Below are 230,686 nucleotides of genomic sequence, written 5' to 3' on the forward strand. Positions count from 1 at the left end.
GGCCTGCCGGTCGAGCCGGCCCCCAAGGAGCACTTCGGCTGGCTCGGCGCGTTCTTCGCGGTCGACACGCCCGCGTCGAGCGCGCTCACGCAGGCGCGGTTCGGCTGGAAGCCCGAGCAGGCGGGCTTGCTCGCCGACCTCGAGAACGGCACGTACTTCGCACGTGCCTAGCGGAGAAGGGACGCTGTATCGACAACGTATCCGTGGTTCGAAGGGGCCGCGTTCACCCCGCAGCCTGCGAGACCCCTACGGCCGCTCAGCACATGCCTCGTCGCTGTTCCATCGGGGGCGCACCAGCCGCTCGCCGGTCGCAACCGTGCCTCGCGCGTCGGTCACCACCCCCCTGATCCGGAGGGTATGGCCGATGGCACAAGCTGGCTCACCGATCACGGTCGGCCATCCGATGAACTCGCACCGGCCGTCCTCGAGCTCTGTGAGCTCGATCCTCCCCCGGCTGGTCGTCGCCGACGAGGGGTCGTCGATCACGGTCGCCGTGACCTCGAGCAGGGCGCCCTCGGGCTCCAGGCCGAGCGTCCGGACGCTGGTCCATACGTGCCAGCCGCCCTGCGCGCCGTGGGCGAGCTCGACCTCCTGGCCGTCGGCCAGCGGCTCGAACTGCCACTCGCCGGTGCCGAGCTCGGCGATGCCCTGCGCCGGCGGCTCGCCCCCGCCGGCGCAGCCAGGAGCGAGCGCGAGGAGCACGACGAGGCCGGCGGCGGAGGTCGAACGGGCCACGGCGTCGACCCCCTAGGAGCGCCGGCGGCGGCGCACGGCAAACAGCAGCCCGAGCAGCACGCCGCCGAGGCCCCCGGCGCTGCCAGCATGGGCGGCGGCGTTGCAGCCTCCAGAGGTGGCCTCGAGGGCGGGCGGCGGCACATCGACCGGTCGGCCACCCGGCAGCGAATCGGGCAGGTCCGGGACGCGCCCGTTGTAGAAGGACGTGGGGACGGGCTCGCCGGGAAGCACGCAGGTCGTCTCCCGGCTGCCGTCGTCGGCGATGGAGCCTACCGCCACATAACCGGTCGAACAGCGGCAGGTCGGCGTCATGTTCATGGGCACGCACTCGCCGTTCGGGCCGCAATCGAACGTCGCGCAAGGGTCGGCGAGCGGCGGCGCGTCGGGGAGCGCCCGGTCACCCGGGTTGAGGAACGACATGCGGAGGTCCTGGCAGGTCACCGTCGGCTGACCCGACGGATCGAACGTGGTGCGCGCGGTCGTCCCGGGAACACACGCGCAGGCGGCCACCGGCTGGGCGCCGTCTGCGACCGCGACGACGCGGCACAGGCCGCCTGCGCCGCACGCCGCGAAGTCGCACGGCGACGCGGCGGCAGACTCGGCGCCCGGAGCGCTCTCGCACAGGTCGCGGCCGTCGACGTAGCGCGGGAGCACGCGGACGTTCGACACCGCGGGACCGTCGGTGCGCCGGAAGATCGGATCGACGGTCATCTCCTCGGGCGACAGGCGGGTATAGAGCCGGGTGATGGTCGCGTTGCCCTCCAGGAGCGGCAGCAGCGCGTCGCGCGCGGCGATCTGCTCCTCGTCCGAGCTCATCGTGTTGCGGACCTGCTCGGCGATGTCGGTCGTCGGCCCGCTCATCTCCGTGACGAAGCCGCGGCCGCCGGCCTCGTCGACGCCGCGCGCGACGAGCGCCGTCCAGTTCGTCTGCATCGGCCACCCGTACGGCCTCCAGACGATCTGGTCGTCGTCGATCTCGACGTCCGGCCAGTTGGCCGGCCCATAACGCCGGTCGCCGAGGATCATCACGGTGATGCCCATCTCCGGCTCGGCCGCGATCGCCGTCAGCCGGATCGGAATCGACGGCGACCCCGACGGGAGCGTGAAGCGGAACGGCTGGATGTCGCTGACCTCGGCGTCCGGCTGGAGCCGCAGCGCGAGGAACTTCATCCCTTCGCTCGTATAGATGCGGATGTACGGCGCCATCGCGTCGTTGACGCGGAAGCCGTTGCGGCGAAGCCAGTCGACGAGCGCCGCGGGATCGGTCGACTCGATCACGGCCACGTCGTACGGCCCGACCTCTTCCCGGATGTGCACGGTGACCCCGCCGTCGTCCACGCCGCCCGCGGAGGGCGAGCCCCCGGCCTCCGCGGCGTCGAACGCGGGGTAGCAGCTCGGGTCGTCGGGCCACTGGAACTGCGGGCCGGTCGCCGCGTCGAGGGCGGTGAGCGCGAGCTGCGGGAACACAGCAAGGCTGTCCGCCGCCGGCACCTCGGCGAGCGGGACCACCCAGGCGAAGTCCGGCGCCGCGCCCGCATACTGGATCTGCGTCACCATCGTGACCGAGCCGTCCTCGTTCGTGGCGAACAAGATCCGCTCCGCGGTCTGGTCCACCGGCTGTCGTCCGCAGAAGAATCCGCCGCACGCCTCAGCGGGTCGTGGCGCTGTCATCAGCGCCGCCGCCGTCATCACTGCAGCCGCCCACAGCTTGCGCATAGTCCAAAGCCTCCTCGCCCGATGGATCGGGCGAACGCCCTCAGGCAAAACCAGTGCCACGCGCGAAACAGTCGCTTCCTGGGTACGACACCGGGGGCGACCGGCGCAGGTCGAGGACGCGCGCGGGGAGCCAAGGATGCCAAGGCGCCAAGGACGTCGAGGTATTCTCTTCTTCTTGGCGTCCTTGGCGCCTTGGCGTCCTTGGCGCTTCGAATTCTGCTCGTTTCAGGCTGCTTCAACCCGTTTGTTACTTTAGAACGTGGCGCTGGACTGCCCCGGGCGGGAAGGAATAGCGAAGTCCCAGGCTTCGGCGAGCTGTTGAACGGGTCGATCCGTGATCGGATCGGCATGGGCCACGAGAATCCGCTGGAGCGGCAGCGCGCGCATCTGCGCGAGTGACTCAGCCACCGCCGTGCTCGCACGAGCATACACTCGGACGTCAGGGGGCGTCCTGACTTTTCCGTAGCGCCCCCAGATGCGGGCTGCAATCCGCCAAGTCCAGTGGTCGTGTGCGCAGGCGGATATGAGTAGATCGGCAGCGATCAGGGAGCCGCTGGCCGGGTGGAAGAAGACTGTCTCGTCAAGAAAAGGAACGCCCCTTAGTTGAATAGAGGTTAGCTCAGGGGTAGAGCGGATATACGCGGGGTCGTCCGTGCCCATGGTCAAGCGGACGCGCGGGTTGCGCGACTGGGCAGACCGTGGTCCGACGACGAGCGCGTTCGGGTATCGAGCGGCAGTAGCTGGAGTTTGTAGGTGATGGAACCGGTTGGGCACGACGATCCAACGCACCTCGCCGAGCGCGTCGAGCGCCGCGCATACATCGTCGGTGGGCGTGCAAGGGCTATGGACCCAGAGGGCATCACCCGATAGTCGAACGACGGTAGTCCTCGATCGTAGGCGAACGCCGCCGAACCATACCGGACGTTCGGTGACCCAGATGGAGTCTGGTACGACGACCTCAAAAGCGCTGGGAGCTGCCATTAAGGTAGCTTACCATCCTGTGGGTCTGCTACCAGAAATCTGCTCGCAGGGCGGCGCACGAGGCCGGGCGTGATAAGCCGGTCAGGCGCGTTGTCTCGATGGCGCCGAGCGGGCCCTGGGACAACTGGGTCGAGCTCGTATCGTATGGCCTTTCCCTTGCCCTCAGCGCCTCGATCCATCGACTGGTATGCCTGTTGCTACGGCTCCAGCCGGTTCCAACCAAAGGGAGGCTCCATTGAGCAGAGGCAAGCGCTTGCTTTCGTTAGGTGTCGCGATGGTGGTCGGTCTGGGCCTCGCGACGGGCGTGGCCGGAGCGGCATCCGCCAGCGTGGACACCGGCAGCCAGGCCGCCTTCGCGGCGGCGGACTTCTGGTACCTGCACAGCACGTACAACAGCCGGGCCCAGTGCGAGGCCGCCGCTCAGCTCTACCTATGGCCCAACAACCCGGGCGGCGCGGACGACTACGAATGCCGGTCCGAGGGCGGCCGCTGGGGTCTGTGGCTGGGGTTCCTGTCCTGACGTAGCGACACGGCGCGGGCGCTCGACCGCGGAGCGCCCGCACCACCGCGTTGAGCGGGTGGCGAAGGGCCGGTACCTCCCTCGTCGCGACCGGCTCGGCAACGGGAAGCGGCGAACCGCCGACGCCAACCGCTGCTGTCAACCGGTACAACCCACGGTTGACAATACCTTTGGGCGCGTATCCGCCAGAAACAGAAAATTCGACGGACTGAACTCCGCGCTCGACCCCGCCGAGGAGGAACTTTCTCCGCGGTCGTGCGTCTCACCTCGCGGAGGTTCCCCCGATGGACCGACCTCGTGGTCTCTTCCTTGCGTTCTCCCTCCTGTGCCCGGCGCTGCTCTCCGCCGGGTGCGCCCAGCCGACCGGCGCTCCCGACGAGACCGCCTACGTGCTGCTCGATCCCGCGGCGCGCGCCCACTGGACGATCGTGAGCGACGGCTGGCAGGGCGCGCCGGTCCTGCCGGTCGCGCTCGATGTGCAGGAGTCGGCCCTGCTGCGCAGCGCGGGGCACACACGACCGCTCGATCTGCGCGGGGGCATGCTCGCGCACGTGCGCGGCGCCGAGGGCGAGATCCGCTGGCTCGCGGTGGGCGAGGAGGCGCGCGACGACCGCCTCACGCTGCGCGCCAGCGATGCGGCCGCGGCGGCGCTCGCGGCGCTCGTCGACGGCGAGATCACCACGCGGCGGGACGGCTTCTGGACGCTCACCGCGCCCGACCTGCTCGAGCGCGGATCCTTCCTCGATCCGCCCGGGGGCGTGATCGAGGCCCTGCCCGAAACGCCGCGCGATCTCCGCGATGGCGCCGCGCTCGCGCCCTCGGCCTCGCAGGCAGCCCTCGACGCGCTCGCCGGCCTGTCCGGGGCCGCCGGGCGCGGTGATCCCGGCGCGCCGGAGCCGGGCGGCGCGGAGGCGGAGCTGGTCGGCCTCTACACCGCGGAGCTGCGGACGCTGCTCCTCGACGCGTCCGGGGGCTTCACGATCGAGGACCGTTGCACCGGCGAGGTGCTCGCGACCGGCAAGTACTCGGCCGCGGGGGATCACGTGACGCTGCGAGCCGCCGAGGGGGCGCCGATCGTGCTGGGCCGCGACGAGGACAAGCTGGTCCACCCAGGCTGGGCGGATTTCGCGCCGCTCGCCCCCGAGCCCTCGCCACGCGGCGAGCCTGAAAGCGAGTTGTTCGGGAACGGCGGCAAGCGCGCCGGCGAGGAGTGACCATGAACCGCAGGCATTTCCTGGGAGCGACTGCAGCAGGGCTCGCGGCGACCGCGTGGCCCGCGTTCATCCGCGACGCGTTCGGCGACGGCGCCGCGTGCGACATGAAGGGCAAACCGGCGGCCGCCTCGGGGTCGCTGGCCCAGGTCTCGGCCGCGTTCCGCCGCGCCCGGCAGGCGAGGAGGGACCTGGTCGTCTTCGTGATCCCCGCCGACGACACGGCCAAGCACCGGCGCGGCCAGGACTTCGGCGAGCTGCTCAACTTCGGCGCGGACAGGGACCTCGCCCCGCTCGCGGGTGTCGAGGTCGTGTGCGCGACCATGGCCGACCTGAAGAAGCTCGTGCCCGGCGCCGGCGACGGGGAGCCGCTCCTCGTGGTGGTCAAGACAGACAAGGTGCCCGCCGCCGCGACGCAGCTCGACGCCGCGCTCCCGCGTTACGACTGGACGCGCCGCGGCCTCGCGGCCGGGGGCTGGGAGGAGGAGCTGAAGGAACAGGACCAGCTCGCGGCGCGACGGATCGACGCGCTCGGAGCGCTGCTCCGGAAGGGCCTCGGCGACGACGCGCGCGACGTGGAGGCCCGGGCGGCGAGCGTGCGCGCGCGGCTCGTGAAGAAGCCGCCTGCGGGCGCGCACTGGGCGAACGCCAGCGGCTGCGGGACCGACGTGGAGGGCGTCGAGGAGAACCTGATCATGGGCTGCGGCATGGGGCATGTGCCCACCAAGTCCCGGCGCTTTCTCTACTTCTTCTCGATCAACGAGCACGGGAACCTCACGCGTTGATCCCGGTCGGCCTCACGCTCCAGCCTGACGCGGCGTTCCTCGACCTGCTCGCCGAGGTGATCCTGCGCGACGCCGACTACTACGAGGTCGCGCCCGAGACGCTCTGGCGCGTGCCGGACGCCGCCGAGGCCGATCTCCAGGAGAACGGCTTTCACCGCCGCTTCGCCGAGCTCGCGCGCCGGTCGGACCGGCCGTTCGTGGCGCACGGCGTGGGCTGGTCGCTCGGCGGCGCCGCGGCCGCGGACGCGGGGCGGCGCGCGCGCTGGCTCGCGGCCCTCCGGCGCGATCACGCGATCTTCCGGTTCCGCTGGTACACCGATCACCTCGGGGTCAGCGCGCCTGCCGGGCTGGCCGCCGGGCTGCCGCTCCCGCTGCCCATGAGCGCGCACAGCGCTGCCGTCGCCCGGCGCGCGCTCCGGGCGATGCAGGCCGTCGTGGAGGACGTCGGCGTCGAGAACAGCGTCAGCTACTTCGTGCTCGGCGATCCGCTGGACGAGCCGCGCTTCCTCGGGCGCATCCTGCGGGCCCCGCGGACGCACCTCCTGCTCGACCTGCACAACGTCTACACCATGGCGCAGAACTTCGGCTTCGATCCGGCGGAGTACGTGGCGCGGCTCGATCTCGCCCGGGTGATCGAGATCCACCTCTCCGGCGGCAGCGCGAGTGAGCCGGGCTGGCTGCCCTCGGGCCGGGTGCTGCGGCTCGACGGCCACGACGACGTGGTGCCCGAGCCGGTGTGGCGCCTCCTGGAAGAGGTCGCGCCGCGCTGCCCGAACCTGCGCGGGGTGACCCTGGAGCGCATGGAGGGCACGGTGCAGGGCGCGGACGACGCGGCCGCCCTGCGGGAGGAGCTGCGCCGGGCGCGGCGCGTGCTCGGCCGGCGCGGGGGGCGCAGGTGACGCGCGCCGCCCGCGGAAAGGCAGGGGAGCGCGCGGCCCGCGGAAAGGCGGCGGAGCGCGCGGCCCGCGGAAAGGTGGCGGAGCCCGCGCCGGCGCGGCCGGCGCGGCTGACCGGGGCGCAGGCGCACGCGAGGTACGAGGCGCTCGTGGCGCGCGCGATGACCGCCGAGGACCCCGTGGCCGCGCTGCGCGCTGCGGCCGGGGATCCGGCGCTGCCGCCCGCGCTCCGGCGGTCGCTGCTCGCGGCGGACGAGGACGGCGTGCGGATGTCGGCGCTGCTCGTCGCGCGGCTCCGCTTCGAGCGGCTCCTGCGCGGGTCGCCCGAGGCCGAGGCGTGGTTCGACCGCGATCCGGCGGCGTTCAGCGCCGCGTTCCGGCGCTACCACGCCGAGGTGCCGCCCACCGCCTTCTTCCCTGCGGGCGAGTCCCGCCTCTTCCGCGGCTGGATCGAGGCGCAATCCGCGCGTTGATCCGCGCCGGAGCTAGTTGGCCCCGATCGAGTCGAGGAAGGTGTTGTAGGCGTCGATCTTGTCCGCCGGGACCACGTCGAGGCCGACGTTGAACAGGTCGCCGTCGACCATCTGCCGGGCGAGGACCTCCTTGGTCGCCTCGAGGCCGATGGTCTTGATGCCGTAGAGCATGTAGGGCACGAGGTACCCCTCGTAGTACTGCCGCTGCGTGTGCGTGGCCCTGATGCGCCCGTTGCGCATGTACTCGACGGTCTTCGGATCGAAGTCGAACGCGACGACGGGGAGCTCCGGCTTGCCCACGGCCTCGGTGACCATCGCGCACCGGTACGAGATGTTGAACAGGCCGAGCATGCCCACGACCGGCGGGTCCGCCATCTCGAACTGGGACTTCATCCAGTCGACGTCGAACTGCTCGAAGTCGCTGGAAAAGACGGCCTGGCTCACCACGACCGTGTACCCGGCCGCCGCGAGCACCTCCCTGGCGCCCTGCGTGCGCTCGAACCCGTCGACCCAGTCCGCCCCGACGTTGCCGTGGATCATCACCGTGCCTGGCGGCGGGGGCAGCATCGGGAGCAGGGTCCCTCCCGCCGTGGTCCCGGCCGACTTGTTGAGGGCCCCGACGTAGATCGCGCGCTGCGAGGACGCCACGTCGCTGTCGAGCGTCACCACCTGGGCGCCGTTCGCGATCGCCTTATCGAGCTCTTCTGCGTTGGCGTCGCCGAAGGGCGAGATGCCGATCCCCTCGGCGCCGTCCGCCGCCGCCTGCGCGATCTGTTGATTCTGGAGCTCCACCGTCTTCGCGAGATCGTCCGTCTGGTCGCTGGGCCCGAGCACGTTCCCCGTGACCCCGAGCTCGCCCATGGCGCGGTTCGCGCCCGTTGCGATCGGCGCGAAGAAGGGGCCGAGGTTCTTCAGCAGGATCACCATCTGCATCGGCTCGAGGGAGCTCTCGTTGATCTTGGCGACGAGGGCGTCGACCGTCGCCTCGAGCTCCACGGGCGTGAATTCGTTCTTCGGGATCTCCGCTCGCTGAATGAGCGTGACCTCCGAGCCGGCGTCGTAGGTGCCGGTCGAACCGCACGCCGCCGTCATCAGCGCAAGCCCGAAGGCCGCCATCCAACATCGCCCCATTTGCTTCATGAGACCCCTCCTCATCCGTGGATCGTGGGTTGCGCGCGGTACCCTTGTGTGAGGCTCGATCCTGCGGCGGGATCGCCTCCACGCGTGGCATGGGACAGGAGCGGGGGCCGTCCCGAGGTGGTCTGTCCCGTCACGGGCGACCCCTCCACCACGGCTGCATCCTCGGGGCGATCGATCTCCGCCGGCGAGCAGGACGCCGAGGCCAGGGACGCGAGTCCCACGGACAACCCGATCCCCCTACAGTGCATGCCTTGTCCACGAGCGACGAACCACATGTCGGTCCGACGGGGGCAGCGCAAGGCGTCAAGCAAATCCAGGCCCATGCTCGATCTCTCGAGATACGCCGTCGAGGGGCTCGCTGTCAACGGGGAGAAGATGACCGACGCGAGATGGAATCGATACGGAGCTTCGTCGGACAGCGCCTTGTTTCGAGCATCACAAGTCTGGCCAGGGATCCCGAGAGGTTCCAAGCAAAGGCGCACCCCAGAATTCTCTCTGTATTTTTGCGTCTTTGCGTCTTTGCGCCTTTGCGTTGAAATCTCTCTTCTCTTGGCGTGATCCCTGCCAAGACTTCTGACAGGCGGAACTAGCAGCCGGGCGCGCCGGACAGCGGCTGGCAGCCCGGCGCGTGCCTAGTAGCCCGGCGCGTGCCTAGTAGCCCGGCGCGTGCCTAGCAGCCCGGCGCGTGCCTAGCAGCCCGGCGCGTGCCTAGCAGCCCGGCGCGTGCCTAGCAGCCCGGCGCGCGGCAGATGCCCATCTTGATGCGCGCGATCTCCTGGAGCTCCTCGGCGATCTCCAGCGTGCGCGCCGCCGCGGCGCGCGCGAGCGCCTGGTCCTCCTCCGTGACCGCGAGCCGCTCGAGGAGCCGCCGCCCCATCTCGTGGTGATGCCCTTCGTCAGGCTGGATGACGTCGCGGTAGAGGCGCGCCGTCTCGGCGTCGCCCTGCGCCTCGCAATACTCGATGAACGCCTGGTTGTGCACCTTCGCGAGCGCCTCGCGGGTGAACTGGCCCGCCGCGACGCGCTCGACCGTCGTGCCGAGCCCGCGCAAGTACCCGAACATCGGCGTGGGCGCGCCGAACCTCGCCGCGATCGCCGCGGGATCGACGCCGAGCGCGCGGAGACGATCCGCGATGAGCCGGTAATGCCTCGCCTCGTCGCCGCACTGGCGGGCGAGGGCGAGCTTCACCTCGACGTCCGTCTCCGTGGTGAGCCAGAGCGCAGCCTCCTCGACCGCCTCGAGCTCCTTCTTGAGCGCCGTCGAGAGCAGCTCCGGGACGCCGACGCCGCCCCGCGGCTCCGCCGCGACGGCCGCGCTGCCGATGCGCGCAAGGCGCTCACCGACCTTGCTGTCGAGCTCATCGAGGAATTCTGCTGTGTTCATGTAGGACATCATGGGCGCGCCGCGGGCGGCCGGTCAATAGGCCCGGTCCCTCGCGGCGCCGCGACCGTGTACGCTCCTCGAATGGCCTGGCGGTTCCTCCCCACGTGGATCGACCTCGAGTCGGTCTCGATCGCGCTCCACCTCCCCGCGCGCACGACGCTGAAGCGCACCGGCGTGGCGACCCTCTCCACCTCGGAGAAGAGCGCCTCCACGGCGCTCCGCCTGACGCTCGCGCCGACGCTGCTGCGGGTCGCCTTCGATCCTTACCTCGTCATCGACTTGCCGCCTCCGCTCGGCGACATGGGGCTCCAGCAGGTCGAGTACGACTTCCGCTCCGGCGCCATGACCACGAACGTCTTCTACACGGGAGGGCTCGTCCGGGTCGGCAAGGGCTCGGCCGAGGACGAGGCGCGCGCCTTCCTGCGCGGGCTCGTCACCTCGACGCCCATCGCGATCCCGCCGTACGACCCCACGGGTGATACCGATCTCGTCCTGACGGTGCGACAGGTGCTCGCGAACCTCGAGGGCGAGGGCGCCGGCGGCGCGGTCGTGCGGGGCGCGACCGTCGCCGCCCGGCTGAAGCTCCTCGGGGAGCTCGTGGCCGCGGTGGGGCCGGACGGCGTCCGCATCCCCGCCGGCGCGACGATCGAGGCCCGCGTCGATCTCGAGGGCTCGCAGGCGGAGCTGGAGACCGCGCCGCGCGTGCAGCGCATCCAGCTCGACTGCTCCTCTGCGGTGCTCCGCAAGGCGGGAGTCGACCAGGCCGACGTCCGCCGCTTCGTCTTCCGGCGGGGCGGGGACATCGCGGTCGAGGACGTCCATCCCCTCGGGTCGCTCGGGAAGGCCGCAGGCGCCGAGTCGATCGTGCGGCTCTTCGCCGCCCTGACCACGGGCGGCGGCGCCGCCGCGCTCGATCCGCGGCGCCTTCAGCCGACCGTCGTCGAGGGGCTGGTCAAGGAGGAGATCGCGCGCGCCCTCCGCCCCGCGCTGCTCGACTGGGTGCGCCAGAACGCCACGGCCGTGCAGGGGCTCGATCTGTGGAAGGTGCTCGGAATCGAGGAGGGACAGGGCGTGGCGTGAAGGTGCGCCGCTCACCGGCGCCGGGCGGCGCGTGGTATAGCGGCGCAATGCGCATCTCCGCGATCCATATCTACCCTGTCAAAGGTTGCCGCGGCCTCGCGCTCGACGCGGCGGCCGTCGATGATCTCGGCCTCGTCGGCGATCGCCGGTTCATGATCGTCGAGCCCGACGGCAAGCCCCTCACCCAGCGCCCGCTGCCGCGCATGGCGCTCATCGAGACGCAGCTGTCCGAGGACGCGCTGACGCTCCGCGCCCCCGGCCGCGAGCCGATCTCCGTTCCGCGCGCGGCGCAGGGCGCGCGCCTGCTCACGGTCGAGGTCTGGAGCAGCACCGGGCTCTCGGCCGAGGACTGCGGCGACGAGGCCGCGCAGTGGCTCAGCGATTACCTGGAGCAGCCGGCGCGGCTCGTCCGCATCGGCGCGTCGTTCCGCCGCCCGGTCCTGGCCTCGACGGCGCGCCCTGGCGAGCTCGTGTCGTTCGCGGACGAGTTCCCCTTGCTCGTGATCTCCGAAGCCTCGCTCGCCGACCTGAACGAGCACCTCGTCGCCCGGGGTGAACCCGCGCTGCCGATGAACCGCTTCCGCCCCAACTTCGTCGTGAGCGGCTGCGCCGCCTTCGACGAGGACCGGTGGGAACGCGTCCGCGTGGGCGAGCTCGTGATCCGCGCCGGCGGCCCCTGCGCGCGCTGCACCGTCACCACGACCAACCAGATGACCGCGGAGCGCGGCCCGGAGCCCCTGCGCACGCTCGCCAAGTACCGGCGCGACCCCGAGAAGCCCGGGAATGTAAATTTCGGCCAGAACTACATTCACGAGACCAGGTCCGGCACGGTGCGTGTGGGCGACGAGGTCGTGCCCGCGTGACCCGTCGCCTCGCCTCGCCTCGCGTCGACGACCGGCGGCGCCGGGGCGCGCCGCGTCCTTGCTCGTGGTGGGCGGGGCCATCGGAGCGCTGCGGTGCGTGATACAAGCGCCGCATGAGAAACCCCATCCGTCGTTCCTGGATCGTCTCGCTCGCCTTCGCGGCCCTGTTCTCCCTCGTCTCGCTCGGCAGCGCGCACGCCGGGGAGGCCGAGAAGAAGCTCGCGCAGGAGCTCACGCACCTCATCATGCCGAAGGAGGTCTACGGCGCGCTCATCGAGCAGATGGCGAACAACGTGGTGGCCTCGATGCAGCAGGCGGGCGGGAAGATCTCGGCCAAGGACGCCGGGAAGCTGAAGGCCGTCGTGACCGAGGTGCTGCCGTACGACGAGGTGGTGCAGTGGAACGTCGAGGTCTATGCGACGAAGTTCACCGCCGATGAGCTGAAGGAGCTCATCAAGTTCTACGGCACCCCCGTCGGAAGGAAGTCCGCGAAGCTCCTGCCGGAGATCAGCGGCGAGGTGGGCAAGAAGATCGGAGCCATCGTCTTCCAGCGGATGCCCGCCGCGATGAAGAAAGCCGGCCTCCAGTAGCCAGCCCCGCCGGCGCGCGAGCGAGCCCGTCTGTCGTCGGTTTGCTGCTGCCCGTCTGCCGCCGGTTTGCTGCTGCCCGTCTGCCGCTGCCCGTCTGCCGTTGAACGATGGGTCATTCGCCGACAGCGTGGGTGGTTGTCTCACGCAGCGCGGGCGGCTCGATTGCGCTACGACTGCGGGATGTTCGGTCCAGGGCGTCCTAACCACCCTCCGCAGCCGCCGCCTCACTACCCCCAGCAGCCGCCGTCTCACTATCCTCCGCAGCCGCCGCCTCACTACTACCCCCCGCAGCCGCCCCCTCCGCATCGCCCGAAGCCGGGCGTGTCGCCGCTCGTGGTGGTGCTCCTCGTCGTGGGCGGCATGTTCATGCTCGGCGTGGGCGGCCTCATCGTCCTCGGCGGCGTGGCGTACTTCGTGGCGAGCGCGACGCCGGAGGACGCCGTCGTCGAGCCGGTGCCCTCCGGGGCGGTGCCCTCCGGCATGTCGACCACGGGCGGCGCCTCGCCCGCGCCGCCCCTGCGGACGAGCACCCCGCTTCGCCCCGATCTGGACACCGGGGAGCTCGCGGGCGCTGATCCGTCGAACGGCGAGCACCCCGCGGGCGATGCCCCGTCGCCCGCCGACGACGAGGCGGGCGAGGCGCCGACGCCCGCGCTGCGTGGAGGTCAGACGCCCACCTCCCCGAGCGAGGGCTCCTCGAACCAGGGCCCCAGCAGCGCCGGCGCGACGGGCGGGGCGTCCTGGTGGTGCACGGCGAGCGCGTCCGTGCGCGTCTGCGGCTTCGCGGGCGCCTGCAACTATCAGATGGTGTTCGGCAACGGCAGCGGGAAAGACCGCTTCATGGCGTCGCAGCAGGCGAAGCGATCATGCGAGGCGAGCGCGCGCGCCAAGGGCGCCTCGGCCATCTGCGTCGTGCAGTGCAGCCCTCGCTGACGAGGGCAGGGAAGGGCCCTGGCCGGACCGGCGGGGAACACTACCGCCGGTAGACCAGGAACCCGGCAATCGCATCGATCAGAGCTTGCGGCTCATCCGCCCTCACCGAGTGGCTGCTGCGCTCGAAGATCCGTAGATCCGCCCCCGGGATCAGCCGCGCGATCTCCTCCGACATCTCGGGCGGGCAGATCCAGTCGTGCCTGCCGCCGATCACGAGCGTCGGGACCTCGATCTCGGGGAGCCGCGGCGTGAAATCGAAGCTCCGCATGAACCCCGAGAGCCCGACGTTCCACGCCTCGACGTTGTAGATCGCGCGCGCGGAACCCTCGGCCGCCTTCTTCGGATCGAAGGTGGTCGAGTAGAGCGGCCCCATGATCTCCAGGAACTCGGCGAACTGCGCGTCGCTCGTGAGCTCGCCGCCCCAGAGCCGCCTGCACGCCTCCTTCTGCGGCTCCGTGCCGCGCTCCGCCACGATCTGCTTCGCCCGCTCGATGAGCCGGTGGCTCGCCGCGGTGGCCACGAGGATGAGGTGAGAGATGTTCTTCTGGTACTTGAGCGCATACGCCATGGAGACCATCCCTCCATAGGACGTCCCCATGACCACGATCCGGTCGAGCCCGAGGTGCACCCGCAGCGCCTCCATGTCCTCGACGTTGTTCTCGAGCGTGTATGTCTCCTTGGCCCCGCGCGCCGAGCGCCCTTGCCCGCGATGATCGAAGTAGACGAGCTGCACCCTGTCGGCGAGCGGCGTCATCCCGCCCTTGTGCGAGGAGTGATCGGCGCCCGGCCCGCCGTGGACCACGAACATCACCGGCTTCTCGCGCATCCGCGGCCCGTCGGGCACGAGCCCCATGCCTTCCACGTCGAAGTAGATCTCCGTGTCCCTGATCTTCGCCTTCATCGCGCCAGGGTAGCCGATGGCCCGCGCCCGGAGGCGTGGAGGAGGCGTGAGGAGTGCGCGCGGAGTAGCAGCCGAGGCGCAGCTTGCTGCGGGAGCAGCACCCGCCGGAGCCGCGGGAGACCGAGGGGAGGGGAGCGAGAGGGCGGGGCGAGGGAGGCAGGCGCGAGGGAGGCAGGGGCGAGGGAGGGACGGCCCCTCAGGCGACGCCGTGCTGAGCGAGCCAGTCGAGCTGGCGCTGCCACGCATCGGCGGCCGCCTCGGCCCGGTAGCTCGGCCGGTAGTCCGCATAGAATGCGTGCGGGACATCCGGGTAAACCCGGATCTCCGATCGCGCGGCCGCCGTCCCGTCGCTGCCCGCCTCGCGGGCGGCCCGCAGCGCGGCTTGCAGCTCATCGACCGTCGCGAGGGGGATCCCCTGGTCCTGCCCGGCATACAGCCCCAGCACCGGCGCGCGCAGCGCGCCCGCGACGTCGATGGGGTGCCGCGGCTGCGCCTCGGTGCGGTCGCCGGTGAGGCGGCCGTACCAGGCGACCCCCGCCTTCAACGAGGGGTTGTGCGCGGCGTAAAGCCAGGTGATGCGCCCACCCCAGCAGAAGCCCACCGCCGCGACCTTGCCGGCGTCGGCCTTCCCGGAGGCGACCGCGAAGGACACGCTCGCGTCGAGGTCCGAGAGCACCTGCTTGTCGGGCACGCGGCCGGCGAGCGCCCGGAACTCGTCGATGGTCCCGAGGCGGCTCGGGTCGCCCTGGCGCACGAACAGCTCGGCCGCGATCGCGTAGTAGCCGCGCTTCGCGAAGCGGCGGACCACGTCGCGGATGTGCTCGTGTACGCCGAAGATCTCCTGGATCACCAGCACGAGCGGGAATGGCCCGGAAGCGGCCGGATGGGCGCGGTAGCCCGGGATGTCGCCGGCCGGCGTGGGGATCGTGACCGCGCCCGCGATGAGGCCGGCGTCGTCGGTGTGGATGGGCTTCGGGGCGTTGCCCTCAGCGATGGGCGTGGAGCTGGACATGACCGGGCCGCAAAGCAGCGTCCGTGCCACGGAGGCTGCTTTGCGGCCGAGCTACCGAGCCGACGGGCTGCGCGCGGCGATCAGGCCTGCACCTCGGCCTCGGGCGCCTTGTCCTGGCGCACGGGCTTGAGCCGGCTCGGGACCTTCTTGCCGAAGGCCTCGCCCGCGATGATCTCGGAGCGGACGCCGTCGACCCCGACCGGGATGTCGCCGGTCAGCGTCACCCGGTAGAGGACGCGCTCGACGTCGAGGTGGTTGAGGTCCTGCGGGCCGAGGTGCGCGGTGGCGCGGTTGTCCCAGAAGGCGACGCTGCCCGGCTCCCACCGGAAGCGCACGGTGTAGGTCGGGCGGCTGATCTGCTCGAAGAGCAGATCGAGGATCGCGCTGCTCTCGCGCGGCGACAGGCCGACGATGTGGCTGGTGAAGCCGGGGCTGACGAACAGCGCGCGCTCGCCGGTCTCGGGGTGGACACGCACCACCGGGTGGACCGAGATCAGCGGGTTCTCGCGCACCTTGCGCAGGTAGGGGCTGTCCTGGTCCTGCGGGGCGAACCGCAGCCCGAAGCGGTGCTCGGCGCGCAGCCCGTCGACCAGCGCGCGCAGCGGCGCGGACAGGCCCTCGTAGGCGGCGACGAGGTTGGTCCAGGTCGTGTCGCCGCCGTAGGGCGGCAGGATATGCGCCCGCAGGATCGAGGCCGCCGGCGGGTTCACGGCGGCGGTGACGTCGGTATGCCAGCGGTTCTCGTAGCTGAAGCGCCTGCCGTAGCGGCGGTCGTAGCGGCGGCTGTCGATCGCGAGGATCTCCGGGTACTCGTCGAACGGCTCGTCCTCGTGCGGGTGCGCGTAGGTCACCTCGCCGAAGCGCGCGGCGAAGGCGATCTGCTCGGAGTGGCCGAGCTTCTGGTCGCGGAAGAAGACGACCTTCCACTTGAGCAGCGCCGCGCGGATGGTCGCCACGGATTCGTCCGAGAGCGGCCCGGCGATGTCGGCGCCGAGGATCTCGGCGCCGATGTGCCCTGCAAGCGGTTTCACCTGGATGGTCTGATCGGATCTCTGGCTCATGGGTCCTCGCAGCGTTCCCCGCAGCGGATGCCGCGGGCGGCGGCGAGGGGATATGCGGGGGCCGTGCCAAGGAGCACACGGCGCGGCCGCGCAGCGCCGCGGGCTCCCCGGGCCGGCGGGAGGCGCGCGGCACGCTGGCCGCCGTCCTCGCCGCCGCAGCGCAGCCACGCGCCGGCGAGCAGCACAGCAGCGCTGGACATCAGATCACGTGTCCTCCTCGAGACCCACATCGCACACTCCGGTTCCCTCCCGCTGTCAACCTTGCCAGTGGGCTGGATCGACTTAAGCGCTTCATAACGCGTCTCCCTGTCCCGCCGCGCCGTTGCTCGAGCGCTCTCCGGGCAGCGACGCAGCGCGCGTCGCGCGTCGCGCGTCGCGCGTGATTTGTGATCCGAATTGCTACAATGGACCACACCAGCACGCTCTCCTCAACGTCCGGCGTGTTGCGTGACAGCCGCGGTGTGGGATAAGACGTCAATGGCGCTCGAGTCCCTGCCTGGCAGCTCGCGGAGGCGCCGGGGGCTCCTGCGAGGCCGCTGCCGCCGCGGCCAAGGACCACGGCGCTCGCGCCGCCCTCCGGGCGCAGGCGCGGCGGCGCCGCCCTCCCGGGGCCCGCGTCGAGGGCTCTCGCCGCGCCCGCGCCCGCGCCCGCGCGCGACCGTGAGCTGGTGATGTCGGACCCGAAAGAACGAAAGCGCACGCCCCCCGTGCTGCGAGAGTCGCAGAAAGAGCAGCTCTTGCGGCACATCGTCTCGACGTTCCCCTACAGCATGTGGTGGAAGGACAGGAACTGCGTTTACATCGGGACGAACGAGCTGAACGCCCGGTGCGCAGGGCTGAGCCACCCGGACGACATCGTCGGCCTCACCGACTACGACCTGCCCTGGACCAAGGAGGAGGCGGACCATTACATCGCGATCGACAAGGCCGTGATGGCCTCGGGCGAGCCGATGCTGAACATCGAGGAGACGCAGCGCCAGGCGGACGGCAGCCAAAAGACCCTGCTCACGTGCAAGGTCCCGCTCAAGGACGAGAACGGCGAGGTGTTCGGCATCCTCGGCGCGTGGACGGACATCACCCAGCGCAAGCTCACCGAGCTCGCGCTCGCCCGCGCGAAGGACGAGGCCGAGCAGGCGAACCGCGCCAAGGGCGACTTCCTCGCCACGGTGAGCCACGAGCTGCGCACGCCGCTCACCTTGATCCTGTCGCCGCTGGAGCGCCTCCTCGAGGCCCAGCACGGCTCCCTCCCGGGCGACGTGCGCGAGGAGCTGGAGCTCATCCGCCGCAACACGGCGCGGCTGCTCAACGTGGTGAACGACCTCCTCGATTTCTCCAAGGCGGACGCCGGGCGGATGGAGGTGAGCCTCGAGCCGACCGACATTAATCGGTTCACCGAGCGGATGCTGGCCGACGTCGGGCCGAGCGCGGCCGCCCACGGCCGCACCCTGATCCTGGCCGGCGACGCGCTCGGCGTCGTCTCCCTCGACCGCTACAAGTACGAGCGCATCCTGCTCAACCTCATCAGCAACGCGCTGAAGTTCTCCCACCCCGGCGGGCGCGTCGAGGTCGCGCTCCGCGCGCAGGGCGACGCGTGGTTCGAGCTCAGCGTGCGCGACGAGGGGATCGGCATCCCGGCGGAGCAGATCGACAAGCTGTTCTCGAAGTTCATGCAGGTCGACAGCTCGGCGAAGCGCAGGTACGAGGGCACGGGGCTCGGGCTCTCGCTGGTCAAGCAGTTCGCGGAGCTGATGGGCGGCTCGGTCGCGATCGCCAGCGAGCTCGGCCGCGGGACGGCGGTCCACGTGCGCTTGCCGCGGGGGATCGGCGGCGGCGCGGAGGCCTCCGAGGCGACCCGGGGCGGCGCCCGCAGCGGCGCGCAGACGCAGCGCTGGCTGCGCGCGTTGCCGCCCCCGGAGGCGCCCGGCGGCGAGGTCGCGCCCGGGCCCGACGCGCCCCCGCCGCCTCCGGGCGCGCCCCCCACGCCGCGCCCGGCCGGCCGGCCGAGCGCGCCGCCGGGCGCGGCCCCGTCCCCGGCGCTGCCGGGCGCGGAGGCGCAGCGGCCGCTGCTGCTCCTCGTCGACGACAACGCCGACATGCGCAAGCTCCTGCGCTCGCTGCTCGCCCCGAGCTACCGCCTGCTCGAGGCGGCGAACGGCCTGGAGGCGCAGCGGCTGATCGCGCGGTCGCCGCCGCACGTCGTCGTCTCGGACGTCATGATGCCGCTCCTGTCCGGCGTCGAGCTCGCCGCGTGGCTCAAGGCGCACCCCGTGCTCCGCCACATCCCGATCATCCTCGTCACCGCGCGCGCCGACGACGAGTCGGTCGCGGCGGGGCTCGACGGCGGCGCCGACGAGTACCTGGTGAAGCCGTTCTCGCCGCGGGAGCTGCTCGCGCGCGTGCGCTCGATGGTGCGGCTCTACCAGTCGTACCAGCGGCTCGGCGCCGAGCAGGCCGAGATCGCGCGGCACTCCGGCATGGCCCAGGTCGCGATGGACGTGCTCCACAGCGTGGGCAACACGCTGAACAGCGCCGGGATCGCCGTGGAGCTGATGCGGGATCGCGTCGGGAAATCGAGGCTGCCGCGCCTGAAGACGGCCCTCGCCGAGCTGCTCCAGGCCCCGGCCGCCACCGCCGATCCGGCGGCCGAGGCGCGCCGCGAGAACCTGCGCCGCTACGTCGAGCTCGCGCTCGGCGCGCTCGAGCAGGAGCAGGAGGTCGCCGCCCAGGACATCGAGGGCCTCCGCGAGCACCTCGGCGTCATCCGCGACGCGATCCGCGCGCAGGAGAAATATGCTTACCGGAACGCCTACCACACGGAGCGGCTCTCCTTGCACGAGGTCGTCCGGGAGGCGCTGCACGCGCACGGCGCGGCCCTCGTGGCCGACAACGTCGCCGTCTGCGTCGATCTGAGGCCCGTCGAGGACATCGTGGCGAACCGCCATGATGTCCTGACGATCCTCTACAATCTCCTCGACAACGCGCGGTCCGCCGCCGCCTCCTCGGGCCGGCGCGAGCCCTGGATCGAGATCTCGGCGTGGCAGGACGGGGCCGAGGTGCTCTGCGCGGTCGAGGACAGCGGGCCGGGGGTCCCCGAGGACCTGCGGGTGCAGGTGTTCCATTACGGGTTCACGACCAAGCAGGGCGCGACCGGCCTCGGGCTGCACTTCTCCGCGAACCGGATGAAGACCTTCGGCGGATCCATCCAGCTGGAGGACGGGCGCGAGCGCGGGGCCAGGGTCGTGCTCCGGTTCCCGGTGGGCGCGGGCGGGGCCGGGCGTCCTCTCTAGGCCTGGCGCCCCTCGCCTGCGCGCCCGCGGCCGAGCGTTCATGATATGACAGCGCTCCCATGGCGAGCCGCTTCTACGTCACCACGCCCATTTATTACATCAACGATTCCCCGCACCTCGGCACCGCCTACACGACGATCGCCGCGGACGTGCTGTGCCGTTACCACCGGCTGCGTGGCCAGGAGAGCCGCATGCTCACCGGCACCGACGAGCACGGCCTGAAGATCCAGCGCGCCGCCGAGGCGCGCGGCATGGACCCGCTCGCCCACGCCGACGAGCTCTCCGCGACGTTCCGGGCGATGTGGCCGCGGCTCGGCTGCGCCCCGGACGACTTCATCCGCACGAGCGAGCCTCGCCACAAGAAGGGCGTCCAGGAGCTCTGGCGCCGCATCCAGGCGCGCGGCGACATCTACCTCGGCCACTACGAGGGGCTCTACTGCGTCGGGTGCGAGGCCTACTATACCGAGAAGGACCTCCAGCAGCCCGGCAACGTCTGCCCGCTGCACAACAAACCCGTCGAGAGCGTCAAGGAGGAGAGCTATTTCTTTCGCCTCTCGAAGTACGGAGACGCGCTGCTCGAGCACTACGGCAAGAACCCGTCCTTCGTGCAGCCTGCGAGCCGATTGAACGAGGTGACGAGCTTCGTGCGCGAGGGGCTCCAGGATCTCTCGGTCTCCCGCACCACGTTCCAGTGGGGCATCCCCGTCCCCGGCGATCCGAAGCACGTCATGTACGTCTGGTTCGACGCGCTGGCGAACTACATGACGGCGCTCGCGGAGCCCGAGGACAACACGCGCTTCTGGCCCGCGGACGTGCACCTCATGGGCAAGGACATCCTCCGGTTCCACGCCGTGTACTGGCCCGCGTTCCTGCTCTCGGCGGGGTACGGCTGGGACCAGCTGCCGCGGCAGATCTTCGCCCACGGCTTCCTCACGTACGGCGGCCAGAAGATGTCGAAATCGCTGCGCAACACCATAAGCCCCGTCGCGCTCGCCGAGGCGCTCTCGGAGGCGGCGCGGGCCGCCCTTCCGGGCGGCCAGGGCGCCGCCGAGGGCGCGCCGCCGCGGCCCATCGGCGTCGACGTCGTGCGTTATTGCCTGATGCGCGCGATCTCGTTCGGGCACGACGGCGACTTCAGCATCCAGGACGTGCTGGCGCGGTACGGCACCGAGCTCGGCAACGCGCTCGGCAACCTGCTGAACCGGGTGCTCCCGTTCGCCAGCGAGGTCCCCGAGAAGGGCGACCCGGGCCCGCTCGAGGAGGAGCTCGCCGCCGCGCACCGGCAGGGCGCGGCGGCCGCGGCCGCGGCGTTCGACGCGGCCCAGCCGACGCGCGCGCTCGACGCGATCTGGACGGTGATCGCCGCGGCGAACGTCTACATCGACAAGGCCGCGCCCTGGGTGGCCAAGAAGTCGGACCCGAAGCGCCTCGCGACCATCGTCGCCACCCTGCTCGAGGTGCTCGAGGGCGTCAGCGTCATGATCTCCCCCGTGTTGCCCGTCGTGGCGGACAGGATGCGCGATCAGCTCGGCCTCTACCCGATAGCGCCCGCGGTGGGCCGCGACGAGTGGCCGTGGATCCCGCCCGCCCGCAAGGCCGGCGAGCCGCTCCGCAAGGGCGCGCCCATCTTCCCGCGCCTCGAGAAGGAGAAGGAGGCGGAGCTGATCGCCCGCTTCGCGCCGCCGCCGCCGGACGCCGACGCGAGCGCCGCGCCTCACGCCAAGGCGCCGGGCCCCGAGGCGGCCAAGGCGCGCGAGGCGAGCGCCGCGCCCGCGCCGGAGGGCGGCGCCGGGGCGCCCGCCGCCCCGAAGGCGCGCGAGGGCAAGCCCAGCGTGCCGTTCGACGATTTCGCCAAGCTGGACCTCCGGATCGGCGTGGTCACGAGCGCCGAGCGCGTCAAGAAGAAGGACCGCCTGCTCGACCTGCGCGTCGACACCGGCGACGGCGCGCCCCGGCGCATCATCTCCGGGATCGCGGCGAGCTACTCCCCGGAGGAGCTCGTCGGAAAGCGGGTCGTCGTCGTCTGCAACCTGCACCCGCGCGATTTCGGCAAAGGCCTCGTGTCCGAGGGCATGCTGCTCACCGCCGAGGTGGGCGACCGGGTCCGCACGATCTCGGTCGATGACGCCGCGCCGGGCACCCCGGTGCTCTAGCCACTGCTAGCCCCCACCTACCATCGACGTCTACCCGCCGTAGATGGCGAGCAGCGCCCGCGCGGCCTCGTCCGCCGCGACGTTCACGGGGCCGACCAGCGCCGCGTCCGCGCCGAACGTCGTGCGCAGCGGCCTTTGGCCGTGCGGCATCCCGAGGAGCTTCAGAAGCACGTCCGCGAGCTCCGCCGGGTCGGGTCCGTTCAGGGTCTTGAGCGTCTCGATCATGGCGCGCGGCAGACGGCCGGGTGCCCCGTACTCGGCGGCGCGCGCCTCGTCGTCGTGCGGCAAGGTATTGTGGAAGATCCTCGTCTGGACCATACCCGGCTCCAGGATCACGACGTCGATCCCGAACGCCCCGAGATCGTGCTTGTAGCCCTCGGCAAGCATCTCCATCGCGGCCTTGGCCGCGGCGTAGTGCGCCGACTTCGGCAGGACGACGCGCCCTATGAAGCTGGACGTGAAGGCGAGCACCCCCGTCTTTCGCCGGCGCATGTGCGGCAATACGGCGCGACAGACGCGGTGCGCCCCGAAGACGTGCGTCTCGAAGAGCGACCGCTGCTGCTCGAGGGTGCTGCACTCGGCCAGGCCGATCACGGAGCTGCCCGCGTTGTTCAGGACCACATCGATCTGGCCCGTCTCCTCCACCACCGTCGCGACCGCCGCGGCCACGGAGGCGTCGTCCGTCACGTCGAGCGCGACCGCCTCGATCGGCACGCCCGCGGCCGAAAGGCCGGCGACCTCGTCGCGCGCAGCCCGGTTCTTGCCATCGGGATCGCGCATGCCCGCGAAGGCCACATAGCCGTTCCGCGCGAGCGTCTCCGCCACGCTCCGGCCGATCCCCGTGCTCGCGCCCGTCACCAGCGCCACCCTCTTCGCCGTCATCGGTCCTCGCCTCCTTGAGCGCCGGGGCCTTACCCGGCGCGGGTCGCGCGATGGATGTTACCACGCGGCCCCGTAAATCGAGAGAGCACGGAGCTATCACACGCCGCAGAGCCCCTGCATCCTAGGCGCCGGCGCTTGCATCGAGCCGCGGACCTGGATATCAGCGTCTCGGTGACTCCCGCCCCCTCCACGTACGGTGTGCTAGGCCCCCTCGACGTTCCCCTCGGCCTCGGCCTGCTCCGGCTGGCCACGGAGGGGCGCCCCTCGGAAGAGGACGCGACCGCCGTCATCCACGTTGCCCTCGATCGAGGCATACGCCTCCTCGACACCGCCGACTCCTATTGCCTCACGGACCGCGAGGCCCACTATGGTGAGCGCCTCGCCCGCAAGGCGCTCGACGCGTGGTCCGGCCCGCGCGACGACGTGCGCGTCATCACCAAGGCGGGCCTCACCCGACCCAAAGGGCGATGGGTCCCGAACGGCAGCCGCGACCACCTGCGCCGCACGGTCGAGGGCAGCCTGAAGGCGCTCGGCGTCTCGCGGATCTTCATGCTCCTCCTCCACGTGACCGACCCCAAGACCCCCCTCGAAGAGAGCCTCGCCGCCCTCGCCGAGCTCCAGAGAGAGGGCTTCATCGAGCACCTCGGCCTCAGCAACACCTCCATCGCAGAGGTCCGCCAGGCCGAGCGGCACTTCCCGGTGCGGGCCATCCAGGAGGAGCTGAGCATCCTCGATCGCGGCAGCGCCGCCCGGGGCCTCTTCGAGATCGCCAAACAGATGGGCATCCCGTTCCTCGCCCACCGGCCGCTCGGCGGTCACGCCAAGGTCGATAACCTCCTCAAGAACCGCGCGATCAAGCCCATCGCCGCGCGGCACAGCATCACGCCCCAGGAAGCAGCCCTCGCGGCCCTGCTCGATCTCGGCCCCCCAGTCCTTCCCCTGTTCGGGGCGACCAAGCCGGAGAGCGTCGCGTCGTGCTTGCGCGCGCTCCAGGTCCCCTTCGACGCGCGCGATCGAGCCGACCTCTCGAAGACCAGCTTTGCGCCCAGCGCCGATGTGCTGGCCTCGGTCGCGCCCCCCGTGATCCCCGCCGGCCTGCGCGAGCTCGAGCCCGGAGAGGGCCCCGGCGACGCGCCCGAGGTGGTCGTGATCATGGGAATTCAAGGGGCAGGCAAATCGTCGGAGGTCGCCCGCTACACGGCCAGAGGGTACGCGCGCCTGAACCGCGATGAGCTCGGCGGCACGCTCGACGGCGTGGTCAAGAAGCTCGGAGAGCTGCTCTCCTCGGGGCAAACGCGGGTGGTCCTCGACAATACGTACGGGACGCGCGCGTCGCGTTATGCGGTGCTCCGGATGGCGCACGCGCACGGCGTGCCGGTCCGGTGCCGGTACCTGGCCACGCCCATCAACGAGGCCTACGCGAACGTCGTCCTGCGCGTCCTCGAGCGTTACGGCAAGCTGCTCGGGCCGGAGGACATGAAGGTGCTCGGCAAAGAGGATCCCAACCTGCCGCCGCCGCAGGCGCTCTCGCGGTGGGCCGCGAATTTCGAGGCGCCGCACGTGGATGAGGGGTTCTCGGTGGTCGAGGAGATCCCGTTTGTCCGGCGCGTCGATCCGCTCTTCACGGGCAAGGGCCTGCTCCTCGACGTCGACGGCACGCTGCGAAAGACGAAGAGCGGCGAGATCTACCCGCGCGACCCCGACGACGTCGAGCTCCTGCCCGGTCGGCGCGCGGTCCTGGAGCGCTGGGTGAACGACGGATACACGCTCTTCTTCGTGTCGAACCAGAGCGGCGTCTCGAAAGGATCGGTGACCGAAGAGGCTGTCCTGGCCGCGTTCTCGAGGACGATCGAGCTCCTCGGCCTGCCCGTGGCCGAGGTCGTGTACTGCCCGCACCCGGCGTTTCCGGTCGGCTGCTTCTGCCGCAAGCCCCTGCCGGGGCTCGGGATATCGCTCATCCAGCGCCACAAGCTCGCGCGCGAGCACCTGGTGATGGTCGGCGATATGGACAGCGACCGGGAGTTCGCGCAAGCGCTCGGGGCGAAGTACATGACGGCCGAGGAGCTCTTCCCGGGCGAGTGAGCGCCCGCGAGGCCGCGCGCATGTTGGCTCGCCGAGCTGCGAGGCGCACGTCCCAGCTCGTCATGTCCCGGCGCTTGCCCGCGCGCGCTTGCGCTGGACCGTTTGCCTCGGGTATACCTCTCGTCATGCGCGCTCTCGCCCGTTCACCTCTGACAGCCGCCTTGGCCCTCGCCTTCGCGGCGGGCTGCGGCTCCTCCGACGACGGTACGCCGGAAGACGCCGCGATTCCCGTCGCCGACGCCCGCGCCCTGCCCGCGAGCGCGACCGCCACGGTCGAGGGGTTCGTCACGGTGGCCCCCGGCACGTTCCGATCGGCGACGGAGGAGCAGGGGTTCGCCCTCCAGGACAGCGGCGCTGGCATCTATGTGAGCATGACCGAGGCTGTCGTCGCGGCGCTCGGCGCAAAGGTGCGCGCGACGGGGACGCTCGCCCAAGTGGCCCAGCAGACCGTGCTCGTGGCGGAGCGGAGCGCGGTCGTCATCGGCCCCGGGGAGCAGGACGTCTCGCCGGAGGACGTGAAGACGAGCGAGGTCGACGAGGCGGTCGAGGGCCTCCTGGTCCGCGTGGCAGGCCAGGTGACTCGAGCTGTCGAGGACGACGCGCCCTACGGTCTCAAGGTCTTCGTGGATGACGGCTCCGGCGAGGTGCAGGTGTTTGTCCACCTCGTGGAGAACATGCCTGTCATCGACACGTCCTCTCTCGACGTGGGGCAGGAGATCGAGGTGACGGGCCTCGCCGCGCAGTACGAGGCGACCTACGAGGTCTGCCCGCGTCGGGCCGAGGATCTCACCCTCCGCTGAGCGGATCGCCGGCCCCACGCCCGCCGCCCGCAGGGGCGCGATGCATCAACGCTCCGCTGGCTCGGCCGCCGCCCTCGGCGGCGAAACGGGCGTAAGCTACGGAAATCGCTGCGGCTTCCGGCGGCCGCTCGCTATCGACCGTTTTCTCGGCGATCTGATAAGTTCGACGAATGAACCTGCGTCGCGCGATCCCATACTTCTGTCTGTCGGCCCTGCTCGCCGCATGCACGAATGAACAGCGCGCTGACGTGGGCACTGGCGGAGGCGGCGGGACCTCCGAGGGCACCGGGAGCACGAGCGCAGTGACCGGGACCAGCGCAGGCAGCGGCGGCAGCGGCGGCAGCGGCGACGTGCCGCCCCCGGAGCCCGAAGAGGTCCCGGTGCTGGAGAACATCGCGTTCTACGACGGCTACGCCGCGACGGTCGACGAACCGATCCCGGACGGCGTGATCCGCCACAACAACTCGCTGGTTGCGACCAGGTTGACCGACGAGCTGCTCGCCAAGATCCAAACCACCCTGAACGTCCGCGTGGTCGTGGGAGCGCTGTGCGACAACTACGATCGACTCGGCTCGGTCAACCTGGCGCTGGTCCCCAAGGGCGCCCAGACCTACGTTCCCGGGGAGGTCGACCGGATCGAGGTCGCACGGTTCGTCACGCCATTCATGGACATGAACAAGCAGCCGACGTCGGTCCCCTACGAATGGGAGGCCAGCAACCTCGTACCGATCTTGAGAGACCCCGACCTCCTGGCGGAACACGATTTTTGGTTCGAATTGAGCATCTTCGGCGTGCCTTACGCCGCGAACGACGAGGTCGCCGGTTGCGCTGGTCGCAATGACACGCAGCTCGGATCGCTGCTGCTATACACCGACAGCACGCAGGAGGCCCAGGACTTCAGCGTCCTGTTGCCGCTGGCGATCGGCGAAGAATTCAACAATTACGCCGTGGGCGCCAGCGACGCGGTCGGCACGACCCGCAAGACCGTCAGCTTCGAGCTGCCGGCAGATACACAGAATGCACAGCTCGTGTTGATCACGTCGAACCACGGCGCCAACCAGGGCGGCGAGGAGTATATTCGCCGCGAGCATTACGTGTACGTCGACGGCGAGCTGGCCTTGCAGTACAAGCCCGGGCGCACGTCGTGCGAGCCGTTTCGCAGGTACAATACCCAGAGCAACGGCATCTACGGGCTGTCCCCGCGGTCGGACGAAGAGTGGCAGTCGTTCAGCAATTGGTGCCCTGGCGACGTGATCGACACCCGGATCGTCCCGTGGGGGGCCGCGAGCGCCGGCATGCACGAGTTCGTGATCGACGTCCCTGACGCGACCTTCGTCGACGGGCAGGGCAACTTCCCGTTCTCGCTCTACGTGCAGGCTCAGTAGATGCCGGCTCGATTCCTGGTTTCACGAGCGATTGCCTGGGGCACCGCCGGCCAAGCGCTGCGTTGTCGTCGGGCGCGCCAGACCTCATGGTGAGCTCCCCGGACCTCGCGCCGCTCTGCGGCGCGGCTAGCTCGCCGGCGCGCCGTTCCACGAGAACGTGAAGGAGACGTGCCCGCGCGCGTGGAGCGCGGGCACGTCCGCCGACGCTCACCCGTCGAGGAACCGCTCCAGCACCGGCCCGAGCAGGGCGGGCGCGATGTCGTGGGTGGCGCCCTCGATCGTGACCGCCCGTCCGCCGGGCAGCTGCGCGGCGAGCCTCTCGGCGACCTGGCGCATGACCGGCGCGCCCGCGCCGCCGGCGATCGCCAGCGCCGGCTGGCGGACCTCCGCGAGCGCGGCGCTGATGCGCCCGTCGGCGACGAGCGTCGCGTCGTAGACCAGGGTGTGCGCCATCGCCTCCAGCGCGGGGCGGAACGGGGCGTGCCTGAGCTTGGCCACGACCTCGTCGGGGATCCCGACCATGCGCCGCTGGAAGTACTCCACGGCGTCGCCGCGACGCCCGGCCGCGACCAGCGACGCCAGCGCCTGCACGTGCTCGGCGGGCTGGCCGGGCGGCGCGTCGGCGGGCTGGCTGGGCGGCGCTTCATAGAGCGCCAGCCGCGTGATGGCCAGGCCGCGCGCCGCGGCGGCCAGCGCGAGCAGCGCGCCGGAGGAGTAACCGAAGACGGCCGCGGCGCCGCCGGCGGCCTGGATCACCGCGTCCAGATCCTCGACCTCGCGGTCGATCGCGTACGCCGCCGCGTCGCCGCTGTCGCCGCGCCCCCGGCGATCATAGGCGAGCACGGTGAACCGCCGCGCCAGGTACGCCGCCAGCGGCGCGCCCGTCGTCCGGTCGTTGAACGCGCCCAGCACCAGGATCACCGGCGCCCCCTGCCCGGTCTGGTCGAACGCGATGGTGGTGCCGTCCCTGGAGGTCGTCTTCTTCATCTCGGGTCTCCTTACCCGCGGATTTCCGCGGTCCTGTCGCGTAGACCCGAGGCGGAGAAAAACTAATCGGTGAGCGTCGCCGGCAGCCGGAACCCCGCGCACAGCTCGGCCGAAAACGTCGTGATCTCCGCAATTTGGCCGTCAGAGACGTGCAGCACGTGGATCCCCGACAGCCGGAACACCGCCTCGCCCTGGCGGCGCAGGTAGGCCGCGGCCGCCGGCTGCCGGTTGGCGCCGACCGGCGCCATCCTGAACTCACGTCCCTGCCAGCGGGGCGGGAACAGCGCGAGCAGGTTGGCGATCGCCGCGCGGCCGTCGAACCAGAGCGGCGCGGGTGGCATCGCCCAGCGCGCGTCCTCGCGGAGGAGCCGGGTCAGCTCGGCGGCGTCCCCCTGCTCCCACGCGTCCATGAACACCTTGAGCGCGGCGCGCTCGCGGCCCGTGACCGGCGCGCCGGCGGGCGGCTCCGGCGCCCCGGCGGGGAAACGCGCGCGCAGCGTCGAGCGCGCCCGCTGGAGCGCGCTGGTCACCGACGGGACGGTCAGCTCGAGCAGCTCCGCGATCTCGGCCGCCGACCAGCCCACCACGTCGGACAGGATGAGCACGGCGCGCTGGCGCGGCGGCAGGTGCTGCAGCGCGGCCAGGAACGCCAGCGCGATGGTCTCGCGCGCTTCCACCACGGCGTCGGCGGGCACGGCGTCGGTGGGCGGCTCGGCGTCGAGCAGGTCGTCCGGGAACGGCTGGAGCCACGGGACCTCCGGCGCCCAGGGCGGCGTGGAGCGCGCCTGCGACGCCGGCGTGGAGGCGGTGACCGGCGGCCCGAGGTCCTGCGGCAGCACCCGCGGCGGGGCGCGCTCCAGCGCGTTCAGGCAGGCGTTGGTGGCGATGCAGTAGAGCCAGGTGCGGAACAGCGATCGCCCCTGGAACCCCTCGCGGCCGCGCCAGGCGCGGAGCAGGACCTCCTGCACCATGTCCTCGGCCTCGTCGAACGAGCCGAGCATGCGATAGCAGTGCGCGCGGAGCAGGCGGCGGTAGCGCTCGCTCAGCGCGGCGAACGCCCCGTGGTCTCCGGCGCGCGCCGCGGCCAGGACGGCCGCCTCCTCTTCGCCATGGTCCGCCGGCATGCCTCGCCGGGCGCGATGGTGAACGGGTTCGCGAAGGGGCGCAAGCGCGTCGGCGGGCGCCACGGGGCGATGCTGCTCCGCCTGTCAGAGACGTCTTGGCAGGGGATCACGGCGAGGGAGGAGAGATTCCAAAGCAAAGGCGCAAAGGCGCAAAAATACAGAGAACAAATGCACGACCATCGCGCGCTCGTGATATGGGTCGACCTGTTGTGTCCCGGTCGGCCCGTCAAGGGCGGTCGCGGAGATCGCCGTCGGGAGGGCAAGCGGAGGATCATGGGCTTCCTAGAGAGTCTCGCAACGTCTCGTGGTCTGACGTCGAGCGCGGCGGCGCTGCTCGCCTGCGCATCGCTCCTCTGGGGCTGCGAGGACGGCGGCCAGCAGAAGGCCGAGCTCGCGGCGCCGGCCGATCAGGCCAAGAACAGCCAGGCCAAGGGCGATGAGGCCAAGGCGGGTCAGGGCAAGGCCGAGCAGATCAAGATCGGCGTGATCGCCACGCTTTCCGGGCCGCTGACGTCGCTCGGCGAGGAGGGGATCCGCGGGGTCGACCTGGCCGTCGACGAGTTTGGCGGGGTGGTCGCCGGCAAGAAGATCGTGCTCGTCAAGGAGAGCTCGGACGCGACGCCGAACGTCGCGCGCGACGCCGCCAGGAAGCTCCTCGAGCAGGAGAAGGTCGACTTCATCGTGGGCCCGCTGTCCGGCGACGAGGGGCTCGCGATCCGCGATCTCGCGAAGAGCCACCCCGAGCGGGTGTTCATCAACGGGAGCGCCGCGGCGCAGGACATCACGCTGCGCGACCAGGCGCCGAACTTCTACCGCTTCTCGCCCGACGGCGCGCAGTGGATGACCGGCGTCGGGAGCTACGCGTTCAAGGAGAAGGGCTACAAGCGGGTCGCGACCCTCGCCGAGGACTACTCGTACCCGTACACCCTCGTGGGCGGCTTCATGGCCGAGTTCTGCAGCGTCGGCGGGCGCGTGCCCAAGAAGCTGTGGGTGCCGCTCGGGACCAAGGACTACAGCTCCGTCATCTCGTCGATCCCGGCTGACGTCGACGCGATCTACGTGGCGCTCGGCGGCGCCGACGCCCTGAATTTCTTGAAGCAATACAAGCAGTTCGGTGGCAAGGCGCCGCTGATCGGCGGCTCGAGCACGGTCGACCAGATGGTCCTCGACTCGAAGGGGGTGATCGCGGAGCACCTCGTGGGGACCGTCTCGGGGGTGCCGATCGCGGACGACAACCCGAGCGAGACCTGGCAGGCGTTCGTGAAGGCGTACCGGGCGAAGTTCCCGGAAGGGTACAAGTTCCCGTCGGGCACCCTCTACGCCTACTACACGAACATGAAGGCGGCGCTGCTCGCCCTGAAGCAGGTGAACGGCGATCTCTCGGACAACCAGGCGAAGCTCAAGGACGCCCTGGCCAAGCTCGAGTTCGAGTCCCCGAACGGGAAGGTCAAGCTCGACAAGAACCGCAACGCCATCTCCGACTCGTACCTGACCGTGGTCGAGAAGAAGGAAGACGGGACGCTCTACAAGCGCCTGCTCCGGGTCATCCCCGAGGTGAACCAGACGATGAAGCTCCCCGAGGACGAGTTCCTCAAGCTGGGCAGCTTCAACCGCGACAACCCGAGCTGCCCGTGACGTGACGGCGGCGTCGCGCGCCGGGGGGGCCGCGCGGCGCGCGCCTGCGATCGGGGGATCGGACGCAGCGACATGACGCAGTTCATCACGGTCACGTTGAATGGACTGACCCGCGGCGCGCTCATCTTCCTCGTGGCCAGCGGGTTCACGCTCGTCTTCGGCGTGATGCGGCTCGTCAACCTCGCCCACGGCTCGCTCTGCCTCATCGGCGCCTACGCCGCCTATTCGATCTTCGAGGCGACCGGGAGCTTCGCGCTCGCCATGGTCCTCGCGCCGCTCGCCGCGGTGGTCGCGGGGCTCGCCCTGGAGCGGACCGTCCTCCGGCCGACGAAGGGCTCCGACATGCGCCAGGCCCTCGTGACGATCGGCGCCGGGATCGTCATCGCCGACCAGCTGCTCGCCCAGTACGGCGGGCACAGCTACGAGGTGACCCCGCCGCCCGCGATCGACGGCAGCACGCGCGTCGCCGGCGTCGTGTACCCGACGATCCGGCTCGCCACCCTGGGCGCCGCGATCGCCGTGGGCGCGATCCTCTGGCTCGTGATCAAGCGCACGCGGCTCGGGCGCCTGGTCCGCGCGGGGATCGACGACCGGGACATGGTCTCCGCGCTCGGCATCGACGTGGACCGCGTCCTCTTCGTCGTCTTCGCGCTGGGCGCCCTGCTGGCCGGGCTCGCCGGGGCGATCGGCGGCGCCAGCCTGTCGATCTCGCCCGGCGACGACGGGGCGTACCTCCTCTCGTCGCTCGTGGTCGTGATCGTCGGCGGCATGGGCAGCGTCGGCGGCGCGGCGCTCGGCGCGCTGCTCGTCGGGCTCATCGAGCAGTACGGCCTCGCGTACTTCCCGACGTACTCCGTGCTCGTCACCTACCTGCTGATGATCGGCGTGCTCGCCTTCCGGCCCCAGGGGCTGCTCGGGAGGCCGACGTGACGCCCGCCGGGCCCGGGGCGCCGCGAGCATCGCGACCGCGCCCCGCCGGCGCGGCGGCGGCGCTCGCGCTGCTCGCGGCGTGCCCGCTGTTCCTCTCCGACTTCTTCGTGCTGCAGATCGGCGCGCAGACGCTGTTCCTCGGGATGGTCGCGCTCAGCGTGATCTTCCTGTCGCGGTTCGCGGGGATGTTCTCCCTGGCGCAGATCGCCGTCTACGGCGCGAGCGGGTACACCGTCGCCGTCCTCACGGCGACGCACCGGCTGCCGTGGTACGCGGGGGTGCTCGCGGGGCTCGCCGTCGCGAGCGCGGTGGCGTTCGTCTTCGGGCTCGTCGCGTGCAGGACGCAGGGCATCTATTTCTTCATGATCACGCTCGCCCAGGCGATGCTGCTCTACCGGTTCGTCGACCAGGACCACGTCCTCGCGAACGGCCACACGGGCATCAACGGCGTGCGGGCGCCGTCGTTCGGCGGGGTCTCGCTCGCGAGCCCGTGGGCGTTTTACTACGTGAGCCTCGCCGCGGCGGCGGCGATGTACTGGCTCCTCTGGCGCGTGGCGAGGACGCCGTTCGGCCTGACGCTCCAGGGGATCCGCGACAACCCGCGCCGCATGCGGACGCTCGGCTACAACGTCGCCGCGTACCGGGTCGCCGCGTTCACGCTGGCCGGCTTCGTGGCGGCGGTCGCGGGGGTGCTCGGGGTCTGGTACAACGGCTCCATCTCGCCGGGGTCGATCGACATGTCCCGGACCGAGGCGATCGTCGTGATCGCCGTCTCCGGGGGCCTCGCGCACCTGGAGGGGGCGTTCCTCGGGGCGCTGCTCTTCACGCTGGTCACGAACTTCGCGAGCTCGTACACGAGCCGGTTCAACACCCTCATCGGGCTGACGTTCCTCGTGGTCACCCTGTTCCTGCCCGAGGGGCTCGCGGGCCTCGCGCGCCGCGCCGCGCGTCGCGCCGTAGGGCCGATTGCGCGGCTGCTCCGGCCGCTCGAGGGCCACGCGCGCGCGCTGGCCGCGCGCGGGCTCTCCCTGGCCGCGCGCGGGCTCTCCCTGGCCGCGCGCGGGCGCCGCGGGGGCCCCGGTGCGTGAGGGCGCGCCGGCGCTGGAGGTCGCGGGGCTGGGGCGCCGCTTCGGCGGGTTCCACGCGCTGCGGGGCGTCTCGCTGCGGGTGGAGCGCGGCGAGCGCCGCGCCATCCTCGGGCCGAACGGGGCGGGGAAGACGACCCTGTTCAACCTCCTCTCCGGGGAGCTCCCGCCGACCGAGGGCGCGGTCTTCCTGTTCGGGGAGGACGTGACGCGGCTCTCCCCGCACCAGCGCGCGCGCCGGGGGCTCGGCCGCACCTACCAGACGGCGCACCTCTTCGCCGAGCTGTCCGTGCGGGAGCACCTCTTCCTGGCCGCGCGCGGGAGCCGGCAGCGCCGGACGAGCCTGTTCTCGGCCCTGACCGAGCGGCCCAGCTGGCAGCGCGCCGACGAGGTGGCGGAGCGGGTCGGCCTCGCCGCCGAGCGCGGCGCGCCGGCGGCGGCGCTCTCGCACGGGCAGCAGCGGCAGCTCGAGATCGGGATGGCGCTCGCGGGCGGCCCGCGGCAGCTGCTGCTCGACGAGCCGGCCGCCGGCCTCTCCCAGGGGGAGCGGAGCACGCTGCTCGGCCTGCTCTCGGGGCTCGATCCGGACATCACCGTGCTGCTCATCGAGCACGATATGGATATCGCGCTCGAGTTCGCGAGCGTGGTGACCATCCTGCACGAGGGGCAGGCGGTGATGACGGGGAGCCCGGAAGAGGTCCAGTCGAGCGAGGAGGTCCACGCGCTTTACCTCGGAGCGGTGCGTGGGTGACGTGCTGCTCGCGATCGCGAACCTGCACGTGTATCACGGGCAGGCGCACGTCCTGCAAGGCGTGGATCTCGCGATCGGCCGCGAGCCACTGGCGCTCGTGGGCCGAAACGGGATGGGGAAGACGACGCTCTGCAACACGCTGATGGGGCTCGTCGCGCGCGCCGAGGGAGAGGTGCTGTTCGACGGGGCGCCGATCCTCGGGAAGCGGCCCGACCGGATCGCGGGCCTCGGGATCGGGTACGTCCCGCAGGGGCGGCGGATCTTCCCGTCGCTCACGGTGGAGGAGCACCTCCAGATGATGGCCGAGCGGCGCGGGAAGCCGGCCGCGGGCGGGGGCGCGGGATGGACGCGCGAGCGCGTGTACGCGCTGTTCCCGCGGCTCCGCGAACGGCGGCGGGTGCTCGCCGGCGCGCTCTCCGGCGGGGAGCAGCAGTCGCTCGCGATCGCCCGGGCGCTGATGATCGGGCCGCGTTTCCTCCTGCTCGACGAGATCTCCGAGGGGCTCGCGCCGCTCGTCGTCGACCAGCTCATCGCGACGCTGAGGGCGCTGTCGCGCGACGGCATCGGCATGCTCATCGTGGAGCAGCGGCTCGCGGTCGCGGCGGCGCTCGCGGAGCGGCTCGCGGTCATGGTCAACGGCCGCATCGCGCTGGAGACGACCTCGGCGGCGATGCTGGCGAGCGCCGAGGACCAGCAGCGTTATCTCGGGGTGAAGGGCGCCTCCGGGCGAATGTGAGCGGCGCCTCGGGGCTGTAAGGAGTGAGATAGCTCACTCCAGCGGTTTTTTTGCTCGCGGGTTGCCGACCAGGGCAGCCGCGCACCGCGGTGCTAACCTCGCGGGATGCGCAGTCGCCTTGGCTTGAGGAGGCGGTGAGCATCTCGCCCCGGGGGCGCGAGGCCGCGGCCGTCGTCCTGGCCGTCGCGGCGCACCTGGCGTTCCTCGCCGCGCCGAGCCACGAGCGGCGCCTCGACACCCCGGCCGGGCCGGCCCAGGTCGTGGACGGCATCGACATCGAGCTCGAAACGGAGGGCCCGCAGGCCGGCGCCGCGGCCCCGCAAGCCGAGGTCGCGGCGCCTGCCCCGGAAGCGCAGGAGGAGGTCGACAAGGCCGCGCCGGTCGAGAAGACGCCCGCGCCCGCGCCGGGCGCCGCGGCCGCCAAGGTGGCCTCCGTCGAGCGAGAGAGGCCGGCGCCGGAGCCAGCCGCGGCGCCAGAGCCAGCCGCGGCGCCGGCGACGCCGGAGCCGCCCGCGGCCCCGGCCGGACGGGCGCCCGAGGAGGGCCCGCAGGCCGAGACGCCGCCGCGAGGGCCGGCCGAGGTGCCGGGGCCGGTGGCGACGGCGCCGGCGCCGGGCGGCGAGTACGGCGGGCCTCCCCCCGCGGCGGGCGGGGGCGTCGCGCTCGCGCCCGGCATCGGGGCGCCGCTCTGGGCCGTGCCCGGCGCGATGCCCAGCGCCGAGGCGCCGCGCGCCGCCCCGACGGTGGCCGCGCCCGCGCGCCCCGTGGACGCCGAGATCGCGGGCAAGGTGCTGAGCGGCACGCTGAATAACAAGGACAAGAGCGTCGGGATCAGCGTCCCGGCCGCGGGCGTGGTGGCGACCACCCTGGCGAGCGCGGTGCGCTCCTCGGCCGCGCCCCTCGACGCGCGCGCGACCTTCGAGGTCAAGATCGGCGCCGACGGCCAGGTCCTCGGCGTCCGCCTGGTGAGCGCGACGGCCGGCGACGGCCCCACCTGGGAGCGCATCGTGGGCGACGCCAAGGGCGCGCTCGCGGCGAGCGCGCTGCAGATGGGGGCGAAGAAGGAGCCTGTGACCGTGACGGTCAAGGTCCAGTCCAAGGTGCAATACCCCTCCGGCAGCAAGAAGAAGCCCACGCCGGAGCTCGTGTGCGCCGAGGAGCTGCTCGAGAAGATCCAGCAGGCCGTCGAGGACCCGAGCCAGATCGGCGGCCGGCGGGCCGATCCGAGCGGCGTCGGCGCGCCGCCGGCGGTCGACATGGACGAAGAGAGGAAGCGGCGCTTCTGCATCCCCATCGGGCTCAAGGTCAAAGGCGACCTGTCCGACGTCGGAGCGCACCGGGTCAACGTGGTGTCCGCGTCGTTCGACGTGAAGCGCGAGGGCGAGCGCGCCCTGCCGCACGAGGACATCCTGCCGATCGACACGCGCGTGCCCTGGGCGCCGAAGGACCCGAAGAAGATGAAGCTGCCGCCGAAGCCCAAGAAGCCGAAGAAGCCGAAGAAGCCGTAAGCACGGCCGGCCAGCGGCTCCGGTGGTCGAACGAGCAGGGCGAGCGAGCAGAGAGCGCGGAAGGCGTGAGATGATCGATCGCGGACAGGGCGCGAGATCGCGGGCGCGGCCGTCGGTCAGGGCAAGGCGGTGGTGACCACCTCCTTCGTGGTCGCGGTGCTGTAGCCGGGGCGGTCGACGCAGGACGGGTAGTACTGGCCGGCCCCGTTGAGGTTCTGGCATACCCGGCTGCACGGCCCGACGATGTGGATCACCCCGCACTCCTCGATATAGCCCCCGGAGATCAGGTGGCCCGCGGCGCAGTCGCGCTTGTAGGCGCGCGAGTTGTCGACCGTCGCGCTGTTGTAGCAGGCGTTGAGGTAGGGCCACGCGGCGAACAGGTTGCCCCAGAAGGCCCCCTCGACGTCCGGATAATCGATGAGCTCCCGGCTGGAGGAGAGCGTCTTCAGCGGCTCCCGCAGCGAGCGGGCGGAGAGGATGACCGGTACTCGATAGTAGTTCACGCGCGCCGCCACGCAGCTGGAGACCATGCGCTGCCCGAGCTCGTCGAGCGGCCCGCGCGCCCAGGTGGGCGCGACGCCGAGCAGCCCAGGGTAGCTCTCGTGGTGTACGGCGCCGGTCGAGTCCGTCCACGAGAAGTTAAACGACTCCGCGCTGCTCAGGGCGCAACCCGTCGCGTAGCGCACGAACTCGCGCGCCAGCGCGCCGTTCGGCCCGGGATCCTGGATCGCGGCGAGGTTCTGCGCGCTGAGACCATTGAGGTTCAGCGCGTTGAGGTTCAGTGCGTTGAGGTTCAGTGCGTTGAGGTTCAGTGCGTTGAGGTTCAGTGCGTTGCCGCCCAAGAGGGCCCCCCGTGATTCGCCCACAGGCTCGTCCGGCGCGCCGGCGTCCCCCACCTCGACGGCGCAGCCCGACAGCGCCCCGGCCAAACCAAGCACGATGAATCTCCGCTTGAGAGACATGGATTCCCCCTGTTCCTGGCGCATGACACGGCGGCTCCCTGCGCGCGGCGCGGCGCGCGCGGGCTCACCAACCCCCGACCGTCGATTCGCTGGATGGGTTCAATATTCTACCTTTCCCCGCCCTGTCGCGCCGGTGAAAGGCGACCCGGCGGCGGCGAGGTGGGGTGTCCGGGGCGTCCGTCTATGTCAGCTCTGTCAGCTCCGCGTACCAGCGACGGAGGCGGCCGCCCATGACGGTCGGAACGGTGGCGGCGGCGGCGAGGGCGCGCTCGAGCTGCGCCCGCGCCTCGACGCGCCGGCCGCGGCGCAGGGAGGCGAGGGCCCGCGCCTCCAGCACCTCGATCCGCTCCTGCCCTACCGAGCAGCCCGCGGAGCGCTCCTCGAGCGCGGCCCACGCGGCGCCGTCGTCGTCGCGGGTCGCGAGCTCGATCATCGCGCAGAGCACGTCCTCCGAAGGCTTCAGCGCCTCGCAGCCGGCCTCGCCGTGCGCCGCGCGGAGCCGCAGGGCGATGGCGCGCGCGCCCGCCTCGTCGCCCTGGTAGAGGCGCAGGCGCGCGGTCAGGACCGCCACGACGGTCGGCGCGTGGCGATCGCCGCAGCGCGGCGCGAGCGCCTGGACGGCGCGCGCGTGGGGCGTCGCGGCCTCGAGATCGTCCATCAGGTACAGGTACTCGGCGAGGTTGTAGCGGCCGACGAGCTCGAGCGCGGGCTGGCCGAGGTCGCGCCCGAGCGCGATGGTGCGCTCGAGATCGTCGATCATCCCGGCGCGGTCGCCCTGGAGGGCCCGCACGAGCGCGCGGTTGTTGAGCGCGGCGCCGAAGTGCATGAGATCGCTGCGCTCCTCGCAGCTCTGGATCACCTCGTCGAGGTCCCGCGCCGCCTCCTCGACGCGGCCGAGGCCGGACAGGATGAAGCCGAGCAGCAGCCGGGCGATGATGCGCGTCTCGTAGCCCTCGTCCCCGAGCCGCGCGGCCTGCGCCGCGGCGCGCGTCAGCACCGCGGCGGCCTCGTCCTCGCGATCGGCGCGGTGGAGCGAGCGACCCACGCCGAGGAGCAGGCGGGCGCCGAGCAGGGGGGAGGCCACGCGGTCGGCGAGGCGCTCGGCGGCCGCGACCCGCTCGCTGGCCGCCCGGTACTCGCCCGTCCAGTCGAGGACCATGGCCTCGTCGAGGAGGAGCTCGATCTCCGCCCCTGGCTCCGACGCCGCGGCTGCCTCCTCGCGCGCCGCGGCGAGATCGGCGAGGGCCTCCGGATGGCGCCCGAGCCGGAAGCGCGCGAGGGCCCGCGCGCGGCGCGCCGCGGGGCACAAGGCGCCGAGCAGCGCCTCGACGCGCCCGTAACACCCCTCGGCGTCGAGGTAGGCCCGGCGCGCGCCCGCGAGCTCGGCGCCGCGGGCGTGGAGCGACGCCGCCCGGGCGGTGAGGCCGCCGCGCTCGCAGTGCGCCGCGAGCACCAGCGGATCGGCCTCGCCCGCGGCCTCGAGCCACTCGGCGGCGAGGCGGTGGCCGAGCGCTCGATCGTCCTCGGTGAGCTGCGCGTAGGCGCCCTCGCGCAGGAGCGCCTGGCGGAAGGAGTACTCCTCCTCGCCGGGGAAGCGGCCGTCGCGGTGGCGGACGCAGAGCTCCCCGGTGACGAGCGCGGCGAGGTGCTCCCCGAGCGGAGCGCCCTCGTTGCCCCCGAGCAGGTGCGCGACGGCGCCGCGCCAGAACACCTCGCCGAGCACGCTGGCGGCGCGCAGGATCCGGCGCGCGGGGGCCGGGAGCGCCTCCAGCCGGACCTGCACCATCGCCACCACCGTCTCGGGCAACGCGTCGCCCCGGCCTTCCGCGGTCGCGCGGATCAGCTCCTCGAGGAAGAAGGGCTGGCCCTCGGACTGGGTGACCAGGCGATCGATGAGCGCCCCGTCGGCCGCGTCGCCCAGCGCCTCCCGCGCGAGCTGTGCGCACGCCTTCGGCGAGAGCTGCCTGAGGCAGATCTCCTGCCGCCCGCGCTCGGCCCAGAGATCGGGGTACGCCTGCTTGATCTCGGGGCGCGCCGTGGCGAGCACGACGAGCGGCTGGTCCGCGAGCTCGCGCAGCGCCGCGTCGATGGCCGCGAGGGAGGCGCGATCGGCCCAGTGCACGTCCTCCAGCGCGAGCACCACCGGCTGGGCCGCGCACTCCGCGCGCAGGAAATCGCGGAGCGCGCGCTGCATCTGCTCGCCGAGCAGATCGGGATCCTGCCGGGCGGCGCGGAGCGGGAGGCTGTCCTCGTCGGGGAAGGGGACGCCGGCGAGCTCGCCGAGGAACTGCTCGACCCGGCGCCGCTCCGCCATGGGCACGCGGCGGGCGACGCGGGCCCGGAGGAGCGCGCGCCGGTCGTCGAGCGGCTCGCCGCCCTTGATCCCGGCTGCGCCCCGGATCGCCTCGGCGAGCAGGCCGCCGGTGGAGCCCGCGCGCAGCGGATCCCCGCGCCCCGCCCAGATCTCCGCGGGCGCTCCGGCGCGCCGGAGCGCCGCGAGGTGCTCCTGGAGGAGGCGGGACTTGCCCATGCCCGCGGCGCCGAGGACGAGCACCGGCCGGGCGGCGGGCTCGCCGGCGCAGGCGGCGAAGGTCTGCTCCAGCAGCCGGAGCTCGTGGGCGCGGCCGACGCAGGCCGTGGGCCTGCCGAGGAGCGGGCGCCACGGCTCGGCGGCGTCGCGCTCGCCGCGGAGCTCGAGGGCGCCGGACGTGGTGATCGCGGCCTCGAAGCGGGCCTCGAGCAGCCCGGCGGTCCTCTTGTCGAGGAGGATCTGCGGCGCGCGCGTGTTGCCCGTGCCCGCGGTCCGGAGCAGCTCCGCCGCGCGCTGGATGGCGTCGCCGACCGGCAGGCCGCGCCCGAGCTCGCCCCAGCCGACGGTGATCGCGATCGGGCGATCCGGGATGCGCTCCCGCAGGGCGAGCGCGCAGCGCGCGAGCTGCGCGGCGACGTCGGTCGGCACGCGCGGGCGGCCGACGATGAGCACCGCGGTGCCGTCGGCGAGCAGCTCCAGGCGCCCCTCGAAGCGCGCGGCGACCTCCCGGAGCGCGCCGGCGTCCGCGCCCGTCTCGCAGATCGCGAGGGTGGCGTCCAGCGCGGAGGCTCGCGCGCGGTCCACCACCGCGACGCCGTGGAAGCGGCGCTCGCTGCTGGTGAGCGCGGAGCTCGTCGGCGCGGGGATCGACCCGTCGTGGAGCTCCTGCGCCGCGAGCGCGGCGTGGGCCGCGGCCCCGTCGCGCGGGCGCCGCGCCGGATCCTTCGCGAGCATCTGCGAGAGCAGCGCGTCGAGCCACGGGGGCGCGGCGGGGCAGAGCTCCGACAGGCGCGGCGGCTGGTCGAAGATGATCCTGGCGAGGAGGGCGACCAGGTGATCTTCCCGGAACGGCGGGGCGCCGGTGAGGCACTCGAAGAGCACGCAGCCGAGCGAGAAGATGTCGGCGGGCGCGCCGACCTCATCGCCGCTGCGCGCCTGCTCCGGCGCCATGTATTCGGGCGTGCCGACCAGCACCCCGGCGCCGGTGATCGGGGCCATGCCCTGGAGGTGGGCGATCCCGAAATCGAGGAGCTTCGGCGCCATGATCTGGCCGTCGACGAGGAAGATGTTGGCCGGCTTGAGGTCGCGGTGGACGATCCCCCGCGCGTGTGCGGCGCCGAGGGCCGCGGCGACGCGCGCCCCGAGCTCCACCGCCTCGGCGACCGTGAGCCGCCGCCGCGAGAGGAGGCGGGAGAGGTCCTCGCCCTCCAGCCATTCCATGACGAGGAAGGGCGTGTTCCCGCGCGCGGCGTCGTAGGCGATGTACCGGACGATCCCCGGGTGGGCGAGGCGTGCGAGGAGCTCCGCTTCCCGTGCGAAGCGCGCGAGGTGGTGCGGCGACGGATCGTGCAGCACCTTGGCGGCGACCCGCCTTCCGGTGGTGACGTCGCAGGCGCGGTAGACCGCCCCCATCCCTCCGGCCTCCGCGAGCGTTTCGACGCGGAAGCGCCCCCCCAAGAGCTCCCCCGAGCGCACCCGTCAAGGCTATGCGGCGAACGCGGTTCGTCCAGCGATAGTCTGGATGCTGGCCGCGGATCCTGCGCGCGGCGCCCCGGACGCATCCATGGTTTACCTTGATTAACAGTCTGGACGCTGGACGCGGCTCCTGCGCGCGCGGCGCCCCGGACGCATCCATGGTTTACCCCGATTCCGACCCAGGTCGATCATCGACGCTGCGCTTGCCCGGCGCGAAGCGGATTGGCAGGCGCGCGGGGCCGTGCACGTTGAGCGCCGCGCGCGGCTCCCAGGGCGCGTCGCTCTCGAGCGCGAGGCCCTCGAGCCGCGACAGGCCCGCGATGGACCGCAGCGTGAAGGTCCGCAGGATAAGCGCGCGCAGCTTGGTGTGGCGCGGGGGGTCCTGGAAGATGAGCCAGTCGGGCGCCTGGATTGTCGGGGTCGAGATGGTGGAGCTGAACGCCTCGTGATCGTGGAGACTCCTTCGTGCGCCCTCGTAATCGAGGATCTTGCGCATTTCTCGAGGACTTGCCGCCGGATGCTTGGCTATTCGCCGACCGCCCTGCAAAGCCGTCTCCTGAGGATTTAGTCCGCGAGGAAAACGACGCGCCCGCCGCGGACCGAGGAGTGGCAACCCTCTCCGGCTCAGTCTTTCGTCTCCCGTCTTTCGTCTTTCGTCTCCCGTCTTTCGTCTTTCGTCTTTCGTCTTTCGTGCTCGTCCTCGTGATCGTGATCGTGATCGCTCCTTATCGTCTTCCGTGCTCGCTCGAGCATTTCGCAGCGGTATCCGTGCTCAATACGATCCCGCACGCGCATCTGCCACAGCGGTCCTTGTATTCAGCATGGAAACCGAGCTCATGCGGGCAAGGCCCCTGCCGTACTGGGGCGCTGGGCGCTGACCTGTACCCGGAAGATCGGCCCGGGCTCCCGAGGGACGCGCCGCCCCACCCGCTCGAGGCCGCACACTGGATCGAGCCCGAACGGCAACACGTCCAGGGCCCAGCGCTCACCCACTCAGGGCTCGCCCCACCGACTCCGGTGTTCAGCACGGCGCTGCAAGCCCGCGGGCAGACAGGCCGAGACGGCCGACGGCCCCCCGGCGCACGTCGACCCGACCCACGTACTCTGAAGAGGCGACTCCCGTCAACCCTGATGCGCACGCAGGGCGATCCCGCCGCTCTCACCAGGAGCGGCGGACGAGGCGCCACGAGCGTCGCTGTCCCGCCGCCGTCATGCCACACACGCCCCGGCCGGCGCCGCGCCGCGCGGACCGCCGGCTGAGCCACGCAGGCCGCAGCGCTGATGTCTGCAGGCATCTACCGCCCGCGCTCCCAGGCCGCACCGAGGCGCAAACTCAGCCGTCACGCCGCGCCGCCGCGCGCCGCCGCGCGTGCATAGGCCTTGCATCACGCCGCGAAGGCGCCGCCAAGGCGCCGCGAAGCCGCGCTCGCGCGAACATGCGATCGCAGGCGCCCGTCTGCTGATGAGGCCGATGCGCTCTGGCCCGGTGTAACGATGAAAAAGTGCATCGACGGCGTCCGGGGGAGCATATAAGACGGCCTGGGTTTCGAGGTAGCCTGCCGCCCCTCTGTGGCGAGGAGGCGGTCTTTTCCTCCGACTTGCCTGCGTGCCGGCTCCGTGTCGGCCGCCAACCACCAAGCACCCGAAGGTGATCCTGCGCATGAGAGCCCATTCTCCCCCTCGATGGATCTGCGGAGCCGCCGCGTTAGCCGCGGCCGCGGCGTGGTCCGCGCCGGCGTCCGCTCAGGAAGCAGGAGCGGCGCAAGGCCTCGCCCTCAACCGCTTCAACCCCGCGCCCGCCGGCGACCGGATGCTCAGCGTGCCGTCGCCCTACGCGGCCTCGCCGCGCCAGGACGGCAGCCCGACGCTCCACCTGATGCTGCTCGGCGACTATGCGCACAACCCGCTCGTGCTCACGCGCGAGAGCACCGACGAGAACCTCGGCGCGATCGTGGGGCACCAGCTGTTCCTGCACCTGAACGGCTCGTTCACCGTGTGGGACCGGCTGCACCTCAACGTCGACGTGCCGCTCGCCGTGCTGCAGGAGGGCGACAGCCCGGCCGAGGAGGGGCTCTCCTTCGCCTCGCCGAGCGGCGCGGCGCTCGGCGACGTCCGGGTCGGCCTGCGCCTACGCCTGCTCGGCGACTACTTCGACCCGTTCCAGCTCGCCGTCGGCGGCTACGTCTGGCTGCCGACCGGCGACGGCGACGCCGGCTCGTTCGTGGGGGAAGGCAAGGTGCGCGGCATGCCCCAGATCATCGCCGGCGGCCGCGCGCCGAACTTCGTCTGGTCGTTCGCGGCCGGCGTCGACCTCCGCCCCGCGCAGACGTTCGCGCAGGTGCGGCAGGGCCTCATGTTCAACGGCGGCGCGGGCGTCGGCGTGCTGCTCCTCCCGGAAGAGCAGCTCCAGATCGGGCCCGAGGTGAACGTGGCGACGGTCCTCGAGGACCCTGAGGCGCGCAACACCAACGTCGAGGCGCTGCTCGGCGTCAGGTACCGCTTCGCGCCCGCGGTGCGCGACCTGGAGCTCGCCGTCGGCGCGGGCCCCGGCTTCACGTCGGGCATCGGCACGCCGGACTTCCGCGCGGTCGCCATGCTCGCGTACTCGCCGGAGGTCCGGCGCGAGGACCCCGACCGCGACAAGGACGGCATCCCGAACACGCAGGACGCGTGCCCGGACGTGCCCGGCGTCGGCGACCCGGATCCGAAGCGGAACGGCTGCCCGCCGTCCGATCGCGACGAGGACGGCATCCTCGACCGCGTCGACGCGTGCCCGGACACCGCCGGCGTCGCGAACGACGACCCGAAGAAGCACGGCTGCCCGCCGCCCGGAGACCGCGACAAGGACGGCATCACCGACGACGTCGACGCGTGCCCGGACGAGGCCGGCCCGGCCAACGACGACCCGAAGAAGCACGGCTGCCCGCCGCCGCCGGACAAGGACGGCGACGGTGTGATCGACGCGGAGGACGCCTGCCCCGACATCCCCGGCCTCCGCACCACGGATCCGGCGACGAACGGCTGCCCCGGCGACCGCGACGGCGACACGATCCGCGACGACAAGGACGCCTGCCCCGACGAGCGCGGCAAGCCGAACGAGGATCCGCAGAAGAACGGCTGCCCGGTCGCGGTGCGCGTGACCGAGCAGGAGATCGTGATCCTGCAGCAGGTGCAGTTCGACACCGCCAAGGCGACCATCAAGAAGGCGAGCGATCCGCTGCTCGAGGAGGTCGCGGGTGTGCTGAAGGAGCACCCGGAGATCACCAAGATCGAGGTGCAGGGGCACACGGACACGCGCGGCGGACGCGCGTACAATGTCAAGCTCAGCCAGGCCCGCGCCGAGTCCGTCGTCAAGGCGCTCGTCCAGCGCGGCATCGAGGCGGAGCGGCTCGCGCCGAAGGGCTACGGGCCCGACGTCCCGATCGCGGACAACGACACCGACGAGGGGCGCCAGAAGAACCGGCGCGTGCAGTTCAAGATCATGGAGAAGAAGCCGAAGCAGCAGCAGGAGGCGCCGTGAAGAGACGTTTTGTCATAGGTGGTCTTGTCGGGCTCGCCTGGGTGGGCGGGCAGAGCGGCGCCGCGCACGCCGCGCCCGAGCTGCGCGTGCAGGTCGACCAGAGGGGCGACTTCCTCCTCATCGGCAACACGCTCGGCCACGAGTGCGGGGTGGACGACGTAGCGCTGCCGGACCCGGTGGTCGGCACCGTCGGGGAGTGCGGCCCGGCGGGCCTCGGCGACAGCGCGCCCGATGTCTTCTGGCGCGCCGACTCGCCCACGGAGGGAACTGCGGAGGCGAACACCAGCATCACGGTCGCCCAGGCGCGAAGCACCGCGGTGCTCGCTCTGCCGGCCGGCGCCGAGGTCACGCACGCCTACGTCTACTGGGGAGCGCACATCGTCGGCAATACGGCCGACACCGCCATCACCCTGGATCGGCCTGGCGCGAGCGGGTTCTCCCAGGAGGTGACCGCCCTCCAGTCGTTCGTCACGGAGGGAGGCGGCTACTACCAGTCCGTCGCGGAGATCACGCCGCTCGTGCAGGAGCACGGCGCAGGTGCCTACCGGGTGGGCGGCGTGAACAGCAGGGACATCGTCAACAACAACGACAGCAACAACTTCGCTGGCTGGTGGCTGGTCGTGTTCTACCGGCTCGCCTCGGATCCGCCGCGCAACCTTGCGCTCTTCGACGGGTTCGACCGGGTGAACACCGGCTCGCCGCAGAGCGCCGTGCTCTCGGGGTTCCTGGTACCGCCGACGGCGGGCTACGACGCGAAGATCGGCATGGTCACGTTCGAGGGAGACCAGTCCATCACCGGAGACGCGTTCCTCTTCAACGGGGTGGCGCTCGAAAACGACCAGAACCCCGACGACAACTTCTTCAATGGCACGCGGTCCTACTTCGGCGCGCCGGTCTCGAACGCCGGAGACCTGCCCCAGCTCACGGGGACCGCGGGGACCATGTCCGGCATGGACATCGACGTCCTCGACATCAAGAACCGGGTGACCCCGGGCCAGACCTCGGCGCCCATCGCGGCGACGACCACCGGCGATCTGTACTTCCTCGCCGGCTTCGTCACGTCGATCTCGACCTTCAAGCCGGACTTCACGTCCTCCAGGAAGACGGCCGTCGACGTGAACGGCGGGTCGCTGCTCCGCGGCGACACGATCGAGTACACGATCGTGGTCCGCAACACGGGCAACGACGCGTCGATCGACACCGTGCTGACCGACCCGCTGCCCGAGGGCGTGACCTACGTGCCGGGCTCGCTGAGGATCACCGAGGGGCCGAACGCGGGCGCGAAGACGGACGCGGCTGCCGATGATCAGGGCGAGTACGACGCCGTGGATCGCATCGTCACGGTGCGGCTCGGCGCCGGCGCGACCGGGGCGGCCGGGGGCTCGATCGTCGCCGGCGGGACGACGACCGTGACCTTCCGGGTCACGGTGGACGCCGGCGCCACGGGGCTGATCGAGAACCAGGCGCTCATCACCGCCGCCGGGCAGCAGGGCTCGCCCCCCGAGCAGACGCCGACCGACGGCGACGACGAGACCGGCGGCCCCCAGCCGACCGAGACCGTCATCGACGAGTGCGAGACCGACGCGCAGTGCTCCGGGGACACGCCCCGCTGCGACACGGAGGCGACCCCCAACACCTGCGTCCAGTGCGTCACCGACGCGCACTGCGGGCCGCTGACCCCGCAGTGCGATCCCGAGGACCGCGAGTGCGTCTGCATTCCCTCGGGGCCCGAGCTCTGCACCGACGGGATCGACAACGACTGCAACGGGGTCATCAACAACGGCTGCGACTCGGACAATGACGGCCTCGATGATCCCACCGAGATCGCGGGCGGCTCCGACCCGAACGACGCCGACAGCGACGACGACGGCGCGATCGACGGCGACGAGCCGGACTTCGACGAGGACAGCGACGGCGACGGGCTCATCAACGCGCTCGACCCCGACAGCGACAACGACGGGCTGCACGACGGCACCGAGCTCGGCTTCGGTTGCGACAACCCGGCGACGAACGCCGACGCGGGCCACTGCCGGCCCGACGGCGACGCCGGCGCGACCAAGACCAACCCGCTCGACGCGGACAGCGACGACGGCGGCGTGCCCGACGGCAACGAGGACTTCGATCTCGACGGCGTCATCGACGAGGGCGAGACCGATCCCAACGACGGGGACGACGACGCGACGCCGCCGGTGGACTCCGACGAGGACGGGCTGAGCGACGACCTGGAGGAGACGCTCGGGAGCGATCCCAACGACGCCGACACCGACGACGACGGCGTGATCGACGGCAACGAGGTGAACCCGGCCGACGACACCGACGGCGACGGGCTCATCAACGTCATCGACGTCGACAGCGACAACGACGGCCTCTTCGACGGCACCGAGCTCGGCCTCGACTGCAACAACGCGGCGACCGACGTCACCGCGGGCCACTGCCGGCCCGACGGCGACAGCGGCGCGACCAAGACGTCGCCGGTCGATTGGGACAGCGACGACGGCGGCGTGCCCGACGGCCTGGAGGACATCAACTTCAACGGCGTCATCGACGAGGGCGAGACCGATCCCAACGACCGGTCCGACGACGCGCCGATCGTCGACACGGACGGCGACGGCCTGAGCGACGCCGCCGAGGAGGAGATCGGCACCGACCCGAACGACGCGGACAGCGACGACGACGGCGTGATCGACGGCGACGAGCCGAACTACAGCGACGATCACGACGGCGACGGCGCCATCAACGCGCTCGACCCCGACAGCGACGGCGACGGGCTGTTCGACGGCACCGAGCTCGGCCTCCCCTGCAGCAACCCGGCGACCGACGCGGAGGCGAACTTCTGCATCGCGGACGCGGATCCCGAGACGACGACGCACCCGCTCGATCCGGACACGGACAACGGCGGCGTGAGCGACGGCCTGGAGGACGCGAACCACAACGGCGCCATCGACGAGGGCGAGACCGACCCGAACAACGGCGACGACGACGCGGTGGAGGAAGACCGCGACGGCGACGGGCTGCCCGACGCGGTCGAGGAGATGATCGGGAGCGATCCGGACGACGCCGACACGGACGACGACGGCGCGCTCGACGGGCGGGAGGTGAGCCCCGGCGAGGACAGCGACGGCGACGGCCTGATCAACGTCCTCGACGTCGACAGCGACAACGACGGGCTCTTCGACGGCACCGAGCTCGGTTTCCTCTGCGACAACGAGGCGACCGACGAGGCGGCGGGACACTGCCGGCCCGACGGGGACGAGGGGGCGACCAAGACCTCGCCGACCGACCCGGACACCGACGACGGCGGCGTGTCCGACGGCAACGAGGACTTCGATCTCGACGGCGTCCTCGACGAGGGCGAGACCAACCCCAACGTCGGCGATGACGACGTCCCGCCCACGGACACGGACGGCGACGGGCTGAGCGACGCGCTCGAGGGCACGATCAACACCGACCCGAACGACGCGGACAGCGACGACGACGGCGTGATCGACGGCGACGAGCCGAACTTCAGCGACGATCACGACGGCGACGGCAAGATCAACGCGCTCGACCCCGACAGCGACGGCGACGGGCTGTTCGACGGGACCGAGCTCGGCCTCCCCTGCGACAACGAGGCCACCGACGCGGCCGCCAACTCCTGCATCCCGGACGCGGATCCCGAGACGAAGACGAACCCGCTCGATCCGGACACGGACGACGGCGGCGTGAGCGACGGCGAGGAGGACGCGAACCACAACGGCGCCGTGGACGACGGCGAGCGCGATCCGCTCGATCCCGCCGACGACAACGAGGTCGCGGAGTGCCAGCAGGACAGCGACTGCGGCGACGCGACGAGCGGGCAGATCTGCGACCAGGAGACGAAGGCCTGCGTCGACGGCTGCCGCGGCGAAGGCGGCAACGGCTGCCCGTCAGGGCAGGTGTGCAGCTCGACCGACGCGTCCGCGGGCACCTGCGGGCCCGCGCCCGTCGACGAGAACGACCCCGACGACATCTTCGCCGAGGGCAACGGCCTCTGCGCCGCGCGACCCCAGCCCGCGAGCAGCGTCCCGGGCGCGGGCACGGTCCTGCCGATGCTGGCCGCCCTGGCCGGCCTCGCCCTGCGCCGGCGGCGCCGCGCCGGCCGCTAGCCGGCGTCAGGAAAGAGCACCCACGGCCGCACGTCCTCCGCCGGATCCGGCGGAGGACACCTCCCCGGCGGCCGCGGGCGCCGACGCCGCAGCCACCCGACAGCGACCACACCTCCTGAAAACAGAGCGCCGCAGAGCGCCCGCCTCTCTCCCTCCCAGAGCGCCAGCGCAGCGCCGCTGCCCCGTGTAGGTTTCTTGTCCACACGCGCCGGCCCTCCGTACCGTACTGCGCTGAGGAGAGTCACCATGGAGATGCTGCTCGCCAGCGAGCGCCGCGTCGCGCGCCGCGCCGTCATCGTGGAGTGCCAGGCCGTGCGCGAGAGGGGGTTTCGGCTGCTCGGGACCCGCGCGATCGACCTGTCGACCGACGGGATGCTCGTGCTGACCGACGCTCCGGCGCTCACGGGCGAGCCGGTGATCGTGACGTTCCGGCTCCCGGACACCGACGTCTGGATCGACGCGACGGCGACGATCGCGCGCACCCTCCACGGCCGGCGCGTGGGTGATCCGGGCCGCGCCGTCGGCCTGCGCTTCGATCCGCTCGACGCCGCGTCGGGCCGGCGGCTGCGCGCGGCGCTCGAGCGTTTCCCGCCGACGTTCCCGTACCGCGCGCCGCGCGTCGACTACGCCGCGACGGCGGCGATGATCCTGCTCAGCTGATCCACACGAGAGACGCCGTGAGCAAGCGCCGGACAGGACTGTCGATCCTGGCTTGACGGCCCGTCCCGAGCCCACGATCGCGCTGAACCGGGTTGAGTTGGCGACCCAGGTTCAGCGCCGCGATCGACCTGGCGAGGTCGACGTCACGCAATCCGTCCCAAGTTGATTTGGCACGACCTGTACACGAGCCCCACCCCGGGTCGTGTCCCCGCGCCGGTGCCTCCCCGCGCCGCAGCCGTCTTCCTCGGCCGTTGCCGCTCGCCCGTGTTTCATCTACGTCACGCACGTTACTCCACAGGGGATCAGGTAGGAGCCTTTCCACCGTCTGTTCACCACGGAAAGAGGCCAACGAATGACCATCAAGCACTTGGCTTTCACAAGAGCGCTCTCGGCGCTCCGCGGCGCCGTCGCGTTGACCGCGGTCGCGGCCTGCTCGTCGGACCATGCTCCCCCCGACGTGGGCGAGCCCGCGGCGCCCCTCGATCCGGCGGGCGCCGACCTCGCGCGCGATCCGGCCGAGCGCTTGCCGGAGCCGACGGACGACCTCCCCATCTACCTGGACCGCAGCTACTCGCCCGAGGAGCGCGCCGCGGATCTCGTCTCGCGCATGACGCTCGCCGAGAAGGCCAGCCAGATGATCAGCAGCCAGGCGCCGGCCATCCCGTCGCTCGGCCTCCCCGCCTATGGCTGGTGGAACGAGGCCGCGCACGGCGTCGCGCGCGAGCAGGTGAACGACCGGGGCAACCCGCCCAACACCATCAACACGACGTCGTATCCCGTCGATCTCTCGCTGGGCTCGACCTGGAATCCCGAGCTCATGTACCGCGAGGCGAGCATGATCTCGGACGAGGCGCGCGAGGTCTTCCGCAACAACAAGCTCAACCTCAACTTCTACGCCCCGACCATCAACCTGGCGCGGGATCCCCGCTGGGGCCGCAACGACGAGGCCTTCAGCGAGGACCCGGTGCTCACCGCCGCCATCGCCGCGCAGTTCGTGAACGGCATGGAGGGCAAGGACCAGCGTGGCCGCCTCTTGCCCGAGGGCGGCGGTTACCTGAAGGTGAACACCACGCTCAAGCACTTCGCGGCGAACAACAGCGAGTACAACCGCCGGAACGGCAGCTCGGACATGGATGAGCGGACGCTGCGCGAGTACTACACGGCGCAGTTCCGCGACGTGATCCGCGCCTCCCATCCGGCGTCGATCATGAGCGCCTACAACCGCGTCAACGGCGTCCCCGTGGCCGCCAGCATCCAGCTCAAGGAGGTACTGGCGCGCGCGACGTTCGGCTTCCGCGGCTTCTTCACCTCGGACTGCGACGCCATCCGCGAGATCCAGTCCGGGCACCGCTGGCAGCCGCCCGGTTATCCTCACCCGCTCGACGCCGTCGAGCGCCACGCCTTCGCCGCCGTAGCCGGCGAGGATCTCAACTGTAACTGGGGCTATCACGACAGCTACAGCTACGCGAACACCCTCGTGGACGCCGTCGCGCGCGCCATCCCCACCCCGACGGGCATCTTCAACGAGAACGACGTGGATCCGCTGGTCACCCGGCTCTTCGCCGCGCGCGTGCGCCTCGGCGAGTTCGACGACGACGCCGGCGTCCCCTGGGTCGTGCAGGCGCGGGCGCGCGTCGCGCAGGGGACCTGGACCAACAGCGACGACAACGGCGCGATCACCGAGACGCCCGAGCGGCTCGCCATGGCGCGAGAGGTCGGGGCCGAGGCGATCGTGCTCCTCAAGAACGCCGAGACCCGGCGCAAGGACGGCAGCACCGGCAAGCTGCTGCCGCTCCAGGTCCCGCGCCGCGGCGGTTTCCGCGTCGCCGTGATCGGCACCTACGCGAACCCGGCCGAGGTCTTCCTGGGCGGCTACTCCAGCGACCAGGCGGCCGCGGGCAACGCCAAGACGGTGAACGGCTACAGCGGCGTCAAGGCCGCGGTTCAGGCCATCAACCCCGCGGCCGTCGTCGACTTCTACCCCGGCGTGACGCCCGAGACCCTGGCCGAGGTGGACGCGGCCTCCGTCGCCGCCGCCGCCGATTACGACGTTGTAATCGTCTACGTGGGCATGGACGGGCGCCACTCGCGCGAGGACGTGGATCGCAGGACGCTCGCGCTGCCCGGCGCGCAGGCCCAGCTCATAAGCCAGGTCGCCGCGCAGAACCCGAATACCATCGTCTACATGGAGACCGCCGGCCAGGTGGATGTCGAGGGCTTCGCGCCCGGCGTGGCGGCGCTGCTCTGGAGCTCCTACAACGGCCAGCGCAAGGGCGAGGCGCTCGCCGACGTCCTGCTCGGCGAGCACAACCCGAGCGGCCGGCTGCCCTTCACCTGGTACACGAACCTCTCCGACCTGCCGCCGATCGGCGATTACACCGTTCGACCGACGGCGAGCACCCTGGGCCGGACTTACATGTACTTCCAGGGCCCGGTCACCTATCCTTTCGGTCACGGCGTGAGCTACACGAGCTTCCGCTACGCGCGTTTGCGCGTGGACCGGCAGCGCGTCAGCGCAAACGGCACGCTGGGGGTGAGCGTGAGCGTCAGCAACGTCGGGCGCTTCACCGGCGACGAGGTGGTCCAGCTCTACGTGAGCACGCCCGACGCCCCTGCCGCCCTCGAGCGTCCCCGGAAGCGGCTGCGCGCGTTCCAGAAGATCAGGCTGCGGCCCCTGGAGACCCGGCGCGTGACCTTCGAGCTGCCGGTCGCCGACCTGGCCTTCTTCGACGAGAAGAAGGGGCAATATGCCGTCGACCCGGGGAACTACGGTATCCAGATCGCGCGCTCCGCCGCCGACGAGGACATCGAGGCGCAGGCCTTCGTGACGGTGGTCGGCGCGCTCCTCCCGGTGCCCGCGGTCGTGACGGCCAAGCCGCAGATCGTGGGCGATCACGAGCTGGGCATCCAGCAGCGGGTCTTCTTCCCGGTGGGGGCCGAGATCGATCCGCAGCTCACGGTCTCGCTGAGCGACGAGACGCTCTACGGTTACATCACCAAGGGCGAGAGCCGCCGGCTCCCCGAGGGCATGCGGGTGAGCTTCGTCAGCAACCGGTCCGAGGTGGTCTCCGTGGACGAAGGCGAGACGATCCGCACGGTCGCGCCCGGGGTGGCCACGGTGACCGCCTCCGTGGAGTACCGCGGCGTGACCACGACGGTCGATTTCGTCATCTACGTGCGCTCGACGTGATCGGATGGGGTGCCGGGGAGCTCCGCTCCGCGGCACCGACACCTCGTTCTCCAGCCCGGCCCGATTCCATGTCCCGCGCATGACCGCCCGCCGCGGGCTGGGCGAGGGGGCGGCCCTCCGGCCCGCCGGTGCGGCCCTCCGGCCCGCCGGTGCGGCCCTGTCGAGGGCGCGCCGGCGGGGGAGCGCCGCTGCTCACAGCGGGACCGCGATCACGTCCTCGCAGGTGAAATCGACGCCCAGAGACACCTCGAACTCGGCTTGCACCTTGGCGCATGCGCCGTCGCAGAGCACGATCGAGGTCGGGTTCGCGGGGTCGTCGTAGCGCCAGGCGCTGTCGGTCGCACAGCCCTGGTCGTACCCGAGGGTCGTCGGGGCGCTGGTCGTGGCGCTCGTGTACGTCACGCTGACCTTCTGCTTGTCGAACGTCCTCCCATCGGGGGGCGGCGGGATCGGGATCGTGCACGAGACCGCCGCGCCGCGGATCTCCTCGATGGCCGCCTTGAACGCGGCCGAGGTCACCGCGGCGTTGCCGGTGTCGAGGATGAACGCCTCCTCCGTGCCGCCCGCCGTCGCGATCTGGTGCAGGTTGGTGAGGCTCGCGGGCGCGCCTTCCACCGGCGGGTTGTCGACGCCGATCACGAAGGTCGAGATGTTGCTCGCGCGCGCCGCGTCGACGTGCTGCACCACGGTCTCGATCGAGTCCGCGCCGCGGCCGCACTGCTCCGGATAGCCGTCGGTCACGAGCACGATCGCGTATTTCCCCGGGTTCCGCTGCCGCTCCGCCTCGATGAAGGCGAGCGTGCCTTCCATCACGAAGGCCGTCGGCGTGCCGATGCGCCAGCTGATGTCGTCCGGGGGCGTGACGGCGTCGATCGCCTCGCCGAACGCCGGAGAGGGCAGCGGGGTCATCGGGACATCCGGGGTCAAGTACGTGTCGGCGACGCACATCCGCTGCCGCCCCCCCGCGCCCGGGAAGAACGTGAGCGACGCCCTGAACCCCTCGGACGCCGGATCCATGAAGAACTGCTTCGTCGCCGCGACGACGGGATCCCACTTGAGCGCCTTGCTGCGCCATTCCACGTCGTTCGCGCCCATGCTGCCCGACACGTCGAAGGCGAAGGCGAGGTAGACCTGTTGAAAGCCGGCCTCGGACGTCTTCGTGGCGCACGCTTCGTCGCCGCCGGTCGAGCTGCCGCTGCTGCCTGCGCCGGGATCACCGCCCAGGTCCACATTGTCCCCCGAGCCGAACTCGTCATCGTCGCCGTACCCGCTTCCGCTTCCGCTTCCGCTGCCCGAGGGATTGCCGTCCCCCGGGCCGCTCTGAGGGGTACCTCCGTTCTGGGTGTCCGTGCCGCCGCCGCACGCTGCACCGACCGTGGCCACCATTGACAAGGCAATGGCCCTGAACGCCAATCTCATGGCCTGACTCCTCTTCAAGCAAGTGCCAGCGACCTGCGCCGGCAGGAATCCCAACGCCCACAACGCCTCAGGAGCCGGCGCGTTGTGCCGGACCGGGCTCGCCGAAGCCCCGCGACCCGTGAGGACTATACGACAGAAAGCTGCTCGGTGCGAGTACGTGCTCCGATGTGCCTCATTGCGCGCGCGGCGCTTACACCGTAACTCGCCCGTGTGACCGCAATACGCCTGGGGGTTGATGGGGTCTTCGAGCCCGCGGGCGCGGCGCCGGTACCAGGCTCAGCCGCCAGGGGCCGCGCGGCCTATTTCGACTGGACGGATTCCATTCGTGATGACCGCTGCCGAGGGCAGGAGAGCGCTGCAGATCCCCACGCGGCGAGCGGCAGCGCCTCGATGCCCCCGCGCCGGGGGCACGTGGTCGCCTCGTGGACGAGGCGCGACTCGTCTCCTGCCGGGAGCGCTCGCCTCTTGCGCGGCCTCGGCACGGCCTCAACTTGGGCGCCACTCGGGCGGGGAGCGGCGCCCTGCGCCGCTGGGGCGGGAGTAGGATCGACGGAGCCGAGGTTGTAAGGCTCCAGCTCGGTCCAGGTCCATTCGTCGCCTCTCACCACAGATTTCCAGGGGACGCGTGTCTCCCGACGTCGGCACAGAGGGCCTCCTGGACGTTCGCCTTGGCGGTGATCGCCAGGAACGAGCCTTGCCTATCGACTCGCTCCAGCTGCTTCACGGAGGAAAGATGACGCCTCCTGTTCCCTCTCTCTGCGCAGGTGCCAGCCCGACGAATTGCATCAAGGTCGCCGTGGTCTATGCGGACGCCGATCTGCATCTGGTGGAGCGCCTCCGGATGCATCTGCACCCGTATATCGAGCGCGGTCAGCTGCACCTGTGGGACAGGCTGCTGGTCGGGTCGCATGTCGCCGATGTGTACGCTGGTCATCTCGACGAGGCGGACGTCGTGCTGCTGTTCATCTCGGTGGACCTCGTCAACTCTCGGTCCCACGAGATCCAGCTGTCGCTGGCACGGTCAGAGAGCGGCGCTGCGAGGGTCATCCCGATCTGGGCCGGGCACGTGGACCGCGGCGCGCTCGATCCGCACCTCCTCGGGCTGGGCGCGCTCCCGAGCAACGGCGTCTGCATCCGTGGCTGGAAAGACAAGGACGCGGCGCTCGCGGACGTCGCAGCGGGGATCGGGCGCGCGGTGCGCAGCCTGATGCCGGCGAGCTCCGTTCCGAGCATCTCGGGCACGCGCACGCGCACGCGAACGCGCGTGGGCAGGACACCGGGGTCCCTGGTGTGCGTCCTCATGGCGCTTGTGGGCGCGGCGCTGGTTGTCGAGACGTGCGTGCGGTGGATCGACCTTGTGGAGGGGTCGCCGCCTCTGCCAGTCTGCCCGCAGGTATCCTGCGTGGAGCCGCTTGGCGGCGCGATTCCGCCTGGCGTGATTCCGCCTGGCGTGATTCCGCCTGGCGGCGTGGAGCCGCCTTTCGGCGTGGCGCCGGAGCCGCACACGCCGCCAGCGCTCGCCAAGGCTGCCGTGGTGGACCCGCAGCGCGCCCCGGAGAAACCGACGCCGAGCGCCCCGAACAGCAGGACGCTCCCGGCGCCCCGGACAGACGAGGCGCCGCGCGAGGCTTTGATGGCCGAGGTGGTTGAACCCTCGCGCGGTGTGCCTGCGCCGCAGAGTGGTCCCACGGAGCAGCTCGAGATGCTCCCCCCTGGCGCCGCCCAATCCGCAGTGCGCTGGGCGGAGGACGAGGCCCGACGCGACTGCTTTCCAGGCGGCGTCCGCGACAGCGTCGCCGTCCGTGTGAGGTTCGATCCGGATGGATCGGTCGGCGGCGCGCGCGTCGTCGGCGGCCCAGAGCTCGACGCGGCCTCGCGGCAATGCGTGCTCGACAAATTCGAGAACATCCGCGTCGCCTCCTTCCGGGGTGATCCGGCGTGGGTGACCCATACCATCAGGCCTCGGCACGGCGGCCGTTGACGGCGCGGCGACGTGCGGCGGTTCACGCGCGACGGGGAGCGTGAATCGCCGCAGGGTCACCCTCGTCTGGCCTGGGAGCCGGCAGCGCTGGAGCGCGACCGCGCAGGCCAGGACCCGTTCGGCCTCGTTCCCATGGGACGAGGCGAGCGCTCCTGCCGCCGCGGGTGATGCCCCCTGTCCTCGGAGCGATGCTTCCTGTCCTCGGAGCGTGTCGTCGCTTCGAGCGTCGTCCGCTCACCGCACCGCGTGCCCGTCGACGCGCAGCTGGAACAGGAAGTACGGCGGGATGCACGCGCCCTCGCCCGAGCCCGTCCTCGCGCAGACGTAGTCCTCGCGGCAGGGCGCCTCGCGCGAGCAGGCGCGCAGGCCCGCCGGCGTCACGTGGCGGCCCAGGCACTCGGTGAAGACCGTCCCGCCGGCGAGGCAGCGGTTGAACGGATCGAGCACGGCGATGGCGCCGCAGACGCCCTCTTCCGGGAGCGCGCCGCAGCTGCCGGTGCACATGCCGCCGGGGAAGCCGACGGGGCTCGTGTTGCACACCGCCGCGGGCGGGCACGCGCCGGCCTGCGCCGCGGCCGGGGCCCGATCGCGGTGGGGGTCGGCGTGCGCGACCACGGCGCCGACCTGGCACGGATCGCCGAGCTCCGGCGCCGCCGGGACGCAGACGCCGACGGTGGCGCGGTCCTCGCGCGGCGCGTCGTACGCGGAGCACACGAGCCCCGGGGCGCACGTCCAGCCCGCGAAGCTCTCGTCGCCGAGGCCGCAGCGGGCGCCGTAGCCGCCGGGGCCCGCCTCGGCCCGCTCGGGGAAGGGGACGTCGTAGGCCGGCGCGGCGCCGCGCGCGATCGCCTCGACCACGGCCCGCCGGCGCGGGAGATCGCCGACGACGTGCGCGGACTCGCTCGCCGCCAGCGCGTCGTGGCGGCGGGCGGGATCCTCGGCCCCGAGCACGTGGAAGCCGGCGACGGAGCCGCTCTGGTGGCAGCCGGGGCAGGTCATCTGATCGAGCCTCCGGAGCAGCCCTTCCGGCGAGCGGATGCGCGCGAGGCCGGCGAGGTCGACGCCGGCGAAATCGCGCGGCTCGAACAGGACGCGGAACGGGCGGTTGACCCGCCGCGCGAGCCCGTGCGGCGTCGCCGAGACGGCCTTGGTCGCGAGGAACTCCTCGGGCAGGAGCGCCGTGCCGCGGTCGAGGCGCGCGAGGTTCTCCGGGGCCGACAGCCAGGCCCGGAGCCGCGCGCGCTCCCGCGGGTCGCGCGAGAGCCGGGCGACGTCGGGCGTGTTCTCGAGGGCGAGCGGCGCGTAGCGGCCGGCGCGCTCGTCCCAGCGGAAGGCGCGCATCACGTACTCGGCGTGGCCGCCGAGATCCGGGCGCACGGTCGACGGCCAGCGGACGCTCTGCAGGTTCACCACGAGCCGGGCGAGGTGCGCGCGATCCGCGGCGGGGCGGGCGAGCGGGCCGCCGCTCGAGACGAGCCAGCGGGCGAGCGCCGGCCCCGAGAGCTCCGACGCGCGCGTCCAGGCCTGCGCGAGGCGGCGGCACGCGTCGGCGTCGGCCGCGGGCGCGCGGAGCTCGAACGCCGCCGTCATCGGGAGGCGCGACGTCGCCTCGGCCGCGTCCGGCGCGGCGTAGGCCAGGCGGTAGACGAGGCGCGTCTCGCCGCAGCCGGCGGCGTGGAACGGGCCCCGATCCATGCGGTTTGTCACGGCGACGAGCTCGAAGTGGGCGCTCTCGGCGGCGAGCCAGCGCTCGTCGAAGAGGCGGTGCGCGTGGCGGGCGATGCTGGTCCCGCTCCGCGGATCGGCGCGCTGGACCTGCCGGAGGTCCTCCGCGAGCACGCGGGTGACCGAGGCGAGCTCGCCGGTGCGGGAGAGCGCGGCGAGGGACGTCGGGGCGTCGGGCGCGCCCGTCAGCACCGCGCCGAAGGAGAGCCCCGCGGCCTCGAGCGCGGCGAGCGCCGCGCGATCGGTGACGAGCAGGAGCGGCCGCCCCGGCGGCGAGGGCTCCTCCCGCGCCGGCCCGGGCGGCGGCGCGCCCGCGGGCGTGGACGAGGACGAGGGCCGCGGCGCGGGGGCGCCTCCCGCCTTGGCGACGTCCTCCCGCGGCGCGGACGGGCGCTCGGAGGACCACCGCGAGCACCCGGCGAGGCCGGCGCCGGCGAGCGAGGCGAGGGCGAGGGCGAGCCGGAGGCGGCGAGCGTGCATCCTGGCCAGGCTACACCAGCCCGGGCGGGCGAACGCTGCGTCGAGCGGCCGCGGAGGAGGTGGAGGGAAGGAGCTCGGCCAAGGCGCCGGAGCCCGGCGCCTGCATCCGCCAGGTGAAAGGTCCAGCGGCACAGGCGCGCGGCCGACGACGATGTCGAGTCCAGGGACGGACCTCGGTCAGCCGGCTGGCGGCTTGCCGGCGTTGACTGCCAGTTGAGCGTCGAAAGCCCGCTTGTAGGCGGGCCGCGCTTCGCCGCGGGCGACATAGGCGGCCAGGTTCGGATATTCGTCCAGGATGCCCGAAGATCTCGACCTGAGCAGCACCGAGACCATCATCAGGTCGCCCGCGCTGAACGCACCGTCGAGCCAGTCGTCATCGCCCAGGCGATTGGAGAGCTGCTTGAAGCGATCGCGGATGCGGTTTTGGATCAGAGGCAGACGCTCCTTGGACCAGGGCTTGTCGCCCTCCAGCAGCCTGGCGGTCGTGAGCTCGAGGATCGGCGGTTCCACCGTGTTGACCGCGGCAAACATCCATGTGATCGCGCGCGACCGGGCATTGGCATCATCCGGCAGCAGGCCCGCGTGGCGCTCGGCGATATGGAGCACGATCGCTCCTGTCTCGAACAGGGTGAGATCGCCTTCCTCGTAGGTCGGAATCTGGCCGAAAGGATGGAGCGCCAGATGCGCGGGCTCCTTCATCGCACGGAATGAAACAAGGCGAACCTCGTAAGGTTGGCCCACCTCTTCGAGCGCCCAGCGAACGCGCGTATCACGCGCCAGGCCCTGGCCGCCATCGGGTGAACGTTCAAAGGCGGTAATGATGATGGTCATCGTGAGGCTCCTCCTGGCGAAAATAGCCGACTGACGGCGAGCGGACGCTGATTTTCTCAATCTGCCGCAGCGAAGTGCGCCATCTGGTCCGCGTACGTCTTCACGAAGGTCACGAAGTGAAGGGCGAGCCGCAGCGCGAGCTAGCTCGTCGCCTTGTGTGAACTCTCCCGCGGAAAGTCTCACGGATCGGCGCTGCGCCGCAAGGTCCAAATGCTGTCCAACGCCATAGCGTACATCCACCTCGCTCCGGCGGCAGGGCGCCTGGAGGGGCGCGGCGGACGGCCAGGCCGCCGCGGTTCGACGGACGTTGTCGATCCCAGGCGACCCTCGGACCGGGGCACTTTCGAGCGCCGATGTGGACGGTCGTTTGATGTGGACATACGTCCCTATGATGTGTACGATCGTCCATATGACGAACCCTGACGACGCGCGATCGATGCGCGAGCGCATGATCGCCGGCGACCCGTACATCGCCGATTCCGAGATCGCCGAGATGAACGCCGCCGCGCTCGACCTGATAGCGGCCTACAACGCGACGTCGGTGCGGCAGTCCGCGTTGCGCCGTCGCCTGCTCGAGCAGCTGCTCGGATCGATCGGCGAGGGCACGGAGATCCGCCCGCCGTTCTACGTGGACTACGGCTCAGGGATCACCATCGGGGCGCGCAGCTTCGCGAACTTCGGGCTGGTCGCGCTCGACGGCGCGCCGATCACCATCGGAGACGACGTGCTGATGGGCCCGAACGTGCAGCTGATCACGGCGACGCACCCGGTGGAGCCCGAGCCCCGGCGGCAGAGGTGGGAGCGGGGCAAGCCCATCAAGATCGGCAACAACGTGTGGCTCGGCACCATGGTCATCGTGCTGCCGGGGGTGACGATCGGGGACAACACGGTGGTGGGCGCCGGCGCCGTCGTGACGCGCGATCTGCCGGCCAACGTGCTGGCCGTCGGCAACCCCGCTCGAGTGATCCGCTCGCTCGACAGCGCCGAGGCGAGGGCGGCGGCGGTGCAGGGCCACACGCGAGGGTGACGGAGGCGGGCCGCTCCAGGCCTATCGCCACGAATCCGGCGCGATGTAGAGCGGCTCGTCGTCGGGCCGAAGCTCGATGGGCGGCGGCGACGCCCGATGGCCGTCCCGCTCGTCGTTCGCGTCGAGCCGGCTCGAGGCGGCGGCGGTGCCCGCGACGAGCACGGGCTGCCCCACCTCGATGACCGTCTCCCGGTAGCGAACCGTGCCGTGGAAGCCGGCGAAGAACGACGCGCGCTCGTGGCCGTAGCGCGCGCGAAAGGCGTCTATGTGGTCGGCGGCGTCCGGGGGCGGTTCGGCGTCCGCGAGGTCGAAGCGCACGTGGCCGCTCGGGCGGACGAGCGCCTGGCCTGTGCCGTCGTCGAGGGCGAAGTCCGGGGCCCACTCGGCGTCGTCGTCGGCGACCCAGACGAAGCCCAGGTTGTTGCGGCCTAAGCCGCCCTTGCGCTCCTGCCGCCAGCGCACGACCCGGAAGGCGACGCACGGGCGCCCGCTGAAGGGCGAGACGAGCGGCTCGCCGACGGGCACCGCGCGGCCCCGCGCGGCGGCAAAGCGGGCTGGCCGCAGCTGCGCGATCGACTCGACGCACGCCCGACGCAGGCGCTCTCGCGCGGCGCGCCGCAGCGCCCATCGAAGCCCGGCCCCGCCGAGGCCGAGCGTCAGCGCGACCCCCAACGCGGAGAGGAGCAGGGCTTCCACGAGGGCATGATCGCTCAGATGGCCTCGCCCGGCCACCTGGTCGAAGCGAAGGGCATCCTACCGTACAGCTGTACCCTACCGAGGCGACGCAGCGTTCGGACGGCTCCACGTCCGGGATAGTCGAGACGGCGACCGCGACGTGCGGCGCGGGCGGCTCAGCCTTCGATGCTCGACGCGGCGCTCGCGCTGGCCGGGCGACGCACGCCGCCCAGAAGCCGCTAGAGCTCTTCCACCGTGCTGTGCTCGTAGTACCGCACGTCCCGGGCTTGAGATCGCCGTCGACCGCGCCCCAGCTGTTGTCCTTGCCCACCTCCTTGGCCAGAATCTGATGCTTCGTAATCGTGGCTCCGGGGTGCATCACGCTCTTGGCCCAGACGCCGCAGTGAAAGAGGTCAACCTCTTCTCGGTCATCATCGAACATGTTGTTCCAGTCCCCCAGGAGCGGAACCAGGCCGGACGCGCATTGCAGCATGTACATCCCCATCCAGCCCGCGATGTCCGTTTCACACGCGGCGGGCAAGAGCTTGTCCGAGAGCATGCTCATGCACGTGCACGGCATGACCCCGACCGTCCCGCCGATCTGGTACTTCTGCATCTCCGTCCAGCAGCGCACGGGTACCTGCCGCCACCCGCGACAGAGCGGCGGCGAGGCGAGGGTGGGGGTCGACTGGAACGCGCCGGGGATGCCGTTCGCTCGCTCGCTCGGCTTACCGGACCCACCGATTGACGATGTTTTCGTACAGCTCCTGCTGGCCGCTCGTGAGCTTGACCTCACCACCAGCGTTGCCGATCTCGGCCAGCTGCTCCAGCGTCAGCTTGCCCTTCTCGAACTCTGCGCCCTTGCCGTTGTCGAAGGACGCGTAACGAGCCTTGCGCATCGACTCGAGCGGCGACTTGCGGATCAAGTCATCGGCGATGAGGAGCGAGCGCGCGAACACATCCATGCCGCCGATGTGTCCGTGGAAGGTATCGATCGGATCCGTCGAGTTACGACGACGCTTCGCGTCGAAGTTGACGCCGCCACCCTGGAGCCCGCCGCTGCGGAGCAGGATGAGCATCATCTCCACCGTCTCGTTGATGCTGTAGGGGAACTGATCGGTATCCCACGCGTTCTGGTAGTCGCCGCGGTTCGCGTCGATGCTGCCGAGCATCCCGGCGTCCGCGGCCACCTGCATCTCGTGATCCATGGTGTGGCCGGCGAGCGTCGCGTGGTTCGTCTCCAGGTTGAGCTTGAAGTCCTTGTCCAGGCCGTGCTGGCGCAGGAACCCGATCACCGTCTCAGCGTCGAAATCATACTGGTGCTTCGAGGGCTCCATGGGCTTGGGCTCGATGAAGAAGGTGCCCTTGAAGCCCCGGGCGCGCGCGTAGTCGCGAGCCATGGTCAAGAAGCGGGCGAAGTGCTCCTTCTCGCGCTTCATGTCCGTGTTCAGGAGGCTCATGTAACCTTCGCGGCCGCCCCAGAACACGTAGTTCTCACCGTCGAGCGCGATGGTGGCGTCGAGGGCGTCCTTCAGCTGGGCGCCGGCGTAGGCCACCACGGAGAAATCCGGGTTCGTGGAGGCGCCGTTCATGTAGCGCGGGTTGGAGAACAGGTTCGCCGTGCCCCACAGCAGCTTGACGCCCGACTGCGATTGCTTCTGCTTGGCGTACTCGACGATGCCCTGAAGGCGGCGCGACGTCTCGGCGCGGCTGTCGCCCTCTTCCACCAGGTCGATGTCATGGAAACAGTAGTGCGTCGCGCCCAGCTTGGTGATGAACTCGAAGCTCGCGTCCATCTTCATGCGAGCGCGGGTCAGCGGGTCCTTGCCCTCGTCCCAGGGGAAGTGGATCGTCCCCGGACCGAACGGGTCGTGCCCACGACCGCAGAACGTGTGCCAGTAACACACGGCAAACTTGAAGTGGTCCTTCATGGGCTTGCCAGCGACGACGCGGCCTTCATCGTACCACTTGAAGGCGAGGGGGTTGTCGGACTCAGGCCCCTCGTAGGGGATCTTGCCAACACCGGGGAAGTACTCTTTGTCTCCAATCACAACGGTCATGGACGGCTCTCCTGCTCGTGGCATGCGTGCGCCTTCGCCAGGCCCGGACGCACCACGGGTTGACGGTTCACCACAGCGGCCTCCCACCGGCCGCATCTCGTGGTCCGGGAGTAAGTTAGTACTCTTTACTAAGTCTGTCCACCCCTTTGAGCAGCGCACCGTCGCGCGCGTCGTTGCGCGCCGCGCAAGCCGCCGCGTCGACGCGCCAGAGCTCGCCCCGGCCGGCCAGCGACGGCCATGTCCGGGGGCTCCGGCGTTGCGCGGGCCGCTACCCGAGCCGCTCCACCAGGCCCCGGTACACGTTGGCGTGCGCCGCGATGGTGGCCTCGATGTCCCGGCCAACCCCGCCCCCGAGCGTCACGACGGGCGGCACGCCGAGCCGCGCCGCGCGTTCGAACACCCGCGCGTCGCGGCGCATCAGGCCCTCGTGCGTCAGAGCGAGCCGGCCCAGCCGGTCGCCGGCGAGCGTGTGCACGCCGGCCTGGTAGAGCACGAGCTCCGGCGCGTAAGCGGCCTAACGTTTGTGCTCACCCGCTCGCGGAAGCCGCCGGAGGCGGCTGTGGCGAGTCGGGGGCGACGAAGGGTCAGGCCTCGGGTTCGTGGCAAACCACTTCGATGTTGTGCCCGTCCGGACCAATCACGAAAGCTGCATAGTAGTCCGCGTGGTAGTGCGGGCGCAGACCAGGCGCGCCATTGTCTTTGCCACCCGCCTCCAGAGCCGCGCGATAGAAGTCTTGGACTTGCTGGCGATTCTCGGCCGTGAACGCCAAGTGGAGATGCGCCGGCTTCTCCTCGGTTTGGTACAGGCACAATGAAGCCTTACCCTTTGCGCTGAGCTCGACACCGTACGTCGGCGGCCCCTCCGAGACAACGGCCACGCCGAGCGGTTCGAGCGCCTTGAGGAAGAACGCTTTGCTCGCCGCGTAGTCGTTGACTCCGAACTTGACGTGATCAAACATGAGTTCTCCTGAAGTGGGTGGGCTGCGCGAGGCCCAACGTCGCAACCAGCTGCGTCGCGGGGCCTAGAGCGACAAATGGGTTGAACCAGCCTGAAACGAGCAGAAGTCGAAGCGCCAAGGACGCCAAGCCGCCCAGGAACCCCACCTCTAGCGCAGCCCTCGTGAGCTAGCGCGTCAATGCTCGACGCAAGTCGGACGCTACAGGAGGGGCGGGGTTAGCCGCCTCATGCCCCGATAAAGGCCGCCAGCTCTTCAGGCTTCCCCATGGGAAAGGCTTCCTTCAAATGGTCGAGGAAGGCGGATACACGAGCGCTCAGCAGCCGCCGGGAGGGGTAGAGCGCCCACAGGGCGATGTCTGGGCCGTCCACATCGCCCCAATGCACCAGAGCTCCAGCGGCCAGATCGTGGCTTACAAGTGAAATCGGGAGGCGTCCGGCGCCGACGCCCGCTCGGACAGCATCGCGGACCATGACGTGCGACGACAGGCGCAGGACTGGATCAGCCACGATGCGTGTTCTTCCAGCTGGCGCCATGACATCCCAGGCTGCAGTCCGGTCGCCTGCCTCCCGCACCACAGCCGGAACGGCAAGATTGTCCGCCGGTCGAGCGAGGCGCGGGCTCGCGACGACGACCAGCCGATCGCGCAGCAAGATCCGTCCGACGAGGCTCTCATCCGGAGCCGGATTGACCCGGATTACCAGGTCATAACCTTCCTCTACCATGTCGACGGTCCTATCTTCCGTCGTGACCTCGAGCCGGACCTCCGGATATTTCAGCGCGAACCCGGCCGCGAGCTTGCCCATCGCGATCTGCGAGAAGAGCAAAGGCGCGCTGATTCGCAGCTTGCCTCGCGGCCGGCCCCCACCCGAGGCGATCGCTGCCGCAGTCTCGTCGAGCTCGGTGAGCAATACCCCCGTTCGCTCGAAGAGCGCCCGTCCTTCCTCGGTGAGCTTCAGCGTGCGCCCCCCGCGCTCGAAGAGACGCAGCTCGAGGGCGGCCTCCAGCTCCGCGACCCGGCGGGACAGGGTCGCCTTCGGGCGTCCCGCGGCGCGTGCGGCTCGTCCGAAGCCTCCGTGCCGGGCGACGAGGCTGAAATCGGCGAGAGCGAGCAGATCCATGTGTTCCACCAGCGAGACGGTCCGTCTCAAGTTAACGTCTATCGGCACGAATGTAAACCACTACCTTGCAGGGTGTCCTTCGACCCGAACCGGAGCGAACCCCATGACCATCCTCGTTACCGGCGCGACCGGCACAGTCGGCCGCCAAGTCGTCGAGCAGCTCGCGAAGCGCGGCGCCGACGTGCGCGCTCTCGTCCGCGATCCCGCCAAAGCCAACTTGCCGGCGGGCGTCGCCGTCGCGCAGGGCGACCTGCTCGACGTCGACTCGCTGCGGAGCGCCTTCTCGGGCGTCTCCACGCTCTTCCTGCTCAACGCCGTGGTGCCTGACGAATTCACCCAGGCCCTGATCGCGCTCAACCTCGCCCGCGAGGCCGGCATCCAGCGGATCGTCTACCTGTCGGTGATCCACAGCGACCGCTACGTGAACGTGCCGCACTTCGCGGGCAAGTTCGCCGTCGAGCGCATGATCGAGCAGATGGGCCTCCACGCCACCATCCTGCGTCCCGCGTACTTCATGAACAACGATCTCACGATCAAGGACGTGGTGACCCGATACGGCGTCTACCCGATGCCGATCGGCGGCAAGGGGCTGGCCATGATCGACGCGCGCGACATCGGCGAGATCGCGGCCATCGAGCTGCTCCGCCGCGAGCAGGCCGCCGCCCCGCTTCCCCTCGACCGGATCAACCTCGTCGGTCCCGATACGCTGACCGGCGCGGATGTCGCGGCCATCTGGACGGAGGTCCTGGGGCGCCCGATCGCCTATCCTGGCGATGACACCGCCGGGTTCGAGCGGAACCTCCGGCAGCTCATGCCGAGCTGGATGGCCTTCGACATGCGCCTGATGAGCGAGCGCTTCCTCACCGAGGGCATGCTCCCCGAGGCCGGCGATGTGGCGCGTCTCACCACGCTCCTGGGACGCCCCCTGCGCTCCTACCGCGACTTCGCCGCCGAGGTCGCGACCTCGGTCTGACGGCCGAGTGAACCTCAACACCCACGACAAGGAACATCGTCATGATCTATTCGACCGCGACCGTCCCGGTGAACCCGGAAGGCGAGACCAAGCTGACCCGCGCGCAGGCATGGGAGGGCCTGGTCCTCAAGGCCCGCGACGCCCGCCTGTTCCTCCCGCCCGGCCTCTGCACCCGTTGTGACGTCGTCGAGGAGAGCGGCTCTCACATCGTGCGTGACGCCACGATCGCAGGCGACGACCTGCGCGAGATCATCACGTTCGAGCCGCAGAGCAAGGTCACCTTCTTCCAGGCCAAGGGGCCCCGCGAGGGCGCGATCATCAACGAGCTGTTCGAGGACGCCGACGGCGCGCTGAAGCTCCGCTTCTACTGCTACCTCGGCCTGCGCGGCAAAGCGCCGAACGGCCCCGAGGAGCAGGCCGAGCAGGCGTTGATGAACAGCGACAAGGGCTACAAGAGCGCCTTGCTGTCGACGCTGAAGCGCACCCGCGAGCTGCTCGCGGAGGGCCGGCTCTGATCGCCACGAGGGACATGAACGACGGGGCTGCCTCTCAGGAGGCGTCCCGCTCTCCGAGGTAGCTGCCATGCAAAACTCCGTGACCGACACCACCCGGACTGCCCAACCGAAGATACTGGTCCTTGGAGCGACCGGCGCCAGCGGCCGCCTGATCGTCAGCCAGGCGGTGGCGCGAGGGTACGATGTCACCGTGCTCGTGCGTTCTGCCGAAAAGGCGAGTGACCTCAAGGGGGCGAAGCTCGTCGTCGGAGACGCCCGCGACGAGAGCGTCCTGCGCCAGGCGCTCAAAGGCCGGGACGCCGTGGTCAGCGCGCTCGGCACGCCCGCCAGCCCATTCCGTGAGGTGACCCTCCTCTCGTCCGCGACGCGCGCGCTCGTGAGCGCAATGAAGAGCGAGCAAGTCTCACGTCTGGTCTGCATCACAGGGATCGGCGCCGGTGACAGCGCCGGGCACGGCGGCTTTCTCTTCGACAACCTGATTTTCCCGCTTCTCTTGCGCAAGGTGTACGCCGACAAGAACCGGCAGGAGGTTATCGTCAGAGAGAGCGGGCTCGACTGGATTCTCGTTCGCCCCTCCGTCCTCAACGACAAGCAAAGCCGCAACACCGTCCGCGCGCTCACGGATCTCTCCAGCTTCCACGGCGGCACCATATCGCGAGGAGATGTTGCGAGCTTTGTCCTCGACCAGGTGCGCGGCGACACCTGGGTGCATCGTTCCCCGTTGATCACCTGGTGAAAGTAACTCAGCGCGATCGGACCTGCGGTGCGGCGCTCTGTGGACCCGCAGACCGGCCGCACGGTCATCCGCAGCCGCCCGAGTCCTCCCCGCCGCCGCCGCCGCCGCAGTCGTCCCCCTCGACGACCCACAACCCGGTCGCTCCGTCGCATTCGGCGACCGCTGTGCCGCATTCGTTGTCGTAGCTGCACGGCCCCACGCCGTCATAGTCCTCGCAGCTCGTCCCGCTCTCGGGCAGCGCATCGGGGCACGGATTGCACTCCTCGACCCACACGCCGTCGATGCATCTGTGCCAGCAGCCCGAGCAGGCGATATCGCATATCTCGTCCTCGTTCGTGCAGGCCGCTCCCGGCTGAGCGCCGCCTCCCAGGTCGTCGCACGCCACGGGGCCGCCGCCGGTATCGCCCGACGCGCTCGACGACGTCCCGGGGGCGCCGCCGGTGCCGGTGCCGTTCGACGCGCTCGACGACGTGGTTCCTCCGGACGAATTGCCCCCCGAGCCGGTGTCCGTGGGCTGCTCGACGGGATCGGAGCAGGCGAGCACCTGGAGCAGCGCAACGGGGATGAGCCATCGAGTAAAGGTCTTCATGCCGTGACCCTGAAGCACGCGACGGGCCAGCGCCAATCGCGAGGTTCTCCGCGTGATGAGGATGTGCCTGTGCCAGAGTGAGTCTTCTTGCGCCCCGTCCCAGGCCTGCCCGGGCTGCGGGCTGACGCCGCCCCACGTCCAGCATCGGTGACGACCCCAGCGTCGACGCCGTCGAGAAGCTGCGCGCGAGGCCGAGCTTTCTGTCGAGCAGGGGGCAGGGATGGACGGAGGAAGAGGAGGGCGCTCGAGCCCGGGTGGCGGCGGGCGGGTGACCCGATCGGGGGATCGGGTTAGACTGCGAGGCCGGAGCTGGGCGATGGGCGGCAAGCTGTTCAACCTACCGAGGATGCCCCGAGGCGAGTACCTGGCGATCGAGGCCGAGGTGCGGCGCTACCTCGACGTCAAGCTGCCGGGGCAGTACCGCGTCCCGCGCTACTACGGCGACAAGCCGGACTTCGGGGACATGGATGTGATCGTCGCGTCGCGGCCGGACTGGGGCGAGGTGCGCGCCGAGATCGCGCGCGACCTCGGGGTCACGCAGACCAAGGCCGTGGGGCACGTGTTCTCGACGGTGTACCGCGGCCTGCAGACCGATTTCTTCCCGGTGCCGAAGCGCTACCTCGAGAGCGCGTACAGCTTCATGTGCTTCAACGACGTGGGGAACTTCATCGGGCGGATCTGCCGGCGCTTCGACCTGAAGTACGGGGAGCGAGGGCTCGCCTACGTGTACCGGCGCGAGGGGGGCAATTACCGGGCAGACCTGGAGGTGACGCACGATTTCGAGCGGATCTGCGGCTTCCTCGGGCTCGATCACGGGGCGTGGCAGGCGGGCTTCGCGTCGCTGCCGGCGGTGTTCGACTGGGTGATCGCGAGCCCTTATTTCTCGGTGGCGCCCTACCTCGATGAGGGCGAGAGCCCGCTGCGGGAGCGCGCCGGCGTGCGGTCGACCGTGGCGCGGTTCATCGAGTACCTGAGCGCCCGGGGCATCGACAAGCGGCCCACCCTCGGGGACCGGCGGTCGTACCTGCCCACGATCCTCGCCGCGTTCCCGGAGGCCGATCTCGGCGGGCAGATCGAGCGTGAGCGCGCGGCCGAGGCGCGGCGGGCGCAGATCGACGCGAAGTTCAGCGGCAAGCGGGTGATGCGGCTCGTGCCGGGGCTGGAGGGGAAGGCCCTCGGCGAGCTCATCACGCGGTTCAAGGCATCGTTCGACGACTTCGAGGGATGGCTGCTGGCGACGCCGGAGGAGGAGATCGACCGGCGCATCACCGAGCTCGCCGCGCTCCTCGATGCGGAGCTGCGTCCTCCCGGCTCCTGAGCGTCCTTTCCCGCCCGCCGGCTCGACGGACCCGCAGGGCGGCTGCAGCAGGCGTGCTGCTCACCCACCACCCGCCCGAGCGGCTCCACCCGCAGGCACGCCAGGAGCTCCGCCAGGAGGTCGAGCGACAAGGAACATCCTCATGATCTAGTGTGCGGCGCCGAAGCGCGTCGCCACGAGGTAGTCGCACCAGCGCTCGACGCTCGTCCGGATCGGCGGCATCGCCAGCCCGATCGCGCGGGCGTGGGCGTCGGCCGCGCGGGTGTCATAGGCATCCTCGGCGAGGAACGACAGGCTCTCTCGCGGCACGCCGGTGAGCGCCTCCGGCAGCAGGCGGACCAGGCCGACGGGCAGCACCCACCTCGGGGGGCGGCGCTTCAGGTGGGCGGCGATGCCGCGGACCAGCGCGGGCAGCCGCGGCGTCGCCTGATCGAGGACGCAGAGGTCCTGTTCCGCGGTCTCTGGGCGCTCGGGCACGCTCGCCAGGAAGCGCGCCAGGTAGTCGACGGTCACCAGCGGCAGGAAGGTGCGCTCGCTGCCGACCAGGGCCGGCAAGCGGCCCTGCCAGAGCCGCTGGACCGTCTCGCCGAGGCCGGTCAGCTGCGTTGTCTCGCCGGTGTGCGAGTCGCCGATGACGCTGCTCGGATGCACGGCCGTCCAGCGCAGCCCGCGCTCGGCCGCGAAGCGGCGCACGGCGAGATACGACTCGTGCTTCGACGCCTCGTAGGCGCCGAGCCGGCGGTAGAGCCGGCCCCGCGCACGCTCGGTCAGCGCGCTCTCCGCGCCCGGCCGGGCGCTCGCGTGCAGCATGCGGTAGCCGCCGAGATAGACGAAGCGCCGCAGGCGGGGCCGCGAGAGCGCCCACCCGGCCGCGTGCAGCGAGCCCTCGACATTGCAGCGCCGCGCCTCCTCGACGCCGAGCCCGAAGGCGAAGCGCGCCGCCAGGTGATAGACATCGCGCACCTGCTCGAAGCGGTCCGAAAGGCCGAGCGACGCCTCTTCCACGTCGCCCTCGACCAAAAGGAGCCGCCGCGAATCGCCGCCATGCGCGTCGACGAACGCGGAGAGCGCCGCGGCCCGCTGCCGCGCGCGGCGCACCGGCGCCGCCACGACCTTCGTCCGGGTCAGCTCGGCCAGCAGCCAGCGCCCGATGAACCCCGTACCCCCCGTCACCAGAACCTCGACGTCGCTCACGTTCATAGGCCGCCCAGCATGCATCGCTGGACCCATGATGAAAATTGGATGTATCTCATACCAGGTATGAGCGAGATCGATGTCCGCAGCATCAACCTGAACCTCCTTCCCGCCCTCGAGGCGCTGCTCATCGAGGGCAGCGTCAGCGCTGCGGCGCGCCGCGCCCACGTCAGCCAGTCGGCGATGAGCCACTCCCTGGCGCGCCTGCGCGAGCTCTTCGGCGATCCCCTGCTCACCCCCCTCGGCCGCGGCCTCGCCCCCACGCCGCGCGCCCTCCAGCTCCGGGCGGCCCTGCCCGCCGCCTTCGAGCATCTCCGCCGCGCCCTCGCTTCCCCCGAGCCCTTCGATCCGCGCACCTCGGCGCGCACCTTCCGTATCGCCACCGTCGACCACTTCGAGCTCACGACCCTCCCCGATGTGCTCGACCACCTGGGCAAACACGCCCCCTTCGTACGCCTGGAGATCGAGCGCTTCTCTCCCGATGCCGTCCCCGCGCTGGTCCTCGGCGACATCGATCTGGCCCTGATCGGCGCTTCCCAGCCCGTGCCCGGCGCTGGCCTCCGCCGCGCGCCGTTCTACGAGGAGCCCTTCGCCGTTGTGGTCCGGAAAGGCCACCCGGCGATCACGCGCCGCCTCGACCTCGAGACCTACGTCTCCCTTGGCCACGTCCTCGTCAGCGTCGAGGGCCGCCGCGACGGCGCCGTCGACCGCGCCCTGGCCCGCCTCGGCAAGAGCAGGCGTGTTGCCCTGCGCGTGCCTCACTTCATGGCCGCGCCCCTCGCCGTTCGCAGCTCCGACCTCATCTGCACGATCGCGAGCAGCGTCGCCCGGCGCGCCCGCGAGCTCTTCGGACTGCGGGTCTTCGCGCCCCCCTTCGAGCTGCCCGCCGCGCAGGTCGTGGCCCTGTGGTCGCAGCGCCACGACGACGACCCGGCGCAGCGCTGGTTCCGGGACCTCTTCTTCTCGGGCCGTGCCCTCTCGCCGCACCTGCGGGCCCTGGTCCGCCGGGGCGCGGGGGAGTCCGGCTGACGGCCGGGCGCTACCTGCCCGGCGGCGCGGAGGACGGTCGCGACGGCGAGCCGCCCCCGACGCCGGACCCCAGCAACTACGGACGGCGCGGACGGGGGGCGAAGGCGGCTGCGCTACGTCGCCGCTGCCCCTGCGGCCTCCTGCGCCTTACGGTAGGCGGCCATCTGCGTCTTCGTCGCCTGGAGGATCTGCGAATACGTCGCGTCGCTCCCCGCTGCCTCGCACGTCTGCGCGTCGGCCCCGAACAGCGTGTCCTTCATCATTCGGCGGGGCCTCGACCTCGACGGGGCGACGAAGTTCAGCCCTTTCTCCCGCCAGAGGGCGCAATCCTCTGCCCCGAGGTCGTTACTGCAATACCAGGTTGAAGCGCAGGCGCTCCTCATCACAACCGTCGTGAAAGATCAGGCTGGTTCCTTCGGCGGGTGTCGCCGATCCGCCTTGCGGGTGAACGCAGCGGCCGGTTTCGCTGTTTTGCAGGCTCCCACCGGACGTCACGTCGAAAGAGAGGCGCACTTCGGGAGCGCAGGAGGGGTTGAGGATCAGGTTGACGCCGTTGTAGGCGGTGCCTTGATTCGGGTGAATACAAAGTCCGCTCGGAACATGCTTCAGCAGGCCGCTGGCCAGAACCCTGAAAGAAGAGGCGAGCGTGCTGCAGTTGCTTGACAGCACCAGCGGCGTGTCGTTGGCCGGCATCGTAGCGCCGCCCTCCGGGACAAAGCATTTGCCACTGGTGTGCTGCACGATCTTGTACTCGTCTACCGCGGGGCTCAATGCGTAGTCTCTCGGCGTGATCTGGGCGAACGCGCGCGGACCGAAGCCGCGGTAGGTGTCATCGGAGGCGATGACGGTCCCCAGCCAGTAGTCGCGGTACCAGTGTAGCCACGAACGGCCCGCAGTGCCGGAGCTGGCGTAACGATTCGGTGCAGTTCCTCCATCCAACAGCCCTTCGGGGAGCGGGATCCCCAGCTCTCCGTAAAACCCATCGAGTCCGTGCATGGGTTCATGGATGAACACCTCCACAGGCTCGCTGTTGACGGTGGACAGCCAGTCGGAGGCGACCGTATGTTTCCCGTTCACCGTCGTCCACAGGGTGTAGTTCGATTCGTAGCTGCTTCCCGGGCCCCATCCCCAGCCCCCCGGCTTGCTGTCACCGGGCGTGAAAAACACTTGCACGGTGTCGTACTGGCCACGAGGCACGAAGCTCTGCACGTCTTGCTGAAGGTGGATGGCCGCCGGCAAATAATTATCATTGCCCGAGCCCGACAATGACGTGATAGGATCGTTGGATACGACGCTGGAGCCATGCCATGCGACCCGGCCGTCAGTGATCAGATCCATCCAATAAGCCACCCGATCTTCGAAGGCGATCTGCACCGCGTCGACGACGCTGGTCGACAGCGAACCTTGCGTGACACCAGGGACGTCGGTATGGGGCTTGACGAGGAGAAGTCCATGAAAATCGAACTCTACACTCGCGAGGCGCTCACCGAAGCCGACGGGCTCCAGGTACCAGCGTGCGCTGTCGTTGCAGGTCCCCAGGGTGGGCTGTGCGCCGCCGTTGGGGATAGCGCAGCTGTTCCCGTTTGAGCGCAAGCGATACAGGGCAGGGCGCTCCACCGTGCGGGCGCGCAAGGTCTCCACGGTCCACTCCGCTGCGCTGCCGCTGCAGCCGCCGAGCACCGTCGTGCCGCTCGACGCAACCAGGCACTGGCCGGTCTCCTCGTGAAAAAACTGATACTTGCTCGCACCAACGCCGATCAAGCGCCAGTGTTGATGGTCATCGCCCGAGTAACTGGCGCCGACCAGCTGCCCGGTGAAGGCATCGCGGCTCAACGTGCCACGGTCGGCGCGGGACATCAGTCGCCAGAGTCCAATTTCAAAATCATCATCGCCGGCGCCTGTCGGCTCAACGCGCAGGCTATGCACGTCGAACTCCGCAGTGCCTTGTGTATCCCGCAGCTCTACCGTGTTGTTACCGGCCTGCAGCGTCACCGACAACGGGCCGAGCTCTTTCCCGCTCGGGCGCGGGCTCTCTGTGGCGGTGGACGTGATGACGGCAATCTGGCTGCCGTTCAGCCAGAGGCTCATCGCTCTGGTTTGCGACAGCACAGCGATCTTCACATAGAGGTCCGCATTGCCGCCGGCGCCGCCCGCCACGTTCCAGACGAATCCGGTGTTGTCATTGAGGTCGACACCCCAACTTTCATTCGTGCAGTTCGCGCCGCCCGTGCACCCGCTCACGCCGGGCCCACCACTGGACGAGCTCGCAGGATAGACGGCCGCGTGAGCCGAACCCACCGCTCCGAGCATTAGAATCGATGCAATCGCTGTTGAGGTGTACGGAAGATGCTTCAATCTCATGTACAAGTATCCTTATAGACAAACAGGAATGAGGCGCGCGAGCGCGACGCCGCCAGCGACGTCACAATGCCGCGGTCATGAATTGCTGTTTGTATGTGTAGAACTATCGCAAAAGAAATCACAAAGCAGGCGTCAAGCGAGCGCGTGGAGAGCGCCGGCCCAGGGCTTGACGCGCGCTCACCCCGCATGCGGAGCCTGGGCCTCCGCCGCTGAGCGGCCCCCGCTTCCAGGGCGAAGCCGACACGAGGAGCCAAACCCCTTCGGCCATTTGTATGAAGCAGTAGCTTGAAACAGCTGTTTAGCATGGGCGCGCGCGCTGTCAAGGTCCGGGCTTGACGACAGGAGGCCCGCATGAACGTGGCGGCGATCAACGACTACTTCCGCAGCAAGGACCGGCTGCTGGAGGAGGTGCTGCGCCGGCGCGGCGTCCCAGGAGGGCGCCGGGGGAGGCTCGGGCGGGGCCGGCGGCTGCGGCGGCCGAGGCGGCAAGGGGGGCGAGGACGGCTACCCGAGCATCGGCCTCGTCGCGCTGCACGCCAGGGTGACCGCGCGCGGCTGCACGATCGCGACGGCCGCAGCGAGCAGCCCAAGGATGATGAGGAAAGATCATAGAACGCTGGGGCGCTCGGCGGAGCGTCACGGCCCCGTCACGAGACCCGAGATGTGGATCTGTACGAGCGGACCATTCGCTTCGTCGTATACCACCGGTGGCACCGTGCTCGCACGCCTCCAGGCGCTTCGCTCCGCTGGACAGACATTCTTCTACGCGATCCGGCCCTCCGGGAAAAAAGACCCCATATCCATCATTTATCCATGCATCGAAGGGGCCGCCTGAACGAAGCAGCCTGCGGGCGCGCCGAAGGCGATATCGCGCTTGGGCGGCGAGGGATCGCCCAGGAGGGAGAGGTGAGCGCGTGCGCGCCCTTCGCCCTCACGGGCGAGCGGCGCCCGCGACCGTGGCGGCCCGCGCGCACAGGTGCCACACTCGCGCGCGAGCACGCGCGGCGTCCACACGCCTGTCGCTGCGCCCACGCCCCGTGTCGCAGAACGTCAACCTGCAGCTGCTCCACCTCGCGCAGCGCGTCCGCCCGCGCGACGCGGACGTCGCGCGCGCGCCCGACCCCGCCCTCCAGGCCCTCAGCCCCGCGGCGCCGCTGCGGGCGCTCGTCGCGGAGCACGCGCACGTCGGTGGGCTCGGCGCCGTCTTCGCGCTGGGCGACGGGCTCGACGCGCTGACCTTCTCGCCGACGCTCTACCTGCTCGAGAGCGCCGCGAGCGTGGCGCAGCTCGCGCATGCTGGAGCGCGCTCGAGCGCGCGTGGGGCGTGCGCCACCAGACGCGGTTTGCGCTCGACGGCGCCGGCGCCCTGCAGCTCGCGGCGCAGCCGTACGCCGGCGCGCTCGCCCCCGCGAGCCAGACCGTGATGATCACCGGGGTGCTCGCCGCGTTGCTGCGCCGGATGGGCCACGGCGAGCTCGTCGTCGCGGCGCGCGCCGCGCGCGGACCGTGGCGCGAGCTCGCCTGCGACGCCCGCTGGCTCGGGCCCGCGTCGCTCGCCGAGCCGCCGGTCGCGCTCCGCCTCGCGTGGTCGCGCCGGACCGCGCCGGCGCCGTCCGCGCGCCAGACGTTGCACCACCCGAGCGCCGCGGACGACCCGGTCGCCGCCACGCTCGCGGCGCTCGCGCGCGAGCCGCACGCGCCGTGGACGCCGCAGGACCTCGCGCACGCCACGCGCCAGTCGGTCCGCACGCTGCAACGCCGGCTCGCGGCACACGGCACCACGGCCTCGGCGCTCGCGCGCCGCGTGCGCATGCGCGACGCCACCGTCGCGATCGCCAGCTCGCTCCGGCCGCTCACCGAGATCGCGCACGCGTACGGGTTCAGCGACGCGGCCCATCTGGCGCGCGAGTTCCGCGCCGCGTCGGGCATGCCGCCGAGCGTGTACCGCGCGGTCGCGCGCGCGCGCTAACACGCGCCCACGGCGCGGTGCGCGCGCGCGCTGCGGCCGACGATTGGCGCGCAGGTTCAAGCCCGCCGCGCGCCCCGATGCGAGGGTGAGCACGCACCGGCGAGCGACCGTGGCCCCCGGTGCAGAAAGGCACGCCTCCTCCGTATGAACCCCGAACGCAACAAGCAGATGCTGCTCGATCTGTACGACGCCGTGGTCGGCAGGCACTGGGACGCCGTCCGCGCGCTGCTAACCGCCGACTTCGTCGACCACAACCCCGACGCGCGCGCCGCGCCCGGGACGAACGGCTGCGAGGCCTTCATCGCCTATTTCCGCGACGGCGAGACGCCGCTCGACGGCGCGAAGGTCGAGATCCAGCGCATGATCGCCGACGCCGAGTACGCCGTGGTGCACTACAAGCTCGTGAACCCGCGGCGGCCGCGCGGCGTCGCGGTGGTCGACATCTTCCGCGTCGCCGACGGGCGCTTCTGCGAGCACTGGGACGTGCTGCAGGACATCCCGGCCGACGCGCCGAACCCCCGCGCCATGTTCTGAGCGCGCCGCCTCGCACCCACGGCGGCGCGCGCCTACCGCCTCGCCCTCTGCGCCTGCTGCCGCGTCCAACTTCGCCCCTGCCGTCGCTGCGACCCGTTCAAACCGCGACGACGTTCAAACCGCGACGACCCCGCCGTCCACGAACAGCTCGGCGCCCGCGACGTAGCTGCTGTCGTCCGACGCCAGGTAGAGCACGGCCTTGGCGACCTCCTCCGCGCTCCCGAACCGCCCGAGCGGCACGGACTGACTGAGGCCCGAGATCCGCGCCTCTGCAGCCTCTGTGTGGCCGCCGACGAAGCGGCGCATGCCCGGCGTGTCGATGGCCCCCGCCGAGACCACGTTCACGCGGATGCCGCGGCCTCTCAGGTCGGTCGTCCAGGTCCGCGCGAACGAGCGCACGGCGGCCTTGGTGGCGTTGTAGACCGACTGATTCGGGAAGCCTTTGCTCCCGCTCATCGAGCCGTTGAGGACGACGACGCCTCCGCTCTTCATGAGAGGCAGGGCCTTCTGCACCGTGAAGAGCAGCCCTTTGACGTTCGCGCCGAAAATGCGGTCGAAGTGGTCTTCGTCGATCGCGCCCATCGTCGCGACCCCGGAGATGCCGGCGTTGGCGAACACGACGTCGAGTTTGCCCTGCTCTCGCCGGATCCGCGCGAAGAGCCGGTCGAGGTCGGCCAGGTTGGCGACGTCGCCCTGGACGCCGACGGCGCCGCCTCCGATCTCCTCGACCGCTTCGTCGAGCCTCTCTTGCCTCCGACCCGTGACGTAGACGGTGGCTCCCTCCGCGACGAAGAGCTTCGCCGTCGCGAGCCCGATGCCGTCGCTCCCACCCGTCACCACCGCGACCTTCCCGTTCAATTTCGCCATTGGACGCTCCCTCCTTGTGGATGCGCACCCTCCGGGTGTTCACAATGTTAACATAGGCGCCAGAGTTCACAGTGTCAACATCGCGTCGCACGAGCGCGCTAACGGCGCGGTTCGGGCCGGTCGTCAGGACGCGAGGGTCACGGGCGCCGCCGTCGCCGAGGCCCCTTCGCGCCGGCCTGGCTCGCGCCGAGCCCTCGAAGCGCGAAGTCCAAGAGGCCCTCGAGCACCTCCGCGCGCGAAGCGACCGTGGCGAAGGCGCCGTCGAGCACCAGCGAAGCGAAGCCGTGGACCACGGTCCAGGCGCGGATCTCGCCGTCGATGCGGCTCTCGGGCGGGATCACCCCGCCGCTCACCAGACGGTCGAGCGCCTCACCGAGGATCCGATCCGCCGTGGGATGGTCCGCGGCGTCCGCACGTGGCTCGCGCCTCATCTGACAGAGGCCGCTCGGCCCGTGCATGAGACGAAAGAGCTCCGGTTCCTCGGTCGCGAAGGCGACGTACGCGCGACCGATCGCCTTGAAACACTCGATCGCGACCTCCGCGTCGTCTCGTCCCTCGAGGGCTCGCTCGGCGTCGGCCATCTTGCGTCGCATCCTCCGCGCGAGCTTGTCCGCTGCCGCGCTCGCGACCGCCGTGAGCAGCGCGGACTTGCTGTCGAAGTGCCGGTAGGTCGCGTTCGCCGAGACCCCGAGCGTCCGGGCGGCGTCGCGGAGGCTGAAGCCCTCCGCGCCGGAGGTGCGCACGAGCTCGGTCGCGGTCTCCACCAGCGCATTGCGCAGATCTCCGTGGTGATAGGCGGCCTTGGCGTCCGTCATCCAACGGAGGGTGACACCGTGAACCTCGCGCGTAAAGCGCCCCGTGGCTCGCTGACTACTTGCAGGTGGAGGCGTCGAGCAGCCAGCGCGTCGTGCCGGTCGCGTCGTCGTTGCAGCGTTCGGTCACCACGATGTCGACTCGACCGTTGCCGTTCAGGTCCATCAGCATCAACTCGGGACGATCCGCGTCGGCACTGCATGCGAGCGTGCCGCTCACGTTCGAGGACGGGTACGCGAGCGACCCGAGCGCGGGCGCGTACCCGCCAACTTGGTAACAGCATCGCCAGCAGCCGCGACCTGAGCGTACCCTCCTTGCGTCACCATGGTCCGCCTGGCGATGGCAATCCGCGCTCGACCGTGAGGCCCGCGCCGAAATCATCGAGATCGAGGCCGACAGCTACCGGCTCAAGGAGGCGAAGGAGCTGAACGCCGCGCGCTCCAAGCAGCGCCGCGCCCGCAAGCACTGACATGCCCGCGTCGTCTTCACCGGGTAAGTTCACCGGCACGAGTCGCGCTTTTCACCGGCCCTCGGCGCGTCTTCATCGGCATCGCCGTGCGTTCTTCACCAGTGAACTTCACCGGATTCACGCGGGTTGCCGCGATCATCTACACATAGTGAAAGTGTCCGCGGAGGCGGGGGAGGACCAGGCGGTGTGGCGCAAGTGGCTCGATCGCCGCTCGCAGAACGCCAAGATGACCTGGGAGCGGATGCACCGGCTGCTGAAGAGGTACCCCCTTCCGCAGCCGCGCATCACGCACCCCGCTCCTGCCCGGTCGTAGCGAACCCTGTCCCGAAGAGCCGGATGCGGGAATTCCGCACGTCCGGATCTGTGGGGGGCCGGGCGGTAGTTGACCCCGGCCTACCCGACTAACGATTTGTCGCTCTGCCGCGGGGAGCCGGGCCACGCGAACCGCGGTCCGGCGAGCCATCGTCAGCAGCGGCTGGTTCGGCGATCACGGCATCGCAAGCGTCAGGGTAGGCCATGAGTGACCTCGCTACCGCTGCTGCGTGAGCTCGATGCCGTCTACCGGATAGATCTCAAGAGGAGGCTTTGACGCGCGACGGGGGAGGGGAGCTGCGACGCCCGGACGGGTTCGTCGAGGTCGCGCGTAGAGCTCGCTAGCTTGTTCGCGGACCAGCCGCCTCGCACGGTCTCCGGCCGCACTGCCCGCCGCGTCGCGGCGGGATCATCGGCGGGTTGCGCTGGGGCACAGCGGCCGGCTCATCGCTGATGAGCCGGCGCTACGCTGCGCGGCCCCTCCGCGCTGACGGCCGCAGGTTCGCCGCGAACCGCTGCAGGGGGAAACGAAAAAGATGCCGTGCCGCTTGCGTATCGCGTCGTAGCGGAGTAAAGTGCCGCTTCCTCACGACGTCACTGGCTCTCGACACGACGCTTTCTCTCTCCCTTTCATGAGGGAGGCTATTGCTCGCGCGGATGACTGGACGACGCACCGTGTGCTTGCGCAGGTTTCGCTGCGCGGCACCTTACCGTTCGATCCGTAGCGGCTTCATCGAATGGCAGGCGGAAGAGCGCTCGTGAGCGCATCTGTAAGCCGTGAAAGCAACGTGTCATGGGTAATCGTCTTTACGTCGGCAATCTTTCGTACAACACCACGCGCGAGTCCCTCGAGGCCGCGTTCGCCGGCAGCGGTGAGGTCCGGGAGGTCGCGATGCCGACCGACCGCGAGACCGGCCAGCCGCGCGGGTTCGCGTTCGTCACGATGGGCTCGGCCCAGGCGGCGAACAGCGCGATCTCGCAGCTCAACGGCATGATGCTCGACGGGCGCTCGCTCAAGGTGAACGAGGCGCAGGAGCGCCCGGCCGGCGGCGGCGGCGGCGGGCGCGGCTTCGGCGGTGGCGGCGGGCGCGGCGGCCACGGCGGCGGCCGCGATCGTTACTGAATCGCTCCGTTCGTTCGGTCGACATAGGGCGGCGGACCCCCGGAGGTCCGCCGCTTTTTTTTGGGGCTTATCGATGGAGCTCGCGGGTGAGCCAGTCGCCGGATTCAGGCAGATCGCCGAGCGCGTGGCAGAGGGCGACCTTGCGTCCTCGCACGTCCGGAATCAATGTTTTTTCCGGCGAGGATTCACGCTTGTTGTCGAGTCCCTCCGTGGACCGTGAGCGGATGCGCTTCGTGCATCGAACCGGTCCAGGTGGAGCTCCCGGCGACCGCGGAGCTCGCGTCAACCAACACGCCGGTCCAGGGGCGTCTTGAGATGGAGTCATCATGCAACGACAGACCGCGTTGAAGCGACAGAAAGAGCGCGCTCGTATCGAGAAGCAGCGCGAGAAGACGGCGAACCGACTCGAGCGGCGCAATGACAAGGCGTCGAGCGTCGCCCTGGCGCCCGGAGAAGATCCGGATCTCGCGGGCATCGTCCCGGGACCTCAGCCGCAGGTAGTCGATTGAGGCCCGCGGTCGAGGGGAGCCTGCCGGCCGAGGGCGACGTCGGCTCGGAGGTCCAACCCACCTGATCGAGGCGGGCACCGACATCCGGACGACTCAGACATTGCTCGGCCACAAGGATGTGCGGACCACGATGATCTACACCTACATCGTCGACCGCGACCTTCTCGGCGTGCTCAGCCCTCTCTACCGCGATGGTCGACACCTCGCCGCAACCGGACGCACGCTACCACGAGCTGCTCCGGCGCATGCCTCCGGAAAAGCGGCTCGAGGCGGCGATGCGGCTGGGCCAGACGGTCCGTGAGCTCGCCCTCGCGAGCCTCCGTGCTCGCCACCCAGGGGCGGACGACCAGGAGCTTCGCGTCCGCCTTGCGGTGAGGTCGTCCTCCCTCGCCGCGATTCGCTCCCAGAGCGCCTGGACGTCCTCGATCTGCTCGTGCACGGTGAGGTCGTCGAAGCCGGGCGGCGGGGCCTGGATGGCTCGTTCCATGAGCCGCGAGATACCACGAGGTACCGCGACGGCGCAGCACACGGCCCTCGCGGTCGAGAACGAGCTGCGCCGACGGCGAACCACGCACTGCCGCGCCGTCCGGCCGAGCCGGGGCCGCGGTGACCGCAAGCGCCCGCCTGTCAACGTCGGCCGTCGCCGTCGTCGCGGCAACTCGTCGCCGATGGGGGAGCGCGCCTGGGGCAGCCTCCGGGCCGCGCGGTACAATCCCCCCGTGAACCTTCCCGAGCTGGAAACCGAAGCCCTGAAGCTGCCCGTCGCGGAGCGCGCACGTCTCGCAGAGACGCTTCTGGCAAGCCTGGATGAGCTCTCCGAGGAGGAGCACAGGCGCCTCTGGACCGAAGGTGCAGTCGATGCCCTGGCTGCGTCACCGCTCGCGGGGAGCGCCGTGGAGAACGAGGTTCGCTGGTGGCTCGTGCGGCGATTTCCTCACAGCGTGCTGTAGCGGGTACGCGACGAACACATTCGTGTTCTCGCGATTGCACAGTAGAAGCGGCGGCCCTTCACCCGGTCGAGTGCGAGCGGGTGCTGCGCGGCGGCGGGCTGCCCGGAAGCGGCCGTCAGGTCAGCCCCCGCCGCCACAGCGCCCGCGCGGCTCACGTCATGAAACGCATTCCACGCTAATGGTTCTGTACGGACAGCGAGGAGTCCGCCGGGGCCTCGGGCGGATCGCGCGGGGCGCTCGACGCGCCTGCCGCGGCCTCGTTGCGGGCGGGCTGGTCCCGATCGGCCCCTTGCGGCTCGGCCCCTCGCGGCGGCGCCTGCGCGTCGCCCGCCGGCGGCGCCACCCCGGGCTCCGCGCCGCGGGACGACCACGTCTCGCCCCGGCCGACGAAGCGCTCGACCGCGCCGTGGCGCACGGCGACCCGCCCCTCCACCACCGAGACGCGGGTCTCTGCAGGCTCGCCCGCCGGGCCGACCAGCCGCTCGACCGAGAAGCGCGTGCCGTGGACCGTGATGGTGGTGTCCGGGGTGCGGACCGACAGCGTCATGCCCGCCGCGAGCGGCGGCGCCGCGACCGAGACCCGGCCGCGCTCCAGGGCGACGACGTCGTCGGAGCGGTCCTGCCCGGCGCCCGTCGACGTGAACCTCACGCGGGTCGAAGGCCCGACCTCGATCGTCGCGCCCGTCGCCAGCGATGCGCTCGCCGTCGCCTGCTCGCCGGTCCGCAGCTCGTCCTCGCTCGCGAGCGGTACCGTGGCGAGCGATGGCGGCGAGCGCGTCGCGCCGCCGGAGGCAATCTCGACCGAGCCCTGGAGGGCGGTCACCCGCGCGGCCGCGGGGGCCGGAGGGCGCGCCCGAAGCACGACAACCTCGCTGAGGACGACCGCGGCCAGCACCGCGGCGAGCGCGGTCGCGGGGCCGCGGAGAGGCGGCCGTCGGGCGGCGCGGGCACCCCGCTCCGCGGCCTCGGCGGCGCGCTGATCGATGCGGGAGGCGACGCGCCGCTCGAGGTGCATCTCCTGCGCCCAGGACAGGGGCGGCACCGGCTGCGCCAGCAGCGCCTGCAGGAGCGCCTCCACCTCGAGTGTCGCGGCCGCGCTCGACGCGGCGGGGTGAACGTCGTCGTGCTTCATCGCAGCTCCTGCGGTCGAGCGGCGTCGGGAGGATCTCCTCGTCGGTGGCCGGCGCGGGTTGTTCGGTGCCGGGGGCGGAGAGGAGCCGGAGCCGGGGGCTCGCTGGTCGAGGCACGCTCGACGGTTTCCATGCACTCTCCTGTAGCCGGTCGGCCTGAAACCAGGCCGGCCGGCGTGTCTTTCGGGCCCCCGCTTCCCGCGGCTCTCCGTGCGCGCCGCGCGCCGTGTTAGCCTGGCTGTCCGGGGGGCCCTTTCCTCCGCTGGTCATCGCATGGAGAGGCGTTCGATGCGCGCATGGCTGTCGTTGTCGTTGCTGTTCGTCGTCGGGTGCGGTGGTACGGAAGCCGTCCCGGAGGAATCGACGGGACCGAGGCGGGTGACGCTCGTGACGCCGTCGGTCGCGACCGAGAGCGACGGCGTGCGGCTCGCCGACGGCGCCATCGTCGCGGGCGGCGGCGACCTGAGCCTCTATCAGGCGATGATGCTCTCGCTCTCCTCGCCCACGCCGGGCTCCCTCTGCGCGAAGGGGACCTTCAGCGCGCTGGGCGACGTCCCGACGGAGGTCGACACCTGCCCGGCGGGGCTCACGGGCACCTGGGAGCAGAGGACGTACCTGAGCGCGGCGACGACGCACACGACCGAGCAGTCGTCCGTCATCGGGCTCGGCCTCCTCGTGTGGAACGCGGACCACACGGCGCTCTACCGCCTGCGCGTCATCGGCGATTCGTATGACGGACAGGGTGTCTCGACGGCGACGTTCGACGTCGAGCCCGTGCCGTAGACGGCGCGGCCGGCGGGAACCCTTCTCCTCGAAACGGAAGCTCTCCAGGCGCTCGAGCAGCGCTCGCCACCATGCGCGCGTCTTCGGGTGATTCCGGCGAACAGGAATGGAAGAAAGCGGACGGTGGATAATTACAGCTCACCTCCGCACGCACGACCTCATTGAGTGACTTCGGAGCGAAGGTCGCGCTCACGGGATCGGGAAGTAGTGATGACCGCGATTCGCGGCCTCTCCGGCCCCGCGCCCCCCGCGCGGCGACCCTGCGCGCGTCCGGTGCGGCTCGGGACCTCAAGCAGCCGGCGCCTCGCTCGACCGCCGGCGCCGGCCCCGAGCCTCGCCTCTCGATAAATCCCATATCGATCGTCGACGGAAACATTGACGAAACGCAGCCACGTCTACATTCCGTGGGACGTCGTGGGAGCTCGATCGCTCCGGCACACGCCGGGGCGAGCCGTGCGCGCTGCCGCCCAGGCCGCGCCGGCCAGCGCGGCGCGGCCAGCCAGGGGCGGGCGCGCCAAGCTCGAGTCCTCTCGCCGGTCACGTCTTCACGGAGGAAAGCCAAGCTTATGTCCTATCTGGCGCCGACAGAATTTGTCAAAAAGATGGTCGACGCGGGCGAGTCCAAGGTCTTCATGTCGACCCGGGACACGTTGATCCGGGCCTACATGGCCGGCGCGCTGCTCGCGCTCGCCGCCGTCTTCGCGGTGATGGTCACCCAGCAGACGGGCTACCCGATCATCGGTGCGATGCTGTTCCCGGTCGGCTTCTGCATGCTGTACCTGCTGGGCTTCGATCTGCTCACGGGTGTGTTCGTGTTGTCGCCGCTGGCGCTGATCGATCGCCGCAAGGGCGTCACCCTGGGCGGCGTCCTGCGCAACTGGGGCCTGGTCTTCACGGGCAACTTCGCCGGCGCCTTCACCGTCGCCGTGATGATGGCGGTCGTCTTCACCTTCGGCTTCTCCACGGAGCCGAGCGCCGTCGGCAAGGCCATCTCCGGCATCGGCGAGGCGCGCACGCTCGGCTACAAGGAGTTTGGCGCCGCCGGCATGCTGACGCTCTTCGTGCGCGGCGTGCTCTGCAACTGGATGGTCTCCACCGGCGTGGTCGGCGCGATGATCTCCAACACCGTCGGCGGCAAGGTGACGGCGATGTGGATGCCCATCATGCTGTTCTTCGCGATGACGTTCGAGCACTCCGTGGTGAACATGTTCCTGTTCCCGTCGGCCATGCTCATGGGCGGCAAGTTCTCGATCATGGACTACATCGTGTGGAACGAGATCCCGACCGTCGTCGGCAACATGCTCGGCGGCATCACCTTCACGGGCCTCACCCTGTACGCCACCCACCTCAAGACCGCCCCCAAGCTCGTCCCCGCCGCCAGGGAGCGCGAGCTCCCCGCCGAGCCGCTCGGCGCCTCCACCAGCTCCGCCGCCTGACGCGCCCGCGAGCAAGCGGCCCGCCCCCGGCGCTGCGCACCTCCAGGGTCACGCCGGCGTCCCCACCGGGGCGCGGCATCGGCCCGACGCCCCCGCGAATGCGTATTGAAAAGGGTTCCTGTCCGCGTCCGCGCCGGCTCACAGGAGCCGCGCGCCTCTACGTTCTGAACGTTACTTAATCCTTCTTAACAAACGCGCATTCTATACCTCCTGTCGCTCTGCGTCGAGCCGATTGCGTAGAGCCGATGCGCGGTGTCCGGCGCGCGACGATCGAAGATCGACGATCACCGCCGCCGGCCTTCGCGCGTCGCCATGACGTACCGGAGTTACAGAATGTCCAATCGTAACCGACAGAATCGCGAAATGACGCGCAGCCGGTGGGCGAGCATCGCCTCCCGGGGCGCCGCGCTCTCGGCAGGGCTGCTCGTGCTCGGCGGCTGCGCCGTCGAGATCAGCGAGCCAGACGCCGACCGGAGCGCCGCGCCGGCCGAGGAGCAGGCCTCGTCGCTGCCGGCCCATCCCTCCGAGCGCGCGGTGCCCGCCCCCTCGGAGCTCGGCCTCACCCGGGACTACCTCATGCCGCCGAAGGACGGCGGTCCCTCGCCGTTCGCCCTCCTGCGGAACCTCCCCGACGGGACCACCGTCACGTATGTGGCCTTCGACTCCGCTTCGTACTCGCTGCGGCAGTTCAACGGCAAGCACACCGCGCTGCTCCTGTCGCAGGCCCTGCTCGACGAGGTCGGGCTCGCGCGGGTCCGGCAGGTCATCGACGACGCCGACCTCCTCTACAAGACCAAGGCCGAGATCACGGGCGCAGAGCCCCCGGGGACAGGGCTCTTGAGGATCGCCGTCATCGACGTCACGTGCGGTTACGGCTGCGGGTACGTGAATGCGAAGGGCATCGAGATCGTCCCCGACGCGCTGAGGGGCGAGAGCGGCATCAACGTCATCAACCACGAGCTGAACCACAACTTCGACTCGCTGAGCCCGTTCCTGTTCACCAACGCGGACTCCGCGCACGCCTGGACCGAGGTCCTGGACGACCCCACCCACGTCTACCTGGAGCGCGGCGGCAGCCCGCGCGGCAACGGGCAGGCGCTGACGAACCCCGAGTTCATGACGTTCAAGCGCAAGGAGCGGCTGACGCCCTACGAGGAGTTCCCCGGCGCGAGCTGGCAGACGTGCATCGCGAACCAGGCCTGCGACCCGGCCGGCGGCTGGTCGGCGCAGAGCCTCTCCGTGCACACGCAGTCCGGCATCGCGCTCCGGGTCTTCGAGCTGTTCGGCGTCAAGCAGCCGCTCAGGAACTGGGTGCAGCAGGCGCGATCGCTGGTCCAGAGCCGCGGCTATGTGTGGGACGGCCTCACCTACGAGCAGCGCCGCGAGTTCCTGCTGGAGACGCTCAGCCTGGGCGTGCAGGCGAACCTGTCCTGCTTCTACGACGCCTGGAACTGGCCCGTCTCCACGAGCCTCCGGGCGAGCTTGACGGCCCAGTTCGGCGCCACGAACCCGTACTGCAGCGACGCCGACGCCGACGGCTTCACGAGGCAGAAGGGCGACTGCAACGACACGAACGCGGCGATCAAGCCGAGCGCCGTCGAGACGGTCAACAACGTCGACGACAACTGCAACGGCGTGAAAGACGATGTGCTCGTCCAGGAGAGCGGCGACTTCCCGAACGACCAGTCCGCGGCGCAGGCGGTCGGGTTCCCGGCGCGCATCCGGGGCTCCTCGGGCGGCGACGACTGGGATCACTTCTCGATCAACCTGACCTCCACGACGACCGTGCGGTTCCAGCTCCGCTCCCTGGACACGTACGCCGCCTGGTTCGACGTCTACAACCAGAGCGCCCCCGGCTCGCTGGACGCGTTCTGGATCTGGTCCGGCGACGTGAACGTGTCGAAGGTCACGCTCGGCCCCGGGACGTGGAAGTTCTCTGTCTGGGGCGCTGACGCGGGGAACTACGAGCTGATCGTGCAGCCGGACGCGACGTTCCCGGTCACGGTCCCCGACCTCTGGCCGATCAGCTGGACGCCTGACGCCGTGTCGAACCCGTCCGCGAACCAGTACGTGTTCCCCGCGCAGTCCGTGCCCGGGGCGCTCGCGAGCGTGCCTGGCCTCCAGGTGCGGCACTGGGTGTCGGGTTACGGCTGGGTCGGCACGACGGGGGCGGGCACCTCGTTCACGTGGTCCGCGCCGGCCGGGACCGATCCGCAGGAGCTCGTGTATCGCTCCCAGTTCGTGTCGTCATCGGTCCTCCCGGCGTGGCCGCTGAGCCAGCACCGGAACGTCTCTGCGCTGTCGTGGACCTCTCAGGACGTCGGCGCCCCGGCGGCGCCCGGCAGCACGAGCCGGTGGGTCGACAACTTCGCGATCGAGGGCTCGGGCGCGGGCATCACGGGCACGGCGGACGCATTCCGCTTCTCGTGGGTCAAGGTGAACGGCGACGCCACGATCGTCGCGCGCGTGGTGAGCCTCGAGAACACGAGCGCCTCGGCGCTCGCGGGGGTGACCATCCGGGAGACCCTGAACACGAACCCGAAGCACGCGACCGTGGCCGTGACGCCGAGCAGCACGATCCGCTTCCAGCGCAGGACGTCGAGCGGCGGCTCGACCTCGAGCTCCACCGCGACCCAGAGCGAGACCGCGCCGCGGTGGCTGAAGGTCCAGCGCACCGGGAGCACGTTCCAGGTCTATCGCTCGACCGACGGGGCGAGCTGGACCTCGGTGGGCAGCGCGACCATCAGCATGAGCTCGACGGTGTACGTGGGCGTCGTGGCCACGTCGGCGAGCGGCTCACTCACCGGGACCGCGCAGGTCGACGACGTCGCGGTGACCGGGACCATCGTGCCCTGAAGCCCGGCGCTCTGCCGGCGACGCCCGGCGCTTGCCGGGCGTGATCGGCGGGAGGCTGCTCATCGAGCCGTGACGCCGCCCGCCACCGGGGCTCGACCTCGAGCCGGGCGGCGAGACTACCCTTCGCCTGGCTACATCTTCGCCTCTCTCCCCGAGAGCTTCGCCTTCACCAGGAAGTGCGAGAACGCTCCGAGGAACTCGCTCACCGACACAGTGCCGTTCCTGTCGAGGTCGCAGACCTGCAAAAACTCGTCAATCTCGCCATCGCGGAAGCCCTTCTCGCGAAAATTTGCCATGATCTCAGCCACGTCGAGGGCGCCATCCCGATTCTTGTCGATCTCCTCGAAGACCTGGAGCATCGAGTCGCGCATCATCGCTTTGAAGATCGCGTCGCGCAGCTCGAGCTCCAGCACGTCCAGGATGCACCCCTCGGGAGACTCCAGGAGCCAGGGCGCCATCATCGTGGACCTCAGCACCGTCACGGTCGAGCCCAGTGACGCCGAGACCCCGAGGCGCCGCTTGTAGTCCTCGATGAAGATCTTCCCGTACTGCTCCTCGCTGAAGTCCGTCGTGCTCACGATCATCCGGTAGTGATAGATGTCGTCCCCGGGGGCGATGCTCAAGAGATCATAGATCGCCTTGTTCAATCGGTTCATCATCTCGAGATTGGTGTTGATCGAGCCGTCTGGGTGCTTAAAGTTGACGGCGTAGGTGAGGATGTTCTGATCGGGACCGAGCTCCGGCAGCAGCGCCATCGCCTCGGGGTCGGCCAGGAGCTCCTCGAGGCTCCGTCGGTCGATGCGCTCGCGGATGAACTGCAGCTCGCTCTCCGCGTCGCCGCCCCCCATCTCCGCTGGCAGCCGCGGGACCGGGACGATGACGAACCGATCTTCCGGGCGAGCCAAGCAGAGGAGCCGCGCGTAGAACCGCTTGCAGTTGAACAGGGCCTTCCGGTGGATCTGCCCATACCCGCTCCGGGTGGGCCGGATGACCTTGTGGCTCAGGTAGACCGCCGCCACCGCGGCGCCTGGCTTCGACCCTTCGAGCCCATAGATCCCCACGGTCGGCTCCGCGTCCCCGTGGACGATGTAGGGGGCCTTGAACGTCACCATGTCGCGCATCGCCGAGTTCCGGTAGCAGAGCGCCCCGGCCGGGTAAGGGACATAGCCCGATTTGTGCGGGTCCACCGTGATCGAATCCGCCCGGCCGAGCGCCGAGAGCTGCGCCGTCACGTACCTGCTCATTCCGATCTCGGCCGCAGGCCCCGAGGGCGCGTGCGTCGCGCGCGGCCCCTCGTCAGGGCGGAGGATCGAGGCGAAATAGCCGCCCCATGCGGCGTCTGCGTGGACCGTGAACGAGAGCCCCTCCTTCTGAAATCTATGGCGCAGGTCGAGGATCGCCTTCAGCGGATCGACCGCGCTCTCCTCCGTGCTCCCGACGACGCTCACCACGGTGTAGACCGGCCGCCGCTCGTCGAGGCAACGCTTCAGCGCCGCCTCCAGCGCGGAGAGGCTCATCCGCGCGTCGCAGTCCACCGGGATGTCGAGCACGTTCGCCGAGCCGATGCCCAGCACCGCCGCTGCCTTGGGGAATGAGTAATGCTTCGTGGCGGGGACGAGAAACACAGGCGAGCACGGCAGGTCCGCTCCACATCGCCGGTAGAGCTCCTGGATCCCCAGGTGCTGGAGGGAGTGGCCCGCCATCGCCGCAGTGATCGTATCGCTCGAGATGCCGTATTCCTGCGTGAGGCGCGCGGGCAGCGCAAGAATCTCGTCCACCTTGAGGTTCAGGAGCGACCAGGCGTCGAGCGCGCCGAGCAGCGCGCGCCTGCCGTCGCACGTGGTCACGACGAGCTCACGCGCCGCCGAGAGGCTCGGCTCGGACTTCAGCGCATCCCGGAGCGACAACGGGTAGAACTTCAAGTTCCTGGAGGACCAGATCGCCTCGACGTTCGCGACCGTACCGCCGCAAGTGATGTGCCCCCAGGGTCGAACAGCCTTCTCGCCGGCGCCCTCGTCCGGCAGCGTATAGCCGAGCATCCGGCAGAGATCGTCGCCCACGAGCATCTCCAGGATCGTGGTCGCCGTGGATCCTTCGAACGCGACGTTGTTGGGGTTGTAGAGCATCGCAGCGAAGTAGCCGAGCACGCTGGGGATCGAGGTGTCCCAGTTCATGTGCCCCTGGTACCGATCGCTGAAGAAGGGCACCGATTTCTTGAGGAACGACATGAGCGACCGAAAGTTGTCCTTCAGCGAGTCCATCGCGTGGAGGTAGGACGGGTGTCGCTTGGACTGCTCGGTGATGTGCGTGGGATCCTGAGGGTGGAAGTTCCGCCGCCAGAACGAGTGATCCCGGATGGCCTCTACGATGAGCCTCTCGAACTCGTCAGCGTTCTCAGCCTTCGGGCCCAGGAACCACGCCTCCGGCGACCTGGTCCCGGCCCCTTTGAGGAACGGCCCGTCGCCGAACTGGAAGTATTGTTTCAGCCCGGATCTGTCGTTTGACGCACGCCCGCTCATGATGGTTTCGCTCCTATTGACTCGCCGTATCGAGCAAATCTTGCAACGATGGTGGCCAGACGGTACAGGCCACCTTGGCCGCGGTCAAGCCGGCGCGATATCACTCCCCTGGCCGTCCTCGGCGACGTGGGCGGCGCAGATCTCGGCGACGCCACTCCGGAGGCGCGTACAGTAGAGCGGTAACCGCTGAGCCCAACGGGACACGCATACCCGCTAAAATTACTAGGGTTTTCTGGATGGCACGACCACGTCGTGGTTGTGCGATCATGTCAACCGAACGTCGGGGCGAGTGGGCACTTGCCTTCGCAAAGGCGTTTGGACCCCCTCCCCACGCACAGGACCGGTGCAGGTGAGGACCAGCTTCGACGCGGAGTCCGGCCAGACCTGGTCGGAGTGGGGGATGATCGGTACGACGACCGACGGTGAGCCGATCACCTTGCGTGGCGTGGTGATCTCCACCGCGCGCGACGGCAAGATGGCGTGGAACCGCTTCTACCTGGATGAGGTCGTGTCGACCGCTGACGGCTGGCTGCCGTTCTGCCAGGCGATGAGCGCGAACCAGACCATCATCAAGATCGACGCCGGCGCCAGCACCGTCGGGGGCAAGAAGGGCGAGACGAAGCTGTAGGCGAAGAGCCAGGCGCCGGCGGGGACGCCGACGAGCTTCACCGGCAGCGAGGGCTCGACGAGCTGGCGGCGGCGGCCGGGCTCGATCGCTTCCAGCTCTGCCGTGCGTTTCGCGCCGAGCACGGGATCCCGCCGTACACCTACGTGCTGCGCATGCGCCGCCTGCCGTGACGGATGATCTTCACCTGCCGCTTCGGGTACCGCTTGCTGGAGCACTCCGCTCCCGTCAGGGCATCGGGTACACGAGCGAGAGCCCGGCGACGCACATCTCGTCGAACGTGCTCCCCTCGCCGTAGGCCACGTCGATCGTCGCGTTCAACTTCGCCTCCTTGAGCGCCTTGACCACGTACGGGTTCTTCGTCGAGTTGTTGTACGAGCACCGGACCTGGAGCACATCGCCCGGATCGAGCGTCGGGAGCGCCTCGATGGGCGCGTCGTACGAGTACGAGCGCTGCCAGCCGAACTCCCACTTCGGCGCGTGCGCCAGGCACTCCTCCTTGGGTTGATCGGGTGAGCCGTTCGCCCGCGTGACCGTCACCTTCTCGTCGAAGCCCAGGTAGTGCATGTGCAGAAAGTGGCCATAGATGCGCGTGCCCGGCGGGAACGTCAACTCTGGCGGTACGGGCGCGTCCGGGGCCGGGATCGTGAACTGCTGCGTCTCCACGTGGTTCTTGCTGTCCGCGGGGATCAGGAACTCGACGCCGTTCTTGTCGCCCGGACCCGGTAGCAGCCCGACGCCAAGCTCGCCGACCGGAAAATCGAAGTTGCCGATCAGCCGGTACAGGAAGGCGTACTTCGGCTTCTCTTTGGTGAGCCTGAGCTGGATGTGCGTCAGGTCCGGGTCGGCCGTCGTGCCGGCGGGGTGGTAGTGGATCTGCATCATGATGAGCGACCCCTTCGGGATCAGCTGACCCACCCCCTCGGGCAGATCGACCGGGTCGGCGCCGGGAGCCCAGGCTGTGAGCATCTCGAGCGATCCCACGTCCACGCCGTTCGGGACCTCGCCGGCGCCGCACGGAAAGCTCCCGTCGGGGCCGGCCAGGCTCGCGGACTTCCCCTCCGGATCGATGGAGATGATCCCATGGTGAACGACCTTGTGGTTGCCGGGCACCATCTGTACACCATTGAGGTACTGGTCCTCGGTGAGCCCGGGATCGATGACGAAGCAGCGGAACTCGTCCTGCTCACCGGAGGTGACGTAGGGCTCGTTCGGATGAACCTCGAGGGTCATGCCCGGCAGGTCGGGGCTCTTCGGCACGAACGAGGCGGGCGCGTCCTTCGGATCCCCCTTGGGGGTGCCGGCCTTGCTCCAGGCCTCCAGCGTGCTGATCTCCTCGTCGGAGAGGCGGATGTCGCCCTTCCACGCGTGACGGGTCGAGCACTCGTCCGTGTCACGCACGGCGAAGGGCGGCATCGTGCCCGCCTTGGTCGTCTGGACCATGAGCGCCGCGACAGCCTTGGCCTCGTCGTACGCGGTGAGGCTGAAGGGCGCGATGTTGCCCGCGGAGTGGCAGCCCATGCAGCTCTTCTGCAGGATGGGCTCGACGTCTTTGTGAAACGTGGGGCTGCTCCCGGCAGCCTGGGGCTCCGTGGGCTCGTCGTCGCCCCCGGAGCAGCCGGTGAACGAGGCGGCGGCTGGCAGGGCGAGGGCGAGGGTGAGGGCGGACAGCGAAACTCGGGCGACGGAACGCGGACGTATTGAGGCAGGCATGAGACCTCCGGGCAGCCGGATCCCTCACGAGCGTGGGGTCCGGGCGCTTGGTAAGGAGCCACGTCGTGTTCGACTGCGCTTCAGATATGTGTACTATGCATATAGTCGCCCCTCCCGGAGCGTCAAGGAGATTCGTGCAAAATACACAGATCACAAAAAGAAGCTCCGCGAGCTCCACGGAGCCATGGTCGATCCGATGCGCTCATGAAGTGGCTCGGTGACGCCGGTGCCGAGGCTCGTGCGCGGACCGCTCTGCGCGGCCGGGGCACTCGCCTCCGAGGGGGGCGCGAGCGGCGCGCCGTCGCGCTCCAAGCCCACGGCTACCGCAGCGCCGGCCCCCGGCTTCGGCTCCACCCCCATCCTCTTGATGCCGATCCCCGGCCGGTGATCCAGGGTTCGGCATGCACATCAAGACCAAGCGGTGGAACGACCCAGCCGAGCCCGATGACGGCACGCGGATCCTCGTCTGTCGCTATCGCCCGCGCGGCGTCCGCAAGGAGGATGAGACCTGGCAGGAGTGGTGGAAGGACCTCGGCCCCACCGCCGAGCTCCACGCCGCGTTCTATGGCAAGCACGGGCCGCCGCTCACCTGGGGCGAGTACCGGCGGCGCTACCTCGCGGAGATGCGGGCCCAGAAGGAGCGGATCGCCGAGCTCGCGCGGCGCGTGCAGGGCGGCGAGGTGATGACGCTGCTCTGCTCCTCGGCCTGCGTGGATCCGGAGCACTGCCACCGCACGATGCTCGCCCGCCTGATCACCGAGGCCGCCGAGAAGCCGAAGGCGCAGCCGCGGCGCAAGGCGTGACCGGGACAGAATCTTGCGTCCAGGAGGCCTGGGCGGGCGGGGCCGATGGTCCGGGGGGGCGGCGTCGCCGCGGCGGCGGCCGCGAGGTCGGGCCGCGCGACGCCGGGCGAAGGCCTACCTTCGGTTCTGACGCGGGCGCCGGCCGAGCGGGTGCGGGGGGGCCGGCCCCGCTCTCAGGCGGCGTGGCTTCGCGCCGGGGCGGCCGCGCGCTTGCGCGGGCGTGCCCCGGGCCCCGGCAAGGCGTGAGGCCCGCGGACGTTGAGCTTTGTGCCGACCTCGGCGATGGCGCGGAGCGCGGGCACCAGCTCTTGGCCGAGTGGGGTGAGCTCGTACTCGACCGAGGGCGGCGAGGTGGGCATGACGCGGCGGCTGACCACGCCCCTGGCCTCGAGCTCGCGCAGGCGCGCGCTCAGCACCCGCGCCGAGATCTGCGGGATGTCGACGCGCAGCTCGCCGAACCGGCGCGGCTGCCCGCTGAGCGACCAGATGACGTTCGGCGCCCAGGCTCCGCGCAAGAGCGCCATGCACAGCGTCAGCGGGCAGAGGGGCGGCGGGGGGACGCGATTTTTTCGGACCGGCAGTGCCATGGGTAACCTCGAAGATACCCCTTTTTCAGGTATCTAGCACCCAGCGAGTATCCAAGAGTAACTTCGCGCGCTAGCTTGCTGGTCTCGATGGCGCCGGCCCTGAGCGATCGGGGCTGGCGCGCCGCGGCCCTCGCCGAAGCGACGGGCTTCGTCGGGGCGCGCTGAGGCTTCGCCGATCTCCGCGCCCGTCAGCCCCTCGCCGCCCCGAACGCCCGGGGTCGCGTCGCCGGGGCGGGGGCGTTCGGGTATCTCATCAACACCACATGATTCGAGGGATGCTTCTATGAAACTGTATTTCTTCCCCGGTGCCTGCTCTCTGTCTCCGCACGTCGTCGCCCGTGAGGTCGGCATCGAGCTGACGCTCGACAAGGTCGACCTCGCGTCCAAGAAGACGTCGTCGGGCCGCGATTTTTCGGCCATCAACCCGAAGGGGTACGTCCCCGCGCTCGAGCTCGACGGCGGCGAGGTCTTGACCGAGGGGCCGGCCATCGTTCAGTACCTGGCCGACCAGAAGCCCGAAGCGAAGCTCGTGCCGCCGCCGGGCACGATGGCTCGCTACCGCGTGCAAGAGATGCTCGGGTACATCAACTCTGAGCTGCACAAGACCTACGGCCCGCTCTTCAAACCGAAGACCTCGCCCGAGCAGCGGCAGGAGAGCGAGGAGTACCTGCGCAAGCGCTACGGCGTGATCGAGGCGGCGCTCGCGAAGGGGCCCTACCTGTTCGGCGAGCAGTTCACCGTGGCCGACGCCTACCTTTTCACGGTCACCAACTGGTCGAATTTCGTCAAGCTCGACCTGTCGAACTTCCCCAATTTGCTCGCGTACCAGCGGCGGGTGGCCGCGCGCCCCGCGGTGCAGGGGGCGCTGCGGGCCGAGGGGCTTCCGGTCGAGGGCGGCAAGTAAGGGGGGCGCGGCGCGCGCCGCCCCCGGCGGGGGGGGCGCGCGCCGCGAGCGCTCAGGGATGACGATCGATGTTCACCAGCGCTTCTGGACGTTCGCGATGAACTTGTAGGGATACCCGAGCTCGAACGCGCTCGCGTCGTCGAGCCGCTGCACCTCTTCGGCCGAGAGCTTCACGTCGGCGGCCTTGAGGTTGTCGTCGAGCTGCTCGAGCGAGCGCGCGCCGAAGATGACCGACGTGACCGTCGGCTTGGCGAGCAGCCAGGCGAGGGAGACGGCCGCGGGCGTCGTCTGCTTCTCCTTCGCGATCGCGTTCACCGCGTCGAGCGTCCGCCAGCCGCGGTCGTTGTCGAAATCGGCGAAGTTCTGCTTCCATTTCTCGAGGCGCACGCCTGGAGGCGGCGGCTGGTCCTTCACGTACTTCCCGGACAGGAAGCCGGAGGCGAGCGGCGACCACGGGAGGACGCCGATGCCGAATTGCTTGCACACCGGGATGTGCTCGCGCTCGAGGTCGCGCACGAGCAGGCTGTATTGCATCTGCAGCGCGACGAACCGATGGAGGTGCTCGGTCTTCGAGATCCACTGGCTGTCGGTGAGGCGGTACGCCGCGTAGTTGCTCGCGCCCAGGTAGAGGACCTTGCCCGCCCTCACGAGATCGTCGAGCGCGCGCAGGGTCTCCTCCTCCGGCGTGTCGATGTCTTGCATGTGGATCTGATAGAGATCGATGCGATCCGTCCCGAGGCGCCGCAGGCTGTCTTCCACCGTCCGGACGATGCGATAGCGGGACGCGCCGGTGGAGTTCGGCCCTTCGCCCATGCGGAAGCGGAACTTGGTGGCGAGCACCACGCGATCGCGGCTCTTGGTCTCCGCCATCCACGCGCCCACGACGCGCTCGGACAGCCCGTCCTGGCCGTAGACGTCGGCGGTGTCGATGAAGCCCACGCCTCGCTCGAGCGCCCGGCTCATGATCGCAAACGACGTCTTCTCATCACAGCCGACGTTGTGCATGAACGACTTTTCGTTCGCTTCCCCGAAGGTCATTGCGCCGAGGCAGAGCACGGGGACCTTGAGCCCGCTGGTTCCTAGCGACCGGTACTCCATGGTGAGTTGTCTCCTCTGGTGGTTGGCCGGCGAGTATAGCGCAGGGCCACACGGCGTCGACGCACGCGTCGGTGCGCCCGGCCTCTGTGCCCCCGAGACCGCGGGTACACCGCCGAGCCGAGGAGAAGGAGGCGAGCGACCGCGGCGCGCCTCGGCTCGGCAACAGCTGTGTCGTCGGGTTACAACCAGGAAATGAGCCGGCGATGCTGCACGAGCTCGCCGTAGGGGAGCGGCGGCTCGGCGGGCTGCGTGCAGATCCAGAGGACGTTCTTTGCGGCCTCCTCAGGCGACTGCGCCGCCGACATGTCGTCGAACCACGGGCGCGACGCGTCGGTGTCCACGAGCCCGGGGCAGAGGGCGGCGATGAGCAGCCCGCGCCGCGCCGCCTCGTCCTGTCGCTGCCGCGCATAGACCTTCATCGAGGCGACCTGCGCGATCTTGGACGGGACGTTGATCCACGAGGGCCAGTGCTGGGCCTCTGCCTCGCCGCGCTCGACCAGCGCGACGTACTCGTCCATGACGCGCTCGATGTCCTCGAGCGATCGCGTCGCGGGGTCGAAGTGGTGGTGGAGCCGCGGGTCCAGGTTGCGCAGGGAGCCGAAGGCGCTGGCGACCACGAGCAGCTGTCCGCCGTCGCGCAGCAGGGGGCCGAAGGCGCGGATCATCCGGTAGGTGCCATGGTTGTTCGTGTCGATGAAGGTGCGGACCTGGGCCGCCTGCGGCCGATCTTTCACCATGCGCGCGGCCGCGTTCGAGATCACGATGTCGATCCCGCCGTGCTGGCGCGCCACGGTCTCCGCCAGGGCCTCGACGCTGGCGTCGTCGGTCACGTCCAGCCGGGCCAGCGACGGCTCGAGGCCTTGCGCGCGCAGGGTCGCCACGGCCGCCTCGCCGCGCGCTGGATCACGCGCCGCGAGGTAGACGGCGCTGCCCGCCGGCAGATCCTGGCAAAGACGCGCGACCATGGCGTAGCCGAGGCCCTGGTTCGCGCCGGTGACAAGTGCAATTTTCGACATCGATCCCTCCTCGATCCATGTGCTCGTGAAGCGTGCGGCGCCTCAGTATGACCCAGGTTCCTCCGGAGGTGCAGGGGCTCCGGCCGTCACGCGCGCGTGGGAAGGTGTTGGTCGTGCCGTCGTCCGCCGTTCACATGCGCACGTGAACGGGTTCACATGCGCACGTGAACGGTGCCGAGAAAAGGACTATCCTCGGTTCCGTGTTCGGCATCGTGCTCGATCGCGCCTCGCGGCGCTCGCTGGCGCTCCAGCTCGCGGATGGGCTGCGAAAGGCGGTCGTCGCCGGCGAGCTCGCGCCCGGCGCCAGGTTGCCGCCCTCGCGCCAGCTGGCAGCGGAGCTGGGGATCTCCCGGCGGCTGGTGACGGACGCCTACGAGCAGCTCACCGGAGAGGGCTATTTCGAGACCCGCGCGGGCCACGGGACCTACGCCGCCGCGCTGCCGGCGCGGGCGCCGCGCGCCAGCGTCTCGGGGGCGGCGCCTCCCCCGTGGCGCCGGGCCACCATCCACGTCGACTTCACCCCCGGGATCCCCGATCTCGCCAGCTTTCCACGGCAAACGTGGCGCCGCGCCGCCGACGACGCGATCTCGCTGGCGCAGGCCGCCGACCTCTCCTACGGCCCGCCGCTCGGCGATGTTCGCCTGCGCCAGGCCATCTCCGACTATCTGTACCGGTTCCGCGGGCTGGCCGCCGATCCAGAGCAGATCTGCATCACCTCCGGCACCTCGCATTCCCTGTCGCTGCTCTCGCGCCTCCTCCCCGCCACGACCCTCTTCTGCGAGGAGCCCGGGCTCACCTTCGCCCGCGACGTCTTCGCCTCGGCCGGGTTCCGCTGCCGCCCGGTGCACGTCGACGACGCCGGCGCGTTCCCGTCCGGCCTGGGCGAGGTGCCCCGCGGCGCGCTCTTTTACCTGACGCCCTCCCACCAGTTCCCGACCGGCGCGCTCCTGCCGCTCAAGCGGCGGGTGAAGTTCCTGGAGCTCTGCGCCCCGGCGGAAGGGCTGGTGCTCGAGGACGATTACGACTCCGAGTTCCGCTTCCGCGGCAGCCCGGTCCCGCCGCTCGCCTCGCTCGACGCCGAGCGCGTCGTCTACCTGGGGACCTTCTCGAAGTGCCTGGCGCCCTTCGTGCGGGTCGGATACCTCATCGCCCCACCGCACCTCGTCGGCCCGATCGCGGACCTGGTGCGGCGCACCAACCTCCGGGGATCCATCCCGCACCAGCGGACGCTGGCCCACTTCATCGAGGAGGGCCATCTCGAGCGCCATATCTTTGCCATGAAGCGGCGCTACCGCGCCCGGATGGAAGCCATCCTCGCCTTCCTGGCGACCCGGTACGGAGATGAGGCCCGCACCGGCGGCAGCGAGACCGGGTTTCACCTGCACGTGCGTTTTGCCGACCGGCGCTTCGGCCCGACCTTCACGGACGCCTGCAGCGGGGAGGGGCTGCGGATCTCGACCGAGGACGAGTTCCGGGCCGAGCCGCCCCGCGAGGGCAACGCGCTGGTGATCGGCTACGGCAACGTGGCGGACGAGAAGCTCGACGAGGGGCTCGAGCTGCTTGGGACCCTCATCGAGCGGAACGCGGACCGCGCGCTCCGCTCGCCCTGAGCCCTTCGCCTCCGCGCCTCGGGCGCCATGATCGGGACGGGCGGAGTCGAGGGGCGGGCTCTACAGGTTACGATCCTCGTAGGCCACCAGCTCTGACACCTGGCGCGCCTGCTCGGGGGTGAGCGGGCGCTTCTCCATGGCCCGCGCGTTCTCCACGGCCTGGGCCGCGTTCTTGAAGCCGGGGATCGGGATGGTGTTCGGGCTCTTGGCCCAGATCCACGCCAGCGCGCCCTGAACCAGGGTGCGGCCGTCGCTGGTCAGGATCTCGCGGGCGGCCTCCAGGCGGCGGACGTAGTTGGGGTTCACCTTGCCGTCCTTGAACCAGCTGATCCACGCGACGTTGCTGGTCCGCACGTCGCCGTGGGGCAAGGTCTCGCCCTTCGTGTACCGGCCCGAGAGCATGCCCATCGCCAGCGGGCTCCGGCACAGGAGCGCCAGCCCCTTGCCCTCGCCGTAGGCGATCAGCCGGTCGTTCCCCTCGAACACGTTGAGCAGGATCTGGGCTGCGCCGCAGCGCGGACCGCGGGCGAAGGCCTCGACAGAGGCCTTCACGTCGGTGCTCCAGCCGTACGTGCGGATCTTCCCCTCCTTCACGAGCTGCTCGAGCACCTCCACCACCTCGCCGGCTCTCTCGGGCGGGTGCTCCCAGATGTGGAGCTGGTAGAGGTCGATCCGATCGGTCCCCAGCCGTCGCAGGCTCCCCTCCACGGCGCGCCGGATGTACGCCGGGCTGGCGTCGGTCTTGCCCAGGTTGGCGTGTTTCTCCTCGTCGAAGAGGTGACCGAACTTGGTGGCAATGGTGACGCGGTCGCGGATCCCCTGGATGGCCTTGCCGACCAGGACCTCGCTGTGCCCCGACCCGTACACGTCGGCGGTGTCGAGCAGCGTGACGCCGGCGTCGATGCCGGCGCGGATGGCCCGGATCGACTCCGCGTCGTCGGTCCCGTGCCACTCCCAGCTCGCACCCGGGTCGTTCCACTTCCCCGCGATGGCCCAGCACCCAAGGCCCAGCGCGCTCGTCTCGATGCCCGCTCTCTCCCATCGTCGCTTCATGGCGTCCTCCTCGTGGACCGACTGTGTCCAGGCCCAGGTATGAGGCCAGAGGCGCGCGGGGACGAGGACCACCGCTGCTGCTGCGGCGTGGACCACCGGCCTTCCCCCCCCACAGCCAGCGGGGCCCAGCATGGGCTGGACCACCCTGCGTCAATCGGCCGGATAGCCCCGCCACATCCAGCGCAGCGTGTCGGGGAGCGTCTGCCTGATCACTTTCCCGTCGCAGTGGCTGGCGCCCTTCGAGTAGACGAAGCGGTAATGATACCCCTTCTCCTTGAGGATCGCCGCCACGCGCTGGTTCGCCATCACCCAGTTGTGGTGGCTGGCTTCATCTCTGGTGCTGCCGAGGTCGTTGTCGCCGACCTGCAGGAAGATGCGCAGCGGCTTGCGCGAATTGTCCCGGATGAGCCCCTCCGTGTACTCCCAGGCGCCGTCGGGATACTCGGCCTCGGTGGGCGCGCGGGGGTTCTGCTGGTCGACGAACGTGCCGGAGTAGGTGACGATCTTGCGGTAGGTGTCGTGCCCGAACCAGCCCATGGTCAGCGCCGCCGCCCCGCCCGAGCTGCATCCGTACGTGGCGCGGCCGTCCGGGTTGCTCGTGAACTTCAGGTTCGGGTACGCGGCGTGGACGGCTCGGTCGTTCTTGACCGCCTCAAGGAGCTCCGTATCGACGAACCTCTGGTAGGCGTCCGACATGGTGTCGTATTCGAGCCCGCGCTCGCTGCCGTACGAGTCGCCCCCTCCGCTCGCGGCGAAGATGGCGATGACGCTCGGGAAGCGGTTGTTCGGGTCCGCGACGAGGTTGTTGATCGTGTTGATGATCTCGTCCCTGTCGCGCGCGTCCTGGACGACCATGAACGGCGCGTCCGCGCCGTCGACGTACGTCGCGGGGATCGCGACCTCCACGCGACGGTTGAAATCTCCTTTGGCGTTGTCGTTCAAGGTCGGATCGTGGCCGGTGAAGATCTCGCTCTCCCGGGACGACAGGAAGAACGTGAACGTCCGCCCCTGGGGAACGCCGTCGATCCTCTTGATCTCCGGGGCGTCCTGGTAGTCAGGCCCGATCTCGAAATCGCCGTCGCCTTCGGTGCCGACCGGATCGACCGTCCCGCCCTGTCCTCCCCCGCCGTTCGGGTCCGGGTCGTCCGTGCCGCCCGCGCCCGAGGTGCTGCCGCTGCTGCTCGAAGAGCTGCTGCTGCTGCTCGAAGAGCTGCTGCTTCCTTTTCCTCCGCTGCCGCCCGAGCCGTCGGCGGCGTCGTCGTCCGACCCGCAACCAGCGATTGAAAACGCGACAAGGAGCGAGATACTGCATGTGATCGAGCGGGTCATGGATCCTCCTGTCATCGATGCGCAGGGCAAGAAGCTCGGTGAGTCGGCGGCGCAGCTGCGGCTGCGCTGACATGCGAGGTGGGCGCTACAGCGGCGGCGCCCACCTCGTTCCCCCGACCGGCCGTGGCAGCGGGCGCTCGCGAGCGAGGTCACCTCGAGCGTACGCTGAGCTCAGGCGCGCCGCGCCAGCTGCCGCAGCCACCCCTCGAGCAGCCGCGAGCGGCGGCCGAGCGCGGCCCCCCGTTCCGCCAGCGTGGCGCGCGCGACGGCATGGAACGGCGGGGGCACGTGATCAAATCCCCACCGCCGTCCTTCGACGACGACGGATCAAGGTCGACGCTGCAGCTGCCAGAGCAACCAGGGAGGTCCCGATGGACCCGCCCGAACCGGCCCTGCCGACCGCGCACGATCCGGAATCAGCGCCGCCCGTCGGGCCGCCCGTCGTGACGGCGCCACCTGTTCCACCGCTCCCGCCGCTCCCGCCGCTCCCGCCTGTGGTGCCGCTCGCCCCCGTGCTCCCAGCGGTGCCGCCGCCCGTGCCACCCGGCCCCTGTCCGCCACCCCCACCGTCTCCACCGGCTCCGCCTGCGCCTCCGCTCCCCCCCGCACCGCCGCTGCACTGCTCTATCTCGGGATCGACCGGCCCGGTCTTGTCGAGACCCAGAAAGGGGATGACGTACTCAGCGGGGAACAACGCGTCGGACGGGCCGTGATCGCCGCCAATCGAGGTGAACGCATCGAGGACCACGTAACCGCACTCGTTCTCCCAGCGCTGCCGCGTCGCATCGTGGTTGCCGAGCCGGACTCCCATGTCGGTCGACGTCGGGCTCGCGCTCACGCCGAGTACATTGGTCCATTGCTTGACGGCCTCCGTGTGGTTCGGGTACCTGATGATGCTGTCGGCATCGCCGTGGAAGAGCTGCAGCCGCGGGCGATGTCCCGTGTACCCCGGGGCCAGCGTACGGGCGATGTCCCCCCACTCTTGCGCTGTGTGGGTCACCGAGCCGCCCGCGCACGCTCCGCTATATCCGCCGTTGTTGCCTGATTCGTTGGCTGCGCGGCACCCGGCCGGCATGCCCGCGAACGCGGCGCCTGCCTTGAAGACGTCCGGGTAGAGGGCGAGCAGGAGCTCGGTCATCATGCCGCCGGACGAATCTCCCGTCGCATAGACGCGATCCGCGTTGCCTCCGTACGTGTCGAGCGCGTACTTCACCATCTGCCTGATGGCGTGACTGTCGCCACCGCCTTCGCGCGTGCGCGTCTTGTCCGACACGACGTCCCAGCATCTTCCGCTGCTGGGGACGACCATGATGAAGCCATGCTCGTCCGCCGCGTCGACGATGCCCCCGCCCCGCGCCTGACCAAAGACCGCGCTGGCGGTCCCGCCGCAGTAGTGCACCAGAGTCAGAATCGGAGGATTCGACGCCACGTGGTCCGGGACATAGACGTGCATGCTCACGTCACCAGGCAGACCGCTCGCTCCCCAGTCGTTGACCAGCTGCAACGTCGCCGCTCGCGCGGACGGGACCGACCCCAGCATGGCTGCCAGCAAGGCGCCCCAGGCAGTCCAGTTTCGGCTCATGATGGAGTTCTCTCCTGTGTGTGAATTTGCCCTCTCGAGCCAAGCAAGGCTGCGGCGCCGCAAGAAGGTGCCGTTCGGAGCCATTGTGAACGTTCACATGGACAACGTCAATCCCAATCGGCCGACCCGCGGTGTCCTCCAGCCCGAGGGAGAAGAGGCCCTCGAGCCGGCGAACCTCGAGCGCCCGAAGGTGGTCCACAACGAGTCCACGAGCGGCCAAGCCGTGCTCCTTGGTTACCCCGAACAATTACAGTGCGTCTGCACGAAGCGCGAGCCGCAGCGCTTCAGCGCAGTGCTTCCCTGACCAGGCTGCGTTATCCTTGGACTTACCGTGAAGCTGCTGTGGCAGTCGTTCCCCATGCCCGAAGGTCGACGCGCCCAGGCCTGGCGATATCATCCCGCCTACAGGCGACCGGCCCATTTTCACGACGAACCGGAGTTCAATCTCGTCGTCCGGGGAGCTGCCATCTTCCGCGTGGGGCATCGTCGCGTTCTGACGGGACGCGGATCGCTGCTTTGGTACCCGCCCGGGCTGGACCACTATCTCGAAGACGCCAGCCCAGACCTCGAGCTCCATGTGGTAGGGTTCCGTCCCGAGCTGATCGACGCGTTCGCGCGTGAGCACGGCTGCGCGCCGAGCTTCGCTCGGCCTCAGCAGCGCCTTGACGGGGCCGCCTTGTTGGCTTGTGCAGACGCTGTGGCCCAGGTACCCAACAGCCGCGACAACCCGGCTGTCGAAGGACGGCTGCTCGATTTGTTCGCAGCGCTGGCCCAGATGACACCTCCTCCGCAGATGAGCCTTGGCCACCGGGCTGCGGCCCTGCTGGCCGAGGCGCCGAGCCTCCGCCGCGACGAGCTGACCCGACGCCTGACCAGCAACCGCGGCGATGTCAGCCGCAAATTTCGCCGCGACCAGGGCCTGTCTTTGACGGAGTACAAGAACCGGCTGCAAACGCTGAAGCTCCTCGAGCTGCTCGAGCAGGGCTGCAGCCACTTGACTCACGCGGCGCTCGAAGCGGGGTTCGGCAGCTACTCGCGCTGTCACCAGGTGTTCAGGGCGTTGCTGGGCATGGCGCCCAGCGCGCTCCTCGACCCGGGCACCCGGAGACGACTCGCCGACAGGTTGGAGCCGCTGAGCGCACAGCACGGTTGCCGAGATCCCGGGTAGCTCGCGCATCCAGGCCCATCGTCTCCGGCACCTCTGCTCCGCGAATCGGCGTTCAGGCCGCGGAAACGCACAAAACTTGATGCTCGCCGTGCGGCGGCTGACTAGTCGATCGGCATGCGAAGTCGATCAGCCCTCGCCTTGCTCGCGCTCCTGGCTTTTCCGGGATGCTCCAACGGTTCGCCGGATCCGGACTCCTCCGCCTCCGCCGGGGGAGCTCCCCCCAGCACGGCGACGGGTGGGGATGCAGCCGGCCCCATGACCGGTGGCCATGGCGGCATGCCGCCAGAGGCATCTGCGACCGGTGGCGCAGGTGGTACGGGCGGCGCAGGTATGGGCGGCGCAAGCTCCGGTGGGACGGGCGGCGCAGCTGCAGGCGGCACGGGTGGCGCCGCTGGAGGTGGCGCTCAGGATGGCAGCTTCGAGCTCGCCTGGGAAGATCCGTTCGACACCGTCGATCTCACTCGATGGCAGCTGATGACCCACAGCTGGGACGGCAATCTCGCGCAGTTTGCCGGGGAAAATGCTGCGGTCAGCGACGGCGTCCTGCATCTTTCGCTGACGGCAGCCAACGATACCAGCAAGCCCTTCCGCGGCGTGGAAATGCGCTCTCGCGAGACGCTGACCTACGGAAAAATAGAGGCGTCGGCTCGGTTTGCGCAGGGCTCCGCGGTCGTCTCTTCTCTGGTGCTCATTTACACCCCATGGCCCCCCGACGACTGGAACGAGCTCGACATCGAGTTCTTGGGCAAAGACGCCGATCGCATCCAGTTCAACCACATGGTGAACATCCCGCCCGCTGATCCAGCCACCGGCCACCTCCAGTTCCCCGAGCTCGTTACCTTGGGCTTCAACCCCGCAGCGGGCTTTCACACCTATGCCATCGAATGGGTGCCCGGTGAGGCGCGCTTCTACGTCGACGGAGCGCTCATGCACACTGCCACCGAGGAAATGGGACGCATGGTCCTCCCTCAGAACATCCTCTTGACGATCTGGGCTTCTGGGGCGCCAGACTGGGCGGGCCCCGTCGACGACAGCACCGCCCCCACGCGCGCCGAGTACGACTGGCTCCGCGTCTACCGCTACGTCGGCCCGTAGGTGCTTCGTGGGTTCCGAGCTCATGGAGAGGGACGTCGGCGCAAGTCAGTAGGGTTCGCCGCGGCAGGGATCAACGGACGATCACGCGCACCGGAGAGCCGGGCATACCCTGCAGCCCCACCCGCACCGGCTTCCTGGACACGAGCTCGAAGCTGTGGCGCCGCAGCAGCGTGCCCAGGACCAGCTTCATCTCGTACAGCGCAAAGGCGGCCCCGATGCAGCGCCGATTCCCGCCGCCAAACGGCAGGAATTCGAAGGGGGAATAGGTTCGCTCCAGGAATCGCTCGGGACGAAACACCTCCGGCTCCGGAAACACCGCGGGATCGTGGTGGGCCCAGATGATTTGTGCGAACACGCCTGCTCCGGCCGGCAGATCGTAGCCCGCGATCTTCATCGGCGCATTCAGCTTGCGTCCCACCCCCGGGCTGGGCGGGCGCAGGCGCAGCGTCTCGTTGCACACCGCTTCCAGGTACGGCGCCTTGGCCAGCGCCTCGGGCTCGGGATCCGCGCCCAGCGCCGTCAGCTCGTCCTGCAGCCGGCGCAACACGGCGGGCGCGTGTCCGAGAAAATAGAGCACCCAGGTGAGCGCGCCCGCGGTCGTGCTGTGCCCCGCGAAGAGCAGCGTGTGCAGCTGCTCGAAGATCTGCTGGTCGCTCAGCGCCGTCCCGTCTTCCTGGCGGGCTTCCAGGAGCAGGCTCAGGATATCGGTGCGCTCGACGGGCTCGGCGCGGCGGCGGGCGATCTCCGGATCGAGGAAGCTGCGCAGGTCGCGGGTCGCGCGCTGCCTGCGCGCCCACGGGCCGAAGCCCCGGAACTCCCGGCGCAGCCAGGGAATCATCAGGGTGATGTTCAGGCCGAAGGAGAAGCTCTTGCGCAGCTCCTCGAGCAGCTTCTCGAGGCGCGCCGCTTCCGCCGGTGCAGTGACCCCGAACACGAGGTGGATGATCGTCTGCAGCGAGATCGTGTTCATGAGATCCTGCGCCACCAGCTGCTGGCCCGGCTTGAGGTCCCGGGAGTGCTGCAGGGCCAGGTCGCAGATCTGCTTCCCATACAGGCGCATGCGCTGCCCGTGAAACGGCGGCATGAGCAGCTTGCGCATGGCCGTGTGCCGCGCGCCCGAGAGCGCGAACAGCGACGACTCTCCCATCGCCGCGGTGAAGCTCTCGCCCAGCATCTGGTCAAGGTTCTCCGGCGGCACCGCGAACACGGAGCGCAGCCCCTCCACGCTGCCGGTGGCCAGCACCGGTTTGCCGTTCATCTTCGGGGCCGACATCGGATCGCCGTAGCGCTTCCGCAAGCGCAGCGTGAAGCCGATCGGGTCGAGGATCCCCTGCAAGTTCACCAGGATGTTGTTGGTGGGGCCTTTGGGCAACGTGGTCATGGGGCGCGTTCCTTCGATTGTAATGCCATCTTAGCTCTATAGATTGGCATCGCTGTAGGGGGATAGGACATCCAAACGGCTTCACAGGTGTCAAGTATTTTGGCGCTGGGTCGTGACGTGGCAGACGGCGGCAGGGCCGGACAGCAACCCGCGTCCGCGCGCCACCCGGGAGCCTGGCGCCCCGGCTCGGCGGCGGCCTTGCCTCGGCTCCGCCTCGGCCTCCTCGACGTCGCCGAGGAGGCGCAGCGCGTGCGACCGCAGGAGAGCCCCGGCGCGTGTTCTCGACCAGGCATGTGGGTGAGGGTGGTGCTGGACCGCCGGAAGGCGCTTGGACGCGCCGCCCTCGTACCCTGTGCCCTCGTTCCGCGACAGCGTTCGTCGCGCGTTCGAGGGGCGACCGGCGTTAAGGTCGTGCTCATGACGTCCACCGTGACCCGCAACACCGGCTCCACCATCAAGTACGTCGTCATCATGGCGGTGCTCGCCGGCCTCTCGTTCCTCTGTTTCCGCGAGATGATCGATCGCTCCGGTCTGCTGTGGCTGCTCTGCCTCGTCGGCGGCCTCGGGTTCGCGGTCTTCGCGTTCGGGGCGCTCCTCGTCGCCAGGGACCAGGCCGGCACCGCGACGTGCCCGCGCTGCCAGGCGACGCTCGCGGAGATCGAGCTCAACCACACCGAGGACCCGGCGTTCTGCGACAAGTGCCAGGCCGCGTACCTCGTCGACAAGCGCGTCCTCACCGTGCTCGCCGGCGACTACGTCCACCCGAAGCCGGGCTTTCCGGTGCCGGTGACGAGCGAGGCGATCCGCTGGCCGGAAGGCTGCTGCGTGTGCGCGCGGCCGGCGACTCGCGGCATCGAGGTGAAGGCGCACGACGGCCAGACCGGGACCAACGTGGCCGTCGCCGCGGCCGGGCTCGCGCTCGGGGGCATCGCGGTGCGCACCGGCGGCGGCACGAGCTACACGCTGCACATCCCGCACTGCGCCGAGCACGACGACGGCGCGACGCTCGAGACCAAGATGGGCAACGAGCCGCCGCTGCAGATCCGCTTTCGCTCGTACGCCTACCAGCGCCGCTTCCTCGAGCTGAATCCGAAGCCGGCGAAGGCCGCGTAGATCCGCCTCAGCCCCTCACGTTCGCGCATGTCTCGTGCGCGCGCGGCGAGCGCGGGCTCGTCTCGAATCGTAAAAATGCAATGCAGTGCGAACGGCGGGATGCCGCATCGTTCCACGCTTCGAACGCGGCCGTTCCAGAGCGCCGCCTGGCGCTGCTCCGGGTAGCGCGGCATACTCAGGACGTGATTCTTGAGCGGGCGGATTTCGTACGCCCGCCTCCGGGCCTGCCGCTCCGGCTGTTCCTTCACCGGTCTCGGCCCGGTGCCCCCATGGGTCAACTCGGAGACGCCGTCGCCGAGCCGGGCACGCCGTAATCACAGGCCCCGTCACCCTGATTGCTGACGAACGCTGGCTCCTGGCGGAGGTGGACTCCGTCGGCGCGAGCGCTCGTCTGAACAGAAGCATGATGTGGAGGCAGAATGAAGAAGAGAGAACTTGGTCACCAGCTCGGCCTCGCGGTGTGCGCGGGCGCCGCGCTCGGCCTCTCCGCGGGCTGCTCGCTTGAAAGCGCGTCGGACGAGCCGAACGAGGCGCTCGAGCCGCATTCGTCCGCCATCATCGGCGGCGAGCTCGCCGAGGCGAGCCCCTGGGCCGTCCAGGTCTTCGACGTGCGCGGGAGCACGGGCGACTTCTACCAGTGCACTGGCACCCTCGTCGCGCCGCGCTGGGTGCTCACCGCGCAGCACTGCATCGCGGACGAGGGCGAGACATCGGCGGTGCGCCTCGGCAGCAACACGTACCGCGAGGGCCGGCGCATCGCGGTCGACGCCGTCGAGGTGCCCTCGGCGGGCGTCGACATCGCGCTGCTCCACCTGGCCGAGGACGTCAATGGACCGTTCGTCCAGCTCGCCCCCGCGGGGCCGGCCGTGAACGGGAGGGACGCGACGGTCTACGGCTGGGGGAGCGAGGGCACGCCGCTGGTGATGGCGCCGTCGCTCAAGAAGGCGACCGTCCACATCAATGGCCGGCGCTCCGACGACGAGATCCTGGCGACGGGCGTGACGGGCTCGGGCTGGAGCGGCGACTCCGGCGGCCCGTGGTTCGTCGACGGGCGTCAGGTCGCCGTGTTCTCGGCCACCAGCGGCCAGGACGGCACGAACCTGCACGCGACGCTCGCCGGCGTCGACGTCGCGCGCCACCGCGCGTGGATCGACGCGACGCTCGCCGGCGGCCCCACGGTCCACCCGAGCAACCAGGTCGTGCTCTACGATCTCTCGAGCTTCTCCGGCGTCTCGCAGGGCTTCGGGATCGGCCGCCACAACCTCTCGAACACGACGGTCATCGGCGACGACCGCGCGAGCGCCATCAGGGTCCCCGCCGGGCTCCGGGTCACGGCCTTCCTCCACCCCGACGCCGGGGGCGAGGCGCGCGTCTTCAACTCGAACACGGATCTCGTGGCCGCGGGCTTCAACGACACGATCTCGAGCATCATCGTCTCGCGCGCCTCGGACCCGCAGCTCGACGTGGTCACCTTCTACGAGCACGCCAACCTCTCGGGCGGATCGGTCGCGTACGGCGTCGGCTCCGGCCTCTTCTACAGCAGCCCATGGGACCAGAGGGTCAGCTCCGTCCGCGTCCCCGCCGGCTTCAAGGTGACGCTCTACGACGGGCTCTGGCGATACTCGGCCGAGTCGCGCGTCTTCACGACGGACGTGAACCTCGCCCCCCACAACTTCGACGACAAGGCCCGGAGCTTCCTTATCGAGCGCTTGTAGGAGCGAGCGCGCGGCTCGCGTCGCGCGGCGGGCGCCGGATCACCCCCACGCCGGCCGCGCGCGGCGTGGCCGGCGAGGCGCTCGCTGCCCGGGCGAACCGCGCGATGCCCCGCACCGGCGCTCGCGCTCATCGGACGGCCGAGGCGCGGAAGCGCGCGCCGACGTCGGCTTGCTCGGCGCCGTAGCCCTCGACCCAGGCCGCGTACGCCTCCGCCGCGCCCCCGCCGCCCTCGGGCGACGGCCCGGCGTGGATCACGGCGTGGGCCGCGCGCGCCGCCGACGCGACGGCGAACAGGAGACCGCTGCCGCTCAGCGGGTCCGACACACACGCGGCGTCGCCGACCGCGATCCAGCCCGGCCCTGCGGCCGCGGACCACCGCGCCGCGCCCGCCGCGGCTCCCCACAGGCGCGGGACCGCCTCCCGGTGCGGCAGGAGCGCGCGGACGAGGTGCGTCCGGCCGAGCGCGCGCGACCACAACTCGGCCCGCGAGAGCCCCGACCGGAGCGCGGCGCCGAGCGCGGCGGGCGCGAGCGACAGGCCCAGGAAGCGCCCGCCGCGCGGGTGCGGCAGCGCGTACCACCAGCCGTCGGGCGTGGCCTCCACCACGAGGGCGCGCGGGGCGGGCAACACGTCGGGAGCGCCGGGCCCCGATCCCGCCCCCGGTTCCGCCGTCCATCCGAGCAGCGCCATCTCGGTGAAGCGGCCGCGCGCCCGGGCGCCGGCCAGGGTGGACCAGCCCGCGGCGCCGCGCCCGGTCGCGAGCACGAGCGTCGCCGCGCGGAGGCGCAGCGGCCGCCCGGCCTCCGGCCGCCCGGCCTCCACGTCGATCGTCCAGCGGCCCCGCGCCCGCTCGAGCCCGACGACCGAGCCCGCGACGAGGGAGACCCCACGGCGGGCCGCGTGCGACCGGAGCGACGCGTCCAGGGCGCCCCGCTCGAGGGCGAGCCCGCGCCCGTGCGGGGTCCACAGCGCGCTCGTCACCTGGGGCTCCGCCGTCTCCCAGCGAGCGATCGTCTCGACGATCTCCACCGCGGGCACCGCCTCCAGCGCGGCGGCGCCGAGGCGTGCGAGCAGGAGCCGGCGCGCCTCGCCGGAGAGCAGCTCGACCGCGGACCCTCGCGCGGCGCGGCCCGCGCGTGCACCTCCGCCGCGCGAGCGGCCCGCGCGTGCACCTCCGCCCTCGCCGGCGCCCGCGCGCCGGTCGACGAGCACGACGGCGGCGCCCGCGTCGGCGAGCAGGCTCGCCGCCACGGCGCCCGCCGGGCCGCCGCCGATCACGACGACGTCGGCCGACGATCTCTCGTGTGTCAGGGGGACTGTCATCTCGGCCCGCAGCGGCGCGCTCAAGGCACGTCCGGCTTGCGCTCCTGTTCAAACTGCACGTCGCCCTTGGCGTGCACGAAGCCGAGCTTCTTCCAGTGGTCGAGCATCTCGGAATACGACGGCATGTACTTGTCCTGCGGATGGCCGGTCGCCCAGGGGGCCGCCGTCCCTGCCACGGTCGCTCGATGCCACCTCACCATCGAGTTCCTGCCCCTCGCGTCCGCCTCGCTCGCATACACCGCGTCGGGGCGCTGCGCGGGCCACCAACCCCACTGCCTGTTCGAGCCCGCCGGCTCCTCCTCGAGCTTGCACATGAGGAAATCTGCCTGCCACGGCAACGCCATCTGCCGGCTGAAGTGCCCGGGGCCGACCGTGACGCCGACGTCGGACACGTATTTGGAGGGCGCCGCGTGTTTGATCCGGAACGGCTCGAGGAACATCGCAGGGTGCCGGATCTGCCAGCTCACCTCGATCCCGGGGTAGAAGCCGCCGCCCACGGCGTTCTCCAGGGCCGCGCGATCGAGGCCCGCCGGCGTGATGGCCCCGGCGGCTGGCGGCGCCGGCGGCGCGGCGCTGCCCTTCACGAAATCGCCGCTCGCCCAGCGCTCGAGCAGCGCGTACTGCACGGGCGTCAGGGTGAGCCGCCGCCGCGTGCCCACCTTCCACTGGCCGTAGGCGTCGTCGCCGAGCAACTTCGGCATCGTCTGCCGCGTCGGGAGGCCGTCGCCGGCGAGCCCCGGGGGGTGGAGCTGATCGAAGACGTACTTGCGCAGCTGCGCGCCCGCCGCCGAGGGGTCGGCGAGCTGCGGGTACATGGAGGCGAACATGCCGTTCGCGCCGAGGCTCGTGTGCGCGTTCTGCGCCGGCTCGAAGAGCGACGCGGACTGGAGGCCGCGGTAGAGGATCGGCCAGATCTCGTCGTCGAACGACGGGCGGTACCTGGTGAGGCCGACCTTGCCCCACGCCTTCCCCTTGAGCTCCGCGTTGATCTCCTTGAGCGGCCTGAGCGGCCCCTCGTAGATCGTCTCGTTCGCGGGGAGGACGAGCTCCCGCGCGGCGACGTCGAAGAGCGTGTCGTAGAGCGAGACCACGTTGCGGGTGAAGGGCGCGAAGTCCGGCGGCCCGCAGAGCACCCAGGCGCCGAGCGCCCACGCGGCGCCGCCGCTCGTGAACTTGATCACCGCGGTCACCGGGCCGTCGGACACGTCGTCGAACCAGCCGTCGTTGTTCGCGTAGTCCGTGATCGGCGCGCCGCCGACGGCGGACGACAGGCCGACGCCCCCGAGGAACAGGAGGCGCCCCGCGTCGTCGGTCCGGAGCTCGCCGAGGTACTCGATCGGAGGCGTCGGCGCGGGCGTCGGCCAGCTCTCGGTCGCCCCCGGGGGCGCGGTGCCCTTCCGGAAGGGCACCGGCTTGGCGAGCTTGCCGCTGATCGTGCGGAATCCGGGGTCGATCCAGAGCGTCCGGCGGCTCGGGCGCGGCGCGGCGTTGCGCCGGACGGGCGCGATGCGCTTGGGCCCGAACACGGGATCGCCGAGCAGGCCGTTGAACGCGAAGAACTCGGCCTTCTTGTTCGCGACATGCACCTTCCACTCGATCGACTTGATCCCCGCCGTGCCGAGGTGGATCTCCTGGTCGGGCTTGTACCGGCCCTTGCCGTCGTCGACGTAGCGCCAGATGCGGAACCGCGCCGCCTGGCGCTTGATGCGGCCCGCGCTGTCCTTGAAGGCGGGCACCGCCGTGCCGATCGGCGGAGCTCCCTCGGGTGGACGGCCGGGCACCTCGGGGCCGACGAAGAAATCGGGCGAGTCGCCGATCCTCGCGATGCCGATCGCGGGGTGGATCCGGAAGATGGTCGGAAGCGGCTTGGCCATGGGGGAGCTCCAGGTGGGTTGGCGGTCTCAGCGCCGGCGTTCGTGGGTGTTCGAGGCGCCGCTCACTGCGGCACCCATCGGCCCGATCCGTCCTTCTGCCACTCGGGGAGCGAGGACTGCTCGCGGAGCTTGATGAGCGTGGTCGGGAGCCGCACATCCCACGGATCGCCCTGGGCCACCTCGGTGCCCGGCGCCTTGTCGCGCTCCTTGATCTCCTCGATGATGTTCACGTAAAGCGGGCTGGTGACCTCGGGCAGGTCGCTGCCGTTCCAGATCTCGCCCGTCTCGAGGAAGTGGGCGACGGCCGCCTCGAACCCGGGCCGCACCGAGACGACGAGGCGCGCGGCCCCCGCCTTGATGAACTCGGCGAAGAGCGGGTCGGTGTCCTGGAGCAGCGCTCGCTTCGTCCAGTTCGACTTCCGCCCCCAGAAGTAGGGATAGAAGAAGAACATCATCTGCTCCCACTCGAAGGCCTGCTCGAAGAAGCGGATGTACGCGCCCTCCTTCTCGGCCTCGGCGAGGCTCGGCTGCGGGTAGCCCTGGGCGCTCGTCGAGACCGCGCCGAAGAGGTCGTAGTGCTGCCACGTGAACACCGACAGCGCGCCTTTCTTGAGCTCCGCGCGGATCAGGTGCTCGTTCTCGGAGGGGTTGCGCCCCTCGATCTTCGAGGCTGCCTCGACCTCCAGCGCCGCGAGCTTCTCCTCGTAGTCCCGGAGCTGCTTCTGGTACGCTTGGAGGATCGCGGCGTGTGTCTTGAGCTTCCAGGCGTCGAGCGCGCGCGGCGTGCGCTGGCAGAGGATCTCGACGGCCGTGACGACCGCCCCCGCCTTCCAGGACTTGAGCACCATGGGGACGCTCCCCACCTCGTTGTTCATCGAGAAGCTCCAGCTCCAGCCGCCGTTCTTCGTGAACCGGTGGCCTCGCTGGCCGACGAAGACGTCGACCGCGGCGTTGTCTTCCCACAGGGTGAAGGTGTTGAGGACGTTGCCGCTGATCGCCTGGTACCCGTCGGTGATCGGCACCTCGATCGCCTTCGTGATGGAGTGCCCCTCGTCCGCCTGGCCCTCCATGACGCGCGCGAGGGTCAGGTACGGCCCGGGCGGGGGCTCGACGCCGATCACGCCGTAGCGCTGCACGTAAAAGGCGTAGTTGCCCTCGTTGACGTCCGAGGGCTTGAGCGTGAAGGGGGCGGGCCTCACGAGATCGGGCCCCGGCTTGGGCTGGTCGCTCGCGGCGTGGAGGAAGAACGCCGCCGGCTCGGGCAGCACGATGTCGAAGAGGAGGCGCTTTCCGTAGTTGAAGACCTGCGCCTCGTAGACCTTGTCGAGCCACTGGTACTGCCCGATCACGTGCCCGCCGCTGTTCTTGTTGTCGACGCCGTGTTTGTTGGTCTCCTCGAAGACCTCGATCGTCTTGAGGATCCGCTCCTCGCGCCGGCGCTCGGACAGGCGGCTCGTCGCGCGGCCGGTCACGTCTTTGCTGTAGCTCGTCGCGACCTTGGCCGACTCCTCCTTGGCGCGGTTCATGGCGAAGTCGGTCGACACCTTGAACTCCACCACGGGGCCGTACTTGCCGGAGACGGCGGCGCCGATCTTCAGGCTCTGGTCGTCCTTGACCACCTGGCTCGACTCGTTCTTGAGCTCGAAGCGCTCGGTGGTCTGCTGATCCCGCTCCTCTTCCCGCTTGCTCTCGATCTCGACGGTGACCGTCTCCTCGGTCGTGCGGGCGCGGCGGTGCGTCTTCTCCTTGAACTCGCCCCGCAGGATGTTCTCGACGTGGGCGAGCTCGCGCGCCTCGTAGCGCTTGAGGAACTGCCGCACGACCAGGAGATCGCCGACGCCGGCGGGCGCGATGGTGCCGTGTGTGGTCGGCACGGACGCCTCCTCGATGGAGCCCACGGCGCCGACCACGTCGGGGACGAGCGTGGAGCCGACGGAGATGAGCCTCACGGGCGCGGCCCCCTCGCGCTCTGCGAGCGAGAGCTCGAGCCCCTGGAGCTCGGTGGAGAGCCGCTCGACCACCGTGGGGAGGCTCAGGCGCGTGAGGTCGAGCCCCCGCTCGGCGAGCACGCCGAGCGCGTCGGCGTCGAACGCGGCGGCGGCCTCGGCCGACAGCACGAAGGGGCGCGCGCGGAGCCCCCTGGCCGCCGCGGGGATGCCGGGGTTCCGCGCGGCCGGGTCCGCCGGCTGGGGCGCGGGCTCGGTGGGCACCTCGCCCTCGTCGGCGGCCTCCTCGTCCGGGTCCTGGTGGACGTGGTCGGGCGTCACGCGGGTGAGCGCGTCGTAGGCGCGGCGCAGGCGGTCGCGCAGGGCGCGCTGCTCGCCCGCGTCCCCGCCCTGGTCGCCCGGCCCGTGTGCACCGCCTTGCCCCGGGCTGCTCGCCGCGTTGCGCAGGCCCGGGACCGGGAACACGTCGCCGGGCAAGAGGAGCGTGCGGCTCAGCGCGTTCGCTATCGCGGAGGTGGCCTCGATCGTGCTGTCGTTCTTCCCCACCCGCTCGACGATCGACGCGACGCGCAGGAGCGCCGCCGCGTCCGCGGTGCGCAGCCCGCCCTCGTCGCCGAGGAGGAAGTCCGCCGCCACGGCGTCGCTCAGCCGCTCGCGATCCTGGGTGAAGGTCGCGGCGGCGACGATCGACCTCGCGTCGGCGCCGAGCGCGGTCCTCACGAGCTCCTCGAGCACGTTGCGCGGCGCGTCCCTGCGCGCGGCGAGCGAGCCGAGGAGCCGCACGAGGCCCGCGCCGTGGTGGAGATCGCCGGCGGAGGCGAGCGCGTTCGCCCGGCGCCGCTCCTCCGCGAGGCGCTTCAGCTGCTCCCTCGACCCCGCCTCGCCGCGCGCCTGCGCGAGCTGCGCACGGAAATCGCTGGACAGCTTCACAGGGACAGTCTTCGACTCCGCGTCGACGCGCTCCGCGGGCCTTGCCATGATGAATCGGAATAGTTCCTCTGACACGTCAGCTCCTCGTATGTAATCGGCCGACGCTCGTCAAAGCGTCCACCTTTGCATTCTATACGAGCTGCACTCCCACCATCGCAACAGCGGTTTTTTGCTACGCCGAGTGAATGAATTATTTTGGGGGAAATCGCGAGCGGCCGACAATGTTTGAGAGGGCAAACACAGCCAGAAGACGATGTTTGCGGGAGCAAACGCAGCCAGAAGGCAATGTTTGCTGGAGCAAACGCAGCCAGCAGACAATGTTTGCGGGAGCAAACATAACCAGCAGACGATGTTCGCTGGAGCAAACACAGTCAGCAGACGATGTTCGCTGGAGCAAACACAGTCAGCAGACAATGTTTGCGGGCGCAAACACAACCCGCTGCGGCGAGCCCGTCGTCCGCCGCTGCTCGTCTACGGCGGAGATAGCTGCGCGCCGGTCGTGAGATCCCACAGCCTCACGCGGCCGCTGGACGCCGCCGCCAGCGTCTTGCCGTCGGGCGCGATCGCCATTGCGCTCGCCCCTCGGCCGAAGCTCCGCCTCAGGTGGCCCGTGGCCGCGTCGAACACCTGAATCGGCTGTTCGCCGTGGGCCGTCACGACCGTCTCGGGGTCGGGTAGCGCCACCTGCACCGCCCCCGACGAGGTCCCGCGGGGGAGCGTCCACTCGGCGCCGGTCGCGAAGCGGCGGACGCGGAGCGACGGGCTCATGCCATAGGGCGTGTAGGCGACCGCCGCGGCGCTGCAATCGGGGGAGAGGGCGATCCGCTCCGCGGAGGCGTGGGTCTCGACGGGCGCGGGGCGATGGCCCCGATCGAGGAACGCCGGCGGCTCGATCGCGCCGATCGTCGCGCCCGTCGCGGTGTCCCAGGCAGACACCACGTCGCGCCCCGCGGCGGCGCAGCGGCCGTCGGCCGAGAAGGCGACCGGGCCGCCCGAGACCGCGCGGCCGTACAGCACGTCGGTCTGCCGGCCCGCGGCGAGGTCGAACACGCGCGTCCCGTAAGGCTCGCCGATCGCGATCAGCACGCCGGGGCGCGGCGGGAGCACGAGGGTGGAAGGGAGCACCAGCGCCGTGAGCGACTCCTTCACGGTCGCCACCACGCGCCCGCTCGCGGCGTCGTGGATCTCGAAGACGGACGCGGTCGGGAGCTCGTGATGGAGGGTCGCGACGCGACGCCCGTCGGGCGAGAGCGTGACGGTGCCGCCGGCGTGCCGCGGCAGCGCGGCCGCGCCGAGCTGGCGGCCGTGCAGGTCGAAACGGCGGACCTCTCCGGGGCCGAGGGTGACGAGCGTCGCGCCGTCAGGCGTGAAGGCGAGCGCGGTCAGGTCCTCGTGGACGATCGGCAAGCTCGGGGCCGGCGGGTCCACCGTGGTCCTCGGAGACCGGTCGCAGGCGGCGAGGGCGAGGGTCAGCACGGCCAGGGCGGCGAGGCGCTTCATCGGGCGACCCCTCCCGGCGGGCGAGCGCGCCGCCTGCGTCGGCCTCCGCGGGCGGCGGCGGGCCAAGCCGGTCGCTTCATCACCTCGCGCAGGGAGGCTCCGCAGAGGTCGTCACAGGGCCGATCGTCGCCGCTCATCGTTCGCCGCGAGGAGACTACCACGTGCGACGGGCCGAGGCGGCCGGGTCGCTCGGCGCGCCCGGCGGCGAGGTCGCCGTCGTGACCACCGAGCCGGGCTCGCGGTCCCAGCTCGACGTCATGCGCCAGGGGTTCGCGCTGCTCTACGCGCGGGCGATCCTCGTCCGCGAGGCGCCCGGCGGCGGCAGCGGCTAAGATCCGCGGCGACTCATGCCGAGCAACACCCCGCTATCCCTCTCCTGTTTCTTGCTTGCTGCCTCCTGTCTCTTGCCTGCCGCCGCCGCCGTCGGCTGCGCCGAGCCCCCGTCCCAGCCCGAGGGGTGGGACAGCGCGGTGGCGCTGCGCCCGGCGCGCGACCTCGATGGCACGCCGGAGGTCGTCGAGGTCGACCTGACGGCGAAGGTCGCCGACGTGGAGATCGTGCCCGGCACGGCGACGCCCGCCTGGACCTACGACGGCGGCATCCCCGGGCCGCTCCTCCGCGCCAGGGCCGGCGATCGCGTGGTCGTCCACTTCCGCAACGAGCTCCCCGCGCCCACGACCATCCACTGGCACGGCGTGCGCCTGCAGGCGGCCATGGACGGCGCGCCCGGGCACAGCCAGCCCGAGACGCCGCCCGGCGGCAGCTTCACCTACGACTTCGTCGTGCCCGACGCGGGGCTGTTCTGGTACCACCCGCACGTCGACTCCGCCGTGCAGGCCGGCAACGGCCTCTACGGCGCATTGCTCGTCGAGGATCCGGGCGAGCCCGCGGATCTCGGCGACGAGCTCGTCCTCGTGCTCAGCGACATCGACGTGCGCGAGGATGGCGCGCTCGGGGACCCGGCGTCAGGCGGCAACCTCGGCACGCTGTTCGGGCGCGAGGGCAGCCACCTGCTGGTCAACGGCCGGGTCAACCCGGTGATCGAGGCGCGCGCCGGGCTCCGGCAGCGGTGGCGCGTCGTCAACGCGGCGAAGAGCCGTTATTACCAGCTCGCGATCGCGGATCACCGCTTCACCCGCATCGGCGGCGACGGCGGGCTGATGGAGCGCCCCGTCGAGGCGGACATGCTCCTCGTCGCCCCGGGCGAGCGCGCCGACGTGCTGATCGCGCCGCGCGGCGCGCCGGGGTCGACGCTCTCGGTGCGGTGGGTGCCGTACGACCGCGGCTACGGCGCGACCTTCGCGCGGCCCGAGGTCGAGGCCTTCCGCGTCCACCTCGCGGACGCGCCGCAGGCGGAGGACGAGCCGCTCCCGGCGATCGCCCGGTCGATCCCGGCGCTCGACCCGGCGGCGGCGAGGCGCGTCGACCTGGCGCTCACGCAGCGGGAGGGCCCGGGCGACCTCGTGATGGGCATCAACGGCGTGCCGTCCTGGGAGGCGGAGCCGCTCGTCGCGGCGGTGGGCGACACCGAGGTGTGGACGGTCGAGAACACGATGCCGTTCGACCACCCGTTCCACCTGCACGGCTTCTTCTTCCAGGTGCTCGACGAGGACGGCCTGCCCGTCAGGCCGATGGAGTGGAAGGACACGGTGAACGTGCCCGTGGACGGCGCGACGCGGTTCATCGTCCGTTATGACAACCGGCCTGGCATGTGGATGTTCCACTGCCACATCCTCGATCACGCCGAGGCCGGGATGATGGGCATGCTGCACGTCACGCGGTGAGGGCGCGCGGCGCGGTCAGGGGAGGTGTCGCTCAGGGGCTGCCGGGGCCGGGGAAGTCCACGCCCCACCAGGTGTGGTCGCGGAACTCGCTCCAGAGCGTCGCGCGCGTCTGCCCGGTCTCCGTGACGAAGATGCTCTCGTCGTACGGGCGCCGCGGAGGACCACGTCGCAGGGGCGCTCGCGCCGGCGTTTGCCGGCTACGTCACATCCACATCCGCGCCACGACGCCGTAGGTGCCGGGCCCGGGGGACATGCCCACGTCGCCGCCGCCGAGCAGGACCTGGTCTTCGGAGACCACCTTCACCGTGTGCAGCTGCCCGAACTCGCCGAGGTCGACCGGGAGCACGCCGCCCTCGCCGAACGCCGGATCGAGCGCGCCGTCGCACGTGTACCGCGCGAGCAGCGGCGTGGTCGTGCCGCCTTCGCCGCGCTCGCCGCCGTTGCCCGCGACGAGGACGGCGCCGCCCGGGAGCAGGGCCATGTCCTCGGCCACGTCGTCGCCGCCGGTGGTCGGCCACGCGGCCACGCCCTCGTCGCCGAACGCGCGGTCGGGCGCGCCGTCCGGGCGGAAGCGGCGGACCTGGAAGTCGCGCGCCCCCTCGGGGCCGGCGTCGCCGGCCACCACGACGCCGCCGTCGGGGGACAACGCGACCGCGACCGCGCGCTCGTCGATCCCGGGATCGCCCGCGACGATCGCGCCCCCGCGGCCGAAGGAGCGATCGAGCGCGCCGTCGCGGCGCAGGCGGATGACGAGCATGTCGCGCTGGCCGCCCCGCTCGACGGAGCCGGCGACGACGAGGCGGCCGCGGCGATCGAGCGCGACCGCCTCGGCGACCGACGAGGTGCCCAGCGAGACGGTCAGGTAGCCGCGCGGGCTGGCGAACGAGGTGTCGAGGGCGCCGTCCGCGGTGGCGCGCGCGACCAGCAGGCGCCCGTCGCGCTGGCCCACGGCCACGATCGCGTCGTCCGGCGCGACCAGGCCGTCCCGGAGCTCCTCGTCTCCGCCGAGGTCGAGCAGGCTCTTGCCGCCGTCGCCGAAACCGGCGTCGAGCGAGCCGTCCTCCGCGTAGCGCGCCAGCGCCACGTCCGCCGAGGCGTCCCGGAACCGATCGTGCCAGCCGATGGCGACGACCCCGCCGTCGCGCTGGTGGCCGACGGCGGCCAGATAGGCCAGGGCGGCGGTCGAGTTGAACCAGGAGGTGGTCACCATGCCGTTTTCGCCGAAGGTGGGATCGGGCGCGCCGGAACTGGTCAGCCGGGCGAGGCGGAACCTGATCGCGCCGAGCCCACCCTGGCCCCACCCGGCCGCGATGATCCGGTCGCCTTCGACGTCGAGATCGAAGAAGCCGCCGTCGTCGTCGGCGCCGAAGCGCACCCGCGCGATCCCGGTCCCCGCCTCCCCGAACGACGGATCGAGCTCCCCTGCGAGCGGGCCGGGCTCGTCGCCCGCGCAGCCGCAGGAGCCGCCGCCGCGCGCGGGATCCGCCCCGGCGGGCGGTGCGCTCGCGGCGGGCTCCTCGGCGAGGAGGTGACTCGGGACGAGCAACAGGAGCAATGCATAGAAGGTTTTCATGAGAGGATCTGTTGGACGCGCGAAGAGGGGTGTCAAACGGGCGGCCATGCTGTCATCGCGGCGTCACGCGGGCGCCGGAGATCTCACCGCCTCGGACACATCGCGCGCGGTCCGCCGAGCCCGCTTGTATATCGCTTCCTGGTCGGACTCGGTCATGTTGGCCCACAGCTCGGCCCTCGCTCCGCTGCGAACCCGCGCCCGCCCCGATCGCTTCGCCGCCGCGAGGTGCGCCGAGCTCGCCGCGCGCTCGTCGTCTTGCCTCGCCGCGCGCTTCCGGGCAGGCTTCGACCATGGGCCAGCCCGCCGAGAAGCATCGCCGCGCCACCTATGCCGACCTCGAGGCCGTCCCGTCGAACAAGGTGGCGGAGCTCCTCCGCGGCGTGCTGCACGTCATGCCTCGGCCTGCGCCGCGACATGCGCGCGCGAGCTCGGGGTTGGGTGCGGAGCTCACGGGTCCGTTCGATCACGGCAAGGGTGGCCCCGGCGGATGGTGGATCCTCGATGAGCCCGAGCTCCATTTCCCGGACCCGAGCGCGCCGGGAGAGGTGGAGGCGCTGGTCCCGGACATCGCCGGCTGGCGGCGCGAGCGGATGCCTGAGCTGCCCGAGACAGCCCACATCTCGCTCGCCCCGGACTGGATCGGCGAGGTTCTGAGCCCATCGACGGAGAAGCTCGATCGCGAGGAGAAGATGCCGATCTACGCACGCGAGGGTGTGCGGCACGCGTGGCTCGTCGATCCTCTCAGGTGCACACTCGAGACATTCTCCCTCGTTCCTGGGGGCGAATGGGAGCCCGGCCCGGTCCACCGCGATGCTGCGCGCGTCCGCGTCGTGCCATTCGACGCCATCGAGCTCGACCTTTCTTTTCTCTGGGCGAAGTAGCGCCGCTCAGGGGGCGCCGTGCGAGGGGGCCGCCCGCACCCAGACGCGCTTCCCGTCGAACGCCACCGCGAACGCGTGCACCGGCGCCGCCCCCGCGGCCCGGAGCTCCGCCGCGTAGTCTCTCTCCCGGATCTGCCCGAGGCCATGTTCCAGCGCCGCCTCCGGCGCCCGGTCGGGACCAACCACCTTGATCTCCACGACCACACCCGGATTGCCCGGCCGCGCCGGCCGGATCAACACATCCCCACCGCAGGCGGCGACAGGCAGCATGAGGAGGTCGCGGCCGAGGGTCAAGCGCTTCACATGCGCATGTGAATGCGTTCACATACGCATGTGAACGCCGGGGCCGCGCCTCGCCCCCGCCCGCGCGCCGCGGCGCCGCCGCTCAGCGCGCCGCGAGGGCCTCGTCGATCACCTCGCGGATCACCTCCGCGGGCTGCGCGCCGATGATCCGGCGCCCGTTCACGAACATCGTCGGCGTGCCTGCGAGCTTGAGCCGGGTCGCTTCCGCGTCGTCGGCCGCCACCGCCGCCTCGATGTCGCTGGACCGCATGGCGCGCCGGAAGCGGCCGAGGTCGAGGCCGAGCTTCGACGCGACGCGCTCCAGCGACGCGTCGTCGAGCGCGCCGGGCGACGCGAAGAGCGCGTCGTGGAACTCCCAGAACTTCCCCTGCGCGTGCGCGGCGAGCGACGCCCGGGCCGCCGGGCGCGCGCCCGGGTGGATCGGCAGCGGCCGGTGCTTGAACGCGATGCGGAGCTTTCCCTGGTACTCGGCCTCGAGCGCCTTGAGCGTGCGCGAGGCCTTCGCGCAGAAGAGGCACTCAAAGTCCGCGAAGATCACGAGCGTCACCGGCGCGTCCGCCGGCCCCCGCGTCGGCGCGGCGCCGACCTCCACGGCCTCGACGGTCCGCTGCTCCGGCAGGTCCGCGCCGGCGCCGCGAGCCGCGCAGTCGCAGGCGTGCTCCGGGGCGCCGCAGCCCTCGGCCTCACCGGCGGCCGCGCGGGCGGCGTCCTCCGCGGGCGCCGCCTGGGCGGTACGCTCCACGGCCGGCGCGTGCGCCGCGCGCCCAGCCGGCGCCGCTCGGACCGCGCGCTCCGCCGCGGCCGCCCGCGCCGCGCGCTCCGCCGCCCCCGCCGGCGGCGCCGCGAGCTCGCCCGACCCGGGCCGGTCGATCTCGGCGTCGTCGTGCGCCTGGCCGCACCCGGCCGCGAACGCCATGACGACCATCCCGAGCGCGGCAGCGCGGGAGAGCAAGGTGGATTGGAACGAGGTCGAACGGCTCATCATGACTCCTCCGAGGCCGCGCGAACCATGGAGATGCGCCGCCGGCGCCTCGCCGCAGCGCCCGTTCCCCCGCGGGCCTCACCAGCGCTGTGGCCGGCCGCCGTCGCGGGTTACACATCACCTCTCGCCGTTCGAGTCGCCGTCGGCCGCGCCGTCCGAAGCGGCGTGATCCCGCGCCTCGCCCTCGGCCCGAGGCGCGTCCTCCTTCAACGACATCGCCGGCACACACGTATCGCAGGCGCTCTCGTCGCAGAGCGGCGTATTCGCCGTCGCCTCTTCGATCTCCCGCTCCACCCGCTCCCTGACCGCACGCGCGTCCTCGTCGTCCCGCGCCGGCTGGAGGTCGGTCACCGCCTCGACCGGCGGCGGCTCGCCCTCGCGGCCCCCGATCACGGCAGCGGCGATCGCCAGCAGCGCGGCACCGGCCGCCGCGCGCAGCCCCCACGGCGCGGAGGCGCGCCCCGCCGGGCCCACGGCGGGCTCGCGAGAGCCGCGCGCCGCGCCCGCCTGCGCCGCCGTCGCCGCGCGCGCCGGCGCCCTCTTCGCCGCGCACGCCGGCGCCTCCTCCGCGGCGCGCGCCAGCACCGCCTCGAGCGGCGGCGGCCCCGGGTGCGCCGCCGCGCGGGCCCGGAAGAGCCGCCGCTCGGCGCGCAGCCAGCGCAGCTCCTCGGCGCAGCCGCGGCACGACGCCACGTGCGCCGCGACGCGCGCCGCCTCGGCCTCGCCGAGCTCGCCGGCCGCGTACGCCTCGACCGCCTCGGGCTCGCACGCGCTCGTCGCGCTCATGGCTCGCCTCCCTCGTAACGCGCTAGCTCCGCGCGCAGCACCTGCCGGGCGCGGTGAATCTCGATCTTCGCCTTGGGCACGCTCCACTCCATCAGGCGCGCGATCTCCTCGTAGGACATGCCGTGGTCCAGCCGGAGCAGCAGCGCCGCGCGCCGGTCCTCGGCGAGCCTCGCCAGCGCGCCCTGCACGACGCCGATCGCCTCGTGGCCGAGCAGCTCCTCCTCGGGCGACGGCAGGGCGCCGCCGCCCTCGCCGCGCACCTCCCAGGGCTCGAGCGGCGCGTCGTCCACGACCCGCCGCCGGCGCACGCGCGCCCGGCGGTGCTCCAGCGACACGTACCGCGCGATGCCGAAGAGCCACGAGGCGGGCCGCTCGACCTCCGTGAGCGTGTGCAGCCGCCGGTAGGCGCGCACGAACGTCTCCTGCGTCGCGTCCGCCGCGGCGGCGCTGTCCCCGAGCAGGTCGCACAGGAACCGGTGCACGCCCCGCGCGTGCGCCGCGTAGAGCGCCTCGAGCGTGCGCCGGCTGCCCGCGCACGCGTCCGGGTCCAGGGCCTGGTCCGCCGGCGGGCCGCGCTCCTCGAGCGCAAGCGCCGCCGCGACAGGCCACACCTCAGGCATCGATGCCACGCAGCCACTGTGGCCGACGCCGGCCGGAGGTTACAGAAATCCGGCGGACGGCCGCACCTTGTCGCCGGCATCGCCGGCGCGCGCCGGATTCCAGCAGGACAGGAACCGGCCGGCGGGGGAGATCCGGCGCGGAGAGTCGCCGCGTGTGCCCCTGACGGCATCCGCGGAGCGCGCCACGCGTGGGCACCGGTGCCCGTTCAGCCAGCGTTCCGCGCTTGCACCGCCGCCGTACATGCCCGTGATACCGCGACGTCCTTGGTGACAGCGCTACGCGAACCTCTGCGCCCTGGCGCCGAACGACACCGCCGAAACGCGGGTGGCTTTGCACGCGTAGCTCTCCAGCGGTGTGCTGGGCAGCAGCCGTTCATTCGTACTGACCGACTTGAAGACCGGCGCTCTGAACCTGCGACGCGGAAGCCAGAGCAAACGCCTCCTTGCCTTGTGCGCCACACCTGACGCACCTCTGCTCGGATGGCGAGCAGCGGGAGCTCGCCGACACATCTGGAAAGAACGTGCCCGCCCCGGAGAACAGATGATTTCTGTCGATTCCTCGCGCGGCGTGCGCCCCCTCGCGCGGCAGCGTCGCAGGGCCTGAACGAGCCCGGCGCAGCCCGGCGTGCGGGTGCCCCAACCCGTTGAATTTGTTTGCCTTTCCGTCGGCCGGAAGCCCCGTCCTCCGGCCCTGACGGGTTGGGACAATGTCCGTCCGATCGATCCCTTTCCGGACGGGTCGCAGGTGGCCATCCATGGTAGACGTCGCGAACACGGCGTGACGGACGGCGTGCTCTCGCGAGCCGCGCGCCGGACTGCTTCGTTTTGGAGGAGACTTCATGGAGAAAATCTCGCTCTCGTATTTTGTCGACTTCGTTCTCAAGGCCGGGGCGCCCAAGCTGACCGGCGTCAGGGAGTTCAAGGACCGGAAGGATGAGATCCACACGGACTTTTACAGGCAGGTGAGAGACGCGATCGTCGACATGCACAGGAGCGGAAAGCCGACGAGCGTGCTTGACACCTTCCTCGCCGCCCAGCATGACGATCGCCGCCGCCGCATCTATCCGTCGGTCGTCGAGGGGTACCGCAAGTTCCTCACCTCGGGGAAGATGACGTGGTTCGAGCCGCCCGTGGCGACATACCGCCTCGGCGATCTCGAGATCAACGTCAATCCGGAGCTCGGGCTCGTCATCGACGGGACGCCTCACGTGATCAAGATGTATTTCCGCGGGGAGCCCCTGTCGTCCAAGCGCGTCTCGGTCGTGCTGAACCTCTTGATGAACGGCCTCGCCGAGAGCACGCCGGGCGGCGTCTTCGCGGTGCTCGACGTGCGCAACGCGAAGATCCACACCTTCAAGGTCCCGAACCCGCGGATCAGCCTGCTGCTCCGCGGCGAGGCCGCCTCCTTCGCCACCATCTACACCGGGCTCTGACCGCGGTCCCGCCGGGGAGTTGACCCGGATCAGCAGAAAATCCGCCAAGGGCGCCAAGGCCGCCGCCAAGAGGAGAGGGGCAGGGCCGTCCCGGAACTGCCTCCTCGTATCCCCTGGTTCTTGGCTCGGCGTCATGGCGGTTCACATCGCCGTGCGCGCGGCGAAGGGGCTGCGGGCGATCTCGGGCGCTTGCCCACCGCGGTGAAACCCCCCGGCCGGGGCTGCGTAAAGGGGGTTGAGTCCGCGAGGTTGGCCCGCGGAAATCAACACCCAGCGAGGTACATCGTGATCGTGAAGCTCGTTCGCAAGGCCCTTTCGTCCAGCGTGATCCTGATCTTCCCCGCCCTCCTGGCAGCCTGCGCGCTGGCGCCGGAACGCCCGGAGGACGCCGAGGGCGAGGATGTCGCCGAGACGCCGCAGGCGCTCCCGATCAGCTCGGTGCTCAACGTCTACTACTCCGACGAAAGCTTCACGACGAGGGTGGGGCAATCGTACCGGAGCTGCGTCCCCGGCCCCATTACCTACATCGGGCATACCACGGAGTATTACGAGCAGTACGAGTCGCCGTGCTCCAGCGGCGGCGGCCCCGGTCTCAGCTACCGGTGCCTCGACGGCTTCTGTACGGAGTTCTGAGCCCCTGGCGGCCGGAGGGCCGGTGAGCCGGCCCGGCACCCGCGCGCGACCGCGCCGGCCGGCGCGTGCTCCCGGCCTTGCTGGCTCGCCGGCGCCAGCGGCCGCCAGCTCCAGTCCCTCGTCACATCGGCCGGCCGCCGCTCGCGCGGAGGATCTCCCCGGTGACCGCGGTGTTCGCCGCCGAGCACAGGAAGACGATGGTGGGCGCCACCTCCTCGGGCGGCAACAGCCGCCCGACGGGGTACGCCTTCCCGCGCTGCGCGGCGAAGTCCGGTGATATCCGCGCGCCGATCTTGGGCGTCAGGGTCAAGCCCGGGACGACCACGTTGGCCAGGATCCCGTGCGGCCCGAGCTCGCGCGCGAGCACCGCGGTGAGTCCGTGGAGCGCCGCCTTGGCGGCGCCGTACGGGCCGGCGCCCACCACCCCGTCGAGCGCCACCCCCGAGGAGACGTTGACGATCCGGCCCCAGCCGCGGGCGCGCATGGAGGGCACCGCGGCCTGGATGGCGGCGAAGGCGCCGTCGATGTTGTCGTGGATCGTGCCCTGCCACTCGGCGAGCGGGATGTCCTCGAAGCGCGGCGCCTCCCAGGGCAGCTGCTCGGCCCAGCGGACCGCGTTGTTGACGAGCACATCGATCTGCCCGAAGCGCGCCAGCGTGGCCGCGACGGCCGCCTTGACCGACTCGAGCGACCCGAGATCGAGCTCCAGCGCGAGCGCCTCGCCGCCGCGCCGCTCGATCTCCTGGACGACCTCAGCGGCCTTCTCCCGCTCGCTCCGGTAGGTGAGCGCCACGCGGGCCCCCTCGGCCGCAAGCTGCAACGCCACCTCCTTGCCGATCCCCTGCGAGCCGCCGGTCACCAGCGCGGCCCTCTTCTCCAACCCCAGCTTCATGGGACACCTCGCTTTCGAGCGGAAGGTAACGCAAGTGGAAGAAACTTCCATAAAAAATTGGAAGAATCCTCCACTAGGGCCCGCTGGTCAGCGGCGCGCGGGTGGGGTAGGGGAGGGGCCATGGCCGTGGCTCGACAGAGCGGCGTGGCCCGCCGGGAGGCGCTGCTGGACGCGGCGCTCCGTTGCTTCGCGGAGCGGGGCCTCCTGCGCACCGGCATCGAGGACGTCCGCAAGGAGGCGGGGGCGAGCCCATCGAGCGTGTACCACCTGTTCGAGGACTTCCCGGCGCTGGTGGCGGCGCTGCTGGAGCGGACCTTCGAGCGGCTTTCGGGGTACATGACCGCGCGCGTGCTCGCCGAAAAGACGGCGCGCGCGGCGGTGCGGGCGCTCGTGGAGGCGCTCTTGGCCTGGGTGTTCGACCACGAGGCCGAGGCGCGCTTCATGTACCAGGCGCTCGCGCTGGAGCTGGACGGGCATCACCGCGCCGCGCTCCGGGAGACCAAGGCGCGGCTCAAGGCGGAGATGATGGCGCACATGACAGAGCTCGGCGTGTTCCCCGGGGCGGGCTCGTCCGGATCGGCCGCGGTGATGCTCGAGGTCGTGCTGCTCGGGCCGGCGCACCAGGCCTGCCGCAGCTACCTGTCAGCGCCCGGCGCGGTGGACCCTGCGTGGATGAAGGCGACGCTGCCCGAGCTGGCGTGCGGGGCGCTGGCCACGGTGGAGCCGGCGGCGCGGGCAGAGCGGAAAGGGCGGCGCGCGGACGGCGCGGCGCCGGCTCGGAAGCCCGGCGGGAGAAGGAAGAGCACGGCGTAGCGGTGGATCGGAGGGCTCGACCTGTGCCCGGTCCGATCGGAGATCCACGCCTCGACCCGCCCGTTCGCCAGCTCGGCCTGCCAGAAGTCCTGGCAGGGATCACGGCGAGAGAAAACGATACGGTCTAGTTTCGGAACTTGAAAGTTTCGGAACTTGCCGGTATCGATACGTCCAGAGGTCGAGAGGCGACGGGGATGACTCGGAAGGATGGCGACTCAGTCGAAGCCCGGCCCGCGCAGCCCGGGCGAAAGCGGGACCACTCGCGCGACGCCGAGATCCTCGACGCAACGCTCGAGGTCCTCGCGGAGGTGGGCGCCGCGGGCCTGACGATGGACCTGGTGGCCGCGCGAGCAGGAGCCGGGAAGGCGACCATCTACCGCCGCTGGACCTCCAAGGCGGAGCTGGTCATCGACGCCGTCGCACACATGAAGCGCAAGCAGGTGGATCTCGAGCATCTGCCCGACACGGGCACGCTCCGCGGAGACCTCCTCGGCTTGTTCAAGCCGCAGTCGATCGAGGAAGGCGAGCACAAGCTCAAGATCATGACCGGGCTCGCCTCGCTGCTCGCGCAAGAGCAGGCGCTCGCCGAGGCAGCCAACAGCGCGGTCGTCGAGCCGTGGGCCGAAGCGCATTTCGCGCTGATGCAGCGGGCCGTCGCGCGCGGCGAGGTCTCGGCGTCCGCTGACATCCGCGCTCTGTCCCAGGTCATCCCGTCGATGGCCGCCTACCGCACCTTGGTCCAGCGCAAGCCGATCGACCTGGCCTTCCTCGTGTCGATGGTCGACGGCGTCATCGTACCGGCCCTCCGGAATCAGCCCTCCGACGTGCCACCCGGCGCGACGGGCCACCGACCCGCTCACGCTGCCTCACCGGTCGAAGAATCCCCATCGCGTCGACGTGCCGTGAGCGCGCGGACACGCTCGAAACGCTGAACCTGCACAGGAGAAAGTCATGACCGTAAGCGTTACCAACCACCTCAATTTCCGCGGCGACGCCCGCGCGGCGCTGGAGTTCTACCAGTCCGTGTTCGGCGGCGACATCACCATCGTGACCTACAAGGACGCACAAAACGTCCAGGCTCCTTCGGAGGCGGATCAGGTGATGTGGGGCCAGGTCGCTGGCAAGAACGGCTTCCGCGTGATGGCTTACGACGTGCCTTTCCGCACGCCATGGGAGCAAGGCAAGAACGCGTTCTTCGTCTCGGTCCGCGGCGATTCGGCCAAGGAGATCGCCGAGCTCTGGGAGAAGCTCTCGGCTGGCGCGACCGTCGCGCAGCCTCTGGCGCCGTCGGGATGGACGCCCCTCTACGGGATGCTCAAGGACCGCTTCGGCGTCACCTGGGTCCTGGATGTCGCCACGGAGTACAAGGCCTCCTGAGCCCAAGGAAGCAAGCGAGGGCCCGCGCGGCCGGGCCATTCATGTCGCCGTGGCTTGCCGAGCTCCCTCCGCCGGTTCGACCTGGGCTACCATGATCGCCATGAACCTCGCCGGAATTGCGCACATCCAGCTCTCGGTCACCGACTTTCCGCGCAGCCGCGCGTTCTACCGCGCGCTGTGCGAGCACTTCGAGATGCAGTGCCAGTACGACGATCCGGGCAGCGAGACCGAGCGGCCCACGCTCTATTACATCGGCGGCAAGACCGGCCTGCTCATTCGACCCGTGAACCCGGAGCACGCCGGCGACCGCTTTCACCAGTACAAGCCCGGCCTGCACCACCTGTGCTTCCGCGCCCGCAGCCGCGAGGACATCGACGCCTTCCACAAATTCTTCGAGAGCACGCTGGCCGCGCTCGGCGGCAAGCTCGTGCACGCGCCGGAGGAGGGGACGTGGGCGGCCGGCTATTACTCGATCCTGTTCGAGGATCCGGACGGCATCCGGCTCGAGATCAACCACGTCCCCGGCAAGGGCAACCTGGCCGAGGGCGTCACGCTTCCGTTGCCCGCGTTCTCGGGAGGTGTGCCCGAGCAAGAGTGACCGTGAAGCGGACGGCGCCGCCCGGCCGGGGGCGCTGGTCGCGGGCGGAAGGCGTCCCTGGTCTCGGAGCAGCCCGTGATGGTAGGCCTGCTGGGCCATGCACGAGCCGAACGTGAGCCAGGTGGCCGCCGAGCTGCGCGCGCTCGGCGTGAGGCCGGGCGGCGTCCTCCTCGTCCACACGTCGTTCAGGGCGGTGCGTCCGATCCAGGGCGGGCCGCTCGGGCTGCTCCGCGCCCTGCGCGCGGCGGTCGGGGACGACGGCACGCTCGTGATGCCGACGATGACCGACGGACAGCGCGTGTTCGATCCCCGGTCCACGCCGACCTCCGGCATGGGGATCACCGCCGAGACGTTCTGGCGTCAGCCCGGCGTGCTGCGCAGCGGTCATCCCGGCGGCTCCTTCGCCGCCGCCGGCCGCCACGCCGAGCGCATCTGCGCGCCGCAGCCGCTGTCACCGCCGCACGGACCGGACAGCCCCCCGGGCCGCGTTCACGAGCTCGGAGGCCGGGTGCTGCTGCTCGGCGTCACGCACTCCGAGAACACGACGCTGCACGTCGCGGAGGTGATCGCGGATGCCACCCCTGTGCCGTCGCTTCGAGCTCCGCCCCGACCGGGGGTGAAGCCCAGCCGCCGGGCAGGCTCGCTCGACGGCCGCGAGTGCGCGAGGCGCAGCAAGGTCAGCTCGAGGTCGTCGCCGCCGGGATAGAGCTTGTTACCGGCTTCCTGTCCGCGATTCGAACGCGGCGGAGCGCCGACCTGACGCCGCCCGGCCGCCCGCGTTATGATGCGCCGCCATGGTCGACGAACCGCTGCTCCCGTCCGCCGTCGCGGCGGAGGCGCTCGCCCTGCTCGGCACCGGGCGCCAGGTGGCGCCGTTCTCGTCGCGCGCGCCGGGCTTCGATCTCGCGGCCGCCTACCGGGCAGCGGGGCAGCTGCGCGCGGCCCGGGTCGCGCGCGGCGAGCGGCCGGTGGGCCGCAAGATCGGCTTCACCAACCGCACGATCTGGCCCCAGTACGGCGTGTGTGCCCCCATCTGGGGCGATGTCTGGGACAGCACCGTGCGCGACCTGCCGGCTTCGGGCGAACACTTCGCGCTGGTCGGCCTGGCCGAGCCGCGCCTGGAGCCGGAGGTGGTCTTCGGGCTGTCGCGGGCGCCGGCCCCGGGCATGGACGACGCGGCGCTGCTGGCCGGCATCGAATGGGTCGCGCTCGGCTTCGAGGTCGTGCAGTCGATCTTCCCGGGCTGGCGCTTCCAGGCGGCCGACACGGTCGCCGCCTATGGCATGCACGCCGCGCTGCTGATCGGCCGGCGCCAGCCGGTGTCCGGCGACCTCGAGGCGTGGCGCGAGGCGCTGCGCGGCTTCGAGATCGAGCTGCGCTGCGACGGCGAGCCGGTCGACCGCGGAACCGCCTCCAACGTGCTCGACGGGCCGGTGCCGGCGGTGCGCCACCTCGTGGAGGCGCTGGCGCAGGACCCGTCGCAGCCGCCGCTCGCGGCGGGCGAGATCCTCACCACCGGCACGCTGACGCGCGTCTGGCCGGTGGCGCCCGGCCAGCGCTGGGAGACGCGCGTGCGCGGGGTGGCGCTGGCCGATATCGGCGTGCGCTTCGACTGAGCGGCTGGCCGGCGTCAGCGCGGCAGTTCCACAGGACCTCCGCCGCCTCGGCGTCACCGGGGGCTCTCCCGAGGACAGCGCTCAGGTGAAGGACTTGATGAGCATCGCCTGCGAGTACACGGCCACGAGCCCCGCGCGCTCCAGGTTGCGCTGCGAGGTGCTCCCCGCCTCCGCCACCGAGTAGGCGAGGTCGCACCCCACGTCGCGGGCGTACGCGACTCGCGCGTCGATCAGGGCGCGCTGCACGCCCCGGCCGCGGTGGGCTTCCAGCGTGGCGCCCGCGAACAGGAGAGCGACCCGCTCGTGCACGCACACGGCGCCGACGCCGGCGACGGAGCCGTCGGTGAGCGACGCGAAGAAGTACGCCGTCCCGGGCTGGTGGAAGCCCGCCTCGAAGAGGTCGACCCGATCGGACGGAGGCTCGCCCGGTAGGGCGAAGGCGGAGAGCGAGGCCGCGACCCACGCCGACGCCTCCTCGCGCGCGGCGCGCCGCGCGACCACGCCGCCGCGCGCGGTCGGCTCCGGCGCGTGGGCCTCGGCGGCGAGGGCCAGGTGGCGCACGAGCACGGTGTCGAGCGATTCCAGGCGGAAGCCGCGCTCCCCGAGCCGCGCGAGCAGCGAAGGGTGGGCGAAGGGCGAGACCAGGATGCGCGCCGCGGTGCCGCGCGAGGCGTAGAAGTCCTCGAGGGCCTCGACGTCGCGCGCCTCGACGGGGCCGCTCATGCCGAGGCCGGCCGCGCGCGAGATCCGCGCGTGAGGGACGACGAAGGCAGCGCGGCCGCCCGCGATGACGGCGACGGCGGCGCGCTGCGCCGGGACCCGCGCGGCGACCTCGCGCGCGAGCCCCTCGACCTTCGCGGCCTCGGCGGCCTCGATGCGGGCGGACAGCGCACGATCGACGAAGACAGGCCGGGATATCATGCGGGAACCATAGCGCCGGAGACGGCGGCGCGGAAGCTACCTGCTGTCCGACCGCCCAGCATGGCTCGGTGGCTGGGCAACCGGATGATTCATCGCCCGCTTCCCCGGCCAACCTCCAACCCCATCACCGCAAGGATGCCTTGATAACGGCGAGAGCAGACGTGTATTCAGCCATCGCCGCGGCGATGGTCGCGGCTTGCTGCTCGAGTGTCGCTGCAAGACCGAGCGCCTCGCGCTTCCGGCAGAGCGCTTCGCGGGCGAGGCCATCGTCACCAGCTCGCGATGCGCGCGCCGCCAGGACGCTCGCCTCTTTTCGCGGCTACCTGCGCTGCGGAGCAGCGGTCACGGGAGCGGGCCGTAGGAGAGCAGGCCCACCTTCGGGGTCTTCATCGACAGCAGCGTGATAAGCCCGAAGTTGGTGAGGAGGGCGTGCTTTTTCGAGCCCAACGTCGCGAGCGCGACGCTCGCGGGCCCATCGAACAAGCCGCCTTTGGCGAGCACGGTCGCTTTGCCGTCTGTCCCGACCCGGACGAGCGCGTTGCCCCCGTTGCCCGCGACAAGGATGCTCCCATCCGCGTCTGCGGTGATGCCGTCGGCGCCCTGGAGCGGCAGGCATGTCGCCGGATCCGACGTGGAGAACTCGACCGCGACATCCGGTGTCCCGTCGGCGTTGATCGGGATCTTGATGAGCGCCGCCTTGTCCGTATTGGCCACGTAGAAGGCGCCGTGCGAAAGCGCGAGGCCGTTGGCGCCGAACGGGATGCCGAGGACCGTCTTGCAGGGGTTCGTCGCAGCGATGTCCCCCTTGAGCAGAGGATCGGTGAGCCAGTTGGTCACCGTCTTGCCATCGGGGCTTATCTTGAAGATCGCGCCCAGGGCCGAGTCCGTGACGAAGAGGTTGCCATCCTCGTCGAAGACGAGCCCATTGGGCAGGTTCATGGCCGCGTCGGTGGCGAAGGCCGCGGTCACCGGACCGCCCGCCGCCGGGATCTTGTAGATGCCGGGCGCGTACGCGGCCGGGTCGAGTGACGCGGCGGCCACGTAGAGATCGCCGGCGGCAGACTGGGTGATGCCGGTCACGAAGCCCGTGTTCGCGGGCGGCGCCGGCACGGTGGCGAAGGCAGACACCTTGTTGTCGGCGAGCGAGACGGCGCGGATCTCGCCGGTCAGGGCATAGCCCATATACGCCGTCTCGCCGTCGGCGGTGACCCAGAGCCCCTCGGGGAGCTGGGACTTCGCTGCATCGAGCTCGACGAGAAGCTTGAGCTCTGGCGTCGAGACGCTGCTGCTGCTGCTGCTGCTGCTGCTGCTGCTGCTGCTGCTGCTGCCGCCGCTGCCGCCGCCGCCGCCGCTGCTTGTGGTGTTGTCTTCGCCGCACGCGACGAGAGATGCGCTGAGCCCCAGCGCCGTCAGGAGGATCGAGCGGGAAAGCGCTCGTGGACGGGCTCGGCCTCGCGATGCTGCCGTACTTCGCCGTCGAAGCGGATCTGGCAGCCGGCCGGCTCGAGCCTGTGCTCTTGAGCTATGCCGGGCAAGAGATCTCGATCTTCGTCGTCTTCCCTCACCACCTCCACCAACCCACCAAGGTGCGCGCGTTTGTGGAGCTCCTCGTCGAGCGCCTCGGGAGCGAGCCAGGGGCGGGCGCCGCGCCGGGGAGAAGGAAATCCAGAGCAGCTCGTACATGATATCCTCGAATCGATAAGCACGCTTCGGAACGCGCTCTGCGGAGCGGCTACCTGCCAGCGGTACCGGTGAGACAATGGGTGCTTTCGCTGCCATTGTGCGCGATCGAAGACGTGGTGACCGGCGAGGTCGACGCGCTCGCCGCCTCGTCAGCGAAAGCGGATCGCGAGCGCTTGAGCGATCTTCTCGCGCGGCTGCTCGATCAGGCTCCGTCGCCCTCCACGAGGGCTTCGCGCTGGACTCCACGAGCGATTTCGACGGGACGTTGCAGCGCCTGCACCACGAGGGCCGCGAGGCGGGCGGTCGGGAGCCCCGGTTCCGCCTCTGCCTGGTGCAGGGCCAGGGGGAGCGCGGGCAGCGCCGGCAGCCCGGCCTCCCCGGGGCCGAGCGCCCGCACGCCGGCGGGCAGGCCGATCGGCGTGCGCACCGTGAACCCAAGCCCTGCCGCCGCCGCGGCCCAGAGCCCGCCCAGGTCCGGGCTGGTGAACGCGAGCCGCCACGGGATGCCAGCGCGATCGAGCGCCGCCGCGGCGGCATCCCGGAACCGGCACGGCGCCTCGATGGCCAGGAGCGGCAGCGGCTCGCCCTCCGCCCCGGTCCACGCAGGGCACCCCGCGGCCGACCCGATCCAGCGCATCGGCAGCTCGGCCAGACGCTCGCCATGCGGCGCGCCCGTCCCGTCGCCCCACGCGAGGGCGAGATCGAGCCGGCCCGACGTGACCCGCTCGAGCAACTCGGCATTGCGCGCGACCCGCACCTCGATCCGCACCCTCGGGTGGGCGCGCGAAAACCGCCCGAGCACCCCGGAGAGCAGCACGTCACCGAAGTCCTGTTGCAGGCCGAGACGGACCCAGCCCTCGAGATCGACGCCGCGGACCGCGGCCGCCGCCTCGTCGTTCAGCTCGAGCAGGCGGCGGGCGTACGCCAGCATCGTCTCGCCCGCCTCCGTCAGCGCGAGACCGCGCCCGGCCTTGCGAAAGAGCGGCGTGCCCGCCTGCTCCTCCAGCTTCTTGAGCTGAGCGCTCACCGCCGAGGTCGACCGGCCCACCCGGCTCGCCGCCCTGGCGAAGCTGCCCAGCTCCACCCCCGTGACGAAGCTGCGCAGCACGTCGAGATCGAAGGTGACGCGTTGCATGCCAACCGTCCCGTTTTGCTGAACTCTCCGTACCAAACTTCCTGATTTTCAGCACGATGGTGCTCCGTCATGCTGGTGGCGTCAAGGCGAGCCGGAGCCGCCTCCCAGAGCACAAGGACCCACACTCCATGCGTTTCGCTCACGTTTTACGGCGGAATGGCGAGCCGCCGCTGCGCGAAGGGGACCTCCCTCGCGATCTCGCCGACGGCCCTCGTCGCACGCGGCGTCCGGGGAGAGCGCTCCCCGGGAGCGGGCGCCGCCTCTCCCGGGCTGCGCTCGCGATAACGACAGCCTTGCTCTGTGCCGGCGCGGGATGCACGCGGGACTCGGTCCTAGAGCGAGCCTCGCTCGGGACTCACGGGGTCGCGGGCGGGAAGGCCGTGACCCGCGTCGAGGTGCAGCGGCTGACGTTGCCCCCTGGGTTCAAGGCCGGGCCGCACACGCATCCCGGTCCGGTCATCTGCTATGTGACCGAAGGGGGTATTCTGGTCCAGGTGAAAGGCCAACCGGCCAGGTACTACACGGCAGGGCAGACGATCTTCGAGCCCGCGAGCACGCCCATCGAGCGCTTCGACAACGATTCCGGCTCGGCCCCCGCGACCTTCATCGCCACCTACCTGCTGGGCGACCAGGACACGGAGTTGCTCCACAAGCTCCAGTAGACGCGCGTGTGCTCTCTCCAAGAGTGCGGCCTCGCTCTCGGTCAGCGGGCGCAGGCGTACGCGCACGGGATGTGCCGCGCGAGCGCGATCGCGCGCGGTCAATCATCTGCCGTCGCGGAGCTTGCGGCCTTTGACAGGGCCGGTTGCCGAGCACGCGGCGATCAGCCGCGCCGGGCCGCCGCGCCGCCGACCACCGCCGGCACCGACTCCCGCATCGCCTCGATGAAGCGACGCAGCCGGGCCGGGTAGAAGCGGGCGTGGGGATAGACCAGGTGGACCGGCAGCGGATCCGCCTGCCACGACGGCGCGAGGTGCACCAGCCGCCGCTTCGCCAGGTCATCGGCGACCAGCCACGACGAGGCCACGCAGACGCCGAGCCCCATCAGCGCGGCGCTGCGCAGGGCATACAGGCTGTCGGTGCTCATGCGCGGGCGGATCGGGAGCTCGACCCGCTCACCACCCGACGAATGGGTCAGCGCGATCGCGTCGCGGTAATAGGTCCTCAACGCGAGCCAGGGCATGTCCGCCAGATCCGATGGATGGGCCGGCGGCGCGCCCCGGCCCAGCACCGAGGGCGCGGCGGCCACGATGCGCGGCACCTCGGCGAGGCGGATCGCCACCACCGCCGAGTCGGCCACCGCGCCGACCAGGAGCGCGCAGTCGATGCCGTCGGCGATGAAGTTCGGCTGCCCGTCCCGCAGCAGCCACTCGACCGAGACACGCGGGTAGCGGCGCAGGTAGTCGACCAGCGGCTTGACCAGCTGGTCCTGGCCGAAGGCGTGCGGCACGACGACGCGCAGCGTCCCGTCGGGCTCATCGCGGTCGCCTCGGATGTCCGACTCGAGCGCCTCCAGGTTGGCCAGCAGCGCCTTGGCCCGCTCGAAGCAGCGCTCGCCGTCCTCGGTCAGCTTCATCGTGTGCGTGGACCGCTGCAGCAGCGGCAGGCCGAGCGAGCGCTCCAGCGCCTGCAGGCGGCGGCTCACGGTGGGCTGCGTCGTTCCCAGCAGGGTGGCCGCGGCCGACAGGCTGCCGGCCTCGACGATCCTCACGAAGGTCTGCAGCAAGGCGATGCGGTCCAGCGACGAGGAGGAGGGCGGCGCCGGTTTGGCCATACGCCGAACGTATAACCATCGTACGTTCCACGCCACTACAACGCTGGAACGGCGCTCCACATACTGGGTACACCATGATCACCATGCACCCAGCGCATACTGCCTCCGTCACCCTGCCGCCGCCCGCCGCGTCCGCGCCGCCCCTGCCGGGGGCCCTGGTGCTGCTGCTGGCCACCGGCGCGGGCCTCGCCGTGGCCTCGCTCTACTACAGCCAGCCCATGCTCGGCGTGCTGGGGGCCGACCTCGGCGCCTCCGGCCGCGCGCTCGGCCTCGTGCCGACGCTGACCCAGCTGGGCTACGCGCTGGGCATCCTGCTGCTCGCGCCGCTCGGCGACCGCTACGACCGGCGACGCATCATCCTGGCCAAGGCCGCGGTGCTGGCGGCCGCGCTGCTGCTCGGCGGCGCCGCTCACGGGATCGGCGCGCTGCTGGTCGCGAGCCTGGCCACCGGCCTGGCGGCGACCCTGGCGCAGGACATCGTGCCTGCGGCCGCGACGCTGGCCCCCGAGGCGCACCGCGGCAAGGTGGTCGGCACCGTGATGACCGGCCTGCTGCTGGGCATCCTGCTGTCGCGTGTGGTCAGCGGCTTCGTCGCGGAGCAGCTCGGCTGGCGCGCGGTGTTCGTCGCCGCGGCGGCCAGCGTCGCGCTGCTCGGCGCGTCGATGTGGCGCAGCCTGCCGCGCTTCAAGCCGACCACGCAGCTGAGCTACGCCGCGCTGCTCGGCTCCCTGGCCGAGCTGTGGAAGCGCCACGGCGCCCTGCGCCGCGCGACGCTGGCCCAAGGGCTGCTGTCGGTGGGGTTCAGCGCGTTCTGGTCCACGCTCGCCGTGATGTTGCACGGCGCGCCGTTCCACCTCGGCAGCTCGGCGGCGGGTGCGTTCGGCCTGGCCGGCGCGGCCGGCGCCGTGGCGGCGCCCCTGGCCGGCCGCATCGCCGACCGCCACGGGCCGGGACGGGTGACGCGCATGGGCGCCGCGCTCTCGGTCGTGGCCTTCGCCGCCATGGCGGTGTCGCCCTTGCTGTCGACGCACGGACGGCTGTGGCTGCTCGGCGCCAGCGCCGTCGCCTTCGACCTCGGCATCCAGGCCGCGCTGGTGGCGCACCAGACCATCGTCTATGGCATCGAGCCCGGCGCGCGCAGCCGCCTCAACGCCGTGCTCTTCGTCGGCATGTTCGTCGGCATGGCCTCCGGCGCCGCGCTGGGCAGCGTGCTCTTCGCCCAATGGGGCTGGCTGGCGGTGACGGCGCTCGCCTCGTCGACGGCAGCCGGCGCGCTCATCGTCCGGCTCTGGCCGGCGACGCGCCCGCCGTCGCGCGCGTGAATCGCTCACGTCGGCCCAAGGCACGCTTCAGAGTGGCATTCTCCCCCGGATCTTCGCGCCACACACGGCGAGGAGATCGTCGCGAACGAACCGAATCGTCCGCTCCGCGCGGTCCGGAACGCCGATGGCCCCCGGGTGATCGTGAAGGTCATCGACCCGAGGAGCGGCCGTTCGCAGGACATCGAGCTCCTGCAGCACGAGCGCACGATGCCACTGCGATTGAATTCGGCGACGGCAAGCCCATTGAAATCTTCCTCGGAGAGGAGGCGGGGACGGCGCGGCTCCCGATGAGGGATCACGGGAGCGCCTGGCTTGGAAAGGGCTGCATCGCGAGCCATCTACGTTTAACGTACGCGCACCCTAAACCCGGAGGAGGCGACGATGACGACACGGACCTGGTTGATGGCGCTCGCGATGCTCACGGCGATTGGATGCGGGGGCGAAGGCGACGGCGGCGGCGACGAGACAGAGGGCCTGCCCTGTACGGGCGCAGGATGTACGTGCGCAGGGGCCGACTGTGAGTGCATGGCGGGCGACGATTGCAAGACCGAATGTGGTGCGACGGCGTGTTCGCTCGACTGCAGGGCGGACGCCAAGTGCCAGGGCAACAGCGAGGGAGCGCTCACGCTCACGTGTCTCGATACGAGCGATTGCAAGGGCAGCGGCGGAGACGGGAGCGTGATCTCGTGCACGCAGGCGTCGAGCTGCGATCTGAAGGCCGGCGCCGGGGTCACGGCGAGCTGCGGCGATGAGGCCGCGTGCAAGCTCAACCTGGGCGCAGGCGCCTCCATCCGCTGTGCGCAAGGGAGCACCTGCGATCTCAAGTGCGACGCGGACTGTGTCGTGGAGTGCGTCGAGGCGGCGCAGTGCACGGTGAGCTGCGGCGCCGACGCCACACCCGGCGTGGAGTGTCCGGACGGACGCCTGGTATGCGGCAGGGAGTGCTGAGGAGCACGCGCTCCGCCTGGCTCGGATGAGCATGAGCCAGGCGTACCGCACCCCCGAAGAGCGCGAAGCGCGCGAGTCCATCGCCGCCATTGATCGCGCCAGCCAGCTCAGCGTGACGTTCTTCGACACACCTGATCCCCCGCGGCTTGCACAGGCGAGAGTTCTGGAGTTTCCTGTCCGCGAAAGGACGAGGCGCCGAGCCCCTCGGCGCCACGGAGACGTTCATGGCCAATCGTTTGTCATTTTCGCACGTCATCCTCCTCGGCCTGATCGCCGCTGCCTGCGACTCAGGTGATCCCGCTCCCGGCGGCGGCGGCGCTGGCGGCGCCGGTGGTGCTGGCAGCGCCGGTGGTGCTGGCGGCGCTGGCGGCGCTGGCGGCGCTGGCGGCGGCGAGCCCTCCTCCCCGGTCGTCGAGACCGACAAGGGTCCGGTGGAAGGCTCGGTTGTCGGCTCGACCCGCACCTTCCTCGGCATCCCCTTCGCCGCGCCGCCCACCGGGGAGCTGCGCTGGAGACCGCCCGCGCCCCACGAGCCGTGGACCGAGCCGCGAAAGGCGGTTGAAGCAGGCCCCGCCTGCTCGCAAACAGGGCTCCTCGATGCGGAGCTCGATCCAAGCTCGCAGGAGGATTGCCTCACCGTGAACGTCTGGACGCCGGAGCGCCCGGCGTCCTCGTCCTTGCCCGTGCTCGTGTGGATCTACGGCGGGGCGTTCGTGAACGGGAGCGGGACGCTCCCCGATTATGACGGCAGGGTCCTGTCCGAGAGGACCGGCGCGGTGGTGGTCACCTTCAATTACCGCCTCGGCCCCTTCGGGTTCCTCGCGCTCCCCGAGCTCAAGTCAGAGGATCCCGATCACCCCTCGACGGGCGCGTACGGCCTCGAGGATCAGCGCGCGGCGCTCGAGTGGGTGAAGGCCAACATCGCCGCGTTCGGCGGGGATCCGGGCAAGGTCACGCTGTTCGGCGAGTCCGCCGGCGGCATCAGCGCCTGCATGCACCTCGTGTCTCCGAGGAGCCAGGGCCTGTTCCAGCGCACGATCATCCAGAGCGGGCCGTGCGACACCGCGATGGACGAGGCGACCGCCGCCGCGCAGGGGGAGCGGCTCGTCGAGGCGCTGGGCTGCACGGACGCGCCCTCGGCGCTCGAGTGCCTGCGCGGCAAGTCGACCGAGGAGGTCACGGCCGCGCTGCCGGGGGACGCCGATCTCTTCTTCGGCGGCGGCCCGCGCTGGTTCCCCGTCATCGATGGCTGGAATCTCCCCGACATGCCGAGCAAGCTGCTCAAGGCCGGCAGCTTCGAGAAGATGCCGACGATCCTCGGCAGCAACGCCGACGAAGGCACGCTCTTCGCTTTGAGCGGGGCCGCCGGGTCCGTCGCCGACGACGCCGGGTTCGAGGCGCTCGCCGAGCGGATGGTACCCGGCCACGGCAAGGACGTGGTGGAGCTCTATCCGAGCGCGACCTACGGCTCGGCTGCGGCCGCGCTGACCGCGGCGCTGGGCGACTGGTTCTTCGTGTGCCCGACGCGCCAGGCGGCGCGCGCGATGGCCGGGGCAGGCGCGGCGACCTACCTCTACCACTTCACCTATGCGCCCAAAGGCGCCCTCCTCGAGGGTCTCGGGGCCTTCCATTCGGCCGAGATCAAGTACGTGTTCGGCAACCCGGGCCAGCTCCTGCCCGAGCCGCTGACCCAATCCGAGTTCGTGCTGTCGCAGTCGATCATGGGGTACTGGTCCCGCCACGCGGAGAGCGGGGATCCGAACGGCGGAAACGCCGCCGAGTGGCCGAGGTACGATGAAGAGACCGACGAGAACATCGTCCTCGATTTCCCGGCCTCGACGCAGGCCGGGCTGAAGAAGGAGCTCTGCGACGCGTGGGACAGCTTCGCCGCAGGAGCCCCCTGACCGCGGGGCGCTTCTAGCCTGACACGCGCTCGACGCGGTACCCCATCTCGTACGTCTCTTCCTCCGCGCCGGCGAGAGCCGACGGCGGTCAGAGCCAGCCGAGGACGGCCCAGTTGAGGAAGTGAGCGACCGAAGAGGGGATGGTGGAGCGGGATCGCTCCCGGGCGATGCCCCAGATCACACCCCATCCCGCGATGCCGGCGAAGACCGTCGGCGAGAAATCGGCGTGGTAGGCCGCGAAGATGATCGAGGTGACGCCGATGGCGACCGCGGGGGAGAAGCGCGCCCGCAGCGCCGGCTGGAGGTAGCCGCGGAAGATGACCTCCTCGCCGAACACGACGTGGATGCCCACCAGCAACATGAGCACCCGCTGCCGGACGCTGTACCCGGTGACCTGCTGCCAGGCCTCGCCGAGCGAGGTGTCGATGTTGTCGAGGCGGAACGCGATGTAGAGAAGGCCGACGGCGAAGACCCCCACGCCGAGCGCGAGGTTCCGGCCGAGGCGATCCCGCGAGAAGCCGAGGTCGCGCCACGAGACGCGGGCCACGCCGTGGAGGAAGGCGAGCACGAAGACCACGGAGAGCGCGGTCAGGATCACGTTCTGGACCAGCTCGGGCGTGCTCCCCGTCCGCCGCTCGTCGCCGCGATCCAGCGCCGGCTTGAGGATGCCGTAGAGCACGGCGCCGAAGAGGAGCATGCGCAGCGCCACGAGGCCGAACGCCCAGGAGATGTTCTTCCAGCTCCCCCAGGCCCAGCGCGGGGCGGGGAGGTGATCCGGGAGCCCGCCAGCGGGGCCGCTTGAACGTACGTCGTCGTGGGATGCCGTCTCCGCCATGGATGCCTCCGTCCGGCCATGGACCGCGCACACCCCCCGAAGTTCCGCGCCGCGTGGGGCAGCCCGCCTGCGCCTTGCGTCGCCCTCGCCGCGCCCCGCCGTCGCCGGGCGCGGCGGCTACCCCGCATGGCCCGGCGAGCCTCCAGCACGGATTCGACGCCACGGCGGCGGGCGCGACAGTGCACGTCCGCCGCGACGCGCACGTGAACCGCTCCCGCAGGCGTTGATGATCGTCAGCGGCATTCGCGATCTCCGCCCAGGCGCTCGCGCGGGCCATGGCCCTCTCGCGAAGCGCACGAATGAACTTCAGGCTTTTTTACATTACTTCACAGGATAGTTTTTGAAATTGAACCAATGAGATGACAGCGGATGGCAGATACCGAGCGTGGCGCGCCCATTGACGAGGAAAAAGTTCGCGCCTAACAACAAGGGCGCCCGGTGAGCCGCGCGCGTCGCCGCTGAATCACGGCGCCGCGCGTGCGCGTCGGGGCACTCCCGACTCTTGTCATCCGGTGAGCCCGGAAGCCTGATTGGTTCGAGTGGTAACGGAGCTGCGTGACGCAGAGGTTGCATCGTCGCCCTGCCGAACGAGGCGCGACGATCGGACGCTTCATCACCAACTTGGGTAAGATCTATGCACAACTTCCAGAGCAGATGGGACATGTGGGCGGCCGCTGCAGCGCTGGCGCTGCTGCCGGCATGCAGCGACGGCTCGACGGAGCCGATCAGCACCTCGCAGGCCGCGCTGCAGGGCGCGAACGGGATCAACGCCGATCTCGTGATCGACTCGCAGTGGGGTCAGGGTTACTGCACGCACGTCGTCGTGAGCAACCAGCACCCGAGCGCGACGACGGGGACGTGGAGCGTCGGGCTCAACGTCGGCCCGGGCGCCATCTTCTCGTCCTGGGACGGCACGTTCAGCGGAAGCACGGGTCAGATCACGGTCACCCCTCAGGGCAATAACGCGGCGATCCCGGCCTCGGGCAGCGTCCAGTTCGGCTTCTGCGCCAGCATCCCGAGCGCAGGGATCCAGCCGGTCGTTCTGTCGGTGAGCAGCGACCTGCCGCCGATCGGCAGCGGCGTCGCGATCGCGGAGTACAAGTTCCCGGCGGCGATCGACTCGCTGGTCAGCCCTGATTACGAGACCGAGCTCTGGGCGTCCTTCTACCGCCCGTCGAGCCTCGAGGCCGGCCGGCAGTACCCGCTGCTCGTGTTCATGCACGGGAACCACCCCACGTGCGGCACGGGCGAAAACCCCCGTTATGACAACAACAACCAGTATGCCACGACGGGGACGTGCCCGGCGAACTACGTCGTCGTCCCCAACCACCGCGGCTACGACTACATCGCCGAGGACCTCGCCGCGCAGGGCTACTTCGTGGTGTCCATCAACACGAACCGGGGCATCCATGCCGCCTCGGGCACGCCGAGCGACGAGCTCGTCATCGGGCCGCGCGGGCGCCTGCTGCTCCGCCACCTGGAGCGGCTGAGCCGCTGGGACAGCGGGGCCGAGGCGACTCCCCCGGAGCTCGGCGTGGATCTGCTCGATCGCATCGACTTCGACCAGGTGGGCCTCCTGGGCCACTCGCGCGGCGGCGAGGCCGTGCGGTTCGCCTACAACGAGTACCGCCGGACCGGCAGCCCCTGGCCCGCGCTGATCGAGAGCCCGGTGGGCATCCGCGGGATCTTCGAGATCGGCCCGACCGATCAGGGCCAGAACGGCCAGCTCCTGAACGCGGACCAGACGGCCTGGAACGTGATCCTGCCGGCCTGCGACTGGGACCTGAGCAGCCTGCCCGGGCTGCGCCCGTTCGATCGCATGCTGCACATCGCCGAGCCGACGCCCTTCTTCAAGTCCTTCTATCACGTGTGGGGCGCCAACCACAATTACTACAACAGCGAGTGGCAGATCGCGGACGGGAACAGCGGCGGGATCCAGGGCTGCATCGACCATGAGGAGCTCTTCGATCCGCTGGAGTACGGCTCGCCGGAGCAGCGCGAGACGGGTCGCTTCGCGGCCGTCCAGTTCTTCACCGCCAACGTGGGCGCGGAGCGCGACGAGGCCGCGAACGCCCTGTTCGACCCCGCCTTCCCCTTCCCGAACGTCCCGTACCGCGTCCGCCGCGGCTATCATCCGGGCGGCGACTCCACCACCAGCCTGGTGCTCGAGGATTTCATCAATCCGACCGGCACGAGCTCCTACGGTCTGCCGAACACCACCGGCGGCACCATCTCGGTGGATCACATCGCCCTGACCGGACACGACCCTTCGCACACGGTCGCCTGGATCCACGACGTGGTCCCGGGCAGCTCGACGTTCTTCCAGTCGAACTGGTCCTCCGTCGGCACGGGCTTCGATCTCACGGGGTACGACTACCTCGATCTCCGCGCCGACCGCAACTGGGGATCCGACCCGACAGAGGTATCGTTCCTGGTCGAGCTCGTGAACGCCGACAATAGCCGATCGAGCGCCGTCTCCATCGACGACTTCCTGGAGCTCGGTCCTCCGCCGCGCGGCGGCATCACGCAGCCCACCGCGCGCATTCCGCTGTCCTCGTTCAGCGGCGCCACGCTCGCGTCGGTGCGCGGGGTTCGCCTGACCTTCACCACCTCGCTCAACGGAAACAGCGTGTACCTCGCGAACATCCGCGCGACCCGCGCCACCACCGAGACCCTGGCAGCCTTGGGTCGGCTCGCCCCCGTCGCGTCGAGCGCGGCGCCGCCGAGCTCCATCGCGCGCCCCGCCGACACGACCCTCCTCGAGCCGCGGCGGATCACGGCCGGCAATGTCATCAAGAGCGTCAGGAGCAGCGGTCCCGACACGGTCGAGCTCACGCTCACCAGCGACGAGTTCTTCGACCTCCGCGCCACCAACCTGGTGCTCACGGTCGGCGCGGAGCGAAGCGCCCAGTCTCGCCATCCGAACGGCGATCTCCACACCGTTCAGTTCCAGCTCCCGCGCGCCGCCTTCGACCGCCTCGCCGTGCAGGAGTCGGTGAGGGTCGACTACGGCGCGGGCTCCTCCGTGGTCTGGGACTTCGGTCACCTCGACAAGGCGGCGCTCGCTCGCTGAGCCGACGACGGCGCGCCCCCGCCGGCATCGCGGCCGAGCCGGGGCGCGCCGCCCGCGTGTGACTTCCGTATCAGCCCAGCGGCGCCGACGGACGAGGACGGGGCGGACTCGCCCGGCGGCGCCGGCCGACCGGTCAGCTACTTCGCGGTGACACGCACGGCGACGCGGCGGCTCTTGTCTTTGCACTCCTCCGTGCCGCTGGCAGCGCAGATCGGGTGTTCCTTGCCTCCGGCATCGAGCCGTGGCGCGGCCACACCCAGGCGAACGAGCTCCTTCTTGACGGCCTGGGCGCGCTCCGTCGAGAGCTTCTTGTTCGCTGCGGCAGGGCCCGCGGCGTCCGTGTAGCCGCCGATCGTGAGCTTCACGGTCGGGTAGGCCTTGAGGATCTCGAACACGTTCTGGAGCTGATCTTTGGCTCGCTCTGCATCCAGCTTCGAGCCGCCGCTCGCGAAGAGCTGGCGATCGAAGTCGAACCAGGTGGTCTTGTCGACTTTCCGCTTCGGGTCCTCGATGAGCTCGATCAAGCGTTGCTCGACGCCGCCCTCCGCGGCCTTGACCTCGTAGCCCGTGGGGAGGACGCGGGCGAACGACGCCGATCCCGCGTCGGGCGCTTTCGGCCGGAGCGCGGCCGTCCGCTCGAGGGGCAGCAGCTGATGAGACACCTCGAGGCTGACCCGATCGATCTGACGTATCTCGTCCGCCGTCTCGGCGATCTCTTTCGAGACCTGCTGCAGCTCGTCGCCCTTCTCCGCCTGCAGCGCCGCGTCGAGCCGGCCCGACAGCCACGTGAGCTTGGCGCCGGTGACCCCCAGGACTTCTTCCGCGGTGAACAACTTCCCTCGCACCTCGCCGAGGCCGGGCAGGTCCGGGGGCAAGGCCTCGATCTGCTTGCGCATGTCGGCGAACTTCGTCGTGAGCCCGCTGAACTGGGTTTTGAGCCCCTCGTAGGACTGCTTGACCGAGTCTTTGCTTGGCGCGACCTCCGTCTTCTCCGGACTGTCCTTGCGGCATCCCACAAGCGACCCGGCGCCCAGCTGAAGACCGATCAGCAACGGGACTATCCGCAGGTGAGACCGAACGAGCACGTGTCCTCCTTCGAGTAGAATCGAAATTTTCTAGGCCATGCCCTCTCGACGTGATCAGCCCTCCGGGGCCGCCGACCGCCGCCTCTGCGTGGAGCGCCTCGAGCTCCGACCAAACCCCGTCGTGCCGCCCCGGTCATCGTGGAAATGCAGCGTATCCGACGGCTGGTCCGCGTTGTCAAGGAGGGCGGCGGCGGCGTCGACCGCGCCACCGCCCTCGGCGCGGCGTTCAGCCTCGGCTCGCGTAATCGGGGAGATCGATGTTGTCGGCCGGCGAGGCGCCGGGCCGGCCCTCGAGGCGCTGCACCAGGGGGCTGGACGCGAGCCGAAGGACCTTTTGGAGGATCGTAATGCCGAGCCTCGTCTTCGGGTGCGCGAGCCGAGGGACGCCCGGCGGGAGCTTCTGGGCCTGATCGACATAGGGGCGCATGAGCTTCTCATAGGCCGCGAAGGCGTCCCGATGGTTCGAGTGCCGCGACAGCTCTCCCGCGAGCACGTAAGCGCCGACGAGCGCGAGGCTCGCGCCCACGCCGCTGACCGGCGACGGGCAGTACGCAGCGTCACCCACGATCGCCGCGCGGCCGTGCGACCATCGCGGCGCCATGACCTGGCTGATCCCGTCGAAATAGACGTCCTCGGCCTCAGCCAGCCCCGCAAGTACCCGCGGTGATTCCCAGCCGGCGTCGGCGAAGACGCGCATGACGAGCGCCTTCTGCTCGGCGGCGCTCATCCTCTCATAACCTCGCGGGGGCGCCAGGAACCACAGCGACGCCCGGGTGGTGCCCACGTTGTCCGGGCGCAGGATGATCGATCGCGAGCCGGGCGCGTGGTACCAGCGGGCCCAGGCGCTGTCGGACGGACCGCGGGGAATCGTGAAGTAGCTGCCATAGAGGCCGAGCGAGCGAATCCTGGGCTCATCGCCGACGATGAACGTGCGGGTTCGCGAGCGGATGCCGTCGGCGGCGACAACGAGGTCGAAATCGCGCTCGGCGCCGTGCTCGAAGGAGACCGTCACCCGGTCGCCGTGCTCTCGGAGGCCCGTGATCTGATCACCGAAGATGTACTCCGTCGTGTCTCGGGTGTGGTTGTAGAGGATCTGGGCGAGGTCGCCGCGAAGGATCTCGAGCTCCTTGGTAAACCTGCCGGTGTCCGCTTTCCCCGCGGGGAGCTCGGCCTTGGTCACGTCGTGCTCGTCGACGAAGCGGAGCCCCAGCTCCCCCGTGTTGGCGGCTCGGATGTCGCCTTCGATGCCCATGCGGCGCACGACCTCCCGCGCCGCGCCCGTGACGTCGATGTTCTGCCCACCGAGCCGGAGCGCGCGGGCACGCTCCACGATGACGGGTCGGAGCCCGTAACGCGCAAGCCAGAAGGCGAGGGCGGGGCCGGTGATGCTCGCGCCCGAGATCAAGACAGTCTGATTTTTCACGGATGCTTGGTTCCTCTCTCTCACTCCGCGCGAAGCGTCAGCGGCGTGACCGCCCCCGTGGGCCAGCCAGGGCCACGGAGTCCGTACTCGGGACATGAACTCATCGACGCGGCTCGGGGGGTCGCGTCGCGTAGTCGGCCGGCGCCACGGTCGGATCGTCGGTGATTCTGCCGGCCACGCTGTCATCCGTACCACCGATCCCTGCGTGAGGCTATCCCACGGCCGGCTGCTTGCGCGCGACCCGACGAGGCTCTTCGACGAGGTCTGCGCTCGCTGCGAGAGCGACCGGCTCTGCTCGGGCTGATCGCACCGGGGTGATCGGCTCATCGCTCCTCGCGCGGCGAGGTGACCCTCGCCCACAGCGCGAGGAGGACCTGGACCGAGCAGGGCAGCGCGCCGCTCGCTCGCCGGAGTGAGCTCGACGAAGTGGAAACGGATGATGGCCTTCCGCGTGAATATCGTTCATGTTAACGTTCACATCGGAGGTTCGTTATGCTTAGAAAATTCCATGCTGGCTGGATGTTTGCCGCTGCCTCGCTGGCGCTGGCGGTGAGCTCGACCGCGTTCGCGAAGTCTTACAAGGGAGCCGAGGTCTACTCGGCCCAGAGCCAGCTTCATGGTCGCATCGAGATGCGCATGCGCATGGCGCGCGGGAGCGGCATCCTGTCGACGTTCTTCACCTACAAGAACGGCTCCGAGATGTCCGGCGCATTCTGGGAGGAGATCGATATCGAGGTCTTCGGTAAGGACAACGCCCGGAGCTGGCAGTCCAACATCATCACCGGGATGGGTACGAGGGAGACGTCGGAGGAGGTGCACACGGCGGACGTCTCCCTCGCGGACGGCTATCACACCTACGCGCTGGAGTGGACGCCGGACTACGTCACCTGGAGCGTCGACGGGAGAGAGATCAGGAGGTCGACGGGCAATCAGGTGGCCTCCCTGAGGAACCCCCAGTCCCTGCGCTTCAACATGTGGTCCTCCGAGTCCGCCGAGTGGGTCGGACCGTTCGATGATTCCGTCCTCCCGCAGCACCAGTTCATCAACTGGATCAAGTACTATAGCTACAGCAATGGAAACTTCGAGCTCGCATGGCAGGACGACTTCGACTCCTTCGACACCGCGCGGTGGAGCAAGGGGGACTGGACGTTCGACACCAACCGCGTGGACTTTGACCCGCAGAACGTGACCGTGAAGGACGGCACGCTGGTGCTGTCGCTGACACGGGAGGGGCAGACCGGATTCAACGGAGATGTGCCCCGCGATGAGGACACCGGGCCAGGCACGGGCGGGGCGGGGGCGACGACCGCCTCCTCCGGCGGCACGGGCGGGGCGGAGGCGGCGAGCGCCTCCTCCGGCGGCACGGGCGGGTCGGGGGCGGCGACCGCCTCCTCCGGCGGCACGGGCGGGGTGGGGGCGGCGAGCGGCTCCTCCGGCGGCGGCGCGCCGGGCGAGGGAGGTGGGAGCGGCGGCGCAACGCCGGACGAGGGGTCCTCCGACGAAGGGTGCGGGTGCGTCGCCGCCGGAGCCAGCCCCACGACAAGCTCGTGGGCCGCGGCGCTCGTCGTGGGGCTTTCCGCCCTGGCAATGCGACGGCGCCGGAGCCGTGGCTGAACCGTCCCTCCATCGAGCTCTCCTCGACGGGGGGAAGGCTCATGATCCTGGCGCGGTGACCCTCGCCCACACCGCGAGGATCATGGCCTGTTCCATGGTCCTCGGCGGGGGGTAACCCCTCGGGGGCTCGGCCGGCAGGGGCACCGAGGGCTTTCCCCGGCGCCACGGCGCGTCGCGGCGCGCCGAAGCCCCGGCCGCGGGGCCGCGGCGCGCGACCTCGTAATCGACCGCGGCCACCGCCTCCTCGAGCGTGGAGAAGCGCTCGACCAGCTTGCCATCCAGGAGGACGTGCCACCGCTTCCCGCGACCGCCGCGGGCAAGGACGACGACCTCGCTGATCGCGCCGGGCTTCCGCTCGAAATGGAGCGCGAGGCCGAAGCGGCCGAGAGAGGCCCACGCGTTGCGCGAGATGGCCAGCACCTCGGGGTCGACCCGGAGGCTCAGCGGATCGAAGCGCGCGGCGCGCTCCTGGATCTCGCGCAGCGTGATGCGGCCCGCCTCGACCTCGAACCCGGGGTAATCGAAGGTCACCTGCCGGTAGAAGCGGCTCGCCTCCGCGGCGTCCCTGCCCTCGAGATCGAGGTCGCGGGGCATGCCGAAGAGCGAGGGGAGCGTGCACAGCTTGAGCGAGGAGAGGTCGACGAAATCGAGGATGAGGCAATCCTTCTTGCCCGGATGGAGGCGGGTGCCGCGCCCGACGCACTGGGCGTAGAGCCCGTCCGAGCGGGTGGGGCGGGCCATCGCGACGCAGGAGACGCCAGGGTCGTCGAAGCCCTCGGTGAGCACTGCGACGTTGGTCAGGACCTGGACGCGCTCTTCCCGGAAGTCGGCGAGGATCCGGCCGCGGAGGTCGGAAGGCATGTCGCCGTGGACGTAGGCGGCCCGGACGCCGAGGTGATTGAGCGCCTTCGAGAGGTTCCGGGCGTGCGCGACCGTGACGCAGAAAGCGATGGTGCGGCGGTCGCGGGCGAGCTCTTGAATGGAGCGGGCGACGAGCGCATTGCGCTCCTCCAGGTCGACGGCCTCCTCGAGCTCGTCCGTGGCGAAGTCGAGGCCGCCGGCGTCGAGGCGGGAGAGGTCCGTGGCGGTGGCGACGCGGTAGCCGGTGAGGGGGGCGAGGTAGCCGTCCGCGATCATCTCGGGGAGGGTGCGGCTGTAGACGATCGCCTCGAAGACGTCGTCGAGGCCTTTGCCGTCTCCGCGGGCCGTCGTCGCGGTGAACCCGAGCAGGGTGCCGGTCCACGCGGGGTCGAAGGCGCCGAGCTGGCGCAGGACGCGGCGGTTGTCCTCGGCGGGGGCGTGGTGGCACTCGTCGTAGATGACGAGGCCGATATCGCGGCCGCCGGTGACCTGCTCCAGCCGCTTCTCGTGGAGGGAGCGGATCGAACAGACGATGACGCGCGCGTCCGACGAGGCGCGGAGCTCGCCCTGCTCGACGGCGACCGCGGCCTGTCCGCCGAGGGCGCGCTCGATCTTGTCCTTGGCCTGGAAGAGGAGCTCTTCGCGGTGGGCGAGGACGAGGACCTGCCGCCTGGCGAGGCGGGCGAGATGGGAGAAGATGACCGTCTTGCCAGCGCCCGTGGGGAGGCACACGACCATGCGCCGGACGCCGCGCCTGCGGGCCGCGAGGACGGCGTCGATCGCGGCGCGCTGGTACGGGCGCAGGGCGGGGGCGCCGGGGCCGGTCGGTGCTGAGGCTGTCGTGGGGCTGGTCATGCGCACTCTACCCTTTCCAGACCGTCTTGTTGTCGAGCTCCTCTCTAGTCTGGTTGTCAGAAGTCTTGGCAGGGATCACGACGAGAAAAGAAAGATTTTAACGCAAAGGCGCAAAGGCGCAAAGGCGCAAAAATACAGAGAAAATTCTGGTTTGCGCCTTTGATGGAATCGCGCTTCGTTACAGGTCGATGAGCAGCCGCCTGGCGACCGTCTCGTCAACGGCGTAGGGCCTCTCGCGAGGCAGCAGCTTCGCCGCGCTGTCGGTGTGGCCGGCCTGCATCTGCTGGTACATTTTCCGGACCAGGGGAGTCCGATCTTCGATGGCGACGACCCAGCTCTCTGCGTACTCGCGGATGAGATCGCGGCCGATGCCGACTTGGATGCTGTAGTAAGGCAGCGGGCCGCCTCGGAGGTTGCGCTCGGTGTCCCATTGAATGTGCACCTTGGCCTCGGCGAACGCCTTGCTCCACTCGTCCGGCGAGCGAAACACCGTCGCTTCCGGGGAGGTGAGGACGGCGAGGGAGAGCGCCCGCTCCCAGCCAGCTCGCCGGACGCGGACGGCGAGGATCCTCTCCTGCCCGGCCTTTCGTCCCCAGTTGCTGCGGTGCATGAGCCAGAGAAACGACGGCTTGATCCAGGTCATGCGACCGAACGAAAACGGCGCGACGAAGCGCTGGGCGGCGAGCGCGGGCTCCGCGATCGCGGGCGCATAAGCCTGGTACATGACGATGGTCTCCGCATCGTAGTCCGCTCGGATCTCGTGAAGCTTCGGCATGTGGTCCACTCTTCGCGATCGCTGGGATCCGACGGGAGACTATCCCATGGGATCGTGAATCGCTACGGACAGTGGATCGAGGCGCCGCGCACAGGCCGCCGCCGCCACGACGCGACGGGGGCGACGCCGGACGACACGAGCCCTTCCCGTCGCGTGAGGCGGCCGCGCGGCCGTTGCCGCGGCCGGCGGTACGGCGACGCCCTACGAGGCCGTGACGAGCCGACCGAGGCGACGTAATGACCCCGGTCGCGCGTCGGTCGCCCGGGCGCGTGCTTTGAAGAGCGAGCGTTGGTGCGCTCCTTGCTGAAAGCCCCGGCTCCCCCCTCCCGGAGGCCATCGCATGACCGATCCCAAAGACCCCGCGAAGTTGTCGTCCAAAGATCCGGCGCCGAACGAAAAGGGCGCTGGCAGCGCGAAGCAATCGATGGGCGGCCCGTCGGCGAAGCCGCGGGCCGCGCGGCCGAAGCGCAGCCTCCTCGAGCGCGCGGCGACCGCGCTCGGCAGCGGGACGAGCAGCGACGACGACGACGTGCGCAACCTCGCGACCGCCGACCGCCTCGACGCGAAGATCGACGCGACCGAGGCGCTCGTCGCCGCCATCCCTGAAAACGTGAACAAAGCCGCCGAGTACGCGCTGCGCGGCAAATTGTCACAGCCGCCGCAAGGTGCCACAGCGAAACCCGAGAACCTCGACGCGACCGCGAGCACGATCACCGAGAGCAACGAATCCGAGAAGAACGGCGACAAGGCGGCGCCGGGCGTGAACCTGAACCAGGGCCCGCTGCAGAAGCATCGGGCCGACTCGCTCGGCCGGGCGCTGACGACGAACCAGGGCGTGCCCGTCGGCGACAACCAGAACTCGCTGCGCGCGGGGCTGCGCGGCCCGACGCTGCTCGAAGACTTCATCCTGCGCGAGAAGATCACGCACTTCGACCACGAGCGCATCCCCGAGCGCGTGGTGCACGCGCGCGGCTCGGGCGCACACGGCTACTTCGAGTGCACCGAGGACATCACCTCGCTCACCAAGGCCGCGCCGTTCGCGAAGGTCGGCAAGCGGACGCCGGTCTTCGTGCGCTTCTCGACCGTGGCGGGCGAGCGCGGCAGCGCCGACACGGTGCGCGACACGCGCGGCTTCGCCGTGAAGTTCTACACCGACGAGGGCAACTGGGACCTGGTCGGCAACAACATGCCTGTCTTCTTCATCCAGGACCCGATGAAGTTCCCCGACGTGGTGCACGCGGTGAAACCCGAGCCGCACCACCAGATGCCGCAGGCGTCGAGCGCGCACGACACCTTCTGGGACTTCATCTCGCTCATGCCCGAGTCGATGCACCACATCATGTGGCAGATGAGCGACCGGGCGATCCCGCGCAGCTTCCGCACGATGCAGGGCTTCGGCGTGCACACCTTCCGGCTCGTCAACGAGGCCGGCCAGGCGACGCTCGTGAAGTTCCACTGGACGCCCGTGCTCGGCACGCACTCGCTCGACTGGGACGAGGCGGTGAAGATCGCGGGCGCCGACCCCGACTTCCACCGCCGCGACCTCTGGGAGGCCATCGAGGGCGGCGCGTTCCCCGAGTACCTCCTGCAGATCCAGACGTTCACCGAGGCCGAGGCCGAGCAGTGGAGCTTCGACGTGCTCGACGCGACCAAGATCGTGCCGGAGGAGCTCGCGCCCCTGCGCACCGTCGGCCGGCTCGTCCTGAACCGCAACCCCGACAACTTCTTCGCCGAGACCGAGCAGGTCGCGTTCTGTACGCAGCACATCATCCCCGGCATCGACTTCACGAACGACCCGCTGCTGCAGGGGCGCAACTTCTCGTACCTCGACACGCAGCTCACGCGCCTCGGCGGGCCGAACTTCCACGAGATCCCGATCAACGCGCCGGTCGCCCAGGTGCACAACAACCAGCGCGACGGGTTCCACCGCCAGACGATCAACCGCGGGCGCGTGAACTACGAGCCCAACTCGCTCGCCGGCGGCTGCCCCTTCCAGGCCGGCGCGCGCGGCTTCACCTCGGTCGCCGAGCGGCTGCTCGCGCAGCAGGCCCAGGCCGAGCCGACCAAGCTGCGCGGCAAGCCCGAGAAGTTCGCCGACCACTACACGCAGGCGCGCCTCTTCTGGGCGAGCCAGACGCCGATCGAGCGCGAGCACATCGCGCGCGCCTTCCGCTTCGAGCTGACGCGCGTGCAGACGCAGGCCATCCGCGAGCGCATGCTCCGGATGCTGCGGAACGTCGACGACGGGCTGGCCGCGCGCGTCGCGGCCGACCTCGGCACGCAGCTCCCCGATCCGCTCCCGATCGTGGCGCCGCCCGTGAAGGAGCCCGAGGTCGCGGTGTCGCCGGCGCTGTCGCTGCTCGCCCGGCCCGGCGACGGCCGCATCCTCGCCCGCCGCGTCGCGCTCCTCGTCGCCGACGGCGTGAGCGGCGAGGCGTCGCGCGCCCTCTACGACGCGCTGCTGACGGCGGGCGCGGTGCCCCGCTACGTCGGCGCGCGCCTCGGCGTGGTGCGCACCGCCGAGGGCGACGAGCTGCCCGTCGAGGTCACGATCGAGGCCGCCCCGAGCGTCCTCTTCGACGCGGCGGCGCTGCCGCCCGGCGCGGGCGCGGCGGCGCTGGCGCGCGACGGGCTCGCGGTCGAGTTCGTCCAGCTCCAGTACCGCCATTGCAAGCCCCTGCTCGTGCCGGCGTCGGCCGCGCAGCTCGCCGTGGCCGCGGGCGTGAAGGCCGCCGGCGCCGGACAGGGCGCCGACCCGGGCCTGCTCGTCCTGCCGGACGACGCGGTGGCCGAGGCGGCCCCGGCGTTCATCAAGGCGATCGCCCTGCACCGCGCGTGGCAACGCCAGACCGAGCCGCCGGCGGTCTGATCCCGGCCCGCCCCGCCAGCGGGGGCGGCGCGCCGGGCGCGCCCGCCCTCGCGGCCGGGTCGAATAGAACAATCCTCTGTCAACCCAGGGCAGATCCCGCCGCCGCCGAGGGGCAATGTGTCCGTGCGTGCGGCGGGGGCCGTGTGGAAGCGGACGGGGCGCACGACCTACCACGGTCCCCGAAGCTCGATGACGCCCGCAGACATCCGCCATCTCCCGAGATGTCTCGGGTTGTGTTCCGTACTTCATCCATCGCGTGAACGGCTGTTGTGGTACTCGTATCTGTCTCTCACCCTCTTGACAGATCGAACTGGCGTGTGGTCCGCTCGTCGCAGCCGAATCATGTGCAGCAAGCAGAACCGGCTGCTCGTGGGACTGCCGTCCCTGCTCTCGACATCGCGCTCGCCACCAGCGCCGGGGCACACCGACGATGCAGTGGCTATCGGGAGCCTCCTGCCCCTCTCGGGTAGAGAGCAGGCTACTCGACGCAATCTCGATCAGGAGGTCTCATGACGAGGATCGGAAGACATTGGCTGACGGCCTTCGGATTTGCGCTCATGATGGCGGGATGCGGGTCGGGCACCGCCCCGGGCGAGGGCGGGAACGCCCCACCCATCCTACGAGGGCCGGCTGCCGAGAACGAGTTCACTCCGCTGGAGCTCGAGGCGACGATCGACGACCTCGTCGCCGAGATCAACGAGACGCCGCGCGAGCCGATGCAGATGACGGTGCTGCTGAAGGCCGTCACCGGCTTCTTTCAGCCGATCGCCAAGGGGGCGATCCGAGCCATGGGGGAGCTCGACGTCACGGGCAACGTGCTCGGGTCCCCCGAGCCGCCGGGCGATCAGAGTAGAGATATGGAGCTCCAGAATGGGCAAATTGAGCAGCTGTTGATGCACGGCGACGAAGCGATCGGCATCACGCCGTTCGGTGACGCCAACGCAGCCGCTGTCGATGATGCCGTCGCGAAGGGGGTCCACGTGGTGACGCTCGACAACGATCTCGCGACCTCGAAGCGCGAGATCTACGTCGGGACCCTCAATGAATCCAGCGGAGCGAGGGCGGGGGAGACCCTGCTCGCGATGCTGCCCTCCGCGCCGGGCACCGTGGTGATCCACGGCAACGCCGACCCGACGTGGGTCGACGGCGCGCTCCGAACGCAGGCGGCCCAGGACGTGCTCGAGGCAGCCGGTTACAAGACCGTGGTGCGTCAGGCCACCTGGAGCGACGAGGGCGAGGCCGACGACGTCGCATGGATGAAAACGCAGCTCGAGACGGCGGACCCGCCCGCCGTGGGGTTGATCGGCCTGTTCGACATCGCGTATCGGTGCGCCATGGCCGCGGAGGCCGCGGGCAAGCCGGAGCTCCCCGTCGTCACCTTCGACTTCCATCCGAGGACGGTCGATTACATGCGCGCAGGGCGCATCAGAGCCACGCACGTCCAGCGGCAGTACTACCAGGGCTATCTCGTGCCCTACATCCTCTACGGCATCAAGAACATCGGTCTCCGGGCGACCAGGGAAATCCTCGCGCCGCGGATGGTCGACGACAGCCGGTTCGACCTTGGCCTCGACGTGGTCCCGGCGAACAAGACCGACGCCTACAACGACTTCCTCGGATTGATCGACGCAAGCCAGTAGCGGTGTCGTGGCCCGCGGGGCCCCGTTGCGGCGTCGGCCCCGGCCCGGCGGTTGGTTGACCGAGTCGCCGGCGGTCTGACCCCGGCCCGCTCCTCCAGCGGGGGCGGCGCGCCGGGCGCGCCCGCCCTCGCGCCGGCCGCCGGCGCGTCCTTGGCGCTTCGAATTCTGCTCGTTTCAGGCTGGTTCAACCCGCTTGTCGCTGTAGGCGCTCTCGCCGGGAAGGGCCGTGCCTGCGGCGTATCCATCGACGAACTCTTGCAGCTTCCGCATCTGGTACGTCCGCACGAACCCCCTGAGCTGCTCGAGCCACGGGCCGAGTCGCGGGTTGGTCTCCTCCATCCGCACCGCTTCCGCCACCACGTTCCGGACCCGCCCCGACGCCACCAGCCGCGATAGACGGGCAAGCTCCTCGGCTGAAGGCGGCACCACCGGACCACTCTCCGGCGCCGCCGTGGCATGGGCCTTCTCCTCGGCGTGAATCCATTCCACGCCGAGGAAGCGCTGGATCTTCTCGAAGAGCGCGCCCGCTTGCACGGGCTTGTGCAGGGAGTCGTTCCAGCCGGCGCGGATGTCCTCCTGCCGTTCGGCTTCGGATACGTTCGCCGACGAGAGCAGGATGACGACCTCGCCGAGCTCGGGCATCTGCCGGAGGCGGCGCGTGGCTTCGATGCCGTTCATGCCCGGCATGACCAGGTCCATCAAGACCATCGCCGGCTTCCGCTCCATGGCCAGCCGGAGCGCCGTCTCACCGTCTCCGGCCTCCACGACGTCGAAGCCGATCGGGACCAGCAGATCGCTCACCAGGGCACGGTTGTGCGGGTTGTCATCCACGACGAGGATCGTGCGGCGCTCCCCGCGATACCCGGTGATGGTGTGCCACGCGAGGGCTTTGTCGGCGCGCGCGGCGGCGGGCCCCTCCGCGAGCGCGAGCGTCACCGTGAAGGCGCTGCCCCGGCCGAGCTCGCTCTCGACTTCGATCGTGCCGCCCATCTGGTCGACGATCTTCTTCGTGATGGCGAGGCCGAGCCCCGTGCCGGCGCTCTTCGCATTGTGATCTCCGAGCTGCTCGAAGGGATCGAAGATGCGCGAGACGTGCTCCGAGGCGATCCCGGGGCCCGTATCCTCGACCCGGAACCGCAACGTGCTCCCCTCATCGGGATCGCGCTTCAGCTCGTCAATGACGAGGGTGACGCTCCCTCGCTCGGTGAACTTGATGGCGTTGCTCAGGAGGTTGAGCAGCACCTGCGTCAGGCGCTTCTCGTCGCCGTGGAACGCAGGCGTGGTCACGCCGCGTATTTCATGGGTGAAGGCGATGCCCTTCTGGTCCGCGCGCACGCGACTGAGGTCCACCACCGTGCGCACCAGAGCCTGGAAATCGAACCTCTTCGAGGCGAGATCCATCTTGCCGGCCTCGATCTTCGCGAGGTCCAGCACGTCCTCCAGCAATGCGAGGAGATGCTCGCCCGACTGCTTGATGACCTGCACCCCGTCGCGGCTCTTCAGGGAGAGCTCGGGCGCGCGAGAGAGGACCTGAGCATAACCAAGGATGCCGTTGAGCGGCGTCCGCAGCTCGTGGCTCATGCTCGAGAGGAAATCGCTCTTCGCCCGGTTCGCCCGATCGGCCGCCTCCTTGGCGATCCGGAGCTCGGCCGTGCGCTCCTTGATCTTGGCCTCAAGATCCCGGTACAAAGTGGCGTTCTCGACGGCAATGGCCGCCTGCGAGGCCAGCACCGACAGGAACTCCACGCGCGCAGGGGGGAACGCCGACGGCACGTCGCGGTGCTCGAGGTACAGCACGCCCACGAGGTGGCCCCTGTGCGTCAAGGGCAGGGCCAGCAGCGAGAGCACCGCGCGCGACGCGAGGTAAGGGTCGACGGCGAAGCGCGCCTCGCCCGTCGCGTCGCCTGTCACCACCGGCTCGCCCGTGCGGGCCGCATACTGCACCATGGTCACCGGCACGTCGCGGCTCTGCTCGAGCGGCTCCGACAGCCCCGTCTCGATGCGAGCCCCCTCCACCGACAGCCGCGCCACGACGGAGAGCGCTTCCCCTTCGCGGAGCACGAGGGCGCCGCGCTGCGCCCCCGCGTTCTCCAGGAGCAGCTCCATCAGCCGGCCCACGACGCGCTGCGGGTCGAGCTCGCTCGAGAGCGCCTGCGCCGCGCGCACCGCGGTGTTCACGTCGAGGCTCGCGCCCGCGGAGGCGCCCGTGGTCGTCGCGGTCGCTGCCGCCGATATCGTGCGCTCGACGGCCGTCCCGTGAACGGACGTCCTGAGCAAGGCCGGGTATTTCGCGTTCATATGGGCGACCACGTTGACCGCGCCCCAGCGCGCATACGCGTCGCGAGCCTCGCGCAGGTACATGGCGCCAATATGGCTGTTGCCCGCTTGCAGTCGGAACTCGGCGGCGAGCTGGATCGAAAGGGCCTCCATGTGCAGGAAGCGCTGCTCGCGCGCGAGCTCGATGGCCTCGTCGTACCTGGCGACGGCCTCTTCGGTCTTGCCGAGGACGCGGGCGTGCTCGGCCTCGACGAGGCGCAGCTTGTGGAGGAAGTTCGGCGCACAACCTTCCGCGAAGTAGCGCATCCGCTCGAGGCCGTGCTCGATGTGCTCCCGCAGCCGCGCCTGCTCCTCGGCGCCGGCCGCGTCATGCCAGCACTTCGCCGCCGAGAGCGCGAGGTAGAGCGCGACGTCCGCCGCCTGCGGCATGCCGAGGATGTCCGCTCGAAACTGGTCCGCCTCCCGCGCCCGCGATAGCGCTCGCTCCCACCTGCCAGTGACACAGAACAGATAGACTTCCAGCGTCCGAGCGAGCCCTGCCGTGTACCCGTCCCCGTCCGCCAGGAGGGAGCGCGAACCTCGCGGCAGCGGCTCGTCGTTCAGGAGCTTCGGGGCGCCGTCTGGGGTCGTCAGCACGTCACAATAGGACGCGACCGCCTCGAAGTGGTGCCTCCCCACGGCGTCCCCCGCGCGCTGCACGAGATCCCAGCGAGCCTTGATGTGCGCGTCGAGCTGGGCGAGCTGCATGCCGCGCCAGGCGCGGTAATAGAACAGGTCGGACAGGAGGCCCCAGCTCGTGCCCGTGAACGAGCCGATCTTCAGGCCGGCCGCGATGGCCTGCTCATAGAAGACGCCCGTCTCGTCGATGGGCCTGGAATAGAGCAGGTAGATACCATGGAGCACCAGACACTCGGGGAGCATCGGGGACCCCACGCGCTCCGCAGCGCGCACCCCGGGCTCGGTCCAGCGTAAGGCGCGGCGATACATGCCCGTGGCCACCGACCACACATTGCAGAAGCTGCTGATCATGAGGGCGGCAGCCGGCGTGAGCGCCCCCCGGCGCACCGCCTCGGAGACGATGCGAACGATGATGAGCGTGTAAAGCATCGGCCGGCCGCCGTAGATGGAGCAGAGCTGCGTCCGCGTCATCAGGTCGTCGATGAGCCGGTGCTCCGGGGACTGATCGGGCGGCATCCGATCGAACGCGCCGAGGTCCTGCTCCAGCCATCGATCCAGCGCGGCGGACTCCTCGACGAGCGCCGGCTGACACGCCTCGTCCGTGTCGGGCAAGGTGAAGCCCCGCTCCGCGAGCGCCGCGATGCCAAGCTCGATTCCCCGCGCATACTGGCCCGCCGCCAGGCAGCAGCGGACGCGGATCTCCTGCGCCGACAGCCAGGGCACCACCCCGAGAGGCCTCGCGAGCAGGTCGAGCGCGCGCGCTTCGACGTCGTCGAAATCTCGCAACAGATACGCCGCCTCCAGGTGCTCCAGCGCGATCTCCACCGACAGCGCTCGCTCCTCGCTGTCGGCTCGCTCGCCGAGGAGCGCCTGCGCGTTCTCCAGCAGGCTCGCCATCAGCCGGTGGGAGCTCGCGGCCTTCGCGACGCGCGCGGCCTCCAGGTTCAGCCGCGCGACCTCGCTGCGCTCCTCCGCGGACGTGAGCCGCGCCGAGCCCTGGTTCATGTGCCGCGCGAGCTCCAGGAGCTGCTGGGCCGTGCCCCCTTCTGCTCGATACCGCGCCCAGAGCCGCCGGCCGATCTCGAGGTGCGCGAGGACGCGCTGCTCCGGCGAGATCCGCTCGTAGCTCGCCTGCTGCACGCGGTCGTGCAAGAACCGGTACGAGGCGTCCAGCGCTCCGTCGCCCACCTCGCCGAGCGCCTGCGCGGGGCGATAGGCCCCATCGACCGGCACGACCAGCTCCTCCTGCAGCGCCGGCCACAACGCCGCCGTCACCCGGGCGCGCTCCCACCCGCTCAATCGCTCCAGGTCGTGGAGATGGAACGTATGGCCTGCGCACGCCGCGAGCCCCATGAGCTGCTGCGTCGCGTCCGGCATTTCTCGTACTTTGTCCGTCAGCAGCGCCACCACGTTGTCGGTGATCTGCGCTCGCTCCAGGTCCGCCTGATTCCAGCGCCACTCCCCGCTCTCCGCGTCCCTCACCAGGAGCTCCTGCCGGTGCAGGGAGAGCAGCAGTCGCTCCAGGAAGAACGGGTTTCCACGCGTCTTCTGCCACTGCACACGCGCGAGCGGCTCCACGCGCCGCGGCTCGCTCTCGAGCGTGCGCGAAACCCACTTTTGCACCTGCTCTTCCGACAGGGGGCCCACCGTCAGCCTCGATACCCTGGCCTCGCTCGCCTCCACCGCCTCCACGAGCTTCCACAGCGGATGCTCGGGCGGCGCCTCGTTGTCACGGTACGCCGCGATCACCAGCAGCGACCTTCGCTCCACGTCCGTCAGCAGCGTCTGCAGGATGATCAGCGTGGCGCTGTCTGCCCACTGCATGTCGTCCAGGAACATGACGAGCGGCGGGTTCGGCGTCGTGACGGTCCGAACGAAGTTCAGCCACGTCAGCTTCTGCCGATTGAGCACCTGCTCGCCCTCCACCGGCGGCACCGGCGGCAGCTTGCCCATGACGAGGTCGAGCTCCGGCACCACGTCCGCGATCAGACGCGCGTTGTCCCCGACCTCGCTCCGGATCCGATCCTGCCAGGTCTCCAGGACCGCCTTCGGGCTCGAGAGCCACTGGCGCATCAGCCCCCCGAACGCTTGCGCCATCGCGGCGTACGGCGTCGACCGCGCGAGCTGGTCGTGTTTGCCTGCGATCAAGAGGCCGCGCCCCGCCTTCGCGATGTCGCGGTAGACCGTGCGCACCAGCGCCGTCTTGCCGATGCCCGACGGTCCGCCGACGAGCAAGAGCTCCGCCGCGCCCCGCTCGGCGCGGGCGAACGATTCGCCTACCCGCTCGACGTCCTGCTCCCGCCCCACGAGCATCTGCGGCAGCCGCAGCCTCCGTGAGAAGTCCTTCTTTCCGAGCGAGAAGGGCTCCACCGTACCACGCTCGCTGAGCGCGCGGAGCGCCTCCTCCAGATCCTCCGCCGCGCCTCTGGCCGTCTGATACCGCCGCTCGGGATCCTTCGCCAGGAGCTTCGATACGATAGCCGATACGGCGCTCGGCACCTCCGGCGCGATGGTATCGAGCGGAGGCGGGTTCTTGGCCAGATGCGCGTGCACCAGCGAGAGCGGATCGCGGTCCGTGAAGGGCCGCCGCCCCGACAGCACCTCGAAGAGCGTAACGCCCAGCGAGTACAGATCCGTGCGCGTGTCGAGCGCTCGCGCCGTGCGCCCCGTTTGCTCTGGCGAGATATAGGCCAGGGTCCCTTCCAGCGCTTCGGGGATGCTGGCCTCGGTCGCTTCCTGGGACAGCAGCGAGGCGATGCCGAAGTCGAGCAGGGTGACCTGCTCGTACGTCTCATCCACGAGCAGGTTCTGCGGTTTGATGTCCTTGTGCATCACACCGGCGGCATGCACGCCCTCGAGCACCCGAGCGAGGCGGCGCCCCAGCCGCAGCCCGGCCGCCAGCGGCAAACGACCCTGCTTGGCGAGCACCTGCTCGAGCGAGCTCCCTCCAGGGTCTTCGAGCACCAGCGCCGCCGTGCCCTCCCGCTGCTGGAACGCATGCACGCGCGCCACGCCGGCCACAGCCGAGAGCCGTCGAAGCACCTGATGCTCGTGGACCAGTCGCCCCATGACGCGCGGGTTTGGCACCTCGGCGAGCGGGAACTTGATCGCCACCTGCGCCCCCGAGGGGAGATGCACCGCGCGATACACGCGCGTCTCGCTTCCCTCGTAAGCGATGTCCCCCAGTGCATACTCCCTCAGTTCCATCCCCGAACCCTCCCGTTTATCGGCACCGAGGCGCGATGGCCGAGCGTGCGCTAAACTAACCTGGGCAGGGCAACACAAGTCAATGCAAATGTGAACGATGCTTCGCGACGGCCACATTGGCTACCACGCGCACCTCCGCAAGCACACCCGCGCACCTGGGCGAGCACACCCGCGTGCACCGTCTCCAGCTCGTGACCAGCGTTCCGCCAAGCCGTACACGTCGGCGCACATACGGCTCGATCTACCCGAGCACGGAATAAGCTACAGATACGTCGTGTAAGCACCTGCGGGGATCGCCGGAACCGGGCTCCCAGGAGCGACGCTGCGTGCTTGGCCCTTTACAGTCGTCGCGCTTGTGATAGGGTCCACGCTGCGTTTTCCAGGCACTGGATGGATGATCTGACGCAATTCAACGGTCTCGTCGTCGCGGTCGACGACAACCCTGTTAACCTCGACACACTCCTCGAAGCATTGTCCGGCGAGCATCTGGACCTCGCCGTCGCCACGGATGGCGGCATGGCGATGAGCTTGATCGAGCGCGAGCAGCCTGATCTCGTTCTCCTCGACGTGATGTTGCCGGATATCGACGGTTTCGAGGTGTGCAGGCGCCTGAAGGCCAACCCGCAAACCGCCGACACTCAGATCGTCTTCATGACCGCCTTGAACAATCGGGAGCACCGGCTGCAAGGGTTGAAGGCGGGCGCCGTGGATTATATAAGCAAGCCCTTCGATACCGAGGAGCTCCTTGCGCGCATACGCCCGCACATCGCCGTCCGGCGCATGACGCGAGCGCTGCAGGAAAAGAATGCGAGTCTGGAGGCGGAGGTCCGGCAGCGCGTCGCCGTCGAGGCCGCGCGCGAGGAGCTCCTCCGCGAGCTCATGAACCGCACCGAAGAGCTGCGCGAGGCCAAGGAGGGGCTCGAGCGCGAGCTCGTCGAGAAGGGGCACGCGAACGCGGAGAGGACCGCGCTGCACGAGCAGATCATCGCCGCCCAGCGCAGCCGGCTCCTCGAGCTCTCCACGCCGCTCATTCCGATCACGGATCGCATCCTGGTCATGCCGCTCATCGGTACGATGGACAGTGACCGAGCTCAGCAGGCCATCCATGCGATGCTCCACGGCGCCAGCAGCCGAACCGCCGAGTTCGTGATTCTCGACATCACGGGCCTCAAACGTGTAGACGAGAGCGTCGCCACCATGCTCCTCGTCGCTGCCAGAGGCCTGCGGCTCCTGGGGACGCGCACGATGATCACCGGGATAGGTTCGGAGGTGGCCCGAACGCTCGTGCATCTCAACACACCCCTGGAAGGCATCGTCACGAAGGCCACGCTCCAGGACGGCATTGCCGTCGCGATGCAGGCCTCCCGTCGTCGACGATAGGGCTTCTGCTCTGACGGAAGCTCCCGATTCGGCGCGGGCGGTCCCCTCCGGCCGCCTCGGCCTGAACGGATGATCCGTGGTACGGGCGCCCTCGCCCCGCCTCCCGCTTCAGCATGTATACCGGAACTCGGGCGTTGATACGATGAAAAAACGCATCGGCGGTGCCATCGTCGCCTCCGTCATCCACGCGATGCGCGTGGTGGAAGGGAGAGAGGCGATGCGGGTATTGCTGACGGGAGTGGGGACGCGCGGTGACGTTCAACCCGTGGTGGCCTTGGCCGTCGAGATGCGGCGTCGGGGGCACGACGTGAGGCTGTGTGTTCCGCCGAACTTCATCGACTGGGCGGGCGGCATGGGCTTCAAGGCGACACCGATCGGCATCGCGATGCGTCAGCCGAGCGGGGCCGCCGCCGCGCCGGCGTCCGTGCCGACGCCGGAGCAGATCCGCGCGCTGGTCGCGCACCTCGTGAGAGATCAGTTCGACGCGACCGCGTCGGCGGCCGAGGGGTGCGACGTGATCGTGGCAGGCGGAGCGCACCAGTACGCCGCGCGGTCCGTCGCGGAGCGGCTGGGCATCCCGTCCGTGGTCGCGGTGTACGCGCCGGTGTCCCTGCCGTCGCCGGATCACTGGCCCGTCGGGGAGCCCGGGGGCGACCCGGAATCCAACCTCAAGCGCTGGCAGGACGAATCGCGGAGCTGGAACGAGCGCCTGCTCGAGCGGCTCAACGAGAGCCGGGAGCGGCTCGGCCTGGGGCCGCTGAGTGACGCCCTCGGCCACATCCTGGGCGCGACTCCATGGCTCGCGACGGACCCGGTCCTTGCGCCGCTGCCGGCGACGCCCGGCCTGAAGGTCACGGAGACAGGAGCCTGGCTCCTTCCGGACCAGGCGCCGCTCGCACCCGAGCTGGAAGTGTTCCTCGCCGCCGGCGAGCCGCCCGTTTACGTCGGCTTCGGCAGCATGCCTGTGGACCAGCAGACCGGCCGGATCGTCATCGAGGCCGTGCGGGCCGCCGGGCGCCGCGTCGTGCTGTCGCAGGGGTGGGCCGAGCTCGGTCTGGTCGACGACGCCGCCGACGGCATCGCGATCGGCGACGTCAACCAGCAGGCGCTGTTCCCGAGGGTGGCCGCGGTGGTGCACCACGGCGGGGCGGGGACGACCACGGCCGCGGCGCGGGCGGGCGTGCCGCAGGTGATCGTGCCGATGTTCGCCGATCAGCCCTATTGGGCCTCACGCGTCCGGGCGCTCGGGATCGGGACGTCGGTGGCTCGTGCGGCGCTGAGCGCGGAGTCCCTCGCGGCCGCGTTGGGGGGCGCCCTCGATCAAGGGGTCGCTGCGCGCGCGGCCGCGATCGCCGGGACCGTGGCGGTGGATGGGACGGCCGTCGCCGCGGACCTCATCGAGCGGGCCTCGGCGTGAACCTCCGGGGGGAGCCGCGTTCGGCTCATCGGGCGCGCTAGACCGGCTTGACCGTTCGGGGGGCCATGGAGTCCTCCTGGCTGGTTCAAGGTCGATGATGGGTTCGTCAGGATGGGTGGACGCGGTTGCTCCGGCCCTGCCGACCGCACGCAGGGGCTCGGCGCGCCGCTTGAGGATTCAGCATGGCTGCAATCACCCGAGAGACGACCCGATGCCCTCAGTAATCCATGAAGCCCTGGTGGAGCTGTTCAAGAATCGGCCGACGCTGGCCGCCGAGATGCTGCAGGACGCGTGACAGCCGCGATCGCTTCGCTTCCGACCTGGGTCGCCCCAACCCGGGCTGGGTTGCTGCACCTCTCATGGCCGGCGCACGGCGGTGGTGCGCGCTTTGCGAATCAGACGCTCGAGGCGGCGGAGCAGCCTGTCCTCGCCGAGGGCGGCCTCGAGCTCGCCGAGGAGAGCGCGGATGTGATCGAGGTCGAGGTCGTGCTGCTCGAGCAGCACGCCGCGAACGTCCTCGAGGTCCTTGGGGCGGCCGGCCAGGACCTTGGTGACGACCAGGTCTTCCGGGCTGATCATCGGCACGCGTACGCCGCCGAGGGCGATCAGCCTGCGACGCGCCAGGAACTCGGTGTGCAGGCTCGACGCCGCGATCACCACGTCGATGGGCATGCAGGTCGGGCGGTGCACGAGCGGGAGCAGGCGGGCTTCGCGGAGGAAGTCGTCGCCGAGGTGGACCCGCAGGTCGAAGCCCGCGCGCGAGAGGTCGTCCACGAGGGTGAGCGCGCTGGTCTGCGCGAGGTCGACGGTGACGTCGACGTCCGCGGTCATGCGGGGCCTCCCGTAGGCCACGGCGGCCTGCGCGCCGAAGACGTACCAGCGGAGGCGGCGCCTCCGCAGCGCTGCGGCCAGGTCAGCGAGCAGGGCGACGGCGGCGGGCCGCGACGCGGTCGAGGGCCTCGAGGACGCGGAGGTGCGTGGCGAGGTCTTCGCGGCGTTCTTCTTCGCTCGGCCAGCCGGGCTTTTGCGCGAGGACTTGTTTGCGGAGCTCATCGGCGATCCGGATCCCGGCGGCAGGGCCGTGCTGCCTCTTCCAATCGCGCCAGTAGAGCTCCTTGTCGCGCTGGGCGGCCGCCCAGCCCTGGCGAGCGAACCGCCGGAGCTCGTCAGCGTTGCGCATCGGGACCAGGTTACCACGACCGCAGCGCCGCCGGGACGCGGACCCGTTCCTCGTGCCGCGGCGCGCCTGTGCGTCGTGCGTCCTCCGGCAGGCGGCGAGGCGCAGGGCGCCTCTGCGACAGCCGCGATCGCTTCGTCTCCGACCCGGGTCGCCCGACCCGGGTTGGGTTGCGGCGGTCGTGAGGTGCCCCGGGAACGGTCCCGAGCACAGCCCGCGGTTCGTGACGTGCCCGCACGGGCAGGAGGAGGTGGGGGAGGCGATCGGCGTGGCCTTCCTGGCGGCGGCAGCCGGGCTCGATGAGGAGCGTCGCGCCGTGTACGGGGACCTGGTGCTATCCTCGCTGAACGCAGCGGCGAGGCGGACGTTGGAGGCGATGATGAAGAGCGGATACGAGTTTCAGAGTGACTTCGCGCGCAGCTACGTGGCGAAGGGACGGCAGGAGGGGAGCCGCGAAGCGAAGGCGCAGGCCGTGCTCGCCGTGCTCGAGGCCCGCGGGCTGGAGGTCCCTGCCGAGGTCCGGGAGCGCGTGCTCGCGAGCACCGATCTGGCCGAGCTGGACCGCTGGATCCGCCTCGCTGCCGCCGTCAGCGACGCCCGGGAGCTGCTCGCGACGGCCGGCTCCTGAGCGCGCACGGCCTCCGGAACCCGTCGAGCGGCTGTCACGCCCCGCCGAAACCCGATCGTGGCGTCCTCCCGCGCCGCTCGCGAGAACAGCGCCGCTCACCGCGGGCGCAGGCGTGCCCGCGCGCGTCGCGGGCCGCTCAAGAACTGGAGATGCTCCTCGAGAGCGCTCCACACGGCGGCGACGCGCGGCACCTCACGCAGGCCGCGCGGCGTGACGAGCCAGAGCTCGAGCACTGGACCTCCGGGTAGACCCAGATCGAGCTCCACCAGGTCGTCGTCCAGATCGAGCGCGCTGCACGGCAAGACGGCGGCGCCGAGCCCCGCTCGCACGGCCTCGATCTGGGCCACGTAGCTGCTCACGATGAGCTTCGGGGCCCGCTTCACGTGCCGCTTCCGGTAGTCCTCTTCGATGGTGGAGGCGCCGCCCAGATCGACGCCGACCCAGTCGAGCTCGTCGCGGCCCTTCTTCGAGAGCCTGCGGTGGGCGATAGGCACCGTGGGCAAGGTGACGATGCGCGCGGCCACCAGATCGCCGCTCTTCGGTCGGAAGAAGCGCACGGCGATCTCGGCCTCACGATGGCCCAGATCGGCCACGTCGTAGCTGGTCAGCAGGTGGAGCGAGACGCGCGGGTGTCTCTCGGCGAGCGCCGGGAGCACGCGCGGAATGACGCCGTGCACCGCGATCGACTCGGTGAGCGCGAGACGAACCAGGCCTTCGGCCTCTCGCTCGTGGCCGCTGGCTTCGCGCATGAACTGGTCGGCGCCGCTCTCCATCGTCTCGACGTGGCGAAGGAGCTGCTCGCCGAGCGGGGTGAGCATGGAGCCTCCCGGCCGCCGGTCGAACACGGCCACCCGGAGCGTCCGTTCGACGGTCGCCATGCGCCGGCTCACCGTCGATTGCTCGATGCCGAGCTTGCGGGCGGCGGCCGAGAAGCTGCCGGCGCGCGCCACCTCCAGGAAGAGGCGCAGATCGGCCCAATCCACGTCGGCGAGCGGCCTGCCGGCGGGCCGGGAGGCGGGAGGGCGAGCCATGCGCCCACGCATGGCACGCCTGCTCAGGTTCGTCTACCCAGATGCTGCTGCATGGCCATGATCGACGCATGCACCTCGTCATTCAATGTCACCCTGCCCCCGACAGCCTGAGCGACGCGCTCGCGCGGGCCTACACCAGCGGCCTCGAAAGGGGAGGAGCCCGCGTCGAGCACCTGGCCCTGCGTTCGCTCGTGTTCGATCCGCACCTGCGCGCCGGCTTCAGCGGCCGACAGGAGCTCGAGCCCGACCTCCTGAAGGCCCGGACCGCCATCGAGCGCTCGAGCCATGTGGCCTGGTTCTTCCCCACCTGGTGGGCAGGGCCGCCCGCGCTCCTCAAGGGCTTCATCGATCGCGCCTTCTTGCCCGGCTGGTCGTTCGCCTATCGAACGCGAAGCCCGTTGCCCGAGGGGTTGCTCGCCGGCCGCAGCGCGCGTGTCGTGACGACGATGGATAGCCCGAGCTGGTGGTACCGCTTCTGGCACCGGCGCTCCGTCCATGCCTCGTTCGTCAACGCGACGTTGCGCTTCGTGGGGTTCGGGCCCGTCCGCGAGACCACGTTCTTCAATCAGAAGACCCGGACCCCCGAGCAACGAGCGGCCTGGCTCCAGGAGATGGAGCGCATCGGCGAGCGGGATGCGCGGCAGTTTCGCGCCACGTCCCCGCGCAGGCTGGCTGCTGCGTGAGGTCGCCTCAATAGCCGGCGACCTGAGCCGCGCCGTCAATGCTACGCAGGCGGCCTACGGCGCCCGCTCGACCATCGCGCTCCCGCCGTGGCGGCGGACCGGCTCGGCGACCGCGGTCACGGTGCCGTCGCCGTGGAAGCGGAGCGCGGTGGCCGCGCCGATCTCGCCACCCGTCGTGTTCGCGTCGGAGAACACGTGTCCCAGGGCCCTGAGCCCCTCGGCCTCCAGCGCGCCCAGGAACGCCGTCTCGGCGTCGCTCGAGCCATCGCCGGCGTTGCGCTGCGAGATGCGCGGCGCCGCGAGCGCCTTGTCGATCGGCAGGCCCAGATCGATGTAGCCGACCAGGATCTGCAGCACGGTGGTGATGATGGTGGACCCGCCCGGCGAGGCGAGCGCTATCTCGGGCTTGCCGTCCTTCAGGACGATCGTCGGGCTCATGCTGCTGCGCGGCCGCTTGCCCGGCTCGACCACGTTCGGGTGCGGCGCGGCCGGGTCGGAAGGGATGTTGAAGTCGGTGAGCTCGTTGTTCAGCAGGAATCCATGGCCGGGTACGACCACGCCGTTGCCGCCCTCGCTCTCGATGGTGCACGTGTACGACACGATGTTGCCGGCCGCGTCGCTGACGGTGATGTGCGTCGTCTCGTTGTCGCTCGCGTCGTTCTTCGGTCTGGCGCTCCCGTTCCTCGCCGGCTGGCCGCGGCGCGGCGAGGGGCTCGGGTCGGTCTGGAACGCGAAGGGGTCGCCGGGCGCGGCCGCGCTGGTCGGGGCCTCTGCGAGGTCGATCAGGTCGCGCCGAGCGTCGGCGTAGTCCTTCGAGAGCAACCCCGCGACGGGTGCCTCCACGAACTCGGGATCCCCCAGGAAGGCGCCCCGATCCGCGAAGGCGAGGCGCGAGGCGCCGAGATAGCGGTGCAGCACCTCGACGGGCGTGAGCGTCTCGAGGTCGAAGCCCTCGAGCAGGTTGAGCGCCTCCGCCACGGTGATCCCACCGCTGCTGGGGAGGCCCACGCCATGGACGGTGTAGCCCCGGTACGTCGTCGAGATCGCCGGGCGGACGCGGGCCTCATAGTCCTGCAGATCGGAGAGGGCGATCACCCCGGGCCGCACGTCGAGCGTGCTCCCGGGCTCGATCGGGGGCTCGAGGACGGCCGCGACGATGGCCGCGGCGATCTCTCCCTCGTAGAAGGCCTTGTCTCCTCCCTCGGCGATGAGGCGGTAAGTCCTGGCGAGATCCGGGTTCTTGAAGACCGCGCCGACCGGCCGCGCCTCGCCGTCGGGCCCGAGGAAGAGCTCCTTGCTGCTCGTGATCGCCTGGAAGCGCGCCAGGTTCCGCCCGGTCTGCTCGAAGAAGGTCGCGTCGACCTCGAACCCCGCCTCGGCGACCTGGATGGCCCGCTGGAGCACGTCCTTGAGCCCGAGGGTCCCGTAGCGGCGGAGCGCCTCGCTCCACCCCCGCACGGTGCCGGGCACGCCCACGGACAGGCCGCTCGTCACGAGCTCGTCGAACGCGATCGGGGCGCCGTTCTCGTAGAAGGCGCTCGCCTCGAGCCGTGACGGCGCGGTCTCGCGGTGGTCGATCGCAACGACCTTGTTGTCGGCGGCGAGGTAGACGAGCATGAAGCCGCCGCCGCCGATGCCACACGAGAACGGGTCGGTCGCGCCGAGCACGCCGGCCGCGGCGACCGCGGCGTCCACGGCGTTGCCGCCCTTCTTCAGGACCTCGATGGCGGCCAGGGTGCCGCGGAGATCGACGGTCGCCGCCGCGCCGCCCCGCCCAGTGGCCGTCGGCGCGAGGCCCGGGAGCTCGGCGAAGAGGTCGTCGGCCGCCCCGGTCCCGCCGCCGTCCGGCGCTGCGTCCGCGTCGCCCTGACCGGGCTCGCCGCGGCCCACCGGCGCGAGCTTCTCGTTCGGGCTGCAGGCGGCGCACAGGACGAGGAGGCCAAACATGGCCAGGTGATTCTTGCTGCGTTGGGCCATGCGCGGACCCTAGCAGGGCCTGCCCACACCGGGAGCAGCGCGCGCGGGCAGGGCGTTGATTGCTGCCCAGCACGCAGCGCCTGGCTGCGCGCGATGACATGGATCGGCCGCGGTGCGCAAATTTGTAAGCTAAAAAACTAAATCTCGGCTCGCGTGGATCCTTGCAGAGCGCCGCGATGGGGCAGGTGAACACGCCGCCCAGCGCCGGTGGGCCCTCGCCCGAGGATCCGGCGCAGCGCGGCGGCCGGCGACCGTGACCGCGCGGGGGGCGCGTTCTTCGTCACAGTCGCTGCGAGTAGTACTCGATGATGAGCTGAACCTCGATCGGGAACGGGATGCTCGTCTCGTCCGGCAGGCTGGTCACGCGCGCCTGCCGGGCGTCCTTGTCGACCGCGAGCCACGCGGGGGCTTCCAGGTCCGCTCTCGCGAGGCCGGCCACGACGGTCTGGTGGTCGCGGCGCTGCTCGCGCACGCTCACCGTCTCTCCGGCGTGGACTCGGTAGGAGGGGATGTCGACCCGCTTTCCGTCGATGAGCACGTGCCCGTGCGTCACCAGCTGCCGCGCGGCCGGGATGGTGCGCGCGAAGCCCGCGCGGAAGAGGATGTTGTCGAGCCGGCGCTCGAGCAGCTCGATGAGCTTCGTCCCGGCGGCCAGCTTGCTCCTGCGCGCCTCGAGCATGAGCGTTCGAAGCTGCGTGTCGGTGAGGCCATAATTGAGCCTGACTTTCTGCTTCTCGCGGAGCCGGAGGGCGTACTCGCTGAGCTTCTTGCGGGCCTGGCCGTGCTGCCCCGGGGGGTAGGGCCGGCGCTCGGTCTTCTTCGCCGACAGCCCGGGGAGCTCGACCCCGAGCGCGCGCATGACCTTGACGCGAGGTCCGGTGTAACGGCTCATCTCCGGGCCCCCCGGGGCGCGCGCGCGTCGCGATCCTGGAGCGCGGCGCCGTCCGGCGCCGGTGCGTCAACGATGTCGTGGACAGTCATCGATGTCATGGGTCTTCTTTCCTGGTCCTGTTCTTGAGGGCTCACACGCGCCGGAGGTGGCGGAGGATCGGGAGCTGTGATCTGCGAAGGAGGCGCGCGAGCCCGTTCGTGGTCTGGACACGGGCGCCGAGCGGCTCGGGGTAGTCGGATTCATCGAGGACCCGCAGCCAAGGGAACGACTCGACGCCGCCGCCGTTCCGGTGGAGCTCCACGTGGCGCGCGCCCCTCGCCGTGGCGGGACGAAGGTGGAGAGACGGAGTCGCGTCGAGCAGGAGCTCCACGTCCGTCGCGAGGTGCAGGGAGGCCTGGGTCAAGCTCCGTGAAGCCCGCGCGCTCGAGGTCGAGCACGCGGGCGAGGTGGCGCGCTTCGTCGTCGTGGAACCCGAGGTCTGGAAGCGCGTCGGATGCGTAGGCGCACGCGGCGACACCCGCCAGCTCGCGTCGAGCACAGGCGGAACTACACGGATCTGGATCGTGAACCGCGGCGAGATCATGAGCTCTCGCACTTCGGCGCTCGCTCTAGCTCGATGTCGATGCCCGGCCGGCGGCCGCCAGCGCGGCCCGCTCGGTTGAGCTCCTCAGGTCGGAGGGACCCCTCCCGCCACGGCGCTGCGCCACGGCGGGAGAGGTTTCGGCATCTTCAGAACTGCAGGTCCAGGGCGTACTGGACGGAGTCTCCCAGCTTGAGCCTGTCCTCCGAGTTGGGATAGGCGTCATCCGGCTGGCCATGGTCGTGGAAGACGACCACGTACGACTCGCCCTCGGGCAGGGGATAGGTCGTGGCCCGATCCGCGCAACGCACCGGCACGGAGGCGTTCCACCTGGGATCCATGTCGGGCTCGTTCACGACGGGGGGGCCGTTGGGATCGACGTAGGGCCCCACGCAGAGCTTGGGCTGCAGGGTGCTCCCGCCGCCCGGCAGCGTCCTGACGGAGATCGCCCTCGCCCCGGTGGTCGCCTTGCTGATGCGATAAACGTCCTTCTCGCCGCGCCCGAGGAAGCCCGTGACGCCGCTCTGCGTGATCCAGAAGTCCGGCCCGGACTCGTACTGGGCCTCCAGGGACAGGACGTCGTCCTCGCCGATGTCGGTCGTGGGGCCGAGCGGATCCCAGGTGACGGTGTTCGTCGTCGTGCCGCGAGGCTTGTACCCCGAGAGCACGAACGCCGCCTTGCCGAACTGCGCCCGCGGCCCGATCGCCTCCGAGTAGCGCTCCCAGAGGAACTGATACGGGGTGCTGCCGGAGGCGTCCGGGTTGGTGGCGTCGAAGACGTACCAGGGATCGGTGTCGCTGTTCGGGCTCGAGCTGTTGTTCTCCCTCTTCCCGCCGTGCAGGGGCACGCTCGGGATGTACGCCTCCGTGAAGAAGTGGTTCCCCCAGCCGCCGAGGTTGCCGTTGCTGGACACGACCCGGGAAAGGACACCCGCGCTGCGGGCGATGGCCGCCAGGACCGGAGCGTAGTCGTAGCACTGGACGCCGTTGATCCCGTCGTCCGAGCTCAGCTGCGTGTTCGGCTTCCCGTACTGGAGCGACTCCGCGGGATCCAGCCCGTCGCTCAGGAAGATGGTCGACACGTCGCCCAGGTTGGTCGGCTGGCTGTACCGGTACCGCTGCGTGACGAGCCGGTACAGACGGCGCATGGTCTCGAACTCGCTCGTGGTCCCCTGCGCCGCCGCCACGGCGTGATCCAGGAACGACAACTTCGACTCGTCCGTCGTCCGGCGGAACGCCGCGGTGAGCTTCCGCTGCACGTCGTACGGCGGCGACCACTCGTAGAGCACCGTGAAGTTGTCGCGGATGTTGTCTTGATCGCTGCCGAACCCGCCGTTCAGGTTGACGCCGTCCTCGTCCTCGTCGTAGCCGTACGTCTCGAGCTCCGCCTTGGAGATCGCGCCGCTCGTGACGAGCGGATAGGGGTTGTGGATCACGTAGAACACGACGTCCTGGCCGATCCGGGCGCCCGAAGGGGTGAAGGCGCGCACCAGGTAACGACCGACGGGCGCGTCGCTCGGCGCGGTGATCCGCCAGTGCTCGCGGTTGCGGCTGGAGAACGCGCCGCTCGCGAAGATCCCTCCCCGGTAGTCGTACTCGGAGGGCAGAGACTTCGCCCAGGACACCTCCGCGCCCGTGGCGTCCGAGATGATCCGCAGCGTCGCGTTCTGGGTTGTGCCGTTCAGGCTCGAGTCCTCGACGGCCACCGAGAACGTCGTGCCGCGGCGGACGGGCGGCGGGCGGACCCCGTTCGTGACGGCGGGGCCCTGCGCGAAGGCCACGCCCTCGCTCCAGGCGTCGTAGTCGCCCGTGCGCATCGCGCCGTAGTAGAGGAACTGGACCCGATCCCAGCTCGTCTTGGCGGGGCCCGTCGGCGCGAAGCTCTTCTCGCTGACGCCGAACCAGAACTTGGCAGGATCGTAGCCGCTGGCGGTCAGCGAGAACTCGAGCGTGTGCTCCGCCGCGTTCAGCTGCCCGAGCGGGAAGTTGTAACGGCCCTGATCGAACCCGCGGCGGTAGAGCAGGTTGCCGTTCAGCTTCACGTTGTCGGCATAGGCGGACTGGGCGGGATCGGTGTTCCGGTAGGCGCCTCCCTTGAAAAACACCTGCGACGCCGAGCTGTCGACCGCGATCTTCGCGCGGACCTGCACGGCGGCGCTCGGGGGGTCGACCCAGACGATCTTCAAGGAGTTCCCGGAGACGTCGGTGGCCTTGAAGCTCTGGGTGCGGCCCGCGTTCGGGGCGACGTACCTGAACTCGAAGCGATACCAGCCCTGGCGTGAGCTCGAGAGCTCGTACACCTGCTGGCCGCTGCTGTTCCACAACGTCTGCTCGCTCTGGTCCGCCTCTCCCGGGCGCGAGGTGACCTTGACGGACTCGAACCTGTGGCTCGTGTCGACCTGCCCCGTCGCCGTCCTCGCGGCGAGCTCGAACCGGATCCTCTCTCCGGTCGCGTCGGGCTGATAGACATGAACGACCTGCGAGAAGGTCCCCGATCCCGAGAACGTCTCCTCGACGGATTTCATGTAGACCCTGCCAGGGACCTCGAGGGCTCGGATGGGGGCCAGGGTCTTCTGGAGCGCTTCGTCCGGGATCGTGGGAATGCTCACGAGCTCCTGCGCGGAGGTCTCGACCGGGGTCTCGAGCGCGAGCTCGTCGTCGGCGCATCCGACGACCGGGGCGAGGGCGCCGAGGAGCAAGAGGGCCAGAGCGTCGCCGTGGCGGGCGGCGCGCCGGGCGTGACGAGGCGTGATGTGCGTCGACGAGATGCTGGTGTCTACCATACTGCCTTCCTCGGAGAGGCTGGGCCCCACGCGCGTGCCGCGGGTGTCCGGCGTGAGAGGCCCATCGCGGCGAGCCAGCTCGCCCGCGCTCGCGCGGCGCCCAGCGTAGATCCGATGGACATGTGGATCATCGTAAATAGATTTTCCAAATCGAAATCTGCATGTCCGTCATGCATCCTGTGCATCCCGCCGCCATGGCCTCGCGCGGGCGTGAGCTCCGCGGCGCCGCCGTCCGACTCACCCGGCGGAGCTCGACCGCGAGACGCAGGCCTTTGGGCTCGGCCACCGCGGGCGCCCCGTGCTCGAGCACCGGCGCCGCCGGGGGGCTGCGCGTGCCGAGGAGCGCTCCTGACCGACGCCGCCCGCGCCGCGCGTCACGTTGGCCCGAGGCTCGCGCCTGGCGGGAAGCGCCCGCAAGATCGGGCTCTGCTACGTCACCCGCGACGCCCAGGACTGCTCTGGCGGGCGGATCCGTCCGCGAGCGCGGGCCACGGCTCCGCGCGATCGTCCACGTCATGGCCAAAGCACGCTTTCGTCCGAGGCGCCGGGTGAGTTCGCGTCACCCTATCGAGAACGGAATCGAGAACGGATAGGCGTCGCCTTGATCAGCGGTGTTCAATCATCCATATTCCCGCGGATCCTCGAACTGCGCCTCGTTCACGCAAATCCTGGCTCGACGGAGATGTCTATGCGGACGAATCGACTCACGGTGCTGGGGCTGTGCTGTGCGCTCGTCACGACGGCCTGCGGGACCGACATGGAGCCGGAGGCCACCACTTCGTCGCGACGTGACGCCCTGGCCTGCTCCTACCCGGCGCACGGATCCGAGGAATACGTCTTCTCGGCGATCGCGTTCCTCGACACCCCGACCCCGGGGGAAGGGACCTTCGTCAATGATTTCGAGGTCGGCGGGCTCAACGACTCGGGTGACATGGCGTTTGGCGCCGACGTCTCCACCGGCGGGGAGGGGGTCTTCCTTAGGCATCGTGGGCGCATCCTGGAGCTGGGGCGGACCGGCGGGGCCGCGCCGGGCGGCGGGATCTTCAGCTTCGGTTTCCTCGGACCGGTCGACCTCAACGAGCGAGCGGACATGGTCTTCAATTTTCTGCTGGAGCCCTTCGCCACGCCAGTCGGCGTCAATGCCGGCGCCTATCGCTACTCGCGCGCCACCCGCAGCGTGATACCGGTCGTGATCCCCGACGAGACGCCGGCGCCGGGCGGCGGGACGTTCCGGGGGGTCTTCTTCGGGCCCACCATCAACGACCGCGGTCACCATGCGTTCGCCGGCATCGTGGAGACCGAGGAAGGCTTCCACGCCCCTGGACAGCCCTACGTCGGCCTGGGGATCGGGACGTTCGTTGCCCGCCCCCATGGTCACATCGACCGCGTGGTGGTCCCCGGCGACGAGGCGCCCGGCGGCGGGACGTTCGACTACGCCGTTGAGCCGTGGATCAACGATCGCGGCGACGTGTCCTTCATCGGCCACATCGCCGGCGAAACCGGTCCGGTCCCGGGTTTTCCACCGCAGGCGGAGCTGATCAACGCGCTGGGTAGCTTGTACGTCAAACGGGCGTCCGGAGGGGTGCGCTCCATCGTCCACGCGGGTGATCCGGCGCCGGGCGGAGGCGATTTTCGGCAGGTCTTCCACGACGTGATGAACCGATGGGGCGACATCGCCTTCAATGGTGATCTCACGCCGTTCCCGGGGGCCAACCAGGACATCGGAGTGTTCGTGTTCCTCGACGGCGAGGTCAAAGCTGTCGCTCGGCCCGGCGACCCTTTGCCCGGCGGCGGAACCCTCATCAACGCCAGCCTCGTCGGCGGCAACGTTCACATCAACGATGCTCGAGAGGTGGTCTTCAGCGCCCATATCGACGCCGGCGATGACTCGCTCGTCACCGGCCTGTTCCGCTGGTCGCACGGTCGGCTCAGCGTGGTTGCCCGGACGGGGACGGTCATCCCCGGGATCGGCACGGTAGAGCAGCTCAACTCGCCGCAGCTGATCATCCCGCCGCCGCCGGTCTTCTCGCCGACGGCCGGAGCCGTCAACAACAACCTGGGACAGGTCGCCTTTCAGGCGCTGCTCACCGACGGCCGCGGCGTCATGCTGCTCGCGTCGCCGTACCCCTGACCTTCGTCCCGCCTGAACAGGTGAGCACGAGGCGCCGCCACGAGACCACCACCCGCGGCGGCGCCGTGGGTCGCCTCAGCCCGGCAGGTTGACGTAGCAGACGAGCCTGTCGGCGCCGGAGCAGCGGGTGTGTCGCTGCCCGAGGCCTGCCGTCGAGCGTCCCTGTATGTGCCAAGGCACAATTTGGCACGCAATGTGACCGTGCCCCCAGCTTCGAATCGACGCTGGTCGCGCTTTGGGCCTTTTGTCGCTCTGGCACCGTGTTTGCACAGTCGGACGCGACGATGAAGACCAAACCAGCCCTCGTCTTCGTGATGCCGCTCCTGCTGACCGCTTGCGACCCTGCTTTCTGGGAGGGCGGCTCGTTCGATCTCCCCGACCTCGCCAACGGCGGCGCGCACGATCCGCCGGATCCCAACGATCCGCCGGGGGAGGGTGGCTCCGGCGGCGCGGGCGGGGGCGGGGGCGGCGATTCGAGCCCGCTCACGGCGGCCGTCGCGATGACGCGCGCGCAGCGTGACGAGCTCAGGGAGGAGTATTACGAGAATCTGGCGAGCGAAACCGGCAGCGCAGTGTCGACCTCCGCGGCCGGCGGCGGGTCCGAGCTGGATCCCAACGATCTCCTGCTCCACATCTCGGATGTCGGCGAGTCCTGCAATATCTATATCACGCATCTTCCCTGCGGTGGGCACTGGCAGCTGCGGTTCGCCTTGCCGGTCGCTTACCAGCAGGTCGGTGTTTACGATATCAATGATCCCGCGCTCCGCGGCTTCGTCCTCGAAGCGGGCGAGCCGTACTCTCCAGCGCCGGACGACTGCGGGAAGGGCGGCGGCACGCTCATCCAGTCGGGCACGCTCGAGATCCTCGCGATCGACAGCGCCGAGGTGCGGTTCCGCCTGACCTCCGAGGACCTGTTCCTGGGTGGCAATCCGAGCGGGGAGTACACCGCGCCGCGTTGCCCCTGACGCCGCTGCTACGACGGCGTGCGCCCGCCACGCCGTGCGGCGGGATGTTCTGCATCGCCCTGCCGGGGCCGACGCCCGGCCGTGGGCTCACAAGGCAGGGGGGCACGCCTCGCCGCGGACGTCGCCGAGCAGGCTCGCGAGCCGCTGGCGCGGCAGCTCGCCGACGGCGCGCTCCACCTCCTGCCCGGCGGCGTCGACGGTGAGGAACGTCGGCACGAAGCGCACGCCGTAGCGGGCCGCGAGGGCCTGCCCGCGAGGATCGTCGACAGGGATGCGCAGGACGGTGCCGGCCTCCCTGGCGCAGCGCGCCTCGAGCTCCTTCACGAGCGGCGCCATGCGCTCGCACACCGCGCAGTGCGCGCTCTCGAACTCGATCAGCCGAGGCATCCCCTCGGGCAGCGCGACGTCGCCGTGCTCCACGGCGCCCTCCGGGGCCGCACACGCGCCGGCGGGGCCGCCGTCGCAGGGCGCGCTCTCCGCCACCGGCGCCGCGGGCGGCGAGAAGGCGTCCAGACGGCCGGTCGCGAACGCGACCCCGAAGACCACGAGCAGCGCCCCCGTCGCGCGCTGGAGGGCCGGCGTGGCCGGCATCAGGCGGCGCGCGAGCGCGACGGCCGCGGGCCCGGCGAAGGCCGCGACGACGAGGGGCGCGGCGAGGCCCGCGGCGTAAGCGCCGAGCTGGACCGCGCCGGCGAGCGGGCTGGCGCCCGCGCTGGCTGCGTAGGTCAACGCCGCGCCGAGCACCGGGCCGACACACGGCGTCCACCCTGCCGCGAAGGCGATCCCGAAGAACATGCCCCCCCAGAAGCCGCCCGCGCCGGGGAGGCGGGCGAGCAGCGGGCGCGCCTCGCGCTCGAGCCACGGGAGGCGCAGCACACCGAGGAGCTTCGCGCCGAAGAGCGCGAGGATCGCGCCGGACGCGACGGTGAACACGCGCCGGTGGGGCGCGAGGGCCGCGGCGAGCGCCGACGCGCCGGCGCCGAGCGCGACGAGCACCATCGCGAGGCCGAGCGCGAAGCCGACGCCGGCGAGGCGCACGCCGCGCGTCGCCGCGGCGCGGTCCGGACCGCCGAGCGCCCCGGCGCCGCCGAGCGCCGACAGGTAGACGGGGAGCATCGGGAGCACGCAGGGCGACGCGAACGTCAGCAGCCCGGCACCGAAGAGCGTCAGCAATGAAGCGATCGTCATGGGTCCTCGCAATGGGCGGGATCAGCGCCTGCCGAGCGCCGGCGCGAGCGCCGCGACGTCCACTTCGGCGACGGCGAACACCGGCTGTTCCACGCTCCTCGCGCAGATCGCGCTGCCGAGCGGCCCCTGGGTGCACCCCACGCCGCGCCCGGCCAGCACGCGCGCGGCCGTCGCGGCGTCGGAGCCGGGCGGCGGCACGAACACCGTGAGCGGCTTGTCCCCGCTCTCGTACATGAGCGCCGCCGTGCGCGTGCCCCCGATCTGGCAGAGGCGCGCCCCGAGCAGCCGGGCGCCGGACACCGGCTGGACGGTCACCGCGTAGCCGAGCTTCCCCTCGAGCCACCCGGCGACCGCGTCCGGATCGGAGGACTCGAAGTCGCACGGGCGCTCGCGCGCGAAGCCTCGCACGTGGTGGCTCACGAGCTCGTTCGCCATCGCCGCGCCCACGCCCCGGGTCGGGCTGCCGACGAGCAGCGCGGCGGCCGCCGCGGCCGCGGCGAGGGCGGCCGTGATCACCCAGGGGCCGCGGCGCGGCGCGCGCGTTTTCCGCGCGACGGCGGCCTCCGCCCGTTCGCGCAGGCGCTTCGGCACCTCCCCGTCCGCCTTCGCGACGAGCGCGCGCCGCACGCCGCCGAGGACGTCCACGGCGCGCCGGCAGGGCCCGCAGCCGGCGACATGCGCCTCGATCCGCGCGGCGTCCTCGGGCGTCACCTCGCCGTCGTGCCACGCCGAAATGTTCTCGAACCACTCGCGGTTGCACCCTGCCATGACATCTCCTCGTGCCGTTCGGAGAGGCCCTCGACCAGCGCCAGCCGCGCCCGCGAGAGCCGTGATCGCACCGTGCCCACGGGGCACGCCTGGAGATCGGCGATCTCCTCGTAGGAAAGATCCTCGACCTCCCGCAGGAGCAGCGCCTCGCGCCACTCCGGGGGCAAACGCGCGAGCGCGCGCTCGACCTCGTCGGCGAAGCCCCGCTCGAGGAGCTCCGCCTCCAGATCGCCCTGCGGCTCCGGCACCGACTCGGCGCCGCGGCCGCCCTCGATCACCTCGAGGCGCTGCCGCGCGCCGCGCGTCGCGTTGAGCAGGACCGAGCGCTCGATGCGGAGCAGCCACGCGCGCATGCGATCCTGGTCGCGCAGGTCGGCGTGCCGCTCGATCGCGCGCACGACCGTCGCCTGCGCGAGATCCTCGGCGTCCTGCTCCGAGCGCGTCAGGCGGCGCGCCGCGCGCAGGAGGCTCGGGAGCTCGGCGAGGAGCCGCTCGACGAACGAGGCGTGGGGAAACGTGGGCATGGGCTGGACGGGGAGCAGGAGGGCATTGCGCCGCCTCGTTCCCCTGATACTCCGAGGACACGGCGAGCCCCGCGAAAAGTTCCCGACCACGCGCGACCTCGTCGGCGACCCGCACGTCGACGGCGGCAGGCGACCTCGAGGCGCGGACGGCAGCCACCACGAACCTCGGACGAGATGGGAGCGGAACCATGAACAACGATGCAGCAGCACGGATCCCCGCGAGCGCCGGCCGACAGCGCTTCAACGAGATCACGAATGCTATGTGGCTCTGTCAAGCGATGTGCGCCGCGGCGAGCCTCGGCCTCTCGGACGCGATCGGCGACGCGCCCACACACGTGGACGACGTCGCGGCGCGGCTCGGGCTGCACGGCCCGTCGCTCTATCGCATGCTCCGGGCGCTCGCGGCGAACGGGATCTTCGAGGAGCTCGGCGACAGGCGCTTTCAGCACAGCGAGCTGTCGAGGCTCCTCGGGAGCGAACACCCGTTCAGCCTGCGCGCCCTCGCCGAGTTCCTCCGCTCGCCGATGCAGCGGGACGCGTGGGACGGGCTCTCGGACGCGATCCGCGACGGCAAGGCGGGCTTCACGCACCGCCGCGGCAAGACGATTTACGAGCACCTCCGCGCCGACGCCGCCGACAGCGCGCTGTTCAACCGGGCCATGCTCGACTACTCGCTGGAGGGCGCGGCGATGATCGCGCAGGCCTATGCCAGGTTCGGGGAGGTGAGCTCGGTGCTCGACGTGGGAGGAGGGCTGGGCACGCTCGCCTCCGCCATCGCGAGGGCCCACCCCCAGGTGCGCGCCACGGTGCTCGATCTGCCGCACGTCGAGCCCTCCGCCACGCGTTACCTGGAGGAGGCCGGCGTGGGCGATCGGGTGCGCTTCCATCCGGGCGACTTCTTCGAGGCGGTGCCCGGCGGCCACGATCTCTACATCGTCAAACACTGCCTCTGGAACTGGGGGGACGACGAGTGCTCCCGGATCCTGCGGGTCATCCGGCGCGCGATCGGCGACGCGAGCGGCGCGCGGCTGCTCATCATGGAGCAGATCCTCGAGCCGTCGAACCTCGCGCGGGCGGCGCTGTCCGACGTCCTCATGCTCACGATCAGCGCCGGCGGCCGGTGCCGGACCGACGCCGAATACCGGGAGCTCACGCGCGAGGCCGGCTTCCAGCTCGGCTCGATCCTCCAGCTGGAGGAGATCGCCATCGCCGAGTTTGTCCCCGTCTGACCCGGGGGCACACTCACTCGTAATCGCGGCGCAGCGCCTCGTAGAACGCGTCGCTCATGAGGTAGTCCGCCCACCACGGCTCGACCGGCGTCACGCCCCGGCGCTGCTGGAAGAGCACCAGATCATCGAGCTCGCCGTCGTACCAGCCCCACAGGAACCGGGCCCGCAGCACGTCCACGTTGCGCCCGCGGAGCTCGGCCACCGCGTCCTCGAGCGACTCGTCGTCGAACTCGTCGACCAGCGCCTCCGCCTCGTCGATGATCTCGCCGAGGTAGGCCAGCCCCTTCTTGGTGATCTCGAACCGCGCCTTGCGGCGGTTGACCTCGACCAGGTCCGCGTTCACGAGCTCCTGCAGGACGTCCTCCAGCGGGCTCAGCTCGGGCGGCAGCACGAGGGGCATCTCCATGCCTCCGTCGGCGGGCTTCAGGTCCATCTTCTTCAGCACGTAGATGCCGGCATAGACCAGCTTCTGCTCGCGCGACACGATCGGCTGCTTGCGTCCGTCGAACATCGTCTCACTCCGCGATGCGCCAGGCCTCCGCCTCGAGGCGGATGCGCCGGCGACCGTCTGCGTCGGTGTCGAGCCACGCGTCGACGTCGCCGTGGGCGTAATACACGGGGGTGCGCCCCGCCGCCTCCGGCCGCCGGATGCGCGCGGCGTGGGGGTTGCACATGGCGAGCACGACGGCGCGCTCGCCGGAGAACGCGGCCGGCAGCCAGCGCTCGAGGAACGCCGACAGGAGCACGGTCACCGAGTAGTCCTTCGCGACCTCCTCGACGAAGAACTCGAGCTCCACGTCGTCGGGCAGCACCTCCGGCTCGTCCGCCGAGTGCACCGCCACGACGAGCGCGTCCGTGACCCGGAGCGGCCCCCGATCCGCGCGGCCGTCGAGCCAGAGCTCAGCCACCCGGCACCAGCCGAACTGCGTGGACTCCACGTCCGGCTCGTCGCGGTGCTGCTCGAGGTTCAGGAGCTCCAGCGCGGGACGGCAGCGGAAAGGGAGCTCGGAGATGCTTCGCAGGGGCTGCATCGCGGCGGGCGGCGGCGGCGGCCGGAAGCGCGGCTACGCGACGAGGCGCTCGGGCTTGCGGCTGCGTTCGCCGCGGCGGACGCCGAAGCGCGAGCCGGCGCCGGACCTGCCGCTCCCGAAGCGGCTGCCGCCAGCGTTGTTGTAGCGCCGCCCGGTCTGCGACGCCTTGCTGTTGTTGACGCTGGACGGATTCGAGGCGCGGTACGTATCGCGGTGGGAGCGCAGATCCGTCATGCGGTTCGGCGGCGTGGTGTACGGCTGCGTGTACACCGGCATGTAACTCGGGCGCAGCGCCGACGACACCATGGCGCCGAGGAGCATGCCCGAGGCCAGGCTCATCACCGGCGAGTGGTAGTACGCGTAGGGGCCGAACCCGGTCGTCTGGAGCTGCGCGGCGCCCTCCCCCGAGACGTCACGGCGGATCGTGAACACCTTCTCGGGGTCCTGCACGCCGCCGTCGCCGTTCTTGTCGAAGAACCCGGTGACGACCTGCGTCTTGGCGTCGAGGTCCTGTACGGCGACGCTGATGACCTCGCTCCCCTGGTAGATCTCGTTGACGCGCCGCTCGAAGTCCTCGGGCCCCTCGGCCGCCTTGTAGGCTTCGTTGACCTTGTCGAGGTCGAGCTCGACGTTGGTGTTCTCGGTGGTCGCCCACCGCTCCTTGGACGGCCCGCCGGTGCTGTCGCAACCGGCGGTCGCGACGGCGAGGGCTGCCAAGAGCACGACGGGCAGGGTGGTCTTCGTCATCATCTAGAAAGATCTGTCTGGTGCCGTGGGAGGATTCTGTCAAGCAGGCGCTGCTGAGCCCGGCGCCGGCGCCCGCAGGCGCCGGGAGCCCGCGGGCGCCAGGGGTGAACGTACCCACGCGCCGTGCGGGGGCGTCGCGCACGATCCTGGAGGACGCGATGCGTCAACCCACGCGCGGCGCCCACGCGCGGCGGCCCATGTGCCCCTCCGGGGCGATCGCGGTCGTGCGGGATTCCGGGATGCGCGCCGCTCGCGCGACCCGCTCGGCCAGGCCTGGAGCGCCAGGTACTCCGCGCCGGACGACGGCGATGGAACGCGCGAAGGCCGCCAGCGCTGAGCGTTGACATCCCCCAGCTTAACCGGTAAACATCGCACGGTAGCGCCGTGCACGGCACGGGGACCACGCGGTCGTCCTTCTTTCTTTGTATTCCTGGATACGGCGCCGCGTACAGCCACGGATAAAGAATCACGGAGCGTCGCGGGGACCGCGAGGTCGCCCGCGCGGAGGGGCTTGTCATGAAGACTGGACTGATGCCGCGTCGCGCCTTCTTCCTGTCGGCGCTGATGCTGTCCGGCGCCGCCGCGGGCTGCTCTTCCAAGGAAGGGGCCGAGGCGGCCCGCGGCGCTCCGGAGGGGCCGGCGGCGTCCGCGGCGCAGCCCGCGGCGAAGGGCGCTGCGATGGTCACGATCTCGCGGGAACAGCAGGCTTCCTGGGTGCGGAACTTCAACCCCCTGCTCGCCGAGGGGAGCGTGCGGTTCCCGACGCTCGCCGGCATCTACGAGCCGATGCTCATCTACAACACGATGAAGAACGAGTACACGCCGTGGCTCGCGACGAGCTACACGTGGAGCGACGGGAGCAAGAGGCTCACGTTCACGATCCGCCCTGACGTCCGGTGGTCGGATGGACAGCCGTTCTCCGCGAAGGACGTGGCGTTCACGTTCGATCTCCTGAAGAAGCACGCGGAGCTCGATCTCTCGGGGGTGTGGAGGTTCCTCGACGCCGTGGCGGCGAAGGACGGCGCGACGGTCGAGTTCACGCTGAAGCGGCCCTACGTCCCGGGGCTCAGCTACATCGGACACCAGCCGATCGTGCCGGAGCACAGGTGGAAGGACGTCGCCGATCCGGTCACGTACACGAACGAGAACCCCGTGGCGACAGGGCCGTTCACCGAGGTGAAGGTCTTCCAGAACCAGGTGTACGAGCTCGGACGGAACCCGAACTACTGGCAGAAGGGCAAACCCGCGGTCGACGGGCTGCGCTTCCCGGCCTACCCCGGCAACGACCAGATCAGCCTGGCGCTCACGAACGGCGAGATCGACTGGGCGGGCGCCTTCGTCCCCGACATCGAGAAGGTCTTCGTCGCCAAGGATCCGGCGAACCACCATTACTGGTTCCCGCTCGTCGGCGGCACGGCCACGCTGTACCCGAACACGACGAAGAAGCCGTTCGACGACGCGCGCGTGCGCAAGGCGATCAGCATGGGCATCGACCGGCAGCAGATCGTCAAGATCGCGGCGAACAACTACACGCAGGGCTCGGACGCGACCGGGCTGGACGACTCGCACGACCGCTGGCGCAACGAGGAGGCCGTGGCGGCCGGCGACTGGGTGAAGCTCGACCTCACCCGGGCGAACCAGCTCCTCGACGAGGCCGGCTACGCGAAGGGCGCGGACGGGATCCGGGCGAAGGACGGAAAGCCGATGCGCTTCGAGATCAACGTCGTCACCGGCTGGTCGGACTGGGTGCGCGCGGTCCAGATCATCGCGCAGAACCTGAAGCAGCTGGGCATCGACGCGAGCCTCAAGACGTACGACTTCAGCGCGTTCTTCGAGGCGCTCCAGAAGGGCACGTTCGACATGTCGATGGGCTGGACCAACGTGGAGCCCACGCCCTACAACTTCTACCGCGATCTCATGAGCGCGGAGCTGGTGAAGCCGGTGGGCGAGATCTCCGCCCGCAACTGGCACCGCTTCGGCGCGAAGGAGGCCGACCCGCTGTTCCGAGAGTTCGAGTCCGCGACCGACGCGGCCGAGCAGAAGCGCATCCTCGACGCGCTGCAGATGATCTTCGTGCAGGCCGCGCCGGTGATCCCGCTCTTCAAGAACCCGTCCTGGGGCGAGTACAACACGAAGCGCTTCACCGGGTTCCCGAGCCGGGAGGACCCGTACGCCAAGCTGACGCCGAACAACCCGCCGGAGTACCTGCTCGTCCTCACGGAGCTCAGGCCGAGGTGACTCGACGGGCGTCGCCCGCCCGAGCGCGCCGCGACCCCCCTCGAAATGCCGTGAACTAAACCGATTAAGTTCTCTGCCGAAGGAGACGGAGCCGCCGTGGGATCACCCACGATCGAGGCGGTACGTCGCCGGGTGCAATCAGGAGAGGTACGAAGGGAGATCACGATGCGCGTTGTTCATGGGTGGGTAGCTGGTTGGGCCGGGGTAGCCCTCGTGGCGCTAAGCCTCTCGGCGGGATGTGGAGGCGGCGCCGACGACCCGCAGGGGCCGGGGGACGAGGCGACCGGATCGGGCGGGGGCGCGTCGGGCGCCGGCGGGGCGACCACCGGCGCCACGTCCGGCGCCGGCGGCGCCACCTCGGGCGGCGGCGCAACGACGGGCAGCGGCGCCACCTCGGGCACGGGCACCGGCGGCGGGGGCGTCGAGGAGACGACGGGGTTCTCGGTGCGCGGCCGCTTCCTGCACGACCGCTGCGGCGAGAAGGTGCTGCTCCGGGGCGTCAACGAGATGGTCGTGTGGCTGTCGTCGGGGACCGACGGCTTGCCGGAGTTCGAGGAGATCGCGAAGACCGGCGCCAACACGGTGCGGATCGTCTGGCTCACCGAGGAGTCTCCGGCGGACCTCGATGTGGCCATCACGAACGCGCTCTCGCAGAAGCTCATCCCGATCGTCGAGCTGCACGACGCCACGGGGAAATGGGAGCTCCTGCCCACCCTGGTCGACTACTGGACGAGGCCGGACGTCGTCGGCGTGATCAAGAAACATGAGCAGAGCCTGCTCGTGAACATCGGCAACGAGGTCGGCGACGAGGTGGACAACGCGGCGTGGGAGGCGGGGTACAAGCAGGCCATCACCCGGATGCGCGAGGCCGGCGTCACGGTGCCGCTCGTGATCGACGCCTCCAAGTGGGGGCAGAACATCGACCAGCTCCAGGCCGTCGGCCCCGCGCTCGTCGCGCACGACGCCAACATCCTGCTCAGCGTCCACATGTGGTGGACCGACGGGAGCGGGGCCACGATCACACGAGAGCTGGAAGAGTCGGTGGCGCTGAACCTGCCCTTGATGGTCGGCGAGTTCGCGCAGCACGCCGTGTACGAGTGCGGCCAGCACCCGTTCGACTACAAGACCCTGCTCGCCAAGAGCGTCGAGCTCGAGGTGGGGTGGCTCGCCTGGTCGTGGGGCGCCGTCGAGAACGGCGACTGCAAGGACGACGGGCCGTTCGACATGACGACCGACGGGACCTTCGCGGGGCTCACCGGCTGGGGCCGCGAGGTCGCCGTGACCGACCAGAACAGCATCCAGAACACCTCGGTGCGCCCGCGCTCCATCGAGACCGGGGCGTGCAGGTAGGGCGACGCCGGCCAGGGCAAGAGCTGCCGTGGCACGGGGATCGCAAGATCGGCCCCGGCAAGGAGGTCGATCATGGAGTACGAGCGCTTCGTCGAGGAGGTGCAGCGCCGCGCCGGCTTCGAGGGCCGTGACGAGGCCGAGCGCGCGATCGCGGTGACCGCGCGGACGCTGGGCGAGAGGCTGCTGGAGGACGAGGCGGCGGCGATCGCGGGCGGGCTGCCGGGGCCGGTCGCCGCCGCGGTGCGCGGCGCGGGGTACCAGGGCGATTTCGATCGCGACGAGCTCTACGACCGCATCGCCCGTCGCGAGGGCGCGCCGCGCGGCTTTGGCATGGAGCACGCCCAGGCCGTATGCCAGGTGATCGGCGAGGCGCTGCCCGAGGCCGAGCGCCGGCGGCTGGAGCGGCACCTGCCGGGCTGGGCGGACCTCTTCGCGCCGCGCGAGGCCGGAGCGCCCCCGCCACGGCCGGTGCACGCTGCGGCGCCGCCCGAGGTCGGCCAGGGCTCGACGCTCGCGACGGGGCGGCCCGGCAGCCGTCACCCCCTGAGCGAGGCGCGCCCCGAGACGGCGCACGCGGCGTCGGTCGCTCCTCGGCTTCGTCGAGGAAGTTGAGAGGCGTCCTGCGCTGTTTCGGCCACCAGGGTGCTGGACCCGAAGGGGACCGAGCTTGGCGCTCCGGCTGCGCGGTGGCAGGCTGCTGCGCCACATGAGCGACCGTCCAGCCATCATCGACGTGCCGCCTCGCTTCCGCGTGGTCACCGGTCCGTGGGACGCCGAGATCGACGAACGCACCATCGTCCTCGGTCCAAGCCACGCATTCGGCGACGGTCGGCACGAGAGCACGCGGATGTGCCTTCAAGCGCTCGCGTCGTTCGCGCCGCGGGGGGGCTTCCGCCTCTTCGACGTGGGGAGCGGAACAGGCATCCTCTCGATCGGCGCCGCGAAGCTCGGCGGCGAAGCGGTCGGGGTCGACATCGACGACGCCGCGATCGGGATCGCGGAGGGCAACGCACGGCGGAGCGGGGTGGAGGGTCGCGTGAGCTTCGCGACGACGTGGCCGGACGGGACGTTCGACATCGTCGTGGCCAACATCCTCCGCGATGTGCTCACGGCGCTCGCCCCCCGGGTCGTGGCCCGCCTCGCCCCTACGGGGACGTTGATCCTCTCGGGGCTCGTCTCCACCGACGTTCCGGAGATCGTCGCGCGTTATGCGCCGCTCCTCGCCGGAAGCCGGCCGGAGATCTTCGAGCGCAACACGTGGCGTACGCTCGTGTGGCGTCGGACCGGCCAGGTCATCTCCCGGACGTGCTGCTGAAGCACTGGATGTATCCTTCCCACGACCCGCCACGAAGCTCGTGCTCCACGAAGCCGCCGGCCGTGAGCTCGCCGATGACCGCGCGCCAGAAGCGCTGCGCAGGCTGATTGAGCAGCATCTGGCCCACCTCCCATGACCCTGGCAGCGCCTCAAAGACAGCTCGCGCCAAGGCGCGCCCAACCCCAGACCGGCGATACTTCTTGAGGACGAAGAACTGGTCCATCCAGCGCCCCGCGCGGCCCACTTTGACCGCTGTGTCCACCAAGGCAAGCCCAGCGTACTTGCCCTTGACCGTGGCGACGAAGGGGTGACACTGCCCATCGGACCAGTATCGATCGAGCGAATACCCGTACTCGCCATGGAGATCGAGATCCTGGTCCCAGATGTCGGATAGATCGTGCTGGTAAAGCTCGAGCATGCGGGACATCGGCAATCGATCTTCCGGCATGGCGCGGCGCACCTCGACTTCAACGACCGACATGGAGAGACCCTCCTCGCTCCGCCAAACGTCGCGATCCGTTGTGATGCGCGACCTGTCTGCGCAGCTCCGCGTGCGGGCCGCGAACGGCGGCGCCGTATCCACATATTCCCGCGGATACGTCGTGGTTCGCCATGAGGATGTGCGGGCCACAGCGGTTTGCGCCCACGCCGTCGACCGCGGCTCTCTGGGCGTCATCGGCCCCGTCGCCCGCTGACCGCCGCCTTCGCGTGGAGCACCTTGAGCTCCGACCCCACCCCGTCGCGCCGCTCCCATGCATCGTGGAGGGCTAGCCTACCCGACGGCTACCCCGCCTTCAAGGAGACCAGCGCAGGCGAAGATCCGCCGATATTGGTGCCCGTCTACTGGCCCTCGCTGCACGGAAAATCGTTCGCTGCGTGAGCGCGTGAGATCTGCATGGCCTGATTGACGCAGGCTGTCAGCGTGAGCGGAACGAGGAGCCTCGCGGAGCTGCCTGGCGAAGCATCGAGCACGATTTCGTCTCGTCTCGGGGATTGCGGCCAGGCGGCAGGTCTCGGGGGGTGAGCCTGCGGCGGCGCGAGCTGAGCGACGCGCGGCGGGGGACGTGCGGTGATGTGAACCATCCCTCCAGGCGGCCGGGGCGGGGCGCGCTCGGCAGCGCCTCTGGCCACCCAACCCGGGTCGGGTCGCGCTCGCGCTCACCGGGCGAGCCAGCCGCGGCTGCTGCACTATTCCAGGACAACTTGGGTCGATTTCCTGCGTGACCCAACGAATGACGTGCGCTGTCGTCGATTCGAGTCCATATGGACTGACGTCGCCCCGACGAGGGGCAACATCCTCCGTGAACGGGGCGCGCGGGGCCACAGGGCTCGTCCGCGCCGGTCGCCGAAGGAACCGAGAACAAGGATACGAGACGGCAGGAAAATGACCATTCGACTTCACGTCAAGCGCTGGACAGCACCTCTTCTGCTCGCGGCGATGGCCCCCGGGTGTGGTGTGCAAGAGGACGACATCGCGGCATGGGATGACGAGGGCATTCTCGATCAGGCGCATCAGGCCGCCACCGGCGTGGACCCGGGGGAGACGCTCCTCGTCGGCACCGAGGCCGTCGCCGGCACGACGGTGTCGCTGAACGCCGGTGTGGTCGACGCCCATCCGATCGCCGCCGTCGCGTCGGGGACCGTCGCCAAGCTCAAGGTCTACATCGACGCCACCAACACGGCGACGTCCATCCGGCTCGGGCTCTACGCGCAGTCGAGCTCCGCGCCGGGGGCGCTGGTCGCCTCGTGCAGCATCCCCAGCGTCACGAACGGCGGCTGGAACGAGTGCGCCGTCTCCGGCGGCGCGAGCGTCGCCGCCGGGGCCACCTACTATGTCGCGGTGCTCTCGCCGTCGGGCGGGAACGCCGTCAAGGCGCGCAGGGCCAGCGGGACGAGCTCGGCCCGCTGGAAGGCGGGGCAGAGCGCCCTCCCGAACCCGTACGGCACACCGGGCGGCACGTTCTCGGCGGGCCTCCTCTCCTTCACGGCCGTGGCGGCGAGCGCCGCGCCCGACCCGATCACGACGATCAGCTGCCCTCCCGGCTACACCGAGGTCTTCCGGGACGACTTCGACGGCACCAGCGTGGACACCACGAAGTGGAACGTCGCGAACCAGAACTCGGGCGAGGCCGAGTACATCCGGCTCACGCACATGCTGGCGGCCAACGTCTCGGTCTCGGGCGGCACCTTGAAAATCGCCTCAAAGCGCCATTGCAGCGACCCTTACCCGACCGTCTCGCCCGAGCACCCGGAGCAGTGCGGCGGGACCAACTACTACTCCGGCGGCCTGGTCACCGGGAAGACGGGCTACGCTGCGGGCAAGGGGATGATGATCTTCCGCGCCAAGATGCCTTCCCCGACCCCGGGCTACTTCCCGGCGCTCTGGGCCAGGAACACCCACTCGTGGCAGACGAACACGTACGGCGAGCTCGACCTCATCGAGAAGTGGTGGGACCCGCTCAGCAAGGGTGTCCACGCGGACGACGACCTGATGGCGCAGACCACGTGGATTTACGACGGCGTGAACACCCCCCAGACGACGGGGAACGTCTTCGGTCCGTATGCCGGGTCCAGCACCGGATTCCACGTGTGGGAGGCCGAGTGGGACGCCACCGTGACCCCGGCGACGTTCAAGTACTACTACCGCGACACGCCCACCGCCACGCGTCACCTGATCCGCACCGTCACGTACAACTCGGGGTGGAGCCGGCCGATGACGGACGCGCTGATGAAGGCCGCCATCAACGACACCGGGTGCAGCCCCGGCAGCTGCGGCTTCCGGCCGTATGTCGACTTCGCCGTCCAGCCCGACTCGACGTACCACGTGAGCCCGGACACGGCGGCGACGTATGATCCGACCGACCTCGAGGTCGACGCCGTGATCACCTGCGACGGGTAGCGTGCGCCCGCCGTGGGCCGCCAGCCGCGCCGCGCGACGCGCCGCCATTGACGCCCCGCGCCGCCTGCATCTAATGGCACGCATGCACCGCGTCCTCGCCACCGCTGCGCTGCCGCTCCTCCTGCTCGCGTGCGCTCCGGCCTCGCCGCCGCCCGCCGCGCCGGTACAGCCCGCGCCGGCGGCGGCCGAGCCCGCGCCGGCCGCGCCGGCCGCGCCGCCCGCAGCGGCGGCGGCGCCCGACGCGCGCGCGCAGCAGGCGTTCGGGGAGCAGCTCGTCGCCGCGTTCAACGATGCCTGGAACCGGCACGACATGGATGCGTTCGCTGCCCTGCAGGCCGAGGACGCGGACTTCGTGAACATCTTCGGGATGTGGTGGCACGGGCGCGCGAGCATCCGGGAAAACCATGCTGGCATTCACAAGACCGTCTTCCGGCAGAGCCGCCTCGAGAGCGTGCGTGTCGAGACGCGCTTCGTCGCGCCGGACGTCGCGGTGGTCCGCTGGGCATGGGTGCTGACAGGGGTCCTCACGCCCGACGGCCGGCCGGTGCCCGACATGCAGGGCATCCTGGTGCACGTGGCGCGGCGCGAGGGGGACAGGCTCCAGATCGTGACGACGCAGAACACGCAGGCGACCGCCGACGCGTTCCGCGTGGTGCGCGGCACGGAGCCGCAGGCCAAACCAGCCCAGTAGCGACGCGGCCCGGAGCGCGCGCCGCGCCGGAGCGGGCTCAAGGCCGGTTCAGGAACAGCACCTGATCGTACCCGCGCGCGGCGAAGTCCCCGACGCGCAGCACGTCCCGCGCGTCGTGCCAGCCGTGGAGCGACGCGCTGTAGGCCCAGCTCTCCAGATAACGGACCTCCGCCCCGGGAACGCCGTCCCGGAAGTCCGCGATGAGGACGTGCCCTGGCGCGCCTCCCGTGTTGATGAACATCACCTGATCATACCCCCGGCCCGTGAAGTCGCCTGCCAGCTGGAGGTCGCCCGCGTCATGCCAGCCGTCGAGCAAGGGGTGGTCGCCCCGGAGCTCGCGGTAACGGGCCTCCGCCGGGGCGGCGCCGTCCCGGAAATCGGCGACGAGGACGCGCTTGGTCCCGCTCCCCTTGTTGAGGAACAGCACCTGATCGTACCCTCGGCCCGCGAAGTCTCCCACGAGCTGGAGGTCGCCTGCGTCGTGCCAGCCGTCGAGCAGGTTGCTCCGGCCCCAGTCCTCCCGGTACACGGCCGTCGCGGGCGCCGCCCCGTCGCTGAAGTCCGCGATGAGCACGCGGCCCGGACCGACGCCGTTGTTGATGAACATCACCTGATCGTAACCCCGGCCCATGAAGTCGCCGACGAGCTGGAGGTCGCCCGCGTCGTGCCAGCCGTCGAGCAGGGTGCTCTCGCCCCAGCTCTCCGCGTAGCGGCGGGTCGCCGGGGGAGCGCCGCCCTTGAAATCGGCGATGAGGACGCGCCCGCCCGTGCCTGCCGTGTTGATGAACATCACCTGATCGTAGCCCCGGCCCGTGAAGTCGCCGACGAGCTGGAGATCACCTGCGTCGTGCCAGCCGTCGAGCAGCGCGCTCTTCCCCCAGTCCTCCCGGTAGCCGACCTCCGCCGGCGCGGCGCCGTCGGAGAGGTCCGCGATGAGGACGCGCCCGCCGTTCGCGCTCCGGTTGAGGAACAACGCCTGATCGCGGCCGCGGCCCAGGAAATCGCCGGCCAGCTGGACGTCCCCGTCGTCGAGGAAGCCGGCGAGCAAGGCGCTTTGCCCGCGGTCCTCGCGGTAAACGACGCTCGCCGGCGGGCTGCCGCCCGCGAAATCGGCGACGAGCGCGCGCCCCTCGGCCGACGTGAGCCGCTTCAGCGTGGGAGAGCGCTCGACGAGGCGGCTCATGCGCATGGCGCTGTTGCCGTCCACCACCCGCGCGCCCGTGGTGCACCCCGCGCTCGTGTGCACCCCGACGAGCAGGCCGTCGGCCGAGAGCACGCCGGCGCCCGAGCTCCCCTCCGCCGTATCGGCCTGGTGCCGGAACCAGTTCGCCCCCGCGGCAGAGGCATAATCCAGCACCGGGCCCGCATGGATCACCTTGGGCACGTGCGCCGGGTGCTGGATCACGACGGCGAGGCTGCCGGCCGCCGGATCGACGGCGGAGATCGGCGTGGACCCGAAGCGCAACCCCGGGCTGCCCGCGAGCCTGACGATCGCGTAGTCCCAGCCGACCCCGTTCTCCTGCTCCACCACCTCGACGACCTCGTGGTCCTGCGTCGGGCGCCGGGTGCCGTCCGGCGCGTTCTGGTAGTTGAAGCGGACCTTGTGACCGACCTGGTACTCGCAGTGGCCGGCGGAGAGAAAGAGGTCGTTCGAGATGAGCGTGCCCGAGCACCCCACGCCCACGTGGTACCCCACGGCCCCCTGACGGTCCGCCACCCATTGCTGCGATACCCCGAGGCTGCCGTCGTAGCGCTCGACGTCCTGCACATCCCAGCTCGGGCCGCACTGCGACTCGAGCCGCCTCGTGTCCACGCGCTCCGGGGGGAGAGGCGCCTCCGCCTGCATACACGACGCGAGGAGCCCCAGGAGGGGGACGGCAGGGAGGAACAGGCGCGCGCGCGCCGGCTTCGATAACTTCATGGCAAGACCTCGTGCCCGCAGGCAGAGAAAGGAAGTGAAGTCGTTCCCTGTTCGTCGCTGCTGCGGCGAACGGGATCCGTGGACCCCACGGCCGCCCGCCGCGCGCGGGACGCGTCGGGGGGGCCGCGCAAATGGGGCGGAAGGCCGCCGCAGGCCAGGGGCCGCGCTGCCTCGAGACCGCCTCCTGCGTAGTGAATGCTCCGAGCGCGCCGGTCCTTCGGCGCATTGGCACAAAATCGTCGCCCCGCAGGCGAGGGGAGCGGGGCGCCATTCTATCAGGTGTGGAATTGCACAGCGCGGTGGTGATGAAGGAGGTGTGGAGGTGCGCGCTCGGCACGAGGGGCGAGCGCTGGCGGCACGACCTGGGAGCCGCCGGCGGACCACCCCGGCGGGACGGCGCAGCAGGCCGGGTGCAACACGGCGCAACGGGTGCAACAGGCGCCGCAACGGGCGCAACAGGGCCGCGGAGGCCTCGCGCCGGCGCCACCTGGACCTCGGCAGCGGCGCGGGAGACGACGCCGGCGGCCGCGCTCCAGGGCATCATGGCGGAGGGCCTGGGGCGGGGGCGGGTGGTACGGCGGTTGCGTAGCGCTCGGTCGTGACGTGCGGGGCCGCGCAAGGGGCGCAGCAGACCGCGCGCCACGGAGCGCCCAGCGACGCGGCCCGGACCGACGGCGGCGGCGCGCCCGCCTGCGGGGCCGATGAAATGGGAAGATGTGATGAACACCTCTGCTTCGTGGATGAAGATCGTCTCAACGCTCCTTTTCTGCGCCACCGCGGGCGCGGCCGGCTGCGCCTCCGCGGGGGCCGACGACGGGTGGACCGAGGACGGCGCGCCGCCGGAGCTCGTCGACGACGCGCCCGCGCCGCTGATGCCCCGGAACAGCATGTCGCCCGAGGCGCTCTCCGCCGAGGCGCTCGAGGAGAACGAGGGCCTCATCATCCGCCTGGCCACGCACCCCCTGAACGACGCCTCGCTCGAGGAGTACCGCGAGACCGCCGAGCTGAACGACAACGCGCGCGCGTTGCTGGAGTACACCGTCTCGTGCGCGCTTGATCCAGCCGAGCGCGTGCTCGGCTCGCAGGGCGAGCTCGGCCTCTGCGGGGCCGAGTCGCCCCTGAACTGGGCCGATCATGCGCCGAGCAAGGACTGCCTCGAGCTCGTGTCCGCCTGCGTCCTCGCGCGCGTGAACGCCGTCGGGCGGGCGGTGCGCATCTCCACGCGCAGCAAATACGACGGGATCCCGCTGCGCGCGCAGGTGCCCGTCGAGACGGAGTACCGCGACCCCGCGCTCCCGGCGATCAGGAGCTTTTCCTGGGCGAGGTCCGGCGCCGCCCAGGGGAACCCCGCTCGCAACCATGGCTGGATCAGGCGCTTCGTCGGCGTGTGTGCCCCCGGGCGACCGGTCGTGCTGCGCCAGAACCCCGCCGCCGGCGACCCGCTCATGGTGCGCGTGTGCAAGGGCATCCACGGCTGCGACAACGTCCCGCCGTGGCCCTGGTACTCGGGCTTCATCGCCGAGGGCGCCCTGAAGAGGGCCGACGATGCTCGCGCGTGGAGCTTCGCCACCACCCCTGCGCTGGGCTTCACCTGTCCTGCTTCGGACGTCCCCGGCGCGTCCTCGTTCTCCGTGATGGTGGCCTCGCCCTCGCCCGATCCCTCGGTGCGCCCTGCCGCCGGCGCGGACGTGATCCTGGACGCCCCATCGCGGTTGGCCGGCGCGAGGTACCCCGCGACCGAGCGGGAGGTGTTCACCTTCCGGGAAGGCGCCTTCTACGGAAACCTCTTCGCGATCAGGAACGCGACCTCTGCCCCGCACGGCCTGGAGGTGGTCCCGAACCTCCAGTACGCCTGTTACAGCGACATCTGGTCCAGCCCGATGGCGCACTTCGCCGACAGGCTGTGCGCCGGCGGGGACACCGGCTGCTTCGCGAACACGCCCGGCGCCTGCCGCCTGAACCCTCCGGGAGAGTCCGGTCGCGACAAGCTCTGCCTGGGAGAGAATGACGACAGGAGCTACTCCGCCTGCGCCGGCCCCGAGGGAGGGGCGGCCTGGAAACACGTGGTCACGGTGCTCCTCAACCACCCATGCGACCTCGCCGACGATCTGGTCACCTGCCAGGTGGAGCAGTAGGCGTACGGCGGGCCCTGGGCCCCGCCGCGCGGGCGGCGCCGCGGCGCCGCGAGCATTGACCGCGCCCGCCCGGCTCTGTACCCAGGACGCGTGGCAGGGCTCGAGAGCAGCACCCTCTCCGTCAGCCGGGGGCCGCAGGCGCCGGACGGAGGCCGCACGAGCGCGTTCCTGTTCCTGGTCCTCGAGAGCCACCGGCCGCTCGCGCCGCCGGCGCGCATCGCCCTGCACGAGGTGGACGAGGTGGCGATCGGGCGCGGCCCGGCCCGGAAGATCGAGCGGGTCGAGCCGGCGGGGGGCGGCGCGAGCCGGCGGCTCGACGTCCGCCTCGACGATCCGTGGCTCTCCTCGAAACACGCGCGCATCGTCCGGCTCCTCGGCCGCTGGGTGGTCAAGGACTGCGGCTCGAAGAACGGCAGCCTCGTCAACGGGGCCCCGCTCGGGCACGCGGAGCTCGCGGACGGCGACCTCATCGAGCTCGGCCGCACGTTCTTCATCTTCCGCGAGGCCCTGCCGTACCCGCACGGCGCGCCGGCGCTGCTCGAGGCCGCGCCCGCCGCGGCGCCCGCGCCCGGGCTCGCGTCGCTGCTGCCCGCGCTGCTCGACGTGTTCGAGCAGCTCGCCGTCGTGGCGCGCTCCGCGATCCCGGTCCTGCTCCAGGGGGAGACGGGGACGGGCAAGGAGGTCATGGCGCGCGCGATCCACGCGCTGTCGGGGCGTACGGGCGAGCTCGTGGCCGTCAACTGCGGCGCGCTGCCGCGCGAGCTGGTCGAGGGGGAGCTGTTCGGGTACCGCAAAGGCGCGTTCTCCGGCGCCACCGAGGACCGCCCGGGGCTCGTGCGCAGCGCCGACCGCGGGACGCTCTTCCTCGACGAGATCGGCGACCTGCCCGCACCCGCGCAGGCCGCCCTGCTGCGCGTGCTCCAGGAGCAGGAGGTGCGCCCCGTGGGCGCGACGCGCCCCGTCCACGTGGATCTGCGCGTGATCGCGGCGACGCACCGCCCGCTCCAGCGCCTCGCCGCGGCCGGCGAGTTCCGCGCGGACCTGCTCGCGCGGCTGTCGGGGTACACCATCGCGCTGCCGCCGCTCCGCGACCGCCGCGAGGACCTCGGGCTCCTGCTCGGGGCGCTGCTCGAGCGCGCGGCGCCGGAGCGCGCGGCGCACCTGGAGATCCACGCGGGCGCGGCGCGCGCGATGCTGATGTACCGCTGGCCCGCCAACGTGCGCGAGCTCGCGCAGTGCGCGACGACCGCGGTCGTGCTCGCGCAGCGCGGCGCGATCGAGCCGGGCCACCTGCCCGAGGCGGTCGCGCGCGCGGCCGAGGGCGAGGGGGAGGGCGGCAGGGACCAGGAAGAGGGCGCCGCCGAGGGCGACCTGCGCCCGGAGGACGGCGCGCGCCGGGAGGAGCTCGTGGCGCTGCTCGGACAGCACCGGGGGAACGTCACCGCGGTGGCGCGCGCGATGGGCAAGGCGCGGATGCAGATCCAGCGCTGGCTCAAGCGATACCGGATCGACCCCGAGCAGTTCCGGCGCTAGGTACGGCCTTTTGACAGATAGGGACGGTCCGCCACCGCAATGCCGCCAGGCGGACGATTCTGCTGTCAGCGCACGACCCGACGTGTCCTCTGGGCTGCTGCGCGCACCGGCCGCGCGGGCCGACGGCGGACCGTGCGTTTTGATGAGGGGACGCGAAACCGGGCCGCCCACCCGACGTAGGTCTGCTCACGAAACAGGAGCCGCAGCACGTTCCGTGGACGGCTCCTCCTCCAGCAGCAGGCCCTTGTCCAGATCACGTCGCTCGCGCGACGCCGTCGCGCTACTTCGGTCGGCGCCCCATGGGGCCCCAGCGTCGCCGCCCGCGACCCCCTCGAGGAGCCTACTCGCCTCACAAGGCCCCACTCACACATCAAAGAGCCTCATGGTCAGCCATCTCCGCTCTCGTCTTCGTCGTAGCCTGGGCCTCTCCTCCATGATGTTGCTCGCCGGAGCCTGCGCCGCCGAAAGGACCCACGATGCCCCCGCGGGCGGCGGCGGCGCCGCCGCCGCGAGTGCAGGCGGCGGCGGGGGCGACAGCCTGAGCGGCCTCGGCGGCAGCGGCGGGGGCGACGGCCTGAGCGGGCTCGGCGGCAGCGGCGGCGCGCCCGGCGTCGACGACGATCCGCAGACCTGCGCGGACGCCGCTGCGCGCAAGTCGTACATCGGTTGCGACTTCTGGCCCACGGTCACGGCCAACCCGGTCGAAGAGATCTTCGACTACGCCGTGGTCGTCGCGAACGCGGGCCGGGAGACGGCCGAGGTCACGGTCACGCGCGCCGGGGCGTCCGTCGCGGCCGCGGAGGTCCCCCCGGGCGGCCTGGCGACGCTCTACCTCCCCTGGGTCTTCGAGCTCAAGGGAGCGTTCAGCTACGACGGTTGTTCCGGGCTGGAAGATGGTGTTCCGAGCAGCGTTCGCGCCGTCGGTGGCGCGTACCATCTGACCTCGACCCGGCCAGTCGCCGTCTATCAATTCAATCCCATAGAATACGCAGGTCAGGGCGGACCGCCCGGAAAAGACTGGCAGGTCTGCCAGGACAGGTTCTGCTTCGACGACACGCCAGCGCTTTGCTTCTCCTACTCGAACGACGCGTCGCTGCTCTTTCCTTCCACGGCGATGACCGGCAATTATCGGATCACCAACTATTCGACGCTCTCGAACTACAGGTCGGGATCCGTCTTCACGATCACCGGCACCGAGGACGGCACGAACGTCACGGTCAAGCTCTCGTCGAGGGCCATGCTGGCGGCGGCTGGCGGGATCCCGGCGACGGGCCCTGGAGGATCACTTGACCTGTCCCTCGACGCGGGCGATGTGGTCGAGCTCGTGGGGGGCACGGGCACGGACCTCGGCGGCAGCCTGGTCACGGCCACGAAGCCGGTCCAGGTCCTCGCGGTGGCTTATTGCGCGACGGTCCCGAGAGATGTGCAAGCCTGCGATCATCTCGAGGAGTCGGTGGTCCCCGTCGAGACGCTGGGGCGGCGCTATGTCGTGGCCGTGCCGACCGGGCCTTCGGGGCAGCTCCCCGGTCATGTCGTCTCCCTTTACGGCAACTTCGACGGCACGACGCTGAGTTATCCGTCGGGTCGCCCGCCCGGCGCGCCGACGACGCTCGACGCGGGGGACGTCGTGGAGCTCGGCGTCGTGACGAACAATTTCGAGGTGATCGGAGATCACGAGTTCGCCGTCAACTCGTATCTCCTGGGCGCGGCGCTGATCGAGCCGCTCGTGCCGTCGGGCAGCCAGAAGGGCGATCCGTCGCAGACCGTCGTCGTCGCTGTCGAGCAGTACCGGCACAGATACGTGTTCCTCGCTCCGCTCGACTATGACGAGAGCTACGTCGATATCGTCCAGCCTCCCGGCGCGACGATCCTGCTCGACGGTGAGGAGGTCCGCGAGCCTTTCAGGCCGATCAGCGCCGACTTCGGCGTCGTGCGCGCCAAGCTCGGCCCCGGCAACGCCGGGGCTCACGCGCTCACGGCCACGTCGCCGGTCGGCCTCCAGGTGATCGGCTACGGCAGCTACACGAGCTACAATTACCCCGGCGGCATCGACCTCAAGCCCATCGCCCCTCCTCCGCCCCGTTGAACCATCGTCGTGCATCAACATATGAAACATTCACAGCAGCGATTTCGAGTTACAGGCGCGCTCGCCGTGCTCTGGGTCAGCGTCGCCCTCCTCCTGCTCGCGTCGTGCGCTGCGCCCGATGACGCCCCTCCGGAGGCTTGTCCCGCCTCGCTCTCGTCGTGTGGTGGGACGTGCGTCGACCTCCACACCGACGCGGCGCACTGCGGCGCATGCGACGCTCGCTGCGCTGCTGGACAGACATGCGAAGCCGGCGTCTGCGCGGGCGACGGCGGCAGCGGCGGCGGTGGTGCTGGCGGCGGCGGTGGTGCTGGCGGCGGCGGTGCTGGCGGCGAACCGTGCGACCCGGGCCGCACGAGCTGCGGTGGAACCTGCGTGGATCTGCAGAGCGAGGCGCAGCATTGCGGCGCCTGCTACTTCGCGTGCAACGACGCGCAACACTGCCGTGAAGGCCAGTGCACCTGCCCCGACATCGAGGTTCAAGACCTCGGGACGGCAGTGCCGCCGACGATCACCGGCACCACCGCGGGCGCGCCGCTCGCCGACGACCTCCGCTGCGCAGGACCCGCCCCGCAGCGCGCGTTCCAGTTCACGGTCCCCCCTGATGGCGGAGGAACCTATCGCTTCGATTCCAGCGGCTCCAGCGCGAACACCGTGATCGGCTTGATCGACGGCAACAGCTGCGGTGAGCTCGCCTGTCGCGACGACCTCTCGGATGAGTCCCCCAGCTTCAGCGTCACCCTCACCGCTCACCAGGTGGTCCGCGTCGTCGTCACGAGCACCCAGGGCGAGGACTCCGACTTCGAGATCGCGATCAGGCGGCTGTACGCTCCGGTCGCCTCGTCGTGTTCGCCGCTGGACATCGGCTCCACCGTGCCGCAGACGGTGACCGGCAGCGTCGCCGGGATGGGCGACCTGGCCCACGAGCTCTGCGGACTGGCGCCGCCGGGGAGCACCGACGTGAGCTTCACGTTCACGCCGCCCCACGACGGGACCTATGTCTTCGACAAGACCGGATCCTCCGCCGATGTGGAGCTCGCGGTCTACCAGGAGAGATGCGACGATCCGGAGCGGTTTTACGGTTGCAGCACGGAAGAGGACCAGCGGCGCGTCATCCTGGAGCTCCCCGGAGGAGTCCCCTTCGTCGTCCTCCTGGACGGCTTCACGGGCGGGGCCGGAGAGTATTCGCTCACCATCACGGAGCGGCTTCCCCTGCCGTGTCCGGCGGTCGACCTCGGCTCGACGGTCCCCCAGACGGTGAGTGACGTGACCCTGGACCGCGCCTCGCTGGACGTCGACCCCAGCTGCACCGACAACGGGGCATTTATATCCGTGGCGTCCTATCAATTCACGGCGCCCGCCGATGCCACTTACTCCTTCAGCGCCTCGATCAGCCCCTACGACACCTGGAACGGCCCTGGCATCGTCGTGAGGGACGGCGCGTGCTCCGGTCCGGAGCTCGACTGCGTCGCGCCCAACATCCAAGCTCGACCGTCCGAGGTCTCCCGGCGGCTCGCGGCCGGCCAGACCGTGGTGGTAGGCGTCACGTGCTACAGCGACCTTTGCCGGCACTCACTGTCCATCACGATGTCTGCCGAGCCGCCGTGCCCGGAGATCGACCTCGGCTCGACGGTCCCGCAAAGCGTGACCGGGACCAGCTCGGGCCCCAGTTTTGTCTCCTCGACCTGCTCGATGGAGGGACGCGACCCGATCGGCCCCGAGAAGACCTTCCGGTTCACGGCGCCATCGGACGACACCTACGTCTTCGACACGGCGGGATCGGACTGGAACGTGCTGACGGTGCTCGACGGCGGGGACAGTTGCTCGGGGGCCGTGCTCGCATGCAACGGCGACCTCCCTGCGACGCGGACCGAGCTGCCGCTCCTGGCTGGGCAATCCGTGACCGTCATCGTGGACTCGGTGTTTTACATCTCGAACGGGGTTGCGCTCAACATCTACCGTCGCGATGACGTCGGGTCCTGCGCTTCTCCGCACGATCTGGGCTCCACGGTCCCACAGACCGTGGTGAGCAGCAGGAGGGTGTTGTATGATGAGGTCGACCCTAGCTGCAACCCGGGCGCGGGGACGTCCGACGAGGTCTACGCCTTCACGGCGCCGACCGACGGCACCTACCTGTTCTCCACGTCCAGCAACACGTCATGGTACACGACGCTGTCTCTGCACGACGGCGGCTGCTCGGGCACCGAGCTTCGATGCGCGGTGTCGAGCTCGACCGCCGGCGGCACGGCGCGCGCGTGGACCATCGTCGCGCTCACGGCCGGTCAGACCGTCAACGCCGTGGTGAGCTACAGCCGTCTGCGGTTCGATCTGCCGGACGACCTCCCGTCGCTCACGATCGAGAGCGCCTCGACCTCTGGCACGTGCTCCGCGCCGATCGAGCTCGGCTCTGCCGTCCCGCTGTGGGTCCGTGGAGACGCGACGCTGAACGCTGATTCCATCCCCGCGCCCTGCAATCGGGCGGCCGGGCCTCACCCTGACGTCGTCTATCACTTCACAGCCCCGGCCGCGGCCACCTACACGTTCAGCGCGGCCAGCTCGTTCATTTCCCCGGTCGTCCACGTGCTTGAGGCCGATTGCGCTGGCGCCACCCTCGGCTGCTTCAGCGCCTCATCCTGGCTTGCCGAGGGGGCCATCACGCTCGCGGCCGGTCAGGTCGTCACCATCGCGGTGGAGGGGCGGGACGACGGTTCCGGTCCCTTCACGCTCGACGTTTTCTAGCCCTCGGCGCCCCTCCGGTGTTCCAGGCGCACCGTCTCGAGCGGGCTCCGTCCTGCGCTGTCATCCGTGCAGGGCTGCCTGATTCGCCGGCAAGAAATCGATCGATCTCATCACCATTTCAGAGAGTGCAAACGCTGCGCGCGAAGCCCACGAGCTCCGTCGTTCAAGGTAACATCGAGCGGCCGGGAAGGTGCACAAGGCCCCTCTCATACTGTCAAAGAGCCCTATGAACATGCAATGTTTATCGCTTCTTCGTCGTAGGCTGGGCCTCTCCTCTGCGATGTTGCTCGCCGGCGCCTGCGCCGCCGGAAGGAGCCCCGAAGCTACTCTGGGCAGCGGAGGCGCCACCGTCACCAGCTCGAGCGGCGGCGGGGTCGACAGCGTGTACGGATCCGGCGGCGACGGGGGCGCTGGCGGCGCCGATATCGGGCTCGGCGGCGCCGACATCGGGCTCGGCGGCGGCGCGCCGAGCACCGATGACGATCCGCAGACGTGCGCGGAGGCCGCTGCGCGCAAGTCGTATATCGGCTGTGACTTCTGGCCCACGGTCACGGCCAATCTGGTCGACGAGATCTTCGACTACGCCGTCGTCGTCGCGAACGTGGGCCAGGAGACGGCCGAGGTCACGGTGACGCGCGCAGGAGCGTCCGTCGCGGCCGCAGAAGCCCCACCGGGCGGCCTGGCGACGCTCTATCTCCCCTGGGTCGCACGGCTCAAGGGGCCGTATATCGTCGACCGTTGTGACGAAGGGCTCGTCAGTGATTTCGACAGCGTTCGCGCTGACGGTGGAGCGTACCATTTGACCTCGACCCGGCCGGTCGCCGTCTACCAATTCAACCCGCTCGAATATGCAGGGCGGGGCGGACCGCCCGGAAAAGACTGGCAGAGCTGCCAGTCGGTCATCTGCGACGGGATGGAAGAGCCTTGCTTCTCCTACTCGAACGACGCGTCGTTGCTCTTTCCTTCCACGGCGATGACCGGCAATTACCGGGTTACCGCCTATTCGATGCATCGGCGCGGGGCGCCGGGATCCATGTTCACGGTGACCGGTACCGAGGATGGCACCGACGTCACGGTCAAGCTCTCGTCGACGGCCCAGCTGGCGGCGGCCGGCGGGATACCCGCGACCGGCCCCGGAGGGTCGTTCGACTTCTCCGTCGATGCGGGCGATGTGGTCGAGCTCGTGGGGGCCGCGGGCGCTGACCTCAGCGGCAGCCTGGTCACGGCCACGAGGCCGGTCCAGGTCCTCGGGGTGAACCGTTGCGCGACTGTCCCGGTGGGCGTGCTCGCCTGCGATCATCTCGAGGAGTCGGTGGTCCCCGTCGAGACGCTGGGGCGGCGCTATATCGTGACGGTCCCGACCTCGCCTTCGGGTCAGCTCATCGGTCATGTCGTCTACCTTTACGGCAACGTCGACGGCACGACGCTGAGTTATCCATCGGGCCGCCCGCCCGGCGCGCCGGCGACGCTCGGCGCGGGGGAGGTCGTGAGTCTAGGAATCGTGCAGAGCAACTTCGAGGTGATCGGAGATCACGAGTTCGCCGTCAACTCGTATCTCCTGGGCGCGGGGCTGGTCGATCCGGGGGTGTCGTTGGGCGTCGAGAAGGGCGATCCGTCGCAGACCTTCATCGTCGCCGTCGAGCAGTACCGGCAGAAATACGTGTTTCTCGCGCCGCCCGACTACGACGAGAGCTACGTCGATATCATCCAGCCTCCCGGCGCGACGATCCTGCTCGACGGCGAGGAGGTCCTCGACACGTTTCGGAGGATCAGCGCCGACTACGGCGTCGTGCGCGTCAAGCTCGGCCCCGGCAACGCCGGGGCTCACGTGCTCACGGCCACGTTGCCAGTCGGCATCCAGGTGCTCGGTTACGGCAGCTACACGAGCTACAACTACCCTGGTGGCCTCAACCTGAAGCTCATCGCCCCTCCCCCGCGGTAGGCGTTCATCCACGCGTCCAGCGCGCACCCCGCTCTCCCCGCCCATCGCCGACCGCATCGCCGCGGTCGCCCGGCGGGGCGAGGCGACGCCGTCGGCAGGCTCCGTGGAGGCGGGAGCCGTGGCCCAGCGAGGGCTCACCGCTGCGGTGCTCGGCGCGGGCCTGGGCGGCTCCGCGCGCCGCGGCGGCGCGCGCCATGGGCGAGGCGCGGACGCAGATCCAGCGCTGGCTCAAGCGATACCGGATCGACCCCGCGCGGCTCCGGCGCTAGATCGCGGCCTCGGCCGGAGGTGCGGGCGCTGTGGTCCCAGGGACGCTGATCGCCGATCGCTATCGCGTGGTGCGGCGCCTCGGGGCGGGCGCGATGGGCGCGGTGTACGAGGCCGTCGACACCGAGACCGACCGGCGGCGCGCGCTCAAGGTGATGCACGCGCACGCGATCGAGCGCGCCGACCTCCGGCGGCGGTTCGCGCTGGAGGCGCGGGTCGCGGGCCGGGTGGACAGCCCGTTCCTCGTCGACGTGCTCGACGCCGGGGTCGACCGGGCGACGTCGACGCCCTTCCTGGTGATGGAGCTCCTGGAGGGGGAGACGCTGGCCCGGCGGCTCGCGCGCGGGGGGCGCTGCGCGCCCGCCGAGGCGCTCCGCTGGCTCGGGCAGGCGGCGCTCGGGCTCGACAAGATGCACCGCCTCGGGATCGTCCACCGCGACCTGAAGCCGAGCAACCTCTTCCTGGAGCGGCGCGAGCACGAGGCGCCGCGGCTCAAGATCCTCGATCTGGGCGTCGCCAAGGTCCTCGACGCCGGCGCCGGCCTCGAGTCCACGAGCGCGGCGGGCACGCCGGTGTACATGGCGCCGGAGCAGTTCCGGGGCGGCAAGGTCACGCCGGCCGCCGACATCCATGCGCTCGGGATGATCGCCTTCACGCTGCTCGTCGGGAGCCCCTACTGGCAGGACGAGGCGGGGCGCGGCCAGGACCCGATCGCCTTCGCGCTGGCCGCGTCCGAGGGCCCCCCGGAGGCGGCGACGGCGCGGGCCGCGCGCCGGGGCGTCGCGCTGCCGGCCGGGATGGATGGGTGGTTCGCGCGAGCGACGGCCGTGGATCCTGCGGTCCGGTTCGCGAGTGCGATCGCCGCGGTGAGGGCGCTGGCCGGCGCGCTGGGAGAGCCAGGCGAGGAGCTTCCTCTCGAAGAGGAGTGGCCCGCGCCGCAGGCGTCGGGCGAGGGCGAGGGCGAGGGCGCGACCGAGGATGGGGATCGCGAGGGGCGCGAGGGCGCGACCAGGACCTTCGAGGCGGACGAGGACGCAACCGAGGACGGGGACCACGAGGGCGAAAAAGGCGCCGCCGTTCCTGGAGCGCCCGGGGTCGTTCCTGGAGCGCCCGGGGTCGTTCCTGGAGCGCCCGGGGTCGTTCCTGGAGCGCCCGGGGTCGTTCCTGGAGCGCCCGGGGTCGTTCCTGGAGCGCCCGGGGTCGTTCCTGGAGCGCCCGGGGTCGTTCCTGGAGCGCCCGGGGTCGTTCCTGGAGCGCCCGGGGTCGTTCCTGGAGCGCCCGAGGTCGTTCCTGGAGCGCCCGGGGTCGTTCCTGGAGCGCCCGGGGTCGTTCCTGGAGCGCCCGAGGTCGTTCCTGGAGCGCCGGGAGCCGCCGAGTCCACGGCGCCGCCTCGGCCCGGCGCGCGGGCGCGGCGGCTGCTCGGGCTCGGCGGCACGGCCGCGGCGCTGGGCGCGTTCGCGCTCGCCGCGTCGCTCGCCGCACCGCGCACGGCGCCGCCCGGAGCGGCGCCCCCACGCGCCGCGCCTCGCTCGCCCCTCGACGCGCCGGATGCCGTGCTCGCCTGCCCCGTCCTCGAGGCCGCGGGCGTCGACGAGCCGGCGGGCTGGCTCGGCGCGGCCGCCGCGGCGACCGTGTGCGAGCGCGCGCGGATCCTCCTCGGCGGCAGCACGGCGCGCACCCTGGTGCCGGCCGAGCTGATCGCGCTCCCGCGGCAGCCCGTGGACCGGTTCCCGCTCGACCCGTACGCGGCGCCCGACGCCCGGGCGCGGTCCGTGGAGGCGGCGCGCCGCCGCGCCGCGGCGTACGTCGACGGCGAGGTCGCCCGCGATGGCGCGGCCTTCCGCGTCGCCCTGCGCCTGCACGCGCCGGACGGCGCGGAGCTCACCCGCGCGCAGGGCGCCGGGCGGGCGCTGTTCGAGGCCGTCCGCGAGGCCATGACCCCCATGGTGGCGGCCGGGCACGTGCCCACGGCGGCGCACCTCGACCCCGCCGTCGCGGAGTTCTCGCGGGCCGGAGACCCGGACGGCGCCCTCGCCCTGCTCGATCTCACCCTGGCCATGGTGCACAACGCCGGCGGGGTCCCGGAGGAGTGCGCGCGGGTCGAGGCGCGGAGCGGCGCGCTCGCGGAGATGGGGCCGGGAGAGCGCCACCGGTGCGCCTTCGTCCTGGGCCTGCCCGCGCCCGCGGTCGCGCTTCCGCCCGCCGAGGCGGCCTCGCCCGGCGCGTTCGCGGCGCGCGCGCGGATCGAGCAGTTCGCCCACCGCGTCGACGGTCCGGCGCTCGCCGAGGAGGTCGTGCGGCGGCTCGAGCGGGAGCCGTCGTCGTGGGGGCGCTCGACGCTCGCGTCGACCGCGTCGTGCCTGCTCCAGCCGTTCGACCCGGGCCGCGCCGCGGAGCTCTCGCTCCTCTCGGTGCAGATCGAGCCGAAGAACCCGACCGGCGAGTTCTGCGCGCCCTGGGTGCAGCTCGCGACCGTGACGCGCGGCACGGCGAACGCGGAGAGCGCCCTCCGCGCGATGCAGGCGTGGGCGCCCTGGGACGGCTACGCGTGGCTGCTCGAGGAGGCGGGGCCCGGCGACGCGGGGCGGGCGCTCGCGTTCGCCCGGCGCGCCTACGCGCTGTCGCCGCTCGACGCCTACGTGGCCGACGTGCTCGCGAGCCGGCTGCTCGCGGGCGGCGCGCGCGCCGAGGCGCGCGGCGTCGCGCTCGCGCTCGCCGCGGGCGGGTACCCGAGCCAGAAGGTCGAGAGCGAGCTCTTGCTCCTCCGGGTCGAGGCGAGCGAGGCCCGCTTCGGCGCCGCGCTCGCGCGGGCGCGGCGGGCGATGACCCCCGCCGCCGACGACGCCGGGTGGGTGCGCGTGCAGCGGCTCGAGATCGCCTGGCGCGCGCTGGAGCTCGGCCTGGTCCTCGGCCGGGCGGGCGAGATCGCCGACGCCGCCGTGGAGCGCCTGCTCGATCCGGAGCCGCCGCCGCTCGCCGGCGCCCACCACATCGACGTCCCGCTGCGCGTCGCGGCCCTCTGCGCCCACGCGACGGCGGCGGCGTCGCGGCGGTGCTTCGCGCGGCTGCGCGCGCTTCGGCCGCGGCTCTCGGGGGGCATCCTCCCGGGCACGGACGCGTTCACCGACGGCGCCGAGCGGTACGCGCGCGGGGACCACGCGGGCGCGGCGCGGGCGTGGCGGCCGCTGCTGCGGGATCCGGGGCCGTTCGCGGCGGTGATGGCCGACGCCATGGTGGGCGTGTTCGAGCGGACGGGCGAGGTGGAGCCCGCAGCGCGGCTGGAGGAGGCCGTCGCGCAGGGCGAGCACCAGCTCGGCGGCGCGAGCCTCGCCACGGTGCGGGCGGCGCGCCGGGCGGCGCGGCGGGGCAAGCTGGACGAGGCGCGCGCGCTGGCGAGGCAGGTGATCGAGGCGTGGGCCGTCGCGGATGAGTCGGTGCCGGCGGTCGGCGAGATGCGGCGGATCGCGCGGGCGCGGTAGGACGGAAGCGCTGGTCCTCGCGCGGTCGTGCCGGTGTGCCCGCACGCGAGGGGATCGTGCTCGGGTCCCGCGCGGCGCTGGAAGGGGTAGGATCCCGCGCATGCACCGCGCTTCCAAGATGATGATGGGTACGGCGATCGCCCTCGCGGCGGCCGCGGGCGGATACCAGCTCCTGAGCTCGCGCGGGTCCGACGCGAAGACCCTGGTCGGCCGCGCCTGGATCGAGCGGATCCCGAGGAACGACACGGACCACGTCCAGCTCGTCGCGCTGCTCGCCGACGAGCCGCTCGGCATCTTCCAGCGGCAATCCAACTACGAGGGCTCCTACGCGCTGTTCCGCTACGAGCTCCGCGGCGACCGCAAGGCGCAGCTGCTCTTCCCGCAGGACAAGTCGAAGCACGAGGTCGCCTTCGACGCGCGGCCGTGCGACGTGGAGGGCTTCGATTACTGCCTCGACCTGAGCGGCGCCCCGCGGGGCGCGGCGAAGTACTACAGCCGGAAGGGTTGGGAGATCGACGCGAGCGACGCGCCGGCGCTGGAGAGCGCGCTGCGGGCGATCGGCGAGGAGCTGCTCGCGTCCCCGCCGGAGCCGTGATGGGGCAGGGGGGCGAGGGCGCGATCGAGCGCTCAACGACGCGCGCCCGCGCGCGCCGCCCGCGTTACCTGCTCGCGCACATCGTGATGTCCCCCGCCGACTCCCCCGCGGCGAGGTTGGGCTTCCAGCTCGGTCCCCAGATCGTCAGCTCGCCGCCGCTCTGCGTGTACTGCGCGTTGTAGAGCGCGGTGATCGTGCCCGTGGTCGGCATCGTGAGCAGCGGGTTGTTGACGCCGTTCGTGGTGCCGTAGTTCACGAGCCAGAGGATGGTGCCGGGCGCACACGCGGCGGTCAGGGCGCCGGCCGCGATGGCCGCGAGCAGCCACCCACCGCGACGTGTCGTCATGAATTCATGTGTCGTCGATGGTTTCATGGTTCCTCCCTCGATCATGAGAGCTTCGCGACGTGAGCGGCGGCGGAGCAGGGGAATGCTCCGACTCCTGCTCATCCCGGCGACCCGAGCCCGAGGTCACCGGGGCGCCCTGACCCTGCTTTCCAGCACGAGCAGGGCCGTCGGCGACGGCGGTCAGCGCGGACGGCGATCGGACGATTCGACAGCAAGATCCGGAGCGCGGCGTGTTCCCGCGAGGGCTAACCTCCCTCGCGGCGCGCAAGCCCGAGGACAGCCGCGCAAGCCGCGGATGACGCCGTCGCCCTGCGCGGCGACGTCGAGGCCGTAACGACCGAGCTGCCCGACGGCTGCGCGCCCGCGTCCCGGTCTCGTCGGGACGCCGAACCATGGACGATCGATCCAGAAAGAAACCGAACCATGACCAAGCGACTTGAGGGGAAGGTGGGCATCGTGACCGGCGCGAGCTCGGGCATCGGGCGAGCGACGGCGGTGGCGTTCGCTCGAGAAGGGGCGAAGATCGTCGCCGCCGGACGGCGCACCGCGGAGCTCGAAGCCACGGTGCAGGCCGCCGCGAGGGGAGGTGGGCAGGCCTTCGCCTGGACCGCCGACGTCACGAAGGAGGGCGACGTCAGGTCTCTCGTCGACTTCGCGATGGAGAGGTTCGGCCGCCTCGACATCGGGTTCAACGCCGCGGGCGGGACCTTCGGCGGCGCGCTGACGCATCAGCTCGACGAGGGCGTCTTCCGCGACTGGCTCGACGGCTACCTGGTGAGCGCGTTCTTGTCGACCAAACACGAGATCGGCGCGATGTTGAAGTCGGGCGGCGGCAGCGTCATCAACGTGGGCACCTTCGTCGGGCACACGAAGGCGTTGCCCGGGACTGCGGGGTACGCCGCCGCCAAGACCGGCCTCATCGGCTTCACGCGCACCGTGGCCGCCGAGTACGCCACCCAGGGCGTTCGCGCCAACGTGCTCATCGTCGGGGGCGTCGACACCCCGATGTTCCGGCTCTGGAACGACACCGACGAGAAGCGCGGCGCCGCCTCGCAGCTCCACGCCATGAAGCGCATTGCGACGCCCGAGGAGATCGCGAACGCGGCCATCTTCCTCGCGAGCGGAGAAGCCTCGTTCATCACCGGAAGCGCCTTCGCCATCGACGGAGGCGTGTCGCTCGTGTAGGTGGGTAGGGGGGCCGGGGGCGGCGCGCTCCAGCTCGCCTGTACGGCGGCGCTCGGCGCGCCCGCCCCCAGTGGCGCCTCCACCTCCATCCGGTCGCCGGGCGGGCCAGATCCACGAGCGGCGAATTCGAAGGCAAGACCCGGAGTGCGGCGCCTTCCGGCGGGCGCTAACGTCAACGCGTGACCCGGAACGATCGCCGGGAGGAGACCGCCATGGTTGCGAAGCCCGAAACACCTGCTGCGGCCACCCGCGACCCGCGCTGGGCCGCGGTGATCTCCCGTGACGCGGGCGCCGACGGCAAGTTCTTCTATTCCGTCAAGACGACCGGCGTGTACTGTCGCCCTTCCTGCGCTGCGCGGACCCCGAGGCCCGAGAACGTCGCGTTCCACCCCACCGCCGCCGCCGCGGAGCGGGCCGGCTTCCGGCCCTGCAAGCGCTGCAGGCCGGGCCAGCCCTCGCTCGCGGAGCAGCACGCCGGCCTGGTGGCCGAGCTCTGTCGGTTCATCGAGGACGCCGAGCAGCCCCCCAGCCTCGAGGCGCTGGCGAGCCGCGCTGAGCTGAGCGTCCATCACCTGCATCGCGTGTTCAAGGCCGTCACGGGGTTGACGCCCCGAGCGTACGCGAGGGCGCGCCGGGCGGAGCGCGTCCGGGCCGAGCTCGGCCGGCGCGGGACGGTCACTGAAGCGATCTATGGAGCCGGGTACAGCTCCAATGGCCGCTTCTACGAGGAATCGACGCAGCTCCTGGGCATGACGCCCACGGACTACCGCGCCGGGGGCGCCAACATGGAGATTCGTTTCGCCGTCGGGGAGTGCTCCCTCGGCTCGATCCTGGTCGCCGCGAGCGCGCGCGGCGTGTGCGCCATCCTCATGGGGGATGACCCCGACGGGCTGGCTCGTGACTTACAGGACCGCTTCCCGCGGGCCAATCTGATCGGCGGCGACGCGGAGTTCGAGCGGCTCGTCGCGAAGGTCATCGGCTTCGTGGAGGCGCCCCGGGTGGGCCTCGACCTGCCGCTCGACGTGCGTGGGACGGCGTTCCAAGAGCGCGTCTGGCGCGCGCTGCAAGCGATCCCGCCGGGCGCGACCGCGAGCTACGCCGACATCGCCGAGCGCATCGGCGCCCCGAAGTCCATCAGGGCCGTGGCCCGGGCGTGCGCCGAGAACGCCCTCGCCGTGGCGATCCCCTGCCATCGGGTCGTGCGGAGCGACGGGGGCGTGTCGGGCTATCGCTGGGGCGTCGTGCGCAAGCGGGCGCTGCTCGACCGGGAGGCGAGCGGCTAACACCTCGCACCTGGCGGACGCGAGAGCGGCAAGGTCACGGTGAACTGGCTGCCCTTGCCCCACTCGCTCTGCACCTCGATGGTGCCCCCGGCGACGTCGATGATCCGCTTGACGACGGCGAGGCCCAGGCCAGCGCCGGTCTCGGGCTTCGTGGAGTAGAACGAGTCGAAGATCTTCCCCATGTTCTCCGGCCGGATGCCCGAGCCGTTGTCCGCCACCTGGATGACACACGCCTCGCCCTCGACCCTCGCCCTGATCCCGATCGCGCCCGCGCCGCCCCGCGGGTACCTGTCGACCACGGCGTCGCGCGCGTTGTTGAGGAGGTTCTGGACCACAGAGTAACATTGCGTCGGGTCCGCGACGAGGTGGATGGATCCCGCGACCTCGGCGCGGATCGCGATGCTCGACCCGGGGATCGTCTGCCGGAGCTCGGCGAGCGCGCCGTCGATCAGCTCGTTCACGTTGATCCGCTCCGCCGGGCGCTCGCCCTCCCCGATCCTGGAGAAGTCCATGATCTTCCCGGTGATCGCGAGCGCCCGCGCCGTCGCTTTGGACACGAGCCTGAGCGCGGCGTCGAGCTCCTCCTGGTTCTCGAAGATGTGCTGGAGCCGCGCCGTGATCCGATCCAGCTCCTCGTCGGCGAAGCGCAGGCTGAGCTCCTCGTGCAGCATGCCGAGCTCCATCCCCGAATCGAAGGTGAGGCTCGTGCGCGAGCTCGTCTCGTCCTCTCCGAGGACCCTCGCGAGCACCAGCTTCGCCTCCGAGAGCGCGTTCCGGATCTCGTGCGCGAAGCCGCCCGCCATCCGCTTCTCGGTCGCCTCGCGCTCCAGGCGGATCAGCTTCGCCTGCGCCTCCTGCAGCTCGGCCGTGCGTTCTCTCACCTTGTCCTCGAGCGTGCCGTAGAGGCGGCTGTTCTCGATCGAGATGGCGGCCTGCGCGGACAGCATTTGCAGGATCTCGAGGCGCGCCGGCGTGAACGCGTCCTCCAGCAAGGTGTTCTCCAGGTAAAGGACCCCGACCAGCTTCCCTTGCTGGAGGATCGGCGCGCACAGGACGGACTTCGGCCTGCTCCGCGCGACGTAAGGGTCGGACGAGAACGTGCTCTCGTGCGCTGCGTTCCCGAGGACGAGCTGCACCTCCGTCTTCTGCACGTACCGCACGACGGCCTGCGACAGGTCCTCCACCTGGTCGAGCGGCACCGATTGCAGCACGCTCCGGAGCGGCCCGTCCGCGTCCGCCGCCGCCTCGACGTACAGGTCCTCGTCGCGCGCGAGCAGCAGGTATCCCTTGTTGGCTCCGGCGTTCTCCATCGCGGTCCGAAGGAGCCTCTCGAGCAGCTTGCCGAGCTCGATCTCCCCGGAGATCGCCTGGGACGCCTTCACGATGGTCGCGAGGTCCAGGTCCTCGCGGAGCCCCGTGATCATCGTCGTCCGCGCGGGGCGCCTCGTCTCCTGCGGCTCCGCGCGCCGCGGCGCGAGCTCCGCGTATTTCTCGTTGAGCTGCGCGACCTTCGCCTCCGCGCCCCAGCGCGTGTACCCGTACACGGCGTCGTCCATGTACATGCGCGCGATCTTGGTCCTGCCCTTCGCCAGGTGGAACCGCGCGGCGAGCTCGTTCGCCAGCGCCTCGTGGTGCAGGTACTCGCTGTCCTGGGCTGCCTTGATCGCCTGCTCGTAGAGATCCGTCGCCGCCGCGTCGTCGCCCGAGACGCGCGCGCGCTCGGCGGCGATCAAGAGGCGCTTGTGGAGGAAGTTCTCCGGGCAGCTGCCCGCCCACGCCGCGACGTCGGCCGCGTGGCGCTCGATCTCCCTGTCGTAGCGCGCCCGGTCGGCGGCCGTCGCCGTCGGGTAGAGCGCCAGCATGATCAGGCTCGCGTAGAACGGGACCTCGGTCGTCATCCACATGCACGCGAGGTACGGGCGCAGCGGCTCCGCCAGGGCGATGAGCGCGAGCGCGCGCGCGTGGTCCTCGTAGAGGTACGCGAGCTGGGCTCTCTGGATATGATAGAACACCGCCATGAACTCGTGGTTCGGCGCGCCCACCGTCGCGCTGAACTCGGCCTCGTCGAAGACGCCGTCGCTCAAGGTGTGGTGACCCTGCGTGCAGCCCCGCAGGTTCGCGATCACCTGCTTCGACGAGGTCACGATGAGGTTGGACATCACGTCCTTCGTGCGCTGCAAGAACGGGATCGACCGCTCGATCTCCTCGGAGATCGCGGCGAGCTCGACGCCGTGGCTCAGCCGGTTCGTGACCCCGTGGAAGAGCGAGTAGCTGGCGAACTGGAAGTCCCCCACCTCGAGCCCGTCCCGGTGCGCCTGCGAAAGGTAGGAGAACGACGTCCGGAGCGGCTCCCGGTAGGGAGAGATGAACACCGCGAAGCTCGACTTCACCTTGGACGACACCACGGCGCAGCTCAACCGCTCGTCGAGCTCCATGGCGAGCCTGCCGAACTCGTACCCTTCGTCGTACCGGCCGAGCTCCATCAGGACGATCGCGTAGATCAGGTATCCCCAGGCGGAGACCTCCGAGTGGCCGTATTTCAGGGAGATGTTGGCGTGCTTGACGCACACGAGGGCGTGGAGGGAGGGGCTCGCGCCGAGCATGGCCGCGCTCACGTTGGTCAGGATCGTCAGCGCGGCCCGGTACTCCGGGTGGGTGAGCGCCGGGGCGTCGAACAGGTCGGTGATCCGGCGGCCCGCGAGGTTGTACGGCACCTCGGCGAGCTCCGCCGCGAGGGCCGCCTGGATCCGGTCCTCGCCGTCGGGCAGCTCGACCCCGAGCAGCGCGAGGGCCGTGCGCGCGCAGCGCACGGCCTCGTCGAACTTCGCGACGGTGTTGAAGAGCAGGAGGCGCCGCCCGTAGACGTCGGCGCGATCGAGGTTCGTCCGGGCGCGGGTCAGGGTGAAGTTGAACAGCGACTCGGCCTGCGCGAATCGGCCGCTCAGGAACTCGCATCCGGCGCGCTCGATGTGGAGCGCGTACGTGAGCTCGTAGGCCTGCTCCCACCCCTGCTCGTCGAGCAGCGACATCCCGGCGCCGAGGTAGCTGGCGGCGACGTCGTAGGCCGCCGACGCCTTCGCCTTCGTGCCGGCGGCGAGGTTCAGGCGCGCGAGGCTCGTCCGCTCGCTCGCCGACGTGATCCGCGCGGCGCCGAGGTTCAGGTGGTTCACGGTGTCGAACAGGTTCTCTTCGCGCTCGCCGAGCCCCCGCTGCGAGAGGAGCAGTCGCCCGATCCTGAGGTGCAGGTCCTGCTTGTGATCCTCCTCGACGAGCAGGTAGGCCGCCTGCTGGACGCGATCGTGCAGGAACCTGTACGAGACGTTCAGGCCCTCGGGGGGCGGCTCGCCCCCTCCGCTCTGGTCGGGTGTGGCGTGGACGGCGTGGACGAACCGGTACGTGGTGTCGAGGGGCAGGACGATGCCCTCGCGGAGCGCCTCCCAGAGGTCGGCGGCCGTATCGGCGAGCGGCCTCTCGTAGATCATCGCGAGCGTCTCCAGATCGAACTTATGGCCGATACACGCGGCGAGCGTGAGGATCCGCTGCGTGCTCGGCGTGAGCCGCCGGAGCTTCCTCGCCATGAAGTCGACCACGTTGTCCGTGATCCCCGCCCTCCGGATGCGCTCGAGATCCCACCAGTACGACCCGGAGGACGGGTCGAAGGTGAGCAGGTGGTCCTTGTACAACGCGACGAGGAACTGATTGATGAAGAAGGGGTTCCCCTGGGTCTTGTCGAGGACGAGCTTCGCCAGCGAGGCCGACCGCTGCTGGTCGCAGCCGAGCGCGTCGGCGACGAGCTGGCTCGCGTCCGACAGGCGCAGCGGGGCGAGGGGGAGCTCGACCATGCTCGTCCCCGCGCTCCGGAGCTCTGCGAGGGCCGCCCTGAGCGGGTGGCCCGCGTCGACCTCGTTGTCGCGGTAAGCGCCGATCACGAGCAGGTGGCCGCGCTCCGGGTCCGACAGGAGCAGGGTGAGGAGCCTGAGCGAGGCGAGGTCCGCCCACTGCAGATCGTCGAGGAAGAGGACGAGCGGGTGGTCGGGCGTGGCGAAGACGCCGAGGAAGCTCTGGAAGACGAGGTTGAGCCGGTTCTGTGACTCGGTCGCTCCGAGCTCGGGCACCGGCGGCTGGGGGCCGATGATGAGCTCCAGCTCCGGCATCAGGTCGACGAGGACCTGCCCGCTCTGGCCGAGGGCGGTCGCGAGCTTGCGCCGGAGGCGGGTGAGCGGCTCGGAGTGCTCCGTGAGCAGGTGCCGGATGAGGTCGCGGAACGCCTGCGCCAGCGAGGCGTACGGGACGCTCCGGTTGAACTGGTCGAACTTGCCCGCGATGAAGCGGGCGCGCGGGTCGGCGATCACCTTGTGGAGCTCGCTCACCACCGCCGATTTGCCGATGCCGGCGTGACCGGAGATCAGCGCGAGCTCGGCGGCGCCGCGGCTCGCGCGGTCCCAGGCGGCGAGCAGCGCCGCGATCTCCGCGTCGCGGCCGTAGAGCTTCTGCGGGATGAGCAGCCCGTGGCCGCGGTCGTAGCGGCCGAGCGGGAAGGGGGTGATCTGGCCGGTCGCCTCGAGCTGCTCCAGGCACTCGCGCAGATCGGCCCTGAGCCCGTGCGCGCTCTGGTACCTGTCCTCCGCCGCCTTGGAGAGGAGCTTCATCACGATGTCCGAGACCACCTCGGGGACCTCGGGGCGCCGCTCGTGCGGCGGCGTCGGCTCCCTCGCGATGTGGCTGTGCAAGAGCTCCAGCGGATCGGTCGCCCGGAAGGGCAACACGCCCGTCAGCATCTCGTAGAGGGTGACCCCGAGGGAGTAGAGGTCCGTGCGGTGATCGAGGGCCCGGTTCATCCGCCCGGTCTGCTCCGGTGACATGTAGGGCAGGGTCCCTTCCAGCGAGTCAGGGCTCCTGGCCTGCTGGATCTCCTGGGAGAGGCGCGTGGCGATGCCGAAGTCGATCAGCTTGACCTGGAGCGTCTCCGGGTGGACGAGGATGTTGTGCGGCTTGATGTCCTTGTGAATGATGTGGCGCCGGTGGATCGCGTCCATGGCGTCCGCGATGGAGTCGGCGATCCGGAGCGAGGTCTTCAGGCTGAGCGCCTGCGTCTGGAGGATGTCGCTCAGCGGGTGTGCGTCGATGTTCTCCGTGACGAGCGCGAGGCCCGCGCCCACCCTCTCCAGCCCGTACGCCCTCACCACGCCCGAGACATCGAGGTCCTTGGTGATCGCATATTCGTGGCGGAGCTTGGCGATCTGCCGGGAGGTCGGGTACTCGCTCCTGAACAGCTTGATCGCGACGGACGCCCGGTCGACGTTCCGGTACCCACGATAGATGACCGTCTCGGCGCCGCTGTGGATCTCGCCCGTGGTGGTGTAGTGGGGAAGGCTGTTCATCGTCCTCTCCTACACACGATCATCACGACGGGTGTTTCCGTGGAGACCACTCGAAGGCGCATCCGTGCCCATCATTCTTGAGTAACACCCTCGTGCCACGCCGGTAAACGGATTTTCACAAGGTTGTAAGGTGGCTCACGTCGAGTTCTTGCGGGCTGGCGCGAGCCGAGGAACGCCGTGCAAGATCGTGCAGATTGGCGCGCTGGCGTCGGCGCGCCGGCCGGCGCCAGGCATGAGCCCGGCAGGCGAGGCGCGGTCCGGCGGGTCGCGGATCGAGCGGAGTCCCACATCCACGGTGGATAGGGGCGCATGAGGGGGCGCCGCGCCGCCGGCGCGGCGTGCGGCGGCGCTCCGCGGGATCACCCCTCCCTGGGGAAGGACGATCCCGCGGATCGCCCCCTCCCCGTCGGAGGGCGATCCCGCGGATCACCCCCGCGTCGCCTGGATCCCCGCGGGAGCGCGGCAGAGGCTCCGCGGCGCGGCCGTGCGCTCCCGTGCTGCCCGCGTGGAACGCCGCGTGCAATCGCGCCTCGACGAACGGGGGCGCCGAGGTTCATGGCGCACCGCAATGACGAGGAGGGCGCATGGCTCGCAAGCTTGCAGTGGGTGGTCTGTCGCTGGCGCTGGGGTGGACCCTGCTCCTGGGGGGGTGTCTGGTCGCCGATGGCGAGGCGCTGAAGGCCGAGGACAACGTCGACGACTCGGATGCGGTCGTCGTCTCCAGCGTCACCGAGGGGGATTATGTCATCCGCTCGGTCGCCACCGGCAAGTGCCTCGACGTGCCACAGGCCAGCACCGCCGACGGGACGCGGATGCAGCAGTGGACCTGCAACGGGACCAACGCGCAGAGGTTCCACATCTCCCCGACCAGCGACGGCTACTGGAAGATCGTCAACGTGAACAGCAACAAGGCGCTCGACGTGCGCGACGTGAGCGCCGCGCCGAACGCGGTCATCCATCAATGGACGTACGGCGGCGGCGCCAACCAGCAGTGGAGGTTCGTCCCCCGCGGGGGCAACGAGTTCAGCATCCACGCGCGCCACACCGATCAGGTCGTCGACCTCTCGTGGGGCAACGCCGCCGACGGGACGGACATCCTCCAGTACCCTTATGGCGGCACCACCAACCAGCGCTGGACCCTCGACAGGGTGAGCGGCGGCTCGCCGTCCGGCGGCGCCCGCACGCTCAGGATCGTCAACAACTGCGCGGCGCCGATCTGGGTCGCCCACTCCACCAACGTGCAGGGGCCGCAGAACGTCAAGCTCACCCGGGGCGCCGCGTACACCTACGACGTGCCCGACGGCGGCCTCAGCGCGACGCGCTTCTGGCCGAAGACCGGCTGTGACGAGGGCGGCTACAACTGCACCACGGGCGACAGCGTCGCCCCCTGTCCGGCCGGCGGCTGCCAGCCGCCCATCGAGTCGAAGTTCGAGGCGACCTTCGCGCCCAGGGGGAGCGCGGACCAGACCTGGTACAACCTCAGCCAGGTGGACGGCTACACGTTGCCCTTCAAGGTCGTCCCCAGGGGCGCCGGCGCCGAGCAGGGCAGCTGCATCACCTCGGACTGCTCCGGGCTGTCGCTGGCGCAGTGCCCCGGCGACGAGGATCTCGGCAACGGCCAGTTCCCCGCGTACGCGCACCAGGATCTCCGGGTGCGCGACAGGAGCGGCGCCGTGGTCGGCTGCATGGCGCCTTGCAAGAAATGGAATTACCCGGCGCCGTGGGGCCTGGGCCAGCCGGAGAGCGCCGACCCCGGGCTCCACCTCTGCTGCCCGACGCCCATCGATCCGGCCACGGGCCAGTGCACCGCCGCCAATGCGTGCATGACCTCGGACGCGTGCCGGAACACGGCGGACCCGCGGAGCGTGGAGCACACGGACTACGTGCTCCGGATGCACCGGATGTGCCCCACCGCGTACAGCTATGCTTACGACGACGCCGCCGGGCTCCACGCCTGCTCGTCGGAGACGAGCTTCGAGGTCACCTTCTGCCCGTGATCCCTCCTGGCCACGGCCGACAGCGAATGAGAACAGACCACGCCGGATGACCTCCGGTCATCGTGCCCCGCGCCGGCGCGCCGTTGCTCGTGTGCGCCGGCCGTGGCACCCTCGCCCTGATCCCGGTCGTGCGCACGCGACGAACCTCGTGAAGCGGCTCGCTCGGCGGCGCTCGATCGGCCGGAGGTGACCACGATGAACAACATCAGACCGACGAACGAGACCCTGGGGTCGCGGAAGCGGCCGGGAGGTCTGCTCAGGGCCAGCGAAGGAGGCGAGCGAGCATGACCGTCCAGCTCAACCACACCATCGTCGCGGCGCGGAACAAGAAGGAGTCCGCCGCCTTCATGACCGAGATCCTGGGCCTGCCCGCCCCGGAGCCGTTCGGGCACTTCCTGACAGTGCAGCTCGACAACGGGGTCACGCTCGACTTCATGGACAGCCCTGACGAGATCCACCCCCAGCACTACGCCTTCCTGGTCAGCGAGGCCGAGTTCGACGAGATCTTCGGTCGGATCCGCGAGCGCAAGCTCCCGTACTGGGCCGATCCCATGGCGCAGCGACCCGGCGAGATCAACCACCATGACGGCGGGCGCGGCGTGTACTTCCCCGACCCCTCCGGGCATTACCTCGAGATCATCACCCGTCCTTACGGCAGCGGCGGCTGATCCCCGGCGCGCGCGCGAGCTCATGCGGGCTGAGCCCGCGCGTTCCGTATAGCTCGGCGTCTTTGTCACTCCTTAGCTGCTTTATCGACGCCGCCTGAGCGCTCGCCAGCGCGGGCGCGGCCGCGCTCCGTCAGCTAACATCAGCGGCCCAATGAACCTTCATGTCCTCTCGTGCGCTCTCGTGGCCGCCGTCCTCGCTGCGTGCTCGAAGACATCGTCGGATCCGACGACGACGGACGCAGGCGCGCAGCGCGGCGCGCGGCTCCGCATCGCCGTCGTGCCGAAGGGGACGACCCACGAGTTCTGGAAGAGCGTGCACGCGGGTGCGGTGAAGGCCTCGCGCGAGGTTGATGTCGACATCGTCTGGAAGGGGCCGCTCAGGGAGGACGATCTCAAGTCGCAGGTCGATGTCGTCTCGAGCTTCGTCGCGCAGGGCGTGTCCGGCGTCGTGCTCGCGCCGCTCAACGCCGCGGCGCTGAAGGCGCCGGTGCACGCGGCGACGCTGGCGAAGATCCCGGTCGTCGTGTTCGACTCCGACCTCGCGAGCGACGAGCACGTGAGCTTCGTCGCGACCGACAACCTGGCGGCCGGCAGGCTCGCGGGAGAGCACCTCGTCAAGGCGATCGGCGGGCAGGGCAGCGTCGTCGTGCTCCGTTACCAGGAGGGCTCTGCGAGCACGCAGGATCGCGAGCGGGGCTTCCTCGACGTGGTGCGCGCGGCGCCCGGAATCACGGTCGCGAGCGAGAACCAGCACGGCGGCGCCACCACGGAGACGGCGTTCGAGAAGAGCGAGAGCCTGCTCCTCGCCCACAAGGCGGCGGAGGGGACGATCGCCGGGGTGTTCACGCCGAACGAGTCGACGACCTTCGGCATGCTGCAGGCGCTCCGCAAGACGAACGTCGCGAGGAAGGTGAAATTCGTCGGCTTCGACGCGTCGGAGAAGCTGCTCGGCGCGCTGCGCGAGGGCGACATCGAGGCGCTCGTCGTGCAGAACCCGTTCGACATGGGGTATGTCGCGGTCAAGACGATGGCGGCGCACCTCCGCGGCGAGAAGGTGGAGAGGCGCATCGACACGGGCGCGCGCGTCGTCACGAAGGAGGACCTCGACGACCCGGCGGTGCAGGAGATCGTGAGGCCCGACCTCGGAAGGTGGCTCGGGGAGTGAGCGGCGCATGGCCCCGGCGCGCGCCCCCCTCCTCGAGGTGAAGGGCCTCGCGAAGGCCTTCGGCGGGAACGCCGTGCTGCGGGGCGTCTCGCTGCGGGTCCACGCCGCGAGCATCCACGCGCTCCTCGGCGAGAACGGCGCGGGCAAGAGCACGCTGACGCGCGTCCTGCTCGGCATGGAGCGGCCGGACGCGGGCTCGATCCTGCTCGCGGGGGCGCCGTATGCGCCGGCGGGGACCGAGGGCGCGCGGCGCGCGGGCGTCGTCCTCGTCCCGCAGGAGCGGACGCTCTGCGCCCACCTCTCGGTGGCCGACAACGTGGTGCTCGGGATCGAGCCGGCCGCGCGCGCGCGGCTCGGGATCCGGGACCGCGGGCGCGCGCGCGCCGTGGCGCGGGCTGCGATCGCGCTCGTGGCGGCCGATCCGGCCCGCGTGCCGCTCGACGCGCCGGCCGGGGAGCTCGGCGTCGCCGACCAGCAGCTCGTCGAGATCGCGCGGGCGCTCGCGCAGGGCGGCCTGCGCGAGGATGGGCGGCTCTCGGCGCGGCTGCTCGTCCTCGACGAGCCGACCTCGAGCCTGGGCCACGAGGACGCCGCGCGCCTGTTCGACCGCCTCCGCGCCCTGCGAGACGCCGGCCTCGCGGTGCTGCTCGTCACGCACTTCCTGTCGGACGTGCGCGCCCACGCCGACCGCTACACGGCGCTCCGCGACGGCCGCGTCGCAGGGGAAGGCGACCCGCGCGAGACGGCGCCCGCGCAGATCGTCCGCGAGATGCTGGGGCGCGCGCTGGAGGCGCTCGAGGTCGCTCACGAGCGCGCGGCGCCCGAGGCGGCGCCTCCGGGCCGCGGCGAGGTGGCGCTCGAGGCCAAGGACGTGGCGGGCGTGAGGCGGCCGGAGCGCGCCTCGCTGACGCTGCGCCGGGGAGAGATCCTCGGCATCGCCGGCCTCGTGGGGTCGGGGCGGACGGAGCTGCTCCGCATCCTGGCGGGGCTCGACCCGAGGCGCGGCGGCACGGTCACGCTGCGCGCCGCCCGCGGCGTCGGCCTGCTCAGCGAGGATCGCGGCGGGGAGGGGCTGATGCTCGGCCGCTCGATCGCCGAGAACGTCTGGCTCTCGCCGCGGGCGCCGCGCTTCGCCGCGCCGAGGTCGCTGCTCGCGGAGGCGGCGCGCTGGATCGAGGCGCTAGCGATCCGCGCGCGCGGGCCGGATCAGCGCGCCGGCGAGCTCTCGGGCGGAAACCAGCAGAAGGTCCAGATCGCGCGCCTGCTCCGCGAGGACTTCGACGTGCTGCTCGTCGACGAGCCGACGCGCGGCATCGACGTCGCGAGCAAGGCGCAGGTGCTCTCGCTGCTCCGCGCGCTCGCGGGCGCCGGCAAGGCGATCGTGCTCGTCTCGAGCCAGCTCGACGAGCTCGTGACCACGTGTGATCACATCGCGGTCCTCCGCCGGGGGAAGCTCGAGCCGCCGCGGCCCGCGTCGTCGTGGACCGAAGCGGCGCTCCTCCTGGAGGCCTCGTCGTGAAGAAGCGTCCGCCGTGGGTCGGCCCGCTCGTGGCCCTCGTGCTCGTCTATGTGCTCTTCGCGGCGCTCACGCCCGACACGTTCCTGCGCAGCCAGAACCTGCTCACGATGGCGCGGCAGACGGTGGTGGTCGGCATCTGCGCCGTCGGCATGACGCTCGTCATCGCGACCGGCGGGATCGACCTCTCCACGGGCTCGCTCGTCGCGTTCACGACGGTCGTCGTCGCGCAGCTCCTGCGCGCGGGGGTGCCCGCGCTCCCGGCGGCGCTCGTCGCCACGGCGGCGGCCGGCCTCGCGGGCGTGCTCTCCGGGACGCTCGTGGGAAGGGCGCGCATGACGCCCTTCGTCGTGACGCTGGGCACGATGAGCGCGCTCCGCGGCGCGGCGAAGGGGCTCGCGTCCGAGCAGAAGATCGACGCCGATCCGCGCGGGCTCGACGCGTTGCTCTCGGCCGACCTCACCGCGCCCGGGCTGTGGGTGACGGCGGCGCTCGCGCTCTTGGTCTTCGCCGTCCTCACCTACACGCGCTTCGGGCGCCACGTGTTCGCGGTCGGCAGCAACGAGGCCGCAGCGAGGCTGTGCGGCATCGACACGGGCCGCGTGAAGATCGCGGTGTACACCCTGTCGAGCCTGCTCGCCGGCGTCGCGGGCGTGATGGAGTTCTCGACGCTCACGGTGGGTGATCCGACGGACTCGGTGGGCCTCGAGCTCGAGGTGATCGCGGCGGTCGTGATCGGCGGGGCGCCGCTCTCGGGCGGCGAGGGGAGCGTCGCGGGGAGCATGGTCGGAGCGTTGCTCATCACGGTGATCCGGACCGGCGGAGTCCACCTCGGGCTGCCGAGCTGGGTGCAGGAGATCGCGACGGGCGCGATCATCGTGGCCGCCGTCGCGGTCGATCGGCTGCGGCGCGCGCGGTACAAAACTACCGTGGGACGCGATCGCGCGGAGCCCTCCGCGCGGGCGTCGGCCACCCCGTGACGCGACGCGCGCGGGAGCGGGCCTCCGGGCGACCCGCGCGCCGCGCGCCGCGGCCTCGGTGGCGACCCCGACCCGGGTCGGGCCGCTCCGTCACGCCGTGTCCCGGGGATCGGGGACGAACGCGCGCTCCTCGTAGTCGCTGCGCGGGTTCCACGCGGCATACCCGGCGCACCCGGCGTCGTCGGCCGCGCGGATCTGCTCCCGGATGTGCCACGGCGTGTACCTGTAACGCCGCATGGGGCGCGAGCTGTCCAGATCGAACGCCTGGATCCAGCTGCGCAGCAGCGCGATCCGCCCCGGCAGCGCTGCCACCCTGCGCCACCCTGCCGCGAGCGACGCATAGAGGGTCTCGTAGGGGTGATGGGCGGGGTTCGCGAGCCCGAAGCTGCCGGGGTCCCAGTGGGACGGGTACGGCATGGGCATCACGTAGTCGAAGAGCTCCACGGCGTCCTCGAGCCGCTGACCGATACGTTCCTGCTGCCCGAGCAGCGTGATCCCGAAGACGTCCGCCGAGATCGGGCGGGACGCCGCGTCGCCGACCTCCGCGCGCAGGAACTCGAAGAAGGCGCGGAGGGTCGGCGCCCTCTCGCGGATCGGCGTCCGCGACCGCGGCTCGCCCGCGACGCCGTAGCGCACGTAATCGTAGTTTATCTCGTCGAACCCGGCGTCGAACGCCCGGAGCGAGATCTCCGCGATCTCCTGCCATCGCGCCTGCGAGCCGGGATCGTACCAGCCCCGCGGGCCGCCCTTGAACGCGACGAGGCGGGCGATGAGGTAAATGCCGGCTTGGCGCAGGGGTTCAAGCTGGTCCCGGGTCGCCTCGTCCGTGTCGAGGAGGAGCGCTCCTCCCTCCGATCGGATGTCGATGACCAGGGAGTTCAGCTCCGTCCGCTGGACCAGGGATGAGAGCCGATTCATCCGGTTCGTGCTCCTCGCCGCCGCGAAGTTCACGTAAATCGCCTTGGTGATCGTGGGCATGCTGTTCCCCCAGGCGAGGGTGGAGCACGCCGCCGGCCACCGGCGCGCCGAGCGCGCGGCGACATTACGTGTCCTCCGCGGTTGCCCGCCTGGCGTCGTGACGCCCATTCCGGGCGCCTGGATTACGGAGCAGCTCGAGGCCCTGCGGGTGGCGCTGGAGAGGAGTCCATCGGGACTACCGCGGCGGGTCTAGAACACCGATCGTGTTGATCGAGCGAGAAGACGAAGCGCCAAGGACGCCAAGGACGCCAAGGACGCCAAGAACGCCAAGAAAAAGATTTGTCTTGGCGTCCTTGGCGCCTTGGCGCCTTGGCGTTTCGAATTCCCTCGCGACGGCGTCGCGGGCTACCCTTCGCTCGTGCGTGCCCTGGAGGTCTGCTGCGCCCTGCCGCTCTTCGCGATCCTGGCGAGGTACGTGCAGGAGAAGCGCGGCACCGGCAGGATGGGCGAGATGCTCTTCGCCTGCCACGTCGCGAGCCTGGCCGCGGCGCTCGGCCTCCTCGCCGGGGCCGCGTGGCTCGTGGGGCCGGCGTTCGTCTTCTTCGTGGGCGTGGGCATCCCCGCGTGGCTCATCGAGGCCGTCGCCACCCGCAAGCTCGCGCTCCTCTCGGTCGGCGCGCACCTCGCCCCGCCCGCGTCCGCCGCGCTCCACCTCGCGCGGCGCGGCGTGCCCGAGGGCAGCGCGCTCTCGGCCTGGGGCGCGTTCGTCGCGCTGCTGCTGGTGAGCTACGTCGCGACCGACCCGGCGCTCAACGTGAACCTCGCCCATCGTCCTTCCAGGGAGATGGCGTATTTCGCGCCCACGCCCTGGTCGGCGCGCCTGCTGATGGCAGGCGCGACGCTCGGCGCGCTGCTCGCGGCGGAGTGGGGCGCCGCGCGCGTCTTCGGCCGCGGCGCGGCGCCCGAGATCTCAGGGGTGATCCATGCGCTTTCGTGATCGAGGGGTCTACCACTTCGCGGGGCACGTCCGCTGCCCGTTCGCCGGGCTGGGCACGCGCGGCGACTTCGAGAGCAATCGGCTCGCCCTCGACGACGATCGCTCCGAGGTCGAGCTCGACGCCGGGGCGCGGCGCATCGTCCTTTATAACGATCACGTCTACCCGCAGAAGACCATCGTCGGCGACGTCCTCTTCCTGGCCGAGGGCACCACGGCGAGCGGGCGCAAAACCCCCTTCAGCGTGCACCTCAAGGTGCTCAAGAAGGGGCGCGTGTTCTCGTTCGATCTGCACCGGCACCTGCGCTCGGGCGAGCCCCTCTCGGGGGTCGAGATCGAGCCCTACGAGGTGATCGTGCGGGACGCGGTCACCCGCGTCGTCGCGCTCACGCCCGAGAGGACGCGCGATCTGTGCCTGCGCCCGTCGCTGGCCCTGCGCGTGGTGAAGGCGATCATGGCCACGCGGGATCTGCGCCAGGGCGTGGCGCAGGATCCGGCGCAGGCGGGGTATCGCGTCGCGGATCTGTCGGTGGGGTTCGGGGCGCTCGGGGTTCATCATGGCGTCGTGCGGGCGCAGCTCGTGTCGCTCGACGCGGCGAACGCGCCGCTCATCCGCCGCGGATCGGTGGCGGAGATGCTGCGCGAGGGGGCGTGGGAGCTGTCGCTCACGGCGCTGTCGAAGCGGTGGCTCGACGAGGTGCTCGCGCGGGATCTGTTCGTGTTCGGGCTGGAGGGCGTGTCGATCTTGCGGCGGGTGCGGGAGCGCGGGATCGAGGAGGGAGAGACCCTCTCGTTCCGGTTCGAGCGCGGCGGCGGCTCCGTCGTGCTGGGGGAGGCCAGAGAGGAGCTGCCCGGGGCGACGGACGTGGCGCGGGCGTACCTGGAGTTCCACCTGCTGGGCGGGCTCCTGGCGGAGCATGCGGAGGGGCCGCGGCAGGGATGACCGACCGCCGGGAGATGTCCCGCGGGCGCAGCGCCGCGACCCGAGCCACGTCGATTGCACGGTCGATTGCATGAACGAGCCCGAGGCGGTCTGCATCCAAGGTGCTGCACCGGGACGGAGAGGACGTGATGAGACCGAGCACGCGTACGGCCGCGCTGGCGATGGTGGTGTTCCTGTGCGGCTGCGACCCGAGCGAGGGCGGCGGCGCGGGCGCCTCCGCATCGAGCGCCGGCGGAGGGGGAGGCGGCGGCGAAGGCCCCTCCCCGTCGGGCGGGAGCGGGGGCGGAGGCGGCGACGCTAGCAGCGGAGGAGGCGGCGCGGAGCCTTCCGGGTCCGGGGGTGGAGGAGGCGGCGCGGGGCCTTCCGTGTCCAGCGCGGGGGGAGACGGCGGCGCAGGGCCTTCCGTGTCCAGCGCGGGGGGAGACGGCGGCGCAGGGCCTTCCGCGTCGGGGGCCGGCGGAGAAGGCGGCGCGGGGGGAGACGGCGGCGCGGAGCCCGCTGCCACCGGGGCGGGCGGAGGAGACGGCGGCGGCGGCGGCGGCGAGACGGCCACGCTGGAGGGGGTCGTGCAAAAGGGGCCCTTCGCCATCGGCTCCAGCGTTGCGATCTCCGCGCTCGACTCGCGGGGCAACCCGACCGGGGAGCGCGTCCTCGCCGAGACGACGACGCTCCTCGGCGGCTACACGGCGACGATCGAGCACCTGGGTTATGTGTCGCTGGAGGCGACCGGCTCCTATTTCGACGAGTTGACGAGCCTGCCTTCGCCTGAGCCCCTCACCCTCCGCGCGCTCTACGACGTGGACCGCGCCGGGACGCAGCAGGTCAACGTCAACCTGGTCACGCACCTGACTCACAGCCGGGCCCTGGGCCTGCTGCGGCAGGGCCTCCCGCTCCGCGAGGCCATCGCTCAGGCCGAGGGCGAGCTGCGCAGCGCCCTTTCGATCGGCGGACCGGCGTTCGATCCGGGCGCGCCCGGCCACGCGCTCTCGCCGCTCGGAGAGGACACCGACGGCAACGCGTACGCCCTCGCGGTCAGCGCCGTCATTCTGCAGTACGCGTCGTTCAGGACGACGCCCCCGGGCCCGCCGGGGGCGATGCTCACCCTGACGATCAACCAGATCGCGACGGACCTCGCGGACGACGGGCTCCTCGACGCGGGCCTGCGCGCGGCGCTCAAGGACGTGGAGCGGCAGGTCAACGGCGACCTCGTCTCCGACCGCACGACGTACGAGCTCCACGAGCTCGGCGCGAGCGTCACGGCGCCGCGCGCAGACCGGCTCCTCGACACCGACGGCGACGGGGTCCCGAACGGCCGCGATTCGTGTCCGTTCGTCGAGAATCCGGACCAGCTGCCGGTCGTCGACGGGGTCTGCACCCTCGAGAGGCACTACCGATGGTCCGGCGATCCGCCGGACTGCCATCCCAACTTCCTCGTCGGCGACGTGACGGGCGACGGGATGCCTGACGTGATCGCGCCGGATGTGCTGCGCGGCCAGCCCCGCCTGTACGCGGGCCTCGGCGACGGCAGGCTCGCGGCGCATGTCCCGCTCTCGACGGGCGACAGCGAGTTCCCGGAGCAGCTCGCCGACCTCGACGGTGACGGCGACCTCGATGGGGTCGTCGAGAGCTACCGCGTCTCCGGCTGGGTGCGCGGCGACGGGGCCGGCGGGTTCGAGTCGACCCGACCCTTCGACCCGCGCTGCACGACGTGCGAGGCCAGCAAGACGGTGCTCAGCGACCTGAACGGGGACGGCCATGTCGACGTGATCCGCCGCGTCTTCAACGCGACGTCCTATCGCCTCCTCGTGTCGATGGGGCCGTTCGGCGAGACGAGCAGCGCGCCGGTCCCGGTCTCTCCTGCCGCCTTGCTCGAGGTGCGCCACTTCGCGGTGGCGAACGTGATCGGGGACAGCTCCCCGGATCTGCTGATCGTGCACCCGAGGACCAGCACGTCGCCCTACCGGCCGGCGCTCAGCGTCCTCCGAGGAAACGGCGACGGCACCTTCTCGTCCACGAGGTCGCCCGTCGCCCAGGACACAGAAGACGTCGAGCTCATCGACTCCGGCGATTTCGACGGTGATGGACATGTCGACATGCTGTTCAAGGACGGCGTGAGGTATGGAGAGCCTCGCGTGATGTTCGGCGACGGCGCAGGGAACTTCAGCGATCGGGTGGGCACGGGCATCCGGGGCGACTCGTACACGTATGTGATCGCCGACTTCACCGGAGATGGAAGGGACGATATCGTCAGCGACGGGGCGTACGTGACCGTGAGCCTCGGCAGGGCGTTTGCTCGGCCCCAGCTCATCCCGCTCGGTGTGTCGGCCGCCCGGCGGTCGTCGCGCATCGCCGCGGCCGATTTCAACGGAGACGGCACGCTGGATCTGGTGTCGCCGCTGTGTGACACGGACCGCCGGACGGAGAAGAGCAGCCTCGAGACGATCTTGATCCGGCCATGAGCGGCGCGCAGGTCCGGGTATCTCACCAGAGGGGCATGATGAGAACGACGAAGAGCGCGATCACGCTGGCGTTGATGATGTCGCTATGCGGCTGTGACCCGACAGACGGCGGGGGAGCCGCTGGTACGGCCACCTCCTCGTCGGACGCCAGCAGCGGGATCGGCGGCAGCGGCGGAGAGGGCGGCGGCGACGGCGGAGAGGGCGGCGGCGACGGCGGCAGCGGCGGAGAGGGCGGCGGCAGCGGCGGCGACGGCGGCAGCGGCGGAGAGGGCGGCGGCAGCGGCGGCGACGGCGGCAGCGGCGGAGAGGGCGGCAGCGGCGGCGATGGCGGAAGCGGCGGAGAGGGGGACCGCGCGACCGCCACGCTGCGGGGCGTCGTCCAGAAGGGCCCCTTCCTCGTGGGCTCCAGCGTCGTCATCTCCGCCGTCGATCCGCTGGGCAACCCCGCCGGGCGGCACTTCCCCACCACCACGACCACCCCTCTCGGCGACTACGCGGTGACCATCGACTACCGGGGTTACGCGTCGCTGGCGGCAACCGGCTTCTACTTCAACGAGCTCACGGGGAGGCTCTCGGCGGAGCGATTCACCCTCCGCGGCTTCTACGACGTGGACCGCGACGGGGAGCAGCAAGCGAACGTCAACGTGATTACCCACCTCACCTACGGCCGTGTCCAGCGCTTGCTCGCCGGGGGCATGCCGCTCGGCCAGGCCGTCGCGCAGGCCGAGGGCGAGCTGCGCGCCGCCTTTGGGCTCGGCGGGCCAGGCTTCGATCCGGGCGCGCCCGGGCACGCCCTCTCGCTCTTCGGCGAGGACAACGACGGCAACGCGTACCTCCTCGCGTCCACCGCCCTGCTGCTCCAGGCGAACCTGTCGTCGGGCGTCACGCTCGCCGACGTCGAGGCGGATCTCGCCGATGACGGGAGCCTCACGCCGGAGCGTCGGGCGACGCTCGAGCAGACCGCCCTGATCGTCAACGGCGATTTCTTCGCCGACCGCGCGGAGCACGGCATGGCCGAGCTCGGCGCGAGCGTCGCGACGCCCGACCCGAACCGGATCCTCGACAACGACGGCGATGGATTCCCGAACGGCCGCGACTCCTGCCCGTTCGTGGCGAACCCGGACCAGCTGCCGGTCGATGACGTGGTCTGCTCGGTCAAGAGGCATTACGCGTGGGCGCCCGTCGACGAGTACCTCACGGACCTCGTGGCCGGCGACATCACCGGCGACGGGCTCGCTGACGTGCTCGCCATCGGGCAAGTGTCCGATTACCTCTTCGCGGGTCGCGGCGCGGGCAAGCTCGCCCTGGCGGCGCCGCTCTCGACGCGCCTGCGGAATCCTCCCTCCCAGCTCGTCGACGTCGACGGCGATGGTTATCTCGACGCCATCCTGGAGGACGGCCTCTACGTCTCCAGCTTCACCGGCTGGGCGCCGGGCGACGGCACCGGCGAGTTCGGCGTCCCGGTGCCCTTCGAGGCGATCTGCGCCACCTGCAGGATCGACTACACCGCGCTCGCCGATCTGGACGGCGACGGCAACGTCGACGTGCTGAGCTACGTGGATGACACCGAGTCCCGGAACGACGGCATTCACGTGCTGATGGGGCTCGGCGGGGGCGCCTTCGACGCCCCGATCGTCCTCCCTCCGCCACCCGATTTTTACTACGACATGCGCTTCGTCGTCGCGGACATCATCGACGGCGGTGCTCCGGATCTCCTCCTTGTCTACTCGGTCGTGGACCCCTTCTTCCTGGACAACGGTTACACGTACAGCTTCACCGTGTGCGAAGGGAATGGCGACGGCACGTTCGGCCCCCCGCAGCCGCTCATTCCGCTGGACCTCGACCTGCTCGGCGGAGCGAGCCCGTTGCTCGGGGATTTCGCCGCGGGCGACGTCGACGGCGACGGGCACGTCGACGTGAGCTTCTCGGACAACAGCGCGATGTACGTGCTGTTCGGCGACGGCGCCGGCGGCTTCAGCGAGCCTGTCAGCCCGGGCGGCGGCCACGGCGTCGGGACGTACCGGCTCGCCGACCTCACCGGAGACGGAAAGGACGATATCCTCGGCGCCTACGGCGCCCTGGTCGTGAGTCGCGGCCGTACGTTCGCCCCGCCGCGGCCGCTCCCGCTCGGTCCCCCGCAACCGTACCGGTACGGGTATCCGATCGTGATCGACCTCGACGGCGATGGTCAGCTGGATGTCGTCTCGCAGCTGAGCAGCGTGGGCTCGGGGGCCGGCTCAAGGCTGGGGGTCGAGACGATCCGGATCCAGCCCCTCGCGCCGGGGGAGGCGCGGATCGGGCGCTGAGCTCCTTCGATCACGATCGAGCGGCGCCGGTCGTCGCGCCGAGCTCCGCCTGTCAGAAGCCCTGGCAGGGATCACGGCGAGAGAAGAGAGATTTTAACGCAAAGGCGCAAAGGCGCAAAGACGCAAAAATACAGAGAAAATTCTGGTTTGCGCCTTTGCGCCTTTGCGCCTTTGCGTTGAATTCTCTCGGGATCCCTGGCCAGACTTGTGACGATCGGAACTAGGGAATGTCGCAGCAGCCCTCGGTGGGGCAGTAGCTGGTCCAGACCCTGGGCTCGCCGCGGTCGTAGTGGCCGTAATGGAACGTGGCCCATCCCCCGTAGCCGGCCGTCGCCGCCCACTGCGTGTCGAAGCGGCCCAGCACGGCGCCGTTCGTGCACAAAGCGAAGTCCTGGAGCCGCGTGGAGACCATCACGGGGTGGTCTGCCGTCGCGTCGTCGAGGGCCCGATCCATGCGTTCCACCACCTTGGCCTCTGTGATCTCGTACTCCATGAGGACCAGGCGACCGGCGGCGAGCAGCAGCGACTGCCGGGCGTCGCTCGGCTGGCGATCGTAGAAGAGCCCGCCGATGTCCGCGGCGAGCGACATGCCCTGGTTGTAGCTCTCGGGGCGCGCCGTGATCTCCGCCGCGGCGAGATCGAACGCGCTCACCAGATCGCCCACGATCTCCGCGTAGAGCGCGGGCTGCTGCATGCGCCCGACCCACGGCTCGAGATCGAGATGGATGCCGTCGAAGCGCTCGGCCGCGGAGGACGCCTCGACGTTGTACGCGGCGATCTGGTTGATCCGCGCCAGCATGTGATCCTTCTTGATCGGGTATTCCCCCACCGTGGGTTGACCAATCAGCGCCTCGACGCGGACCCCGGGCACGCCGCGCAGCCCGGCGACGAACGCCCTGACCCGCGCGCGGTCGGGCAGCGAGCCGAAGGCGTTGTTCGCCACCGACAGGTAGACCTCGTTGATGTCGTGCGCGCCGAGGAAGGCGGCGAGCTGGCTGCCGTTCGGATCGGTGTCGAGCAGGGCGCCGCCAGCGGCGGAGTAGACCGAGTACACCCAGATCCCGTGGCGAACGCCGGCCGGCTGGGAGATCGCCGCGCCGCGCTGCGCCGCCTCCTCCTGCCCTGGCTCCGGAGCACCGGCGGCACAGCCGCCAACACCGGCCCACACAGACGCAACCACGAATGCCCACGCGCTGATCCGCTTCATGTTCTCCTCGACCTCCGCCCGCAGGAGCCGTCTCGCCGAGCGCAAGCCGCTCTCCTCGGGTTGACAGGCGAATAGAGTCCACGCGCGGCGACGACGCAACGGCTGCGCAGGAACGGCACGCTCGCCGAGACCCGGC

General features: G+C 70.7%; 180 protein-coding genes and 2 pseudogenes (1 of these 182 running past the window's edge). 104 read left to right on the top strand and 78 right to left on the bottom strand.

Annotation, left to right across the window (positions count from 1 at the left end; genetic code table 11):
* A protein-coding gene (locus WMF43_RS00880) for an SDR family oxidoreductase (protein ID WP_437676708.1) crosses the window boundary here: on the top strand, positions 1-171 show its 3' portion. The gene continues 717 nt to the left of window position 1, outside the view; the window shows 171 of its 888 coding nt (coding positions 718-888); its start codon lies beyond the left edge, outside the window; it ends in the stop codon at positions 169-171.
* Between the two features lie 75 nt (positions 172-246).
* On the opposite strand, the gene WMF43_RS00885 is transcribed toward WMF43_RS00880, so the two are convergent.
* The 3 genes from WMF43_RS00885 to WMF43_RS00895 all read right to left on the bottom strand — a co-directional run bounded on the left by WMF43_RS00885 (position 247) and on the right by WMF43_RS00895 (position 3,432).
* The gene (locus WMF43_RS00885) at positions 247-735 is read right to left on the bottom strand and encodes a hypothetical protein (protein ID WP_437676709.1); all 489 of its coding nucleotides are present in this window, start codon (positions 733-735) and stop codon (positions 247-249) included.
* A gap of 12 nt (positions 736-747) precedes the next feature.
* Positions 748-2,451: a DUF2330 domain-containing protein gene (locus WMF43_RS00890; RefSeq protein WP_437676711.1), complete on the bottom strand. Its 1,704-nt coding sequence runs from the start codon at positions 2,449-2,451 to the stop codon at positions 748-750.
* A gap of 252 nt (positions 2,452-2,703) precedes the next feature.
* Positions 2,704-3,432: a DUF4336 domain-containing protein gene (locus WMF43_RS00895; protein WP_437676713.1), complete on the bottom strand. Its 729-nt coding sequence runs from the start codon at positions 3,430-3,432 to the stop codon at positions 2,704-2,706.
* Positions 3,433-3,685: 253 nt separating this feature from the next.
* On the opposite strand from WMF43_RS00895, the gene WMF43_RS00900 reads away from it, so the two are divergent.
* The 5 genes from WMF43_RS00900 to WMF43_RS00920 all read left to right on the top strand — a co-directional run bounded on the left by WMF43_RS00900 (position 3,686) and on the right by WMF43_RS00920 (position 7,317).
* Positions 3,686-3,952, top strand: a complete 267-nt coding sequence (locus tag WMF43_RS00900; protein WP_437676715.1) for a hypothetical protein — start codon at positions 3,686-3,688, stop codon at positions 3,950-3,952.
* 284 nt (positions 3,953-4,236) lie between these two features.
* A complete protein-coding gene (locus WMF43_RS00905; protein ID WP_437676716.1) occupies positions 4,237-5,166 on the top strand; it encodes a hypothetical protein in 930 nt (309 codons plus the stop codon).
* Between the two features lie 2 nt (positions 5,167-5,168).
* Positions 5,169-5,948, top strand: a complete 780-nt coding sequence (locus WMF43_RS00910) for a hypothetical protein (protein WP_437676718.1) — start codon at positions 5,169-5,171, stop codon at positions 5,946-5,948.
* On the top strand, positions 5,945-6,847 hold the full coding sequence (locus tag WMF43_RS00915) for a DUF692 domain-containing protein (RefSeq protein ID WP_437676719.1): 903 nt from the start codon (positions 5,945-5,947) through the stop codon (positions 6,845-6,847). The genes WMF43_RS00910 and WMF43_RS00915 overlap by 4 nt, the downstream gene beginning before the upstream one ends.
* Before the next feature lie 74 nt (positions 6,848-6,921).
* Positions 6,922-7,317 carry a hypothetical protein gene (locus tag WMF43_RS00920; RefSeq protein ID WP_437676721.1) on the top strand — a complete coding sequence of 132 codons (396 nt, stop codon included), beginning with the start codon at positions 6,922-6,924 and terminating at the stop codon, positions 7,315-7,317.
* Between the two features lie 12 nt (positions 7,318-7,329).
* Here the strand turns inward: WMF43_RS00920 and WMF43_RS00925 are convergent, their stop codons facing one another.
* A complete protein-coding gene (locus WMF43_RS00925; RefSeq protein WP_437676723.1) occupies positions 7,330-8,457 on the bottom strand; it encodes a substrate-binding domain-containing protein in 1,128 nt (375 codons plus the stop codon).
* Positions 8,458-9,184: 727 nt separating this feature from the next.
* Positions 9,185-9,841: a ferritin-like domain-containing protein gene (locus tag WMF43_RS00930; protein WP_437676724.1), complete on the bottom strand. Its 657-nt coding sequence runs from the start codon at positions 9,839-9,841 to the stop codon at positions 9,185-9,187.
* 81 nt (positions 9,842-9,922) lie between these two features.
* On the opposite strand from WMF43_RS00930, the gene WMF43_RS00935 reads away from it, so the two are divergent.
* The 4 genes from WMF43_RS00935 (at position 9,923) to WMF43_RS00950 (ending at position 13,307) form a co-directional block, all read left to right on the top strand.
* On the top strand, positions 9,923-10,921 hold the full coding sequence (locus WMF43_RS00935) for a hypothetical protein (RefSeq protein WP_437676726.1): 999 nt from the start codon (positions 9,923-9,925) through the stop codon (positions 10,919-10,921).
* 47 nt (positions 10,922-10,968) lie between these two features.
* Entirely contained in the window at positions 10,969-11,784 is an 816-nt protein-coding gene (locus tag WMF43_RS00940) for an MOSC domain-containing protein (protein WP_437676728.1), read from the top strand.
* Positions 11,785-11,897: 113 nt separating this feature from the next.
* A complete protein-coding gene (locus WMF43_RS00945) occupies positions 11,898-12,374 on the top strand; it encodes a DUF2059 domain-containing protein (protein ID WP_437676729.1) in 477 nt (158 codons plus the stop codon).
* A gap of 321 nt (positions 12,375-12,695) precedes the next feature.
* Positions 12,696-13,307 (top strand): hypothetical protein, encoded by a 612-nt coding sequence (locus WMF43_RS00950; protein ID WP_437676730.1) that lies wholly within the window; start codon positions 12,696-12,698, stop codon positions 13,305-13,307.
* A gap of 40 nt (positions 13,308-13,347) precedes the next feature.
* Here the strand turns inward: WMF43_RS00950 and WMF43_RS00955 are convergent, their stop codons facing one another.
* The 3 genes from WMF43_RS00955 to WMF43_RS00965 form a co-directional block, all read right to left on the bottom strand.
* Entirely contained in the window at positions 13,348-14,208 is an 861-nt protein-coding gene (locus WMF43_RS00955; RefSeq protein WP_437676732.1) for an alpha/beta fold hydrolase, read from the bottom strand.
* Positions 14,209-14,404: 196 nt separating this feature from the next.
* A complete protein-coding gene (locus tag WMF43_RS00960; protein WP_437676733.1) occupies positions 14,405-15,220 on the bottom strand; it encodes a dienelactone hydrolase family protein in 816 nt (271 codons plus the stop codon).
* 80 nt (positions 15,221-15,300) lie between these two features.
* Positions 15,301-16,281 (bottom strand): TauD/TfdA dioxygenase family protein, encoded by a 981-nt coding sequence (locus WMF43_RS00965; RefSeq protein WP_437676735.1) that lies wholly within the window; start codon positions 16,279-16,281, stop codon positions 15,301-15,303.
* Between the two features lie 671 nt (positions 16,282-16,952).
* On the opposite strand from WMF43_RS00965, the gene WMF43_RS00970 reads away from it, so the two are divergent.
* Entirely contained in the window at positions 16,953-19,568 is a 2,616-nt protein-coding gene (locus WMF43_RS00970) for an ATP-binding protein (RefSeq protein ID WP_437676737.1), read from the top strand.
* A 59-nt stretch (positions 19,569-19,627) separates the two neighbouring features.
* Entirely contained in the window at positions 19,628-21,721 is a 2,094-nt protein-coding gene (gene metG, locus WMF43_RS00975) for a methionine--tRNA ligase (RefSeq protein ID WP_437676739.1), read from the top strand.
* A gap of 30 nt (positions 21,722-21,751) precedes the next feature.
* On the opposite strand, the gene WMF43_RS00980 is transcribed toward metG, so the two are convergent.
* Positions 21,752-22,603 carry an SDR family NAD(P)-dependent oxidoreductase gene (locus WMF43_RS00980; protein WP_437676741.1) on the bottom strand — a complete coding sequence of 284 codons (852 nt, stop codon included), beginning with the start codon at positions 22,601-22,603 and terminating at the stop codon, positions 21,752-21,754.
* A 135-nt stretch (positions 22,604-22,738) separates the two neighbouring features.
* Here WMF43_RS00980 and WMF43_RS00985 point away from each other — a divergent pair, with 135 nt between their 5' ends.
* From WMF43_RS00985 to WMF43_RS00995, 3 genes are all read left to right on the top strand, one after another.
* The gene (locus WMF43_RS00985) at positions 22,739-24,685 is read left to right on the top strand and encodes an aldo/keto reductase (protein WP_437676743.1); all 1,947 of its coding nucleotides are present in this window, start codon (positions 22,739-22,741) and stop codon (positions 24,683-24,685) included.
* Between the two features lie 161 nt (positions 24,686-24,846).
* The gene (locus WMF43_RS00990) at positions 24,847-25,485 is read left to right on the top strand and encodes a DNA-binding protein (protein ID WP_437676745.1); all 639 of its coding nucleotides are present in this window, start codon (positions 24,847-24,849) and stop codon (positions 25,483-25,485) included.
* 170 nt (positions 25,486-25,655) lie between these two features.
* On the top strand, positions 25,656-26,870 hold the full coding sequence (locus WMF43_RS00995; RefSeq protein WP_437676747.1) for a peptide-N-glycosidase F-related protein: 1,215 nt from the start codon (positions 25,656-25,658) through the stop codon (positions 26,868-26,870).
* A 207-nt stretch (positions 26,871-27,077) separates the two neighbouring features.
* On the opposite strand, the gene WMF43_RS01000 is transcribed toward WMF43_RS00995, so the two are convergent.
* Complete coding sequence (locus WMF43_RS01000) at positions 27,078-27,857, bottom strand: alpha/beta fold hydrolase (protein WP_437676748.1); 780 nt, start codon at positions 27,855-27,857, stop codon at positions 27,078-27,080.
* A 62-nt stretch (positions 27,858-27,919) separates the two neighbouring features.
* Entirely contained in the window at positions 27,920-28,981 is a 1,062-nt protein-coding gene (locus tag WMF43_RS01005) for an RNA polymerase subunit sigma-70 (protein ID WP_437676750.1), read from the bottom strand.
* A gap of 273 nt (positions 28,982-29,254) precedes the next feature.
* Here WMF43_RS01005 and WMF43_RS01010 point away from each other — a divergent pair, with 273 nt between their 5' ends.
* The 6 genes from WMF43_RS01010 (at position 29,255) to WMF43_RS01035 (ending at position 35,626) form a co-directional block, all read left to right on the top strand.
* Positions 29,255-30,616: an ABC transporter substrate-binding protein gene (locus tag WMF43_RS01010; RefSeq protein WP_437676752.1), complete on the top strand. Its 1,362-nt coding sequence runs from the start codon at positions 29,255-29,257 to the stop codon at positions 30,614-30,616.
* 72 nt (positions 30,617-30,688) lie between these two features.
* Entirely contained in the window at positions 30,689-31,546 is an 858-nt protein-coding gene (locus tag WMF43_RS01015) for a branched-chain amino acid ABC transporter permease (protein ID WP_437676754.1), read from the top strand.
* Positions 31,543-32,634, top strand: coding sequence for a branched-chain amino acid ABC transporter permease (locus WMF43_RS01020; RefSeq protein ID WP_437676756.1), 1,092 nt, complete (start codon positions 31,543-31,545; stop codon positions 32,632-32,634). Before WMF43_RS01015 ends, WMF43_RS01020 begins: the two co-directional genes overlap by 4 nt.
* The gene (locus WMF43_RS01025; RefSeq protein WP_437676758.1) at positions 32,627-33,382 is read left to right on the top strand and encodes an ABC transporter ATP-binding protein; all 756 of its coding nucleotides are present in this window, start codon (positions 32,627-32,629) and stop codon (positions 33,380-33,382) included. Before WMF43_RS01020 ends, WMF43_RS01025 begins: the two co-directional genes overlap by 8 nt.
* Positions 33,375-34,118: an ABC transporter ATP-binding protein gene (locus WMF43_RS01030; RefSeq protein WP_437676760.1), complete on the top strand. Its 744-nt coding sequence runs from the start codon at positions 33,375-33,377 to the stop codon at positions 34,116-34,118. Before WMF43_RS01025 ends, WMF43_RS01030 begins: the two co-directional genes overlap by 8 nt.
* Positions 34,119-34,252: 134 nt before the next feature.
* Positions 34,253-35,626 carry a hypothetical protein gene (locus tag WMF43_RS01035; protein WP_437676762.1) on the top strand — a complete coding sequence of 458 codons (1,374 nt, stop codon included), beginning with the start codon at positions 34,253-34,255 and terminating at the stop codon, positions 35,624-35,626.
* A 116-nt stretch (positions 35,627-35,742) separates the two neighbouring features.
* Here the strand turns inward: WMF43_RS01035 and WMF43_RS01040 are convergent, their stop codons facing one another.
* The 3 genes from WMF43_RS01040 to WMF43_RS01050 form a co-directional block, all read right to left on the bottom strand.
* A complete protein-coding gene (locus WMF43_RS01040) occupies positions 35,743-36,564 on the bottom strand; it encodes a hypothetical protein (RefSeq protein WP_437676764.1) in 822 nt (273 codons plus the stop codon).
* A gap of 205 nt (positions 36,565-36,769) precedes the next feature.
* Positions 36,770-40,531: a serine/threonine-protein kinase gene (locus tag WMF43_RS01045; RefSeq protein WP_437676766.1), complete on the bottom strand. Its 3,762-nt coding sequence runs from the start codon at positions 40,529-40,531 to the stop codon at positions 36,770-36,772.
* Positions 40,532-40,757: 226 nt separating this feature from the next.
* A complete protein-coding gene (locus WMF43_RS01050; RefSeq protein WP_437676768.1) occupies positions 40,758-41,090 on the bottom strand; it encodes a hypothetical protein in 333 nt (110 codons plus the stop codon).
* Between the two features lie 1,164 nt (positions 41,091-42,254).
* Between WMF43_RS01050 and WMF43_RS01055 the strand changes: the two genes are divergently transcribed.
* From WMF43_RS01055 to WMF43_RS01070, 4 genes are all read left to right on the top strand, one after another.
* Positions 42,255-44,114 (top strand): OmpA family protein, encoded by a 1,860-nt coding sequence (locus WMF43_RS01055; RefSeq protein WP_437676770.1) that lies wholly within the window; start codon positions 42,255-42,257, stop codon positions 44,112-44,114.
* Entirely contained in the window at positions 44,111-48,238 is a 4,128-nt protein-coding gene (locus tag WMF43_RS01060) for a hypothetical protein (protein ID WP_437676771.1), read from the top strand. The genes WMF43_RS01055 and WMF43_RS01060 overlap by 4 nt, the downstream gene beginning before the upstream one ends.
* Positions 48,239-48,484: 246 nt before the next feature.
* A complete protein-coding gene (locus tag WMF43_RS01065) occupies positions 48,485-48,898 on the top strand; it encodes a PilZ domain-containing protein (RefSeq protein ID WP_437676773.1) in 414 nt (137 codons plus the stop codon).
* A 367-nt stretch (positions 48,899-49,265) separates the two neighbouring features.
* Positions 49,266-52,088: a glycoside hydrolase family 3 C-terminal domain-containing protein gene (locus WMF43_RS01070; RefSeq protein ID WP_437676775.1), complete on the top strand. Its 2,823-nt coding sequence runs from the start codon at positions 49,266-49,268 to the stop codon at positions 52,086-52,088.
* A gap of 192 nt (positions 52,089-52,280) precedes the next feature.
* Here the strand turns inward: WMF43_RS01070 and WMF43_RS01075 are convergent, their stop codons facing one another.
* Positions 52,281-53,507 carry a vWA domain-containing protein gene (locus WMF43_RS01075; RefSeq protein ID WP_437676777.1) on the bottom strand — a complete coding sequence of 409 codons (1,227 nt, stop codon included), beginning with the start codon at positions 53,505-53,507 and terminating at the stop codon, positions 52,281-52,283.
* A 796-nt stretch (positions 53,508-54,303) separates the two neighbouring features.
* Here WMF43_RS01075 and WMF43_RS01080 point away from each other — a divergent pair.
* Positions 54,304-55,488 (top strand): hypothetical protein, encoded by a 1,185-nt coding sequence (locus tag WMF43_RS01080; protein ID WP_437676779.1) that lies wholly within the window; start codon positions 54,304-54,306, stop codon positions 55,486-55,488.
* A gap of 234 nt (positions 55,489-55,722) precedes the next feature.
* Here WMF43_RS01080 and WMF43_RS01085 read toward each other — a convergent pair whose 3' ends face one another.
* Together WMF43_RS01085 and WMF43_RS01090 are read right to left on the bottom strand one after the other, a co-directional pair.
* The gene (locus WMF43_RS01085) at positions 55,723-57,693 is read right to left on the bottom strand and encodes a hypothetical protein (protein ID WP_437676781.1); all 1,971 of its coding nucleotides are present in this window, start codon (positions 57,691-57,693) and stop codon (positions 55,723-55,725) included.
* Positions 57,694-57,870: 177 nt separating this feature from the next.
* Positions 57,871-58,524 (bottom strand): glutathione S-transferase family protein, encoded by a 654-nt coding sequence (locus tag WMF43_RS01090; protein WP_437676782.1) that lies wholly within the window; start codon positions 58,522-58,524, stop codon positions 57,871-57,873.
* A 409-nt stretch (positions 58,525-58,933) separates the two neighbouring features.
* On the opposite strand from WMF43_RS01090, the gene WMF43_RS01095 reads away from it, so the two are divergent.
* On the top strand, positions 58,934-59,551 hold the full coding sequence (locus WMF43_RS01095) for a sugar O-acetyltransferase (protein WP_437676784.1): 618 nt from the start codon (positions 58,934-58,936) through the stop codon (positions 59,549-59,551).
* A gap of 21 nt (positions 59,552-59,572) precedes the next feature.
* Here the strand turns inward: WMF43_RS01095 and WMF43_RS01100 are convergent, their stop codons facing one another.
* The 5 genes and pseudogenes from WMF43_RS01100 to WMF43_RS01120 all read right to left on the bottom strand — a co-directional run bounded on the left by WMF43_RS01100 (position 59,573) and on the right by WMF43_RS01120 (position 64,363).
* Positions 59,573-60,247, bottom strand: coding sequence for a hypothetical protein (locus WMF43_RS01100; protein ID WP_437676785.1), 675 nt, complete (start codon positions 60,245-60,247; stop codon positions 59,573-59,575).
* Positions 60,248-60,954: 707 nt separating this feature from the next.
* Positions 60,955-62,286, bottom strand: coding sequence for a xylose isomerase (gene xylA, locus WMF43_RS01105; protein WP_437676787.1), 1,332 nt, complete (start codon positions 62,284-62,286; stop codon positions 60,955-60,957).
* A 268-nt stretch (positions 62,287-62,554) separates the two neighbouring features.
* Positions 62,555-62,785, bottom strand: a pseudogene (locus tag WMF43_RS01110) (histone deacetylase); the annotation flags it as partial.
* An 85-nt stretch (positions 62,786-62,870) separates the two neighbouring features.
* Entirely contained in the window at positions 62,871-63,245 is a 375-nt protein-coding gene (locus WMF43_RS01115) for a VOC family protein (RefSeq protein ID WP_437676789.1), read from the bottom strand.
* 224 nt (positions 63,246-63,469) lie between these two features.
* Positions 63,470-64,363 carry a LysR family transcriptional regulator gene (locus WMF43_RS01120; protein ID WP_437676791.1) on the bottom strand — a complete coding sequence of 298 codons (894 nt, stop codon included), beginning with the start codon at positions 64,361-64,363 and terminating at the stop codon, positions 63,470-63,472.
* Positions 64,364-64,466: 103 nt separating this feature from the next.
* Here WMF43_RS01120 and WMF43_RS01125 point away from each other — a divergent pair, with 103 nt between their 5' ends.
* The 3 genes from WMF43_RS01125 to WMF43_RS01135 all read left to right on the top strand — a co-directional run bounded on the left by WMF43_RS01125 (position 64,467) and on the right by WMF43_RS01135 (position 66,587).
* Positions 64,467-65,336 (top strand): NmrA/HSCARG family protein, encoded by an 870-nt coding sequence (locus WMF43_RS01125; RefSeq protein WP_437676793.1) that lies wholly within the window; start codon positions 64,467-64,469, stop codon positions 65,334-65,336.
* 41 nt (positions 65,337-65,377) lie between these two features.
* On the top strand, positions 65,378-65,851 hold the full coding sequence (locus tag WMF43_RS01130) for an SRPBCC family protein (RefSeq protein ID WP_437676795.1): 474 nt from the start codon (positions 65,378-65,380) through the stop codon (positions 65,849-65,851).
* Positions 65,852-65,918: 67 nt separating this feature from the next.
* Positions 65,919-66,587, top strand: a complete 669-nt coding sequence (locus tag WMF43_RS01135; protein WP_437676796.1) for an NAD(P)-dependent oxidoreductase — start codon at positions 65,919-65,921, stop codon at positions 66,585-66,587.
* Between the two features lie 64 nt (positions 66,588-66,651).
* Here WMF43_RS01135 and WMF43_RS01140 read toward each other — a convergent pair whose 3' ends face one another.
* Entirely contained in the window at positions 66,652-67,176 is a 525-nt protein-coding gene (locus WMF43_RS01140) for a hypothetical protein (protein ID WP_437676798.1), read from the bottom strand.
* 316 nt (positions 67,177-67,492) lie between these two features.
* On the opposite strand from WMF43_RS01140, the gene WMF43_RS01145 reads away from it, so the two are divergent.
* Complete coding sequence (locus tag WMF43_RS01145) at positions 67,493-68,494, top strand: hypothetical protein (protein WP_437676800.1); 1,002 nt, start codon at positions 67,493-67,495, stop codon at positions 68,492-68,494.
* A gap of 147 nt (positions 68,495-68,641) precedes the next feature.
* Here WMF43_RS01145 and WMF43_RS01150 read toward each other — a convergent pair whose 3' ends face one another.
* Positions 68,642-69,694, bottom strand: coding sequence for an SDR family oxidoreductase (locus WMF43_RS01150; RefSeq protein WP_437676802.1), 1,053 nt, complete (start codon positions 69,692-69,694; stop codon positions 68,642-68,644).
* A 60-nt stretch (positions 69,695-69,754) separates the two neighbouring features.
* On the opposite strand from WMF43_RS01150, the gene WMF43_RS01155 reads away from it, so the two are divergent.
* Positions 69,755-70,717, top strand: a complete 963-nt coding sequence (locus WMF43_RS01155) for a LysR family transcriptional regulator (protein ID WP_437676804.1) — start codon at positions 69,755-69,757, stop codon at positions 70,715-70,717.
* A gap of 113 nt (positions 70,718-70,830) precedes the next feature.
* Here the strand turns inward: WMF43_RS01155 and WMF43_RS01160 are convergent, their stop codons facing one another.
* On the bottom strand, positions 70,831-70,980 hold the full coding sequence (locus WMF43_RS01160) for a hypothetical protein (RefSeq protein ID WP_437676806.1): 150 nt from the start codon (positions 70,978-70,980) through the stop codon (positions 70,831-70,833).
* An 82-nt stretch (positions 70,981-71,062) separates the two neighbouring features.
* Complete coding sequence (locus tag WMF43_RS01165) at positions 71,063-73,078, bottom strand: hypothetical protein (protein ID WP_437676808.1); 2,016 nt, start codon at positions 73,076-73,078, stop codon at positions 71,063-71,065.
* A 1,037-nt stretch (positions 73,079-74,115) separates the two neighbouring features.
* On the opposite strand from WMF43_RS01165, the gene WMF43_RS01170 reads away from it, so the two are divergent.
* From WMF43_RS01170 to WMF43_RS01180, 3 genes are all read left to right on the top strand, one after another.
* Positions 74,116-74,502 carry a hypothetical protein gene (locus WMF43_RS01170; RefSeq protein WP_437676809.1) on the top strand — a complete coding sequence of 129 codons (387 nt, stop codon included), beginning with the start codon at positions 74,116-74,118 and terminating at the stop codon, positions 74,500-74,502.
* The gene (locus WMF43_RS01175; protein ID WP_437676811.1) at positions 74,403-75,047 is read left to right on the top strand and encodes a helix-turn-helix transcriptional regulator; all 645 of its coding nucleotides are present in this window, start codon (positions 74,403-74,405) and stop codon (positions 75,045-75,047) included. Before WMF43_RS01170 ends, WMF43_RS01175 begins: the two co-directional genes overlap by 100 nt.
* Before the next feature lie 144 nt (positions 75,048-75,191).
* Positions 75,192-75,581, top strand: a complete 390-nt coding sequence (locus WMF43_RS01180; protein ID WP_437676813.1) for a nuclear transport factor 2 family protein — start codon at positions 75,192-75,194, stop codon at positions 75,579-75,581.
* Between the two features lie 114 nt (positions 75,582-75,695).
* Here the strand turns inward: WMF43_RS01180 and WMF43_RS01185 are convergent, their stop codons facing one another.
* The 3 genes from WMF43_RS01185 to WMF43_RS01195 all read right to left on the bottom strand — a co-directional run bounded on the left by WMF43_RS01185 (position 75,696) and on the right by WMF43_RS01195 (position 77,480).
* A complete protein-coding gene (locus WMF43_RS01185) occupies positions 75,696-76,448 on the bottom strand; it encodes a glucose 1-dehydrogenase (RefSeq protein ID WP_437676814.1) in 753 nt (250 codons plus the stop codon).
* 137 nt (positions 76,449-76,585) lie between these two features.
* Positions 76,586-77,263, bottom strand: coding sequence for a TetR/AcrR family transcriptional regulator (locus tag WMF43_RS01190; RefSeq protein ID WP_437676815.1), 678 nt, complete (start codon positions 77,261-77,263; stop codon positions 76,586-76,588).
* Between the two features lie 55 nt (positions 77,264-77,318).
* Positions 77,319-77,480, bottom strand: a complete 162-nt coding sequence (locus WMF43_RS01195) for a hypothetical protein (RefSeq protein ID WP_437676817.1) — start codon at positions 77,478-77,480, stop codon at positions 77,319-77,321.
* A 398-nt stretch (positions 77,481-77,878) separates the two neighbouring features.
* Between WMF43_RS01195 and WMF43_RS01200 the strand changes: the two genes are divergently transcribed.
* The 5 genes from WMF43_RS01200 (at position 77,879) to WMF43_RS01220 (ending at position 80,624) form a co-directional block, all read left to right on the top strand.
* Entirely contained in the window at positions 77,879-78,043 is a 165-nt protein-coding gene (locus WMF43_RS01200; RefSeq protein ID WP_437676819.1) for a hypothetical protein, read from the top strand.
* Positions 78,044-78,835: 792 nt separating this feature from the next.
* On the top strand, positions 78,836-79,165 hold the full coding sequence (locus tag WMF43_RS01205) for an RNA recognition motif domain-containing protein (protein ID WP_437676821.1): 330 nt from the start codon (positions 78,836-78,838) through the stop codon (positions 79,163-79,165).
* Positions 79,166-79,491: 326 nt separating this feature from the next.
* Positions 79,492-79,674 (top strand): hypothetical protein, encoded by a 183-nt coding sequence (locus WMF43_RS01210; protein ID WP_061619872.1) that lies wholly within the window; start codon positions 79,492-79,494, stop codon positions 79,672-79,674.
* A gap of 64 nt (positions 79,675-79,738) precedes the next feature.
* On the top strand, positions 79,739-79,975 hold the full coding sequence (locus WMF43_RS01215) for a hypothetical protein (protein ID WP_437684253.1): 237 nt from the start codon (positions 79,739-79,741) through the stop codon (positions 79,973-79,975).
* 418 nt (positions 79,976-80,393) lie between these two features.
* Positions 80,394-80,624, top strand: coding sequence for an addiction module protein (locus WMF43_RS01220; protein WP_437676823.1), 231 nt, complete (start codon positions 80,394-80,396; stop codon positions 80,622-80,624).
* 175 nt (positions 80,625-80,799) lie between these two features.
* Here the strand turns inward: WMF43_RS01220 and WMF43_RS01225 are convergent, their stop codons facing one another.
* Positions 80,800-81,756, bottom strand: coding sequence for a FecR domain-containing protein (locus tag WMF43_RS01225; protein WP_437676825.1), 957 nt, complete (start codon positions 81,754-81,756; stop codon positions 80,800-80,802).
* Between the two features lie 286 nt (positions 81,757-82,042).
* Here WMF43_RS01225 and WMF43_RS01230 point away from each other — a divergent pair, with 286 nt between their 5' ends.
* The 3 genes from WMF43_RS01230 (at position 82,043) to WMF43_RS01240 (ending at position 86,829) form a co-directional block, all read left to right on the top strand.
* The gene (locus WMF43_RS01230) at positions 82,043-82,537 is read left to right on the top strand and encodes a hypothetical protein (RefSeq protein WP_437676826.1); all 495 of its coding nucleotides are present in this window, start codon (positions 82,043-82,045) and stop codon (positions 82,535-82,537) included.
* A gap of 566 nt (positions 82,538-83,103) precedes the next feature.
* On the top strand, positions 83,104-83,973 hold the full coding sequence (locus WMF43_RS01235; RefSeq protein ID WP_437676828.1) for a formate/nitrite transporter family protein: 870 nt from the start codon (positions 83,104-83,106) through the stop codon (positions 83,971-83,973).
* A gap of 363 nt (positions 83,974-84,336) precedes the next feature.
* Positions 84,337-86,829: a MopE-related protein gene (locus WMF43_RS01240; protein WP_437676830.1), complete on the top strand. Its 2,493-nt coding sequence runs from the start codon at positions 84,337-84,339 to the stop codon at positions 86,827-86,829.
* A gap of 131 nt (positions 86,830-86,960) precedes the next feature.
* On the opposite strand, the gene WMF43_RS01245 is transcribed toward WMF43_RS01240, so the two are convergent.
* Positions 86,961-89,348, bottom strand: coding sequence for a pyridoxal-dependent decarboxylase (locus WMF43_RS01245; protein WP_437676831.1), 2,388 nt, complete (start codon positions 89,346-89,348; stop codon positions 86,961-86,963).
* Between the two features lie 349 nt (positions 89,349-89,697).
* Between WMF43_RS01245 and WMF43_RS01250 the strand changes: the two genes are divergently transcribed.
* Positions 89,698-89,976: a hypothetical protein gene (locus WMF43_RS01250; RefSeq protein ID WP_437676833.1), complete on the top strand. Its 279-nt coding sequence runs from the start codon at positions 89,698-89,700 to the stop codon at positions 89,974-89,976.
* 225 nt (positions 89,977-90,201) lie between these two features.
* On the opposite strand, the gene WMF43_RS01255 is transcribed toward WMF43_RS01250, so the two are convergent.
* Positions 90,202-91,686: a hypothetical protein gene (locus WMF43_RS01255; protein WP_437676835.1), complete on the bottom strand. Its 1,485-nt coding sequence runs from the start codon at positions 91,684-91,686 to the stop codon at positions 90,202-90,204.
* Positions 91,687-92,087: 401 nt separating this feature from the next.
* On the opposite strand from WMF43_RS01255, the gene WMF43_RS01260 reads away from it, so the two are divergent.
* Positions 92,088-92,489 carry a DUF488 domain-containing protein gene (locus WMF43_RS01260; RefSeq protein ID WP_437676837.1) on the top strand — a complete coding sequence of 134 codons (402 nt, stop codon included), beginning with the start codon at positions 92,088-92,090 and terminating at the stop codon, positions 92,487-92,489.
* A gap of 173 nt (positions 92,490-92,662) precedes the next feature.
* On the opposite strand, the gene WMF43_RS01265 is transcribed toward WMF43_RS01260, so the two are convergent.
* The gene (locus WMF43_RS01265) at positions 92,663-93,076 is read right to left on the bottom strand and encodes a winged helix-turn-helix transcriptional regulator (RefSeq protein ID WP_437676839.1); all 414 of its coding nucleotides are present in this window, start codon (positions 93,074-93,076) and stop codon (positions 92,663-92,665) included.
* Positions 93,077-93,359: 283 nt separating this feature from the next.
* Here WMF43_RS01265 and gstA point away from each other — a divergent pair, with 283 nt between their 5' ends.
* Positions 93,360-93,980, top strand: a complete 621-nt coding sequence (gstA, locus tag WMF43_RS01270; RefSeq protein WP_437676841.1) for a glutathione transferase GstA — start codon at positions 93,360-93,362, stop codon at positions 93,978-93,980.
* Positions 93,981-94,052: 72 nt separating this feature from the next.
* Here gstA and WMF43_RS01275 read toward each other — a convergent pair whose 3' ends face one another.
* Positions 94,053-95,078, bottom strand: a complete 1,026-nt coding sequence (locus WMF43_RS01275; RefSeq protein WP_437676843.1) for an aldo/keto reductase — start codon at positions 95,076-95,078, stop codon at positions 94,053-94,055.
* A gap of 179 nt (positions 95,079-95,257) precedes the next feature.
* Positions 95,258-96,094, bottom strand: a complete 837-nt coding sequence (locus WMF43_RS01280; RefSeq protein WP_437676845.1) for an SDR family NAD(P)-dependent oxidoreductase — start codon at positions 96,092-96,094, stop codon at positions 95,258-95,260.
* A gap of 200 nt (positions 96,095-96,294) precedes the next feature.
* Here WMF43_RS01280 and WMF43_RS01285 point away from each other — a divergent pair, with 200 nt between their 5' ends.
* Positions 96,295-97,704, top strand: a complete 1,410-nt coding sequence (locus tag WMF43_RS01285; RefSeq protein WP_437676846.1) for a PLP-dependent aminotransferase family protein — start codon at positions 96,295-96,297, stop codon at positions 97,702-97,704.
* A gap of 60 nt (positions 97,705-97,764) precedes the next feature.
* Here the strand turns inward: WMF43_RS01285 and WMF43_RS01290 are convergent, their stop codons facing one another.
* The 3 genes from WMF43_RS01290 to WMF43_RS01300 form a co-directional block, all read right to left on the bottom strand.
* Entirely contained in the window at positions 97,765-98,757 is a 993-nt protein-coding gene (locus WMF43_RS01290) for an aldo/keto reductase (protein ID WP_437676848.1), read from the bottom strand.
* A gap of 150 nt (positions 98,758-98,907) precedes the next feature.
* The gene (locus WMF43_RS01295) at positions 98,908-100,086 is read right to left on the bottom strand and encodes an alpha/beta hydrolase (protein ID WP_437676850.1); all 1,179 of its coding nucleotides are present in this window, start codon (positions 100,084-100,086) and stop codon (positions 98,908-98,910) included.
* 292 nt (positions 100,087-100,378) lie between these two features.
* Entirely contained in the window at positions 100,379-101,668 is a 1,290-nt protein-coding gene (locus WMF43_RS01300; protein ID WP_437676852.1) for an extracellular catalytic domain type 1 short-chain-length polyhydroxyalkanoate depolymerase, read from the bottom strand.
* 97 nt (positions 101,669-101,765) lie between these two features.
* Here WMF43_RS01300 and WMF43_RS01305 point away from each other — a divergent pair, with 97 nt between their 5' ends.
* The 3 genes from WMF43_RS01305 (at position 101,766) to WMF43_RS01315 (ending at position 103,931) form a co-directional block, all read left to right on the top strand.
* The gene (locus WMF43_RS01305; RefSeq protein ID WP_437676854.1) at positions 101,766-101,972 is read left to right on the top strand and encodes a hypothetical protein; all 207 of its coding nucleotides are present in this window, start codon (positions 101,766-101,768) and stop codon (positions 101,970-101,972) included.
* A 27-nt stretch (positions 101,973-101,999) separates the two neighbouring features.
* Entirely contained in the window at positions 102,000-102,836 is an 837-nt protein-coding gene (locus WMF43_RS01310) for an AraC family ligand binding domain-containing protein (protein ID WP_437676856.1), read from the top strand.
* A gap of 255 nt (positions 102,837-103,091) precedes the next feature.
* A complete protein-coding gene (locus tag WMF43_RS01315) occupies positions 103,092-103,931 on the top strand; it encodes a family 16 glycosylhydrolase (protein ID WP_437676858.1) in 840 nt (279 codons plus the stop codon).
* Between the two features lie 70 nt (positions 103,932-104,001).
* Here the strand turns inward: WMF43_RS01315 and WMF43_RS01320 are convergent, their stop codons facing one another.
* On the bottom strand, positions 104,002-105,312 hold the full coding sequence (locus WMF43_RS01320) for a cytochrome P450 (RefSeq protein ID WP_437676859.1): 1,311 nt from the start codon (positions 105,310-105,312) through the stop codon (positions 104,002-104,004).
* 417 nt (positions 105,313-105,729) lie between these two features.
* Between WMF43_RS01320 and WMF43_RS01325 the strand changes: the two genes are divergently transcribed.
* Together WMF43_RS01325 and WMF43_RS01330 are read left to right on the top strand one after the other, a co-directional pair.
* Positions 105,730-106,425: a hypothetical protein gene (locus WMF43_RS01325; protein WP_437676861.1), complete on the top strand. Its 696-nt coding sequence runs from the start codon at positions 105,730-105,732 to the stop codon at positions 106,423-106,425.
* Between the two features lie 419 nt (positions 106,426-106,844).
* On the top strand, positions 106,845-108,140 hold the full coding sequence (locus WMF43_RS01330) for a S1 family peptidase (protein WP_437676862.1): 1,296 nt from the start codon (positions 106,845-106,847) through the stop codon (positions 108,138-108,140).
* 127 nt (positions 108,141-108,267) lie between these two features.
* On the opposite strand, the gene WMF43_RS01335 is transcribed toward WMF43_RS01330, so the two are convergent.
* The 4 genes from WMF43_RS01335 to WMF43_RS01350 form a co-directional block, all read right to left on the bottom strand.
* A complete protein-coding gene (locus tag WMF43_RS01335) occupies positions 108,268-109,464 on the bottom strand; it encodes an FAD-dependent monooxygenase (protein WP_437676863.1) in 1,197 nt (398 codons plus the stop codon).
* A 20-nt stretch (positions 109,465-109,484) separates the two neighbouring features.
* A complete protein-coding gene (locus WMF43_RS01340; protein ID WP_437676865.1) occupies positions 109,485-111,338 on the bottom strand; it encodes a LodA/GoxA family CTQ-dependent oxidase in 1,854 nt (617 codons plus the stop codon).
* Positions 111,339-111,400: 62 nt separating this feature from the next.
* The gene (locus WMF43_RS01345; RefSeq protein ID WP_437676866.1) at positions 111,401-114,262 is read right to left on the bottom strand and encodes a hypothetical protein; all 2,862 of its coding nucleotides are present in this window, start codon (positions 114,260-114,262) and stop codon (positions 111,401-111,403) included.
* A gap of 423 nt (positions 114,263-114,685) precedes the next feature.
* Positions 114,686-115,714 (bottom strand): WD40 repeat domain-containing protein, encoded by a 1,029-nt coding sequence (locus tag WMF43_RS01350; RefSeq protein ID WP_437676867.1) that lies wholly within the window; start codon positions 115,712-115,714, stop codon positions 114,686-114,688.
* A gap of 161 nt (positions 115,715-115,875) precedes the next feature.
* Between WMF43_RS01350 and WMF43_RS01355 the strand changes: the two genes are divergently transcribed.
* Positions 115,876-116,046, top strand: coding sequence for a hypothetical protein (locus tag WMF43_RS01355; protein ID WP_437676869.1), 171 nt, complete (start codon positions 115,876-115,878; stop codon positions 116,044-116,046).
* A gap of 15 nt (positions 116,047-116,061) precedes the next feature.
* On the top strand, positions 116,062-117,498 hold the full coding sequence (locus tag WMF43_RS01360; RefSeq protein WP_437676870.1) for a multicopper oxidase family protein: 1,437 nt from the start codon (positions 116,062-116,064) through the stop codon (positions 117,496-117,498).
* 202 nt (positions 117,499-117,700) lie between these two features.
* Here WMF43_RS01360 and WMF43_RS01365 read toward each other — a convergent pair whose 3' ends face one another.
* Complete coding sequence (locus WMF43_RS01365; RefSeq protein ID WP_437676871.1) at positions 117,701-119,071, bottom strand: hypothetical protein; 1,371 nt, start codon at positions 119,069-119,071, stop codon at positions 117,701-117,703.
* 290 nt (positions 119,072-119,361) lie between these two features.
* Between WMF43_RS01365 and WMF43_RS01370 the strand changes: the two genes are divergently transcribed.
* Entirely contained in the window at positions 119,362-119,952 is a 591-nt protein-coding gene (locus WMF43_RS01370) for a Uma2 family endonuclease (RefSeq protein ID WP_437676873.1), read from the top strand.
* A 6-nt stretch (positions 119,953-119,958) separates the two neighbouring features.
* Here the strand turns inward: WMF43_RS01370 and WMF43_RS01375 are convergent, their stop codons facing one another.
* The 4 genes from WMF43_RS01375 to WMF43_RS01390 form a co-directional block, all read right to left on the bottom strand.
* A complete protein-coding gene (locus WMF43_RS01375; RefSeq protein WP_437676875.1) occupies positions 119,959-120,255 on the bottom strand; it encodes a PD-(D/E)XK nuclease domain-containing protein in 297 nt (98 codons plus the stop codon).
* An 82-nt stretch (positions 120,256-120,337) separates the two neighbouring features.
* Positions 120,338-121,240, bottom strand: a complete 903-nt coding sequence (locus tag WMF43_RS01380) for a DsbA family protein (RefSeq protein WP_437676877.1) — start codon at positions 121,238-121,240, stop codon at positions 120,338-120,340.
* 114 nt (positions 121,241-121,354) lie between these two features.
* Positions 121,355-122,023 (bottom strand): zf-HC2 domain-containing protein, encoded by a 669-nt coding sequence (locus WMF43_RS01385; RefSeq protein ID WP_437676878.1) that lies wholly within the window; start codon positions 122,021-122,023, stop codon positions 121,355-121,357.
* Positions 122,020-122,643: an RNA polymerase sigma factor gene (locus tag WMF43_RS01390; protein ID WP_437684255.1), complete on the bottom strand. Its 624-nt coding sequence runs from the start codon at positions 122,641-122,643 to the stop codon at positions 122,020-122,022. The genes WMF43_RS01385 and WMF43_RS01390 overlap by 4 nt, the downstream gene beginning before the upstream one ends.
* Before the next feature lie 839 nt (positions 122,644-123,482).
* Here WMF43_RS01390 and WMF43_RS01395 point away from each other — a divergent pair.
* Positions 123,483-124,076, top strand: coding sequence for a hypothetical protein (locus WMF43_RS01395; RefSeq protein WP_437676880.1), 594 nt, complete (start codon positions 123,483-123,485; stop codon positions 124,074-124,076).
* 291 nt (positions 124,077-124,367) lie between these two features.
* The gene (locus WMF43_RS01400) at positions 124,368-124,709 is read left to right on the top strand and encodes a hypothetical protein (RefSeq protein ID WP_437676882.1); all 342 of its coding nucleotides are present in this window, start codon (positions 124,368-124,370) and stop codon (positions 124,707-124,709) included.
* A gap of 121 nt (positions 124,710-124,830) precedes the next feature.
* On the opposite strand, the gene WMF43_RS01405 is transcribed toward WMF43_RS01400, so the two are convergent.
* On the bottom strand, positions 124,831-125,601 hold the full coding sequence (locus WMF43_RS01405; RefSeq protein WP_437676883.1) for an SDR family NAD(P)-dependent oxidoreductase: 771 nt from the start codon (positions 125,599-125,601) through the stop codon (positions 124,831-124,833).
* A gap of 120 nt (positions 125,602-125,721) precedes the next feature.
* Here WMF43_RS01405 and WMF43_RS01410 point away from each other — a divergent pair, with 120 nt between their 5' ends.
* The 6 genes from WMF43_RS01410 (at position 125,722) to WMF43_RS01435 (ending at position 130,005) form a co-directional block, all read left to right on the top strand.
* On the top strand, positions 125,722-126,414 hold the full coding sequence (locus tag WMF43_RS01410; RefSeq protein WP_437676885.1) for a TetR/AcrR family transcriptional regulator: 693 nt from the start codon (positions 125,722-125,724) through the stop codon (positions 126,412-126,414).
* A 194-nt stretch (positions 126,415-126,608) separates the two neighbouring features.
* The gene (locus WMF43_RS01415) at positions 126,609-127,346 is read left to right on the top strand and encodes a TetR/AcrR family transcriptional regulator (RefSeq protein WP_437684257.1); all 738 of its coding nucleotides are present in this window, start codon (positions 126,609-126,611) and stop codon (positions 127,344-127,346) included.
* Positions 127,347-127,365: 19 nt separating this feature from the next.
* Entirely contained in the window at positions 127,366-127,791 is a 426-nt protein-coding gene (locus WMF43_RS01420) for a VOC family protein (RefSeq protein ID WP_437676887.1), read from the top strand.
* 100 nt (positions 127,792-127,891) lie between these two features.
* Complete coding sequence (locus tag WMF43_RS01425; RefSeq protein ID WP_437676889.1) at positions 127,892-128,389, top strand: VOC family protein; 498 nt, start codon at positions 127,892-127,894, stop codon at positions 128,387-128,389.
* A 97-nt stretch (positions 128,390-128,486) separates the two neighbouring features.
* Positions 128,487-129,095, top strand: coding sequence for an AAC(3) family N-acetyltransferase (locus WMF43_RS01430; RefSeq protein WP_437676891.1), 609 nt, complete (start codon positions 128,487-128,489; stop codon positions 129,093-129,095).
* An 88-nt stretch (positions 129,096-129,183) separates the two neighbouring features.
* Complete coding sequence (locus WMF43_RS01435; RefSeq protein ID WP_437676893.1) at positions 129,184-130,005, top strand: 2-keto-4-pentenoate hydratase; 822 nt, start codon at positions 129,184-129,186, stop codon at positions 130,003-130,005.
* Positions 130,006-130,086: 81 nt separating this feature from the next.
* Here WMF43_RS01435 and WMF43_RS01440 read toward each other — a convergent pair whose 3' ends face one another.
* Complete coding sequence (locus WMF43_RS01440; protein ID WP_437676894.1) at positions 130,087-130,926, bottom strand: GNAT family N-acetyltransferase; 840 nt, start codon at positions 130,924-130,926, stop codon at positions 130,087-130,089.
* Between the two features lie 342 nt (positions 130,927-131,268).
* Complete coding sequence (locus WMF43_RS01445) at positions 131,269-132,108, bottom strand: SMP-30/gluconolactonase/LRE family protein (RefSeq protein WP_437676896.1); 840 nt, start codon at positions 132,106-132,108, stop codon at positions 131,269-131,271.
* Positions 132,109-132,383: 275 nt separating this feature from the next.
* Here WMF43_RS01445 and WMF43_RS01450 point away from each other — a divergent pair, with 275 nt between their 5' ends.
* The gene (locus WMF43_RS01450; protein ID WP_437684258.1) at positions 132,384-132,611 is read left to right on the top strand and encodes a hypothetical protein; all 228 of its coding nucleotides are present in this window, start codon (positions 132,384-132,386) and stop codon (positions 132,609-132,611) included.
* Between the two features lie 200 nt (positions 132,612-132,811).
* Here WMF43_RS01450 and WMF43_RS01455 read toward each other — a convergent pair whose 3' ends face one another.
* The gene (locus tag WMF43_RS01455; protein WP_437676898.1) at positions 132,812-133,744 is read right to left on the bottom strand and encodes a LysR substrate-binding domain-containing protein; all 933 of its coding nucleotides are present in this window, start codon (positions 133,742-133,744) and stop codon (positions 132,812-132,814) included.
* Between the two features lie 293 nt (positions 133,745-134,037).
* Here WMF43_RS01455 and WMF43_RS01460 point away from each other — a divergent pair, with 293 nt between their 5' ends.
* Positions 134,038-134,406: a cupin domain-containing protein gene (locus tag WMF43_RS01460; protein ID WP_437676899.1), complete on the top strand. Its 369-nt coding sequence runs from the start codon at positions 134,038-134,040 to the stop codon at positions 134,404-134,406.
* Positions 134,407-134,567: 161 nt separating this feature from the next.
* Here WMF43_RS01460 and WMF43_RS01465 read toward each other — a convergent pair whose 3' ends face one another.
* Positions 134,568-135,518 (bottom strand): LysR family transcriptional regulator, encoded by a 951-nt coding sequence (locus WMF43_RS01465; RefSeq protein WP_437676900.1) that lies wholly within the window; start codon positions 135,516-135,518, stop codon positions 134,568-134,570.
* Between the two features lie 83 nt (positions 135,519-135,601).
* Between WMF43_RS01465 and WMF43_RS01470 the strand changes: the two genes are divergently transcribed.
* The 3 genes from WMF43_RS01470 to WMF43_RS01480 all read left to right on the top strand — a co-directional run bounded on the left by WMF43_RS01470 (position 135,602) and on the right by WMF43_RS01480 (position 139,692).
* A complete protein-coding gene (locus WMF43_RS01470) occupies positions 135,602-136,840 on the top strand; it encodes an MFS transporter (protein WP_437684260.1) in 1,239 nt (412 codons plus the stop codon).
* Positions 136,841-137,221: 381 nt separating this feature from the next.
* Positions 137,222-137,788, top strand: coding sequence for a hypothetical protein (locus WMF43_RS01475; RefSeq protein ID WP_437676902.1), 567 nt, complete (start codon positions 137,222-137,224; stop codon positions 137,786-137,788).
* A 224-nt stretch (positions 137,789-138,012) separates the two neighbouring features.
* Positions 138,013-139,692, top strand: coding sequence for a carboxylesterase/lipase family protein (locus tag WMF43_RS01480; protein WP_437676904.1), 1,680 nt, complete (start codon positions 138,013-138,015; stop codon positions 139,690-139,692).
* A gap of 88 nt (positions 139,693-139,780) precedes the next feature.
* On the opposite strand, the gene WMF43_RS01485 is transcribed toward WMF43_RS01480, so the two are convergent.
* Entirely contained in the window at positions 139,781-140,527 is a 747-nt protein-coding gene (locus WMF43_RS01485; RefSeq protein ID WP_437676906.1) for a CPBP family intramembrane glutamic endopeptidase, read from the bottom strand.
* A 661-nt stretch (positions 140,528-141,188) separates the two neighbouring features.
* Between WMF43_RS01485 and WMF43_RS01490 the strand changes: the two genes are divergently transcribed.
* Complete coding sequence (locus tag WMF43_RS01490) at positions 141,189-143,600, top strand: cellulose binding domain-containing protein (RefSeq protein WP_437676908.1); 2,412 nt, start codon at positions 141,189-141,191, stop codon at positions 143,598-143,600.
* Between the two features lie 137 nt (positions 143,601-143,737).
* Here WMF43_RS01490 and WMF43_RS01495 read toward each other — a convergent pair whose 3' ends face one another.
* On the bottom strand, positions 143,738-144,652 hold the full coding sequence (locus WMF43_RS01495; RefSeq protein WP_437676910.1) for an OmpA family protein: 915 nt from the start codon (positions 144,650-144,652) through the stop codon (positions 143,738-143,740).
* A 259-nt stretch (positions 144,653-144,911) separates the two neighbouring features.
* Positions 144,912-146,108, bottom strand: coding sequence for an FAD-dependent monooxygenase (locus WMF43_RS01500; RefSeq protein WP_437676912.1), 1,197 nt, complete (start codon positions 146,106-146,108; stop codon positions 144,912-144,914).
* 519 nt (positions 146,109-146,627) lie between these two features.
* Here WMF43_RS01500 and WMF43_RS01505 point away from each other — a divergent pair.
* On the top strand, positions 146,628-147,722 hold the full coding sequence (locus WMF43_RS01505; RefSeq protein ID WP_437676914.1) for a family 16 glycosylhydrolase: 1,095 nt from the start codon (positions 146,628-146,630) through the stop codon (positions 147,720-147,722).
* A gap of 39 nt (positions 147,723-147,761) precedes the next feature.
* Here the strand turns inward: WMF43_RS01505 and WMF43_RS01510 are convergent, their stop codons facing one another.
* Both WMF43_RS01510 and WMF43_RS01515 read right to left on the bottom strand, forming a co-directional pair.
* Positions 147,762-149,438 (bottom strand): DEAD/DEAH box helicase, encoded by a 1,677-nt coding sequence (locus WMF43_RS01510; protein WP_437676915.1) that lies wholly within the window; start codon positions 149,436-149,438, stop codon positions 147,762-147,764.
* A gap of 178 nt (positions 149,439-149,616) precedes the next feature.
* Entirely contained in the window at positions 149,617-150,213 is a 597-nt protein-coding gene (locus WMF43_RS01515) for a DUF4291 domain-containing protein (protein WP_437676917.1), read from the bottom strand.
* 340 nt (positions 150,214-150,553) lie between these two features.
* Between WMF43_RS01515 and WMF43_RS01520 the strand changes: the two genes are divergently transcribed.
* Entirely contained in the window at positions 150,554-153,082 is a 2,529-nt protein-coding gene (locus WMF43_RS01520) for a catalase (RefSeq protein WP_437676919.1), read from the top strand.
* A gap of 509 nt (positions 153,083-153,591) precedes the next feature.
* Complete coding sequence (locus WMF43_RS01525) at positions 153,592-154,722, top strand: sugar ABC transporter substrate-binding protein (RefSeq protein ID WP_437676920.1); 1,131 nt, start codon at positions 153,592-153,594, stop codon at positions 154,720-154,722.
* A 174-nt stretch (positions 154,723-154,896) separates the two neighbouring features.
* Here the strand turns inward: WMF43_RS01525 and WMF43_RS01530 are convergent, their stop codons facing one another.
* The gene (locus tag WMF43_RS01530) at positions 154,897-161,001 is read right to left on the bottom strand and encodes a protein kinase domain-containing protein (RefSeq protein ID WP_437676922.1); all 6,105 of its coding nucleotides are present in this window, start codon (positions 160,999-161,001) and stop codon (positions 154,897-154,899) included.
* A gap of 273 nt (positions 161,002-161,274) precedes the next feature.
* Between WMF43_RS01530 and WMF43_RS01535 the strand changes: the two genes are divergently transcribed.
* The 3 genes from WMF43_RS01535 to WMF43_RS01545 all read left to right on the top strand — a co-directional run bounded on the left by WMF43_RS01535 (position 161,275) and on the right by WMF43_RS01545 (position 163,976).
* Positions 161,275-162,264 (top strand): response regulator, encoded by a 990-nt coding sequence (locus WMF43_RS01535; RefSeq protein WP_437676924.1) that lies wholly within the window; start codon positions 161,275-161,277, stop codon positions 162,262-162,264.
* Positions 162,265-162,481: 217 nt separating this feature from the next.
* On the top strand, positions 162,482-163,681 hold the full coding sequence (locus WMF43_RS01540; RefSeq protein WP_437684262.1) for a glycosyltransferase: 1,200 nt from the start codon (positions 162,482-162,484) through the stop codon (positions 163,679-163,681).
* Between the two features lie 169 nt (positions 163,682-163,850).
* Entirely contained in the window at positions 163,851-163,976 is a 126-nt protein-coding gene (locus WMF43_RS01545) for a hypothetical protein (RefSeq protein ID WP_437676925.1), read from the top strand.
* 62 nt (positions 163,977-164,038) lie between these two features.
* On the opposite strand, the gene WMF43_RS01550 is transcribed toward WMF43_RS01545, so the two are convergent.
* Positions 164,039-164,605, bottom strand: coding sequence for a DUF6036 family nucleotidyltransferase (locus tag WMF43_RS01550; RefSeq protein WP_437684264.1), 567 nt, complete (start codon positions 164,603-164,605; stop codon positions 164,039-164,041).
* Positions 164,595-164,861 carry a hypothetical protein gene (locus tag WMF43_RS01555; protein WP_437684281.1) on the bottom strand — a complete coding sequence of 89 codons (267 nt, stop codon included), beginning with the start codon at positions 164,859-164,861 and terminating at the stop codon, positions 164,595-164,597. The genes WMF43_RS01550 and WMF43_RS01555 overlap by 11 nt, the downstream gene beginning before the upstream one ends.
* Before the next feature lie 232 nt (positions 164,862-165,093).
* Between WMF43_RS01555 and WMF43_RS01560 the strand changes: the two are divergent.
* Positions 165,094-165,486, top strand: a pseudogene (locus WMF43_RS01560) (hypothetical protein); the annotation flags it as partial.
* Positions 165,487-165,581: 95 nt separating this feature from the next.
* On the opposite strand, the gene WMF43_RS01565 reads toward WMF43_RS01560, so the two are convergent.
* Complete coding sequence (locus tag WMF43_RS01565; RefSeq protein WP_437676927.1) at positions 165,582-166,517, bottom strand: LysR family transcriptional regulator; 936 nt, start codon at positions 166,515-166,517, stop codon at positions 165,582-165,584.
* 68 nt (positions 166,518-166,585) lie between these two features.
* Between WMF43_RS01565 and WMF43_RS01570 the strand changes: the two genes are divergently transcribed.
* A complete protein-coding gene (locus WMF43_RS01570; protein WP_437676929.1) occupies positions 166,586-167,200 on the top strand; it encodes an NAD(P)H-dependent oxidoreductase in 615 nt (204 codons plus the stop codon).
* A 54-nt stretch (positions 167,201-167,254) separates the two neighbouring features.
* On the opposite strand, the gene ggt is transcribed toward WMF43_RS01570, so the two are convergent.
* The 4 genes from ggt to WMF43_RS01590 all read right to left on the bottom strand — a co-directional run bounded on the left by ggt (position 167,255) and on the right by WMF43_RS01590 (position 173,432).
* Entirely contained in the window at positions 167,255-169,177 is a 1,923-nt protein-coding gene (gene ggt, locus WMF43_RS01575; protein ID WP_437676931.1) for a gamma-glutamyltransferase, read from the bottom strand.
* A 280-nt stretch (positions 169,178-169,457) separates the two neighbouring features.
* Positions 169,458-170,069 (bottom strand): 30S ribosomal protein S4, encoded by a 612-nt coding sequence (gene rpsD, locus WMF43_RS01580; RefSeq protein WP_437676932.1) that lies wholly within the window; start codon positions 170,067-170,069, stop codon positions 169,458-169,460.
* A 130-nt stretch (positions 170,070-170,199) separates the two neighbouring features.
* Complete coding sequence (locus WMF43_RS01585) at positions 170,200-170,472, bottom strand: hypothetical protein (RefSeq protein ID WP_437676934.1); 273 nt, start codon at positions 170,470-170,472, stop codon at positions 170,200-170,202.
* 326 nt (positions 170,473-170,798) lie between these two features.
* Complete coding sequence (locus WMF43_RS01590; RefSeq protein ID WP_437676936.1) at positions 170,799-173,432, bottom strand: transglutaminase-like domain-containing protein; 2,634 nt, start codon at positions 173,430-173,432, stop codon at positions 170,799-170,801.
* A gap of 601 nt (positions 173,433-174,033) precedes the next feature.
* Between WMF43_RS01590 and WMF43_RS01595 the strand changes: the two genes are divergently transcribed.
* Together WMF43_RS01595 and WMF43_RS01600 are read left to right on the top strand one after the other, a co-directional pair.
* Entirely contained in the window at positions 174,034-175,563 is a 1,530-nt protein-coding gene (locus tag WMF43_RS01595; protein WP_437676938.1) for a DUF7453 family protein, read from the top strand.
* A gap of 284 nt (positions 175,564-175,847) precedes the next feature.
* Positions 175,848-176,528, top strand: coding sequence for a hypothetical protein (locus tag WMF43_RS01600; protein ID WP_437676940.1), 681 nt, complete (start codon positions 175,848-175,850; stop codon positions 176,526-176,528).
* 87 nt (positions 176,529-176,615) lie between these two features.
* Here WMF43_RS01600 and WMF43_RS01605 read toward each other — a convergent pair whose 3' ends face one another.
* From WMF43_RS01605 to WMF43_RS01615, 3 genes are read right to left on the bottom strand one after another with little or no spacing between them, the layout of a single operon-like run.
* Positions 176,616-177,716: a cytochrome c biogenesis protein/redoxin gene (locus WMF43_RS01605; protein WP_437676942.1), complete on the bottom strand. Its 1,101-nt coding sequence runs from the start codon at positions 177,714-177,716 to the stop codon at positions 176,616-176,618.
* 21 nt (positions 177,717-177,737) lie between these two features.
* Positions 177,738-178,484 carry an anti-sigma factor family protein gene (locus WMF43_RS01610; protein WP_437676944.1) on the bottom strand — a complete coding sequence of 249 codons (747 nt, stop codon included), beginning with the start codon at positions 178,482-178,484 and terminating at the stop codon, positions 177,738-177,740.
* On the bottom strand, positions 178,424-179,008 hold the full coding sequence (locus tag WMF43_RS01615; RefSeq protein ID WP_437676946.1) for an RNA polymerase sigma factor: 585 nt from the start codon (positions 179,006-179,008) through the stop codon (positions 178,424-178,426). The genes WMF43_RS01610 and WMF43_RS01615 overlap by 61 nt, the downstream gene beginning before the upstream one ends.
* A gap of 188 nt (positions 179,009-179,196) precedes the next feature.
* On the opposite strand from WMF43_RS01615, the gene WMF43_RS01620 reads away from it, so the two are divergent.
* Positions 179,197-180,237 carry a methyltransferase gene (locus WMF43_RS01620; RefSeq protein ID WP_437676948.1) on the top strand — a complete coding sequence of 347 codons (1,041 nt, stop codon included), beginning with the start codon at positions 179,197-179,199 and terminating at the stop codon, positions 180,235-180,237.
* A gap of 13 nt (positions 180,238-180,250) precedes the next feature.
* Here WMF43_RS01620 and WMF43_RS01625 read toward each other — a convergent pair whose 3' ends face one another.
* Genes WMF43_RS01625 through WMF43_RS01635 form a run of 3 tightly spaced genes read right to left on the bottom strand, consistent with a single transcriptional unit; the run spans position 180,251 to position 182,018 of the window.
* The gene (locus WMF43_RS01625; RefSeq protein ID WP_437676950.1) at positions 180,251-180,748 is read right to left on the bottom strand and encodes a hypothetical protein; all 498 of its coding nucleotides are present in this window, start codon (positions 180,746-180,748) and stop codon (positions 180,251-180,253) included.
* Between the two features lie 4 nt (positions 180,749-180,752).
* Positions 180,753-181,268: a hypothetical protein gene (locus tag WMF43_RS01630; RefSeq protein ID WP_437676951.1), complete on the bottom strand. Its 516-nt coding sequence runs from the start codon at positions 181,266-181,268 to the stop codon at positions 180,753-180,755.
* A 33-nt stretch (positions 181,269-181,301) separates the two neighbouring features.
* A complete protein-coding gene (locus tag WMF43_RS01635; RefSeq protein ID WP_437676952.1) occupies positions 181,302-182,018 on the bottom strand; it encodes a hypothetical protein in 717 nt (238 codons plus the stop codon).
* A 513-nt stretch (positions 182,019-182,531) separates the two neighbouring features.
* Here WMF43_RS01635 and WMF43_RS01640 point away from each other — a divergent pair.
* The 4 genes from WMF43_RS01640 to WMF43_RS01655 all read left to right on the top strand — a co-directional run bounded on the left by WMF43_RS01640 (position 182,532) and on the right by WMF43_RS01655 (position 186,918).
* Positions 182,532-184,253: an ABC transporter substrate-binding protein gene (locus tag WMF43_RS01640; RefSeq protein WP_437676953.1), complete on the top strand. Its 1,722-nt coding sequence runs from the start codon at positions 182,532-182,534 to the stop codon at positions 184,251-184,253.
* A 213-nt stretch (positions 184,254-184,466) separates the two neighbouring features.
* Positions 184,467-185,603, top strand: a complete 1,137-nt coding sequence (locus WMF43_RS01645) for a cellulase family glycosylhydrolase (RefSeq protein WP_437676955.1) — start codon at positions 184,467-184,469, stop codon at positions 185,601-185,603.
* 72 nt (positions 185,604-185,675) lie between these two features.
* Complete coding sequence (locus tag WMF43_RS01650; RefSeq protein WP_437676957.1) at positions 185,676-186,215, top strand: DUF2267 domain-containing protein; 540 nt, start codon at positions 185,676-185,678, stop codon at positions 186,213-186,215.
* Positions 186,216-186,309: 94 nt separating this feature from the next.
* Complete coding sequence (locus WMF43_RS01655) at positions 186,310-186,918, top strand: 50S ribosomal protein L11 methyltransferase (protein WP_437676959.1); 609 nt, start codon at positions 186,310-186,312, stop codon at positions 186,916-186,918.
* Here the strand turns inward: WMF43_RS01655 and WMF43_RS01660 are convergent.
* A complete protein-coding gene (locus WMF43_RS01660; protein WP_437676961.1) occupies positions 186,896-187,399 on the bottom strand; it encodes a GNAT family N-acetyltransferase in 504 nt (167 codons plus the stop codon). The genes WMF43_RS01655 and WMF43_RS01660 overlap by 23 nt on opposite strands.
* Before the next feature lie 903 nt (positions 187,400-188,302).
* Between WMF43_RS01660 and WMF43_RS01665 the strand changes: the two genes are divergently transcribed.
* Together WMF43_RS01665 and WMF43_RS01670 are read left to right on the top strand one after the other, a co-directional pair.
* Positions 188,303-189,817: a glycoside hydrolase family 16 protein gene (locus WMF43_RS01665; RefSeq protein ID WP_437676963.1), complete on the top strand. Its 1,515-nt coding sequence runs from the start codon at positions 188,303-188,305 to the stop codon at positions 189,815-189,817.
* 82 nt (positions 189,818-189,899) lie between these two features.
* Complete coding sequence (locus WMF43_RS01670; protein WP_437676964.1) at positions 189,900-190,508, top strand: YybH family protein; 609 nt, start codon at positions 189,900-189,902, stop codon at positions 190,506-190,508.
* A gap of 37 nt (positions 190,509-190,545) precedes the next feature.
* Here WMF43_RS01670 and WMF43_RS01675 read toward each other — a convergent pair whose 3' ends face one another.
* A complete protein-coding gene (locus WMF43_RS01675) occupies positions 190,546-192,429 on the bottom strand; it encodes a trypsin-like serine peptidase (protein WP_437676966.1) in 1,884 nt (627 codons plus the stop codon).
* Between the two features lie 719 nt (positions 192,430-193,148).
* Here WMF43_RS01675 and WMF43_RS01680 point away from each other — a divergent pair.
* From WMF43_RS01680 to WMF43_RS01710, 7 genes are all read left to right on the top strand, one after another.
* On the top strand, positions 193,149-194,564 hold the full coding sequence (locus WMF43_RS01680; protein WP_437676968.1) for a hypothetical protein: 1,416 nt from the start codon (positions 193,149-193,151) through the stop codon (positions 194,562-194,564).
* 90 nt (positions 194,565-194,654) lie between these two features.
* Positions 194,655-196,097: a sigma 54-interacting transcriptional regulator gene (locus WMF43_RS01685; RefSeq protein WP_437676969.1), complete on the top strand. Its 1,443-nt coding sequence runs from the start codon at positions 194,655-194,657 to the stop codon at positions 196,095-196,097.
* A gap of 433 nt (positions 196,098-196,530) precedes the next feature.
* Positions 196,531-198,183 (top strand): IgGFc-binding protein, encoded by a 1,653-nt coding sequence (locus tag WMF43_RS01690; protein ID WP_437676971.1) that lies wholly within the window; start codon positions 196,531-196,533, stop codon positions 198,181-198,183.
* 21 nt (positions 198,184-198,204) lie between these two features.
* On the top strand, positions 198,205-200,919 hold the full coding sequence (locus WMF43_RS01695) for a hypothetical protein (protein ID WP_437676973.1): 2,715 nt from the start codon (positions 198,205-198,207) through the stop codon (positions 200,917-200,919).
* 280 nt (positions 200,920-201,199) lie between these two features.
* Positions 201,200-202,861: an IgGFc-binding protein gene (locus WMF43_RS01700; RefSeq protein WP_437676974.1), complete on the top strand. Its 1,662-nt coding sequence runs from the start codon at positions 201,200-201,202 to the stop codon at positions 202,859-202,861.
* A 299-nt stretch (positions 202,862-203,160) separates the two neighbouring features.
* Positions 203,161-206,607 carry a protein kinase domain-containing protein gene (locus tag WMF43_RS01705; RefSeq protein ID WP_437676975.1) on the top strand — a complete coding sequence of 1,149 codons (3,447 nt, stop codon included), beginning with the start codon at positions 203,161-203,163 and terminating at the stop codon, positions 206,605-206,607.
* 100 nt (positions 206,608-206,707) lie between these two features.
* Positions 206,708-207,202, top strand: coding sequence for a hypothetical protein (locus tag WMF43_RS01710; RefSeq protein ID WP_437676977.1), 495 nt, complete (start codon positions 206,708-206,710; stop codon positions 207,200-207,202).
* A 64-nt stretch (positions 207,203-207,266) separates the two neighbouring features.
* Here the strand turns inward: WMF43_RS01710 and WMF43_RS01715 are convergent, their stop codons facing one another.
* On the bottom strand, positions 207,267-207,548 hold the full coding sequence (locus WMF43_RS01715; protein ID WP_437676979.1) for a hypothetical protein: 282 nt from the start codon (positions 207,546-207,548) through the stop codon (positions 207,267-207,269).
* 423 nt (positions 207,549-207,971) lie between these two features.
* Here WMF43_RS01715 and WMF43_RS01720 point away from each other — a divergent pair, with 423 nt between their 5' ends.
* On the top strand, positions 207,972-208,733 hold the full coding sequence (locus tag WMF43_RS01720; protein WP_437676981.1) for an SDR family oxidoreductase: 762 nt from the start codon (positions 207,972-207,974) through the stop codon (positions 208,731-208,733).
* 212 nt (positions 208,734-208,945) lie between these two features.
* On the top strand, positions 208,946-210,016 hold the full coding sequence (gene ada, locus WMF43_RS01725) for a bifunctional DNA-binding transcriptional regulator/O6-methylguanine-DNA methyltransferase Ada (RefSeq protein ID WP_437676982.1): 1,071 nt from the start codon (positions 208,946-208,948) through the stop codon (positions 210,014-210,016).
* Here the strand turns inward: ada and WMF43_RS01730 are convergent.
* Positions 210,013-215,397: a trifunctional serine/threonine-protein kinase/ATP-binding protein/sensor histidine kinase gene (locus WMF43_RS01730; protein ID WP_437676984.1), complete on the bottom strand. Its 5,385-nt coding sequence runs from the start codon at positions 215,395-215,397 to the stop codon at positions 210,013-210,015. The genes ada and WMF43_RS01730 overlap by 4 nt on opposite strands.
* 584 nt (positions 215,398-215,981) lie before the next feature.
* On the opposite strand from WMF43_RS01730, the gene WMF43_RS01735 reads away from it, so the two are divergent.
* The 5 genes from WMF43_RS01735 (at position 215,982) to WMF43_RS01755 (ending at position 221,723) form a co-directional block, all read left to right on the top strand.
* A complete protein-coding gene (locus WMF43_RS01735; RefSeq protein ID WP_437676986.1) occupies positions 215,982-217,394 on the top strand; it encodes an RICIN domain-containing protein in 1,413 nt (470 codons plus the stop codon).
* 284 nt (positions 217,395-217,678) lie between these two features.
* Positions 217,679-218,062: a VOC family protein gene (locus tag WMF43_RS01740; RefSeq protein WP_437676988.1), complete on the top strand. Its 384-nt coding sequence runs from the start codon at positions 217,679-217,681 to the stop codon at positions 218,060-218,062.
* Positions 218,063-218,213: 151 nt separating this feature from the next.
* The gene (locus WMF43_RS01745) at positions 218,214-219,227 is read left to right on the top strand and encodes an ABC transporter substrate-binding protein (RefSeq protein WP_437676992.1); all 1,014 of its coding nucleotides are present in this window, start codon (positions 218,214-218,216) and stop codon (positions 219,225-219,227) included.
* A 7-nt stretch (positions 219,228-219,234) separates the two neighbouring features.
* Positions 219,235-220,746 (top strand): sugar ABC transporter ATP-binding protein, encoded by a 1,512-nt coding sequence (locus WMF43_RS01750; RefSeq protein ID WP_437676994.1) that lies wholly within the window; start codon positions 219,235-219,237, stop codon positions 220,744-220,746.
* Positions 220,743-221,723 (top strand): ABC transporter permease, encoded by a 981-nt coding sequence (locus WMF43_RS01755; protein WP_437676995.1) that lies wholly within the window; start codon positions 220,743-220,745, stop codon positions 221,721-221,723. The genes WMF43_RS01750 and WMF43_RS01755 overlap by 4 nt, the downstream gene beginning before the upstream one ends.
* Positions 221,724-221,813: 90 nt before the next feature.
* Here the strand turns inward: WMF43_RS01755 and WMF43_RS01760 are convergent, their stop codons facing one another.
* Positions 221,814-222,701: a putative glycoside hydrolase gene (locus WMF43_RS01760; RefSeq protein WP_437676997.1), complete on the bottom strand. Its 888-nt coding sequence runs from the start codon at positions 222,699-222,701 to the stop codon at positions 221,814-221,816.
* A 358-nt stretch (positions 222,702-223,059) separates the two neighbouring features.
* On the opposite strand from WMF43_RS01760, the gene WMF43_RS01765 reads away from it, so the two are divergent.
* From WMF43_RS01765 to WMF43_RS01780, 4 genes are all read left to right on the top strand, one after another.
* A complete protein-coding gene (locus tag WMF43_RS01765; protein WP_437676999.1) occupies positions 223,060-223,638 on the top strand; it encodes a hypothetical protein in 579 nt (192 codons plus the stop codon).
* Positions 223,625-224,578: a hypothetical protein gene (locus WMF43_RS01770; RefSeq protein ID WP_437677000.1), complete on the top strand. Its 954-nt coding sequence runs from the start codon at positions 223,625-223,627 to the stop codon at positions 224,576-224,578. The genes WMF43_RS01765 and WMF43_RS01770 overlap by 14 nt, the downstream gene beginning before the upstream one ends.
* A gap of 128 nt (positions 224,579-224,706) precedes the next feature.
* Complete coding sequence (locus WMF43_RS01775) at positions 224,707-227,037, top strand: FG-GAP-like repeat-containing protein (protein ID WP_437677002.1); 2,331 nt, start codon at positions 224,707-224,709, stop codon at positions 227,035-227,037.
* Positions 227,038-227,072: 35 nt separating this feature from the next.
* On the top strand, positions 227,073-229,343 hold the full coding sequence (locus WMF43_RS01780; RefSeq protein ID WP_437677004.1) for an FG-GAP repeat domain-containing protein: 2,271 nt from the start codon (positions 227,073-227,075) through the stop codon (positions 229,341-229,343).
* Between the two features lie 220 nt (positions 229,344-229,563).
* On the opposite strand, the gene WMF43_RS01785 is transcribed toward WMF43_RS01780, so the two are convergent.
* Entirely contained in the window at positions 229,564-230,595 is a 1,032-nt protein-coding gene (locus WMF43_RS01785) for a hypothetical protein (protein WP_437677005.1), read from the bottom strand.
* Between the last annotated feature and the right edge of the window lie 91 nt (positions 230,596-230,686).

The sequence above is a fragment of the Sorangium sp. So ce131 genome, assembly GCF_051519095.1.
Classification (GTDB): domain Bacteria; phylum Myxococcota_A; class Polyangia; order Polyangiales; family Polyangiaceae; genus Sorangium.

What these genes read in the sequence shown, in the direction of transcription:
- WMF43_RS00890 (WP_437676711.1), bottom strand. Translation starts at nt 2,451, where the DNA reads ATGCGCAAGCTGTGGGCGGCTGCAGTGATGACGGCGGCGGCGCTGATG.
- WMF43_RS00895 (WP_437676713.1), bottom strand. Translation starts at nt 3,432, where the DNA reads ATGGCAGCTCCCAGCGCTTTTGAGGTCGTCGTACCAGACTCCATCTGG.
- WMF43_RS00905 (WP_437676716.1), top strand. Translation starts at nt 4,237, where the DNA reads ATGGACCGACCTCGTGGTCTCTTCCTTGCGTTCTCCCTCCTGTGCCCG.
- WMF43_RS00910 (WP_437676718.1), top strand. Translation starts at nt 5,169, where the DNA reads ATGAACCGCAGGCATTTCCTGGGAGCGACTGCAGCAGGGCTCGCGGCG.
- WMF43_RS00925 (WP_437676723.1), bottom strand. Translation starts at nt 8,457, where the DNA reads ATGAAGCAAATGGGGCGATGTTGGATGGCGGCCTTCGGGCTTGCGCTG.
- WMF43_RS00930 (WP_437676724.1), bottom strand. Translation starts at nt 9,841, where the DNA reads ATGAACACAGCAGAATTCCTCGATGAGCTCGACAGCAAGGTCGGTGAG.
- WMF43_RS00935 (WP_437676726.1), top strand. Translation starts at nt 9,923, where the DNA reads ATGGCCTGGCGGTTCCTCCCCACGTGGATCGACCTCGAGTCGGTCTCG.
- WMF43_RS00940 (WP_437676728.1), top strand. Translation starts at nt 10,969, where the DNA reads ATGCGCATCTCCGCGATCCATATCTACCCTGTCAAAGGTTGCCGCGGC.
- WMF43_RS00945 (WP_437676729.1), top strand. Translation starts at nt 11,898, where the DNA reads ATGAGAAACCCCATCCGTCGTTCCTGGATCGTCTCGCTCGCCTTCGCG.
- WMF43_RS00955 (WP_437676732.1), bottom strand. Translation starts at nt 14,208, where the DNA reads ATGAAGGCGAAGATCAGGGACACGGAGATCTACTTCGACGTGGAAGGC.
- WMF43_RS00960 (WP_437676733.1), bottom strand. Translation starts at nt 15,220, where the DNA reads ATGTCCAGCTCCACGCCCATCGCTGAGGGCAACGCCCCGAAGCCCATC.
- WMF43_RS00965 (WP_437676735.1), bottom strand. Translation starts at nt 16,281, where the DNA reads ATGAGCCAGAGATCCGATCAGACCATCCAGGTGAAACCGCTTGCAGGG.
- WMF43_RS00970 (WP_437676737.1), top strand. Translation starts at nt 16,953, where the DNA reads ATGTCGGACCCGAAAGAACGAAAGCGCACGCCCCCCGTGCTGCGAGAG.
- metG (WP_437676739.1), top strand. Translation starts at nt 19,628, where the DNA reads ATGGCGAGCCGCTTCTACGTCACCACGCCCATTTATTACATCAACGAT.
- WMF43_RS00980 (WP_437676741.1), bottom strand. Translation starts at nt 22,603, where the DNA reads ATGACGGCGAAGAGGGTGGCGCTGGTGACGGGCGCGAGCACGGGGATC.
- WMF43_RS00995 (WP_437676747.1), top strand. Translation starts at nt 25,656, where the DNA reads ATGAACCTGCGTCGCGCGATCCCATACTTCTGTCTGTCGGCCCTGCTC.
- WMF43_RS01000 (WP_437676748.1), bottom strand. Translation starts at nt 27,857, where the DNA reads ATGAAGAAGACGACCTCCAGGGACGGCACCACCATCGCGTTCGACCAG.
- WMF43_RS01005 (WP_437676750.1), bottom strand. Translation starts at nt 28,981, where the DNA reads ATGCCGGCGGACCATGGCGAAGAGGAGGCGGCCGTCCTGGCCGCGGCG.
- WMF43_RS01010 (WP_437676752.1), top strand. Translation starts at nt 29,255, where the DNA reads ATGGGCTTCCTAGAGAGTCTCGCAACGTCTCGTGGTCTGACGTCGAGC.
- WMF43_RS01015 (WP_437676754.1), top strand. Translation starts at nt 30,689, where the DNA reads ATGACGCAGTTCATCACGGTCACGTTGAATGGACTGACCCGCGGCGCG.
- WMF43_RS01045 (WP_437676766.1), bottom strand. Translation starts at nt 40,531, where the DNA reads ATGGGGGCGGTCTACCGCGCCTGCGACGTCACCACCGGAAGGCGGGTC.
- WMF43_RS01050 (WP_437676768.1), bottom strand. Translation starts at nt 41,090, where the DNA reads ATGCGCAAGATCCTCGATTACGAGGGCGCACGAAGGAGTCTCCACGAT.
- WMF43_RS01055 (WP_437676770.1), top strand. Translation starts at nt 42,255, where the DNA reads ATGAGAGCCCATTCTCCCCCTCGATGGATCTGCGGAGCCGCCGCGTTA.
- WMF43_RS01065 (WP_437676773.1), top strand. Translation starts at nt 48,485, where the DNA reads ATGGAGATGCTGCTCGCCAGCGAGCGCCGCGTCGCGCGCCGCGCCGTC.
- WMF43_RS01075 (WP_437676777.1), bottom strand. Translation starts at nt 53,507, where the DNA reads ATGAGATTGGCGTTCAGGGCCATTGCCTTGTCAATGGTGGCCACGGTC.
- WMF43_RS01085 (WP_437676781.1), bottom strand. Translation starts at nt 57,693, where the DNA reads ATGCACGCTCGCCGCCTCCGGCTCGCCCTCGCCCTCGCCTCGCTCGCC.
- WMF43_RS01090 (WP_437676782.1), bottom strand. Translation starts at nt 58,524, where the DNA reads ATGACCATCATCATTACCGCCTTTGAACGTTCACCCGATGGCGGCCAG.
- WMF43_RS01095 (WP_437676784.1), top strand. Translation starts at nt 58,934, where the DNA reads ATGACGAACCCTGACGACGCGCGATCGATGCGCGAGCGCATGATCGCC.
- xylA (WP_437676787.1), bottom strand. Translation starts at nt 62,286, where the DNA reads ATGACCGTTGTGATTGGAGACAAAGAGTACTTCCCCGGTGTTGGCAAG.
- WMF43_RS01115 (WP_437676789.1), bottom strand. Translation starts at nt 63,245, where the DNA reads ATGTTTGATCACGTCAAGTTCGGAGTCAACGACTACGCGGCGAGCAAA.
- WMF43_RS01120 (WP_437676791.1), bottom strand. Translation starts at nt 64,363, where the DNA reads ATGGATCTGCTCGCTCTCGCCGATTTCAGCCTCGTCGCCCGGCACGGA.
- WMF43_RS01125 (WP_437676793.1), top strand. Translation starts at nt 64,467, where the DNA reads ATGACCATCCTCGTTACCGGCGCGACCGGCACAGTCGGCCGCCAAGTC.
- WMF43_RS01130 (WP_437676795.1), top strand. Translation starts at nt 65,378, where the DNA reads ATGATCTATTCGACCGCGACCGTCCCGGTGAACCCGGAAGGCGAGACC.
- WMF43_RS01135 (WP_437676796.1), top strand. Translation starts at nt 65,919, where the DNA reads ATGCAAAACTCCGTGACCGACACCACCCGGACTGCCCAACCGAAGATA.
- WMF43_RS01140 (WP_437676798.1), bottom strand. Translation starts at nt 67,176, where the DNA reads ATGAAGACCTTTACTCGATGGCTCATCCCCGTTGCGCTGCTCCAGGTG.
- WMF43_RS01145 (WP_437676800.1), top strand. Translation starts at nt 67,493, where the DNA reads ATGGGCGGCAAGCTGTTCAACCTACCGAGGATGCCCCGAGGCGAGTAC.
- WMF43_RS01150 (WP_437676802.1), bottom strand. Translation starts at nt 69,694, where the DNA reads ATGAACGTGAGCGACGTCGAGGTTCTGGTGACGGGGGGTACGGGGTTC.
- WMF43_RS01155 (WP_437676804.1), top strand. Translation starts at nt 69,755, where the DNA reads ATGAGCGAGATCGATGTCCGCAGCATCAACCTGAACCTCCTTCCCGCC.
- WMF43_RS01160 (WP_437676806.1), bottom strand. Translation starts at nt 70,980, where the DNA reads ATGATGAAGGACACGCTGTTCGGGGCCGACGCGCAGACGTGCGAGGCA.
- WMF43_RS01165 (WP_437676808.1), bottom strand. Translation starts at nt 73,078, where the DNA reads ATGAGATTGAAGCATCTTCCGTACACCTCAACAGCGATTGCATCGATT.
- WMF43_RS01180 (WP_437676813.1), top strand. Translation starts at nt 75,192, where the DNA reads ATGAACCCCGAACGCAACAAGCAGATGCTGCTCGATCTGTACGACGCC.
- WMF43_RS01185 (WP_437676814.1), bottom strand. Translation starts at nt 76,448, where the DNA reads ATGGCGAAATTGAACGGGAAGGTCGCGGTGGTGACGGGTGGGAGCGAC.
- WMF43_RS01190 (WP_437676815.1), bottom strand. Translation starts at nt 77,263, where the DNA reads ATGACGGACGCCAAGGCCGCCTATCACCACGGAGATCTGCGCAATGCG.
- WMF43_RS01205 (WP_437676821.1), top strand. Translation starts at nt 78,836, where the DNA reads ATGGGTAATCGTCTTTACGTCGGCAATCTTTCGTACAACACCACGCGC.
- WMF43_RS01210 (WP_061619872.1), top strand. Translation starts at nt 79,492, where the DNA reads ATGCAACGACAGACCGCGTTGAAGCGACAGAAAGAGCGCGCTCGTATC.
- WMF43_RS01225 (WP_437676825.1), bottom strand. Translation starts at nt 81,756, where the DNA reads ATGAAGCACGACGACGTTCACCCCGCCGCGTCGAGCGCGGCCGCGACA.
- WMF43_RS01230 (WP_437676826.1), top strand. Translation starts at nt 82,043, where the DNA reads ATGCGCGCATGGCTGTCGTTGTCGTTGCTGTTCGTCGTCGGGTGCGGT.
- WMF43_RS01235 (WP_437676828.1), top strand. Translation starts at nt 83,104, where the DNA reads ATGTCCTATCTGGCGCCGACAGAATTTGTCAAAAAGATGGTCGACGCG.
- WMF43_RS01240 (WP_437676830.1), top strand. Translation starts at nt 84,337, where the DNA reads ATGACGCGCAGCCGGTGGGCGAGCATCGCCTCCCGGGGCGCCGCGCTC.
- WMF43_RS01245 (WP_437676831.1), bottom strand. Translation starts at nt 89,348, where the DNA reads ATGAGCGGGCGTGCGTCAAACGACAGATCCGGGCTGAAACAATACTTC.
- WMF43_RS01255 (WP_437676835.1), bottom strand. Translation starts at nt 91,686, where the DNA reads ATGCCTGCCTCAATACGTCCGCGTTCCGTCGCCCGAGTTTCGCTGTCC.
- WMF43_RS01260 (WP_437676837.1), top strand. Translation starts at nt 92,088, where the DNA reads ATGCACATCAAGACCAAGCGGTGGAACGACCCAGCCGAGCCCGATGAC.
- WMF43_RS01265 (WP_437676839.1), bottom strand. Translation starts at nt 93,076, where the DNA reads ATGGCACTGCCGGTCCGAAAAAATCGCGTCCCCCCGCCGCCCCTCTGC.
- gstA (WP_437676841.1), top strand. Translation starts at nt 93,360, where the DNA reads ATGAAACTGTATTTCTTCCCCGGTGCCTGCTCTCTGTCTCCGCACGTC.
- WMF43_RS01275 (WP_437676843.1), bottom strand. Translation starts at nt 95,078, where the DNA reads ATGGAGTACCGGTCGCTAGGAACCAGCGGGCTCAAGGTCCCCGTGCTC.
- WMF43_RS01280 (WP_437676845.1), bottom strand. Translation starts at nt 96,094, where the DNA reads ATGTCGAAAATTGCACTTGTCACCGGCGCGAACCAGGGCCTCGGCTAC.
- WMF43_RS01290 (WP_437676848.1), bottom strand. Translation starts at nt 98,757, where the DNA reads ATGAAGCGACGATGGGAGAGAGCGGGCATCGAGACGAGCGCGCTGGGC.
- WMF43_RS01295 (WP_437676850.1), bottom strand. Translation starts at nt 100,086, where the DNA reads ATGACCCGCTCGATCACATGCAGTATCTCGCTCCTTGTCGCGTTTTCA.
- WMF43_RS01300 (WP_437676852.1), bottom strand. Translation starts at nt 101,668, where the DNA reads ATGAGCCGAAACTGGACTGCCTGGGGCGCCTTGCTGGCAGCCATGCTG.
- WMF43_RS01305 (WP_437676854.1), top strand. Translation starts at nt 101,766, where the DNA reads ATGGACAACGTCAATCCCAATCGGCCGACCCGCGGTGTCCTCCAGCCC.
- WMF43_RS01315 (WP_437676858.1), top strand. Translation starts at nt 103,092, where the DNA reads ATGACCGGTGGCCATGGCGGCATGCCGCCAGAGGCATCTGCGACCGGT.
- WMF43_RS01320 (WP_437676859.1), bottom strand. Translation starts at nt 105,312, where the DNA reads ATGACCACGTTGCCCAAAGGCCCCACCAACAACATCCTGGTGAACTTG.
- WMF43_RS01325 (WP_437676861.1), top strand. Translation starts at nt 105,730, where the DNA reads ATGACGTCCACCGTGACCCGCAACACCGGCTCCACCATCAAGTACGTC.
- WMF43_RS01330 (WP_437676862.1), top strand. Translation starts at nt 106,845, where the DNA reads ATGAAGAAGAGAGAACTTGGTCACCAGCTCGGCCTCGCGGTGTGCGCG.
- WMF43_RS01335 (WP_437676863.1), bottom strand. Translation starts at nt 109,464, where the DNA reads ATGACAGTCCCCCTGACACACGAGAGATCGTCGGCCGACGTCGTCGTG.
- WMF43_RS01340 (WP_437676865.1), bottom strand. Translation starts at nt 111,338, where the DNA reads ATGGCCAAGCCGCTTCCGACCATCTTCCGGATCCACCCCGCGATCGGC.
- WMF43_RS01345 (WP_437676866.1), bottom strand. Translation starts at nt 114,262, where the DNA reads ATGGCAAGGCCCGCGGAGCGCGTCGACGCGGAGTCGAAGACTGTCCCT.
- WMF43_RS01350 (WP_437676867.1), bottom strand. Translation starts at nt 115,714, where the DNA reads ATGAAGCGCCTCGCCGCCCTGGCCGTGCTGACCCTCGCCCTCGCCGCC.
- WMF43_RS01360 (WP_437676870.1), top strand. Translation starts at nt 116,062, where the DNA reads ATGCCGAGCAACACCCCGCTATCCCTCTCCTGTTTCTTGCTTGCTGCC.
- WMF43_RS01365 (WP_437676871.1), bottom strand. Translation starts at nt 119,071, where the DNA reads ATGAAAACCTTCTATGCATTGCTCCTGTTGCTCGTCCCGAGTCACCTC.
- WMF43_RS01370 (WP_437676873.1), top strand. Translation starts at nt 119,362, where the DNA reads ATGGGCCAGCCCGCCGAGAAGCATCGCCGCGCCACCTATGCCGACCTC.
- WMF43_RS01380 (WP_437676877.1), bottom strand. Translation starts at nt 121,240, where the DNA reads ATGATGAGCCGTTCGACCTCGTTCCAATCCACCTTGCTCTCCCGCGCT.
- WMF43_RS01385 (WP_437676878.1), bottom strand. Translation starts at nt 122,023, where the DNA reads ATGAGCGCGACGAGCGCGTGCGAGCCCGAGGCGGTCGAGGCGTACGCG.
- WMF43_RS01390 (WP_437684255.1), bottom strand. Translation starts at nt 122,643, where the DNA reads ATGCCTGAGGTGTGGCCTGTCGCGGCGGCGCTTGCGCTCGAGGAGCGC.
- WMF43_RS01395 (WP_437676880.1), top strand. Translation starts at nt 123,483, where the DNA reads ATGGAGAAAATCTCGCTCTCGTATTTTGTCGACTTCGTTCTCAAGGCC.
- WMF43_RS01405 (WP_437676883.1), bottom strand. Translation starts at nt 125,601, where the DNA reads ATGAAGCTGGGGTTGGAGAAGAGGGCCGCGCTGGTGACCGGCGGCTCG.
- WMF43_RS01410 (WP_437676885.1), top strand. Translation starts at nt 125,722, where the DNA reads ATGGCCGTGGCTCGACAGAGCGGCGTGGCCCGCCGGGAGGCGCTGCTG.
- WMF43_RS01415 (WP_437684257.1), top strand. Translation starts at nt 126,609, where the DNA reads ATGACTCGGAAGGATGGCGACTCAGTCGAAGCCCGGCCCGCGCAGCCC.
- WMF43_RS01420 (WP_437676887.1), top strand. Translation starts at nt 127,366, where the DNA reads ATGACCGTAAGCGTTACCAACCACCTCAATTTCCGCGGCGACGCCCGC.
- WMF43_RS01425 (WP_437676889.1), top strand. Translation starts at nt 127,892, where the DNA reads ATGAACCTCGCCGGAATTGCGCACATCCAGCTCTCGGTCACCGACTTT.
- WMF43_RS01430 (WP_437676891.1), top strand. Translation starts at nt 128,487, where the DNA reads ATGCACGAGCCGAACGTGAGCCAGGTGGCCGCCGAGCTGCGCGCGCTC.
- WMF43_RS01435 (WP_437676893.1), top strand. Translation starts at nt 129,184, where the DNA reads ATGGTCGACGAACCGCTGCTCCCGTCCGCCGTCGCGGCGGAGGCGCTC.
- WMF43_RS01440 (WP_437676894.1), bottom strand. Translation starts at nt 130,926, where the DNA reads ATGATATCCCGGCCTGTCTTCGTCGATCGTGCGCTGTCCGCCCGCATC.
- WMF43_RS01445 (WP_437676896.1), bottom strand. Translation starts at nt 132,108, where the DNA reads ATGGGCTATGCCCTGACCGGCGAGATCCGCGCCGTCTCGCTCGCCGAC.
- WMF43_RS01450 (WP_437684258.1), top strand. Translation starts at nt 132,384, where the DNA reads ATGCTGCCGTACTTCGCCGTCGAAGCGGATCTGGCAGCCGGCCGGCTC.
- WMF43_RS01455 (WP_437676898.1), bottom strand. Translation starts at nt 133,744, where the DNA reads ATGCAACGCGTCACCTTCGATCTCGACGTGCTGCGCAGCTTCGTCACG.
- WMF43_RS01465 (WP_437676900.1), bottom strand. Translation starts at nt 135,518, where the DNA reads ATGGCCAAACCGGCGCCGCCCTCCTCCTCGTCGCTGGACCGCATCGCC.
- WMF43_RS01470 (WP_437684260.1), top strand. Translation starts at nt 135,602, where the DNA reads ATGCACCCAGCGCATACTGCCTCCGTCACCCTGCCGCCGCCCGCCGCG.
- WMF43_RS01475 (WP_437676902.1), top strand. Translation starts at nt 137,222, where the DNA reads ATGACGACACGGACCTGGTTGATGGCGCTCGCGATGCTCACGGCGATT.
- WMF43_RS01480 (WP_437676904.1), top strand. Translation starts at nt 138,013, where the DNA reads ATGGCCAATCGTTTGTCATTTTCGCACGTCATCCTCCTCGGCCTGATC.
- WMF43_RS01485 (WP_437676906.1), bottom strand. Translation starts at nt 140,527, where the DNA reads ATGGCGGAGACGGCATCCCACGACGACGTACGTTCAAGCGGCCCCGCT.
- WMF43_RS01490 (WP_437676908.1), top strand. Translation starts at nt 141,189, where the DNA reads ATGTGGGCGGCCGCTGCAGCGCTGGCGCTGCTGCCGGCATGCAGCGAC.
- WMF43_RS01505 (WP_437676914.1), top strand. Translation starts at nt 146,628, where the DNA reads ATGTTTGCCGCTGCCTCGCTGGCGCTGGCGGTGAGCTCGACCGCGTTC.
- WMF43_RS01510 (WP_437676915.1), bottom strand. Translation starts at nt 149,438, where the DNA reads ATGACCAGCCCCACGACAGCCTCAGCACCGACCGGCCCCGGCGCCCCC.
- WMF43_RS01515 (WP_437676917.1), bottom strand. Translation starts at nt 150,213, where the DNA reads ATGCCGAAGCTTCACGAGATCCGAGCGGACTACGATGCGGAGACCATC.
- WMF43_RS01520 (WP_437676919.1), top strand. Translation starts at nt 150,554, where the DNA reads ATGACCGATCCCAAAGACCCCGCGAAGTTGTCGTCCAAAGATCCGGCG.
- WMF43_RS01525 (WP_437676920.1), top strand. Translation starts at nt 153,592, where the DNA reads ATGACGAGGATCGGAAGACATTGGCTGACGGCCTTCGGATTTGCGCTC.
- WMF43_RS01530 (WP_437676922.1), bottom strand. Translation starts at nt 161,001, where the DNA reads ATGTGGCCGTCGCGAAGCATCGTTCACATTTGCATTGACTTGTGTTGC.
- WMF43_RS01535 (WP_437676924.1), top strand. Translation starts at nt 161,275, where the DNA reads ATGGATGATCTGACGCAATTCAACGGTCTCGTCGTCGCGGTCGACGAC.
- WMF43_RS01540 (WP_437684262.1), top strand. Translation starts at nt 162,482, where the DNA reads ATGCGGGTATTGCTGACGGGAGTGGGGACGCGCGGTGACGTTCAACCC.
- WMF43_RS01555 (WP_437684281.1), bottom strand. Translation starts at nt 164,861, where the DNA reads ATGCGCAACGCTGACGAGCTCCGGCGGTTCGCTCGCCAGGGCTGGGCG.
- WMF43_RS01565 (WP_437676927.1), bottom strand. Translation starts at nt 166,517, where the DNA reads ATGGCTCGCCCTCCCGCCTCCCGGCCCGCCGGCAGGCCGCTCGCCGAC.
- WMF43_RS01570 (WP_437676929.1), top strand. Translation starts at nt 166,586, where the DNA reads ATGCACCTCGTCATTCAATGTCACCCTGCCCCCGACAGCCTGAGCGAC.
- ggt (WP_437676931.1), bottom strand. Translation starts at nt 169,177, where the DNA reads ATGGCCCAACGCAGCAAGAATCACCTGGCCATGTTTGGCCTCCTCGTC.
- rpsD (WP_437676932.1), bottom strand. Translation starts at nt 170,069, where the DNA reads ATGAGCCGTTACACCGGACCTCGCGTCAAGGTCATGCGCGCGCTCGGG.
- WMF43_RS01590 (WP_437676936.1), bottom strand. Translation starts at nt 173,432, where the DNA reads ATGGTAGACACCAGCATCTCGTCGACGCACATCACGCCTCGTCACGCC.
- WMF43_RS01600 (WP_437676940.1), top strand. Translation starts at nt 175,848, where the DNA reads ATGAAGACCAAACCAGCCCTCGTCTTCGTGATGCCGCTCCTGCTGACC.
- WMF43_RS01605 (WP_437676942.1), bottom strand. Translation starts at nt 177,716, where the DNA reads ATGACGATCGCTTCATTGCTGACGCTCTTCGGTGCCGGGCTGCTGACG.
- WMF43_RS01610 (WP_437676944.1), bottom strand. Translation starts at nt 178,484, where the DNA reads ATGGCAGGGTGCAACCGCGAGTGGTTCGAGAACATTTCGGCGTGGCAC.
- WMF43_RS01615 (WP_437676946.1), bottom strand. Translation starts at nt 179,008, where the DNA reads ATGCCCACGTTTCCCCACGCCTCGTTCGTCGAGCGGCTCCTCGCCGAG.
- WMF43_RS01620 (WP_437676948.1), top strand. Translation starts at nt 179,197, where the DNA reads ATGAACAACGATGCAGCAGCACGGATCCCCGCGAGCGCCGGCCGACAG.
- WMF43_RS01625 (WP_437676950.1), bottom strand. Translation starts at nt 180,748, where the DNA reads ATGTTCGACGGACGCAAGCAGCCGATCGTGTCGCGCGAGCAGAAGCTG.
- WMF43_RS01630 (WP_437676951.1), bottom strand. Translation starts at nt 181,268, where the DNA reads ATGCAGCCCCTGCGAAGCATCTCCGAGCTCCCTTTCCGCTGCCGTCCC.
- WMF43_RS01635 (WP_437676952.1), bottom strand. Translation starts at nt 182,018, where the DNA reads ATGATGACGAAGACCACCCTGCCCGTCGTGCTCTTGGCAGCCCTCGCC.
- WMF43_RS01640 (WP_437676953.1), top strand. Translation starts at nt 182,532, where the DNA reads ATGAAGACTGGACTGATGCCGCGTCGCGCCTTCTTCCTGTCGGCGCTG.
- WMF43_RS01650 (WP_437676957.1), top strand. Translation starts at nt 185,676, where the DNA reads ATGGAGTACGAGCGCTTCGTCGAGGAGGTGCAGCGCCGCGCCGGCTTC.
- WMF43_RS01655 (WP_437676959.1), top strand. Translation starts at nt 186,310, where the DNA reads ATGAGCGACCGTCCAGCCATCATCGACGTGCCGCCTCGCTTCCGCGTG.
- WMF43_RS01660 (WP_437676961.1), bottom strand. Translation starts at nt 187,399, where the DNA reads ATGTCGGTCGTTGAAGTCGAGGTGCGCCGCGCCATGCCGGAAGATCGA.
- WMF43_RS01665 (WP_437676963.1), top strand. Translation starts at nt 188,303, where the DNA reads ATGACCATTCGACTTCACGTCAAGCGCTGGACAGCACCTCTTCTGCTC.
- WMF43_RS01670 (WP_437676964.1), top strand. Translation starts at nt 189,900, where the DNA reads ATGCACCGCGTCCTCGCCACCGCTGCGCTGCCGCTCCTCCTGCTCGCG.
- WMF43_RS01675 (WP_437676966.1), bottom strand. Translation starts at nt 192,429, where the DNA reads ATGAAGTTATCGAAGCCGGCGCGCGCGCGCCTGTTCCTCCCTGCCGTC.
- WMF43_RS01680 (WP_437676968.1), top strand. Translation starts at nt 193,149, where the DNA reads ATGAACACCTCTGCTTCGTGGATGAAGATCGTCTCAACGCTCCTTTTC.
- WMF43_RS01690 (WP_437676971.1), top strand. Translation starts at nt 196,531, where the DNA reads ATGATGTTGCTCGCCGGAGCCTGCGCCGCCGAAAGGACCCACGATGCC.
- WMF43_RS01695 (WP_437676973.1), top strand. Translation starts at nt 198,205, where the DNA reads ATGAAACATTCACAGCAGCGATTTCGAGTTACAGGCGCGCTCGCCGTG.
- WMF43_RS01700 (WP_437676974.1), top strand. Translation starts at nt 201,200, where the DNA reads ATGTTGCTCGCCGGCGCCTGCGCCGCCGGAAGGAGCCCCGAAGCTACT.
- WMF43_RS01710 (WP_437676977.1), top strand. Translation starts at nt 206,708, where the DNA reads ATGCACCGCGCTTCCAAGATGATGATGGGTACGGCGATCGCCCTCGCG.
- WMF43_RS01715 (WP_437676979.1), bottom strand. Translation starts at nt 207,548, where the DNA reads ATGACGACACGTCGCGGTGGGTGGCTGCTCGCGGCCATCGCGGCCGGC.
- WMF43_RS01720 (WP_437676981.1), top strand. Translation starts at nt 207,972, where the DNA reads ATGACCAAGCGACTTGAGGGGAAGGTGGGCATCGTGACCGGCGCGAGC.
- ada (WP_437676982.1), top strand. Translation starts at nt 208,946, where the DNA reads ATGGTTGCGAAGCCCGAAACACCTGCTGCGGCCACCCGCGACCCGCGC.
- WMF43_RS01730 (WP_437676984.1), bottom strand. Translation starts at nt 215,397, where the DNA reads ATGAACAGCCTTCCCCACTACACCACCACGGGCGAGATCCACAGCGGC.
- WMF43_RS01735 (WP_437676986.1), top strand. Translation starts at nt 215,982, where the DNA reads ATGGCTCGCAAGCTTGCAGTGGGTGGTCTGTCGCTGGCGCTGGGGTGG.
- WMF43_RS01740 (WP_437676988.1), top strand. Translation starts at nt 217,679, where the DNA reads ATGACCGTCCAGCTCAACCACACCATCGTCGCGGCGCGGAACAAGAAG.
- WMF43_RS01745 (WP_437676992.1), top strand. Translation starts at nt 218,214, where the DNA reads ATGAACCTTCATGTCCTCTCGTGCGCTCTCGTGGCCGCCGTCCTCGCT.
- WMF43_RS01750 (WP_437676994.1), top strand. Translation starts at nt 219,235, where the DNA reads ATGGCCCCGGCGCGCGCCCCCCTCCTCGAGGTGAAGGGCCTCGCGAAG.
- WMF43_RS01760 (WP_437676997.1), bottom strand. Translation starts at nt 222,701, where the DNA reads ATGCCCACGATCACCAAGGCGATTTACGTGAACTTCGCGGCGGCGAGG.
- WMF43_RS01770 (WP_437677000.1), top strand. Translation starts at nt 223,625, where the DNA reads ATGCGCTTTCGTGATCGAGGGGTCTACCACTTCGCGGGGCACGTCCGC.
- WMF43_RS01775 (WP_437677002.1), top strand. Translation starts at nt 224,707, where the DNA reads ATGAGACCGAGCACGCGTACGGCCGCGCTGGCGATGGTGGTGTTCCTG.
- WMF43_RS01780 (WP_437677004.1), top strand. Translation starts at nt 227,073, where the DNA reads ATGATGAGAACGACGAAGAGCGCGATCACGCTGGCGTTGATGATGTCG.